We start from the raw sequence: 230686 nt of genomic DNA on the forward strand, positions 1-230686 counted from the left end.
GAGCTTTGATCCGGGGGTGTCCGAATGGGGAAACCCGGCAGTCGTCATGGGCTGTCACCCATACCTGAACACATAGGGTATGTGGAGGGAACGCGGGGAAGTGAAACATCTCAGTACCCGCAGGAAGAGAAAACAACCGTGATTCCGGGAGTAGTGGCGAGCGAAACCGGATGAGGCTAAACCTTGAGCGTGTGAGACCCGGCAGGGGTTGCGCTTGAGGGGTCGTGGGATTTTTCTTGATCGGTCTGCCGGCCGGTCGGCGAGTCAGAAACCGTATGGGTAGTCGAAGGACATGCGAAAGGTCCGGCGTAGAGGGTAAGACCCCCGTAGACGAAATCTGTACGGCTCGCTTGAAGAACACCCAAGTAGCACGGGGCCCGAGAAATCCCGTGTGAATCTGGCGGGACCACCCGCTAAGCCTAAATATTCCCTGGTGACCGATAGCGGATAGTACCGTGAGGGAATGGTGAAAAGTACCGCGGGAGCGGAGTGAAATAGTACCTGAAACCGTGTGCCTACAAGCCGTGGGAGCGTCGTTGGTCGGCTTGCCGGCCAGCCGTGACTGCGTGCCTTTTGAAGAATGAGCCTGCGAGTTTGCGGTGTGTAGCGAGGTTAACCCGTGTGGGGTAGCCGTAGCGAAAGCGAGTCCGAATAGGGCGTCTGAGTTGCATGCCCAAGACCCGAAGCGGAGTGATCTAGCCATGGGCAGGTTGAAGCGCGGGTAAGACCGTGTGGAGGACCGAACCCACCAGGGTTGAAAACCTGGGGGATGACCTGTGGTTAGGGGTGAAAGGCCAATCAAACTCCGTGATAGCTGGTTCTCCCCGAAATGCATTTAGGTGCAGCGTCGCGTGTTTCTTGCCGGAGGTAGAGCACTGGATAGGCGATGGGCCTCACCGGGTTACTGACCTTAGCCAAACTCCGAATGCCGGTAAGTGAGAGCGCGGCAGTGAGACTGTGGGGGATAAGCTCCATGGTCGAGAGGGAAACAGCCCAGAACACCGACTAAGGTCCCTAAGCGTGTGCTAAGTGGGAAAGGATGTGGAGTCGCAGAGACAACCAGGAGGTTGGCTTAGAAGCAGCCACCCTTGAAAGAGTGCGTAATAGCTCACTGGTCAAGTGATTCCGCGCCGACAATGTAGCGGGGCTCAAGTACACCACCGAAGTCGTGTCATTCACAGAATACGCCCAACGGCGCTGTGGATGGGTAGGGGAGCGTCGTGTGCCGGGTGAAGCGGCCGAGGAATCGAGTCGTGGACGGTATACGAGTGAGAATGCAGGCATGAGTAGCGATACAAGAGTGGGAAACTCTTGCGCCGATTGACCAAGGGTTCCTGGGTCAAGCTGATCTGCCCAGGGTAAGTCGGGACCTAAGGCGAGGCCGACAGGCGTAGTCGATGGACAACGGGTTGATATTCCCGTACCCGCTTTGAAGCGCCAACGGCGAACCAGGTGATGCTAAGCCCGTGAAGCCGCCCCGGAGTCTTCGGACAAAGGGGAGTGGTGGAGCCGGTGACCCAAGTCTGTAGTAGTTGAGCGATGGGGTGACGCAGGAAGGTAGTCCAGCCCGGGCGGTGGTTGTCCCGGGGTAAGGGTGTAGGGCGTTGCGTAGGCAAATCCGCGCAACATGTGCCTGAGACCTGATGCCGAGCCGATTGTGGTGAAGTGGATGATCCTATGCTGTCGAGAAAAGCCTCTAGCGAGTTTCATGGCGGCCCGTACCCCAAACCGACTCAGGTGGTCAGGTAGAGAATACCGAGGCGTTCGGGTGAACTATGGTTAAGGAACTCGGCAAAATGCCCCCGTAACTTCGGGAGAAGGGGGGCCCCTCCTGGTGATGGCACTTGCTGCCTGAGCTGGGGGTGGCCGCAGAGACCAGCGAGAAGCGACTGTTTACTAAAAACACAGGTCCGTGCGAAGCCGTAAGGCGATGTATACGGACTGACGCCTGCCCGGTGCTGGAACGTTAAGGGGACCGGTTAGCTCTGATTCGTCGGGGCGAAGCTGAGAACTTAAGCGCCAGTAAACGGCGGTGGTAACTATAACCATCCTAAGGTAGCGAAATTCCTTGTCGGGTAAGTTCCGACCTGCACGAATGGCGTAACGACTTCTCGACTGTCTCAACCATAGGCCCGGTGAAATTGCATTACGAGTAAAGATGCTCGTTTCGCGCAGCAGGACGGAAAGACCCCGGGACCTTTACTATAGCTTGATATTGGTGTTCGGTTCGGCTTGTGTAGGATAGGTGGGAGACTGTGAAGCAGCAACGCCAGTTGTTGTGGAGTCGCCGTTGAAATACCACTCTGGTCGTGCTGGATGTCTAACCTGGGTCCGTGATCCGGATCAGGGACAGTGTCTGGTGGGTAGTTTAACTGGGGCGGTTGCCTCCTAAAGGGTAACGGAGGCGCCCAAAGGTTCCCTCAGCCTGGTTGGCAATCAGGTGTTGAGTGTAAGTGCACAAGGGAGCTTGACTGTGAGACCGACGGGTCGAGCAGGTGCGAAAGCAGGGACTAGTGATCCGGCGGTGGCTTGTGGAAGCGCCGTCGCTCAACGGATAAAAGGTACCCCGGGGATAACAGGCTGATCTTCCCCAAGAGTCCATATCGACGGGATGGTTTGGCACCTCGATGTCGGCTCGTCGCATCCTGGGGCTGGAGTAGGTCCCAAGGGTTGGGCTGTTCGCCCATTAAAGCGGTACGCGAGCTGGGTTTAGAACGTCGTGAGACAGTTCGGTCCCTATCCGCTGTGCGCGTAGGAGTGTTGAGAAGGGCTGTCCCTAGTACGAGAGGACCGGGACGGACGAACCTCTGGTGTGCCAGTTGTTCTGCCAAGGGCATGGCTGGTTGGCTACGTTCGGGAGGGATAACCGCTGAAAGCATCTAAGCGGGAAGCCTGCTTCGAGATGAGCACTCCCACCTCCTTGAGAGGGTAAGGCTCCCAGTAGACGACTGGGTTGATAGGCCGGATGTGGAAGCCCTGTGAGGGGTGGAGCTGACCGGTACTAATAGGCCGAGGGCTTGTCCTCAGTTGCTCGCGTCCACTGTGTTGTTCTGAAACAACGACCCCACCGCATTTGAGGCGGTGGTGCGGCCGATAGTTTCATAGTGTTTCGGTGGTCATAGCGTGAGGGAAACGCCCGGTTACATTCCGAACCCGGAAGCTAAGCCTTACAGCGCCGATGGTACTGCAGGGGGGACCCTGTGGGAGAGTAGGACGCCGCCGAACAATTCTTCAGAAGAAGCCCCGACGGGCGACCGTCGGGGCTTCTTCGCGTTGTGGTTTCGTGTCTTCCGTGACCCTGTCCCTCACCGACACGCCGGGTTACCGTACTGGTCACACACGACGCGCCGGCCGCCACGTGGGCCTGGTGGGGCGTCAGGAGGGGGACTGAGGAGTGACCCAGCAGGAGGGTGCGGCCGCTGCCGCCACCACACTCGCGCCGATGGTCGAGGTCCAGGACGTCTGGCGAAGCTTCGGCGCCGGTGCCACCGCCGTGCACGCGCTGCGCGGCGTCTCGTTCACCGCCCGGCGCGGTGAACTCACCGCGTTGCGCGGCCGATCGGGCTCCGGCAAGACCACGCTGCTCAACCTGGTCGGCGGTCTGGACGCGCCGACCTCGGGCCGGATCATGCTGGACGGCACCGATCTGGCCGGCCTTGACGAGGCCGGCCGACTGACGATGCGCCGCGACCGGATCGGTTTCGTGTTCCAGTCCTTCGGCCTGATCCCGATCCTCAGCGCGGCGGAGAACGTCGGGGTGCCGATGCGGCTGCGCAAGGTGCCGGCAGCCCAGCGCGAGGAACGGGTGCAGACCCTGCTGGCCCTGGTGGGCCTGGCCGACCACGCCGAGCAGCGCCCCACCGAGCTGTCCGGCGGTCAGCAGCAGCGGGTGGCGATCGCCCGGGCGCTGGCCAACGAGCCTGCGCTGATCATCGCGGACGAGCCCACCGGTCAGTTGGACTCGGAGACCGGCCGCTCGGTGATGCAGCTGCTGCGCGCGGTGGTGCGCAGCGAGGGTGTGACGGTGCTGGTCGCCACCCACGACCCGCAGCTGATGGAACTCTCCGACCGGGTGGTCGAGCTGCGGGACGGTCAGATCGTGGACTGACGGTCCGTCGCAGGCTGACGACCGATCACGGTTAGGCCACTGTTCGGTGAAGCCCTGTCGGTCTGGCCGGTACTGGCTTTCGGCTGACGCTCCGCCACCGATAGGGTCGCGGCTTCGGCCGCGTTCGACGGCCGGTCCAGTTGACCGCACCTCGTTCGGGGGAATCGCTTGTCCACTCCGCCGCCACCCCAGGGGCAGTACCCGCCGCCGCAGGGCGGTGGGTACGGCCCGCCGCAGGGCGCCTACGGCGCTCCCCAGCCGCAGCCGGGCTACGGCAACCCGGCTCAGCAGGGCTATGCCCAGCCGCAGCCCGGTTATGCCCAGCCGCAGCCGCAGCCGTACGGCCAGCCCGCTCAGGGCTACGCACAGCCGGGCTACGGGTACAACGTCCAGCCCACCCCGCCGCGCAAGGGCCGCAAGGTGCTGGTCGGCGTCTTCGTGGTGATCGTCCTCGCGGTGATCGCCGGGCTCGCCGCCTACGGCATGAAGACCGACCCGAAGTACGCCGCGGTCGGTGACTGCGTGCACAACAAGAACGGGAACGTGTCGGCCGGCGCGACCGACGACCACCCGGACGTCGTGACCATCGCCTGCACCGACCCCAGCGCCGACGCGAAGATCGTCGGCAAGGAGCCCGGTGCCTCCGACCCGGAGACCACCTGCAAGAAGTACCCGGACTCGGACGGCTACTACACGCAGAAGCAGGGCTCCGACAACTTCACGCTCTGCCTGAAGTTCCTGAAGTAGGAGCACCCGCGGGAGCGTCCACCGCTCTGCACCCGCTGCCGGGCCGTCCGATCGAGACGGCCCGGCAGTCGTGTTTCCGCCCCTCCGACGCTCGCCACAACCCGTCAAGATGCCGCTAAATCTGCCCTCTCACCAGCCTGATCGAAGGCGAAAGGCGCCTCACCCCGTAGTCTCGGCAGCGCGAACAGATGTCCGGGGCTGGTCCCCGGGCCGGGCTCGATCAAGAATGGGACGCATGGCACGCGGAAGGCTGCGGATCTACCTCGGGGCGGCCCCCGGGGTGGGGAAGACGTACGCGATGCTCTGCGAGGCCCATCGACGGGCGTCCCGCGGCACCGATGTGGTGGTCGGGTTCGTCGAGACCCACGGCCGCACGAAGACCGCCGAGTTGCTGCACGGCCTGGAGGCGGTGCCCCGCCGGGTGATGGAGCACCGCGGCGCGGAATTCACCGAGCTGGACCTGGACGCGCTGCTGGCCCGCCGCCCGCAGGTGGCCCTGGTCGACGAGCTGGCCCACACCAATGTGCCGGGCTGCCGCCACGGCAAGCGTTGGCAGGACGTCGAGGAGCTGCTGGCGGCCGGTGTCGACGTGATCTCCACCGTCAACATCCAGCACCTGGAGTCGCTGGGCGACGTGGTGGAGGGCATCACCGGCGTGCGCCAGCGCGAGACGGTGCCGGACGAGGTGGTGCGCCGGGCCGACCAGATCGAACTGGTCGACATGTCCCCGCAGGCGCTGCGGCGCCGGCTGGCGCACGGCAACGTGTACGCGCCGGAGAAGATCGACGCGGCGCTGTCCAACTACTTCCGCCCCGGCAACCTGACCGCGCTGCGCGAGCTGGCGCTGCTGTGGACCGCCGACCGGGTGGACGAGTACCTCCAGCGGTACCGGGCCGAGCAGGGCATAGACAGCACCTGGCAGGCCCGGGAGCGGATCGTGGTCGGCCTGACCGGCGGCCCGGAGGGCGCCACGCTGATCCGCCGCGCCGCCCGGATCGCCGCCAAGGGCTCCGGCAGCGAGCTGCTGGCGGTGCACATCTCGCGCTCCGACGGACTGGTCACGGGCGGCTCCCCGCAGGCGCTGATCGAGCAGCGGGCCCTGGTGGAGAGCCTGGGCGGCACCTTCCACACGGTACTGGGCGACGACCCGGCGGCCGCCCTGCTGGAGTTCGCCCGCGGCGTCAACGCCACCCAGATCGTGCTGGGCTCCAGCCGCCGCAAGGGCTGGCAGTACATCTACGGACCCGGCGTGGGCTCCACGGTGGCCCGCGACTCGGGCGACATCGACGTGCACATCGTCACCCATGAGCACGCCGCACACGGGCGGGGCAGGATCCCGATCCGCAAGGTGACCGACCTGGGCCGGCCGCGGGCGGTGGCCGGCTGGCTGATCGGCGTGGTCGGGCCACCGCTGCTGGCGGTGCTGCTCACCCGGCTGAACGACACCGCGCTGCCCACCGACATGCTGCTGTTCTTCTCGGTGACCATCTGCGCGGCGCTGATCGGCGGGCTGTTCCCCGCGATCGCCTCGGCGCTGGTCAGCTCCACCGCGCTGAACTACTACTTCACCCCGCCGATCCACCGGCTGACCATCTCCGACCCGCAGAACATCCTGGCGGTCGCGATCTTCGCCGCGGTCAGCATCGCGGTGGCCACAGTCGTGGACATGGGTGCCCGGCGCACCCATGAGGCGGCCCGTGCCCAGGCCGAGGCGCAGACCCTGAGCACGCTGGCCGGCACGGTGCTGCGCGGCGGCTCGCCCACCGGGGACGGGTTGCTCAAGGCGCTGCTGGACCAGGTGCGGGAGACCTTCCAGGTGGACTCGGTCGCGCTACTGGAACGGCGCCATGAGTTCGATCCCTGGCACGCCATCGCGGCGACCGGTCCGAAGCCGCCGGAGCACCCCGAGGACGGCCAGGTGGACGTCCCGGCGGGCAAGACCTTGACGCTGGTGCTCTCCGGCCGGGTGCTGCCGGCCTCGGACCGCCGACTGCTCGGGGCGTTCGCCGCCCAGGCCGCGGTGCTGGCCGAACGGGAGCAGCTGGCCCGGGAGGCCGCCGCCGCCCGCCGCCAGGCCGAGGGCAACCGGATCCGGACCGCCCTGCTGGCCGCCGTCTCGCACGATCTGCGCACCCCGCTGGCCGGGATCAAGGCCGCCGTCACCTCGCTGCGCGCCGAGGACGTCGAGTGGAGCGAGGACGACGAGGCCGAGCTGCTGGCCGGGATAGAGGCCGGCGCCGACCGGCTGGACCACCTGATCAACAACCTGCTGGACATGAGCCGCCTGCAGACCGGCACGGTCACCCCGCTGATCCAGGAGGTGGACCTGGACGAGGTGGTGCCGTTCGCGCTCGGCGGGGTGCCGCTGGAGTCGGTGCAGCTGGAGGTGCCGGAGACGCTCCCGATGGTCTCGGCGGACGCCGGCCTGCTGGAGCGGGCGCTGGCCAATCTGATCGAGAACGCCGTGAAGTACAGCCCGCCGGACGTCAAGGTGCTGGTCCGGGCGGACGCCCTGGATCCTGCCCGGACCACCGGCGGGACGGTCGAGCTGCGGGTGGTCGACCAGGGGCCCGGGGTGCCCGAGGAGGCCAAGGAGAAGATCTTCGCGCCGTTCCAGCGCTACGGGGACGCGCCGCGCGGTGCCGGGGTGGGCCTCGGGCTGGCGGTGGCCCGCGGCTTCGTCGAGTCGATGGGCGGCAGCATCACCGCCGAGGACACCCCAGGCGGCGGGCTCACCATGGTGGTCTCGCTGCCCGCCGTGGAGCGGCCGCCCGAGCGGCCGACCGGCCCTGAACCCCTGACCTCCCTGGCCCCCGAAAGGCGGAGCACGCATGACCCGGGTCCTCGTCGTGGACGACGAACCGCAGATCGTCCGCGCCCTGGTGATCAACCTGAAGGCCCGCAAGTACGAGGTCGACGCCGCCCACGACGGCGCCAGCGCGCTGGAGCTGGCGGCCGCCCGGCACCCCGACGTGGTGGTGCTCGACCTCGGCCTGCCGGACATGGACGGCGTCGAGGTGATCAAGGGCCTGCGTGGCTGGACCCGGGTGCCGATCATCGTGCTGTCGGCCCGGCACGCATCCGACGAGAAGGTCGAGGCACTGGACGCGGGTGCCGACGACTACGTCACCAAGCCGTTCGGCATGGACGAGCTGCTGGCCCGGATGCGGGCCGCGGTGCGCCGCGCCGAGCCGGTCGCCGGCGAGGACGACTCGCTGGTCACCACCGAGGCCTTCACGGTCGACCTGGCCGCCAAGAAGGTGAACAAGGGGGGCACGGACATCCGGCTCACCCCCACCGAGTGGCACCTGCTGGAGGTGCTGGTGCGCAACGCCGGCCGACTGGTCAGCCAGACCCAGCTGCTCCAGGAGGTCTGGGGTCCGGCGTACCGCACCGAGACCAACTACCTGCGGGTCTACCTCGCCCAGCTGCGCCGCAAGCTGGAGGCCGACCCCTCGCACCCGCGCCACTTCATCACCGAGGCGGGCATGGGATACCGGTTCGAACCCTGAGGTCCGAGCCGCTTCCGGGCGGTAGAAGGGGCCGTTCGACCGGTCCGTTCGAGGGGTTGTAGCCGGTACCCTTCCGGCATGACTGGTAACAGCGGCGACCAGCCGCGGGGCCGACTGCGCCGGATGTTCTCCCGGCTCACCACCAGCCCGGAGGAGCTCCAGGCCGAGGAGCTGCGCCAGGACGTGGCGGTGGCCGGCTGCACGCCGATCGCCGAGTGCGGCGACCGCGAGGTGGTCACCGTCTCCGGCACCCTGCGCACCGTCACGCTGCGCCCCCGGGCCGGCGTGCCCGCACTGGAGGCCGAGCTCTTCGACGGCACCGACGCGCTGGACGTGGTCTGGCTCGGACGTCGCTCGATCGCGGGGATAGAGCCGGGCCGCCGGCTCACCGCCAGCGGCCGGATCAGTCATGCACGCGGGCGCCGCGTGCTCTTCAACCCTCGCTACGAGCTTCGTCCGGTGGGACAGGGGAGCGAACACCAGTGACCAATCCGCCCGGCGGCGACCATGCCGCCTCGCCCGCCTTGATCGCTGAACAGCCTCAGGAGACCCCGGAGCAGATCGCCGCGCGCGAGCAGGCGCAGGCCAAGGAGGCGGCCGACACGGTCATCCAGGCCTTCGGCGGCGTCCGCGGCATGATCGACATGACGCTGCCGGGCCTGGCCTTCATCGTCACGTACAACCTCACCCACCAGGTGGGCAACGCCGCCTACGCCGCGCTCGGCCTGAGCGCGGTCTTCGTGGTGGTCCGGCTGCTGCGCCGGGAGACCATCCAGCACGCCTTCAGCGGCGTCTTCGGGGTCGCCATCGGCGCCTGGATCGCCACCCACACCGGCAAGGCGCAGGACTTCTACCTGCCGGGGCTGCTCTGGAACGTCGCCTACTGCGCCGGCCTGGCGGTCTCGGCGCTGGTCCGCTGGCCGCTGATCGGGCTGACCCTGGGCCCGGTGACCGGTGAGATGTTCACCTGGCGGACCCAGAACCCGGGCCGGCTGAAGGCCTACACCAAGGCCACCTGGGCCTGGGTGGTGATCATGGGCCTCAAGCCGGTGATCCTCTTCCCGCTGTACTTCACCGGGGACGTCAACCTGCTCGGCTGGCTCAAGGTGGCGCTGGGCATCCCGCCGATGCTGCTGGCGATGTACGTCACCTGGCGGATCCTGCTGACCGCGCCGCCGCCGATCAAGGCCGAGGTCCCGGACGAGGACTGAGCACAGCGGTGGGCCCGCCCCTCACGAGGGGGCGGGCCCACCGGCGTTCCGGGAAGGACTACTGCGCGCCTGCGGAGAGCAGCCGACCCAGCTCCTCCTCGCGCTCCTGCGCGGCCACGAAGAGCAGCTCGTCGCCGCCCTCCAGGGTGTCGTCGCGGCCCGGCACCAGCACCCGGCCCTCCCGGATGATGGTCACCAGCGCGGTGTCGACCGGCCAGGAGACGTCACCCACCCGGGTGCCGACCAGTCCGGTGTCCTCCGCGAGGGTGAGTTCCACCAGGTTGGCGTTGCCCTGGCTGAACCGCATCAGCCGGACCAGGTCGCCGACGCTCACGGCCTCCTCGACCAGCGCCGACATCAGGCGCGGGGTGGAGACCGCGACGTCCACGCCCCAGGCCTCGTTGAAGAGCCACTCGTTCTTGGGGTTGTTGACCCGGGCGACCACCCGCGGCACCCCGTACTCGGTCTTCGCCAGCAGCGAGACCACCAGGTTGACCTTGTCGTCACCGGTGGCCGCGATCACCACGTTGCAGCGCTGCAGGGCCGCCTCGTCCAGCGAGGTGATCTCGCAGGCGTCGGCGAGCAGCCACTCCGCCGTCGGGACCCGCTCCACCGAGATGGCGTTCGGGTTCTTGTCCACGAGCAGCACCTCGTGGCCGTTCTCCAGCAGCTCGCCGGCGATCGAGCGACCGACCGCGCCGGCTCCCGCTATCGCTACCCGCATCACTGACCCTCCTTCGGGCCGCCCGCGAACACGGCCTCTACCGCGGCCAGTTCGGACTTGCGCACCATCACCTGCACCAGGTCGCCATCCTGCAGCACCATCTGCGGGGTGGGCAGCACGCCCTCGCCGAGCCGGGTGACGAACGCCACCCGGGCGCCGGAGGCCTCCTCCAGGGCGGTGACCTTCTGGCCGATCCAGGACTGCGCGAACGCCACCTCGGCCAGTTGCACGCTGCCGCTCGGGTCCTGCCAGAGCGGCTCGGCGCCGCTCGGCAGCAGCCGGCGCAGCATCTGGTCGGCGGTCCAGCGCACGGTGGCCACGGTCGGGATGCCGAGGCGCTGGTAGACCTCGGCCCGGCGGGGGTCGTAGATCCGGGCCGCGACGTGCTCCACGCCGAAGTTCTCCCGGGCCACCCGGGCGGCGATGATGTTGGAGTTGTCGCCGCTGCTGACCGCGGCGAAGGCACCGGCCTCCTCGATGCCGGCTTCCCGCAGGGTGTCCTGGTCGAAGCCGACGCCGGTGACCCGGCGGCCGTGGAACCCGGCACCCAGCCGGCGGAACGCGGTCGGGTCCTGGTCGACCACGGCGACCGAGTGGCCCTGCCGTTCGAGTGCTCTGGCGAGGGCCGACCCCACCCGTCCGCAGCCCATGATCACGATGTGCACGGCTCTTACCTCACCAGGCTCGTTGGGGTCTTGACCTGCGCAAACACCGTTCGATCTTCCTTCCGTACCCGGCTGACGCGGGCGCTGTCCGGGCCGCTTTCCCTATCTGATGGGCGGCATGGCAACCGGAGTGTTGCCCGCGAGCTCGCCATTCGACACTAGCCGCTCTGTAGAACACGGTCTCGACGAGCCTACGCAGTGGTGGAAGCCGGGAAAGCAAGAGCCCTTACGATTCCTTAACGTGCCAAACCTGACCGACGTCCCCAAACGGATCCTGATCGGCCGCGCGCTGCGCAGCGACAAGCTGGGCGAGACGCTGCTACCCAAGCGGATCGCGCTGCCCGTCTTCGCCTCGGACGCCCTGTCCTCGGTGGCGTACGCGCCCGAGGAGATCCTGCTGACCCTCTCCCTCGCCGGCGTCTCGGCGATCCACTTCTCCTGGCAGATCGGCGTGGTCGTCGCCGTCGTGATGCTCGCGGTGGTCGCCTCCTACCGCCAGAACGTGCACGCCTACCCGAGCGGCGGCGGCGACTACGAGGTCGCCACCGTCAACCACGGGCCCAACTCGGGCCTGGTGGTGGCCGCCGCGCTGATGGTCGACTACGTGCTCACCGTGGCGGTCTCCACCACCTCAGGTGTGGCCAACGTGGTTTCCGCCGTGCCGGCCCTGCACGGCCACGAAATGGCACTCAGCATCACCCTGGTGGTGCTGCTGATGGGCATGAACCTGCGCGGGGTGCGGGAGTCCGGCACCGCGTTCGCGATCCCCACCTACGCCTTCATGGCCGGTGTGATCGGCATGGTCGGCTACGGCCTGGTCCGCCACCTGCTGCTCGGCGACGCCATGCGGGCCGAGAGCGCCGGCTTCCACCTGGAGGCGACCCCGGGCAACGGCGCGCTGACCGGCTTCGCCCTGGTCTTCCTGCTGCTCCGGGCGTTCTCCTCGGGCTGCGCCGCGCTCACCGGCGTCGAGGCGATCAGCAACGGCGTGCCCGCCTTCCGCAAGCCCAAGAGCCGCAACGCCGCCACCACCCTGCTGATGATGGCCTGCATCGCGGTCACCATGTTCATGGGCATCATCTACCTGGCCCACCTGACCGGCACCCAGATGGCCGAGAACCCGGCGCAGCAGCTCGCCGGCGCACCGGCCGGCTACCACCAGAAGACCGCGCTGGCCCAGATCAGCGCGGCGGTCTTCTCCAACTTCACCCCCGGCTTCTACTTCATCGCCGGCGTCACCGGGCTGATCCTGGTGCTCGCCGCCAACACCGCCTTCAACGGCTTCCCGGTGCTCGGCTCGATCCTGGCCCAGGACCGCTACCTGCCCCGCCAGCTGCACACCCGCGGCGACCGGCTGGCCTTCTCCAACGGCATCATCCTGCTGGCCGCCGTCGCGGTGGTCTTCATCGCCGCCTTCGACGCCGACCCCAACCGGCTGATCCAGCTGTACATCGTCGGCGTCTTCGTCTCCTTCAACATGAGCCAGTCCGGCATGATCCGGCACTGGACCCGGCTGCTGCGCACCGGGACCGACCCCAAGGAGCGGCGCCGGATGCAGCGCTCCCGGCTGATCAACGGCTTCGGCCTGGTGATGACGGCCGCGGTGCTGATCGTGGTGCTGGTCACCAAGATCGGCCACGCCTGGATCGCGATCGCCACCATGGTCACCCTGTTCGTGATGATGAAGGCGATCCGCAGGCACTACGACCGGGTGGCCACCGAGCTGACCCCGGCCGAGGACGACGAGCAGCCGGTGCTGCCCACCCGGATCCACGCCATCGTGCTGGTCTCCAAGTTGCACAAGCCGGCCCTGCGCGCGCTCGCCTACGCCGAGCTGGCCCGGCCGCACACCCTGGAGGCGGTCACCGTCAACGTCGACCCGGCGGACACCGACGAGCTGCGCGCCCAGTGGGCGGAGCAGGACATCCAGGTGCCGCTGAAGGCGCTGGACTCGCCGTACCGCGGGATAACGGCGCCGGTACTGGAGTACGTGCGCACACTGCGCAGCTCCTCGCCGGGCGACGTGGTCAGCGTCTACATCCCCGAGTACGTGGTGGGGCACTGGTACGAGCACCTGCTGCACAACCAGAGCGCGCTGCGGCTCAAGGGACGGCTGCTGTTCAAGCCCGGGGTGATGGTCACCTCGGTCCCGTGGCAGCTGGAGTCCTCGGAGCGGCGCCGCACGGTGCGCAGCTATTCGGCGCCCGGCGACGTCCGGCGCGGCGAACCGCGGCGGCGCACGGTACCGTCGGGGGCTGCGGTGGAAATCCCCGCCGCCCCGGCCAGCCCCGACAAGGATCCCGTTACGTGAGTCGCCACACCCCCCGCTCCGCCTCCTCCGGCCAGCCCCGCAAGGGGGCCAAGGCCGCCCGGGTCGGGCAGGTCGCCCGGCCGCGCTGGTCGGCCAAGCCGGCCCGGCCGGCCGCCACCGACCGGGAGGGGCTGACGGCGCAGACCGCGCCGCTGGCGCCCGGGGAGCGGCGGGCGGAACCGGCCGCGCCGGTCGAGAAGCCGGCCGCCGGGCGCAAGAAGCCGGCCGCTGCCACCGAGCCCAAGAAGTCGGCCGAGCGCAAGAAGTCGGGCGAGCGGAAGCAGCCCGTCGAGCGGAAGCAGCCCCGGGCGCAGCGCCCGGCCAAGCCGGCCCGGGCCCGCAAGCCCGAGGCGCCCAGCGGCGAGTCGCTGGTCGGCGAGCGCTACGAGCTGGAGGTCGGCCCGGTCGCGCACGGCGGCGGGCACTGCGTGGCCCGGCACGAGGGGCGGGTGCTCTTCGTCCGGCACGCGCTGCCCGGCGAGCGGGTGGTGGCCGAGGTGACCGAGGGCACCACCACCTCGCGGTTCCTGCGGGCCGACGCGGTCGAGGTGCTGACCGCGGCCAAGGACCGGATCGAGGCGCCGTGCCGGTTCGCCGGCCCCGGCAAGTGCGGCGGCTGCGACTGGCAGCACGTCAGCCCGGGCGGGCAGCGCAAGCTCAAGGTTGCGGTGCTCACCGAGCAGCTCGCCAAGCTGGCCGGCCTGACCCCGGAGCAGGCGGGCTGGGACGGCAGCGTCGAGCCGGTCGGCGGCAAGCTGCCGGCCGGGCAGGTGCCGGCCTGGCGCACCCGGGTGCAGTACCGGGTCGACCAGGAGACCGGGCGGGTGGGCCTGCGCAAGCACCGCTCGCACGAGGTGCAGCTGATCGACCGCTGCCTGATCGCCGCCGAGGGCATCACCGAGCTGGGTGTCGAGTCGCGGGACTGGACCGGCCTGGAGTCGGTGGAGGCGATCGCCGCCAGCGGGTCGTCGGACCGCCAGCTGATCATGCGTCCGCTGCCGGGCGAGCAGCTGCCGCTGGTCGAGCTGGACAAGCCGGTCTCGCTGGGCCGGGTCGACGAGCAGGAGCTGTTCCACAAGGTGCACGGGCGCTCCTTCGTTCGGGAGCGGGCGGGCGAGCGCACCTGGCGGGTGAGCAACGGCGGCTTCTGGCAGATCCACCCCGAGGCGCCGGACACCCTGGTCGCCGCGGTGCTGGACGGGCTGGACCCGCAGTGGGGCGAGAACGCGCTCGACCTGTACTGCGGTGTGGGCCTGTTCGCCGGCGCGCTGGCCGATCGGGTCGGCGAGGACGGCGCGGTGCTGGGCATCGAGTCGGGCAAGCAGGCGGTGGCCGACGCCCGGCACAACCTGGCCGCGCTGGAGCAGGTGCGGATCGAGTGCGACAAGGTGGAGACCCTGCTGCCGCGCACCGGGATCACCGCCACCGACCTGATCGTGCTGGACCCGCCGCGAGCGGGGGCCGGCCGGGCAACCGTGGCGCACCTGGCCTCGCTGGGCGCCCGCCGGATCGCCTACGTGGCCTGCGACCCGGCAGCGCTCGCCCGCGACCTGGCGTTCTTCGCCGAGGGCGGCTACCGGCCGGTCTCGCTGCGGGCCTTCGACCTGTTCCCGATGACCCATCACTTCGAGTGCGTGGCCATCCTCGAACCGACCGGCCCGGAGCCGGATGAGCGGCGTTCCTGACCGCGAGGCCGCGAGGCCGCGAGGCTTGACCGCGATGCGTAACCGCTAGGCGTACTGAAGTCGACAAGGGCGTGAACGAAAGCCTTCGTGCTTTCGTTCGCGCCCTTGTCGTGCTAGCGGATGAGCGCTAGCTTCGAGGGCATGGGTAAGAAGCAGCTCAACGTGCGGGTGGACGCCACCACCGCTGAGATGGCCCGCGAGCGGGCGGAACAGCAGGGGATCAGCATGAACCAGTACATCGAGCGGCTCGTCCTGCAGGACATGGGCGAGACCGGGCTGCGCTTCGTGGACGCCGCCGCGCAGTTCATGAAGGAGTACGAGAGCGAGTTCCTCGCGGAGTTCGGCGACCCAGTCGCGCCCGGCGACCGGCAGGGCGGACGTCGTTGAACCTGGAGGTCGACCTCTCCTGGCTGCTCATGACCGCCGAGCAGTACACCCCGTCCGACCCGCAGGTCACCGACTACGGTTCGCTGCTCGCGGCGATCACCCGGCACCAGGCGTCGATCTTCGACATCGCGGTCTACCCCGAGCCGCAGGACCGCGCCGCCGCCCTGATGCACCAGCTGATCCGGGTGCCGGCGCTGGAACGGTCCAACGAGCTCTACGCCACCGCCGTCGCGTACGCCTACCTGGTGGCCAGCGGCTGCCACGTCGCCACCACCGCCCGCGAGGTGCGCAGCCTGGCCCGGGCGATCCGGGAGGGGCGGCTCGGGGTGGACGGGGTGACCGAGCGGCTGCAGGGCTGGATCGTCGACGAGGCCGAGGGGGAGGGCGTGCCGGGGGAGGACGGGCCGGAGGACTCCGACACGGACTGACGGTCCGCGCTGCCATAAGGTTGGTCGGTGCTCCGCGACATCGAGCAGTACCTGACCTGCCCACACTGTGCGCTCGGCCTGGCCCTCGACCAGGCCGGGCGGACGCTGCGCTGCCCCGCCGGGCACAGCTTCGACGTCGCCCGGCAGGGCTACGTCAGCCTGCTGCCGGCCGGCGCGCACACCGGCACCGGCGACACCGCCGAGATGGTGGCCGCACGGTCGGACTTCCTCGCGGCCGGGTACTACGAGCCGATCGCGGCCGCGCTCGCCGAGGCTGCGGTGGGGGCTGGGGCTGGGGCTGGGGCTGGGGCGGAGGCTGAGGCTGGGGTCGGGGCTGCGGCTGAACCGGGTACGCCGGGTGACCCGACCGGTCTGGTGGCCGACCTGGGCGCCGGCACCGGCTACTACCTGGCCCGGGTGCTGGACGCCCTGCCCCGAGCGGCCGGCGCCGCCCTGGACATCTCCAAGTTCGCGCTGCGCCGGGCGGCCAAGGCCCACCCCCGGGCCGGCGCGGTGGTCTGCGACGCCTGGCGCCCGCTGCCGCTCGCCGACGGCTGCGCGGACCTGGTGCTCAATGTCTTCGCCCCGCGCAACGGCCCCGAGATCCAGCGGGTGCTGCGGCCCGGCGGGCGGCTGCTGGTGGTCTCTCCGACCACCCGGCACCTCCAGGAGCTGGTGGGCGCGTTGGGGCTGCTGGCGGTGGACGAGGAGAAGGAGCGGCGGATCGCGGAGAAGCTCGGGCCGTGGCTGCGGCCCCTGGCGCAGCACCGGGTGGAGTTCGAGCTGCGGCTCAGCCACGGGGACGCGGCCGCCGTCGTCGGCATGGGACCGAACGCCTGGCACACCGACCCGGCCGCGCTGGCCGCGGCGCTCGTCGCGCTGCCGGAGCCGATCGCGGTGACCGGATCCGTGCGCCTCGACATCTACCAGCGGTCAATCGACAGTTGACGAGGGCGGCCGCTCTTTGGGATGAACTCCGTTGTGCCGTCACGTTTCTGCGGCCCGCCGGGTGACGGGCTGTCAGTAGCGTCACCTCGGTGACCAGCCAAGTCGACCTGCGCCCTGACCCCATCGCCCCGCCCGCCGCGGCGGCGCCGCCCGAGCCCCGTCCGGCCGTCCGGCCCACCGTGGAGGAGCTGCGGCTCACCTCGTTCAAGTCCTACCGACGCGCCACCCTGCCGCTCGGCCCGCTCACCGTGCTGCACGGCCCATCCGGGGTCGGCAAGTCCAATGCGCTGGACGCCCTGGCGGTGCTGTCCCGGCTGGCCCTCGGCGAGGAGATCGGGCCCTCGCTGGACGGCATCGGCGGCAGCGGCGGACCGCTGGCCGCCCCCGTGCGCGGCGGGCTGCTCGGGTGCGTGCCGCACGGGCGCAACGCGATCATCCTGGGCTGCTCCGTCCGCTCCTGCGCGGGACCGATCCGACTGGAGCTGGTGATCCGCACCGACGGCCGGGTCCGGGTGGCCCGCGAGTGGCTGGCACTCGACGGGCAGACCCTGGTGGAGACCGGGGAGCAGGACGTCGCCGGCGGCCGGATCAACGTCAGCTGGCACAACGACAGCCGGCAGGGCGACATCCGCGCGCCGTTCCCCAGCTCCGCCCTGATCACCACCCAGATCCCGCTGCGGGTGGCCGGCTCCTCGACCGGGGAGCGCAAGGTGCTGGCCGCCGCCGAGCAACTGCTCACTGCGCTGCGCGAGGTCTTTCCGGTGCACCCGGTGCCCGCGATGATGCGCGGCTGGGTGCCGGCCGATCCGCAGACCCGGCTGCTGTCCAACGCGGCCAACACCTCGGCACTGCTGGCCCGGCTGCAGGGCGAGTGCTCGCGCCGCTACGGCCGGCTGCTCAAGGAGGTGCAGGCGGCCGCCCCGCATCCGCTGCTCGGGCTGGACGTGGACCGGCGCGGCAGCGGGGCCCATGAGCGGGTGCTCGCCGTTTTCGACGAAGGCGTGCTCGGGCGCACCCGGGCCGACCAGGCGTCCGACGGAATGCTGCGGCTGCTCGCCTTCGCGGCGGTGCTGCTCACCGGGGCCGGTGTGCTGAACGTCGACCCGGCCGCTGAAGTACCTTGGGCACGGCGGCAGTTGACGGTGCTGGCGGAGGACCTGGGGGCGGGCCTCGCGGCCGAGCAGACCACCGCGCTGCTGCGGCTGGCCCAGGAGATGTGCGCGACCGAGCACGTCCGGCTGCTCGCGGCGCTTCAGGATCCGGGCCCCGCACGGCAGTTGCCGGGCGTCGCGCTGGTGTCCTGCCGGCGCGATCCGATGAGCGGGCACAGCGTACTGGACAGCAGGGCGGAGGGGGCGGCAGAGCCGAGAGTCCCGGAGCAGGGGACCGGCGATGCGGTAGATCTTTAGCAGTGAGGAATGCAGCGAGGGGTGGGCAGTGACTAGCACGGTGAGTAACACGGTGAGTGACGTCTTGAGCGATGGCGATGCCTTGAACGACGGCGACGGCGACGGCGGTGGCGGTGGCAGCGGCTTGGGCAATGGCAGCGGCTTGGGCGCTGGCGGTGCCTTGAGCGATGGCGATGCTGTGGGCGGCGCGGGTAAGCAGGCGCTGAGCCTCGACGAGCTGACCCAGCGGCTGGCCCGGTTCGCCGCCGCCCGCCGCTGGCAGCCGTTCCACACACCGAAGAACCTGGCGGCGGCGCTGACCGTGGAGGCCGGCGAGCTGCTGGAGATCTTCCAGTGGCTGACCCCGGACCAGGCCGCGGCGGTGATGGCCGACCCGGAGCAGGCGCACCGGGTGCGGGACGAAGTGGCCGATGTGCTCGCCTATTTGCTGCAGTTCTGTGCCACGGTGCAAGTGGATCCGCTGGTGGCGTTGGCGGACAAGATCGACCGCAATGAGTTGCGGTTCCCGCCGGCGCCGCAGGAGTAGGTAGCGGGCGGGGGAGCGGCGGGCCGGCGGGCTCGGTGGCTTGCCTCAGGCGGTCGGCCTCAGGCCGGTCTGCCGGGGGTGGTCCGCCGCGGCTGGTCTACTCGGGCTGGCCTGGCTCGGTTGGTCTGCACTGGTTCGTCCGTACCGGTTCGTCTGCACCGGTTTGGTCTGCCTCGGTCTGTGCAGAGTTGTCCACAGGCCCGGGGTTGTCCACAGGTTCGGCGGTGGTGTTCGCGGGCGGCGCCTGACGGGCGCACGCTCGGTTTTGACGGGTCGGCAGACCGGCCGACCCGCAACCGAGCGACAGGAGCGCGGACATGGACGCGGTGCGACTGATCAAGAACGCCCGGCGGGCACTCGCCGAGGCCCGGTCCCATGACCAGGCACTGACCGAGGCCTGGCAGGCTGCCGGGCTCACCGAGGCGGTGGGCGGGTGGCTGAGCGACGATCAGGACGGCGAGCTGGCCGCCCTCGGTGAGCTGCTGGCTGCGGCAGGCGGGCATGCTCGGTCCCGACTGGGTGCGGCGGTGGAGCCGGCGGCCGCCGCGCAGGGGGCGCTGGCCGGCCGCGCGGACCGGCTGACCGGCCTCGGTGAGCCGGTGGCGGCCCTGGAGGAGCTGTGCCGGCTGCTCGCCGAGGTCTCGCAGGTGCTGATCGCGGTCAGCCACGCCTCGCCCGGCCAGTGCGCCTACTGGGCGGCGGTGGACGGGGTGGACGCCGGCGACGAATGCCGGGAGCTGGTGGTCGAGCTGCTCCGGGTGTTGCGCCGGGCCGCCCGCGAGGCTGAGGGGGCGCCGCCGGAGGAGGCCGACCGGGAGCCGGCCCGGGACCGGTCGCGGCGGTGCGCCGACGGCGCCGCGGTGATACCGCGCTACCGAGTGCCGGCGCTCTCCGCGGCCGGGTCGTCGGCGGGCTCGTCCACCGCGCGGGCACCGGCGGCCTCCAGATCCGAGCCCAGATCGGCCAGATCGGCGTTGACCGAGGCGAGCATGTCCTGCAACTGCTCCAGGAGGCTCTTGGCGGCGCCGGGTGTCTTGCCGTCGGGGGCGGGGCGCTGCGGGGTCTGGGGCCTGGGATCGGACATGCGCGGTGCCTTCCGGCTCGTGAGCGCGCGGCCGCGCTCGGGCGGCGGCGTCGCCTGTCCGGCCGACACCGCGGGGCGGTGGCCCCGCCGATCCAACGAACCCCGGTGGGTGCTGGTCACCGGTTCGGCGGCGGGCTCAGCCCACCGAGTGATGTCGCGTCATCGCAGGCCACGAGCCCCGGCGCGGGTGAACGTGGCCGGGGCTCGCGGGTGGTCGTCAGGTGGTGGATCGTCAGTTGTGCGCGTGCAGATCCGCGTTCAAGCCGCCCCAGGAGCCGGAGCGGGCGATCACCTCGACGGCGCCGGACTGCGAGTTGCGGCGGAACAGCAGGTTGTCCTGCCCGGAGAGCTCCAGGGCCTTGGCCACCGTGCCGTCCGGGGCGGTGACCCGGGTGCCGGCGGTGACGTACAGGCCGGCCTCGACCACGCAGTCGTTGCCCAGCGAGATGCCGATGCCCGCGTTGGCGCCGAGCAGGCAGCGCTCGCCCACCGAGACGACCTGCTTGCCGCCGCCCGACAGGGTGCCCATGATCGAGGCGCCGCCGCCGACGTCGCTGTGGTCGCCGACCAGCACACCGGCGCTGATCCGGCCCTCGACCATGGAGGTGCCCAGCGTGCCCGCGTTGAAGTTGACGAAGCCCTCGTGCATCACGGTGGTGCCGGCGGCCAGGTGCGCGCCGAGCCGGACCCGGTCCGCGTGCGCGATCCGCACACCGCTCGGGGCCACGTAGTCGGTCATCCGCGGGAACTTGTCGATCCCGTAGACGGCAAGCGCGCCGCCCTCGGCACGGACCGCCAGGCGGGCCTGCTCGACCAGGTCCACCGGCACCGGGCCGATGCTGGTCCAGGCCACGTTGGCCAGCAGCCCGAAGATGCCGTCCAGGTTCTGCCCGTGCGGCTGGACCAGCCGGTGGCTCAGCAGGTGCAGGCGCAGGTAGACGTCGTGCGCGTCCAGCGGCTTCTCGTCCAGCGAGGCGATGGTGGTGCGCACGGCGACCACCTCGACGCCGCGGCGGGCGTCGGTGCGCAGCGCCTGGGCGGCGCCGGCGCCGAGTTCGGCCGTGGCCTGCTCGGCGGTCAGTCGGACGGTGCCGGCCGGGCCGGGTTCGGCGGACAGTACGGGAGCGGGGAACCAGGTGTCGAGCACGGTGCCGTCGGCGGCGATGGTCGCCAGGCCGGCGGCCACCGCGCCGCGGGAAGCGGAGGAGGTCGTTTCAGCAGTCACATCGTGCACCGTAACCAATTCGGGTCCGGGCTGCCGAAACGGCTCGGGCGGTGGACCGGTGCGGCCGGGCCGCCGGGCAAATTCGAGTGCCGGGCGACCGGGCCGCCCGGGATACTCCGGTGGGTGTTCATCTCGATCTCCACCACAGGTACCGATGCCCAGCCCGCCACCGACCTGGGCTACCTGCTGCACAAACACCCGGAGAAGGTGCAGCAGTTCAGCACCGCGCACGGCGAGGCGACGGTGTTCTACCCCGAAGTGGGCGCGCAGCGCTGCACCGCCGCACTGCTGCTGGAGGTGGACCCGATCGCCCTGGTCCGCCGGTCGCGCGGCCGGGCACCGACCAGTCGCTCCGGGTCGACCGGGGCAGCGGCGCTGGCCCAGTACGTCAACGACCGCACGTACGCCGCCTCCTCGCTGCTCGCCGTCGCGCTGCGCACGGTCTTCCGCAGTGCGATGAAGGGCGCCTGCGCGCAACGACCCGGCCTGGCCGACCAGCCGCGCCCGCTGACGGTGCTGCTGCCGGCGGTCGCGGCCCAGGGCGAGTCGTTCCGGCCCGATGAGCCGTCGCTGGTCGAGCGGCTCTTCACTCCGTTGGGCTGGCAGGTCGACGCCGCGCCGATACCGCTGGACGAGTCCTTCCCGGAGTGGGGGTCCTCGCGCTATCTGCGCCTGGAGCTGACCGGCACGCTGCGGCTGGCCGACGCACTGCAGCACCTCTATGTGCTGCTGCCGGTGCTGGACGGTGCCAAGCACTACTGGGTCGCCCCGGACGAGGTGGACAAGCTGCTGGCCGCCGGTGCGGGCTGGCTCGCCGACCACCCCGAGCGCACCCTGATCGCCCGTCGGTATCTGCAGCGGCGCTGGTCGCTGGCGAACGAGGCACTGCGCCGACTGGAGCTGGTCCGGCTGGCCGAGGCCGAGGAGCGGGAGCCGGAGGAGCTGGACGACGCGGTCGCACCGACCGAGGGCGATGCCGCCGACGAGACCGGCATCGACTTCGATGCCGACGCGGGTACCTATGCCAACAGCGGCAGTGCCGTGGACGCGGATCGCGCCGGTGCCGCTGGCGCCGATGGCACCGATGGCGCCGTGGACTCCGCCGCAGACGCCGCTGCCGCCGAGCGTCCGCTGCCGCTGGCCTGGCAGCGCCGCGCGGCGATCCTCGACCTGCTGCGAGCCGAGGGCGCCGCTCGGGTGCTCGATCTCGGTTGCGGCCAGGGCGAGTTGGTCGGTGAGCTGCTGAAGGACCGGCAGTTCAGCGAGATCCTCGGGGTCGATGTCTCGGCCGGCGCGCTGGCGGTCGCCGCCCGGCGGCTGCGGCTGCACCGGCTGCCGGAGCGCCAGGCCGCCCGGGTCCGGCTGGTCCAGGGCGCGTTGACGTACACCGACGCGCGGCTGCGCGGGTATGACGCGGCGGTGCTCTGCGAGGTGATCGAGCACCTGGACGAGGACCGGCTGCCGGCCCTGGAGTACGCGGTGTTCGGTGCGGCCCACCCGGCCACCGTGCTGGTGACCACGCCGAACGCCGAGTACAACGTGCGCTGGGAGAGCCTGCCTGCCGGCCGGTTCCGGCACGGCGACCACCGCTTCGAGTGGGACCGGGCCACCTTCCGGGCCTGGGCCGAGCGGGTCGCGGCCCAGTACGGCTACAGCGTCTCCTTCCAGCCCGTCGGCCCCGACGATCCGGAGGTCGGCGCGCCCAGCCAGCTGGCCGCCTTCCGGCTGGCCGAGCGGACCGCCGCCGACCACCCCGTCACCCGTCCCACCACCCACCCCGCCGACAGCCCGTCGCGAGCCGCCGAAGGGAGCGACCGATGACCGAGTCCACCGACCCCACCAGCACCGACCCGATCGGCACCAACTCCAACACCGACCTCAGCACCGGCCCCGAGCCCACCGCGTCCGCCCCTCGTCGACTGCCGGTCACCGACCTCGCCCTGGTGGTGCTGGTCGGCACCAGTGGCGCGGGCAAGTCCAGCTTCGCCCGCCGGCACTTCGCGGCCACCCAGGTGATCTCCTCCGACTTCTGCCGAGGGCTGGTCTCGGACGACGAGAACGACCAGTCCGCCTCGGCCGACGCCTTCGAGCTGCTGCACTACATCGTCGGCAAGCGGCTGGCGGCGGGCCGGCTCACCGTGGTGGACGCCACCAATGTGCAACCCGCGGCGCGCAAGCAGCTGGTCGCACTGGCCCGGGAGCACGATGTGCTGCCGATCGCCATCGTGCTCGACGTGCCGCCAGGCGTCTGCATCGCACGCAACCGCACCCGGCCGGACCGGGACTTCGGGCCGCAGGTGGTCCAGCGCCAGCACCGCGAGCTGCGCCGCTCGCTGAACGGCCTGGAACGCGAGGGCTTCCGCCGGGTGCACCACCTGCGTGGTGAGGCCGAGGTGGCGGCCGCCGAGATCGTCGTCGAGCGGCGCTGGAACGATCTGCGCGATCGCACCGGCCCGTTCGACATCGTCGGTGACATCCACGGCTGCCGTGCCGAGTTGGAGACCCTGCTCGACAAGCTCGGCTACCTGCTGGTCCGCGACGCGCAGGGCCGCCCGGTGGACGCCGTGCCGCCCGCCGGCCGCACCGCGGTCTTCGTCGGCGACCTGGTGGACCGCGGCCCGGACACCCCCGGGGTGCTGCGCCTGGTGATGGGCATGGTGGGTGCCGGCCACGCGCTCTGCGTGCCCGGCAACCACGAGAACAAGCTCGGCCGGGCGTTGAGCGGGCGGCAGGTGACCGTCTCGCACGGCCTGCAGGAGTCGCTCGACCAGCTCGCGGCCGAGCCGCCGGAGTTCGTTGCCGAGGTGCGGGCCTTCATCCGGGACCTGGTCAGCCACTACCTGCTGGACGAGGGCCGGTTGGTGGTCTGCCACGCCGGCCTGCCGGAGAAGTACCACGGCCGTACCTCCGGCCGGGTCCGCTCGCACGCGCTGTACGGCGACACCACGGGGGAGACCGATGAGTACGGTCTGCCGGTCCGCTACCCCTGGGCCGAGGAGTACCGGGGCAAGGCGCTGGTGGTGTACGGCCACACCCCGGTGCCGGTGCCGAGCTTCCTCAACAACACCATCTGCCTGGACACCGGCGCCGTCTTCGGCGGCAGCCTGACCGCGCTGCGCTATCCGGAGCGCGAGCTGGTCGGCGTGCCCGCCGAGCAGGAGTGGTACGCCCCGGTGCGGCCGCTGGCGTCCGAGGCGCCGGGCGGCCGGGAGGGGAGGCCGCTCGACCTGGCGGATGTGGCCGGGCGCCGGGTGGTGGAGACCGCCCTGCACGGCCGGATCGCCGTCCGGGAGGAGAACGCCGCCGCCGCGCTGGAGGTGATGAGCCGGTTCGCCCTGGATCCGCGGCTGCTCGCCTATCTGCCGCCGACCATGGCCCCGAGCCCCACCTCGCGGCGCGAGGGGTATCTGGAGCACCCCGAGGAGGCGTTCGGCGCCTACCTGGCCGCCGGCGTCCGGGAGGTGGTCTGCGAGGAGAAGCACATGGGCTCGCGGGCCGTGCTGCTGGTCGCGCGGGACGCGGTGTCGCTGGAGCAGCGGTTCGGCGTGACCGGTCCCGGGGCGATCTGGACCAGGACGGGCCGGGCGTTCCTGGACGACCGGGAGTTGACCGAGGCGGTGCTCGACCGGGTCCGGGCGGCCGCCGAATCGGCAGGCCTGTTCGACGAGTTGGCCACTGGCTGGCTGCTGCTCGACGCCGAGCTGCTGCCCTGGTCGCTCAAGGCGGTCGAGTTGCTGCGCCGGCAGTACGCGGCGGTCGGGGCAGCGGCCGGTGCGGTGCTGCCGGAGGTGCTCGACGCGCTGCGGCTCGCCACCGAACGGGGCATGGGCGGGCTGGCCGAGCTGACCGAGCGTCAGCGCCGCCGGGCCGCCGATGCCACCGCCTTCACCGCGGCCTACCAGCGCTACTGCTGGCCGACCGAGGGGCTGACCGGGATCCGGCTGGCGCCGTTCCAGGTGCTGGCCGCCGAGGGCGCCAACCTGGCGGTGCGGCCGCACGACCGGCACCTGGAGTGGTTGGACCGCCTGGTGGCGGCCGATGCGGCGGCGCACCCGGCCGAGCCGCTGCTGCGGACCACCGGCCGGCGGCTGGTCGACACCGCCGACGAGGCGTCGACCGCGGCCGCCACCGCCTGGTGGGAGGAGCTCACCGCGGCCGGCGGCGAGGGCATGGTGGTCAAGCCGCTGGCCTCGGTGGTGCGTGGCGCGGCAGGCGAAGGGCGGCCCGGCAGGCTCATCCAGCCGGGGCTGAAGGTGCGCGGGCGGGAGTATCTGCGGATCATCTACGGTCCGGACTACACCGAGCATCTGGCGGTGCTGCGCGGGCGGGTGCTGGGCCACAAGCAGTCGCTGGCGCTGCGTGAGTTCGCGCTGGGCATGGAGGCACTGGACCGGCTGGCGAGCGGCGAGCCGCTCTGGCGGGTGCACGAGCCGGTCTTCGCGGTCCTCGCCCTGGAGTCGGAGCCGGTGGACCCGCGGCTCTGAACGCCGGCCCCGCACCGGGGTGCCGCCGCCCGACGGCGGCACCCCGCCCGGCCCGGGCCCACCCGGGCCGCAGTCACCCCGGGCCCGGGCACACGCCGGGCCCGAGCCCGGCCCCCCACCACGCCGCCGGCCGTCCCAGCACGTGATCATCACTGCATAGTAATTCGGGTATTCGTATACTGTTGCCACGTTGATCCCGTCACCCCAGGAGCCCGGCATGGCCTTGAACCTCAGGAACCGGCATTTCCTCAAGGAGCTCGACTTCACGGCCGAGGAGTTCCGCTTCCTGCTGGAGTTGGCCGCCCAGCTCAAGGCCGCCAAGTACGCCGGCACCGAGCAGCCGCGGCTGCGGGGCAAGAGCATTGCGCTGGTCTTCGAGAAGACCTCAACCCGCACCAGGTGCGCCTTCGAGGTGGCCGCGCACGACCAGGGCGCGGGCACGACCTATCTTGACCCGTCAGCGTCGCAGATCGGGCACAAGGAGTCGGTGAAGGACACTGCCCGGGTGCTCGGCCGGATGTACGACGGCATCCAGTACCGCGGCCACGGCCAGTCGGTGATCGAGGAGCTGGCCGAGCACGCCGGGGTGCCGGTGTGGAACGGGCTCACCGACGAGTGGCACCCCACCCAGATGCTCGCCGACATGCTGACCGTCCAGGAGCACAGCGACAAGCCGCTGTCCGAGGTCACCCTGGCCTACCTCGGCGATGCCCGGTACAACATGGGCAACTCGCTGCTGATCACCGGCGCCCTGCTGGGCCTGGACCTGCGGATCGTCGCCCCCGCCCAGTACTGGCCCGCCGCGGAGATCCGCACCTGCGCCGAGCAGCTGGCGCAGGCCAGCGGTGCGCGGATCACCCTGACCGAGGACGTCGCCGCGGGCGTGGCCGGCGCCGACTTCCTCTACACCGACGTCTGGGTCTCGATGGGCGAGCCCAAGGAGGTCTGGGCCGAGCGGATCGCCGAGCTCAAGCCCTACCAGGTCTCCATGGACACCGTTCGCGCCACCGGCAACCCCCGGGCGAAGTTCCTGCACTGTCTGCCGGCCTTCCACGACCTGGGCACCACGGTGGCCCGGCAGCTCTACGAGGCCACCGGGATGGCCGAGTTGGAGTGCACCGACGAGCTCTTCGAGTCCGAGCACTCGATCGTCTTCGACCAGGCCGAGAACCGGCTGCACACCATCAAGGCGATCCTGGTCGCGACCCTCGGCGGCTGAGCCGCGTTCGGGCACCCCGACGGCGATCCGGGGGCGGTACCCGCTGCACGGCGGAGCGGTTGCGGCGCGGGCGAGTTCGCCGACTCGGCGGGGCGCGCCGGAGGGGTGCCGACGTCACTCTCAGTCGGTGCATGCACTATGGTTTATCTCGACATCGAGATAACTCGAGGCTATGATTTATCTCGACATCAAGATACTTGCCGAGAGGCGATCCCCGGGCTTCCTCGTGTGGTCCCCCGGACCCCCACGTGCTGCACGAAGTACCTAGAAGGAGTCAGTCGTGTCCGCGAACAGCTTCGACGCCCGCAGCTCGCTGCAGGTGGGCGACGAGTCGTACGAGATCTTCAAGCTCTCCGCCGTCGAGGGTTCCGAGCGGCTGCCGTACAGCCTCAAGGTGCTGCTGGAGAACCTGCTCCGCACCGAGGACGGCGCCAACATCACCGCCGACCACATCCGGGCTCTCGGCGGCTGGGACCCGAACGCCGCGCCGAGCCAGGAGATCCAGTTCACGCCGGCCCGCGTGATCATGCAGGACTTCACCGGCGTGCCCTGCGTGGTGGACCTCGCCACCATGCGTGAGGCGGTCAAGGAGCTGGGCGGCGACCCGGCCAAGATCAACCCGCTGGCCCCGGCCGAGCTGGTCATCGACCACTCGGTGATCGCCGACAAGTTCGGCACCAAGGACGCGTTCACCCAGAACGTCGAGATCGAGTACGGCCGCAACAAGGAGCGCTACCAGTTCCTGCGCTGGGGCCAGACGGCCTTCGACGAGTTCAAGGTGGTCCCGCCCGGCACCGGCATCGTGCACCAGGTGAACATCGAGCACCTGGCCCGCACCATCATGGTCCGCGGCGGCCAGGCCTACCCCGACACCTGCGTCGGCACCGACTCGCACACCACGATGGTCAACGGCCTCGGTGTGCTCGGCTGGGGCGTCGGCGGCATCGAGGCCGAGGCCGCGATGCTCGGCCAGCCGGTGTCGATGCTGATCCCGCGGGTGGTCGGCTTCAAGCTGAACGGCCAGCTGCCGGCCGGTGCCACCGCCACCGACCTGGTGCTCACCATCACCGAGATGCTCCGCAAGCACGGTGTGGTCGGCAAGTTCGTCGAGTTCTACGGTGCCGGCGTCAGCGCCATCCCGCTGGCCAACCGCGCCACCATCGGCAACATGTCGCCGGAGTTCGGCTCGACCTGCGCGATCTTCCCGATCGACAACGAGACCATCAACTACCTGAAGCTCACCGGCCGTGACGAGCAGCAGCTCGCCCTGGTCGAGGCGTACGCCAAGGAGCAGGGCCTCTGGCACGACGCGGCCAAGGAGCCGGTCTACTCCGAGTACCTGGAGCTGGACCTGGCCACCGTGGTCCCGTCGATCGCCGGCCCGAAGCGCCCGCAGGACCGCGTGGTGCTGGCCGAGGCCGCCGCCAAGTTCGCCGAGGCGCTGCCGACCTACTCCGCCGAGGCCTCCAAGCCGACCACCGTCACCGCCCCCGACGGTTCGTCGTACCAGATCGACAACGGCGCCGTGGTGATCGCCTCGATCACCTCCTGCACCAACACCTCCAACCCCTCCGTCATGCTGGGCGCCGCCCTGCTGGCGAAGAAGGCCGTGGAGAAGGGCCTGCAGGTCAAGCCGTGGGTCAAGACCACCCTGGCCCCCGGGTCCAAGGTCGTCATGGGCTACTACGAGAAGGCCGGCCTGCTCCCGTACATGGAGAAGCTGGGCTTCAACCTGGTCGGCTACGGCTGCGTGACCTGCATCGGCAACTCGGGCCCGCTGCCCGAGGAGGTCTCCGCCGCGGTCAACGAGGCCGACCTCGCCGTGGTGTCGGTGCTCTCCGGCAACCGCAACTTCGAGGGCCGGATCAACCCGGACGTCAAGATGAACTACCTGGCCTCCCCGCCGCTGGTGGTCGCCTACGCCCTGGCCGGCAACATGAACGTCGACATCACCCGCGACGCGCTGGGCCAGGACGCCGACGGCAACGACGTCTTCCTCGCCGACATCTGGCCGACCGAGCAGGAGGTGGCCGACGTCGTCGCCCACTCCATCGACCAGGACATGTTCACCCGGGACTACGCGGACGTCTTCGCCGGCGACCACCGCTGGCAGTCGCTCCCGGTCCCGACCGGCAACACCTTCGAGTGGGACGCCGAGTCCACCTACGTCCGCAAGCCCCCGTACTTCGAGGGCATGGCCAAGACCCCGAGCCCGGTGCAGGACATCGCCGGCGCCCGGGTGCTGGCCAAGCTGGGCGACTCGGTCACCACCGACCACATCTCCCCGGCGGGCAACATCAAGGCCGGCACCCCGGCCGCGCAGTACCTGACCGAGCACGGTGTGGAGAAGCGCGACTTCAACTCGTACGGCTCGCGCCGTGGCAACCACGAGGTGATGATCCGCGGCACCTTCGCCAACATCCGCCTGCGCAACCAGATCGCGCCGGGCACCGAGGGCGGCTACACCCGCGACTTCACCCAGGCCGAGGGCCCGGTGTCGTTCATCTACGACGCCTCGCAGAACTACCAGGCCGCCGGCATCCCGCTGGTCGTCCTGGCCGGCAAGGAGTACGGCTCCGGCTCGTCCCGCGACTGGGCGGCCAAGGGCACCGCGCTGCTCGGCGTCAAGGCCGTCATCGCCGAGTCCTACGAGCGCATCCACCGCTCCAACCTGATCGGCATGGGCGTGCTGCCGCTGCAGTTCCCCGAGGGCCAGAGCGCCGACAGCCTGGGCCTGACCGGCGAGGAGACCTTCTCCATCACCGGCGTGACCGAGCTGAACGAGGGCCGCACCCCGAAGACCGTCAAGGTCAAGGCGGGCGACGTCGAGTTCGACGCGGTGGTGCGCATCGACACCCCCGGTGAGGCGGACTACTACCGCAACGGCGGCATCCTGCAGTACGTGCTGCGCAGCCTGATCGGCTGAGCAGGCACCCCGTAGTACCCGCGGACCGCGCTCTCCCCAGGTGGGGGAGCGCGGTCTGTGCTATTCCGGACATATGGACGCCAGTTCCGAGGACCTCTGGCCGGTGATCCACGTCGAGCGGCGCGCGCTGCTCGAGGACGTGCGGCAGCTGGCCCCCGCGCAGTGGACGGTGATGTCGCTCTGCGCGGGCCGCACGGTGCGCGACGTGCTGGCGCACCTGGCCGCCACCGCCCGGATGACGCAGGCCGACTTCGTGCGCAAGGCGGTCAAGGCGCGGTTCAACTTCCGGCGGATGACCGACCGGGACATCCATGAGTTCACCCGGGGTCGCCCGTCCGCCACGGTGAAGGCGTTCGAGATGCTGGTCGACTCGGTGGAGCACCCGCGCGGACCGGACGCGACCTGGCTCGGCGAGACGGTGGTGCACGCCGAGGACATCCGGCGCCCGCTGGGCATCGCCCATGAGTACCCGATGGCGGCGCTGACCACCTGCGCCGACTTCTACCGCCGCTCCAACTTCCTGATCGGCGGCAAGAAGCGGGTGGCGGGCCTGAAGCTGACCGCGACCGACACCGACTGGTCGGCGGGCGAGGGGCCCGAGGTGCGCGGACCGATGCTGGACCTGCTGCTTGTGATCACCGGGCGCCCGGCCGGGCTGGCCGCGCTCAGCGGCGACGGGGTCGAGATCGTCACCGAGCGGATGCCCTCCCAGGAAGTCGCAGGTGACCGCCCGCACCGCCGGGGTATGCCCAAAGGCATCCAGGTCTGAGCGGCCCTGGTCGTAGTCTGCACGAAACTGCGCATTTCTATGTTCACTCAAGCAGTACCGCGCTAACCTCCCTCTCCGCGGGCATGATTCAGCTGGCCGACTGAAATATGCAGGCTTCCTGAACATTGCACATGCTGCACCGCCGGCAACGCTTTGAGTGCCAGAAGGTGCTGCCGGTGGGGAGACTATTGCCGCCGGATGAACACTGGACTATACCTTTGCCCATCGACCGCACCCCCTCTGACCGGCGCCGTTGGCAATGGCCAACATGTCGATGAGGGACGGGAGTTGATTGGCCATCAGATGACGGTTTCGGGGCGGACATCGGTTCACCTCCGCATCACCAGGACACTGAGGGGTTAGGGCACCCATGGGCTCTGCAACTGAGTACAACCGCCGCGACGTCTTCAAGCGCGCGGCCGCGGCCACCGTCCTTGCGGCCGGCAGCAGTTCGCTGCTCGCCGCATGTGCTGCCGGGGGTGGCGGCAGCAGCGACAACAAGGGCACCGCGCCGAGCGGCAGCGGCAGCGCGACCAACCCGTTCGGGGTCAAGTCGAGCGACCCGCTGGACGTCGTGATCTTCAAGGGCGGCTACGGCGACGACTACGCCAGGGCCTTCGAGGACATGTACAAGAAGAACTACAGCGGCGCCAGCGTCAGCCACCTGGGTACCCAGGACATCAGCCCCAAGCTGCAGCCCCGGTTCAACGCGGGCAACCCGCCGGACGTGGTCGACGACTCGGGCGCCCAGGCGATGCGGCTCGACGTGCTGGAGAAGGCCGGCCAGCTGACCGACCTGACCGTGCTGCTGGACGCGCCGTACCTGGACAACCCGAGCCAGAAGATCCGCGATGTGCTGCTGCCCGGCACCATCGACCAGGGCACCATCGACGGCAAGATGTACTCGCTCAACTACGTCTACACGGTCTACGGCCTCTGGTACTCCAACAAGCTGTTCAAGGACAAGGGCTGGACCCCGCCCAAGACCTGGGACGACTTCCTCACGCTCTGCGCCACCATCAAGGCGTCCGGCATCGCGCCCTTCTGCCACCAGGGCAAGTACCCGTACTACGCCAACTACCTGATCATGGACCTGGTCGCCAAGCAGGCCGGCCCGGACCTGGTGAAGCGGATCGACGCGCTGGACCCGACCGCGTTCGACGACCCGGCGGTGCTGGCCGGCGTCTCCGCGTTCTTCCAGATCATGCAGAAGGACTACCTGCTCCCGGGCACCAACGGCATGACCCACACCGAGTCGCAGACCGCATGGTGCCAGGGCAAGGCCGCGTTCATCCCGTGCGGCTCCTGGCTGGAGAACGAGATGATCAAGGTCACCCCGGCCGACTTCGACATGGCGTTCCTGCCGGTCCCCTCGCTCGCGGGTGACAAGATGCCGCAGAACGCCGTGCGGGCCGGCGCCGGTGAGCCGTTCATCGTGCCGGCGAAGGCGAAGAACCAGGTCGGCGGCCTGGAGTTCCTGCGGATCATGCTGACCAAGGAGGGCTCCGGCAAGTTCGCCGCCGCGGCCAACTCGCTGACCGTGCTGAAGGACGGCATCGGTCCCGACGTGGTGCTCAAGCCCGGCACCAAGTCCTCCGCACAGGCGGTCAGCGCGGCCGGCAGCAACACCTTCAACTACACCTACGCGGACCTGCAGACGGCGTTCGAGACCGAGATGGAGAACGCCACCACCGACCTGGTCAACAGCCGGATCACCCCGCAGCAGTGGGTGGCCCGGTGCAAGGCCGCCACGTCCAAGAAGGTCTGACCGCAGTCGAGTTGAAGGCAGGCGGGACGCCGGGACCGGCCGCACGGCCCCGGCGCCTGGCCGCGAACCGGTTGCCACGCCCTACCGAGCCGCTCTGGCACAGGCCGTGGCGGACAGGAGCAGTTGATGCGTCACCGGAAGTACCCCTTCATCGTGGGGTTCCTCATCGTCCCCGTCGCGCTCTACGTACTACTGGTCATCTGGCCGTATCTGCAGACCTTCGGGTACTCCCTGACCGACTGGTCCGGGGCCTCGCAGCAGATGAACTTCATCGGACTGCGCAACTACGCCACGCTGTTCAGCGACAACGTCTTCGTCCTGGCGCTGGAGCACAACCTGCTGCTGCTGGTGGTGCTGCCGCTCGCCACCATCCTGCTGGCGCTGTTCTTCGCCTTCATGCTCAACGTCGGCGGCCGGGGCGGCACCGGGGGCGTGCAGGGGGTGCGCGGGGCCGGCTTCTACAAGGTGGTCTTCTTCTTCCCGCAGGTGCTGTCGGTCGCCATCCTCTCGGTGCTCTTCCAGGGCGTCTACCGCACCGACCAGGGCGGCCTGTTGAACGGTGTGCTGGTCAAGCTGGGCGTGGAGGACCCGAACAGGCCCTGGCAGTGGCTCTCCGACCCCAACCTCGGCCTGTGGTGCGTGATCGGGGTGCTGATCTGGTCCGGCGTCGGCTTCTACCTGGTGCTGTTCTCCGCCGCCATGCAGTCGGTGCCCAAGGACATCTACGAGGCCGCGCTGCTGGACGGTGCCAAGCGCGGGCAGACCTTCTTCAAGATCACCCTGCCGCTGCTCTGGGAGACCATCCAGACCGCCTGGGTGTACCTGGCGATCGCGGCCATGGACTGCTTCGCGCTGGTCTCCACCATGACCCGGGCAAGTTCTACGGCGGCGGCCCGGACTACCACAGCGAGGTCCTGTCGACCCTGCTGATGCGCAACTTCATCACCTACGGCAAGGCGGGCTACGCCTGCGCCATGGGTGTGGTGATCTTCTTCCTCACCCTCATCCTGTCCGTCGTCGCGCTCCGGGTGACCCGGCGCGAGAAGATCGAGTTCTGAGCGGGGCACGGCACATGACCATCCACTCCGACGTGACCGGCACCGTTCCGGCCCAGCGCGGCACCGACCAGCCGCGCCGACCGAGCCAGGCGCAGCGTTTCGCGGACGGCGGCGGCGTCCTCAACGTCTTCTCGCACGGCTTCCTGGCCGTCTGGGCGCTGATGATCATCGGTCCGCTGGTCTGGATCGTGCTCGGCTCCTTCAAGACCAACGCCCAGATCGGCGGCAGCGCCTGGACCTGGCCCGGCAGCTGGCACTTCGACGCGTTCGCCCGGGCCTGGGACAAGGGCATCGGCGGCTTCTTCGCCAACACCGTGATCGTGCTGGTCGGTTCGCTCGCCCTGACGATGCTGCTCGGCGCGATGGCGGCCTATGTGCTGGCCCGCTACGAGTTCCCCGGCAACCGCGTCATCTACTACTTCTTCGTGGCCGGCGCGATGTTTCCGGTCTACCTCGCGCTGGTGCCGCTGTTCTTCATGGTGAAGAACCTCGGCCAGATCAGCCCGCTGCTCGGCCTCAACAGCTACCTCGGCCTCATCCTGGTCTACACGGCCTACTCACTGCCGTTCACCGTGTTCTTCCTCTACGCCTTCTTCCGCTCGCTGCCGACCGCGGTGCACGAGGCGGCGATGATCGACGGCTGTTCGCACACCCGGGCGTTCTTCCAGGTGATGGTGCCGATGGCCAAGTCCGGTCTGATCAGCGTCTTCATCTTCAATGTGCTCGGGCAGTGGAACCAGTACCTGCTGCCGGTCACCCTGATGCAGCAGCAGAACAGCTCCGACCCGGACCACTCGATGCTCGCCCAGGGTCTGATGAACCTGGCCCTGCAGAGCGGCTACGCCAGCGACTTCCCCGGCCTTTTCGCCGGCATGACCATCGCCATGCTGCCCGTGCTGGTGGTCTACCTGTCCTTCCAGCGGCAGGTGCAAGCCGGGCTCACCTCGGCCACGCTCAAGTAGCCGGGGCACCGGCAGAGGCCGAAGCGCCTCTACCCGCCGCGGGTGGAGGCGCTTCGACGTCAGCGAGGATCAGCCGCGGTCGGCCGCCTGCGCCCGCAGCGCCCGGGCCAGCTCGTCCCGGCACTCCAGCACCAGGCGGCGCAGCGCCGGCGCGGCCTGCTGGTGCTCCGTCAGCCATGCGTCGGTCGCGGCCAGCGTGGCCTCGTCGGTCTGCAGCCGCGGGAAGAACCCGCCGACGAACCGGATCGCGATCTCGATGCTGCGCTCGGCCCAGATGGACTCCAGCAGCTCGAAGTAGCGCGCGGTGTAAGGCGCGGTCAGCTCGCGCTGCCCGGCCTGCTGGAAGCCGGCGGTCTGCGCGCCCACCATGGCGTTGGGCAGCTGGTCCGAGTCGGCCACCGCCGACCAGGCCGCCGCCTTGGCCGCCGCGGTCGGCCGGGCGGCCAGCGCCTGGGTGGCCTTCTGGCTGCCGCTGGCGGTGTGGTCCCGCTTCAGCTCGGCATCCAGCTGCTCCACCGTGGCCCGACCGGCGGCGGCCAGCGCGATCCACAGCGACCAGCGCAGGTCCTGGTCCACCTCCAGGCCGTCGATCCGGGCGGTGCCGGCGAGCAGCCCCTCCAGCAGCTGGAACTCCGCCTCGCCCTGCGCGGTGGCGGCCAGGAACCGCGCCCAGGCCAGCTGCTGGTCGCTGCCCGGGGCCGCGGCGCGCAGCTCGCGCAGCGCGCTCTCGGCCAGCAGCCGGCCGCCCTCGGCCCGGTAGCCGGGGTCGGCGAAGACGTCCAGGGCGCTCCTGGCCTGGGCGTGCAGGGTCTGCAGCACGCCGATGTCCGACTCCGAACCGGCGAACCGCACCACCAGGTCGAGGTAGTCGCGGGCCGGCAGCAGCCCGTCCCGGGTCATGTTCCAGCAGGCGGACCAGGCCAGCGCCCGGGCCAGGGGTTCGCGGATGTCGCCGAGCGAGGTGCGCAGGGTGGCCAGCGAGTCGGCGTCGAAGCGGATCTTGCAGTACGTCAGGTCGTCGTCGTTGACCAGGATCAGCGCCGGGCGCGGGCGGCCGGCGGCCTCGGCGACCGCGCTGCGGGCCCCGGTGACGTCCAGTTCGAAGCGGGCGGTGCGTACCAGGGCGCCGTCCGCCTCGCGGTCGTACAGGCCGACCGCGATCCGGTGCGGGCGCAACACCTCGCCGCCCTGCTCGATCGCCAGTTCGGTGATCCGGCCCTCGGCGTCCACCGTGACCTGCGGGGTCAGCGAGTTGACGCCGGCGGTCTGCAGCCACGCCGCCGACCACTCGGCCATCGCCTGCTCACCGCGCCCGGAGGTGACGGCCAGCACCTCCAGCAGGTCGCCGAGCACGGTGTTGCCGAAGGCGTGCTGCTGGAAGTAGCGGCGGGCGCCCTCGAAGAAGGCGTCCCGGCCCGCGTAGGCCACCAGCTGCTTGAGCACCGCGGCGCCCTTGGCGTAGGTGATCCCGTCGAAGTTGAGCTTGGCGTCCTCGACGTCGCGGATGTCGGCGGTGATCGGGTGGGTGGTCGGGTACTGGTCCTGCCGGTACGCCCAGGCCTTGCGCTGGTTGGCGAAGGTCACCCAGGCGGCCTGGTACTTGGTGGCCTCCTGCTGCCCGAACGAGCCCATGAAGTCGGCGAACGACTCCTTGAGCCACAGGTCGTCCCACCACTTCATGGTGACCAGGTCGCCGAACCACATGTGCGCCATCTCGTGCAGGACGACGTTGGCCCGGTTCTCGTAGGCGGCCTCGGTGACCCGGGAGCGGAAGACGAAGTCCTCCTTGAAGGTCACGCAGCCCGGGTTCTCCATCGCCCCGATGTTGTACTCCGGCACGAAGCACTGGTCGTACTTGCCGAACGGGTACGGGTACTGGAACTCCTCGTGGAAGAAGTCCAGGCCCTGCTTGGTGACTTCGAAGATCTCCTCGGCGTCGAAGTGCGGCGCCAGCGACCTGCGGCAGGTGGCGGCCAGCGGGATCTCCAGCGTGGAGCCGTCCGGCAGTTCGCGGCTCCAGTGGTCCCGGACCACGTGGTACGGGCCGGCCACCACGGCGGTCAGATAGGTGGAGATCGGCTTGGTCTCCAGGAACCGCCAGACCTTGGCGCCGTCCTGCTCGGTGACCGACTCCTCGGCCGCGTTGCTGTAGACGTCCCAGGCCGCCGGCGCGGTCACGGTGAACCGGTAGGGCGCCTTGAGGTCGGGCTGCTCGAAGTTGGCGAACACCCGGCGGGCCTCGGCCGGCTCGTAGTGGGTGTAGAGGTAGGTCTCCCCGTCGGCCGGGTCGGTGAAGCGGTGCAGGCCCTCACCGGTCCGGCTGTACGCGCAGTCGGCGTCCACCACCAGGACGTTCTCGGCCTCCAGCCCCTCCAACGCCACCCGGGCGCCGTCGAACACGGCGGCCGGGTCGAGTCGGCGCCCGTTGAGGGTGGCGGCCCGCATGCTCGGCGCCAGCAGGTCGGCGAAGCTGCCGGCGCCCGGCGTGGTGCAGCTGAAGCGGATGGTGGTGGTGGAGCGGAAGGTTGTGGCGTCGGCGTCCGGCGCGCTGGTCACATCGAGGTGGACCTCGTAACCGTGCACACTGAGGAGGCTCGCACGCTGCTGAGCTTCGTCGCGACTGAGGTTCTTGCCCGGCACTGCGGTACTCCTTTGTCCGACTCGCACGGTGCTGTGCAGAAGGTGTGGAGGAGCAGGTCCTGCCCCCTCCCGCATCTTTTCACGCGCTCCGGGCGCGCCGCTGGCGCCAGTATCCGACCGCGCTCAGGCCGGCCACCAGCACGCCGGCGGCGTAGAGCTGGTCGCGGTTGCCGGCCGTCGTCGTCATCAGGCCGAGCAGGGCGGTCACGCCGGCGATCGCCAGCCAGGTCAGGTACGGGTAGCCCCACATCTTCACGGTCAGCAGCTCGGGCGCCTCGCGCTCCAGGCGGCGGCGCATCCGCAGCTGGGCGACGCCGATGAAGAGCCAGACCACCAGGATGGCCACGCCGGTGGTGTTCATCAGCCAGGTGAACACGGTGTCGGGCCACCAGTAGCCGGCCAGCACGGCGCCGAAGCCGAAGCCGCAGGAGGCCAGCACCGCCAGGCGCGGCACGCCGCCGCTCACCTTCGCCAGCGCCTTGGGGCCCTGGCCGCGGGCGACCAGCGAGAAGGCCATCCGGGAGGAGCCGTAGATGTTGGCGTTCATCGCGCTCAGCAGGGCGATCAGGACGACGGCCTTCATGACGACGGCCGCGCCGGGGACGTTCAGCAGCTGGAGGACCGTCACGTACGGGCCCAGCTTGACCACGTCGGGGTTGTTCCACGGCACCAGGGTGACCACCAGCGCCATCGAGCCGATGTAGAAGAGGGCGATCCGCCAGACCGCCGTGCGCACCGCGTTGGCCACGTTTCGGCGCGGGTCGTCGGACTCCGCCGCCGCGATGGTCACGGTTTCCAGGCCGCCGTAGGCGAACACCGAGGCGAGCAGGCCGGTGATCAGGCCGCTCGCGCCGTGCGGCAGGAACCCGCCGTGCCCGGTCAGGTTGGCAGCACCCGGTGCGCCGTGGCCGATGACGCCGGTGACGCCCAGCACGCCGAGCACCAGGAAGGCGACGATCGCGGTGATCTTGACGGCCGCGAACCAGAACTCGAACTCGCCGAAGTTCTTCACCGCGGTCAGGTTGCTGGCGCAGAAGAACGTCATGAAGACCGCGACCCAGGCCCAGCCGGCCACGCCCGGGATCCAGGAGTTCATGATCGAGCCGGCCGCCGTGGCCTCCGCCGCGACGCCGCAGCAGAGCATCACCCAGTACATCCACCCGGCGGTCAGACCCGCCCAGGGGCCGATCTCACGCTCGGCGTGCACCGAGAAGGAGCCGGAGGCCGGCTGGGCGGCGGACATCTCGCCCAGCATCCGCATGACCAGCATGACCAGCAGGCCGGCCGCCGTGAAGGCCAGGATGATGCCGGGGCCGGCCGCCGCGATGCCCGCGCCCGAGCCCACGAAGAGGCCGGCGCCGATGACGCCGCCGAGGGCGATCATCGAAAGGTGACGCTGCTTCAGGCCGTGGCTCAGCTGCGGGGCGCCCGAGGCCGCGGGGGCCTTCGGCGGTGCGGTGACAGTGCTCATCGCGGGTTATCCAGACGCTCGAATAGCGGACGACCCGTCCCAATATGCGGGAGTGTCGACGGCATCGCGAAGCTCCGCCCAGGATCCGGACCACCACACTGCGGAGCGTAGGTGGCCGTGTCTGGATAGTGAAACGGCCGGTGTGAACCTCACAAGCGAAGGCGGCTCGGCTTTGTCGATAGTGGTATCGAAACTCAAGATCGGGAAGCGTAAGTTCACGAACGTTTACTTATTCAACCGTTTGGAGGCTCCGATGGCCCTTGCCGCCGCCCCGCTCACGTCCCGCCCGGTGCTGGCCGACCTGCTGCCCGCCGCCGACAGCTGGCTCGGCGCCGCACTGCGCGAGCTGGCCCTGGTCGGCGGCGGTGCCGCGCTCACCGGCCTGGCCGCGCAGCTCTCCGTCCCCGTCCCCGGCTCGCCGGTCCCCGTCACCGGGCAGACCTTCGCCGCGCTGCTGGTCGGCACCGCCCTCGGGGCCCGCCGGGGTGCCGCCGCGCTCGCCGTCTACCTGCTGGCCGGCGTGGCGGGCCTGCCGTGGTTCGCCGAGGGCAGCTCGGGCTGGGCGATGCCCTCCTTCGGCTACGTGCTGGGCTTCGTGCTGGCCGCCGCGCTCACCGGCCTGCTGGCCCGCCGCGGCGCCGACCGCGGCCCGGTGCGCACCGCCGGCGTGATGGTGCTCGGCAACCTGGCCATCTACGCGGTCGGCGTGCCCTACCTGGCCGCCTCGCTGCACCTCTCGCTCGCCAAGGCGGCCGACCTGGGCCTGTACCCGTACCTGGTGGGCGACGCGCTGAAGACGGCGGTCGCCATGGGCGCGCTGCCGCTGGCCTGGAAGCTGCTGGGGAAGCGGGCCTGACCTGACGTGGTGCCGGGGGCTTCGGCGGCACCGGGCCCCGGGCGTGCCAGACTCATGGCCATGCGCGTTTACCTGGGTTCCGACCACGCCGGATACGAACTGAAGAACCACCTCGTCGAGTGGCTGACCAAGGCCGGCCACGAGCCGATCGACTGCGGCCCGCACATCTACGACGCCGAGGACGACTACCCGCCGTTCTGCCTGCGGGCCGCCGAGCGCACCGCGGCCGACCCGGAGGCGCTGGGCATCGTGATCGGCGGCTCGGGCAACGGCGAGCAGATCGCCGCCAACAAGGTCAAGGGCGTGCGGGCCGCCCTCGCCTGGAGCGAGCAGACCGCCGCCCTCGGCCGCGAGCACAACAACGCCAATGTGATCAGCATCGGCGGCCGGATGCACACGGTCGAGGAGGCGACCAAGTTCGTCGAGATCTTCCTCGCCACCCCGTACAGCAACGAGCCCCGGCACACCCGCCGGATCGAGATGCTCAACGTCTACGAGGCCACCGGCGAGCTGCCCCCCATCCCGGCCCACCACCCGCAGCAGGGCTGAGGCACACCCGGGACCCTGGCTGCCAGAAGTCGAGTGGCAGCCAGGGCCTGTCAGAAGTTGTGCGGCAGCCAGGGCGCCACCGGCCAGCCGAACGCCGCCGAGGCCTCGGCCAGCGCCCCCGGGCGCAGCTCCCGGACCAGCCCGGCCGCCGCCAGCGCGGCCAGTGAGACGCCGCCCAGGTACGCCGAGCCCAGCTCGCGCACCGGGAGCGCCAGGTCGGCCGGCGCCTCCGTCGGCTCGCAGGCGGCCGGCTTCTCGGGCCCCGCGGCATGCAGGTGCCAGCGCCCGGTGTTCCACGGGCAGAACTCGTCCGCCACCTCCAGCACCAGGTCCACCGGCGCCGCGTAGTGCCGGGAGCGCAGCGCGTCGCCGACCTCCACCAGCCGCACGAAGAGCGCGTCCGACAGCTGCGAGCGCAGCCGCCGCGGGTCGGAGACCAGGTGCAGCAGCGGATCGTCGACCGGCAGGTTGGCCGCCACCACCGTGTCGGTCAGGTCCAGGTCCAGCAGGTAGGCCCAGAGCGCCGACCGCGCCTCGGGAGCGGACGCCAGCACCTCGCGCACCCGCACGTCGCCGGACGGCCCGGCGTGCCCCCAGCTCATCCGGGTCGAGTAGCGGGCGAAGCCGAGCAGGGTGCCGTCCGCGCCGTCCTCGGCCAGCACGCACTGCAGCGGGGTGTGGCCCTCCCGCTCGCTCGGCGGGTCCAGCAACGGCAGCCGCTCCCAGCCCGGGAGCCGGGCCAGCATCCCCGGGCGCCGCGGCACCAGCTCGCCGTAGAGCCGCTCGCAGGCCGGTGAGGCCGCCGCCGGGTCGGCCAGCCGCAGCCGGATCCGGCCGTCCTCGGGCCGCTCCACCCGGACCCTGGAGCGCTCCACCGTGACCCCGAGCTTCCAGGTGGCCAGGCCGTAGCCGTAGCGGCCGTAGATGGCCGGCTCGGAGGCGGTCAGCACCGCCAGCGACTCGCCGCGCTCGTGGACCTCGTCCAGCTGATGGCGCATCAGCGCGGTGAGCACCCCGCGCCGCCGGTGGGTGGGCAGCACCCCGACCATGGTCACCCCGGCGGCGGGCAGCAGCGCGCCGCCCGGTACCGCCATCCGGAACGAGTAGGCGCCGGCGCCGCCGACCGGCATGTCGCCGTCCCACACCCCCAGCGAGCGGTCGACCTCGGTCAGCGCCTGCCACAGGGCGCGGCGCTCCGGGCTCTCGTCCTCACCGAAGGCCACCTCCAGCGCGTCGTACCAGGCATCCCACTCGGCGGCCTTGAGCGTCCGCAGGGACAGCGCGTCATGGCCGGCAAGGGAACTGGCAGCCGAGGAGCGGGCTTCCGAGGACTGTGTCATATGACACAGCTATCACTCGTACACGCGTGCCGCGAGCCCTTCCGGTCGTGCGGCGCGCGGGCGCGGGCCCGCAACCCCCGGCGCGCCCGGGACCGCGGGCGCCCCAACTTGCCTCCCAAGGATGCCTGATGAGCCTTTGGCGGCCCGGTACGCCCGGCCGAAACCGTGCGCCCCGGCGGCGCTCAGGTGAACGGCCGTCGACGCGACCGGCTCCCGCTGGATAAGGTCGGGGCCCATGGCTGGCAGCACACCGGGCTCCAGGCCCCAGACGAGTGCGAACGGGGCGGCCCCCGCGGACCCCCTGACGGCCCGGTTGCGCAAGCGCCTCTACCGGGCCCGCCGCACCATGCGCCGGACCGGCGTGGACTACTTCCGCGGCGACGGCGCCGACTGGCTGGCCTTCACGGTGCTGCTGCTCCTGGTGCCGCTGCTGGTGACCCTCAACGTCTGGCTGCCGGCCTGGGTGCCGCCCACCGCGCTGGTGCTGCCGATCCTGGCCGGCGCGCTGCTGCTGCGCCCGGTCTCGCTCGTGCTGCTCTACGCCACCGCGGCGCTCGGCCTGTCCACCGAGTCGGTGATCCACACCGGTGAGCGGGCCGCCAGCGACCGCCCGGAGGCCTATGTCTTCGGGGTCACGCCCGGCGCCGCCCTGGTGGTCGGCGCGGTCGGGGTGGCCGGGCTGCTGCTCGCCCAGTTCCGCAGCCGCGTCGGGGTGCCCTGGCGCAGCGGCGGCTCGATGCTCTTCGACCTGCGCGAGCGGCTCAAGGTGCAGAGCAAGGTGCCCGACCTGCCGACCGGTTGGCACGCCGACATGTCGCTGCGCCCGGCCGGTGGCCAGTCCTTCTCCGGCGACTTCGTGGTGGCGGCCCGCACGGGGCCGGGGCGGCGGATGCTGGAAGTCGTGCTGGCCGACGTCTCGGGCAAGGGCATGGACGCCGGCTCCCGGGCGCTGCTGCTCTCCGGGGCCTTCGGCGGGCTGCTCGGCTCGCTGCCGCCGCACGACTTCCTGCCGGCGGCCAACGGCTACCTGCTGCGCCAGGACTGGGAGGAGGGCTTCGCCAGCGCCGTCCACCTGGCCCTGGACCTGGACACGGGGGAGTACGAGCTGCTCTCGGCCGGCCATCTGCCGGGCATGCAGCGCCTCGCCGGGGCCGGGCGCTGGGAGAGCAAGGAGGCCACCGAGGGTCCGCTGCTGGGCCTCTACGACGGGGCCAAGTTCGAAGGCGTGCGCGGCCGTCTGGGCCCCGGTGACGTGCTGATGCTCTGCACCGACGGGATGGTCGAGGCGCCGGGCCGGGATCTGGCCGAGGGCATGGACCGGCTGATGGGCGAGGCCGACCGGTTGGTGGCCGGCGGCCAGTTGGGGCAGCACAGCGGCGGTGCGGCGGGCCGGCTGATCGAGACGGTGGCCAAGGACATCAACGACGACCGCGCGGTGCTGCTGCTCTGGCGCCGCTGAGGCCCGCCCGCACCGAGCCCGTTGACGCTCAAGCGACTGCGCAAGTGAATGTCAATGGCCAGTGGTGATCTTCGGCCAATCTCCCCAGCGGTCACGAACCGGCGGTGGGTCTACGAACGGCCCGGTCGGGCACCCCCGGCCGACGGACCGTCAGGTTTCGTCGGCTATCGTCTCGGTCGGCGGAAACTCGTCCCACATCGCAGGACTTTTGGCACGCGTCACTGGCAAGTCCTTTACGCAGTCGGCACGGTCGACCACACTGAGTCCGGGCGGGACTGGCCGGAACTCGGGGGCGATCGGGTGTGCTTGGGGCCGACGGGTGCCGCCGCGGGGACCTTCGGGCAGGCCGTGGTCCGTTCCGCCACGACATGTGAGGAAGTGAGTCCGGGTGGCACTCTCCGTCTCTGCGCTGGTCCTGTTCGGCGTGATGATGATCATCTTCATCCGCTCCGGGTCCATCAAGTGGCCGCACGCCATCGTGGCCACGCTCTTCGGCTTCATGCTCAACCAGTCGACCCAGCTGTCGAAGCCGATCCAGGACTTCCTGACCTCGGTCGCCAACACGCTGGGCAAGATGACCAACTGACGTAGCGGCACTGACGTAGCGGCGGGGCGGCCTACTGCCCCGCCCGTCTGGCCTGCCACCAACGGCTCAGCCGGCCGCGGCGAACGGTCCGCGCATCGACCTCGGCCCGGGCCGGCTCGGCGGTGGCGACGGCCGGCGGCTCGGCTTCGGCGGTCCGCACCGCCGCCAGGGTGCCGCCCTCGGCGGTCAGCAGCACGAACAGCCGCGCCCAGCAGAAGCGTTCGGCGCGCGGCCAGTCCAGTGCGCCCAGTGCCCGGGAGGCGGCGGGGCAGACCGTGCCGTTCACCCTGACCTCGGCCACCTCGTCGCCGGCCCGGCCGCCGAAGAAGAGCTTCACGCCGTTCAGTCGCGGGTCGGTCAGTTCCGGTGCCAGTGCCGGTGCCAGGGCGGGCAGCAGCTCGTGCTCGCCCAGCCAGCCGGTCAACCGCTCGCTCTGGAACCCGAACACGGTGGCCGGCCCCTGCACCGCGTGCCAGCCGGGCAGTTCGGCGATGCGGCGGTGGTCGCCGTAGCGGCCCCGGTGGTCCAGCAGTTCGACCACGGCGGCCGCGGTGGTGCCGGCCCACATCCGCACCGCGCTGTCCAGCTTCTCGGTCTCGGTGGTGCCCAGCCCCGCCGCGCAGTCCCAGACCACCGGTGCGTCGGCGCTGCCCAGCCGGAGCACGAACCCGAGGTCCACATGGCCGCTGCCGCCGCCCTCCCCGGCGTGCTCGCGGATCGCCACCGCAGTGGTCCCGGGGCCGCGCACCACGGCGCCGTCGATGGTGAACTCCCGGTCGTAGCGGGCCATTTCGCGCACCACACCGCGCTGTATGACCGCCAGCCGCTGCTCGGCGTCCACCGGCCCGCCCTCCCTCACCGCAATCGAACGTCTGTCGAGGCTAGCGGGGTCGAGCCGCCATGTTCCAGTTGTGAAGGCCCTGGTGGTCGACGGGCCGGAAACGCCGACGGCCCCGGCTCGCTGGGAGCCGGGGCCGTCGGTGCTGCGAGAGCGGGTGACGAGAATCGAACTCGCGTGACTAGTTTGGAAGACTAGGGCTCTACCATTGAGCTACACCCGCCGGTCCGTGTGGACGGGGAACAGCGTACCCGATCCGGTGGGCTGTCGAATATCTGCGAACCGACGATCGACGCCGTGTACGCTCTCTCTCGCGTGAATGCGGGGTGTGGCGCAGTTTGGTAGCGCGTCCGCTTTGGGAGCGGAAGGCCGTCGGTTCGAATCCGGTCACCCCGACCAGCCAGTTTCGTGGTACCCGGTAGGATGGTTCGCTGGTGGTCCCGGCCCTCGGGCCGACCGCCCAGGGTGACAGAGTCCCCAAGCAGCCCCTGACCGGGGCCGGGTCGCTCGCCGTCCACCCCATACGGGAGATGCCGCACCAGGTGGCTCATCACCCGTCTGCCCGGCCCGCGGCCCCGCGAGGGGACTCGGTCCGGACCAGACAAGCCGACCGCAAGCCCCATAGGAGACCTAACCGTGAAGAGCGCCGTCGAGACTCTGAACCCGACCCGGGTTCGACTCACCGTCGAGGTGCCCTTCGAGGAGCTCAAGCCCAGCCTCGACGCGGCGTACAAGAAGATCAACCAGCAGGTCACGGTTCCCGGCTTCCGGAAGGGCAAGATCCCGAACCGGGTCATCGACCAGCGGTTCGGCCGCGCTGCCGTGCTGGAGGAGACCGTCAACGACGCCCTCCCGCGCTTCTACACGCAGGCCGTCGACGAGAACAAGGTCGAGGTCCTCGGTCAGCCCGACATCACGGACATCAAGGGCGTCGAGGACCTCGACGCCAACGGCCTGACCTTCACCGCCGAGGTGGACGTCCGTCCGGAGATCACCCTGCCCGACTTCGCCGAGATCTCGGTCGAGGTCGACGCCGTCGCGGTGACCGACGAGGACATCGACAAGTCGCTCGAGCAGCTGCGCGAGCGCTTCTCGTCGGTCAAGGACGTCGAGCGCGCCGCCGCCGCCGGTGACATCGTCGTGGTGGACCTGGAGGCCAAGGTCGACGGCGAGGTGCCGGAGGACGGCACCGCCACCGGCGTGAGCTACGAGATCGGCTCCGGCCGCCTGCTGGACGGCATCGACGAGGCCGTCATCGGCCTGTCGGCCGGCGAGGCGAAGACCTTCACCACCGAGCTCAAGGGCGGCTCCCAGGCCGGCAAGAGCTCCGAGGTGACCGTCACCGTCACCGCGGTCCAGGAGAAGGAGCTGCCCGAGCTGGACGACGAGTTCGCCCAGCTGGCCAGCGAGTTCGACACCCTGGAGGAGCTGCGCGCCGACTCGGTCAAGCGACTGGGCCGGATGAAGGAGTTCGACCAGGCCACGCAGGCCCAGGAGAAGGTCCTCGACGCCCTGCTGGCGAAGATCGAGATCGAGTTCCCGGAGAAGCTCCTCAAGGACGAGGTCGAGACCCGCAAGCACAACCTGGAGCACCACCAGCTGCAGCCGATGGGCCAGACGCTGGAGAGCTACCTCGCCGCTCAGGGCAAGACCGTCGAGGAGTTCGACGCGGACACCGAGGAGCAGGCCAAGAAGGGCATCAAGACCCAGTTCGTGCTGGACGAGATCGTGGCCAAGGAGGAGGTGGGCGTCGACCAGCAGGAGCTCACCGAGCACCTGATCCGCCGCGCCGCCGGCTCCGGCCTGACCCCGGACCAGTTCGCCCAGCAGATCGTCTCCAACCAGCAGGTTCCGCTGCTGGTCGGCGAGGTCGCCCGGGGCAAGGCGCTGGCCCTGGTGGTCGAGGCCGCCACGGTGACCGACAGCAACGGTGAGGTCGTCAACTTCGACGAAGATGACGAGGCGGCCGAGGACACTGCCGCCGAGGCCACCACCGAGGCCGCCGCCGAGGAGAGCACCGAGTCGACCGAGGCCTGAGCCCGGTCGCCACGCGATGCCTGAACGGGCCCGGACGCTGCACGCGTCCGGGCCCGTTCCCGTACCACGGCACCTGCGCTGACAGCGAACAGTTCTGTGTGAGGGATTCCCGGGCTCCGGCTGAGCGTTAGGGTCGACGAAAGCAAGCTAAACCGACTGAGCAGGTGGCTAAGTGACGTTCCCGCAGATTCAGATGCCTGGCCTGATGACGCCGCGCGCGGCCGGTGGTGACGTGCTCGGCGGCCTGGGCGACCAGGTCTACAACCGGCTGCTCGGCGAGCGCATCATCTTCCTCGGCCAGCAGGTCGACGACGACATCGCCAACAAGATCACCGCCCAGCTCCTCCTCCTGGCCGCCGAGCCGGAGAAGGACATCTACCTGTACATCAACTCCCCGGGCGGCTCGATCACGGCCGGCATGGCGATCTACGACACCATGCAGTACATCAAGAACGACGTGGTCACCATCGCCATGGGCATGGCCGCCTCGATGGGCCAGTTCCTGCTGACCGCGGGCACGCCGGGCAAGCGCTTCGCGCTGCCGAACGCCGAGATCCTGATGCACCAGCCGTCGGCGGGCCTGGGCGGCTCCGCGACCGACATCCGGATCCAGGCGGAGCAGCTGCTCCGGATGAAGCGCCGGATGTCCGAGCTGATCGCGCACCACAGCGGTCAGACCTTCGACCAGATCACCAAGGACTCCGACCGCGACCGCTGGTTCACCGCCGAAGAGGCGAAGGCCTACGGTCTGATCGACGACATCATGCACAGCGCCGCGGATGTTCCCGGCGGCGGCGGCACCGGCGCCTGACCGCCCTGGCCGAGCACCCCACCACGTCGGAAACGCATCCGGAGGACCAACCCGCCATGACCTTCCCCAACACTCCCGCCGGCGAGTACCTCGGCGCTCGTGCCGAGGGCCGGTACATCGTTCCGCGCTTCGTCGAGCGCACTTCGCAGGGCATCCGCGAGTACGACCCGTACGCCAAGCTGTTCGAGGAGCGCATCATCTTCCTCGGCTCGCAGGTGGACGACGTCTCGGCCAACGACATCATGGCCCAGCTGCTCTGCCTGGAGTCGATGGACCCGGATCGCGAGATCCAGATGTACATCAACTCGCCCGGCGGCTCCTTCACCGCGCTGACCGCGATCTACGACACCATGCAGTACGTCAAGCCGGACATCCAGACCGTCTGCATGGGCCAGGCCGCCTCGGCCGCCGCCGTGCTGCTGGCGGCCGGCACCCCCGGCAAGCGGCTCGCGCTGCCGAACGCCCGGATCCTGATCCACCAGCCGTACACCGAGACCGGCCGCGGCCAGGTCTCCGACCTGGAGATCCAGGCCAAGGAGATCTTCCGGATGCGCGAGCAGCTGGAGGAGATGCTCTCCAAGCACTCCAACCAGCCCATCGAGAAGGTCCGCGACGACATCGAGCGCGACAAGATCCTCACGGCCGAGGAGGCCCTGGAGTACGGCCTGATCGACCAGATCGTCTCCACCCGCAAGGCCTCGCTCAGCGACTGAGCCGAGTGGCACCACCCGAGTTCCACCCGGGCGGGGCGTACCAGCCGGTACGCCCCGCCTGCCGGGCTCCGGCCCCGACACGACGGCATCTGTTCGGTATCAATTCGCCGAGGGCGTAGGGCAGAGCAGTCGAAGACGGCCGATTCCGTGAGTTGGCAGAGTACCGTCGGATACCGAGACCTGAGCGCCCCGGCTGGGGGTGGCCGTCGGGTCCACAGCACCAGGCCCCGGAACCCCCGCGGGGCCCCTGGCGAAGGGGAAGCACCTCGTGGCACGCATCGGAGACGGTGGCGACCTGCTCAAGTGCTCGTTCTGCGGCAAGTCGCAGAAGCAGGTGAAGAAGCTGATCGCCGGCCCAGGCGTGTACATCTGCGACGAATGCATCGATCTCTGCAACGAGATCATCGAGGAGGAGCTCGCCGAGTCCTCCGAGGTGCGTTTCGAGGAGCTCCCGAAGCCGCGCGAGATCTACGAGTTCCTCGACCAGTACGTGGTCGGCCAGGACCTCGCCAAGAAGGCCCTCTCGGTGGCCGTCTACAACCACTACAAGCGGGTGCAGGCCGGCGAGGCCGGGCGCAGCGGTGGCAACCGCGACGACGCCATCGAGCTCGCCAAGTCCAACATCCTGCTGCTCGGCCCGACCGGCTCCGGCAAGACGCTGCTGGCGCAGACCCTGGCCCGGATGCTGAACGTGCCGTTCGCGATCGCCGACGCCACCGCGCTGACCGAGGCCGGCTACGTCGGCGAGGACGTCGAGAACATCCTGCTGAAGCTGATCCAGGCGGCCGACTACGACGTCAAGAAGGCCGAGACCGGGATCATCTACATCGACGAGATCGACAAGGTGGCCCGCAAGAGCGAGAACCCGTCGATCACCCGGGACGTCTCCGGTGAGGGCGTCCAGCAGGCGCTGCTGAAGATCCTGGAGGGCACCACCGCCTCGGTGCCGCCGCAGGGCGGGCGCAAGCACCCGCACCAGGAGTTCATCCAGATCGACACCACCAATGTGCTCTTCATCGTCGGCGGTGCGTTCGCCGGCCTGGAGCGGATCATCGAGGGCCGCTCGGGTGCCAAGGGCATCGGCTTCGGCGCGACCATCCGGTCCAAGCGGGAGAGCGACGCCAGCGACCACTTCCGCCAGGTGATGCCGGAGGACTTGGTCAAGTTCGGCATGATCCCGGAGTTCGTCGGCCGCCTCCCCGTGATCACCAGCGTGCACAACCTGGACCGCGAGGCGCTGCTGCAGATCCTCACCGAGCCGAAGAACGCGCTGGTCAAGCAGTACCGCAAGCTCTTCGAACTGGACGGCGTGGAGCTGGAGTTCAGTCGGGACGCGCTGGAGGCGATCGCCGACCAGGCGATCCTGCGCGGCACCGGCGCGCGCGGGCTGCGGGCGATCATGGAGGAGGTGCTGATGTCGGTGATGTACGAGGTGCCGTCGCGTCAGGACGTCGCCCGGGTCGTCGTCACCGGTGATGTGGTCTCCAAGCACGCCATCCCGACCCTGGTGCCGCGCGACATGATCAAGCGCGAGCGGCGCGACAAGAGCGCCTGACGCTTCGTCGGTCATCAGACGCGAAAGGGGCCCCGCGGATCCGCGGGGCCCCTTCGTGCTGCTCGGGCTACTTCGGCACCTCGGCGACCGCGCGGAACGCGCGCAGGTCGGAGGCGGCCTTGTCGAGCGTCGGCGGGCCGCTCTTGAGGGTGGTCTGCTGCATCGCCACCAGCGAGCTGTTGTCCACCCAGATGCAGACCGCGTCGGTCTCCTTGGTGCTGGTGGTGAGGTCCTCGCAGCTCATCCTGCCGCCCTGGGGACCGGGGTCGGGGTGGGTGCGCGGGCCGGTCGTGCCGCCCTTGCCGACGGCAGCCAGCTCGAAGCTGCTCCAGAAGCTGGTCTCCTCGGCGCTCGGTGAGGAGATCTTGCCGTAGCCGCCGTAGACCACCACGGCGCGGTCCGAGAGGAGCTTGTTGTAGACGGTGGCGACCTCGCCGTCCAGGTTCTGGTCCGACTGGCCGCTGGTGAAGGCGTCCTTCAGCTTCTGGGCCAGCGGGTTGCCGTCCTCCTTGGTCAGGCCCTGGAACGACTGCGGCAGCACCACCTTCTGGGTGCCCTCCTTGGCGGCCTTGTCGGCCACCGCCGACATCAGCACCGCCGACGCCACGCCGATGGCGACGACCACGACGGCCAGGGTGATGGCGAGGCCCTTGCGGCTCTTCTTGGGCGGCGGCGCCGGCGGGACGTAGCCGCCGGCGGCGGGCCAGCCGGTGGCCGGCTGCGGCTGGGGCGGCACCGGACCGTAGGCCGGGGGCTGGCCGTAGCCGCCCGGCTGCTGGTACGCCGGCGGCTGCCCGAACCCGCCGGACTGCCCGTAGTTCGGGGCGGGGTGGCCGTAGCCGCCCTGGCCGTAGCCGGAGGCGGGCGGTGGCGGCGCACCGAACGGGTTCTGCTCGGACATCGGCGTTCCCTCCCAGAAATCACTCGCCGGTGCGGTCCGCCCGCCGGGCTGATCCGGCGACCCGGATCCCCGGTCGAGGGACGGCACGCTACCGTACGGCACCGACGTACTCGGGGGCCCGCGCGGTTCCGTAAACTGTGGGTCGTGACCGACATGACGAACCAGCGCCCCGCCGACCACCCGTCCGGGGACAACGCAGCCACCCTTCCGACGACCTACGCCCCCGGCGAGGTAGAGGGCGAGCTGTACGAGCGCTGGGTAGCCCGCGGTTACTTCGAGGCCGACGCCAAGAGCGACAAGCCCCCGTACACCATCGTCATCCCGCCGCCGAACGTCACCGGTGCCCTCCACCTGGGCCACGCCTTCCAGCACACCCTGATGGACGCCCTGACCCGCCGTAAGCGGATGCAGGGTTACGAGGCGCTCTGGCTGCCGGGCATGGACCACGCAGGTATCGCCACCCAGAACAAGGTGGAGCAGCAGCTCGCCGAGTCCGGCCTGTCCCGGCACGACCTGGGCCGCGAGGCCTTCGTCGAGAAGGTCTGGGAGTGGAAGGAGAACTACGGCGGCAAGATCCTCGGCCAGATGCGCCGCCTCGGCGACGGCGTGGACTGGAGCCGGGAGCGCTTCACCATGGACGAGGGCCTGTCCAAGGCCGTCCAGACCATCTTCAAGAAGCTCTTCGACGACGGCCTGATCTACCGTGCCGAGCGCATCATCAACTGGTGCCCGCGCTGCCTGACCGCGCTCTCCGACATCGAGGTGGAGCACGAGGACAGCCCCGGCGAGCTGGTCTCGATCCGCTACGGCGAGGGTGACGACTCCATCGTGGTCGCCACCACCCGGGCCGAGACGATGCTGGGCGACACCGCGGTCGCCGTCCACCCGGACGACGAGCGCTACCAGCACCTGATCGGCCGCACCATCAAGCTGCCGCTGACGGACCGTGAGATCCCGGTGGTCGCCGACACCCACGTCGACCCGGAGTTCGGCACCGGCGCCGTCAAGGTGACCCCGGCGCACGACCCCAACGACTTCGCCATCGGCCAGCGCCACGACCTGCCCAGCCTGACCGTGATGGACGAGCACGGCGCGATCACCGTGCACGGCCCGTTCCTCGGCCTGGACCGGCTGGAGGCCCGCTCGGCCGTGGTCGGCGCGCTGCGCGAGCAGGGCCGGATCGTCGCCGAGAAGCGCCCCTACATGCACGCGGTGGGCCACTGCTCGCGCTGCCACACCGTCGTCGAGCCGCGCCTGTCGCTGCAGTGGTGGGTCAAGGTCGAGCCGCTGGCCCAGGCGGCCGGCGACGCGGTCCGGGACGGCCGGGTGCAGATCCACCCGAAGGAGCTGGAGCGCCGCTACTTCGACTGGGTCGACAACATGTTCGACTGGTGCATCTCCCGCCAGCTCTGGTGGGGCCACCGGATCCCGGTCTTCTACGGCCCGAACGGCGAGGTCGTCTGCGTCGGACCGGACGACGAGGCGCCCACCGGCGAGGGCTGGACCCAGGACCCGGACGTCCTGGACACCTGGTTCTCCAGCGGCCTGTGGCCGTTCTCCACCCTGGGCTGGCCCGAGCAGACCCCGGACCTGGAGAAGTTCTACGCCACCGACGTGCTGCTCACCGGCCACGACATCATCTTCTTCTGGGTCGCCCGGATGATGATGTTCGGCCTGTACGCGATGGACGGCAAGGCGCCGTTCCACACCGTGGCGCTGACCGGCCTGGTCCGCGACGAGTTCGGCAAGAAGATGTCCAAGTCCAACCCGAACGCGGTCGACCCGCTGGACTGGATGGACGCCTACGGTGCCGACGCGGTCCGGTTCACCCTGGCCAGCGGTGCCAACCCGGGCGCCGACGTGCCGATCGGCGAGGACTGGGTCAAGGGCTCGCGCAACTTCTGCAACAAGATCTGGAACGCCACCCGGTTCGCGCTGATGAACGGCGCCACCGTCGAGGGACCGCTGCCGGCCCCCGAGGAGATGACCGCGGCCGACCGCTGGATCCTGTCCCGCCTCAACGAGACCGTGGCCCAGGTCGACGCGCTCTACGACGACTACCAGTTCGCCAAGCTCTCCGACGCGCTGTTCCACTTCGCCTGGGACGAGGTCTTCGACTGGTACCTCGAGCTCTCCAAGACCACCCTGGCCAAGGGCGGCCCGCAGGCCGACGCGGCCCGCCGGGTGCTCGGCGAGGTCGTGGACGTGATGCTGCGGCTGCTGCACCCGGTGGTGCCGTTCGTCACCGACGCCCTCTGGACGGCGCTGACCGGCGCCGAGTCGGTGGTGGTCGCCCCCTGGCCGAAGGACAGCGGCTACCGCGACCAGGAGGCCTCGGCCGAGATCGCCACCGTGCAGCAGGTGGTCACCGAGGTCCGCCGCTTCCGCTCCGACCAGGGCCTGAAGCCGGGCCAGAAGGTCCCGGCCGCCCTGGATCTGACGGGCACCGGGCTGGCCGCCCACGAGGAGGCGATCCGCTCGCTGCTGCGCCTCACCGAGCCGGCCGAGGGCTTCGCGCCGACCGCCTCGCTGGCGGTGGCCGGTGCCACGGTTTCGCTGGACCTGTCCGGCACCATCGACGTGGCCGCCGAGCGCAAGCGCCTCGCCAAGGACCTCGCGGCCGCCCAGAAGGAGCTGGCCCAGACCAGCGGCAAGCTCGGCAACGAGGGCTTCCTGGCCAAGGCTCCGGAGGACGTGGTGGTCAAGATCCGCGCTCGGCAGACCGCCGCCGAGGTGGACATCGCCCGGATCACCGCCCAGCTCGCCGCGCTGCCCGAGGCCTGACCGGCCCCGATCGCGCGCCCCGAGGCCGCACCCGCTCCGGCGGGTGCGGCCTCGGCCGTTTCCGGATGCTTCTCAGACCGATTAGCAGCCGAATTCCACCGACCGCCAGAAAATGATCGGATTCGCATTCTCGGGGAACAACACTCGGCCATGTTTCGGTGTTCTTGGAAGGTTCGCCGTATACGGTGAGCTGCAGTTGCGATCGGTGGTGACCGCGTGCAATGGCGGTCCCGATCAACGGCGGTGACGGGAAGACATGGCATGACGCGAACGCAGACAATGGCCGGCGAACTCCCCGCACAGCGGGTCGAGGAGGCCAAGGGCCGGGCCGCGACCCTGCTGCTGGCCTTCCGGCACGGCAACCAGCTCGCCTTCGACCACGAACTGGACGAGCTGCTCGCCGGGGAGGACGAGCGCGCGGTGGTCACCCTGCTCACCTGGATCGCCGCCGAGGCGGTGCGCAAGGCCTACGCCCCCGAGGTCGGCGACCGGGTGCTGCGCGGGCTGGCCCGCCGGGCACCGCAGGGCGAGGTCGGGGTCGCGGTGGACGAGGAGTCGGTGGACGCGGCCCGGCTGATCGAGGCGGTGCGCGGGGGCGACGCGGCCGTCGTGCGGGCGCTGGTGGCCGGCACCGCCGACACCACCTTCCTGCTCGGTGGCCTGCTGCAGGGCGTGGCGATGATGCTGCCGCTGGTGCCCGAGGCCGAGGTCGACGCCGTGGTGGACGAGCTGAGGGCGCGTCACGCCCCGGTCCCGGCCGGGGTCTGAGCCGCAGGCTTTGCCAAGTCTTTGCCCATGCATGGATGGAGCTTGGGGGAGGCGCCCGGGTGCCGCCGCCCCGGCGCGTCGCGGCGCCGGGCGCACTCCGTAGACTGGGCCGCGTGAGCAGCAGCGCGGAGCCGAACCCGTACACCATCCGCCCCGAGGGCGCGGACCCCGCCGAGCCGGTGACCGGTCTGCGGGAGATCGAGATCGAGCTGGCCAAGCGCTGGCCCGAGAACAAGATCGAGCCCAGTCTGGACCGGATCCGGGCGCTGATGGACATTTTGGGTGAGCCCCAGCGTGCCTATCCGACCATCCACATCACCGGGACCAACGGCAAGACCTCCACCGCCCGGATGATCGAGCAGCTGCTGAACACCTTCGAGCTGCGCACCGGTCGGTACACCAGCCCGCACGTGGAGTCCGTGACCGAGCGGATCAGCCTGGACGGGCGGCCGATCAGCGAGGACAGGTTCGCCGAGACCTACCGGGACATCGAGCCCTACATCCGGATGGTCGACGAGCAGCAGCCGGTCGCGCTCTCCTTCTTCGAGGTGCTCACCGGCATGGCCTACGCCGCGTTCGCCGACGCCCCGGTCGACGTGGCCGTGATCGAGGTCGGCATGGGCGGCAGCTGGGACGCCACCAACGTGATCGACGCGGCGGTCTCGGTGATCACCCCGATCTCGCTGGACCACACCGACAAGCTCGGCAGCACCACCGGTGAGATCGCCGTGGAGAAGTCCGGGATCATCAAGCCCGGCGCCCTCGCCGTGGTCGCCCAGCAGCCGCTGGACGCGGCCCAGACGATCCTCAAGCGGGCCGTCGAGGTGGACGCCACGGTGGCCCGCGAGGGCATGGAGTTCGGCGTGCTGCACCGCGAGGTCGCGGTCGGCGGGCAGCTGCTGACGCTGCGCGGCCTGGGCGGCGCCGAGTACGAGGACGTCTTCATCCCGCTGCACGGCGAGCACCAGGCGCACAACGCGGCCCTGGCGCTGGCCGCCGTGGAGGGCTTCTTCGGCGTCGGCGCGGCCCGCCAGGGCCAGCTGGACGTCGACAAGGTCCGCCAGGCCTTCGCCGGGGTCTCCTCGCCCGGCCGCCTGGAGGTGGTGCGGCGCAGCCCCACCATCCTGCTGGACGCCGCCCACAACCCCGAGGGCGCCCGGGTCACCGCCGCCGCGGTCAGCGAGGCCTTCGGCTTCACCCGGCTGATCGGCGTGATCGGCACCAGCGGCGACAAGGACGTGACCGGCGTGCTGGAGGCCTTCGAGCCGATCCTGGCCGAGGTGGTGGTCACCCAGAACTCCACCCACCGGGCGATGGCCGTGGACAGCCTGGCCGCCCAGGCGGTCGAGGTGTTCGGCGAGGACCGGGTGGTCGTCGAGCCGCGGTTGGACGACGCGATCGACGCCGCCGTGACGCTCGCCGAGGAGGAAGGCGACCTGGGCGGGGCCGGAGTCCTGGTCACCGGGTCCGTGATCACGGTGGGCGAGGCCCGCCTGCTGCTCGGGAAGAAGTGAGATGCGCACCCTCTGCTCCTCCACGCTGATCGGCGAGGTCTTCGTGATCCTCTTCGCGGCCTGTGTCGCGATGCGGATGACGGACGTCTCCACCGGGCTGATCTGGACCGTCAGCGGCATCGCCATGCTGCTCTGCGTGCTGCTCTGCGGGGTGATCAACCGCCCGGGCGCGGTGGCGATCGGCTGGGCGCTGCAGCTGGCCCTGATCGCCGGCGGGCTGCTGCTGCCCACCATGTACGGGCTGGGCGTGATCTTCGCCGGACTGTGGTGGTGCTCGGTGCACTACGGGCGAAAGATCGACGCCATCAAGGAACAGCGCAGCCAGGCGGCCCGGGCGGCCGCCACCGCCGACGCCTGAGTGTTCGCTCACGCAAGGTAGCCTCTGGGCGGCAGTACCCGGGTGGTACCCGCCCCCCGATTCCTCGTTCCCCCGATCCTCAACGGAGCCGCACCGTGTCCCAGCGCACCCTCGTCCTGCTCAAGCCCGACGCCGTCCGCCGCGGCCTGGCCGGCGAGATCATCAGCCGGATCGAGCGCAAGGCCGGCTGGCGGCTGACCGCGATGGAGCTGCGCACCTTCGACCGGGCCACCCTGGAGGTCCACTACGCGGAGCACGTCGGCCGCCCGTTCTACGAGCCGCTGCTGGAGTTCATGACCTCCGGCCCGTCGATCGCGCTGATCGTCGAGGGCGAGAACGTGATCCCCGGCATCCGCGGCCTGGCCGGCGCCACCGACCCGCTGCAGGCCGGCCCCGGCACCATCCGCGGCGACTTCGCGACCATCACCCGCGAGAACCTGATCCACGCGTCCGACTCGCCCGAGTCGGCCGAGCGCGAGATCAAGATTTTCTTCCCCGCGCACGCCTGAGCATTTCGCACTGCGGATGGTCCCTCGGCCTTTCCGCTGACGACCCGTCAGAATGGCTGAGCCGGATCGAGTCAGGGCGACCCGGCTCAGCCAACAGTGGGATTCCGATCGTCATATATGGAACTGGATGTCCCGACACGGCGTCCCAATGCCATGAGAAGCGGTTCGGCAACGGAGAATGGACACCATGCCCACCCCGCCGACGAGTTCGCCGGGCCTGGCTACGATGGAGGCGACTCGCGGTCCACGTGTCCGCCGGCGCACCTCACGCCGTTCGCCGCTGTCCGCGTGAGGCACAATCCCCTGCCCAAGACGTCCAGTTCGGGAAGGCGTTCCATACCCCATGGCCAACAACCTGTCGTTCATCGGCCGTGATCTGGCGATCGACCTCGGCACTGCCAACACGCTGGTGTACGTCAGGGGCAAGGGCATCGTCCTGAACGAGCCGTCAGTCGTGGCGGTCAACACCAACACCGGTGGCATCCTCGCGGTCGGCTCCGAGGCCAAGAAGATGATCGGGCGCACGCCCGGCAACATCATCGCCATCCGCCCGCTCAAGGACGGCGTGATCGCCGACTTCGAGATCACCCAGCGGATGCTGCGCTACTTCATCCAGAAGATCCACCGCCGCCGCTACCTGGCCCGCCCGCGCGTGGTGGTCTGCGTGCCCAGCGGCATCACCGGCGTCGAGCGCCGGGCCGTGGTCGAGGCCAGCCACCTGGCCGGCGCGCGGCAAGTGCACATCATCGAGGAGCCGATGGCCGCCGCCATCGGCGCCGGCCTGCCGGTCCACGAGGCCACCGGCAACATGGTGGTCGACATCGGCGGCGGCACCACCGAGGTCGCCGTGATCTCCCTCGGCGGCATCGTCACCGCCCAGTCCATCCGGGTGGCCGGCGACGAGCTGGACAACGCCATCGTCCAGCACATCAAGAAGGAGTACTCGCTGCTGCTCGGCGAGCGCAGCGCCGAGCAGATCAAGATGAGCATCGGCTCGGCCCACGGCGGCGAGGACGAGAAGGACGAGCACGCCGAGATCCGCGGCCGCGACCTGGTCAGCGGACTGCCGAAGACCGTGGTGATCTCCGCCGCCGAGGTCCGCGCGGCGATCGACGAGCCGGTCAACTCGATCATCGACGCCGTGAAGACCACCCTCGACCAGTGCCCGCCGGAGCTGGCGGGCGACGTGATGGACCGCGGCGTGGTGCTCACCGGCGGCGGCGCCCTGCTGCGCGGCCTGGACGAGCGGCTGCGCCGCGAGACCGGTATGCCGATCCACATCGCCGAGAACCCGCTGGACTCGGTGGTGCTCGGCTCCGGCCGCTGCGTCGAGGAGTTCGAGGCGCTGCAGCAGGTACTGGACGCCCAGCCGCGTCGTTAAGACCACGAACGAAGCACCTACTCAAGAAGAGGGGCAGCCCCAGCGCCGTGAGGGACACACGAGAGAGCCGACTGCTGCTCATCCTGCTGGTGGCCGTCGCCTTCGCCCTGATCACCGTCGACATCAAGGGCGGTGAGAGCTCCCCGCTGAACGGCGCCCGCAAGACCGCCGCCGGCCTGCTCGGCCCGGCGGAGCGCGGCGCGGCGGGGGCCGTCGACCCGATAGCCCGCACCATCCGGGCGATCCGCGACTCGGGCACCATGCAGCAGCGCCTCGATCAGATCGGCAACGAGAACACCGAGCTGCGCCAGCGGCTCGCCTCCTCCGACATGGCCGCCGGCCGCACCAAGCAGCTGGACGACCTGCTGCGCACCGCCGGCACCGGCGGATACACCATCAAGGCCGCCCAGGTGATCGCCATCGGTGCCGCCCAGGGCTTCTCCTGGACCATCACCATCGACGCCGGCAGCGACGACGGCGTGCAGCGCGACATGACGGTGATCAACGGCGAGGGCCTGGTCGGCCGGGTCACCACGGTGGCCCGCACCACCGCCACCGTGCTGCTCGCCACCGACCCCGGCTTCACCGCCGGCACCCGGATGGAGGGCAGCGGCGAGATCGGCTTCGCGGCCGGCCAGGGCGCCAGCCCCATGAAGGTCGAACTGCTCAACGGCAAGGCCCAGGTCAAGCCGGGCGACCGGCTGGTCACCTTCGGCTCGCAGAGCGGCCGCCCGTTCGTGCCCGGGGTGCCGGTCGGCAAGGTGCTGCAGGTGCAGGCCACCCCCGACGCGCTCACCAAGACCGTGCTGGTCCAGCCGTTCGTCTCGTTCACCCGGCTGGACCTGGTCGGCGTGGTGGTGGTCCCGCCGCGCACCGACCCGCGTGACTCGGTGCTGCCGCCGGTGCCCAGCAACACCCCGAGCCCGGCGGCCCAGGCCCAGCCACCGGCCGGTTCCGCCTCGCCGGCCGCGCCCGCCTCGCCGGCCGGTTCCGCCTCGCCCGCCCAGCCGAGCTCCGTCCCCGGGGGGAACTGACCGATGGTCATCAAGCGAACCGTGCTGGCCGCCGTCCTGCTGCTGGTTGCCCTGGTGGTCCAGGTCAGCGTGCTCGGACGGCTGCAACTGCCCGGCGCCACCCCGGACCTGCTGCTGCTCGTGGTGGTCGGCCTGGCGCTGGTCTTCGGACCGATGGGCGGCAGCCTGACCGGCTTCTTCGGCGGCCTGCTGGCCGACCTGGCGCCGCCCTCCGACCACGCGATCGGCCGCTACGCACTGGTGCTCTGCCTGATGGGCTACGCGGCCGGCCTGCTGCGCGCCGAGCCCGGGCGGCAGCGCTCGGTGCTGGGCCCGCTGCTGGTGGTGGCCGGCTCGGCGGTGGTCTCCACCGTGCTCTACGCGCTGGTCGGCGCCCTGGTGGGGGACACCGCGGCGCGCCATGTCGGGCTCCCCGGGCTGGTGTTCAGCGCGCTGCTGTACGACGTGCTGCTGGCGCCCTTCGCGGTGCCGGCCGTGATGCTGCTGGCCCGCCGGTTCGGTGGTGTCGGGCTCGACGGCGAGGTGACCGGGCCGGGCCTGGGCACCATCGCCCGCTACCGCACCACCCGGCACGCCTCCTCGGTGGGGCCGTCCATCCGCAAGAAGCTCGGCGTCAAGTCCTGATCCGATCCGCCCGTTCGACCCTGGGGAGTCCTCAGCCGTGAGCAACATCCCGGAGACCGGCCGCACCCGCCGGCTGACGATCCGTCTGGTGGTGCTGCAGATCCTGGTGCTGTCGCTGCTCGCCACTCTGGGCGGTCGGCTCTGGTACCTGCAGATCCGCAACGGCAGCGAGTACACGGCGAAGGCCTCCAGCAACCAGATCCGCGAGGTGGTCGACCCGGCGGTGCGCGGCGAGATCCTGGACGCCAACGGCAAGGTGCTCGCGGGCAACCAGACCAAGCTGGTGGTCTCGGTCTCGCGCACCTCGCTGCTGGAGCAGAGGGACCACGGCAAGGCGGTGCTGGGCCGGCTGGCCCAGGTGCTCGGGATGACCACCAAGGACGTCTCCGACAAGGTGCGGCTCTGCGACTCCAAGACCCCGCAGCCCTGCTGGAACGGTTCGCCTTACCAGCCGATCCCGGTGACCGACCAGGCCACCACCCAGCAGGCGATGCAGATAATGGAGCGCCGCGAGGACTTCCCCGGGATCACCGCGCAGCCCACCGCGCTGCGCCAGTACCCGGGCCCGGACGGGGCCAATGCCGCCCAGGTGCTCGGCTACCTCTCGCCGGTCACCGACGACGAGGTCAGCAAGACCGCGGACAAGACCGGCAAGGACAAGTACCTGCCGTCCGACCAGATCGGCCGGGCCGGCCTGGAGGCGGTGTACGACAGCGACCTGCGCGGCACCACCGGCGTGGACCGGCTGCAGGTGGACAACCTCGGCCGGGTGATCGGCAGCGCCGGCACCACCCCGGCCCAGCCCGGCAACAACGTGGTCACCTCGCTCGACTCCCGGGTGCAGAAGGTCGTCGAGGACAACCTGGGGCAGGCCATGAACGACGCCCGCAAGCAGTTCGACACCGAGACCAACAAGAACTTCGAGGCCGACTCCGGCGCGGCCCTGGTGATGGACGTGCACACCGGCCGGATCATCGCGATGGCCAGCGCGCCGACCTACGACCCCAACATCTGGGTCGGCGGCATCTCGGCCAAGGACTACGCCAACCTGACCAGCCAGGACTCCAACTACCCGCTGCTGAACCGGGCCATACAGGGTCAGTGGGCACCCGGCTCCACCTTCAAGGTGGTCTCCACCTCGGCCGCCGTCGCGGCCGGCTACTCGCTCGACGGGCACTACGGCTGCCCGCCGAGCATGACCATCGGCGGTCGCGAGTTCAAGAACTTCGAGGGCGAGAGCTTCGGTGACATCTCGCTGGAGAAGGCGCTGGAGATCTCCTGCGACACCGTCTTCTACGGCCTGTCCTACGACCAGTGGATGAAGGACGGCGGGATCCACCCGAAGAACCCCGCCGACTGGTTCTACAAGACCGCGCACCAGTTCGGCCTGGGCGCCAAGACCGGCATCGACCTGCCCGCTGAGGTGCCCGGCCGGGTGCCGGACCGCCAGTGGAAGCAGGACTTCTACGACGCCAACAGGGACGCCTGGTGCAAGCAGGCGCAGAGCGGCGCGACCGACTTCGCCACCCAGATCGCCAGGGAGAACTGCGTCGACGGCAACGTGATGCGCGCCGGTGACTCGGTCAACTACGCGATCGGCCAGGGCGACACCCTGGTCACCCCGCTGCAGATGGCCCGGATCTACTCGGCGCTCTCCAACGGCGGCACGCTCTACCAGCCGTCGGTGGCCAAGGCGATCGTGACCCCGAGCGGCCAGCTGGTCCGCAACATCGCCCCGGTGGTCTCCGGCAAGCTGCCGGACGACCAGAAGACCCTGCAGTACATCAACCAGGCCACCGCCGGCGTCATCACCGAGGGCACCGCGGCCTGGAAGTTCGCCGGCTGGCCGCAGGACAAGATCCAGCTGCACGCCAAGACCGGCACCGCCGAGGTCTACGGCAAGCAGACCACCTCCTGGCTGGCCACCTACAGCAACGACTACGCCGTGGTGATGACGATCAGTCAGGCCGGTACCGGTTCCGGCGGTGCCGGTGACGCGGTCCGCAAGATCTACCAGGCGCTCTACGGCGTGGACGACAAGGGCGGCATCGACAACACCAAGGCGCTGCTGCCGACCCCGCAGACCCAGCTGCCCAAGTTCAACCCGGACGGCACCGCGATCCTCAACCAGGCCTCGTACGCCACCGGTTCGTTCGACTACCCGCCGCTGCCGCAGCCCGCCCAGCCGGCGTTCGCCACCGACCTGGCCGCCACCGAGCCCAACGGCAACGGCTACGGCAACGGCTACGGAAGGAGCCGGGCGTGACCTCCTCCTACAGCTCCTACCGCCCGCTGCGGTTCAGCCCCCAGCGCGGCCGGCTGGCCCGGGCGCTGGCCAAGGACGCCCCGCTGCGGCGGATCGACTGGATCATAGTGCTGGCCGCGCTGGCGCTGTCGCTGGGCAGCTCGCTGCTGGTCTGGTCGGCCACCCGGGGACGCGACTCGCTGACCCACGGCGACCCGCAGTACTTCCTCTACCGCCACCTGACCAACCTGCTGATCGGCCTGGTGCTCTTCGGGGCCGTGGTCGCGATAGGGCACCACCGGATCCGCGCCGCCGTGCCGATCCTCTACCTGTCCACCATCGTGCTGCTGCTCGCCACCCTCAGCCCGCTCGGCTCCACCGTCAACGGCGCGCACTCCTGGATCCAGTTCGGCGGCGGCTTCTCCGTCCAGCCCGCCGAGTTCGCCAAGCTCGGCATCGTGCTCGGGATGGCGATGATCCTCTCCTCCCGGATCGACTCCGGCGAGCGCGAACTGCCCAACGACAAGAGCGTGCTGCAGGCGCTGGTGCTGGCCGGGGTGCCGATGGGCATCGTGCTGCTCTACCCCGACCTGGGGTCCGTGATGGTGATGGTGGTGACCATCCTGGGCATCCTGCTGGCCGCCGGCGTGCCCAACCGCTGGCTCTTCGGGCTGCTCGCCGCGGGTGGCCTCGGGGCGACCGCGGTCTGGAAGCTCGGGGTCCTGAGCAAGTACCAGATCGACCGGTTCGCCGCCTTCGCCAACCCCAAGCTGGACCCGGCCGGCGTCGGCTACAACACCGCCCAGGCCCGGATCGCGATCGGCTCCGGCGGCCTGACCGGCAAGGGCCTGTTCCACGGCAGCCAGACCATAGGGCAGTTCGTCCCCGAGCAGCAGACCGACTTCGTCTTCACGGTGGTCGGCGAGGAGCTCGGTTTCGTCGGCGGCCTGGCGCTGGTCCTGCTGATCGGGGCGATCCTCTGGCGCGGCTGCCGGATCGCCCGGCAGGCCACCGACGTCTTCAGCACCGTGGTGGCCGGCGGCGTGATCACCTGGTTCGCCTTCCAGTCCTTCGAGAACATCGGCATGACGCTCGGCATCATGCCGGTCGCCGGCGTCCCACTACCGTTCGTCAGCTACGGCGGTTCGTCGATGTTCGCCGGCTGGATCGCGATCGGGCTGCTCCAGGCCGTCCGCACCCAGCGGCCGATCGCGGGCTGATCGGTTCGGCCGAGCCGGTACCCTTGAGGGTCACCCCCTGCTCCTCTCACTTAAGGGTTCACCGCATGCCAGTCGAATCGGTCTTCCCACGCCTGGAGGCCCTCCTCCCGCACGTTCAGAAGCCGATCCAGTACGTCGGCGGCGAGCTGAACTCGACCGTCAAGGAGTGGGACGCCTGCGACGTGCACTGGGCACTGATGTACCCGGACGCGTACGAGGTCGGGCTGCCCAACCAGGGCGTCATGATCCTCTACGAGGTGCTGAACGAGCAGGACGGGGTGCTCGCCGAGCGGACCTACAGCGTCTGGCCGGACCTGGAGGCGCTGATGCGCGAGCACGGCGTGCCCCAGTTCACGGTGGACGCGCACCGCCCGGTGAAGGCCTTCGACGTCTTCGGGCTCTCCTTCTCCACCGAGCTCGGCTACACCAACATGCTGACCGCGCTCGACCTGGCCGGCATCCCGCTGAACGCCGCCGACCGGACCGACGAGGACCCGATCGTGCTGGCCGGCGGCCACGCCGCGTTCAACCCCGAGCCGATCGCCGACTTCCTGGACGCCGCCGTGGTCGGCGACGGCGAGCAGGCCGTGCTCGACATCACGAGGATCATCAAGGCCTGGAAGGCCGAGGGCCGTCCCGGCGGCCGCGACGAGCTGCTGCTCCGGCTGGCCCGCACCGGCGGCGTCTACGTGCCGAAGTTCTACGACGTCGAGTACCTGTCGGACGGCCGGATCGGCCGCGTGGTGCCCAACGCCCCCGGCGTGCCGTGGCGGGTCTCCAAGCACACCGTGATGGACCTCGACGAGTGGCCCTACCCCAAGCAGCCGCTGGTCCCGCTCGCCGAGACCGTGCACGAGCGGATGTCCGTGGAGATCTTCCGCGGCTGCACCCGCGGCTGCCGGTTCTGCCAGGCCGGCATGATCACCCGCCCGGTCCGGGAGCGCAGCATCACCGGCATCGGCGAGATGGTCGAGCGCGGCCTCAAGGCCACCGGCTTCGAGGAGGTGGGCCTGCTCTCGCTCTCCAGCGCCGACCACACCGAGATCGGCGACATCGCCAAGGGCCTGGCCGACCGCTACACCGAGGACAAGATCGGCCTCTCGCTGCCCTCCACCCGGGTCGACGCGTTCAACATCGACCTGGCCAACGAGCTGAGCCGCAACGGCCGCCGGTCCGGCCTCACCTTCGCCCCCGAGGGCGGCTCGGAGCGGATCCGCAAGGTGATCAACAAGATGGTGTCCGAGGAGGACCTCATCAACACCGTCGCCACCGCCTACGGCAACGGCTGGCGCCAGGTGAAGCTCTACTTCATGTGCGGTCTGCCCACCGAGACCGACGACGACGTGCTGCAGATCGCCGAGATGGCCAAGAACGTGATCCAGAAGGGTCGCGAGGTCACCGGCCAGAACGACATCCGCTGCACCGTCTCCATCGGCGGTTTCGTCCCCAAGCCGCACACCCCCTTCCAGTGGGCCCCCCAGCTCGGCGCCGCGGAGACCGACGCCCGCCTGGCCAAGCTGCGCGAGGCGATCCGCGGCGACCGCAAGTACGGCAAGAACATCGGCTTCCGCTACCACGACGGCAAGCCCGGCATCGTCGAGGGCCTGCTCTCCCGCGGCGACCGCCGGCTCGGCGCCGTGATCCGCGCCGTCTACGAGGACGGCGGCCGCTTCGACGGCTGGCGCGAGCACTTCTCCTACGACCGCTGGATGGCCTGCGCCGACAAGGCCCTCGCCCCCACCGGCGTCGACGTCGCCTGGTACACCACCCGCGAGCGCTCCTACGAAGAGGTCCTCCCCTGGGACCACCTCGACAGCGGCCTCGACAAGGACTGGCTCTGGGAGGACTGGCAGGACGCCCTGGAAGAGGTCGAGGTCGACGACTGCCGCTGGACCCCGTGCTTCGACTGCGGCGTCTGCCCGCAGATGCAGACGGCCATACAAATCGGCCCGACGGGCAAGAAGCTGCTGCCGCTGACGGTGGTCAACACGGGGGCTGACCAGGGAAAAGGCGCTGGCGCGTGAGTGATGCGCTGGGCGAAGTGTGTGACTTTTTTCACTCGCTGGACGAGGCTGAGCGGATCACTCTTTTGGGTGAACTTGGCGTCGGCGGCGCTGCCATGAGGAGGTCGGTGGAGGTCGTGAAGACGCCTCTGCCGGCTCCGCGGCAGGCTGACGGGATCGTCAGCGAGATCGAGTGGGTCTGAGCACTCTGGTGCCTGGCGGCGTTCGTTGGCCCCTTCCCGGTTGATACGGGGAGGGGCCAATTGCTTGCCGAGGGGCGTGGTTGGGCTGGCCGGTGCGCGGCGGGGAGAGGCCTGGCGCGATTCTCAGTGCCAGTGGGGTTGTGACTCGCCGTTGAGGGACTCGCAGGTGATAGGTCGGCCAGCGGCGTCCGTGGTCGACTTGCCGACGTCGCTCTTGCGGCAGAACTCGCCCTCGCTGTAGCAGTTCCCCGAGTTGCTCCTGATGCTGCACAGCGCGCTGGCGCTCGCGCCGGTGGTAGGGGCATGGGGCTTGGCTGTGTGGGGGCGACCGTTGGCACCGATGTGGGGACAGTGGGGGCGCTAGTCGGGATCAGAGTGTTGGCGGGTGCGCTGGGTAGCGCGGATGGCGACGGTGACGCCGTGGGGGAACCGCTGCTAGAGGTTGCTGCTGAACTGGTCGGGGACTTGCTGCTCGCTCCAGGCTTGGGGTGGCTGGAGCCGTACCGGCAGCCGGCTACGGCGAGTACGGCGCTGACCGCGAGCGCGACTGCGGCGGATCCACGAGAGGGCATAGCCGCACGGTAGCCAGCCGCTGCGCATGCTGATCATTTAATTGGGCCGTTGGTGAGCAACGCCTGCAAGTCGTGTCCTGGCTCCTGAGATCGGGGGTGCGGTTGATCTCGACTCGGGGCGGCCAGGGTAGTTGCTGGCTGTGGCCGCCGATGCATACGGCTGCAGAAATCGGTCCGACAGGCAGGAACTTGCTGCCGCTGATGGTCATCAAAGGCGCTGGCCAAGGCGAAGGCGGCTGGTGCTAGCTGGTCAGAGACCAGTTCCTCGCCCTCTTGTCCTCGCTTGGGGATCAAGACTCGCCGAGCTGCCACAACATGCGGATTAGCGACGCAGCGCTCCTCAGTCTGCCTGGTACAAGTGTTCCACGGTGGACCGACCCAAGGTACCCAGACCGACTCTCAGCGACGATGGGGCAATGCTGAGCCGCTGCTCGGCTACCCGCATCCGCGATCAGCAAGCGAAACCGCACCCAGTGCATCTGACGGGCAGTCATGAGATCGTGACTCGCCAAGTATGATCGATCGATGCATCGTCTCCTTGGTCGTCCCGTCCGTGCCATCAAGACACTCCCTGAACCTGTTCGATGGCTGGCGATACCAGTTGCACTCGCGATATGCACCGCCCTCGTGCTGGCGGAGGACAATGCGCCGTGGAGTCCCGCGCTGACCATGCCGCATCCAGACGCAGAAGCCGCGCTCTATTGTCAGAGCCTCATGAAGGCGCTGCCCGATAACCTCGAGGGGCACAGCAAAGTCACGCCGGACCCGTCGCCGAATGTCGCGTACTGGTCGAGTTCACCGCGCACAGTGTTGCGCTGTGGGGTGCCCCGCCCAAAGAGCCTGAATATAGAGGCCAATCAGCGAAAGGAGTCGCCGAGCGTAAACAATGTCCAATGGTATGACGAAAGCGACGGCCACGGCGGCTACCGATTCACCACTACACTGCGAAAGGCATACGTAGAGGTAGACAGCCCGGCCGGAGCATATCCGAATCTCGTTGACCCGCTAAGTCCGATATCATATTTGGTTAATTCCACGATTCCGGACAAGTATGGTCGACTCAACGCTACAGATGACGATGCGGTCTAAAAACGTGTGCGGGGCTGAACTTATGCGATAGCTCAGCCCCGCCAAAATCAAGTTCGCTGCTCGTCTAAGTCAGCGGATTTGACTTATTTCCCATATGTCCCGGTGGACCAGATGGGTCCGGACGGATCGAATTGGTTTCCGCCAGTGTAAACGACAAGGTTGCCGTCCGGCTGGAAGAAGAACCAGGCGCCGGAGTTCCCCCAGGTAGAGGTAGACCAGAGTGCATTGTGGTTGTTGTCGTACAGAACGAAGTTCCCGTCGCTCTGCATGAATGCCGAGCCGGGCGTGTGGCCCCAGGTTTGGCTGCTCCAGATGGCGGAGCCACTGCTGTTGTACAGAACGAGGTTCCCATCGTTCTGCAAGGTCAGCTCGTACTTGTCCGTGCAGGCGGCTGCGCCTGGCATGAGGACCCCATTGTTGTGCTGGAAATAGAACCCGCCAGCGTCATATGAGCAGTTTGGATACGGGAAGCTGTTGGCGCTGGCACTGGCGCTCCCGGCGGGAATGAGTGCTGCAGCTAGAGCGACCGATGCCACCCCGACGGTCGCCCTTATGGTTCGTGCAATGCGATTCTTCATGGTTCCCCCCAGTGTCGGCTTTCAGTGGTGAAGTCAGCATACATGCAATCGGCCTCTCTGGCAGGCAATTTAAAGAGATCCTTCTTCTGTGCTAACTTCTGATTTGGCGACGAATGTATGTGTTTATGCCCGTTTATGTGGTGCTCGACTGGATTGGGTTGCGCAAATGGCGCGACTGTTGTGTCGGGAGTGCAAAATGGAAACGAGTGCCAGGGATATCCCATTTCTCCCGTCTCGCCTCAAGGCTCCATCCAGGGCGGCAGGCCTTTGAGATTTGCGAGCACAGTGGCGTTCACTGCGTCCGGGGCTGCTGGCGGACCAACTAGAGCCGTCGATGGCGGCCACGAGTCATGAGCTGGGCGGTGGCGGAGAATGTCTGTAGCCGCAGGTCGTGGCCGCATCGTCCTTCTAGGGGCGGGGCAGCAGCCGCCGGTGATCGCGATCGCCTAGTAGCTCGCCTGCGTGCCCTTGGAGGTCACCAATGCGGCCTCCGGCAATCGTGTCGATCTTCGTCGCCCAGGTCTACGGCATCCACCTCGGCACCGACGACTACCTGCTGATCGCCTTCGCCTCGGTGATCGGCTCCGCCGCCACGGCCAGCCTCACCGGCGCCATCGTGATGCTGACCCTGACCCTCTCCACCCTGGGCCTCCCCTGGAGGGCGTTCGGCCTGCTGCCGGCCATCGACCCGATCCTGGACATGATGCGCACCGCAACCAACGTGGCCGGTCAGGTCGTAACTATGTTGATCCTGGCTGCTCGCGCTGGCATCCTCGTCCGCTTCGCGTACGACAGGGCAGGTGCTGACCTGATGAGGAGGCATCCTCTACGGGCGCGCTGTCTTCTGCCGGAGCTCCGAGGCAGTCGCGGTCGCCCGATCGACGTGTGTTCGGAGTGCCTCATGGAAGAGGCCGTCGGAGACTCTGTACTCAGCGGAGAGGCCTCTGTACTGGGACGTGTGTCTGACCTTGGTGAGGCCGCAAGATCGGAGTTGTGCTGGGGCTTCGACTCTTGGCACTTCGTGAGGTGATCCACCTGGTTTAGAGGGTTCCCTGTAGAGTGCTTGTAGCTACAGCGGGGCCAGAACGTAGTCAGACTGAGCCCCAGTGCATTGAGCGGCAGGAAAACGAAGAAGGACCGCCCCCGCCTGGCAGCAGATGACGGTCCTACTCCGTATAGCTGAGCAGCACACCGCGAGAGCCTGGCGTTCGCCAGGCTTCTCGTCTGTCTGGGGCTACTTCACCAGCGCTGGGATCGCCGTGATCACCGAAATGAGTGTCACGCCGACCAGGCACCAAGTGGCGCGGGTCAACGCCCGCGTCGCCCGGACATCCGAGTTTTCGCGATGCTCCTCTTGCACGTCGCCAGTCGGCACCTCGACCTCGATGGCTTCGAGATCTTCGGCGGCCTCCTGGTGGTCGCCGTGCTGCTCATCGGACTTGTTGTCCACAGAGGAGCTCCTCCCCGGTCGTGCAGGCATCGAGCCTGCGATCTGGTGTTCCGGGGTTCCGGACACCGTCGACGGGTGCCCGGCCGAGGAGGCTGAGCAAGAGCATACGTGTAGTGGTGGCTTCGACTTGCGACCCCAGATGTAGTGTGCCGTCTAACGCACCTGACGGTGAATCATGCCCACCCAACTTGATCTTCCGTGTCATCGAGTAGTTCGACGGGCAGTGCTGACCCGCCAACAGTTGTTCTGCTGGTCAAACACATTCCAACGGCCTCGATGTGAAACCTTGAGCCCTCCTCCTTGTCAAGGAAGAGGGCTCAACATGGTTCTGTTGATCACGCAGCCAGCACGTCCCGGGCCCGCTCGTTGAAGTCGGCGACCAAGGGGTGGCGGCCGAAGGGGGTCATCTGGCGCTTGAGGTTCTGGACGGCCTCGACGGCGCGGGACGACTGGACCTGGCTGGTGAGGCTCAGCGTCCTGAGGCCGGCCGCGTGCGCAGCCTCGAGGTCCCGCCGCTGCAGGTGCGAAACGGCCAGCGCCGCCTGGGACATGGCGCCGCGGCGGGCTCGCTTTTGGGCGCGGGCGTGGTCGATGGAGAGGCGTGCGTAGGTGGCAGCGGTGTCGGGGTCGCCGATGTCCTGGAAGGTCTGGGCGTGCTCGCCGTTGAGGTAGGCCGGGTCGATGTAGCGGGCCCACTCGGCTTCTTCGCTGTCCGGGGTGACCTTGGCGTAGGCGGCCTCGGACTGGCTGACGGCTCGGATGGCGCCCTGCCTGTCGCCGAGCTTGGCGAGCGCCCGGCCTTCGAGGGCCCAGAGGTCGGCTAGGCAGGCGTCCGACTCCGGGGTGCGGGAGAGACCGGCGCGGCCGGCCTGGGCGAGGCGGCGGCCTTCGTCGGGGTGGCCGAGCAGCGCGGCCTGGTCGGCCATGCCCGCTAGGACGTGCGCGCCGAGTGCCGGGTTGCCGGACTCCTCGGCCAGCCGCAGAGACTGGATCAGGTAGCGCTGGGCGGTGCCGTGTTCACCGTCGTCATAGGCCATCCACCCGAGGAGGTAGGTCTGCTCGGCGGCGGCCTCGGCCAGGGCGCGGCGGACATCCTCGGTGTAGCTCCGGCGGAGCAGCGGGTAGACGTGCTCATTGGTGTAGCTGGCCAGTGTGGCTCGGCCGGCGCCGCCGCCCTGGAAGATGTCCATCTCCTGGAAGGTGCCGAACATGTTCCGTACGGCGGCGACGTCTTCCAGGTGGACGCGTCGGTTGGGGTCTGCCTGCTGATCCAGGGTGCTCAACAGCCAGTCACGCGAGGGGCCTACCGCCGCCGCGACGGCGAAAGTCGACCCGGTCAGGAATGTGCGTCGATCCACGTCTGCCCTCCCTAGCTCCGCAACGGCTTCAACCGTAGCGCCGTAGGACTGGTTGTAGACAAGTGATCGATCCGGCGTCGAGTCGGGTGTGAAGCCGAGATCGTAGGTCGTCACGCGGAATCCGAAGTGCGCGGAGAACAGGTCGGCCAGGATCTCAGGTACAGGTGGACGCGGCGTCTGGCCTTCCAACCAGCGCCTGACGCTGGACGTGTCGCAGGTGATGTGCAGGTGGCCGAGCTCGGTAGCCTTCGCTTTCACTGTCCGAGCGAGCTTCCCCCGCGACCAGTCGGTTCGACTGAGCCAGTCGGCGAGCTGTGTGTTCGGTGACCCCATTGCCTCGCACTCCCGTTCGCCGGTGGTGGTGATTCACTACGGTTCAACACCCCTGACAACAGTACTACTTGGCGTGACCTCGCGGTTCTCTGTATGTGCAGACCGCACGACGTACGCGGAGTTGACTCCGCGTCAGATCGCGAGGGAGTGAGACGTGATCACCGCGAGAGCTGAGGTCGAACAGGACGACCCGTCGGACAGTACGGCAGAGCTGTGGCTGCCCAAGAGCGAGCTGTCGGCGCCGCGGGCACGCGCGACGCTGGTGCAGCTCCTGGAGCGCGTGGACGGCGGGGAGCGCTTCATGGAGGCCGGAAGCATCGTGCTGGCCGAACTGACGGCGAACGCGAGCGCCCATGGAACGCGTCGGGGCGACCGCTTCATTGTTCGCCTGAGGGTCAATGCGGTGCGGCTGCGGATCGAGGTGCATGACCGAAGCACCAAAGAGCCCGTGATGCGCGCGATGGCCCCCATGGCGGAGAACGGGCGGGGCATGCATCTGGTCAGCTCGCTCTCCCAGAGCTGGGGGTGCCACCTGCGTACGCCGGGCGTCGGCAAGGCGGTCTGGGCGGTCGTCCTTCCGGCGCAGGGGAGCTCCTGATGTTCAGGCGGGGAAGCGGTTGGCGCCGACAGGCAGAGAAGCGCTGCTACTACTGCGGTGCCGGTGTGGCGCACGCGGCCGTGCGTAGGTTCCGGGTCGGCATCCGCTTGGTGGTCGTTCATGCTCACCACCCTCGACGGTCCGAGGAGGGTAAGTCGTGATCACTGAGAAGGAGTTGGGTCCAGTGGCGGTGCAGTGGTGCAGCGATGCCCAGCCGGTGACCTTCGCGCACTTGGCGGCGGCTTTGGCAGCGGCAAGGGAGGGACTGGACCTGCTCCCGCTCTCCAAGACGGAGCATCGGTGGCTGGATGCCATGCTGGCCGGGGAAGACGCGGAGGCCTGGGCGGCCAAGAACCTGGAGCAGCGCGGCATCTGGACGGTGCCCTACCAGGTCGGCGCCATCATCAATGAGCTGATTATCCGGCCGGTATCTGAAGATGCCGGCGGCCGCGAGAGGGGACAGGCGCTGCCGGGAGATCCGGTTGGCCCGCCGGGCCCGTGATGAGCTGGATGCGGCTGGCCGTGCTTGTGCCGGTCGGCCGTGTCCTTGAGTCCGGGTGTGGTGGGCGGTATCCACCCGGGCTCGTCCTCCTGAGATGTGGCTGAGGGAGGACAGGAACCGGACCACCCCGTTTCCTTGGCGGGAGGGGTGGTCCGGTGGGTGTGAACCCGGTGCCGATGGTACCGGGCAGTTCGGCATGTCCGTGCACGCAGTGCCATTTGGCGGCTACTGGTCATCTGAAGTTGGTTCCGAACCAGGGGAGTTGAGGGCGCTGAACGAGCACGGAGAGACCGCCGGCGGCTGGGGTCAGGAGCTGGACCCGGAGGCTTGGCTGTGGCTCGCCGGAGTTGACTACGTCTCAGGTTGGCGAGCGGCCCGGATTGCGGCCACCGACGTCAATGCGCTGCTGGCCCAGTGTGGCGTTGAGCGGGCGCAGCTGCGGGCAGTGGCGGCCACGGACGAACAGGGGCGCGGCTTCGTGAAGCTGGTGGGGCTGCCGCAGGGCTGGCTCCGGCTGGAGGAGCTGCTGCAGATCGCCGCCACCTACCACCCCGAGAACCAGCGCAAGTTGACCGATCGCCACTAACCGGGAAAGCCTGCGCGCGTGGGAGGTGGCGGGGACTCCTGGACGGTGCGCTCGCGAGGGTTGACCGTGACTGATCTTCGCGAGTTGACACCATCCAGGAGGCCCCGACTGTGTAGTTGGCGTATTGCGGTACACACCTGCGCCGTCCGGTAGGGAAGGTGGCTAGCCACTCGACCGGATGAGCGTGGAAAGGGCCCCTGGGCCCGTGTCCGGCGGCAGCCGGACTTCCGCGATCGGCGCAGTAACCTCCAGTGACCACGGCGCGCAAGCCACGCCTTGGCGCTCAGCCCGGGTGGCGGAAGCGGCACGACCGGATCTCGAACGTCTCACTCATGGTTGAGCTTGAGTCGATGGATGGGGCTCGTTGTGCTCGGTTCTTTGGAATGCTGGGCTCATTGTCGGGCACGGGAGCTGGGGAGCGCATAGGTGAGTTGGCGAAAGCGGCTGATAGCCCCGGTGATCTCGACTGTGGCGCTGGGAATCGGTGCCATCCACCTTGTTAAGCCGGACGTGAAGATCGACGGAGTCACGCTGGTCCTGGCCGTGATCGCGCTGGTGCCATGGCTGGGCGATCTGTTCGAGAGTATTGAGCTTCCCGGTGGTGCGAAGCTCCAGTACCGCAAGCTGGAGGAGCGCTTGGAGGCTGCCGAACAGCGGGCCGAGGAAGTACAGCTGGCCGTGACCGACGCGAGTCGCCAGGCGCGAGTCGCGCTGGTGGCCTCTGCGAACGAGAGTGTCCGAGAGGAGGGCGCGGACGAGGCGGTCAGGCGGCTCCTGGATGAGTTCACCAACCTGCGGCGCAGCACGCCTTCCGGCCCAGCGCGGACCTACCGTCAGGAGCTGATCTTCGCCGAGTTGATCAAGCTCGCACCGCAACTGGCCGATTTCGACATCGCTGGCGCCCTCGGCTCGGCGGACGATGCTAGCCGGCTGACCGCCTACGCTCGCCTGTATGCCTGTCCGGAGGGGGATTTCCTGCCGACTCTCGTGGAGGCGGCCGCTGAGGAGGTCATCCCGTTCGGGCAGTTTTGGGCGTTGCGCGCGGTCAGTGCGGTGATCGACGCTGTCGGACCAGACAACGTGCAATTGGGAACGGTGCGGCGCCTACGCTCATGCCTGGCACGAATCCCGCAGAGTGCGGTGGATCGTGCCCACTTGTTGCGCGCGATCCTTGGGCGCCTGGAGGCCGCGGCTGACTGACTGTGTACCGGTCTCGTTGGCCGGCGCTGGCGTGCAGTGACCATCGGGAAACGCGGTCTATTCGTTGAAGCATGCGGCAACGGCGGCTCCGAGTGCTGTGGGGTGTTGTCGCGCGGGCGGCCCGGCGCCCGGCCCGGAACGGCCGCCAGGCCGCATGCCCGGCCGGGGCGCCGGGGGCGCCCGGCGGCGCGGCAGCGCCGCCCTTGAGTAAGTAGAGAAGGTATGCGACAGCCCCGGCCGCTGCGCTGGCGAACCGGGGCCTGTGGCTGCGCCTGCTGCTACCGGACTCCGGCCTTGGCGGGCGCCTCGGCGGCCTCGATGGTGAAGCCGACCGCGGTGGACTCGGCGCCGAGCAGGGTGCGCTCCAGCATGAGCGGCAGGCCCTGGGCCCGGTCCACCGTGACGCGGTGGGTCACCAGAAGGGCGGCGGCCTCGGAGAGTCGGAGCGATGTTCGCTCGTCGGGCTGCGGGATACGGGCGCTGATCTGCTCGCGCCAGGTGAGGTCGTGGCCGGCCTTGGCGAGGGTCGCGTAGGCCTTGGCCGGGGTCACTGCCGGTGTCCGCACGAGCGCGGTCTCACCCACGCGCTCAAGGGGGAGGATGAGGCGATGGAGCGCCCGGGTGCCGGTGGCCGGATCCTGGATGAGACGGTCGCAGACGATGGTCATCTCGTCCTCGTCCATGCCGAGCAGTGGCGCGGTGGTCGCGTCAGTGGCGGCCCGGTAGACGGTGGCCTCTTCCTTGCCCGTCCACCAGTGGTCCGTCGAGGTCTCGAAGCGGGTGCCGCGTCGGGTGATCGCCTGCTCGATTGTGGCGGCGGGGCCGTGGACGGCGCTGCGGACGAAGGTGCCCCGGCCCTGCTTGACGTCCAACAGGCCCTCGGTGCGGAGCGCGGCGACGGCCAGGCGCACCGTGGGGCGGGACACCCCATAGGTCCCGGCGAGATCGGTCTCGGTGGGCAGCTGGCTGCCCGGCTGCCACTGCCCTTGGGCAATGGACTCCCGCATGGCTGCGGCGACTTGCTTGTGCAGCGGCTCGTTCCGGATGACTGCCATCTGTGCGACCCCTTTGGCTGCGGGCGCCGGGGAGTGTCCCGCGTGGTGTGAGTGTCGTGGTGTCAGGTGTTTTGAGTGTGGTGTCTGGAGTGATCGTTTGCCCTGCTCGGGCGCTTCATCGATCTGTCGTTAGACGCTATGCGTTAAACGTAAGCATGAATCTCCTTGCATCCAGGGTCAAGCAGGTGCACCATCGATTCAGCAAAGGTAAGTACGTTTGACGACAGACGTCAGGCGCTGCCTTGGATGAGCGAGGAGTGCTCCCATGCAGTCGATCCCCGTGGACATCACCCGACTCGGCACGATGACCTGCATCGTGGCCCCGGAAGTGCGCTTGGCCAACAGGGAGACCGGTGAGGTCAAGACCAACCGAGAGGGTGTCCCGGTCTACACCGTGGGTGTGGCGGTCCGTCAGGAGGGACGCCGCGCCTCGATCATCGAGATCAGCGTGAACGGCGAACCGGTCGGCGTCGCCGAGGGCGTGCGAGTCACCGTCACCGGCCTGGTGGCCTTCTCCTGGGCCATGGGCGACCGGCACGGGATGTCGTTCCGCGCGGACTCGATCACACCCGCGCCGCCGGTCACCCCGCCGGCCACCACCGTGCCCGCCTCCCGTAAGGGCGGCGACGCGTGAACAGCAGCCGCATCCGGGTGCGGCTCCGCCTCCTCCTCGATGAGCTGGGCGACCTGGCTCCCGAGATCGACCCGTTCGCGTCGGACCGCACGAGCGGCCTGCTCTACCCGCACATCGCCACCCTTGCGGACACGGCTGCCGGATTGGCCAGGGACCTGGAGACCGACGCAAAGAACGAGCAAGCCGAGAATGGCGAACAGGAGGAAGCCTGATGGGAGTTCAGATCCTCTGGGCGGTGCTCCTGGTGGCCGTGGCCGCGCTGGCCATCGCCGCGCCTGGACTCCGCAGCAACCGTCCGGACGCGTGGTGGTGCCTGATCGGCTACCCGCTGTCGGTGATCCGCATCCTGGCCACCTGGCGCCGACTCACCACGACCATCGGCCTGGCCGTGCCCCGGCGGCCGGCCCGACTGCTGGTCGGCAGCGTCGTCCTCAAGGGCGATCCGCTCCGGCCGATCCCGCCCCGACGCAGCTTGCCGCGCCTGCGCCAGGGCGGCCTTGAAGCCACTGCGCGCCTTCACCCCGGGCAAGTCCCCGACGACTTCGCCCGGTTCACCGAAGCCATCGCCCACGCGTGGCGCGTCTTTGCGGTGCGGATCGTCCCCGTCGGGCGCGGGCATGTGCGTCTGGTCGCGCTCGCCTGGGATCCTTTGGCGTCGCCCAAGGTGCCCAGGGTCACGCAGTATGAGCCGCTGCGCGCGGTGGTGGGTCGTCGTGAGGACGGCGCGGTATGGGCGATCGACTTGCACCTCGTGCCGCACTGGTTTGTCGTCGGTGCCACCCAGTCCGGCAAGTCCACGCTGATCGCCGCTCTGGTGAAGCAACTCGCACCGCAACGAGTCGCGCTGTTCGGCATCGACCTCAAGGGCGGCCTCGAACTCTCGCTGTTCGAACCGCGGCTCTCCGCCCTGGCCCCGGATCGGTCGTCCGCCGGCCGGTTGCTGGCCCGCCTGGTCGCTGAGGTTGAGACCCGGATGGTGCTGTGCCGCAAGGCCGGTGTCCGCTCCAACAAGGATCTGCCCAAGCAGCTCCGTCGGCCGCCCATCGTGATCATCGTCGACGAGGTTGCCGAGCTGTACCTGATGGCCACCCGGGAGGAGAAGAACGAGGTCGGGGAGATCTCCACCAACCTCCTGCGGATCGCACAGCTCGGCGCCGCCCTGGACGCCCACCTCGTCATCGCCGGACAGCGGGTCGGCTCGGACCTCGGCCCCGGCGTCACCGCACTCCGTGCCCAACTGGGCGGCCGCGTCTGCCACCGCGTCAACGACCCCGGTACGGCGGAAATGGCACTCGGCGATCTCTCCAAGGAAGCCCTGGTTGCCGCCCAGCAGATCACTACGGCCGAACGGGGCGTCGCCGTCACCATCGGCGAGGACGGCCGCTGGATGCGAACTCGCTCGATCCACGTGACCCCCGAAGAGGCCCGACGGGTGGCCAAGAAGTACGCCCACCTCACCCCCGTGTGGCACGAAGAGGAAGGGACCTACCTGTGACCGTCGGCATCTCCCTGGTAGCCCTGCTCGGCATCGTCATCTACCTGCTGGTCCGCTCCGGCGAACTGCGCACCTGGCACGTCATCCTCACCAGCGTGTTCGGCTTCTACCTCGCCCGAACCCACCTCGGCGACCCGATCGGATCCGTCGTCGTCTGGGTCGTCACCGGCCTCACCCACACGGCCTGAGCGAGAAGCCCAACATGGTGACCGCCGACCCCTACCGCGACCCCGCCGCCCGCCGCGCCTACCTCGACCAGGAGGCGCGGCTGCGGGCTCTACCCGACATCGACCGCGACCTCGTCCGCCTGGGCCAACAGCCCGGCCTGAACCGGTGGCTGGACCAGATCCGCGCCACTGGAGGCTGCGCCGCCCCGATCTACCTCGCCGGTCAGTCCGTGACCACCGACGCGACTACCGGCGAGGTACTGCACTCCTACTCCACCGACGGCGAGCCCGGCTCCCGGCTCGCAGTGCGCTGCCGCAACCGCCGGGCCAGCCGCTGCCAACCCTGCTCCCGCGAGCACGCCGGGGACACCTTCCACCTAGTCCGCGCCGGCCTGGTCGGCGGCAAAGGTGTCCCCGACGAGGTACGAACCCACCCGCGGCTGTTCGCCACCCTCACAGCCCCGTCCTTCGGCAGCGTCCACCGGGCCGGCGCCTGCCACCCGGTTCGGCGCCGCCGCTGCCAGCACGGCTCCCCGCAGGGCTGCGGGCGATTCCACGACGGATCAGACCTGGCCGTAGGGCAACCGCTCTGCCCGGACTGCTACGACTACACCGCCCACATCCTGTGGAACGCACACGGCCCGGCACTCTGGAAAGCCTTCCGGGACAACCTCTACCACCACCTGGCCGCCCGTGCCGGGGTCGGCCGGAGCACCGTCCGGAAACTGCTCCGCGTCTCCGCTGCCAAGGTGACGGAGTACCAGAAGCGCGGCGTCGTCCACTTCCATGCTGTCATCCGCCTCGACGGCCCGACCGGACCGGACAGCTCCCCGCCGGCCTGGGCAACCAGCTCCACCCTGCTGGGCGCCGTCCCCTCGGCGGCAGCGGCAGTCAGCCTCACAGCACCCATCTCAGCCGCCTACGGCACCATCCCGCTTCGCTTCGGCACCCAGCTGGAAGCCCACGAGCTGACCATCCACCTCGGTCGCCGCCTGACCGATGAGGCCGTTGCCGCCTACATCGCCAAGTACACGAGCAAGAGCGTCGAATCCGCCGGCGCCGTCGACCACCGCATCAACTCCCTCGCCGACTTTGAGACCCTGCCCGTCACCCCACACGTCCGTGCCCTGATCGGTACCGCCTGGCGCCTCGGCAGCCTGCCCGAACTCCACCAACTCCGCCTACGCGCCTGGGCCCACATGCTCGGCTACCGCGGCCACTGCCTCACCAAGACCCGCGCCTTCTCGGCCACGTACACCGACCTCCGCGCCGCCCGCGCCGACCACACCCGCGGCCAACAGCTCTTCGCCGACTGGGACTCCGAGACCGTCACCGAATCCACCTGGCGCTACGTCGGCCAGGGCCACACCCCCGCAGAGCAACTGATCGCTGCCGGGATCGCCGAAGACCTCGCGGTGAACCGCAACGTGACGCGTGACGAGAGGAGGCACGACGACCATGGCTCTTGGCACCGAGCTGAACAGCCTTGACCTACGAGACTCGGCCGGTCGACCGCTCGTGATTGACAGTGAGATTGTCATCGTTGATGACGATGGGAACGAAGAACCATACGAGCCCGAAGCACTATGAAAATGTCCCCCGACAGTTGCCGGGGGACATTCGTCACAGGGGCTTCTCGAAGTCATCTTCCTTGATCACCAGACGCTGCCTGACGTCCTTGGGGATCAGCAGCTTCAGGTGGACCCTGGGGGCGCGCTGCCTCGGGATCTTCGTCCGGGTGACCTCGCACTTGATGCCCACCCTGAGCAGATCTGCCGCCATGGCCTCCATACCGCCGGCGTCCCAGCGGTCGCGGAAGGTCTGTCCGTCGTGGACGTTCACCCAGCGGTCCTTGGTCGTCTCGGGGTCGATGGCCTCAAGGTCGGCAATGAGTTTGTCCATGGTCTCCTGGGCCTGGTCCCGCGTGAAGCGCGTCTTGGTGAATCGGCCGCCGGGGGCAAGCCCCTCCATGTAGTAGGCGATTGCTTCCTCAAGGCGCTTCTGCTCCTTGCGCGCCTCCGCCCCCTGCGCGTACGACCTGATCTGTACTGGCTCGTCTCCCAGCACCGACAGAACGTCGAGCACGAGCTTGGCGTAGATGACGTCAGGGTTGGGCGCGCCCTGGCCGCCGCCCTTGCACTTTTGGCAGCGGAGGTAGGCGTACTTCCGGACCTGCTCGGTGGCTCCCCCTGTTGCCGCCTCAGCGTTATGAGCCTCATCGGCTGTGGAACGCTGAGCGGGGATGGTCTTGGTAGTCCGCTGAACCAGCATGTTGCTGTTGCAGTCGGCGCATGTGAGTACCCCGAGGAACTTCGTGGCACCGCCTGGCTGGCGTGTCGGCTGGCTGATGGACCGCCGATCCAAGGCGGCCTGCAGAGAGTCGAACTCCTCCTGAGTGAAGATCGGGGGCGCGACCCGAATCGGCCTACCGTCCAGGCCCAGGATGAGCTTCGAGCGACGGGCACCGGTGCTCTTGTCCTCTTCTACCCGGTAGCCGAGCAGAGCCGGATTCCTGAGCCGCCGTAGCAGTGTGGTGGTGGTCAGTCCGGGCCCGCACAGGCCGGCGCGCTTGAGTACCGCGGCCATCCGCCGCGCTGGTACGCCGCGAAGGGCCGCGCTCCTGCACCAGTGGAGTGCCCTGTGGGCATCGTCATCAATAGAGAGGACGACGTGCCCGGCCTCGTCCTCGTCGGTCATGTAGCCGTAGGTGGGCTTGCCCACCAGCCAATCGCTCTGGGTCTTGGTGTAGTCCCAGAGGTTGGTGACGCGGGTGCTGGTGTTGCTGGCCTCGATCTCAGCCAAGCCACCGATCACGGTGACCAGGATCTTCCCGATCGTCGTGGTGAGGTCGATCGGGTCGTTCTTGGAGATGAGGTTCTTCCCGTACTTCAGGCACCAGTCGATCATGGTGCTGAGATCCGAGAGTCGCCGGATGAAGCGGTCCATCTTCCAGAACATGAGGACGTCGAACTCGGGCACCCGGTTGTTGAGCCAGTCGCCCAGCTGCTTCCGCTTCCACGGCGGGACCTTCGTGGCGGACACGTTGAGATCGCTCGCCACGCCGATCACCCGATGGCCGAGCTCCCTGGCCAGGATCCTCAGGTCGAGTTCCTGGCGGACGGGTGAGGTCGTGTCCTCGGTAAGTACAGACAGCCGGACCGAGAGCAGCGCTCGCGGCGCGTCGTTCGGCAACAGAGACTCGGCGGCCTTCAGCTCGGCCAGGAGCTTCAGATCGGTCTCGGTCCACTCGGCCTCAACGGAGTACTGCTCGCGTGCTGCTGCGGAGCGCGCCCGCCCCCTGCGATTGCCCATGCACAGAGCGTAGGGATGAGTTTCGGGTTGTGTCGATATGCCCGCAGATGGACACCACCATCCAAATCGGCCCGACGGGCAAGAAGCTGCTGCCGCTGACGGTGGTCAACCAGGGCGCTGACCAGGCGAAGGGCGGCCAAGCCTGAGTGACGTCCGGCACGGGCTTTCCGGCGCCGGGCGGGTCACCCGATTGGGCGGCCCGCGCGGCGCCGGTCTCCGTGTGAGGGGCGATACGGCGGCGATACAGCGAGACGCCACACTCTCCGCGCGGCACGGCGATGGGTCGGCCGGGGTACGGAGAGGGGACAGGACCATGCGTTCGTTCATACGGAAGTTCGCCGTAGCCGCGGCGCTCGCGCTCGCCGCGGGCGGGGTGACGGTGGCCACGGCCGGCAGTGCGTCGGCGAGCGGGTGGGGCTGCTCGGGCACCGAGGTGGCGACGTACCCGGTCCAGCTCGGCAATGGCACGGTGTACAGCTACGTGCACCTGTTCTGGGACTCCTCGACGGGTTACAACTGCGCGGTCAACGTCAAGGTCGGCAGCATGTACGGCACTTTGGGCGAGACCCGGGTAGCGATCAGCGAGTGCACCGGTGACACCCCCGGCACCTGCGGCAGCACCGTCAACGAGCAGGTCCAGGACGCGAACTTCTACTACTACGCCGGCCCGGTCCGGGTCTACGGCCAGGGGCACTGCATCACGCTGGACGCCTCCACCTGGAACTACGACGCGGAGGCGACCTACAGCGGCGGCCCCTACCACTGCTGACCGGCCGGCTGACGATACGTCGGCGATACCTGCTGCGGCCAGACTCTCCGCTCGACGTGACGGCTGCTCAGCCGGGTTCGCAGAGTAGAGGAGAAGGTCATGCGTTCGTTCATGCGGAAGTTCGCCGTTGCCGGGGCGCTCGCGCTCGCCGCGGGCGGGGTGACGGTCGCCTCGGCCGGCAGTGCGTCGGCGAGCGGCTGGGGCTGCTCGGGCAGCGAGGTCGCGTCGTACAACGTGGTGTCCGGGGGAGGGGGGACGTGGAGCACCGTCCACCTGTTCTGGGACTCCTCGACGGGCTACAACTGCGCGGTCAACGTCAAGGCCAGCGGCCTGTACGGCGTCCAGACGATCACCAGCGTCACGATCAAGGAGTGCGGCGGCGACACCCCCAGCACCTGCAGCAACATCGTCGACACGCAGGACAACACCAACGAGTTCTACTACTACGCCGGCCCGGTCAAGGTGAACGGCCAGGGGCACTGCATCGAGCTGTCGGCCTACACCGAGAACACGCTCGGCGAGGCGGCGAGCTACAGCAGCAACGGCGGCTTCCACTGCTGATGCAGCCCGGAGCCGAGAGGTGAAACGGCCCGTCGGAGATCCGACGGGCCGTTCCGTTGGGGTGGGGAGGCTCAGCCGCAGTGGTTCGGGCCCTCGCTGAAGTGGCCCCAGTAGTCGCCGCCGCCCCAGTAGATGCACTGCCCCGGGGCGTACACCTTGACCGGGCCGGCGTAGTACGAGTAGTTGCCCGAGTCGGTCTGCGAGGCCGGCGGGTTGGGTGTGGTGCCCACCCAGGCGCTGGTCTCGGGGGTCGGCGAGCCCCAGGTGCCGCTGTTGTGCATGGTGACCACGCAGTCCCAGGCACCGTTGTACGAGAGGTAGACGGTCGACGAGTTGAGGACGGTGATCGCGTCGAGCGGCGCGTAGCCCGAGCCGCAGATCGCGGCGGCGCCGTACTTGTCGTCGGACACGGCGTTGGCGGGGGTGGTGAGGAACGCGGCCGTGACCAGCGAGGTGGCACCGAGCGTGACGGCTGCCCGCTTGGCGATGGACTTGCCCTTGAGCATGAGCGCCTCCCTCGTGAGTTCTGTGTGAAGCCGGGGAAGAGGAGACCAAAGCGCCGTATCGCGGCCGTATCGTCGGTGCTTTGGGCGGGCAGACCGGTAGCGCGTACCCTGTGACATTGACGTACGTTCCGAGCGGCCGCGGCGCACCGTGCCCGGCCGGCCGGGACCAGGCTTCTCACGAAGGACTGAACGACCCTGGCACGCCGCACCCCAGACGGTCCGCCGCCCGCGCCGACGGTGCAGCGCATCCGCCTGCGCTACACGAAGCGGGGCCGTCTGCGCTTCACAAGCCACCGTGACTTCCAGCGCGCGTTCGAGCGGGCGCTGCGCCGCTCGGCCGTGCCCATGGCGTATTCGGCAGGCTTCACCCCGCACCCCAAGGTCTCCTACGCGAACGCTGCGCCGACCGGGGTGGCCAGTGAGGCCGAGTACCTGGAGATCGGCCTGGCCGAGGTCCGGGACCCGGAGGCGCTCCGCGCGCAGCTGGACGATTCGCTGCCGATCGGCCTGGACATCGTGGCCGCGGTCGAGGTCCGCACCCCGAACTTCGCGGAGCGGCTGGAGGCCTCGCTCTGGGAGCTGCGGCTGCCGGAGGTCTCCGAGGAGGCGGCCGGGCGGGCGATCGAGCTGTTCCTGGGCGCGGAGAGCGTCGAGGTCGAACGCAAGACCAAGAACGGTGTGCGGGTCTTCGACGCGCGCGGTGCCGTGGCCGGGCTGGAACTGGTCCCGGCGCAGGTCGGACTTGGTCCGGTCGGGGAATCCGCAGTCACCTCCGATGTTCGTACCGGCCGACCCTGTGCGATACTGCGCCTGGTAGTACGACACGCCACACCCGCCGTACGACCAGACGACGTCTTGTCCGGTCTCCGTGCGACGGCCGACCTGGCGCTGCCGGTCCCCGCTGAGGTGACCAGGCTGGCGCAGGGGCCGCTCGATGAGGAGACCGGCACGGTGACCGACCCGCTGGCGCTCGACCGCGCTGCGGCCCCGGCCGTCCCATCGGAGGCGGCCGTCGAGCCGCAGGCCGCAGCGTCCGCCTAGCGGGCGGAGCCGGGGGCCGGAGTAACCAACCGGCCCCGCGCGCTCCGGGCCCCCGCGGCTCCCCAGGGGAGCGAGCGTCGTCGCGCACTGGCCGCTCCTGCGGTGGCCGCTCGACCCAACCACCGGGTCGGAGGCCCCAGGAGAACCGCGCCGCCCTCGGGCCGGCGAGGCCCGCCCCGGGAGCCACCCTGGGTTGTGGGGCTGCGCAGCTTGGGAAAACCTGAGAACGCTGGTCGGACCAGAAGACTTTCGACACCCCGCATCGTGCGGGGCGCCGAGCGAGACTACGAGCCCCTGTGCGGCTTCGCGTCCGCATGTCGGCGCCGTGGAGAGTCGGCCCGGGCGCCGAGCGCCCGCGGCCGGCCACCGGTGCCCGTGCCCGGATGTGGAGCCCGGGGGCCTGACGGGAGATCCACCCGCATGCCTGAGAACGAGAACACTGACGCGCAGACTCCGACCGGTGAACCGGTCGGCGATGCCGCTCCGCCGCGCCGGCGCCGCCGCGCGGTGTCCCGCCCGGCCGGTGCCCCGCAGGGCGCGGCCGAGACCACCGAGACCGTGATTCCGGTCGAGGCTTCCACCCCGGCGGCTGCTGCCGCCCCGGCCGAGCCGGTGGCCGAGGAGAAGCCGGTCCGGGCGCGTCGCACCCGCAAGCGTGCTGAGGCGCCCGCCGGTGCGCCGGCTGCCGCTGAGGCCGTCGCCGAGCCCGCTGCCGCCCCGGCCGAGCCGGTGGCCGAGGAGAAGCCGGTCCGGGCGCGTCGCACCCGCAAGCGTGCTGAGGCGCCCGCCGGTGCGCCGGCTGCCGCTGAGGCCGTCGCCGAGCCCGCTGCCGCCCCGGCCGAACGCCCCCAGCCTGACGGCCGGGAGGTGCCCCAGCGGCCGAGGAGAAGCCGGTCCGGGCGCGCCGCACCCGCAAGCGTGCCGAGGCGCCGCAGACCGCCACCGCACCGGTCGTGGAGGTCGTCGTCGAGGAGCCCGAGGTCGAGGAGCCCGAGGAGGCCGCCGAGGAGGCCGCCCCGGCGCAGCCCGCCGCCGAGCCCGAGCAGCCGGCCGCCGAGCCCCACCGCACCCGCCGCCGCGCCGTCCGCCCGGCCACCGCGATCTTCCAGGCCCCGGTCTTCCAGGAGCCCGCCGCCGCCCCCGCCGAGCCGAAGGCCGCTGCCGAGGAGGCCCCGGCCCCGAAGAAGCGCGCCGCCGAGCCGAAGGCCGCCCGCTCGGAGGAGGACGAGTACGAGTACAGCGGTGTCGGCCGCCGTCGCCGGGTCCGCTCCGCGGTCCGGGTGAGCCGTCCGGCCGCTGCCCCGGCGGCCCCTGCCCTGCCCCTGCCCCTGCCCCGGCCCCGGTCGTCGAGGCGCCGGCCGCCGAGGCGCCCGCTGCCGTCGAGGAGGCGCCCGCCGCCGGCCCCGAGCAGGAGGCCGCTTGGGAGGAGGACCGTCCGTCCTCCCGCCGTCGTCGTCGTGGTGGCCGCCGCCGTCGCCGTGGCGAGGCCGAGGAGGTCGAGGCCGAGGCCCCGGTGACCGAGTCCGCCGAGGCCGAGGCCGAGGCCGAGGAGCTGGGCGAGGACGAGGAGGGCGACGACCTGGCCGGTGGCCTGGCCTCGTCGCGCCGCCGTCGCCGCCGTCGCCGCCGCAGCGGTGAGGCCGTCGCCGAGCCGGCGGAGACCAGCGAGGACGGTGTCCGCACGGTCGTGAAGGTGCGCGAGCCGCGCCGCCGCTCCACCGAGCCGGCCTTCGACCCGGACGAGGTGCAGTCGATCAAGGGCTCGACCCGCCTGGAGGCCAAGAAGCAGCGCCGCCGCGAGGGCCGCGAGCTGGGCCGCCGCCGGGTGCCGATCATCACCGAGGCCGAGTTCCTGGCCCGCCGGGAGTCGGTCGAGCGGGTCATGGTGGTCCGTCAGAACGGCCAGCGCACCCAGATCGGCGTGCTGGAGGACGGCGTGCTGGTCGAGCACTACGTCAACAAGGAGCAGGCCACCTCGTACGTCGGCAACGTCTACCTGGGCAAGGTCCAGAACGTGCTGCCGTCGATGGAGGCCGCCTTCGTCGACATCGGCAAGGGCCGCAACGCAGTGCTCTACGCCGGTGAGGTGAACTTCGGTCAGCTCGGGCACAGCGGTCCGCGCCGGATCGAGTCGGTGCTGAAGTCGGGCCAGTCCGTGCTGGTGCAGGTCTCCAAGGACCCGATCGGCCACAAGGGCGCCCGCCTGACCAGCCAGATCTCGCTGCCCGGCCGCTACCTGGTCTACGTGCCCGAGGGCTCGATGACCGGCATCAGCCGCAAGCTGCCCGAGAACGAGCGAGCCCGGCTGAAGCAGATCCTCAAGAAGATCGTGCCGGACGACGCGGGCGTGATCGTGCGCACCGCCGCCGAGGGCGCCAGCGAGGAGGAGCTCACCCGCGACGTGCAGCGGCTGCAGTCGCAGTGGGAGGAGATCCAGAAGAAGGCGGCCTCCGGCAACGCGCCGACCCTGCTGTACGGCGAGCCGGACATGACCGTCCGGGTGGTCCGCGACATCTTCAACGAGGACTTCACCAAGGTCATCGTCTCCGGTGCCGAGGCGTGGAACACCATCCACGAGTACGTCAGCTCGGTGGCTCCGGACCTGGCCGAGCGGCTGCAGCGCTGGACCAGCGACGTGGACGTGTTCGCCACCTACCGGATCGACGAGCAGCTGATGAAGGCGCTGGACCGCAAGGTCTGGCTGCCAAGCGGCGGTTCGCTGGTGATCGACCGGACCGAGGCGATGGTCGTCGTCGACGTCAACACCGGCAAGTTCGTCGGCCAAGGCGGCAACCTCGAGGAGACCGTCACCCGCAACAACATCGAGGCGGCCGAGGAGATCGTCCGCCAGCTGCGGCTGCGCGACCTCGGCGGCATCATCGTGATCGACTTCATCGACATGGTGCTGGAGTCCAACCGCGACCTGGTGCTGCGCCGGCTCCTCGAGTGCCTGGGCCGGGACCGGACCAAGCACCAGGTGGCCGAGGTCACCTCGCTGGGCCTGGTGCAGATGACCCGCAAGCGGGTCGGCCAGGGTCTGCTGGAGTCGTTCTCCGAGGCCTGCGTGCACTGCAACGGTCGCGGTGTGATCGTGCACATGGAGCAGCCGACCTCGGTCGGCGGCGGTGGCGGTGCGGTCGGTACCGCGGGCGAGGCCGGTGCCGGCAAGCGCCGCCGCCGCGGCAAGGGCGGGGCCGCCCACGAGGAGGCCGCTGCCGCTGTCGAGCCGACGCACGAGCACGAGCACGAGGAGCTGGAGATCGTCACCCGCGAGGAGGCTCCGCAGGAGCAGCCCGCGGCCGAGGTCGAGGCGCCCGTGGCCGAGGAGCCCGCCGCCGAGCGGGCCCAGGAGCCCGAGGCCGCCGAGCAGCCCAGCCTGGTCGAGATCGCCCCGGCCCCGGCGCCGGCCGGCCGCACCCGCCGCCGCGCGGTGCGCAAGGCCACCGCGCCGGCCGGGGCGCCGTCCAGCGGCGAGATCGTGGTGCTGCAGTCGCGTGCCGAGGCCGTGGTGGAGGCCGCCCTGGCCGCCGCCGCCCCGGTGGTGACCGAGGAGCTGGAGCAGGCCGCCGAGGCCGTCTCCGCCGAGGCTCCGGTTGCCGAGGCTGAGGCCGAGGAGGCCGCTGCCGAGGAGGCCCCGGCCCCGAAGAAGCGCGCCGCCCGCAAGACGGCTGCCAAGAAGACGGCCGCCAAGAAGACCACCGCCGCCAAGAAGACCACGGCAGCGGCGGCGAAGAAGACCACCGCCCGCAAGACCGCCACCAAGCGGACCAGCGCAGCGGCCAAGAAGGCGGCCGCCGCCGAAGGTGAGTCGGCGGCCGAGTGACGCCCGTGACCGGGGCGGGCCCGTTGCCCGCCCCGGTTCGCGGACGGTCCGGCGCCCGGTTTGCCCCGGGGGCGGCTGGTCCGTATTCTTGACCCTCGGCGTGTCTACGCCACGCTCCCGAGCATCTCACCTCCCGTTCGTCCGATCGGAAGTGCGGGGGAGGCCCCTGTGTCCGTACCCAGGCGGCTGGCATCGGAGAGTTCCGAACCGAGTATGGAAAGCAGGTACCGCATGTACGCGATCGTTCGCGCCGGCGGCCGCCAGCACAAGGTCGCCGTGGGCGACGTGCTGGAGATCGACCGTGTTGACGTCAAGCAGGGTGACTCGGTGGAGCTCTCGACCATCCTGGTCGTCGACGGTGAGGCCGTCACCTCCGACCCGTGGGTCCTCGCCGGCATCAAGGTCCACGCCGAGGTCGTCGACCACACCAAGGGCGAGAAGATCACGATCCTCCGCTACAAGAACAAGACCGGCTACCGTCGGCGCCAGGGTCACCGCCAGCGCCACACCGCCGTCCGCATCACGAGCATCGACTCCGCGAAGTAAGTAAGGGGATAGCGAGATGGCACACAAGAAGGGCGCAAGCTCTACCCGTAACGGCCGTGACTCGAACGCCCAGCGCCTCGGCGTCAAGCGTTTCGGCGGCCAGGTCGTCAGCGCCGGCGAGATCCTGGTCCGCCAGCGCGGCACCCACTTCCACCCGGGCGCGGGCGTCGGTCGCGGTGGCGACGACACCCTGTTCGCGCTGACCGCCGGTGCGGTTCAGTTCGGCAACCGTCGCGGCCGCAAGGTCGTCAACATCGTGGCCGTCGAGGCCTGATCCAGCTCTTCCGCTGGATCCCACGCAGGGTGGATCGGGTTCCCCGGTCCACCCTGCGTGCTTTTTCTCCCACAGCCTGTTCCACAGCCTGTTCGTCAAATGGAGGCACCGCTCATGACCACCTTCGTGGACCGCGTCGAACTGCACGTCGCCGCGGGTAACGGAGGCCACGGCTGCGCCTCCGTGCACCGGGAGAAGTTCAAGCCGCTCGGCGGACCGGACGGCGGCAACGGCGGTGAGGGCGGCAGCGTCACCCTGGTGGTGGACTCCCAGATCACCACCCTGCTGGACTACCACCACTCGCGTTCCCGCAAGGCCGGCAACGGCAAGCCGGGCGCGGGCGCCAACCGGGCCGGCGCCAACGGCGAGGACCTGGTGCTGCCGGTGCCGGACGGCACGGTGGTGCTGGACCGCAAGGGCAACGTGCTGGCCGACCTGGTCGGCCACGGCACCTCCTTCGTCGCCGCGGCGGGCGGCCGCGGCGGCCTGGGCAACGCGGCGCTGGCCTCGGCCCGCCGCAAGGCCCCCGGCTTCGCGCTGCTCGGCGAGCCGGGCGAGGTCCGCGACATCGTCATGGAGCTCAAGTCGGTCGCCGACGTGGCCCTGGTGGGCTACCCCAGCGCCGGCAAGTCCTCGCTGATCTCGGTGCTCTCGGCCGCCAAGCCGAAGATCGCCGACTACCCGTTCACCACCCTGGTCCCGAACCTGGGCGTGGTCACCGCCGGCGAGACCGTCTACACCGTCGCCGACGTGCCGGGCCTGATCCCGGGCGCCAGCCAGGGCAAGGGCCTGGGCCTGGAGTTCCTGCGCCACGTGGAGCGCTGCAGCGTGCTGGTGCACGTGCTGGACTGCGCCACCCTGGAGCCCGGTCGCGACCCGCTCTCCGACCTGGAGACCATCGAGGCCGAGCTGGCCCAGTACGGCGGCCTGGAGGACCGGCCGCGGCTGGTCGCGCTCAACAAGGTGGACGTGCCGGACGGCCAGGACATCGCCGACCTGACCCGGGCCTCGCTGGAGGAGCGCGGCTACCGGGTGTTCGAGGTCTCCGCCGCCTCCCGCAAGGGCCTGCGCGAGCTGAGCTTCGCGATGGCCGGGATCGTCGCCGAGGCGCGCGCCGCCAAGCCGGTGCAGGAGTCCACCCGGATCGTGCTGCGTCCGGCGGCCGTGGACGACGCGGGCTTCACCGTCACCGAGGAGGACGGCGCCTACCGGGTGCGCGGTGTCAAGCCGGAGCGCTGGGTGCGGCAGACCGACTTCAGCAACGACGAGGCGGTCGGCTACCTCGCCGACCGGCTGGCCCGGCTCGGTGTCGAAGAGGGCCTGTGGAAGGCCGGCGCCCACGAGGGTGACACGGTCATCATCGGCCCCGACGAGAGTGCCGTGGTCTTCGACTGGGAGCCGACCATGGCCGCCGGTGCCGAGATGCTCGGCCGCCGCGGCGAGGACCACCGCTTCGAGACCCAGCGTCCGGCCGTGGACCGCCGCCGCGACCGGCAGAAGGGCCGGGACGCCGCCGAGGCCGAGTACCTCGCGTTCGAGGCGCTCTCCTCGGGCCGCCCGGCCGAGCTCGACGACGACGAGGACTGACAGCCGGACCGGTCCCACCTCCTGCTCCTCCTTAGTCCATGACATGGAATGCTGTACGGCTCCGCTGGGGTTTTCGCGTAGATTGCCCGCAAACAGCGGAGCCGATCAGCAGCAGCGAGGTAGGGCGATGAGCGAGCAGACACTGCGCCAAGACGTGCTGACGGCCCGTCGGATCGTGGTCAAGGTCGGCTCCTCCTCGCTCACCACCGCGGCCGGCGGTCTGGACGCCGACCGGGTGGACGCGCTGGTCGACGCGCTGGCCCGGCGCCTCGGCGAGCCGGACGCCCCGGAGATCGTGCTGGTCTCCTCCGGGGCGATCGCGGCCGGCCTGGCGCCGCTGGGCCTGGCCAAGCGCCCCTCGGACCTGGCCCGCCAGCAGGCCGCCGCCAGCGTCGGCCAGGGCCTGCTGGTGGCCCGCTACACCGCCTCGTTCGCCCGCTACGGACGCCGGGTCGGCCAGGTGCTGCTGACCGCCGAGGACGCCAGCCGCCGCGCGCACTACCGCAACGCCTACCGCACCCTGGACCAGCTGCTGGCGATGGGCGCGGTGCCGATCGTCAACGAGAACGACACGGTGGCCACCGCCGAGATCAAGTTCGGCGACAACGACCGGCTCGCCGCGCTGGTCGCCCACCTGGTCCGGGCCGACCTGCTGATCCTGCTCTCCGACGTGGACGGCCTCTACGACGGCGACCCGAGCCGCCCCGGCACCCGGCGGCTCGCCGAGGTGCACGGCCCGCAGGACCTGGCGGGCATCGAGATCGGCAGCGCAGGCAAGGCGGGGGTCGGCACCGGCGGCATGGTGACCAAGGTGGAGGCGGCCCGGATCGCCACCGGCGCGGGCATCCCGGTGGTGCTCACCGCCGCCCGGCACGCCGCCGACGCGCTGGCCGGCCGCCCCACCGGCACCCTGTTCACCCGCACCGGCTCGCGCAGCGCCGACCGGCTGCTCTGGCTGGCCCACGCCAGCACCCCGCGCGGCGCGCTGCACCTGGACGAGGGCGCGGTGCGGGCCGTGGTGGAGGGCGGCAAGTCGCTGCTGCCGGCCGGGGTGACCAAGGTGGACGGAGACTTCGCCGCCGGGGATCCGGTGGACCTTCTTGCCGAAAACGGCCACATCGTGGCCCGTGGCCTGGTCAACTTTGATGCGAGGGAGCTGCCGCGCCTGCTCGGACGGTCGACCCGGGACCTGGCTCAGGAGTTGGGCGCCGCCTATGAGCGCGAGGTCATCCACCGGGACGACTTGGTGGTGCTGCGCGGCTGACGGTCCGTCGGCTGACGGCCCGTCCGGGCCGACGCCGGTCCGGTTCCGGACCAGCGTCGAACAGGAGGCCGCGGTGAGACTCAGGCGCGACCAAGCGCGTGCGCAGGTGCCGGGCGGCATCGTCCGGCAGCTGCACCCGCACCACGAGGTGCCGGACCAACCGGAGGCCGGGCGGCTGTGGCACGTGGTGCTGAGTCTGGCCGGTGCGGTGACCCCGCTGACGGAGCTGAAGGCCGGGCTGGAACGGTTGGCGCACGACCACTCGTTCTTCCTGACGGCCCGCTATGCGGCCGACCACGCGGAGATCCGCTACTGGGAGGAGGCCCGCGACCTGCATGACGCGGCGGCCATCGCACTGCGGCTGTGGGGCGAGCACCGGACCAGTGCCAGGCTGCCGGCCTGGGAGATCGTCGGCCTGGAGGTGATCGACCGGGCCACCTACCACCAGCGGATCGCCGAGGGCTTCGGTGAGCCCATGCCGCAGCTCGGCGGGGTGCACCCGTACTGACCGGTCGTCTCAACGAGTGGAAAGGCTCCCGGGCGGCCGCGCGGCAGTCGTTAGGCTTCGGGCATGAGCATCGACAGCCCCGTCCTCGCCGCCGCGCGCCGCGCCCGGACCGCCGCGGCCGCACTCGCCCCGCTGCCGCGTTCGGCCAAGGACGCCGCGCTGCTGGCGGTCGCCGACGCACTCCAGGCGCGCGGCGCGGAGATCACCGCCGCCAACGCCGAGGACGTCGCCCGGGCCCGGGAGGCCGGCACCGCCGAGTCGGTGGTCGACCGGCTCACCCTGACCGAGGAGCGGATCGCCGCGATCGCCGCCGATGTGCGCAGGGTCGCCGGACTGCCCGATCCGGTCGGCGAGGTGGTGCGCGGCTACACCCTGCCGAACGGGCTGGACGTGCGCCAGGTCCGGGTGCCGCTGGGCGTGGTCGGCATCATCTACGAGGCCCGGCCCAATGTCACCGTGGACGCGGCCGCGCTCTGCCTGAAGTCGGGCAACGCGGTGCTGCTGCGTGGTTCGGCCTCCGCCTACCGCTCCAACGCCGCCCTGGTCGCCGTGGTCCGCGAGGCCGTCGAGGCGGCCGGGCTGCCGGCCGACGCGGTGCAGCTGGTGCCGGGGGAGAGCCGGGACTCGGTGACCGAGCTGATGCGGGCCCGCGGCCTGGTGGACGTGCTGATCCCGCGCGGCGGCGCCTCGCTGATCAGGACGGTGGTGGAGGGCTCCACCGTGCCGGTGATCGAGACCGGCACCGGCAACTGCCACGTCTACGTGGACGCGCGGACCGACCTGGCGATGGCGGTCGGCATCCTGCTCAACTCCAAGGCGCAGCGGGTGAGCGTCTGCAACGCCGCCGAGACGCTGCTGGTGCACCAGGACGTTGCTCAGGAGTTCCTGCCGCTCGCGCTGGCCGCGCTGGCCGAAGCCGGGGTGACGGTGCACGGCGACGACGCGGTGCTCGAGCTGGCCGCCGGCTCGCCCGCCACCGTGGTGCCGGCCACCGACGAGGACTGGGGCGCGGAGTACCTCTCCCTGGACCTGGCCGCCGCCGTGGTGCCCTCGCTGGAGGCCGCGGTGGAGCACATCCGCCAGTGGTCCTCCGGCCACACCGAGGCGATCGTCACCACCTCGCAGGCGGCCGCCCGCCGCTTCACCCAGCTGGTGGACTCGACCACCGTCGCGGTCAACGCCTCCACCCGGTTCACCGACGGGGGTGAGTTCGGCTTCGGCGCGGAGATCGGCATCTCCACCCAGAAGCTGCACGCCCGCGGCCCGATGGGGCTGCCGGAGCTGACCTCCACCAAGTACATCGTCACTGGTGACGGACACGTGCGCGGCGAGGCCCGGCAGACCGTCGGCGGCTGACCGGCGGTGCTTGTCGAAGCCCAAGTGCCGGGAGCCACAGACAAATCACGCGCCCGGTAATACGCTGAGTCCGTGGCTGAGGACTTGGGGGCTCGCCGTACTCCGACGGCGCTGACCACGGTGACGCGGACGACGAGTTCGCCACCGTGGTCCTTGACGAGGCTTTCATCCGTTCCGCCGCCGTGCACGAGCCGAGTGCCAGAGAGCGGCAGCTGGCCGCCGCCGAGGCCCGCAACGAGGAGCCCGCGGGCGCCGGCCGGGTCCGCGAGCCGGGCGGCGAGCTCTTCGACGGCCTGCCGCTGGAGCTGCGCCCGCACCCCGGCAGCGACGACGACCGGATCTACACCGATCCCTGGGTCGGTTCCGGCCTGGGCCTGGGCCGCCGCAGGGCCGTCCGCTGGCCCGGCTACGGGGCGCGTTCGGCCAGCCGCGGCCAGATAGCCCAGCAGCGCTGGCACCGTCCGCTGGCCTGGGTGCTGGTGATCGTCATGGGGGTCAGCCTGGTGGCGGTCGCGGTGGCCGCCGTGTACCGCGGCGCCGGCAACTCCCCGGGGCGCAGGCCGCTGATCGGCACCAGCGGCCCGGCCACTCCGGCACCGACCGCGGCCCGGGCCGACCCGGTCGGCTCGGCCGCTCCGCAGCCGGCCGGGTGACCAGGCCGATCGCCCGCGAAAGGTGCTGCCGGGGCCTCGTTCCGGGGCCGTCGCGCGCTCTACCCTGGATTCATGGGTGACCCGGGTGAGCCTCCGGAGGGTGTGCCCGAGGGCGGTTCCGGAAGCGATGACGAATACCGATCCGTCGTCTTCGACGAGTCGTTCGTCCGGGCTGCCCGGATCACCGAGCTGTCCGCCATGGAGCGCCTCGGCGGCGCCCCGCGCGGGATCCGGCGCAAGACGGGATTCGGGCTGCTCGGTTCGCTGCCCCGGCAGGCGCTGATCCTGCTGCTGCTCATCGTGGTGGCCTTCGGAGCGGCCGTGTACTTCGGGCTCACCGCCCCGCACCGCGACATCGCCGGCGTCGGCGGCAGCCAGCTCACCAATGAGCTGACCGCGCTCACCCCGGCCTCCGGCGGCGTGCCGACCGTCGACCCGAGCAGCCCGTTCGCCAACCTCGCGGCCGCGGCGGGCTACGCGGACGGCAGCGCGGGCTTCGGCCTGCCTGCCGCCCGCACCAGCACGGCGGACTTCACCCAGGCCCAGGTGGGCACCGCGGTGGACACCGTGCGCCGCTACCTGGTGGCCTCCGAGGTCTCCCCGGCGGTGCTGGCCCAGGGCGCGACGGCCCCGGTGCGGGCCCTGGTGACGCCGGGTGAGCAGGGTCAGTTCGACCAGAGCGCCGCGAACCCCGGCGACGACCAGCACCACACGCTGACCGGCTGGATGGTCCGGTTCGACCCGATGAAGGTGTCGCTGGCCAGCGACACGGTCAAGGTGGCCGGTACCGTGACGGTGCGCGAGCTGGACGCCTCGACCCTGGAGCTGACCGCCGACCACACCCTGGTCTACGCGCTCCGCCCGGCCGGGGCGACGGTGAACGGCCCGGTGACCCTCTACTCGATCCGCCGCGAGGTCCGCTTCGACCTGGACCGCACCGACCTGGTGAACGGCCAGCTGCGGGTGGTCGACACCGTCCAGCAGGCCGGCCCGAGTGCCTGCGACGCCGCGCAGTTCGAGTACTTCCAGCCGCTGGCCGCCGGCGGCACCGGCCCGCTCACCGCCCACCCCGGCACGATCGACCCGGGCGACCGCTCGCACCCCGCGTGGCAGAGCTGCGCGGTCATGGGCGGCCCGCTGGGTTGATCCGGAACCACCCGAATATCGGCCCGCCGCGCGGCCGGGGTGATTCGTCAACTCCGGGTGGGGAGAACGCCGGTTCCGCCGCCTGAGGAGTTCATCCGGCAGGGGCGGAACCGGCATCGGCACGGCTAGGACTCGTCGGACTTCTGGCCGTTGCCCTTGGCGCCGGTGAAGGTGTCCTTCAGCTTGCTGCCCACCGAGCCCGCGCCGTCGGCGAAGTCGCGGATCAGGGTGAAGAGCGGGTCCTTGCTGTCCTTGAGGGACTTGCCGTAGGAGTCGGCCGCGGCCTTCCACTGGTCGCTGACCTTGGCCTGCGGGTCGTCGGCGCGGCGCGGGTAGGCGCCGGCGAGTATCGAGCGGTACTCGTCGCTCTCCGACCACTGCTTCAGCTTGGCCACCCGGACCACCGCGAACGGGTGGGACTGCGGCAGCACCTGGAGCAGCTTCAGCACGCCGTCGCGCAGGTCGCCGGCCTTCTCGTACTCCTCGGCCTGCTCCAGGAAGGCGTCCACGTTCATCTCGCCCAGGTTGTGGCCGCCGGCCAGCTTCATCAGCCCGCGCATCGAGGCCTGCGGGTCCTGACCGGCCAGCAAACCGGCCCGGTCGCAAGAGAGTTCGGCCTTGCGGAACCACTCCTTGAGGGCCGTCACCAGGGCCATGATCGCCAGGTTGCCGAGCGGCACCCAGCCGACCCGGGTGGCCAGGTTGGTGAGGATCAGCAGCATGGTCCGGTAGACCGCGTGGCCGGACATCGCGTGCCCGACCTCGTGGCCGATCACGGCCCGCAGCTCCTCCTCGTCCAGCAGCTCCACCAGGCCGGTGGTCACCACGATCACCGGGGCGTCCATCCCGATGCACATCGCGTTGACCTTGGGGTCCTGGGTCACGTAGAGCTCGGGAACCCGCTCCAGGTCCAGCACGTAGGCCGCGTCCCGGACCATGTTGTACAGCTCGGGGTACTGCCGCTCGGAGGTCTTCACCGCGGTGGCCAGGAACATCAGCCGCACGCTGCGCTCGGAGACCAGGCCGGCCAGCTTCTTCAGCACATCGTCGAACCCGGTCAGCTTGCGCAGGGCGACCAGTGCGGACCGGTCGGCGGGGTGCTCCCAGGCGCGGGTGGAGATGCCGGCGAACCGCTGGCGGCGGCGCCCCGGCACGTTGTCGGCCGGGCCCGCGGTTCGGGTGGAATCGGTCATGACTGCTGTGTCCCTCTCGACTCGACTGTGACAACTCTCAACGTCCGACCGCCCGCACTCGTCCCCCACGGGGGTGGTGCGGGCCGCTGGGCGTAAGGCGGCCTAAGCTGGCTTACGAGTCACCATCGTCTCCAAGGAGCCCGCCGATGTCCCCCGCCGCCCTGGCCCACCTGGCCGCGCCGATCTCCAGCGGCCCCGGTCCGGGCCTCTTCCTGCGCCTGATCGTGATCGGCTCGATCGTCGGCGTGCTGGCGCTGGTCTGGATCCTGGCCCGAGCCAACAGCAACAACTGACAGCTCACCTGTAGTCAGACGCGGGGAGGCGCCGCGCGGTTGCGCGAGCACGCCCCGTACGATGAGCGCGCGGGCCGCCCCGGTTGCCGGGACCCGCGTCCTGGCCCCCACCGAGTCGAGAAGGCCCTGCCGATCATGACCTCCAGCGCCCTGCCCGCCCTGACCGCCCTGGCCGAGGGCAGCAACCACAGCACCCTGAACCCGCTGCTGACCGGTGGCAGCGCGCTGTTCATCCTGCTGCTGCTGCTCTTCATCACCACCCGGTTCAACCGGGACCGCTGAGCCGCCGGCCCGCTCGGGAGCCCCCCGGCACCCGGGGCGCCCCCGAGCGGTCAGTTGTTCGTTCCACACGTCGCGTAAGGTGTGGCGGCATGACGGGAGAGAGCACGCCGATGCGGCGCAGGCGGCTCGGGGTGATGGGCGGCACTTTCGACCCGATCCACCACGGCCACCTGGTCGCGGCCAGCGAGGTCGCCAGCGCCTTCCACCTGGACGAGGTGATCTTCGTCCCGACCGGGCAGCCCTGGCAGAAGACCGGGCGGCGGTCGGTGTCCGCCGCCGAGGACCGCTACCTGATGACGGTGATCGCCACCGCCGAGAACCCGCAGTTCTCGGTCAGCCGGATCGACATCGACCGCAGTGGCCCCACCTACACCGTCGACACGCTCCGTGAGCTCAGAGGGCTGAACCCGGACGCCGACCTGTTCTTCATCACCGGCGCGGACGCGCTCGCCCAGATCCTCTCCTGGCAGGACGCCGAGGAACTCTTCGCGCTGGCCCACTTCATCGGCTGCACCCGCCCGGGCCACACACTCACCGACCCGGGTCTGCCGGTCGGCGGTGTCTCGCTGGTCGAGGTACCGGCCCTGGCGATCTCCTCCACCGACTGCCGGATGCGGGTGGCCAAGGGCCAGCCGATCTGGTATCTCGTCCCGGACGGGGTGGTGCGCTACATCGACAAGCGCGCGCTCTACCTGGACGCCGGCTGAGCCGGCCGACCGGCTGATCAGGACACCACGGAAGAGCTTGAGGTACGGCGTGACCGGAACGGCAGACCGCACTGGGCCCGAGAACGGCGACTGGAACACGGGGGCCTACCCGCACGGCTACCAGGAGCAGCAGCCCTACGGGCAGCAGTACGAGCAGCCGTACCAGGGTTACCAGGAGCAACTGCCGTACCAGGAACAGCAGTACACCCAGTACGAGCAGCAGCCGTACCAGGGTTACCAGGAGCAGCAGCCCTACCAGCAGCAGCCCTACGGCTACCAGGAGCAGCAGCCGTACGGGCAGCAGTACCTGCAGCAGCCGTACCAGGGCTACCAGGAGCAGCAGCCCTACCAGCCGCACTACGAGCAGCCCTACCAGCAGCAGCCCTACTACCCGGCCGAGCCCGCCGTCCCGCAGGCGCCCGTGGCCGCGGCGCCCGTCGTCCCGCAGCCGGCGCCGGTCGCCCCGCAGCCGGCGCCCGCCGCCCGTCCCGCGCCCCCGGCGCCGCCGCGTCCGCGCAGCGCGGCCGACGAGCGGCCCGGTGCGGCCGGCGAGCCCTCCGAGCAGGTCGGCGGCCGGCGCGCCGTGCCCAAGCCGCGCAGCGACCAGGACCCTTATCCGACCGACGAGTTCACCTTCGTCGACGAGGAGTCGGAGCAGTCCGAGGACGTCATCGACTGGCTGAAGTTCGCCGAGTCGCGCACCGAGCGCCGTGACGAGCGCCGCCGCCGGCTGCGCACCCGGCTGATCGCCGGCGCGGTGGCGCTGCTGCTGGCGGGCGGCGGCACCGTCGGCTACCTGTGGGCCACCGGCGCCCTCGGCGGCACCACCTCGGCGGCCGCGGCCACCGGCGGGCGCAACGTGGTCGTGGTCCACATGCGCGACCTCAACGGCAAGGTGAGCAGCGCGCTGCTGGTCAACGACACCGGCGGCCACAAGGCCTCGGTGTTCCTGCTGCCGGGCACCCTGCAGCTCCCGGCGGCCGGCGACTCCGGCATGACGCAGCTGAGCGGCGCGATGGACTCGATGGGCCCGGCCGCGACCCGGGACGCGCTGGGCACCATGCTCGGGGCCCCGGTGGCCGGCACCTGGCGGTTGGACACCCCCTACCTGCGGCTGCTGGTCTCCCAGATCGGCGGGATCAAGGTCGACACCGACAGCCAGATCACCGGTCCGGACGGCAAGGTGCTGGTGGAGAAGGGCAGCGGGCGGACGCTGATCGGCGACGCGGCCGTCGCCTACGCCACCTACCAGGCGCCGGGCGAGAGCCCGGACGCCCAGCTGCGCCGGTTCGGCCAGGTGATGGCCGCGCTGATCACCGCCATGCCCACCACCCTCTCCGACGCCACCGACGACGTGCACCGGATGGGCGCGGTGCTGGACCCCTCGCTGCCCGAGCAGGCGCTGGCCGGTCTGCTGGCGCAGCTCAGCGGGCAGGCCGGGGCCGGGCACCTGCAGACCGGCGAGCTGCCGGTCGCCGCCGACGGCACGGTGGACCAGGCCAAGGCCGCCCCGGTGGTCAAGGACGTGCTCGGCGGCACCGTGCACAGCGCGGCGGCCACCAGCGGCCCGGCCCGGGTCAGTGTGGTCGACGCCACCGGCAGCAGCAGCGACAGCACGGCCCAGGCCGCCCAGGCCCAGGTGATCAATTCCGGCCTGACCTTCGTGCCGGGCGGCGGCAAGGCCGCGGCGCAGCCGACCACCGTGATCCGCTACACCGACGACTCCCGGGCCCAGGCCGCCAAGTCGCTGGCCACCAGCCTGGGCCTGCCGGACAGCGCGGCGCAGAAGAGCGCCGATGCGCAGACCGCCGACCTGGTGGTGGTGCTGGGCAAGGACTACCAGGCTCCCAAGGGGCAGTAAGGGGCAATAAGCGGCGGTGGGGCGACGCGGCGGCGTGAGATCCTGGAGGCGAAACCCCTCTCCGAGCCTGACGGCCGGGAGGCGCCCCCAGCCGCAGAGCCGAAAGAGCATCGTGACCGCAACCGAATACTCGCAGGAACTCATCACCGTCGCCGCCCAGGCGGCGGCCGACAAGCTGGCGCACAACGTCGTCGCCTTCGACGTCAGCGATGTGCTGTCGATCACCGACGCCTTCCTGATCGCCTCGGCGGCCAACGACCGCCAGGTGAAGTCGATCGCGGAGGAGATCGAGGACCAGCTGCGCGAGAAGCTGGACGTCAAGCCGGTGCGCCGGGAGGGCGAGCGTGAGGGTCGCTGGATCCTGCTCGACTACCTGGACATCGTGGTGCACGTCCAGCACTCCGAGGAGCGCTCCTTCTACTCGCTGGACCGGCTCTGGAAGGACTGCCCCGAGCTGCCGCTGCCCGAGGACGCGATGGCCACCCGCAACCGTCCCGAGGACGCCGTCGTGGACGACGCCGGCAACGCCGTCGGTTATCTGCAGGACCTCAGCTGAACGGCCGCGCGGGGGGACCGCGGATCGTCTTCTGGCGGCACGGCCAGACCTCCTGGAACCTGGAATCCCGGTTCCAGGGCACCACTGACATCCCGCTGACCGCCGCCGGCCTGGAGCAGGCCCGGCGGGCGGCCCGGCTGCTCGCCGGGCTGAAGCCCGACCTGCTGATCTCCTCGGACCTGGAGCGGGCCGCCGACACCGCCGCCGAGCTGGCCCGGCTGACCGGCCTGGACGTGCAGCACGACGCCGGCCTGCGGGAGACCTACGCGGGCAGCTGGCAGGGCCTGACCCACACCGAGATCCGCGAGCGCTACCCCGAGGACTACGCGGCCTTCGGGCGCGGTGAGCCGGTGCGGCGCGGCGGCGGCGAGTTGGCCGACGAGGTGGCCGACCGCGCCGTCCCGGTGGTGCTGGAGGCCGTCGAGAAGCTCCCCGAGGACGGCACCCTGGTGGTGGTCAGCCACGGCGGCACCATCCGCACCGTGCTCGGCCGGATGCTCGGCCTGGCCCCCGAGGTGTGGGAGTGCCTCGGCGGGCTCTCCAACTGCTGCTGGTCGGTGCTCGGCCCGCGGCGGTCCCACGGTTGGCGGCTGCTGGAGCACAACGCGGGCACCCTGCCCGAGCCGGTGATCGGCGACGAGTCCTGAGTTCGCGGGGTCCCGGTTGCCCGGATTTCGTCATTCGGGGCCTGACCAGCTAGAGTCTTCCTCGTTCGCAGGAAAGAACGCGGCCCGCCAGGGCGGCGGATTCCTCGGCCGCGGGGCTATAGCTCAGTTGGTAGAGCGCTTGCATGGCATGCAAGAGGTCTGGGGTTCAATTCCCCATAGCTCCACTCCGCGCCAGCGGTTCTCTCGGAGCCGCGCGGTCTGCGGGGCTATAGCTCAGTTGGTAGAGCGCTTGCATGGCATGCAAGAGGTCTGGGGTTCAATTCCCCATAGCTCCACCGAAGGTCGAAGGGCCGCCTCCCAATCGGGGGGCGGCCCTTCGGCGTTACCGGTGCGTGTGGTCGACGACCGGGGCCTGGGGGTTCGCAGTGACCCACTCCAGCCGCTCCCGGTCCTGCTGGGCCGCCGGCGTGTAGACCACCATGTAGAGCTCGGGGAAGCCCGGCATGGTCAGGTAGGACGCCTGGCACTGGATCGCGCCCACCGCGGCGTGCCGGAACACCTTGCGCACGGTCACCGTCGGCGCCACCAGCTGGCTCTCCCAGAGCTCCCGGAACCGGTCGCTGACCTCGCACAGCGCCCGCACGTACTCCTCCCAGGCCGGCTCGCCGACGTGCGAGGCGTAGGAGGTCCGCAGCACCCCGACCATCCGGGGCAGTTCCTCCTCGCGGTTGACGAACGGGTTGCAGCAGTCCGGCACGGTCACGGCGCACCAGAGCGTGTTGCGCCGGCCGTTGGGCGCGGTGGCGCGGGTGGCGCCGGGGAAGAGCGCGTCATAGGCCGCGTTGAAGCCCAGCACGTCGTAGCGGCGGTTGCAGATGGCGGCGGGCAGCGGCGTCAGGCCGTCCAGGATCACCTGCATCGTCGGGTCCACGGTGGGGCAGAGCAGGTCGCCCGGCTCGGCGGCGGGCAGCCCGGCCAGCCGGAACAGATGGGAACGCTCGACCGCGTCCAGCAGCAGCGCCCGGGCCACCGCCGCCATCACCTGGTCGCTGGCGTTGATCGGGCGGCCCTGCTCCAGCCAGGTGTACCAGGTGACCCCGACCCCGGCGAGCTGCGCCACCTCCTCGCGGCGCAGCCCCGGGGTGCGCCGGCGCAGGCCGGGCGGCAGGCCCACGTCCTGCGGGGTGACCCGGGCCCGGCAGGCTTTGAGGAAGGCGGCCAGCTCGGTGCGGCGGGTGGGCTCGGGGCCCTTGGCGGGTGCGGCGGCGCGGGACTCCAGCAGGGGCATGAGACCATCCTGACGCACGGCCGCCACGGCTGACAGGTAGTGCCGGTACCAGGATCAGCAGGCTCTAACCACCAGTATCGAAGTCACGGCAGATTGGCTGCCATGACGGACCTTCAGATTCGCCGGCCGCACTCGGTGGCCGACTCCGCCGCGTCGGCGCGGCCCGCTCGCACCGGCCTGGTGCTAGGGGTGATCCTGACCGGCCAGTTCATGGCCATCCTGGACGTCGCCGTGGTCAATGTCGCGGCGCCGACCATCCGCACCGACCTGCACGCCGACGGCGCCGGCCTGCAGCTGGTGATCGCCGGCTACACCATCGCCTACGCGGTCCTGCTGATCACCGGGGCCCGGCTGGGCGCCCGGTTCGGCCACCGCCCGCTCTTCCAGTTCGGCCTGGCCGCCTTCACCGCCGCCTCGCTGGCCTGCGGCCTGGCGCCGAACACCGGCAGCCTGATCGGCTTCCGGCTGCTGCAGGGGGTCGCCTCGGCGCTGATGGTGCCGCAGGTGATGAGCCTCATCCAGAAGACCTTCACCGGCGCCTCCCGGGCCAAGGCGCTGGGCACCTACACGGCGGTGCTGGCCGGCGGCAGCGTGGCCGGGCAGGTGCTCGGCGGGGTGCTGGTCAGCGCCGACCTCTTCGGCAGCGGCTGGCGTCCGGTCTTCCTGATCAACGTGCCGATCGGGGTGCTGCTGCTGGCGGCGGGGCACCGGGTGCTGCCGCACCTGCCGGTGGACCGGGAGCGCCGCTTCGACCTGGTCGGCCTGCTGGTGCTGGCGCTGGCGATCGGCCTGCTGGTGGTGCCGCTGGTGCTCGGGCACGACCTGCACTGGCCGGTCTGGGGCTGGGTGATGCTGGCCGGCTCGGTGCTGGCCTTCGCGGTGTTCGTGGTGGTGGAGCGGCGGATCGCCGAGCGCGGCGGGCAGCCGCTGATCCACGTCCGGGTGCTGCGCTCCCCGGGCCTGCTGCCGGGGGCGGTCGCGCTCTTCCTGGTGATGCTGGCCTTCTCCGGCTTCCTGTTCGCCTTCGCGCTGCACCTGCAGGCGGGGCTGGGCGAGTCGCCGCTCTGGGCCGGCCTGAGCTTCGCGCCGATGGCGGTCGGCTTCGGGCTCTCCGGCCTGCACTGGCAGCGGCTGCCGAAGCGGCTGCACCTGCCGCTGCCGATGGTCGCGCTGGCGGTGGCCGGCGCCGGCTACCTGGTGCTCGGCCAGCTGATGCGCGGCGGTGAGCGGCTGAGCGTGGGCACCGAGGCGCTGCTGCTGGTGATCGGGGCGGCCTCCGGCTGCGCCTACAGCCCGCTGTTCGCCCGGGCGCTGAGCCGGGTGGCCCCGGCCGACGCGGCGGACGCCAGCGGGGTGACGGTGACCATGGTGCAGCTCGGCCAGGTGGTCGGGGTCTCGCTGCTCGGCACCGTGTTCCTCAGCTCGGTGAGCTACCCGGCGGGCCCGGCCGCCTCCGGCCACGCGGTCGAGGTGACCTCGTTGTGCCTGCTGGCCGCCGCCGCGCTGGCCGCCGTCTTCGCGTTCCGCACCCGGCACGCGGCGCGGCTGGGCTGATCGTTCTGAGGTCCGCAGGGCCCGGTGCCGCCGGATCGAAGGGCGGCACCGGGAACGGATTCGTGAACCACCTCCAGGACCGTGTAAAGTAAGACGTGTCGCCGAGGGAAACCGCAAGGCGGCAAAAAAATGCACTCGGTGCGATGCGGGGCTATAGCTCAGTTGGTAGAGCGCTTGCATGGCATGCAAGAGGTCTGGGGTTCAATTCCCCATAGCTCCACCGGAAGTGCTCGGGCCGCCTCCCAACAGGGAGGCGGCCCAGCTGCGTTGGCGCTCCGTCAGGCCGGCTGCGACTGCGGCCGCTCGGCCAGCCGGGGCAGCAGCGCCGCCGCCACCGTGATCGCGCCCAGCTCCAGGAAGGCCGCCGAGTAGGAGTGGTGGGCCGCCACCCGGGAGATCGTCAGCGGCCCGAGCAGCCCGGCCATTCCCCAGCCGATCAGCATCAGCCCGTAGACCGCCCCGGCGTGGGCCGCCCCGAAGAACTCCGACACCACCGCCGGCATGGTGGCGAAACCGCCGCCGAAGCAGAGGCAGACCAGCGCCGCCAGCGGCAGGAAGAGCACGGCCGAGGTGGTCTGGGAGAGCGCCACCAGGCCGAGGCCCTGCACCAGCAGCATCACCGCGAAGGCGCGCAGCAGCCCGGTGCGGCCGGACAGCCAGCCCCAGAGCGGGCGGCCCACCGTGTTGAACACCCCGAGCACCCCGGTGAGCACGGCGGCCAGGGCCGGGCTCAGCCCGGTGAGGCTGGTGGCGGCCGGGGCCACCACGGAGAGCATGCTGATCCCGGCCAGGGTGTTGTAGAAGAGCACCAGGGTCAGCAGGTACCACTGCCGGCTGCGCAGCGCCTGCTTCGGCCGGTGGCCGTCGCCGCTGGCGGGCTGCGCGGGGCGGACCGGCGGGTTGTCGAAGAAGGCGGCACCGGTCAGCGTGGTGGCCAGGAAGAGGATGCCGAGCACCAGCAGCGCCCGGGCCGGGTCGACGGTGAAGTGCGCCACCAGCAGCCGGCAGAGCGGTGCGCTGAGCACCGAGCCGAGGCCGAAGCCCCCGGTTGCGGCGCCGGCGGCCAGCGCCCGGTGCCCGGGGAACCAGCGCTGCAGCATGGTGGTCGGCACGATGTAGCCCAGGCCCAGGCCGATTCCGCTGATCCCGCCGTAGCCGAGCAGCACCAGCCAGAAGTCCTGGCGCCCGTGCGCGCAGCCGGCCACCAGGTAGCCGCCCGCGTAGAGCAGCCCGGCCAGCAGTGCGATGACCCGCGGCGAGCGCCGGGACATCAGCAGGCCGCCGAGCACGGTGCCGAGGAAGACCACGGAGTGGGCGGCGGCGAACGGCAGCCCGGCCTGGTCGCGGCCGAGCGCGAAGGCGCTGTGCGGCGACTGCAGCCCGGCGGAGACGATGCTCCAGGAGTAGATCGCGCCGTAGGCCAGCTGGTTGAGCACCACCGCGGTGAGCAGCACGGCGCGGCGGTGGCCGATCCGCCGGGCCAGTCGGCGGCGCGGGGTTGGCAGCGGCCCGGTGCGGGGTAGGACGGGACGGGGGAGCAGAGCAGTGAGGGACACGGAGGTGACCGCTTTCGGACGGGGGATGGCTCCCTGTCTGACGTTCAGTGAACGCGCTGGTTACGCCGGCGGGCCGTTGCGCGTCAGACCGGGTGAAACCGCTGGTCCGTCCGGGGGTATCGGGAGCTTTACGCGCCCTGCTGCGTGATATGCGGTGTGACTTCGCGTCGAGCGGTCCCGGAACGGGCCGGCGCCAGCTACGGTCGGGCCATGGCCGATCTCGCGCGCATCCGCAACGAAGAGCTCGCCCGGATCCTGCACCAGCTCGCCTGGAGCCCGGAACGGTTGGCCCGCGAGGTCAATCTGGTGCTGCCCCCCGGGCTGGCGATCAGTCAGACCGCGCCGTACAAGTGGCGCGACCGCGGCATGGTGCCCAGGTCTCCGCACGACCAGGCGGTCTGCGAGGTGCTCAGCCGCGCGGTGGGCATCGCCGTCACCTATGAGCAGCTGTGGGGCCGGATGGGCAGCCACCGCGGGGCCAAGGCGCTGTCGGCCCGGTTGCTGACCGACCCGTGGACCGCCGACACCGCGCAGATCGCGCTGCACGAGGCCGGCCTCCAGGTGGCCCCGGTGCGGCTGACCGACCTGTTCCGCGGTGACGAACTGGCCCGCGCCGCCCAGCACTGGTCCGCGCCGCCGCCCCCGCTGACCGGTGGCAGCGGCGCGCTGCCGGTGACGGCGGACCAGCTGAACGACCTGCAGGCCAGCTGTGTCGGCAAGCGGCGGCTCGGGCGGGCCTGCGGCGGCGGTCTGGTGCTGGAGTCGGCCCGCGCCGAACTGGCCATGGTGGGCAAGCTGTTGGAGCTGGGCGGCTATGCCGAGGACGAGCCGCTGGGCCGGGCGCTCTACGGCGCGGCCGGGCGGCTGGCCCGGCTGGTCGGCTGGGCGGGTGCCGATCTGGGCCAGGAGGCGGCGGCCCAGCGTGCCTATGTGGCGGCGCTGCGGGCCGCGCACGTGGCGGGGGAGCCGCAGCTGGCGGTCAGCGTGGTGGGCAGCCTGGCGGTGCAGCTCACCTACTACGGCGCCGGCCGCGGCCTGGACCCGGCCCAGCTGCTGGGCTCGGCGCTGGCCGCCGCCGGGGCGACCCTGGCACCGCAGCAACGGGCGCGCCAGCTGGGCCGGTTGGCGCTGGCGCACGGTCGCAACGGTGATCGGGAGGCTGCCGAGGCGACCGCCGACCAGGCCTGGACGGTGCTGCCCCGGGACGCCGCCCGAGCCGAACTGGCCGGTCTGGTCGGCTGCGCCTACCTGTTCCTGGACGACCACAAGCGGGCCCGACCGCTGCTCACCGACGCGGTGGCCGGGCTGACCGCGGCCCGGGCCCGGGCGCTGCTGCTGGTCCGGCTGGCCGACTCCTACCGCCGCACCGGCGACACCGGGCGGGCCGCCGCCGCGGCGGACCAGGCGCGCGGGCTGGCCGCGGGGATGCAGTCGGGCCTGGTCGCCCGGGTGCTGCGGGAGTTCGACGGGCCGCGGACCGGGGGCGGAATGCAGGATTCCTGATCGTCTCGATACCGTGTGCGAGACACGGTATGACGATCATGAAGGAGTGCGGAGGGTGAGCGTACCGCCGCCGAGACGGCCGGCCGAGGAGCTGCCCGCTGACCTGGACCCGGTCTGCGTGCCCGCCCACCCGATCCGCCGCGACGGGCGCTGGGGCGTCAACCTGGAGCTGCGCAGCTACCGGGGCGAGCCGACGGCGTTCATCTTCAGCAGCCCCGAGACGCTGGTGGGGACGCTGGGCGAGCACCAGCCGTGGGTCGGCCTGCCGATGGTGGCCGCGCGCAACCTGGCGGAGCTCTACGGGGTGCGCCGGTTCCTGATCGACCCGGTCAGCGACGCGGACCTGCCGCGGTGGACCCAGGGCAATCTGCGCGCGGTCTGGCACCACCTTCATGGCGCGAACGGGGAGGGGACCACGCGATGAGCGGGTCGGGATACGGCGTCCTGCTGGGCGATCTGCAGGCACTGGCCGACGACTTCGGGACCGAGGCCAAGGCCGTCCAGCAGCTGCACGGTGACGTCGACCTGAAGCCGGTCTCCACCGGCGACGCCAACCTGGACGCCACGCTGGGCGCGGTGCTGATGAACCTCAAGGGCCTGATCGACGGCACCGCCAAGCAGTTGGGCGACCACGGCTCGAAGATGCAGTCGTGCCACGACAACTACAAGTCGAGTGACAGCGACCACGCCCGGCTGCTGGACTCGCTGATGTCGGCGGCGAACTGATGGCGAAGATCGAAGGAGACATCGGCGGTCTGCACGCCATCGCCACCTCGCTCGACAAGCTGCCGACCCCGCTGGAGGGCAGCGTCAAGTCGCTCGACTCCAAGGCCGACTCGGTGGTCAACGACGCCGGCTGGCACGGCGACGCGGCCACCGGCTTCCGGGCCGCCTGGGAGCGCGACGCCCAGGCGATGTCCGCGATCGCCGGCCTGGCCGGCCAAGCGGCGGGTGCCTGCGACACCTTGGCCACCGCGCTGACCAACGCCCAGCACCGGATCGACGACGCCCGGGACGCCGCGGTCAAGGCCGGGCTGAAGTTCGACGCCGACAACGACCCGCTGCCGAACCAGGACGCTTCCCTGGCAACGGCGTTGACCACGTACAACAACGAGGTCACCGGCGCCCAGACGGACGCGACCAACGCCCGCGGCGACGCCGCCGCCACCCTCTACGCGGTGCTCGCCTACACCGACCCGAAGATCGCCAGCGCCCCCGGGGTGCTGGAGGCGCCGGACGACATGGCGCTGGCCGCCCTGCTGCACGACTACGTCTACCTGCCCGACGAGAGCGAGAAGAGCTATCTGCGGAGCATCCAGGACAACCTGCAGAAGGAGCACGACGCCCTGGTGGCCCAGCGGGCGACCGCCGACGGCAAGGGCGAGCGGCGCGTCATCAAGAACGAGCTGAAGAACGTCTCCAAGGCGCTGCAGAACGTCGGCACCGACCTCGAGGCGGTGAGCCGCTACGAGGACGAGGTCAAGCTCGGCAAGTACTTCAACACCACGGGCGCCGGGCTGCTGGAGAAGATGGGCGCGGACTCCAAGTGGGTCAAGATCGCCGACCAGATACCCGGCCTGGACGTGCTGGCCGCGACGGTCGGCACATACGCGCAGGCCGAGTACGACCACGACCGCGGCTGGGGCTGGACCCACGCGGTGGTCGCCGACGGCGGCGCCAACGTGGTGGGCATCGGCGTCGAGGTGCTGACCGCCGAGACCGGGCCGTTCGCACCGGTGCTCGGCTACGCCGCCTCCTCGCTGGTCAACGAGTACACGCACAACGTGCACTGGTCGCAGAACATCCACAACGACGGGGTGATCCTCGGCGTCGGCAAGAGCATCTTCGTGGACGGTCCCAAGGACCTCTGGAAGAACGACATCAAGGGCATGGCCGACAAGGGCGTGCAGGCCGCCGAGCATCCGGTCGCCACCGCCAAGAAGCTGTGGCACGGGATCTTCGGCTGACCGGCCACCCCCGCGACAGCCACCCGCAGGAAAGCACGGAACGATGATCAGACACACAACTCCCAGCCCCACCCATCCGGAGCCGCTGCCGGTCGCTCCGTACGCCGGCAGCGAGCCGTTCGGCTGGCGGGACCGCTGGGAGTGGCTGCTCTTCGAGCTGCGCGGGGGCGGGCAGCAGCTCCGCTACCGGGAGGCGGTGCGGGCCCGGACCGTGCGGTTCCAGGCGGGCGACTTCGGGCTGGCGGCCGGCGGCAGGGGCTGGCGCAGCCGCGGGCCGAAGTACTGGCTCGGGCGGCTGTGCTGGATCCCGTTCCAGTTCATCCCGTTCGGTTTCTTGCTCGTCTTCTTCGGTTTCGCGCTCGTCGCCCCGTTCGCCTTCCATTGGCCGGTGGCGGTCGGCGTGCTCAACGCGGTGCTCCAACTGGCCGCCGCCGTCCCGCCGTTCGTGGTGATGTGGCGGCGGCTGGTGTGGGCCGAGGTGCGGATCGAGAAGTACCAGAGCAACGGCTCGTTCTCGCTGATGGCCTGGCTGGGCCCGCTGGTGGTGCCGCTGGCCGCGGCGATCGCCTTCGGCGCCCAGGCCGCGGTGTTCCTGTCGTTCTTCCGCCGGTACCTGCCGGCCGAGCGGGTCGCCCACGACGCGCTGCGCGAGTACCGGGCGGCGGCCGCGCAGCCGAAGAGCGGCAAGGCCGCGCAGCCGAGGAGCGGCAAGGCCGTGCAACCGGAGACCGGCAAGAAGGCGTCCGGAAAGGCGGGCCGTCGGCGTTAGGCTGCCCGGCACAACGAACGGAAGGCTCATCGCAGCTCATGAAGGTTCTGATCTCCGGCGGCGCCGGTTACATCGGCAGCACCGTCGCCTCCGCCTGCCTCGAGGCCGGGCACACCCCCGTGATCCTGGACAGCCTGGTCACCGGCCGGCGCGAGTTCACCGAGGGCCGGGAGTTCTACCAGGGCGACATCGCCGACGGTGCGCTGGTGGACCGGATCTTCGCCGAGCACCCGGAGATCGAGGCCGTGGTGCACTGCGCCGCGCTGATCGTGGTGCCGGACTCGGTGGCCGACCCGGTCGGCTACTACCGGGCCAACGTCGCCAAGAGCCTGGATTTCGTGGGCCACCTGCTGCGCAACGGCTGCGAGAAGATGATCTTCTCCTCCTCGGCCTCGATCTACCAGGCCAGCGAGGACTTCAGCGTCGACGAGCACGCCGGCCTCGACCCGCAGAGCCCGTACGCCCGCACCAAGGCGGTCTGCGAGGGCATGTTCGCCGACATCGCCGCGACCCAGCCGATCCGGATCCTGTCGCTGCGCTACTTCAACCCGATCGGCGCCGACCCCGAGCTGCGCACCGGCCTGCAGGTGCGTCACCCGAGCCATGCGCTCGGCAAGCTGATCGAGGCTCACGAGGCCGGCCGGTCGTTCATGATCACCGGCACCCACTGGCCGACCCGGGACGGCTCCGGCATCCGCGACTACATCCACGTCTGGGACCTGGCCGCCGCGCACGTGGCCGCGCTGGAGAACTTCGACCAGGCACTGGAGGGCGGCCGGGCCTCGGCGATCAACCTCGGCACCGGCACCGGAACCACGGTGCGCGAGCTGGTCGAGGCCTTCAACGGCGTGGTCGACGAGCCGGTCGCCGTGGTCGAGACCGAGACCCGCCCGGGCGACGTGGCCGGCGCCTACACCCGCAGCGACCGCGCCGAGCGGCTCCTCCGCTGGAAGCCCGAGCACAGCATCGCCGACGGCATCCGGGACTCGCTGCGCTGGGCCGAGGTCCGGGACGCCCGGCTGAGCTGACACCCGCTGCGGGGCGTGGCGACCGGTCGCCACGCCCCGCAGCCTCCTGCGGTACCCTGAGCCCATGCGAACCGTGCGCCTGCTCCTTAGCCGGCCGCGCTGACCAGGACCGGCCGCCCCGAGCGGGGGTAGCGCCGGAGTCAGCGTGGCGTCCCCTCCTGCGAGGGGCTTTTTTGTTTCCGGAGCCCTTCTTCGGGACCCAAGCCCCGCGTCCGGCCGCTCAGCTGACGATTCGCAATCTGACCCGATGGAGCTTGAAGGACCATGAGCGAGACGACCCCTGCCTCCGGCGCGGCCGAGGCCACCACCGAGCCGTTCCGGTACACGGCAGCCCTGGCCGCCGACATCGAGTCCCGCTGGCAGGACACCTGGGAGAAGGAGGGCACCTTCAACGCCCCCAACCCGGTCGGTCCGCTGGCTCCGCACACCGCCGCCGGCGACACGGTCACCGAGAAGCCGCACAGCTTCATCATGGACATGTTCCCCTACCCGTCCGGCGTCGGCCTGCACGTCGGCCACCCGCTGGGGTACATCGCCACCGACGTCTACGCCCGCTACCAGCGGATGACCGGCCACAACGTGCTGCACACCCTGGGCTACGACGCCTTCGGCCTGCCGGCCGAGCAGCACGCGGTGGCCACCGGCGTGCACCCCCGGGTCTCCACCGAGGCCGCCATCGCCAACATGCGCGGCCAGCTGCGCCGCCTGGGCCTGGGCCACGACTCCCGCCGGTCGATCTCCACCATCGATCCGGAGTACTACCGCTGGACCCAGTGGATCTTCCTGCAGATCTTCAACTCCTGGTACGACACCGAGGCCGACAAGGCCCGCCCGATCGCCGAGCTGATCGCGCAGTTCGCCGCCGGTGAGCGGGCCGTCCCGGGCGGCCGCACCTGGTCCGAGCTGTCCGCCGCCGAGCGCGAAGAGGTGCTGGGCGAGTACCGGCTGGCCTACAGCAAGGAGGTGCCGGTCAACTGGTGCCCCGGCCTGGGCACCGTGCTGGCCAACGAGGAGGTCACCGCCGACGGCCGCTCCGAGCGCGGCAACTTCCCGGTCTTCAAGTCCAAGCTGCGCCAGTGGATGATGCGGATCACCGCCTACGGCGACCGGCTGATCAGCGACCTGGACCTGCTGGACTGGCCCGAGGCGATCAAGCTGCAGCAGCGCAACTGGATCGGCCGCTCCGAGGGCGCCCGCGTAGACTTCAAGGTCGGCTCGGACGACACCATCACCGTCTTCACCACCCGCCCGGACACCCTGTTCGGCGCCACCTACATGGTGCTGGCCCCCGAGCACGAGCTGGTCGACGCCATCGTCCCGGCCGCTTGGCCGAGCGAGACCCTGAACGACTGGAAGGGCGAGGCGCACACCCCCGCCGAGGCCGTCGCCGCCTACCGCGCGGCTGCCGCCGCCAAGTCGGACGTCGAGCGCCAGATGGACGCCAAGGTCAAGACCGGTGTCTTCACCGGCGCCTACGCGACCAACCCGGTCACCGGCAAGCCGGTCCCGGTCTTCATCGCCGACTACGTGCTGATGGGCTACGGCACCGGCGCGATCATGGCCGTGCCGGCGCACGACCACCGCGACTTCGCCTTCGCCCGGGCCTTCAAGCTGCCGGTGCAGTGCGTGGTCGAGCCCACCGACGGCCGCGGCACCGACCCGCACGAGTGGGACGACGCCTTCGACACCTACGACTCGGTGCTGGTCAACTCGGTGGGCGAGGGGATCTCGCTGGACGGCCTGACCGTCCCCGACGCCAAGCGCGCCGTCACCGAGTGGCTGACCGGCCGCGGCATCGGCGAGGGCACCGTCAACTACCGCCTGCGCGACTGGCTGTTCAGCCGCCAGCGGTACTGGGGCGAGCCGTTCCCGATCGTCTACGACGAGGACGGCGTGATGCACGCGCTGCCCGAGTCGATGCTGCCGGTCGAGGTCCCCGAGGTGGACGACTACTCGCCGATCACCTTCGACGCGGACGACGCCGCCAGCAGCCCGCGCACCCCGCTGTCCCGCAACGAGGACTGGGTCACCGTCCAGCTGGACCTGGGCGACGGCGTCAAGACGTACCGCCGCGAGACCAACACCATGCCCAACTGGGCCGGTTCCTGCTGGTACGAGCTGCGCTACGTCGACCCGGACAACCGCGCCAAGCTGGTCGACCCGGCCAACGAGGCCTACTGGCTGGGCCCCAACGCCGAGAAGAAGGCCGGCGGCGTCGACCTGTACGTCGGCGGCCAGGAGCACGCGGTGCTGCACCTGCTGTACGCCCGCTTCTGGCACAAGGTGCTGCACGACCTGGGCCACGTCTCCTCGGTCGAGCCGTTCCACCGGCTGTTCAACCAGGGCATGATCACCGCCTACGTCTACCGCGATGAGCGGGGCTTCCCGGTCCCGGCCGCCGAGGTCGAGGAGGTCGACGGCGGCTACGTCTGGCAGGGGCAGCCGGTCACCCGCGAGGCGGGCAAGATGGGCAAGTCGCTGAAGAACGCGGTCTCGCCCGACAGCATCTGCGAGGAGTACGGCGCGGACACGCTGCGCCTGTACGAGATGTCGATGGGCCCGCTGGACGTCTCCCGTCCCTGGGAGCCGCGCGCCGTGGTCGGCTCGTTCCGCTTCCTGCAGCGGCTGTGGCGCAACATCGTCTCCGAGGAGACCGGTGAGGTCGTCGTCACCGACGAGCCGGCCGACGAGCCGACCCTGCGGGCGCTGCACAAGGCGATCGACGGGATCCGCGGCGACCTGGCCGGGCTGCGCTTCAACACCGCGGTGGCCAAGGCGATCGAGCTGAACAACCACCTGGTCAAGCGCGGCAGCACGCCCCGCGAGGTGGCCGAGCCGCTGGTGCTGATGGTCGCGCCGCTGGCCCCCCACGTCGCCGAGGAGCTGTGGCGCAAGCTGGGCCACACCGACTCGCTGACCTACGCCGACTTCCCGGTCGCCGACCCGGCGCTGGTCGTGGACGAGGCCGTCACCTGCGTCGTCCAGATCAAGGGCAAGGTCAAGGCCCGCCTGGAGGTGCCGCCGACCATCAGCGACGCGGAGCTGGAGCAGCTGGCGCTGGCCGACCCGGCGGTGGTCGCGGCGATCGGCGACGCCCCGGTGCGCAAGGTGATCGTGCGGGCGCCGAAGCTGGTGAACATCGTCACCGGCTGACGGGCCGGGTTGGTTCGGGTGCTCGGGTGGTGGCCCGGTCGCGGTGGCGGCCGGGCCACCGCCGTTTCGGGGGCGTGCGCTGGGGGTGCGCTGTGGGTGCTGGGGTGCGTTCTCGGGGCTGCTTCTCGGGGTAACCCTGATCGGTCCCTGATCCGTCCCGTGAATGCCCCTGGGGCGCTCCTCTGCCGGGTGGCAGTCGGGCTACGGTGTGAGGGAAGCCCCGGGACTCCCGCGGGCGGAACTCGGTGAGGGCGGGAAGGCGGCTGTCTGATGTTCCACGCGATCGGGATCCTGATCGGGGTGGTGGCGCTCATCGCGCTGGTACTGACCGTCCTGGTGGTGGTCGGCGTCGTCAAGGCGGCCAAGGCGGTGGCCCGCAAGGTCGACCAGACCGAGGCGCAGGCCCGGCGGGCCGTGGAGAACGCCACGCTGAAGGCCAAGACCTTTGCGAAGCCCGGTGCGCACGGCGAGGTCGCGGCCGTCCGGCTGGCGCTGCGCACCTCGCTGAGCCGCACCCGCGAGGTGCTGGAGGGCGGCCTGGCCGGCGACGGCCAGCTCACCGAGGCACTCGGCCTGCTGGCCCGGTTGGACGGCCACGGTGCCGAGCTGGACGCCGAGCTGCGGCTGCTGGAGCGCGAGCCGGACGCCTCGCGGGTGGCGGCCAAGCTGTCGGAACTGCGGGTGCGGGCCGACCAGATCACGCAGTCCGCCGAGTCGCTGCGGTGGGCGGCGCAGGACCGGATGCACCGGTTCGCGGCGGACGACCTGGGGCGGCTGAGCGAGGAGATCGCGAGCGAGGCGGGGGCGCTGCGGCACTGGGAGACGGGGGCAGCGGGTTCTGGGGGTGCCGCGGGTGCTGCGGGTGCCGCGGGGGCGGCTGCGGGGGGTGGCGCTGCTGCGGGTGGTGGTGCAGGTGGTGCTGGTGGGGCGGGGGCGTCGGGCCGGCTGGGGTTGGGGACCGGTAAGTGGCCTTCGGCGGAGGAGATGCTCGGGCTGGGGGAGCAGGTCATCAACGCCGCACAGCGGCTGCGGAAGTCGGCACCCGGGTCCTCGGGGCACTGACGGCCGGGCGGGACGGCGGGGGTGCCCTCACCTGATGATCGGCTCGGATGTGCCGGTCGACCACGGGAGGAGTAACCTCCGGCTCATGTCCGCCCAGCTCGCCATCGTCACCGATTCCACGGCCTATCTGCCCCAGCAGGCCGTTGACGCGCATCAGGTCTCGGTGGTCCCGCTGAGCGTCGTGGTCGGGGACACCGTGTTCACCGAGGGCGTGGAGATCGCGCCCAAGGACGTCGCCGAGGCCCTGCGGGCCAAGCAGCGGCTCACCACCTCGCGCCCCAACCCGGAGACCTTCGCCGCCGCCTACCGCGCCGCCGCCGAGGCCGGCGCAACCGGCGTGGTCTCGATCCACCTCTCCACCGAGCTCTCCGGCACCGGCGACGCCGCCCGCCTGGCGGCCGCCGAAGCCCCGATACCCGTGCGGGTGGTGGACAGCCGGCTGGTCGGCATGGCGCTCGGCTACGCGGTGCTGGCGGCGGCTGACGCCCGGGACGCGGGGCTCGACCTGGACGGTGTGGTGGCGGCGGCCGAACGGCGTGCCGCGGACACCCGCGGCTTCTTCTACGTGGACACCCTGGAACACCTTCGCCGAGGCGGCCGGATCGGCACCGCCCGGGCGCTGCTCGGCTCCGCCCTGGCCGTCAAGCCGCTGCTCCACCTCGACGCGGGCCGGATCGAGCCCCTGGAGAAGGTGCGCACCGCCTCCCGCGCCATCGCCCGCCTCGAGGAGATCGCCGTGGAGTACGCGGGCGAGCGGGAGGTGGACATCACGGTGCACCACCTCGCCGCCGAGGACCGCGCCGAGCCGCTCTGCGCCCGCCTGCGGGAACGGGTGCCGGGCCTGCGCGAGCTGTACCTGGGGGAGGTCGGCGCGGTGATCGGCGCCCATGTGGGGCCGGGCCTGCTGGCGGTGGTGGTCGCGCCGGTGTGACGGTGCGACAGTGTGATGGCGTGATGTTGGTGCTGATGCCGCGTCAGTTATCCACAGGGGCAGGGTTGTCCACAGGTTTCCGGGCGTTCCTGGCGGGGTGTGAGGGCCCGGCCTAGCGTCGGCGCCATGACCGTTCTCCGCGCCCTTCGCACCCCAGCCGCCCGCCGCCGGGACACCGCCGCCCTCACCCGCGCCCGCCTGGCCCACCTGCTGCCCGCACTCGGCACTGCGTCGGCGGAGGCCGCCGCCCGTGGGGAGGCGGGTGGCCCCGGCTCCGGCTTGGTGGGTGCGGTTGAGCTGCCGGACTCGGTGGCTGGCCGTGCTGCTGGTCGGGAGCCGCACGATCCGGTGCATCGGGCTGCGGGCTTCCCGTTCTCGGGCGCGCCCATGCGGCGCGGCTCCGGAGTCGCCTTGGGGGATGTGGTCGATTCGTCAGGGCCTGAGCCTGGCAGTTCGGCTGCTCCCGGCTCGCGTGATTCGGGGCCTCCCCGGGCTGCGGGGCTTTCGGTCTCGGGTGCTTCTGCTCATGGCGGCTCCGGCTCCGCCGTGTTGGATGCGGTCGGTCTGTCAGGGCCTGAGCCTGGCCGCTCCGCTGCTCCCGGCTCGCGTGATTCGGGGCTTTCCCGGGCTGTAGGTTCCCCGCTCTCGGGTGCTTCCGCACATGGCAGCCCCAGTTCTGCCGTGCCGGACGCGATCGACCAGCTCGACTCGGAGCCCACCTGGGCCCGTACTCCTGACGCCAGCTCCATTTCCCCTGCCGCCCTGCCTCGCCCGCTCGCAGGACCGTACGCGTCCGGGTGCTCCCGGACGACTGGCCCTACGGCTATGGCAAGCGCAGGGGATCCGGGCGCAGTGCGCGGTCCCGCTCTCGCTCCCTGGGCACCGGACTGGCCTCGTCGGCCGCGACCGGCGCCGCCCCGCCTGTCGCAGGCCCTGCGGGAGCCCTCGCCTCCGCCGTCGCGTTGGCCGCGCGCACGTCGCCTGCTGACACGCCCCCGCCCGCTGCCCCGCCCACACCGACTTCCGCCGTCTCGCCCGCCACCAGGAGCGTGCCCGCCTCCTCCGTACTCCCCGCCGCCTCGCTGCCCGCGCCCGCGTTCCCTGTCGACTCACCGCCGTCCTGTGCCCTGCCTTCCGCCTCCCCGGCCTCCTCGGGTGCCTCCGCCCGGTCCGCTTCCGCCGCCTCGCCCGCCGCCTCAGCCCTGAGCACCCCGTCTTCCCTCGCCTCCCCGCCCTTGTCCAGGGCAGTCCCGGCTCCCGCCCCGTCCCACCCGCCCAGGCGGCGGCTGCGCCTGCCGAGTGCGCTCCACCCGTTGTTGTGGGTGGACCGAAAAGCGGTGCTCGGTCTCGGAGTTCTGCTCCTGCTCGCCGTCGCCTACGCCATCCAGCACTTCTGGCTAGGCCGACCGCAGCCCGTCGCCGTTCCCACTGCCACGGGCAAGACCGCACCCAGCGCCGCCGCAGCCGCCGGCGACACCGAGAGCCCAGCCCAGCCCGTCGCTCCAGGGGGCGAATCGGCGGACACCGGGGCAGCTCCCGAACCCTCCGGCAGCGGCCAACTCCCGGTAGTCATCGATGTGGCGGGCCGAGTCGTGCACCCAGGTGTCCTCAGCCTGCCGGCGGGATCCCGAGTCGCCGACGCGCTGCGGGCGGCGGGCGGCGCGCAAGCGGGCGTGGACACGGATGGCCTCAACCTCGCCCGGGTGCTGGTTGACGGCGAGCAGGTGCTGGTCGGCTCGCCCGCCCCGGCCGCCGGGAACGCCGCCGAGCCCACAGCGCCCAAGGCACCGGTGAGCATCAACAGAGCCACCCAGGAGCAACTCGATGCGCTCCCCGGCATCGGTCCGGCTCTGGCCCGTCGCATCCTCGACTTCCGCACCCAGCACGGCCCGTTCCGCTCGCTGGAGCAACTCCGCCAAATCAGCGGGATCGGCGGCCGCAAGTTTGCCGAGCTGCGACCACTGCTCGTTCTCTGACCTGACATCACCTATCTGCCGCCTGCTGGAAGCGCTTCCGCCACCACCGCACAGCCGGCGCTCCAACCCGCCCCTTCGCCCCGATGTCACTGCCTGTCCTCCCGCGCGCGTCGCTGGATCTCGCAGCCAATCGCCCGCAATCGTCGGCTCGTTCGCGCCAGCGCCTCCCCTACCGCAATCCTCCAGGTCAGCCGCCCACCACCACGGGCCGTTCGCCTTTAAGTCAACTGCCCACCACCAAATGCCCGTTCTCTCGCGCACCCACTACCCACCGCCCGCTCATCCACCTGCTCCCACGTCAACCGCCCACCACCACTGGCCCGTTTGCCCGTGGCGTCAATCGCCCGTTCTTTCGCGCGCCCACCGCCACCGCTCACCCACTTGCTTCCGCGTCAACCGCCCGCCAGCACCGGCCCGTTCGCCTGTGCACCCGCCACCCACCGCCCACCCACCGCCTCCCACACCGACCGTCCACCACCACCCCGGCCACAGCCATGCCATCTCCGCGTACAACCACCAATCACGCCGAATCCTCGCAGGCACCCGATCTGCGGCTCGTGCTGCCGACCGTCGCCGCCTGGGGTGTCACGGTGCTGTTGCTCAGCAGCGACTCGCGTGCCACCACACCGCTGTTCTGCGGGGCCGCGGTGGCCGCCGTTGCGGCGGTGGCCCTGCTGCTGCTCTCGCGTGGCGGCGATCGGTCGCGCCGAGCTGCCGCGCTCGGAGCCGCTGTCCTGCTCACCGCAGCAGCGGCCACCACCTGCACCGTGCTGCGGACCGCCGACCTTTATCGCGGACCGATTCCCGCCCTGGCCCGAGCCGCGGCTGCGGCCAGCGATGCACCACTGAGCGGCACCGACACCGCCACCGAAACCCGCACCGACACCCGCAGCGACCCCGCCATCCCCACCACGGCCACCCCCGACGCCCACCCCGGGGCCGTCACCAAGCCACCGCCTGACACTGTGGTCACCGTCGAGCTGACCATCACCGGTGACCCGCGCCCCCGTACCTCGCGCGCCCATGGGGCTGACGCCGGCCGCCAACTCCTGCTTGTGGACGCCACCGTGGATCGCGTCACCATGGGCACCGGCACCGGCACCGGCGCGACCACCACGCGGACCAGCACCCCGATCACGCTGATCGTCCAGGAACGTGACGCGGCCTCCTGGCAGGGGCTGCTGCCGTCCGCCCGGGTGGCGGCTCTCGCGCGGGTGCTGCCGGCGAGCGACGAAGGCGGCGGTGACACGGCGGCCGCCCTGGTGGCCAAGGGACCGCCCCGGCTGCTGGCGCCGCCGAACTGGACGCAGCGCCTGGCAGGTCGGCTGCGCGCGGGGCTGCGGCGGGCGTGTGCGGAGCTGGCGCCGGATGCTCGCACCCTGCTGCCGGGCCTGGTGGTGGGCGACACCGAGGCGATGCCGGACGACCTCGCCCAGGCGTTCCAGAGCACCGACCTGGTCCACATCACCGCGGTAAGCGGCGCCAACCTCTCCATCGTGCTTGCTCTGCTGCTGGGCGCACCGACACGGTCGGGCACGACGGAGCGCGGCGGGTTGGCCTCCTTCCTTGGGATTCCGCTGCGGGTGGCCGCCCTGGTCGGGGTGGGCCTCACGGTTGCCTTCGTCATCCTCTGCCGACCGGAGCCGAGTGTTCTGCGCGCGGCGGCGACGGGACTGCTGAGCCTGCTCGCACTGGCGTTGGGCCGGCCGCGCCAGGCGCTCTCCGCGCTCGCCGCGGGCGTACTCACGCTGCTGCTGGTCGACCCGTTCCTGGCCCGGTCGTACGGGTTCCTGCTCTCGGTGCTCGCCACCGCCGGGCTGCTCACCCTCGGGCGCCGCTGGGCGAAGGCCCTGCACCAGCGCGGCTGGCCGCACGGCGTGGCGGAGGCGGTGGCCTGTACGGCGTCGGCGCAGGCGCTCTGCGCTCCGGCTGCCGTGCTGCTCGCACCGCGGATCAGCCTGGTCGGGATCCCCTGCAACCTGCTCGCCGAACTGGCGGTGATGCCGGCCACGTTGCTGGGTTTCGCGGCTCTCGCGGTGGCGCCGCTGTCCGGCGGGGTGGCCGCCTTCCTGGCGGGCATGGCCGGCTATCCGACGCAGTGGCTGGCCGCCGTCGCACGGGCCGGTGCGGCACTACCGGGGGCCGAGCTCGCCTGGACGCCGGGCTGGCGAGGCACGGTCACCCTGGCCCTGGGCGTCCTGGCTGCCTGCTACGCGGGTCGGTTGTTCTTCCCAGCGGACCCGGCTACCGCCGACCCGGACACCGGCAAGGCCAGCACCATCGCACCCAGCACCGCCGCACCCATCGCCCCCGCCAGCACCCCGCCCCGGTGAACCCCCGCACGCCCTCGCACCCCCGCACGCCCTCGCACCCCCGCGCTCCCTCCTCTCGCCGCCCACCGCCCCGCGTCCGCGTCGCAGGCTCCGCCTGGCGGTGGCCGTCGTGCTGGCGCTCGGTCTGGTGGTCCTGCTGCTGCGGCCGCCCGTGCTGGTGCGGATCGCGACGGGCTGGCCGCCGACGGGGGCCCGGCTGGTGATGTGCTCGGTGGGGCAAGGTGACCTGCTGGTGCTGCCGCTGGCCGGGCGGCCCGACACCGCCGTGGTGGTGGACGCGGGGCCGGATCCGACCGCCGCGGACGACTGCCTGCGGGACCTCGGAGTCACCCGGATCCCGCTGGTCCTGCTCACCCACTTCCACGCCGACCACAGTGCCGGCCTGCCCGGCGTGCTGCGCGGTCGTGCGGTCGGCGCGATCGAGACCACCACCCTGGCCGCGCCCGCCGCAGAGGCGGCCAAGGTCACCGCGCTGGCCGCGAGCGCCAGCGTCCCGTTGCTGCGGGCGGCGTCGGGGGAGCGGCGCACGGCCGCGCCCGAGCTCTCCTGGCAGGTGCTGTGGCCCAACGCCGCCTTCGATCCGGCGAGTTCGGGGCCCAATGACGCCAGCGTCAGCCTGCTGGTCACCGCCGGCGGGCTGCGGTTCGCCCTGCTCGGCGACCTCGAACCCACCGCCCAGGCGGAGTTGCTGCGCACCGCCCGCCCGGGGCCGGTGGACGTCCTGAAGGTGGCCCACCACGGCTCGGCCCACCAGGACTGGGCGCTCGCCAGGGCACTGCGCCCCCGCCTCGCCCTGATCAGTGTGGGCGCCGGCAATTCCTACGGCCATCCGTCACCGCGCACGGTCGACCGCCTGCGCGCCCTGGGGCCACCGTGCTGCGCACCGACCGCACCGGCGACATCGCCGTGCTGGGCAGCACCCCGGCCACCCTGCACGCGGTGATCCATTCACGCCTGGCGGGAGAGTAGCCTCCGCCGCTACCCGCTACCCGCTACCCGCTACCCGCTACCCGCCACCCACTACCCGATCGCCGCCCGCTGGTAGCTGCTGCCGTCCCTGTCCCGGGTCAGCAGCTTGGCCTCCACCAGGTAGCGACGCAGCGCGGAGTAGTCGTTGTGCACCGTCAGCAGTGCCTCGTTGACCTCGCGTTCGCTGTAGGGGCGGTCGGCGTCGAAGAGGGTCCGGGCCAGGTGGCGCAGCAACTGCTCGCGCCGGGCGGGCTTGCGCGGCACGGTAGTCAGCCGCCCGTCGGTGAAGAACGCGGTCAGACCGGCGGCCGGGTCAGAGGAATCGTCGATGGACATGCTCGGCAGCGTCCCTTGCCAACCGGCTCACCGGCAAAGGGTTTTCCATGCCCTGATCGACGCGGCACCGGGCACCCCGGCACTCCGACACACAGTCAACTTCGGACCCGCCCACCCGACACCCTGCCCCTCCCCGTAGCCGCCCGCACCCCGCACACTGGCCGGGCCGCGCGCCCTCCACGGAACCCGACCTGCCGAAGGGACCCCGCCATGGCCCGTTCCCCCCTCGCCCGCCGCCTGCGCGAGCTGGCCGCCGATCACGCAACCGCCGCCCGACTCGGCCTGCCCGCCGACGAGTACACCGAGCTGCGCGACGAGGCGGTGGCCGACCCTGACGGTCCCTCGCGGCGCCAACTGCTCGGCCGGGCCGCCGCGCTCGGTCTGGCCGTGGCCGCCGGGGGCTTGGCCGCCGCCCGTCCGGCCCGGGCGGCCGACCCGCGGGCCACCGCCGTGCCGAACCCGCGGGCCACCGCGCGGGCGACCGGCGGGGCGCCGCGGATCGCCGTCATCGGCGCCGGCATCTCCGGTCTGAACGCCGCGCTGACCCTGGCCGACAAGGGTGTTGCCGCCACCGTCTACGAGGCCAACCCGTCCCGGATCGGGGGCCGGATGTTCTCCGGTGGCAGCCCCTGGCACCCGGACCTGTGGGAGCAGGGCCAGGTCTCCGAGTACGGCGGTGAGTTGCTCGACACCGGCCATCACACGATGCTCCAGCTGTGCCAGCGGTTCGGCCTCGGCACCACCGCGGTGCGCCATGTCTACAGCGCCCAGGCGGACCAGGTCCTCTGGTTCCAGGGCGGCTACTACCCGCGCGCCCAGGCCGACCTCGACTTCAAGCCGGTCTGGCAGGCGATCCGGTCGGACATCCAGGCCGGCGGGTCGGCGCCCACCTGGGACAGCCACAACGCCGCCGCCGTCGCGCTGGACGGCATGACCGTCCGGGACTGGATCAACTCCCGTGTCCCGGGCGGTTGTGCGAGCCTGCTCGGGGCGTTCCTGGACGTGGCGTACAACGTGGAGTACGGCGCCGACACCACCGCGCAGTCCAGCTACGACCTGCTCGCGCTGCTGGGCTCGCAGGCCAATCCGGGCAGCTTCAACATCTGGGGCGGCAGCGACGAGCGCTACCACATCACCGGCGGCAACGACCAGGTGCCGCACGCCATCGCCGCCGCGCTGCCGGCCGGCACGGTGCAGCAGGGCTGGACCCTGACCGCCGTCGCCCGCAACGCCGACGGCACCCAGACCCTGGCGTTCGACCTGGACGGCGGCGGCACCCGCACCGTCACCGCCGACCACACCATCCTGGCCGTGCCGCTGCCGATCCTGCAGCAGCACATCGACCTCTCCGGGGCCGGCCTGGACGCCATGATGCGCGGGGTGCTGACCCATATGACGATGGGCGCCTGCACCAAGCTCAACATGCAGTTCCGCTCGCGCCCGTGGGCCGGCAGCGGCCCCTGGCCGGGGACCTCCGACGGCGAGTGCTTCAGCGACCAGGACTTCCAGCAGGCCTGGGACGTCACCCGCGGCCAGGCCGGCAGCGACGGGATCCTGGTGCAGTACGGCGGTGGCAGCCTGGCGCGATCGCTGACCCCGCCGACGGCCTTCACGGACGCGAGCACCCCGTACACAGCGGCCCTGGTGACCCGCTACCTCGCCCAGATCGAGCGGCTCTTCCCCGGCACCGGCGCCGCCTGGAACGGCCGGGCCACGCTCTCCGCCTGGCACCTGAACCCGTACTCCCACGGCGCCTACTCGTACTGGCCGACCGGCTATCTGACCAGCTACGCCGGCTACGAGGGCACCGCCCAGGGCAATCTGCACTTCGCGGGCGAGCACACCTCGTACAACTTCCAGGGGTACATGGAGGGAGGCGCCCAGGAGGGGGCCAGGGCGGCACAGGAGGTGCTCACCGCGATCGGAGCCTGACCCGCACCCGCACAACCGCGCACCCCCTCAGCACCGCGTCCCCACCGCACCCTCAGTACCGCGCCCCACCGCACCCTCAGCACCGCGCACCCCACCCCGGCGCGAGGCGGCTCAGCCGTCCTCGCGCCAGCCCTCGTGCTCGCCCGCCAACGCGTCCACGGCCGCCACGGTCGCCGGGTCCCAGCCCTCGGCGGGTTCCTCCAGCACCACCAGCCACTGGGCGTCCTCGGCGTCGTCCTCGCCGGCCAGGGCGTCGCGGACCAGCTCGAACGGGCCGAGCGCCGGCCACCGCTCGGCCAGCGCCTCGGCCACCTCCTCGGCCGCGTCGCGGTCGGCGAGCACCAGCAGCTGGCGGCCGGCGGGGGTGGTGGTTCGGTCATCGCGCGAGCTCATGGGGCCATTCTGGCGTCCGGACGCGCCAGGGCTGTCGGCGGCCCGTGGGATGCTGGTAGGCGATGGCCAGGAAGAGTGCACCCGATGACCTGCTCGCCCCGCTGACCCTCGCGGTCGGCCAGGAGGAGCTGCTGCTCGACCGCGCGGTCGCCCAGGTGGTAGCGGCGGCCAGGGCCGCCGACCCGGACACGGACGTGCGGGATCTCGCCCCCGGGGCCCTGCAGCCGGGCAGCCTGGCCGAGTTGACGACCCCGTCGCTGTTCGCCGAGCGCAAGGTGATCGTGGTCCGGGCCGCGCAGGATCTGGCGGCCGACTCGGTCAAGGAGCTCAAGGCCTACCTCGCGGCGCCGGCCGACGAGGTGATCGTGGTGCTGGTCCACGCCGGCGGCGCCAAGGGCAAGGGCCTGCTGGACGCGGCGCGCAAGGCGGGGGCCCGCGAGGTGCAGTGCGCCAAGCTGACCAAGGCGGGGGAGCGGGTCGCGTTCGTCCGCGGCGAGTTCAAGGCGCTCGGCCGCTCGGCCAGCCCGGAGGCCTGCCAGGCGCTGCTGGACGCGCTCGGCGGCGACCTGCGTGAGCTGGCGGCCGCCGCCAGCCAGTTGACCTCCGATGTCGAGGGTCCGATCGACGAGCGGGTGGTGGCCCGCTACTACAGCGGCCGGGCCGAGGCGACCGGCTTCGAGGTGGCCGACCTGGCGGTCACGGGCCGCGCGGCGGACGCACTGGAGCGGCTGCGCTGGGCGCTGGCGGTCGGCCAGCCGCCGACCGGCATCACCTACGCGCTGGCCTCCGGGGTGCGCAGCATCGGCCGGCTGGCGACCGCGGACCGCTCGATGCGCGCGGGCGACCTGGCCCGTGAGCTCGGCATGCCGCCGTGGAAGGTGGACCGGGTGCGCCAGCAGATGCGCGGTTGGACGGGCGACGGTGTGGCCGTCGCGCTGACCGCCATCGCCGAGGCCGACGCGGCCGTCAAGGGCGGTTCGGACGACCCCGCCTACGCCCTGGAGCGGGCCGTGGTCACCGTGGCCCGAGCCGCCCGCTCGGGCGCCCGCCAGTACTGACCGCCCGTACTGACCGCGCCGAGAACCGCACCGAACCGACCGCGTCGAGAACCGCGCCGAACCGACCGCGCCGAGAACCGCGCCGAACCGACCGCGCCGAGAACACCCCGGAACGCCGAGAGGCGCCGCGGTCCGTCCCGGGGAAGGGAGCGAACCGCGGCGCCTCTCGCTGAAGCATGTGCACCGCACCCGCGTGGCGAACGCAGGCCGCGTGCGGTGCGTGGTCGTGCGCGTCTCGGGAGCCCGGGTAGAGGGCCGGAGTCATCCCGCGACGGGGGTACCGAGAACGGTACTCAGCAGTCGTGCTGCTGCCGTGAGCGCGAAGCTCAGGCGGCGACCTGCTTGGTGATGGCCGACTTCTTGTTGGCGGCCTGGTTCTTGTGGATGACGCCCTTGCTCACGGCCTTGTCGAGCTTCTTCGAGGCGACGCGAGCGAGCTCAGCGGCCTTCTCGGTCTCGCCGGCGACAGAGGCCTCGCGGGCCTTGCGGAGCGCGGTCTTCAGCTCCGACTTGACGGCCTTGTTGCGCAGGCGCGCCTTCTCGTTGGTCTTGTTGCGCTTGATCTGGGACTTGATGTTCGCCACGAAAGTGCCTCAGTCTTGTCAGTCATCAGTGGAACAGGGTGTGCACCATCGCAGCGGGTCAGCTGAGAGGGCATGCCGAAGCGCGGTGCAGCCGCCAACGCTACCAGGGCCCACCCACGGCCCCAAACCGGCACCGAGTGCCGCCCGCGTGGGAAGATGGAGCAAGCCCTGGTTTCCTCATTGCCCAACAGGGCCCCTCGGGCAGGCGACAAAGTCGGCCCCGGACGACCACGGAGAATCGGACCAAGGTGCCCGCGACCCCTACCAACGTGCCAGAGCCCAGCCGTACCGACCCGGCGCTGATCCGCAACTTCTGCATCATCGCCCACATCGACCACGGCAAGTCGACGCTCGCCGACCGGATGCTGCAGATCACCGGCGTCGTCGACCCGCGGCAGATGCGTGCCCAGTACCTCGACCGCATGGACATCGAGCGTGAGCGCGGTATCACCATCAAGTCGCAGGCGGTCCGGTTGCCCTGGGCGCCGAACACCGGTGAGCACGCGGGTACCACGCACATCCTGAACATGATCGACACCCCCGGGCACGTCGACTTCACCTACGAGGTGTCCCGCTCCCTGGCGGCCTGCGAGGGCACCATCCTGGTGGTCGACGCGGCCCAGGGCATCGAGGCGCAGACCCTGGCCAACCTCTACCTGGCCCTGGAGAACGACCTCACGATCATCCCGGTGCTCAACAAGATCGACCTGCCGGCCGCCCAGCCCGAGAAGTACGCGGCCGAGATCGCGCACATCATCGGCTGCGACCCGGACGACGTGCTCAAGGTCAGCGCCAAGACCGGCCTGGGCGTCGAGGACCTGCTGGACCACGTGGTCGACCGGATCCCGGCTCCAGTCGGTGTCAAGGACGCCCCGGCCCGCGCGATGATCTTCGACTCGGTCTACGACTCCTACCGCGGCGTGGTCACCTACGTCCGTGTCGTCGACGGCCAGCTCACCAAGCGCGAGCGGATCTCGATGATGTCCACCGGCGCCACCCACGAGCTGCTGGAGATCGGCGTCATCTCGCCCGAGCCCAAGGTCGCGGACGGGCTCGGCGTCGGTGAGGTGGGCTACATCATCACCGGTGTGAAGGACGTCCGGCAGTCCAAGGTCGGTGACACCATCACCTCGATGCACAAGGGTGCGACCGAGGCGCTGGGCGGCTACAAGGACCCGCGCCCGATGGTGTTCTCCGGCCTCTACCCGCTGGACGGCTCGGACTACCCGCTGCTCCGCGACGCGCTGGACAAGCTGCGGCTGAACGACGCCGCGCTGGTCTACGAGCCGGAGACCTCGGTGGCGCTGGGCTTCGGCTACCGCTGCGGCTTCCTCGGCCTGCTCCACCTGGAGATCATCCGGGAGCGCCTGGAGCGCGAGTTCAACCTGGACCTGATCTCCACCGCGCCGAACGTGATCTACCGGGTGGTGATGGAGGACGGCACCGAGCACACCGTCACCAACCCGAGCGAGTTCCCGACCGGCAAGATCGCTGAGGTCTTCGAGCCCGTGGTGCGCGGCACCATCCTGGCGCCGAACGACTTCGTCGGCGCGATCATGGAGCTCTGCCAGGCCCGCCGCGGCAACCTGCAGGGGATGGACTACCTCTCCGAGGACCGGGTGGAGCTGCGCTACACGCTGCCGCTCGCGGAGATCGTCTTCGACTTCTTCGACCAGCTGAAGTCTAAGACCCGCGGCTACGGCTCCTTCGACTACGAGCCGATCGGCGAGCAGAGCGCCGAGCTGGTCAAGGTGGACATCCTGCTGCACGGTGACGCGGTGGACGCCTTCTCCGCCATCGTGCACAAGGACAAGGCCTACAACTACGGCGTCATGATGGCCGGCAAGCTGCAGAAGCTGATCCCGCGCCAGCAGTTCGAGGTGCCGATCCAGGCGGCCATCGGCTCCCGGGTGATCGCCCGTGAGACGGTCCGCGCGATCCGCAAGGACGTCCTCGCCAAGTGCTACGGCGGTGACATCTCGCGCAAGCGCAAGCTGCTGGAGAAGCAGAAGGAAGGCAAGAAGCGGATGAAGATGGTCGGCCGCGTGGAGGTCCCGCAGGAGGCCTTCATCGCCGCGCTGTCGACGGACGCCGAGGCTCCCAAGGACGCCAAGAAGTAACGCCGGCCCGTAGCACCGGCAGCAGACCAGAGGGGCCGTCGACCACCACCGTGGTCGACGGCCCCTCTGGCATGGGGAGTTACTCGGTCTCCGCCACCGCCTGCGCGAACTGCGCCTGGTAGAGCCGGGCGTAGGCGCCGCCCGCCTCGATCAGTTCGTCGTGCGAGCCCTGCTCGACGATCGAGCCGCTCTCCATCACCAGGATCACGTCGGCGTCGCGGATCGTGGAGAGCCGGTGCGCGATCACGAAGCTGGTCCGGCCGCTGCGCAGCCGGGCCATGGCGCGCTGGATCAGCACCTCGGTGCGGGTGTCCACCGAACTGGTCGCCTCGTCCAGCACCAGGATCGACGGCTGGGCCAGGAACGCCCGGGCGATGGTGATCAGCTGCTTCTCGCCGGCGCTGACCCCGGTGCCGTCGTCGTCGATCACGGTGTCGTAGCCGTCCGGCAGGGTCCGCACGAAGCGGTCCACGTGCGCGGCCCTGGCCGCCTCGATCACCTGCTCGCGGCTGGCGCCGGTGGAGCCGTAGGCGATGTTCTCGGCGATGGTGCCGCCGAACAGCCAGGTGTCCTGCAGCACCATGCCGATGCCGGAGCGCAGTTCCTCGCGGGACATCGCGGCGATGTCCACCCCGTCCAGGGTGATCCGGCCGCCGCTCACCTCGTAGAACCGCATCAGCAGGTTGACCATGGTGGTCTTGCCGGCGCCGGTCGGGCCGACGATGGCCACCGTCTGGCCCGGCTCCACTTTCAGGGTCAGCTCCTCGATCAGCGGCTTGTCCGCCTCGTAGCGGAACGCGACGTCCTCGAAGGAGACCAGGCCGCGCAGCTCCTCGGGCCGCTCGGGCCGCTGCGGGTCGGCGGACTGCTCCTCGGCGTCCAGCAGTTCGAAGACCCGCTCGGCCGAGGCGACGCCGGACTGCACCAGGTTGGCCATGCTGGCCACCTGGGTGAGCGGCTGGCTGAACTGCCGCGAGTACTGGATGAAGGCCTGCACGTCACCGATGGAGAGCGCGCCGCTGGCCACCCGCAGCCCGCCGACCACCGCGACCAGCACGTAGTTGAGGTTGCCGATGAAGAACATCGCGGGCTGGATGATCCCGGAGATGAACTGGGCCTTGAAGCTGGAGGCGTAGAGCGCCTCGTTCTCCCGCTCGAAGACCTCGGCGGCCTCCTTCTGCCGGCCGAATACCTTGACCAGGGTGTGGCCGGTGTACATCTCCTCGATGTGCGCGTTCAGCTTGCCGGTGGTCGCCCACTGGGCGACGAACTGCGGCTGCGCCTTCTTGCCGACCCGGGCCGCGACGACCACCGAGAGCGGCACCGAGATCAGCGCGATCAGCGCCAGCAGCCAGGAGATCCAGAACATCATCGCCAGCACACCGACCACGGTGAGCAGCGAGTTCACCAGCTGGCCCATGCTCTGCTGCATGGACTGGCCGATGTTGTCGATGTCATTGGTGACCCGGCTGAGCACCTCGCCGCGCGGCTGCTTGTCGAAGTAACTGAGCGGCAGCCGGGTGAGCTTGGCGTCCACCTCGGTGCGCAGCCGGTTGACGGTGCGGTTGATCACGCGGGCGGCGATCCGGCCCTGCACGATGCCGAAGACGGCGGAGGCGACGTAGATCAGCAGCACCCAGAGCAGCACGGTGCCGAGTGCGTTGTAGTCCATGCCCTGACCGGGCGTCAGGTGCAGGGTGCGGAGCAGCGCGGCGGTCTTGGAATTGCTGTGGGTCGCCGCGTCCAGCGCCTGCTGGGTGGGGAAGTGCGGGCCGAGCGCACCCTTGAGGATCAGATTGGTGGCGTTGCCGAGCAGCTTGGGAGCGGCCACCGCGCAGGCCACGCTGAACGCGCCGAGCAGCAGCATGCCGTAGATCGACACCCGCTCGGGCGGAGCAGGCCGAGCACCCGCTTGCTGCTGTTCTTGAAGTCGAGGGACTTCTCGGTGCCGGCGTTCATGAAGCGGCCGGGGCCGGGGCCGCCGCGCCGGGCCGCGGCCTCCTGGGAGCCGCCGGGCTTCTGCGGGGTGGTCACGCCGCCTCCTGCTCGGTGAGCTGGGAGAGCACGATCTCCCGGTACGTCGGATTGTCGGCCATCAGTTCGTGGTGGGTGCCGGTGCCGACCACGGCGCCCTCGTCCAGCACGATGATCCGGTCGGCGTCGCGGATGGTGCTCACCCGCTGCGCCACGATCACCACGGTGGCCTCGGCCGTCTCCAGGCTGAGCGCGGCGCGCAGCCGGGCGTCGGTGGCGTAGTCGAGGGCCGAGAAGGAGTCGTCGAAGAGGTAGATCTCCGGCCGGCGGACCAGGGTGCGGGCGATCGCCAGGCGCTGCCGCTGGCCGCCGGAGAAGTTGCTGCCGCCCTGGGCGACGGAGGCCTCCAGCCCGTCATCCAGCTTCTCGACGAAGTCCTTGGCCTGCGCCGTCTCCAGTGCGGCCCAGAGCTCCTCGTCGGTGGCGTCGGGGTGGCCGTAGCGCAGGTTGCTGGCGACGGTGCCGCTGAACAGGTACGGCTTCTGCGGCACCAGTCCGACGGTGCGGGCGAGCAGCTCGGGGGCGACCTCGCGGACGTCCACGCCGTTGACCAGCACCTGGCCGCCGGTGGCATCGAAGAGCCGGGGGACCAGGCCGAGCAGGGTGGTCTTGCCGCTGCCGGTGGAGCCGATCACCGCGGTGGTCTCGCCGGGGCGGGCGACCAGGTCGATGCCGTGCAGCACCGAGGCCTCGGCACCGGGGTAGCGGAAGTCGGCGGCGCGCAGCTCCAGGTGGCCGTGCGAGCGCAGCTCGGTGACCGGCGCGGTCGGCGGGACCACGCTGGATTCGGTGTCCAGCACCTCCACGACGCGCTCGGCGCAGACCTCGGCGCGCGGCACCATCATGAACATGAAGGTGGCCATCATGACGCTCATCAGGATCTGCATCAGATACGACTGAAACGCCATCAGGGCGCCGATCTGCATGTGGTTGCCGGCGATCCGCTGCGCGCCGAACCAGGAGACGGCGATCATCGAGACGTTCACCACCAGCATCACGCTGGGGAACATGAAGGCGAGGATCCGGCCGGTGCGCAGCGAGACCGAGGTCAGGTCGTCGTTGGCGACGCCGAACCGCTCCTGCTCGTGGTCGTCCTTGACGAAGGCCCGGATCACCCGGATACCGGTGATCTGCTCGCGCAGGACCCGGTTCACCTTGTCGATCTTCTCCTGCATGCTGCGGAAGGCGGGACGCAGCATCCGGACCAGCAGGGTGACGATGGCGCCCAGCAGCGGCACCAGGATCACCAGCAGGCTGGAGAGCGGCACGTCCTGGTTGAGCGCCATGATGATGCCGCCCACGCACATGATCGGCGCCGCCACCACCAGGGTGAAGCCCATCAGCAGCACCGTCTGGACTTGCTGGACGTCGTTGGTGGTGCGGGTGATCAGCGAGGGGGCGCCGAACTGGCCCAGCTCCCGCGCGGAGAACCGCTGCACCTGGCCGAAGACCGAGGCGCGGATGTCGCGGCCGACCGCCATCGCGGTGCGGGCGCCGTAGTAGACCGCGCCGACGGAGCAGACGGCCTGGGCGACCGTGACGGCGAGCATGACGCCGCCGGTCTGCATGATGTAGCCGGTGTCCCCCTTCACCACGCCGTTGTTGATGATGTCGGCGTTGAGAGTGGGCAGATAGAGCGCGGCTATCGTGGAGATCAGCTGGAGTAGCACCAGCAACAGGACGGATTGTTTGTAAGGCCCGAGATGGGCCTTCAGGAGTCGGATCAGCACTCGGACACTCTCGTTGTCGGCAGGAGGATTCGCACCCTCATTTTCGTATTTTTCTGGACCAGCTGGTGGGGCGTCTGTGCGATCCGCTGACAGTGCACGGCGGCTTCGGGTAATGCCGACTGCACTGCGTCCGCGCCGGAGTGCAAGACGGCTTGCCCTCTTAACAGCAGGGCCAGTTGGGCCTAGGCTGTCCGCAACCTTGTTACCCGCCAGTCAACTACTCGCCGGTTAACAAGCTGCCGGGCCGCCCACCCCCACCAGCGCCCGGCATCCCACCCTCGGCCACCAGGTCCCCGGAGGTCTCGTTGAGTACCGCGCAGTCCGTCATCGGCTCCGACACGATCGCCGGGCGCCCAGCCTCAGTGGCCCATGTGTTCCTCAGCAGGGTAGAGGCCACTCCCAACGCCGAGGCATACCGCTACCCAGCTCCAGTTGACGATCATGCGGCGGATGGCGCACCGGGCGCCGAGCAGTGGCGCACCCTGAGCTGGAAGCAGACCGCCGAGCGGGTGTTCGACATCGCCGCCGGCCTGCTGGACCTCGGGATCCAGGCCGAGGAGCGGGTGGCGCTGGCCTCCTCCACCCGGATCGAGTGGATCCTCGCCGACATGGGCGCGATGTGCGCCGGGGCCGCCGTCACCACCGTCTACCCGAGCACCAACGCCGACGAGACCGGCTACATCCTGGCAGACTCCGGCAGCCGGCTGCTGTTCGCCGAGAACGGCAAGCAGATGGACAAGGCGCTGGAGGAGCGGGCCAAGCTGCCCGACCTGGCCACCGTGGTCGTCTTCGACCTGCCGGGCGAGCCGCCGGCCGTCGAGGGGCTGACCGTCATCTCGCTGGCCGAGCTGGAGCAGCGCGGCGCGGCCCTGCGCAAGGGCGACCCGGAGGTGGTGCGGCGGGCGGTCGAGGCGATCACGCCGCAGCAGCTCGCCACCCTGGTCTACACCTCGGGCACCACCGGCCGCCCCAAGGGTGTCCGGCTGTCCCACGACACCTGGTCCTACCAGGCCGTCGCCCAGGCCGACAGCGGCCTGCTGCGCTCCGACGACGTGCAGTACATGTGGCTGCCGCTGGCCCACGTGTTCGGCAAGTCGCTGATCTCCGGCCAGGTCCACACCGGCCATGTGATGGCGGTGGACGGCCGGGTGGACCGGATCATCCACAACCTGCCGGCGATCAGGCCGACCACCATGGCCTCGGTGCCGCGGATCTTCGAGAAGGTCTACAACGGCATCGCCGGGCGGGCCCGGGCCGAGGGCGGCGCCAAGTACAAGATCTTCATGTGGGCGGCCAAGACGGCCCGGCAGTACGCCCACGCCGTCCAGGACAGCCGGGTCGCCACCGGCCGGGAGAGCGCGCCGCTCGGCCTGCGGCTCCAGCACGCGCTGGCCGACAAGCTGGTCTACGCCAAGATCCGGGCCGCGTTCGGCGGCCGGCTGCGCGGCTCGGTCTCCGGCAGCGCCGCGCTGGCCCCCGAGATCGCCTACTTCTTCGCCGGCGTCGGGGTGCCGATCCTGGAGGGCTACGGCCTCACCGAGACCAGCGCCGGCATCACGGTCAACCACGAGGAGGACTTCCGGGTCGGCACCGTCGGCGTGCCGCTGCCCGGCAGCGAGGTGCGGATCGCCGAGGACGGCGAGATCCTGCTGCGCGGCCCCGGCGTGATGATCGGCTACCACAACCTGCCCGAGCAGACCGCCGAGGTGCTGGAGGCGGACGGCTGGTTCCACACCGGCGACATCGGCGAGCTGGCCCAGGGCGGCTACCTGCGGATCACCGACCGCAAGAAGGACATGTTCAAGACCTCGGGCGGCAAGTACGTCGCGCCCAGCGAGATCGAGGGCAAGTTCAAGGCGGTCTGCCCGTTCGTCAGCAACATCCTGGTGATCGGCAACGGCCGCAACTTCTGCACCGCGCTGATCACGCTCGACGAGACGGTGATCATGCCCTGGGCCGCCGAGCACGGCATGAAGGGCCGCGGCTACGCCGAGGTGGTCACCTCCGCCGAGGTGCACACCCTGATCGAGGGCTTCGTGAAGCGCCTCAACGGCGACGTGCAGCGCTGGCAGACGCTCAAGAAGTTCACCATCCTGCCGCGCGACCTGGACATCGAGCACGGCGAGCTCACCCCGAGCCTGAAGATCAAGCGCCCGGTGGTCGAGAGGGCCTACGCCGACGCGGTGACCGAGATGTACGCGGGCGCCAACGAGGCCTGAGCCCCCGAGCCGGCCCGGATCCGGTACGGCTGTCGGGGTTCCGACGGCCGTACCGGACAATGGAGGCATGCCCTCCGCACTTCCCGACGGCGAACCCGTGCCGTCCGACGGTTCGTTGCCCGCCCACGCCCTCACCGGCCTGGGAGAGCGGCCGTTCGGCTTCTACCTGCACGTGCCGTACTGCGCCAGCCGCTGCGGCTACTGCGACTTCAACACCTACACCGCCACCGAGCTGCACGCCTCGGGCACGGTCGCCTCGCAGGAGACCTACGCGGCCAACCTGGTCGGCGAGATCCGCCAGGCCCGCACCGTGCTCGGCGAGGTCGAGCTGCCGGTGCAGACCGTCTTCCTGGGCGGCGGCACCCCGACCCTGCTGCCCGCCCGCGACCTGGTCGCCATGCTGGCCGCGATCCGCGAGGAGTTCGGCCTGGCCCCGGGCGCCGAGGTGACCACCGAGGCCAACCCGGAGTCCGTCACCCCGGCCTACCTGGCCGAGCTGCGCGAGGGCGGCTTCAACCGGATCTCCTTCGGCATGCAGAGCGCCCGTCCGCACGTGCTCAAGGTGCTCGACCGCCACCACACCCCGGGCCGCCCCGAGGCCTGTGTCGCCGAGGCCCGCGCGGCCGGCTTCGAGCACGTCAACCTGGACCTGATCTACGGCACCCCGGGGGAGTCCGACGACGACTGGCGGGCCTCCCTCGACGCCGCCATCGGCGCCGGCCCCGACCACGTCTCCGCCTACTCGCTGATCGTCGAGGAGGGCACCCGGCTGGCCGGCCGGATCAAGCGCGGCGAACTGCCGATGGTGGACGACGACGTGCACGCCGACCGCTACCTGATCGCCGAGCAGGCGCTCAGCGCCGCCGGCTACTCCTGGTACGAGGTCTCCAACTGGGCCACCACCGAGGCCGCCCGCTGCCGCCACAACGAGCTCTACTGGACCGGCGCCGACTGGTGGGGCGCCGGCCCCGGCGCGCACAGCCACGTCGGCGGGGTGCGCTGGTGGAACGCCAAGCACCCGGCCGCCTACGCCCAGGCCATCGCCGAGGGCCGCACCCCCGGCCAGGGCCGCGAACTCCTGGCCGCCGAGGACCGCCGCGTGGAGCGGATCCTCCTCGAACTGCGCCTGGTCGACGGCTGCCCGCTCGACCTGCTCACGCCCACGGGCCTGAAGGCCGCCGAACAGGCGCTCGCCGACGGCCTGCTGGACCCGGAGCCGTTCGCTGCGGGCCGGGCGGCGCTGACCCTGCGCGGGCGGCTGCTGGCGGACGCGGTGGTGCGTGACTTGGTGGACTGATAGTCGTTACGGTAGTAGCAGCCGTCCGAAGGAGCGTGCGATGACCGCCGTGGATGACCGCATGACGGGGATCTTCGAGAACCTTGAGGTTCCCGAGGGACTCAAGGCCGAGCTCCTGCGGGGGGAAATCGTGATGATGGCCGGGCCCGACTTGGTCCACAACCTCATCGTGGCCGAGATTCAGCGCCAAGTGCCGTACGCGCGTTGGCGCGCGATCGGGACGCAGGACCTGTCCTTCCCCGGAGATGGAAGCGAGCCGCAGCCGGATCTGGTGGTCTTCGAGCGCGGCGCCGTCGAGGAGCATGGGCGGCTGCTCCCCGCGCCGCTGGTCACCCTGGTCGTGGAGGTGGTTTCCAAGACCAGCGTTCACCGCGACTACCGGGTCAAGCGAGAGCTGTACGCGGAGGGTGGAATCGCCGCCTACCTCATCGTCGACCCGCTCAAGGGGGAGTGCCTCCTGCTCACCGGGCCGACCGGGGCAGCGGCCGGCGGAATCCCCGACTACCTGAACGAGCAGCCCAGCAAGTTCGGCGACCCGCTGGTCGTCGACGTCCTCGACCTGACCCTCGACACCAGCGAGTTCCGGACCTACTCCTGACCCGCCGCAACGAAGTCGATCAGCTCCTCCACCTTGCCCAGCAGCGCTGGCTCTAGGTCCTTGTACGAGCTCACCGAGGCCAGGATCCGCTTCCAGGCCGCCGGGGTGTCCACCGGCCAGCCCAGGCGGCGGCAGATGCCCTGCTTCCACTCCTCCTCGTACGGCACGTCGGGCCAGCCCGGGATGCCCACGCTGGACGGCTTGACGGCCTGCCAGATGTCGATGAACGGGTGGCCGACCACCAGGACGTCGGCACCCGTCACCCGCTGGGCGATCCGGTGCTCCTTGGTACCCGGGAGCAGGTGGTCCACCAGCACCCCCAGGCGGCGGCCGGCGCCGGGGGCGAACTCGGCCACGATGGCGGGCAGGTCGTCGATGCCCTCCAGGTACTCGACGACCACGCCCTCGATCCGCAGGTCATCGCCCCAGACCCGCTCGACCAGTTCGGCGTCGTGCCGGCCCTCCACGTAGATCCGCGACTCCCGCGCGACCCGGGCCCGCGCGCCGGGCACGGCGATCGAGCCGGAGGCGGTCCGGCCCGACCCCTTCGCCGGGGCCGGGCCGGCCGGGCGGACCAGGGTCACCGCCTTGCCGTCCAGCAGGAAGCCGCGCGGGACCATCGGGAAGACCCGGCGCTTGCCGAACCGGTCCTCCAAGGTGACGGTCAGCCCCTCGGCCGTCTTCTCGCAGCGCACCACCGCACCGCAGAAGCCGGTCGCGGCCTCCTCCACCACCAGGTCCCGCTCGGCGGCCACCTCGGGCGCGGGCGCCTGCTTCTTCCAGGGCGGGGTCAGATCAGGTCCGTAGTGCTTGCTGCGCATGCCGGAACTAAACCAGACGGCCCGTCAGCGCGCGGTCACAGCCCCGGCGCGCCCCAGACCGGGAACCAGCGGCTGAGGTCCTGCTCCACCCGCAGGTCGTTGGCCAGCATCCCCTTCATCTGCAGCTCCAGCGGGCTGTTGCGGCGCTCACCGCCGCCGGGCATCGGCGCGAACGGGTAGAAGGTGCCCCGCTTGTAGAGGTAGACCAGGCCCAGCGACTGGCCCTCGTCGTTCCTGAAGGTCACGATCGAGCAGAGGAGTTGCGGCCCGAAGCCGTTGGCCTCCAGCTCGCTGTTGACCGCGTGCAGGTCGTTGACCAGCTCGGGCAGCTCCTCCGGGAGGTGCCGGGCGAGCAGCCAGGAGTAGCCGTACTCGTCCCGGCTGGCCTCCACCGGCACACCGCCGTTGGGCGTGTCGGCGTCCAGCAGGGCCCGCACCTGCGCCTCCACCTCGTGGAAGGCGCCGCCCTCCACGGCGGCGAAGCAGACCGAGCCCAACCCGGTGGGGGTGAACCCGGCGGCGGCCTCCAGGGTGAGTGCCGCGGACGGGATGCCGAAGAGCTGGTCGAGGTCCGGCTTGACCGGCTTGCTGCGGCCCAGCAGGGCGTCCAGGAATCCCACGGATCGTTGCCTTCCGTTCGTGCGGTGGGTTCGTGCGGGGGAGGGGCTCAGCGGCCCAGCTCGCCGGAGATCTTCTCCAGCTGCGCCAGCCGCTGCTCCAGGCTCGGGTGGGTGGACATCAGCTGGCTCGCCACCTCCTTGGCGCTCAGCGCGGGGGCGAAGAAGAAGGCGTTGTACGGCTGGGCCTTGCGCAGGTCCTGGGTCGGGATCGCGCCGATCTGCCCGGTCACCTTGGTCAGCGCCGAGGCCAGCGCGCTGGGCCGGCCGGTGAGCTGGGCGGCGGCCCGGTCGGCGGCCAGCTCCCGGTAGCGGGAGAGCAGCCGGGTGAGCAGGAAGCTGATCGCGTAGACCACCATGCTGACCAGCGAGACGAGCACGATCGCGATGGCGGCGTTGTCATTGTTGTTGTTGTTCCGGTTGCCGCCGCCGCCCCACATGCCGGTGTAGAGCGCGATCCGGGTGATCGCGCCGGCCAGCACGCCGAGGAACCCGGCGATGGTCATCACCGCGACGTCCCGGTGGGCGACGTGCGACAGCTCGTGCGCCAGCACGCCCTCCAGCTCCTCCGGCTCCAGCCGGCGCAGCAGGCCGGTGGTGACGCAGACCACCGCGTTGTTCGGGTTGCGGCCGGTGGCGAAGGCGTTGGGCATGTCGTTGTCGGCCACCGCGACCCGGGGCTTGGGCATGTCGGCCAGCGCGCAGAGCCGGTCAATGGTGCCGTGCAGCTGCGGGTACTGCTCGGGGGTGACCTCGTGGGCGCCCATGGCCCGCTGGGTGATCTTGTCGCTGAACCAGAACTGCGCGATGAACAGGCCGCCGGAGAGCAGCACGATCAGCGGCCACGCGCCCCTCAGCAGCACGATCAGGATGCCGGTGAACCCGACGTACAGCAGCCCGATGAGGAACATCGTGGTGACCATCCGACCGGTCAGACCCCGATCGGGAGCAAAGCGGGTGTGGGTGCCGGACGCCGACATTTCTGCTCCTAGGGTCCATCCGTCTTGACTGATATCGATGCTGCCACTTCGACCGGCGCCCGGCACCCACCTGGCGGGACTTCCACACGTGATCCGTGCTTCATCCCCGCCACGGGGCGTTCCTGCCGTCGGACCCGGGCCTTACACTGGCAGGTACGGTTCTGGCACTCTTCAATGCAGAGTGCCAGCCGACCTACGGAGAGTGCAGGGCCCGGCACCAGGACAACGTGCGAAGAGGGAGGTGCGTGCCATGTTCGACGAACCGGAATCCGATCCGCGCGCAACCGGCGGCGAGCCGGTCGTTGGCAGCTCGTCGTCGTCGACCTCGTCCCGAGCCGCCAGGGCCAAGGCGCCGAACCGGCGTCCGGCCCGCACCCCGGCGACCCGCCCCGCCGCACCCGTCGAGCACCCCGGCACCCTGCCGCTGGACGACCGCAAGCTGGCCGTGCTGCGCGCCATCGTGCAGGACTACGTCGGCACCGAGGAGCCGGTCGGCTCCAAGGCGCTGGTCGAGCGCCACAACCTGGGCGTCTCCCCGGCGACCGTGCGCAACGACATGGCCACGCTGGAGGATGACGGCTACATCCAGCAGCCGCACACCAGCGCCGGCCGGATCCCGACCGACAAGGGCTACCGGCTGTTCGTCGACCGGCTGGCCGAGATCAAGCCGATGAGCGCGCCCGAGCGCCGCGCGATCCGCCACTTCCTGGACGGCGCGGTCGACCTGGACGACGTGGTGGCCCGCACCGTGCGGCTGCTGGCCCAGCTGACCAGGCAGGTCGCGGTGGTGCAGTACCCGTCGCTGATCCGCTCCTCGGTCCGTCACGTCGAGCTGGTGATGCTGGCCCCCACCAAGGTGCTGCTGGTCCTGATCACCAACACCGGCCGGGTCGAGCAGCGTATGGTGGACTGCCCCGCGCCGATCGGCGAGAGCACGCTGGCCGAGCTGCGGGCCCGGTTGAACGCCAGGGCGGGCGGCTGCCGGTTCCCGGAGGTGCCGGCCCTGGTCGAGGACCTGCCGCTGTCCTTCGAGCCGGCCGAGCGCCCGATCGTCTCCACGGTGCTCTCCACCTTCTTCGAGTCCCTGGTCGAACAGAGCGAGGAGCGGATCATGCTGGCCGGCACCGCCAACCTCACCCGGTTCGGCCACGACTTCCCGCTCACCATCCAGCCGGTGCTGGAGGCGTTGGAGGAGCAGGTGGTCCTGCTCCGCCTGCTCGGCGAGACTAATGACGGCGGCATGACCGTCCGGATCGGACGTGAGAACGACTACGAGGGCCTGAATTCCACGTCGGTCGTCTCGGTCGGTTACGGTTCGGGCGATGAGAGCGTGGCCAAACTCGGAGTCATCGGGCCGACCCGGATGGACTACCCCGGCACCATGGGGGCGGTCCGGGCGGTGGCCCGGTACGTGGGGCAGATCCTCGCCGAGTCGTAGCAACAACCCATAGCAGCCCAACCCTTAGCAATACTGTCTAGAGGCGGAACAAGCGGAGTCATTGGTGGCCACGGACTACTACGCGGTACTCGGCGTCCGACGCGACGCGGGGCAGGACGAGATCAAGAAGGCGTTCCGGCGCCTGGCACGTGAACTGCACCCGGACGTCAACCCGGACCCGAAGACGCAGGAGCGGTTCAAGGAGATCAACGCCGCCTACGAGGTGCTCTCCGATCCGCAGAAGCGCCAGGTCTACGACCTCGGCGGCGACCCGCTGTCGCCCAACGGCGGCGGCGCGGGCGGCTTCGGCGCCGGTGCGGCGGGCTTCGGCTTCTCCGACATCATGGACGCCTTCTTCGGCGCGGCGGCCGGCCAGCGCGGGCCCCGCTCGCGCACCCGGCGCGGCCAGGACGCGATGATCCGCCTGGAGATCACCCTGGAGGAGGCCGCCTTCGGCACCACCAAGGAACTCCAGGTCGACACCGCCGTCACCTGCACCACCTGCAGCGGCGAGGGCGCGGCCCCCGGCACCACCGCGCAGACCTGTGACATGTGCCGCGGCAAGGGCGAGGTCTCCCAGGTCACCCGGTCCTTCCTGGGCCAGGTCATGACCTCCCGCCCGTGCCCGCAGTGCCAGGGCTTCGGCACCGTGGTGCCGACCCCGTGCCCCGAGTGCGCCGGCGACGGCCGGGTCCGGGCCCGCCGCACCCTCACCGTCAAGATCCCGCCGGTGTCGACAACGGCACCCGGATCCAGCTGGCCGGCGAGGGCGAGGTCGGCCCCGGCGGCGGCCCGGCCGGCGACCTCTACGTGGAGATCGCCGAGACCAGCCACCCCACCTTCCAGCGCCGCGGCGACGATCTGCACTGCACCGTCACCATCCCGATGACGGCGGCGGCGCTCGGCACCCAGGTGCCGCTGCAGACCCTGGACGGTCTGGAGGAGGTCGACATCCGGCCCGGCACCCAGTCCGGCCAGTCGATCCCGCTGCACGGCCGCGGTGTCACCCACCTGCGCGGGGGCGGCCGAGGCGACCTGATAGTGCATGTCGAGGTGCAGACGCCCACCAAGCTCGACCCCGAGCAGGAGGAGCTGCTGCGCCGGCTCTCGGCGCTGCGTGGCGAGGAGCGGCCGTCCGGCCAGTTCGCGCCCGGCCAGCAGGGGCTGTTCTCGCGCCTGAAGGACGCCTTCAACGGCCGCTGAGCCGTCGTTACCCAGCACGTACCGCCGCAGCCCCGGGTCGTTCGACCCGGGGCTGCGCCCACCCCAGAAGGCTCCGCTGATGACCGCACCCGTCTTCATCGTCGACACCGCCCGACTGACCGCCGCCGCGCCCGGCGCCGTGGTCCGGCTGGACGGCGCCGAGGGGCGGCACGCCGTCGCCGTGAAGCGGCTGGAGGCGGGTGAGGCGGTCACCCTGACCGACGGCCTGGGCCTGGGCGCCTTCGGCACCGTCGCCGCGGTGCACGGCAAGGACGCGCTGGACGTCACCGTGGCCGAGCTGCGCGCCGAGCCCGAGCCGAGCCCCCGGATCACCGTGGTGCAGGCGCTCCCCAAGGGCGACCGCGGCGAGCTCGCGGTGGAGACCATGACCGAGGTCGGGGTGGACGCGGTGATCCCCTGGTCGGCGTCCCGCTGCATCACCCAGTGGAAGGGCGATCGCGGCGCCAAGGCGCTGGCCAAGTGGCGGGCCACCGCCCGGGAGGCCGGAAAGCAGTCCCGCCGGCTGCGCTTCCCCGAGGTGGGCGAGCCGATGACGACCCGTCAACTGGCGCCGCTGCTGGCCCGGGCGGCGTTCGCGGCGGTGCTGCACGAGGAGGGCGCAGAGCCGCTGGCCGCCGCCGAGCTGCCGACCGCCGGGGAGATCGTGCTGGTGGTCGGCCCGGAGGGCGGGGTGAGCCCGGAGGAGCTCGCCGCCTTCGCCGAGGCCGGAGCCAAGCCGTACCGGCTGGGCCCCTCGGTGCTGCGCACCTCCACCGCCGGAGTGGCCGCCGGGGCGCTGCTGCTCGGGCGGACCGGCCGCTGGGCCTGACCGTTCGCCGATCGCCTGGGCCGGCTCCCGGGAATCGGTGGTCCCGGGCCCCACGGGATGCATAACCTGACCGGGTGACGGACACCGAGAGCACCTCCACCGGCGGCGCCTACCTGCGCCATCCCCATCTGCACGGCGACCTGGTGACCTTCGTCGCCGAGGACGACGTCTGGCTCGCACCGCTCGACGGCGGCCGTGCCTGGCGGCTGACCGCCGACCGCTCACCGGTCTCCCATCCGCGCTTCTCGCCCGACGGCCGCACCATCGCCTGGACCGCCAGCCGGGACGGCTCCGCCGAGATCCACGCGGCCTCGGTGGACGGCGGCGAGGCCCGCCGCCTGACCCACTGGGGCAGCACCAGCCGCACCCTGCTGCGCGGCTGGACCAAGGACGGCGAACCGGTCGCGATCACCTCCGCCGGCCAGCCGACCAGCCGTCAGGCCTGGGCCTTCGCCGTGCCGCTGGACGGCGGCAGCCCGCGCAAGCTGCCCTACGGCCCGATCGGCAACCTGGCCTTCGCCCCCGACTCGGACGACGTCCTGCTGCTCTCCGCCTACTCGCTGGAGCCGGCCCGCTGGAAGCGCTACCGGGGCGGCACCGCGGGCAAGTTGTGGATCGGCAGCACCACCGGGGAGTTCCACCGGATCCACCAGGAGCTGGACGGCAACATCGAGTCCCCGCTCTGGGTGGCCCATGGAAAGGAAGGAGGTCGGATCGCCTTCCTCAGTGACCACGAGGGCTGCGGCCACCTCTACTCCAGCCGCCCCGACGGCACCGACCTGCGCCGCCACACCCCGGACGGCGACTTCTACGCCCGGGGCGCCAGCACCGACGGCACCCGGGTGGTCTGGCACAGCGCCGGCGACCTGTGGCTGCTGGACAGCCTGGACGCGGACGCTGCTCCGCGCCGGCTGGAGGTCACCCTGGCCGGCCCGCGCAGTGGCCGCCGCCGCTACCCGCTGTCCGCCGCCGGCCGGGTGGAGACCGCCGCCCCGGACGCCACCGCCAGGGCCGCCGCCGTGGTGGTGCGCGGCGGCGTGCACTGGCTGACCCACCGGGAGGGGCCGGCCCGGGTGCTGTCCGAGACGCCCGGCGTGCGGGCCCGGCTGGCCCGGGTGGTCCCGCCCGTCGACGAGGACGGCTCGCAGGGCGCGCTCTGGGTGACCGACGCCGAGGGCGACGACGCCCTGGAGTACGCCCCGGAGGTGCTCGGAGCGGAGCGCCGCCGACTGGCCGCCGGCCGGCTCGGCCGGGTGCTCTCCCTGGTGGTCGCCCCGGACGGGCGGCGGGCGGCGGTGGCCGCGCACGACGGCCGGGTGCTGCTGGTGGGCCTTGCCGACGACACGGTGCGCGAGCTGGCGCACAGCCGGGACGGCGAGGTGAGCGGTCTGGTCTTCGCCCCGGAGTCGGACTGGCTGGCCTGGTCGCAGCCGGGCCTGGGCGGGTCGGTGCGGCAGATCATGCTCGCCGAGATCGCCACCGGCACCGTCGCCGAGGCCACTCCGCAGCGCTTCGTCGACACCTCCCCGGCCTTCACCGCGGACGGCAGGCACCTGGCCTTCCTGTCGGTGCGCAACTTCGACCCGGTCTACGACGCGCACAGCTTCGACCTCGGGTTCCCGACCGGGGCCCGCCCGTACCTGCTGACCCTGGCGGCCGACACGCCGTCGCCGTTCGGTCCGCAGCGGCTGGGCCGCCCGGTCGACGGTGAGGACGACAAGCCGGCCGACAAGCCGGAGAAGGCCGGGGGCGACTCGACCGAGGAGGCCGAGGCGGAGCCCGCCGGCACCGTGGTCGACCTGGACGGGCTGGCCGACCGGATCGTGGCGTTCCCGGTCGAGGGCGGCCGGTTCGGCACCCTGCGGGCCGCCAAGGACGGCCTGCTGTGGACCAGGTACCCGGTGGTCGGCATGCTCGGCGACGACGCCGCCACCCCCGAGGACGAGCGCCCCGGCCCGGTGCTGGAGCGCTTCGACCTGCGCAAGCTGCGAGCCGAGCAGCTGGTGGACAGCCTGGACGCCTTCCAGGTGAGCGGCGACGGCAGCCGGCTGGCGGTGCTGGACGGCGGCGAGCTGCGGATCGTCCCCGCCGACCGCAAGGCCGGCGAGGACGACGAGGCCGGGGTCGACCTGGCCCGGCTGCGGATCACCGTGGACCCGGCGGCCGAGTGGCGGCAGATGTTCGACGAGAACGGCCGGCTGATGCGCGACAACTACTGGCGGGCCGACCTGGGCGGCTTCGACTGGGCGGGCGCGCTGGCCAGGTACCGCCCGCTGGTGGAGCGGCTCGGTTCGCACGACGACCTGGTCGACCTGCTCTGGGAGGTGGTCGGCGAGCTGGGCACCTCGCACGCCTATGTCTCGCCGCCCGGCCGCGGCGGTTTCGGCTCGCGTCCGCAGGGCCTGCTCGGCGCCGACCTGGAGCGCGACGGCGACGTCTGGCGGATCGCCCGGATCCTGCCCGGGGAGTCCTCCGACCCGCGGGCCCGCTCCCCGCTGGCCCAGCCCGGGGTGGCGATCCGCCCGGGGGACGCGCTGCTCGCCGTGGACGGCCGACCGGTCGACCCGGTGACCGGACCGGCCCCACTGCTGGCCGGAACGGCAGGCCAGCCGGTCGAGTTGACGGTCCGTCAGAAGGATGGCACGGTGCGCCACCCGGTGGCCGTGCCGGTCGCCAGCGACGAGGCGCTGCGCTACCACGACTGGGTGGCCGGGCGGCGGGCCGCGGTCCGTGAGCTCTCCGGCGGCCGGCTCGGCTACCTGCACGTGCCGGACATGATGAGCGCCGGCTGGGCCCAACTCCACCGCGACCTGCGGGTGGAGGTGGCCAGGGAGGGCCTGCTGGTGGACCTGCGCGGCAACAGCGGCGGGCACACCTCGCAGCTGATCATCGAGAAGCTCGCCCGGCGGATCGTCGGCTGGGGGGTGGCCCGCGACATGGCCACCGCGGAGAGCTACCCCAACGACGCCCGCGCGGCCCGGTGGTGGCGCTGGCCGACGAGCACTCCGGCTCGGACGGCGACATCGTCAACGCGGCGATCCAGGCGCTCGGCATCGGCCCGGTGGTCGGCACCCGCACCTGGGGCGGCGTGATCGGCATCGACAGCCGCTACAGCCTGGTCGACGGCACCGGGGTCACCCAGCCCAAGTACGCGATCTGGATCGAGGGTTACGGCTGGGACCTGGAGAACCGCGGGGTCACCCCGGACGTCGAGGTGGAGATCGCCCCGCACCAGTGGGCAGCCGGCGAGGACCCGCAACTGGCCGAGGCGGTGCGGATCGCGCTCGCCGGGCTGGCCGAGCAGCCGGCCAGGACCCCGCCGGCGCTGCCCTGAACGAAAGGTGCTTCCGGTAGGTTGGCGGATCGTCAGCAACCCACCGCCGACCTACCGGGAGCCCTCCCCATGGCCGACCAGCTCGACCCCGACTGCATCTTCTGCAAGATCGTCGCCGGTGCCATCCCGGCCAGCGTGGTCCGCGAGACCGAGCGCACCATCGCCTTCCGGGACATCAACCCGCAGGCGCCCACCCATGTGCTGGTCGTCCCCAAGGACCACTACCCGAACGCCGCCACGCTGGCCGCCGCCGACCCGGAGCTAGCCGCCGCCGTGCTGACCGAGGCCGCCGGGGTGGCCGCCGACGAGAAGATCGCCGACCACGGCTACCGGATGATCTTCAACACCGGTGCGGGCGCCGGCCAGACCGTCTTCCACGCCCATGTGCACGTGCTCGGCGGCGCGGCCTTCCACGAGGGCATGGTCTGACACCCGTGTCCAACCGTGAACTCGTCGTCCTCGGCACGGCCAGCCAGGTGCCCACCCGGCACCGCAACCACAACGGCTACCTGCTGCGCTGGGACGGCGAGGGCCTGCTCTTCGACCCGGGCGAGGGCACCCAGCGGCAGATGCTGCACGCCGGGGTCTCGGCCACCGACCTGACCCGGATCTGCGTCACGCACTTCCACGGCGACCACAGCCTGGGCCTGGCCGGGGTGATCCAGCGGATCAACCTGGACAAGGTGCCGCACCCGGTGCACGCCTACTACCCGGCGAGCGGCCAGGTCTACTTCGACCGGCTGCGGCAGGCCACCGCCTACCACCAGAGTGCGGAGCTGCCCGAGCACCCGATCCGGTCGTCCGGCCCGATCCCGGTGCCCGGTGCCCCGTTCGCCATGGACGCGGTGGCGCTCTCCCACCCGGTGGACTCGTACGGCTACCGGCTGATCGAGCCGGGCGGGCGGCGGCTGCTGCCCGAGAAGCTGGCCGAGTTCGGCCTGCGCGGCCCGATCGTCGGGAAGCTGCAGCGGCAGGCCGCCGTCGAGCTGGACGGTCGCACGATCACCCTGGACGAGGTCAGCGAGGTCTACCAGGGGCAGCGGTTCGCCTTCGTGATGGACACCCGGATGTGCGAGGGGTCGAGCGGCTCGCGGACGGCGCCGACCTGCTGGTGATCGAGGCGACCTTCCTGAACGCCGACGCGCACCTCGCTGAGGAGCACGGCCACCTCACCGCCGCCCAGGCGGCCCGGGTGGCGGCCGCGGCCGGGGTCCGCACCCTGGTGCTCACCCACTTCTCGCAGCGCTACCCCGACCTGGCCGGCCACCTGGCCGAGGCCCGGGAGCACTTCGACGGCGAACTGGTGATCGCCGAGGACCTCGCCAGGGTGCCGGTGCCGCGCCGCCGCCGGTGACTGCGAGCGATCGGGGTGCGGCGCGGAAACGCGAAAACGACTGGCATCACTGCGGGCAGTGCCGCACCATCGATCGGGCCGTGCCACAACGAACACCTGCGCGGCGTACCCTGGTGACCCGGAAGACCGAGCGGCACCCCGAGACCACGGATGGGATGAGGCAGGCCTCAGGGCCGACGTATGAGCGAACCGATGAGTGACACCGCACAGACCAGCGCCCAGGGCGGCGACGGCTTCAGCGCCCGGATCGTGATCCCCGAGAAGCACCCGATGGTCACCCTGCTCGGTGCCACCGACTCCCTCCTGCGGGTGATCGAGCGCTCCTTCCCCGACACCGACATCCACGTCCGCGGCAACGAGGTCACCGCCACCGGTGACCGGGCCGACATCGCGCTGGTCAAGCAGCTGTTCAACGAGATGATGCTGGTGCTGCGCACCGGCCAGCCGCTGACCGAGGACTCGGTGGAGCGGTCCATCGCGATGCTCAAGAGCGGCGCGTCGGACCCGGACGGCGCGGTCAGCCCGTCCGCCGTCTTCACCCAGAGCATCCTCTCCAACCGGGGCCGGACCATCCGTCCGAAGACCCTGAACCAGAAGTCCTACGTCGACGCGATCGACAAGCACACCATCACCTTCGGGATCGGCCCGGCCGGTACCGGCAAGACCTACCTGGCGATGGCCAAGGCCGTGCAGGCGCTGCAGGCCAAGGAGGTCAACCGGATCATCCTGACCCGCCCGGCGGTGGAGGCCGGCGAGCGGCTCGGGTTCCTGCCCGGCACCCTGTACGAGAAGATCGACCCGTACCTGCGCCCGCTCTACGACGCGCTGCACGACATGATGGACCCGGACTCGATCCCCCGGCTGATGGCCGCCGGGACCATCGAGGTGGCCCCGCTCGCCTACATGCGCGGCCGCACCCTGAACGACGCCTTCATCATCCTGGACGAGGCGCAGAACACCTCGCCCGAGCAGATCAAGATGTTCCTGACCCGCCTGGGCTTCAACTCCAAGGTCGTGGTCACCGGTGACACCACCCAGATCGACCTGCCGAGCGGCACCCGCAGCGGCCTCAAGGTGGTCCAGGAGATCCTCATGGACATCCCGGACATCCACTTCTCGATCCTGACCAGCACCGACGTGGTCCGCCACAAGCTGGTCGGCCGGATCGTCGACGCCTACGAGCGCTGGGATGCCCAGAACTCCGACGAGGCCGGCCCCGCGCCCCGCAAGGCCGCACCGCGCGGTCCGCGCAGTCGCACCCCCCGACAGCCCCATCGCACCGAAAGCTGAGCCACCCTCCGTCATGTCCATCGACATCGCCAACGAGTCCGGTTGGGAGGCCGACGAAGAGGCCATCCTCGACGTCGCCCGCTACGCCCTCGACAAGATGCGGATCCACCCGCTGTCCGAACTGTCCGTGATCCTGGTGGATGCCGAGGCGATGGAGCAGCTGCACATCCAGTGGATGGACCTGCCCGGTCCGACCGATGTGATGTCGTTCCCGATGGACGAGCTGCGCCCGGGCAAGGAGGACGAGGAGCTGCCGCAGGGCCTGCTCGGCGACATCGTGCTCTGCCCGGAGGTGGCCAAGGCCCAGGGCCTGGCCGCGCCCTCCAAGCACTCCATGGACGAGGAGCTGCAGCTGCTCACCGTCCACGGGGTGCTGCACGTGCTCGGCTACGACCACGAGGAGCCGGAGGAGGAGCAGGTGATGTTCGGCCTCCAGAAGCGGATCCTCGACGACTGGCGGGCCGGTCGCGGGCTGTCGGGGATCTCCCCGGCCCCCACCACCCATTGATCTGTGATGAGTGGCGATAGTACGAGTTTTCTGGTTGGCGCGTTCCTGCTGGTGATGCTCGGCTGGCTGGCCGCCTGCGCGGAGGCCGGGATCTCCCGGGTCTCCCGGTTCCGGGCCGAGGAGGCGGTGCGCAGCGGCCGGCGCGGCGCGCAGCGGCTGCTCACCCTGGCCTCGGACCAGGTCCGCTACCTGAACCTGGCCACCCTGATCCGGGTGGCCAGCGAGGTGGCGGCGGCCGTGCTGGTCACCGTGGTCTGCGTGCGCAGCTTCAACGAGACCTGGCAGGGCGTGCTGGTGGCCTTCGGGGTGATGGTGCTGGTCTCCTTCGTGGCGGTCGGTGTCTCCCCGCGCACCATCGGCCGGCAGCACCCGCTGACCACCGCCACCGCGTCCTCCTACGTCCTGCTGCCGCTGGCCCGGATCCTCGGCCCGATCCCGCGGCTGCTGATCCTGCTGGGCAACGCGCTCACCCCGGGCAAGGGCTACCGCGAGGGCCCGTTCGCCTCCGAGGCGGAGCTGCGGGCGCTGGTGGACCTGGCCGAGCAGGACGACCTGATCGAGGACGACGAGCGCCGGATGGTGCACTCGGTCTTCGAGCTGGGCGACACCATCGTGCGCGAGGTGATGGTGCCGCGCACCGACCTGGTGATGATCGAACGGCACAAGACGGTCCGCCAGGCGCTCACCCTGGCCCTGCGCTCCGGCTTCTCCCGGATACCGGTGGTCGGGGACAACGAGGACGACGTGGTCGGCATGGTCTACCTCAAGGACCTGGTCCGCCTCACCCACGTCAGCCGGGACGCCGAGGCGGACCTGGTGGACACCGTGATGCGCCCGGCGGTCTTCATCCCGGACAGCAAGCCGGCCGGCGACCTGCTGCGGGAGATGCAGCAGATGCGCTCGCACGTGGCGATCGTGATCGACGAGTACGGCGGCACCGCCGGCCTGGTCACCATCGAGGACATCCTGGAGGAGATCGTCGGGGAGATCACCGACGAGTACGACCGGGAGATCGCGCCGGTGGAGGAACTCGGCGACGGCACCTTCCGGATCACCGCCCGGCTGACGGTCGAGGACCTGGGCGAGCTGTTCGAGATCGGGCTGGAGGACGAGGACGTCGAGACCGTCGGCGGCCTGCTGGCCAAGCACCTGGGCCGGGTGCCGATCCCGGGCTCGTCCTGCGAGATCCCGGTGCCGGAGGACAACCCGGGCCACCTCGTGGCCATCGCCCTGACCGCCGAGAGCTCGGCCGGCCGCCGCAACCGGATCGGCACCGTGGTGGCGGCCCCGGTCCGCCGCGAGGTCGAGGCGGCGGACCCGGAGGACTGACGGACGGTCAGTTCCCCCGACTGGGTGGCGGGCGCCGCGGCGGTGGTGGCGCAGTTCCGGCTGGCCGCCGCGGAGCGGCCCGGGGACCACGGCTACCGGCAGATCCTCGATCAACTCGACGATCAGAGCCCGGAGTTCGCCGGGCTGTGGGCCCGTGGTGACGTTCGCGCACTCGGCCAGCTGATCAAGGTGATCGCCCGTCCGACCGCCGGGGTGCTGCACTTCGAGTCCACCCAGTTGCGGGTGCCGGCCCGCCCGGACCTGACGATCGTGGTGCTCGACCCGCTGCCCGGCACCGACACCGCCGCCCGGATGGCGTGGCTGACCAGTCCGGAGGGCGCCGGACCACGCTGCGCCGGGTGCCGACGGCCGCCTATGCTCGGCCCCATGACTGAGCTTGATCCGGAAGACCAGAAGATCATCACGCTGGCTCGTTCGATCCGGGCCCGCAACGGGGTCGCGGAGGGCGCGGCGGTGCGCGACGAGACCGGGCGCACCTATGTGGCGGGCGCGGTGGTGCTGCCGTCGCTCACGCTGACCGCGGTGCAGGCGGCGGTGGCGCAGGCCAAGGCCGCCGGCGCCACCGGGCTGGAGGCGGCGGCCGTGGTGACCGAGGCGGGCGAGCCCAACCCGGTCGACCTCGCGGTGGTGCGGGACCTGGGCGGCAGCGGGACCCCGCTGCTGCTGGCCGGGCTGGACGGGGCGCTGCGTTCCCGGGTCGAGGCCTGACACGTGGTGGGGGAGTCCCCAGGGTCGGTGAGGTCGTCGGATAATCTCACTGGCCATGGGGGCTCTCTCGTTCTTCGCCGCGCTGCTGGCCTTCTTCATGGCCATGGGCCGCTGGCACGAGACCCACTCGTTGCTCTGGGCGTGCGTGTCCGGCGGCATCGCGCTGCTCACGCTGGTCGGCGTGCTGCTGCGCGGCAAGTGACCCGGCACCCGAGCGGCGGCGGTCGGCCGGCCGTGGCCGATCAGGGAGAATGGTGTCCATGAGCGACTCCTCCTTGACCCCGGCAACCCCGTACCGATCAGGCTTCGCGTGCTTCGTCGGCCGCCCCAACGCCGGCAAGTCGACCCTGACCAACGCCCTGGTCGGGACCAAGGTCGCGATCACCTCCGACCGCCCGCAGACCACCCGGCACACCGTGCGCGGCATCGTGCACCGCCCCGACGCCCAGCTCGTCCTGGTCGACACGCCCGGTCTGCACAAGCCCCGCACCCTGCTCGGCGAGCGGCTCAACGACCTGGTCCGCAGCACCTGGGCCGAGGTCGACGTGATCGGTTTCTGCCTCCCCGCCGACCAGAAGCTCGGCCCCGGCGACCGCTTCATCGCCAAGGAACTGGCCGAGATCAAGAAGACCCCCAAGGTCGCCATCGTCACCAAGACCGACCTGGTGGACTCCAAGCGGCTGGCCGAGCAGCTGATCGCGATCCAGCAGCTCGGCGCCGACCTGGGCATCGAGTGGGCCGAGATCATCCCGGTGTCGGCCGTCGGTGATCAAGAGGTGGGACGCAGTCCCTCGAATAAGGGTGGTGGTGGGCGAGGGGCAGGCCAGGTGGAGCTGGTCGCCGAGCTGATCACCAAGCTGCTCCCCAAGGGCCAGCCGCTCTACCCGGACGGCGACCTGACCGACGAGCCCGAGCAGATCATGGTGGCCGAGCTGATCCGCGAGGCCGCGCTCGAAGGCGTCCGGGACGAGCTGCCGCACTCGCTGGCCGTGGTGGTCGAGGAGATGCTGCCGCGCGAGGACCGCCCCGCCGACCGCCCGCTGCTGGACATCCACGCCAACGTCTACATCGAGCGGCAGAGCCAGAAGGCCATCGTGATCGGGGCCAAGGGCGCCCGGCTGAAGCACGTCGGCACCACCGCCCGCAAGCACATCGAGGCCCTGCTCGGCACCCCGGTCTACCTCGATCTGCACGTCAAGGTTGCCAAGGACTGGCAGCGGGACCCCAAGCAGCTGCGCAAGCTGGGGTTCTGAGCGAAGGTCCTGAACGCCCGTCAGCCCGCCAGCTCGACGCCCTGGTGCAGCACCAGCGAGATCAGCTCGCGCTGGGAGTCCGTCAGGTTCGGGTCGGCGCAGTACACCGTGCGGTTGTCCACCGTGATCATGTAGTGGTAGCCGTCCGGCACGCCGAAGCCGCGCAACCGTGAGGTGCCGACCACCGCCTCACGGGCCAGCGCGTGCACATGAGGGGCGTCGATCCGGGCCGCCGTGTCCAGCTCGGCCCGGGTGGTGCGTCCGGCGAACCCGCCGCTCCTGGTGACCGCAATGCGCATGGTTGCCAGTCTGCTACGGGCAGCGGCGGCTTGCTGGATTTCTCCTGAGTGAACGTCAGGACTTTTCCGAGTGCGTTCACAGGGGCAGGCCGACCCCCTTCCAGGCGCCGGCGACGGCCTCCACCACCGGTCCGTCGCCGAACCGGGCCCGGGCCGCGGCGGCCGTCGCCCGGGCGAATTCGGCGAAGGAGGCGTCCGGGTGCAGCGAGCCGTTGGTGAGGGCGTCGTACCAGACCCGGCCGGCCCGCTCCCAGGCCGCGCCGCCCAGTGTCATCGCGAGCAGCTGGAAGGCCCGGTTGGGGATGCCGGAGTTGATGTGCACCCCGCCGTCGTCCTCGGTGGTGTGCACGTAGTCGTCCATCGAGCCGGGCTGCGGGTCGCGGCCCAGCCGGGGTCGTCATAGGCGGTGCCCGGCGCCTTCAGCGAGCGCAGCGCCCGGCCCCGCACGCCCGGCCCGAACAGCCCGGCGCCGATCAGCCAGTCCGCGTCCTCGGCCTGCTGGCCCAGCGCGTACTGCTTGACCAGGCTGCCGAAGACGTCCGCCACCGACTCGTTGAGCGCCCCGGACTGGCCGTGGTACGCCAGGGCGGCGCTGTACTGGACCACGCCGTGCGCCAGTTCGTGGCCGATCACGTCCACGCAGCCGGTGAAGTCGCCGAACAGCACCCCGTCCCCGTCGCCGATGACCATCCGGGCGCCGTCCCAGAAGGCGTTGTCGTACTTCTCGCCGTAGTGCACGGTCGCCTGCAGCGGCAGCCCCGCGCCGTCCACCGAACGCCGCCCGTAGACCTCCAGCAGCAGGGCCAGGGTCGCGCCCAGGCCGTCGTAGGCCCGGTTGACCGCCGGGTCCGAGGTCGGCGGGCCGCCCTCGGTGCGCACCGTGTGGCCGGGCAGCTGTTCGGTGCAGCCCGCGTCGGCGATGGTGCGCCCGGGGCGGGCGGCGGGGGCGGCCGGGGCCAGGCCGCGGGCCCGGGCGGTGCGCAGGCTGGCGTCGAGGGCCCGGGAGCGCCGGGCGGCCTCGTCGCCGAGGTCGGCCAGCCGGTCCAGCAGGTACGGCGGGATGATGGTGCAGAGCTGCGTCATGGCGCACAGCGTCACCGATCACTGACCTGCTGTCACGCACCCGGCCGTCTCAAGGAGTGGAAATGTCGCGGTCTCGGCTTCGGCCTCGCGAAGGGCTGGGTTAGTCTGGCGCCATCATGCACTACCGGCTGCTTCTTCTTAGCTGCCGCGGCGAGGGCCTGTAGGACCGTTCGGAGGCCGGCTCCCTCGCCGCGGGGTTCGTGCATGCGCACTTCGGTGACGTGTTGCGCTCGCACCAGTCGGCCCGTCGGGTGAGGTGTCCCCGACCAGCCAGCATCCGAAGAGAAGCCGAGAGTCCTTCCATGACCGATCAGTTCTCCGTGGCCCGCGCCTTCGTCGACCGTCCGACCCCGATCACCGCGGCTTCCGTGCGCCAGCGGCCCTCCGGGATGCCGTTCCAGCGCTACCTGCCGTTCGGCACCGTCGAGCTGCCGGACCGCACCTGGCCCGGCCAGGTGATCACCAAGGCGCCGCGCTGGCTCTCCACCGACCTGCGGGACGGCAACCAGGCGCTGATCGACCCGATGTCGCCGGCCCGCAAGCGCAAGATGTTCGACCTGCTGGTGTCGATGGGCTACAAGGAGATCGAGGTCGGCTTCCCGGCCTCCGGGGCCACCGACTTCGAGTTCGTCCGGTCGCTGATCGAGCAGGGCGCGATCCCCGAGGACGTCACCATCTCGGTGCTGACCCAGGCCCGCGAGGACCTGATCGAGCGCACCGTCGCGTCGCTGGCCGGCGCCCCGCGCGCCACCGTGCACCTCTACAACGCGACCTCGCCGATCTTCCGCCGGGTGGTGTTCAAGGGCAGCCGCCAGGACGTCAAGGCGATCGCGGTGGACGGCACCCGGCTGGTGATGGAGTACGCCGAGAAGCTGCTGGGCGACGAGACCGTCTTCGGCTACCAGTACTCGCCGGAGATCTTCATCGACACCGAGCTGGACTTCGCGCTGGAGGTCTGCGAGGCGGTGATGGACGTCTGGCAGCCCGCCGAGGACCGCGAGATCATCCTCAACCTGCCCACCACGGTGGAGCGTTGCACGCCGAACGTGTACGCGGACATGATCGAGTGGATGTCCCGCAACCTGACCCGCCGTCAGTTCGTCGCGCTGTCCACGCACCCGCACAACGACCGCGGCACCGGCGTGGCCTCCGCCGAGCTGGCCGTGATGGCCGGCGCCGACCGGGTCGAGGGCTGCCTGTTCGGGCAGGGTGAGCGGACCGGCAACCTGGACCTGGTGAACGTCGGGATGAACCTGTTCTCGCAGGGCGTCGACCCGATGATCGACTTCTCGAACATCGACGAGATCCGGCGCACCTACGAGTACTGCAACCAGATGAACGTCCCGGAGCGCCACCCCTACGCCGGCGACCTGGTCTACACCTCGTTCTCCGGCTCGCACCAGGACGCCATCAAGAAGGGCTTCGACGCCCTGGAGGCGGACGCGGCGGCGGCCGGCGTGCCGGTCGGCGAGTACACCTGGGGCGTGCCGTACCTGCCGATCGACCCCAAGGACGTGGGCCGCAGCTACGAGGCGGTCATCCGGGTCAACTCGCAGTCCGGCAAGGGCGGCATCGCCTACGTGCTGAAGAACGACCACAAGCTGGACCTGCCGCGCCGGATGCAGATCGAGTTCTCGAAGATCATCCAGGCCAAGACCGACGCCGAGGGCGGCGAGGTCACGCCGGCCGACATCTGGGCGGTCTTCCAGGACGAGTACCTGCCCACCCCCGAGAACCCGTGGGGCCGGATCGCCCTGCGCGAGCAGCAGGCGCTGACCACCGACGACGGGCGCGACGCGCTGACCGTGGCCGCGCTGGTGGACGGCGTGCAGACCCAGCTGACCGGTTCCGGCAACGGCCCGGTCTCCGCCTTCACCGACGCGCTGGCCGGGATCGGCGTGGACGTGCGAGTACTGGACTACGCCGAGCACGCGCTGAGCGAGGGCGGCGACGCCCAGGCCGCCGCGTACGTGGAGTGCGCGGTGGACGGGCGGGTGCTGTGGGGCGTGGGCATCGACGGCAACACCGTGCGCGCGTCGCTGAAGGCCATCATCAGCGCCGTCAACCGCACCGCGCGCCGGTGACCTGGCTGGGCCCGCTTCACAGGTAGGGCCCAGCTGTGGCCCAGGAAGTGTGTCCTGGGCCACACTTTTTTGCTTCGGCACCCGTTAGGGGTGCTGACACCCGCAGGCAACCGTGGCACCATCGGTGAACCGGAATCGGGGGTTGGTGGGACGGACCCCGGGGCCGGTCGCGAGACCTGCCCGTCGTCGTGCAGGCCGCCTGCCAAGTCTTGGGGAGTTGGCGCCGTGACACGGTTGTGGGGTGTTCGCCCGAAGTGGCGGACGGATGTGCTCGGTGACTTCTTCTGCCCAGGCTGTGGTGGAGACCGCAACTACCGCCGGCAGCACGGTCGGCGGTGGCTGCGGTTGCTGGAGCTTCCGGTGCTGCCGCTGGGCGGTGTGCTGGCCACCGTGCAGTGCGTCAACTGCCAAGGCAGGTACGGGCTGGAGAGCCTGGAGCAGCCCACCTGCGGGCGGCTGACCGGGATGCTCAGGGACGCCCAGTACACCATCGCGCTGGCCATGCTGGCGGCCGGCGGGGCCGGTTCGGCGGCGGCCCGCACCGAGGCCTGCGAACTGGTCCGGCTGGCCGGCTTCGAGGACTGCGGCGAGGCCCAGGTGCTGGCCGCGCTGGCGGCGCTCTCCGGGTACGGCGAGCCGGGCTTCTCGGCGGCGTCCGGGGCCGGGCTGGGCAGCGGGCTGGACGTCGAGCTGCATGCCGCGCTGGAGGCGCTGGCCCCGCACCTGGCCGAGCAGGGCCGGGAGCGGCTGGTGCTGCAGGGCGCCTGGATCGCGCTGGCCGACGGCCGCTACCAGCCCGCCGAGCGGGCCGTGCTGGCCGCCGTGGGCAGCTGCCTGCGGCTTCCCGAGGACGTCGTCACCCAGCTGCTGGAGGCGGCCACCAGCACGCCGCACTGACGCCCGGCCGCTCGCGCAGCGGCTGCCCGCGCCCCCGCCGTGCGCCCGGGAGCCGCGCGCGGTGGGGGAGAATGGGCGCATGAGTCTGATCCGCGACGACGGCGTCGTGCTCCGCGCCCAGAAGCTCGGCGAGGCCGACCGGATCATCACGCTGCTGACCCGCCAGCACGGCAAGGTCCGGGCGGTGGCCCGCGGCGTCCGCAAGACCAAGTCCAAGTTCGGGGCCCGGCTGGAGCCGTTCTCCCATGTGGACGTGCAGTTCTTCAGCCGCGGCAGTGAACTGGTCGGCCGCTCGCTGCCGCTCTGCACCCAGGTGGAGACCATCGCCCCGTACGGCGGCGGGATCGTCGGCGACTACGGCCGCTACACCGCCGGCACCGCCATGCTGGAGACGGCGGAACGTTTCGCCGAGAACGAGGGCGAGCCCGCCGTCCAGCAGTACCTGCTGCTGGTCGGCGCCCTGCGCACGCTGGCCGCCGGCACCCATCAGTCGCACCTGGTGCTGGACGCCTTCCTGCTGCGGTCGCTCGCGGTCAACGGCTACGGCGCCAGCTTCACCGACTGCGCCAAATGCGGCATCGAAGGGCCGAACCGGTTCTTCTCGCTGCCGGCCGGCGGCGTGCTGTGTGCGGACTGCCGGGTACCGGGATGTGCCGTACCCTCCCCTGAGACACTGGTTCTGCTCGGCGCCCTGCTGTCCGGAGACTGGCAGACCGCGGACGCCTGCGAGCCGCGGTACTGGCGGGAGGGAAGCGGCCTGGTCGCCGCCTACCTCCAGTGGCACCTGGAGCGGGGTATCCGCTCGATGAGATACGTGGAGAAGTGAGCATGGCAGCGCGACGGCTCTTCGGCGCCAACAAGCAGCGCGAGTACCGCGCCCCGGACCCGCACCCGAGCGGTGCACAGCCGCCGAAGCTCCCCGGAGAGCTGATCCCCAAGCACGTCGCCATCGTGATGGACGGCAACGGCCGCTGGGCCAAGGAGCGCGGCCTGCCCCGCACCGAGGGCCACAAGGTCGGCGAGAGCGTGGTGCTCGACGTCATGAAGGGCGCCATCGAGCTGGGCGTCAAGAACATCTCGCTCTACGCCTTCTCCACCGAGAACTGGAAGCGCTCCCCTGACGAGGTGAAGTTCCTGATGAACTTCAACCGGGACGTGATCCGCCGCCGCCGTGACGAGCTGGGCGAGATGGGCGTGCGGATCCGCTGGGCCGGCCGGATGCCCAAGCTCTGGAAGAGCGTGGTCCAGGAGCTCCAGGTGGCCGAGGAGCAGACCAAGGACAACGACCTGGTCACCATGTACATGTGCGTCAACTACGGCGGCCGCGCCGAGGTCGCCGACGCCGCCGCCGCGATCGCCGCCGACGTGGCGGCCGGCAAGCTCGACCCGCGGAAGGTCAACGAGAAGACCATCGGCAAGTACATGTACCACCCGGACATGCCGGACGTGGACCTGTTCCTTCGCCCCAGCGGCGAGCAGCGCACCTCCAACTTCTGGCTCTGGCAGTCCGCCTACGCCGAGTTCGTGTTCCAGGACGTGCTCTGGCCCGACTTCGACCGCCGCGACCTGTGGCGCGCCTGCGAGCAGTACGCGATGCGCGACCGCCGCTTCGGCGGCGCCCTCCCCAACGAGGTCGCCCCCGCCGCTGCCGAGGTCCCCGCACAGCGCTGACCTTTTCTTCACACTCGGCCCGGAACTGACATGGTTCCGGGCCGAGTTGCCGTTTTGACGGGTTGTGGGGGTACGGTTTTCCGCTATAACCGTACGCAACAACGGGGGAGCGGCAATGGTTGCTGACCATTTCCACATAGAGCCGGACAAGGTCACCGCGGTGAGCGCCGACTTCAGCAGTAGCTCGAAGGGCATGGACGGGCAGCTGAGCACCTTCGCGACCAAGGCGGAGAACGTCAACGACGCCTTCGGTGTGCTGGCCGAGTCCACCGACGCGCTGGGGAAGTACGTCCAGATGACCCAGGCCACGGTGACCAGCCTGCGCCAGCTGCAGACCCAACTGCAGGGCTACTCGGACGGATTGGCGGCCGTGGTGAAGGCCTACAAGGAAACCGACCACAACAACGCTCAGAACCTGGCGGTCTGACGATGGCTCAGAACCCGGACAGCGGGCAGACCCAGACACCGCCGCCGCCGAAGATCGAGCAGAGCTTCGACATCTTCAGCCCGGGCGGCGACCCGTCCGTGCTGCGCGACTGCGCCCTCGCCTGGCGCGGCATGGCCGCCGATCTCAAGACCACCAGGGACAGCCTGGACAAGGAGGTCAGCGGCCTCGGCGACGCCTGGACCGGCGCCGCGGCCACCGCCTTCCACCAGCACTGGCAGGACACCCGCAGCCAGATCGACGGCGCGCTGCCCAACTTCGAGGCCGTCGCCAAGCAGTTGGACACCGCCGCCGACTCGATCGAGGAGGTCAACAAGCAGATCCAGGAGATCGTCGTGGAGATCGCGGCCACCGCCGCGATCGGCATCGGCCTCTCCATCGTCACCGCCGGCTTCTCCGACGCGGCCGCCGCGGCCTCGGCCTCCGTCGAGGCGGGCGAGGCGAGCGCGGCGGTGGCCCGGCTGGCATCGATCCTGAAGGACGTCGCCGAGGCCCTCGAGAGCATCAAGAAGCTGATGGAGAGCAGCAAGCTCGCCAAGTTCGGCATCAAGCTCGCCGGCAACTTCGGCGCCAACCTCGGTGGCAACGTCCTCGGCCAGGCGCTGTCCGGCCAGCAGATCACCTGGGGCACCGACATCCAGAACGCGGGGGTGTCGGCGGTCGTGGGGACGGGGCTGGGCGAGCTGGGCTCGGCAGCCGCGCCCAAGGTCGCCCAGGCGCTCACCAGCTCCGGGGCACACGCGACCCAGTGGGCCGGCAAGGACGTGATCGACGGGATGCTCAAGGGGGACGGCTTGCTCGGCGGGGCGGTCAACAACTCCGTCACCAGCGCGGCCGGCACCGCGGCGGCGGACGGCGTGAACGAGGTGGAGAACCCCGGCAGCGTCAGCAGCTTCTGGGAGGACGTGGCCTTCTCGGGACTGGGCGGTGCGGCAGGTGGCGCCGCGGTGCACAACGGCCGGAAGATCTACAGCGGCTCCGGCAAGCACCGGGACGCCGGGGACCCGATCCTCGGTGACGCCCTCACCAACGCGGGCGCCTACGGCCTGGCCGGCGCCAGCGAGAACGACGACACCGGTGAGCCCGCACCGCAGGTGCCGTTCGACAAGGGCTCGCCGCTGGTCGACCCCAAGGGCGCCTACCACCAGTGACCTAGGCTCTGGCGGGGCCGCGCACCACCGGCGGCCCCGCCGGCCGAAGGAGCAGCAGCAGTGTTCGAAGTCCGCAAGAGCATCAAGCGGTTCCGCGAGGATCCGGCGTGGGAGTACCACCGGTACCCGGATGACGCGTGGATCCCGTTCGACCGGCACGGCTACCCGTTCACGCTGGAGAGCGGGCGCAGTCATGTGCTCGATCTGCTGTGCGGGACGGCTGCCGGGTATCCGGTGGCCCTCATGCACATGGTCGTGCCGCCGTCCGGGGCGAACCGCGGCGGCACGCTCTACGACTTCTCACTGGCGGTGCTGGAGCTGCCGTTCGCTCTTCCCGACACCGTGCTGACCCCTCGTCGGCTGGCGGGCATGTGGCGCATCCACCTCCGGGACCCGTACTCCCGCGGTGCCGGTTCCGTCGACCCGCTACCCGGCAGCGGCCCGAACCCCGAGGTCCGCAGGGCCAGCGCCGTCCCGGAGTTCGGCACGGCGCTGATCACCGACGAGTTGCTGCGGCTGACGCTGGAGGCGGACTGCGGCTGGCGCCTGGCGGGCCGGCACCTGATCGGCTGGACCGACAAGCGCCGCACCTACGAGTACCTGATCACCATGGCCGAGCGGCTGGCCGGCATCGTCGCGGCGTTCCCGCCGGGCGTCCGGGAGTGGCGCGGCCGGCGCTGACGGGGCCAGATCCCCGCGCGCTGACGGTTTCTTGACGATCGGCCCGGAACCGGCTCGACTTGCGGTGCTCGAGCTGCCGTTCCTGCTCCCCGACACCGCGGTGACAGCCCGTCGGCTGGCGATCACCTACCGCACCCAGGAGCGGCCCCCGTACTTCCGGGGCGCCGGGCGGTCCGACCCGCTGCCCGGTGGCTACCCGAGGTCCGCGGCGCACCAGGTCAGCGCCATCCCGGAGTTCGGCATGGCGTTGATCACCGATGAGGTCGTCCGCCTGACGGTGGAGGCGGACTGCGGATAGCGGCTGGCGGGTCGTCATCTGATCGGTTGGACGGATGAACACCACACGTACGACCACCTGGTCGCGCTGGCCGAGCGGCTGGCCGGGATCGTCGCGGCGTTCCCGCCCGCCGCCCGGGCGTGGGCCGTGTCGCTGTAGGGCCTAACCCTGCTGGGCCCGCTGCTTCGCCGCGCAGTCCGCGCAGGTGCCGAAGATCTCCAGGGTGTGCGCGATGTCGCTGAAGCCGTGCTCGGTGGCGACGGAGGTGGCCCAGCGCTCCACGGCGGGGCCCTCCACCTCGACGGTGCTGCCGCAGTGGCGGCAGACCAGGTGGTGGTGGTGACCGCTGCTGCAGCGGCGGTAGACCGCCTCGCCGTCGGCCGTGCGCAGGACGTCGACCTCACCGGCATCGGCGAGCGACTGCAGGGTGCGGTAGACGGTGGTCAGGCCGACCGATTCGCCCCGGTGCTTGAGCAGATCGTGCAGTTCCTGCGCGCTGCGGAAGTCCTCGAGCTCGTCCAGCGCGGCGGAGACCGCGGTGCGCTGACGAGTGGAACGGGCGCGTGGCGACGGGCCTGCGGTGGTCACCGGTGCTCCTCCTGGGCTTCGGGGCGGGTCACACCTCATTGTGCCAGCCCCGCGCCCTCGGTCGGCTGCTCCGCAGCCTTGCTGCCCTCCCGCTGCCCGGGCAGCCCGCGCTGCCGGTGCCGCCGCCTGGCCAGCGGCGCGGCCAGCGCGCTGAACACCGCGAAGCAGGCGATGGCGAGCAGCACGATCGCGGAGCCTGGCGGCACGTCAGCCTGGTAGGAGGTCACCACGCCGCCGAGCGAGACCAGCACCCCGATGACGACGGAGAGCGCCTGGGTGGCCCGGAACGAGCGGGTGAGCAGCTGGGCCGCCGCCACCGGCACCACCATCAGCGCGCTCACCAGCAGCAGCCCGACCACCCGCATCGCGACGGTCACGGTGACCGCGGCCATCACCGCGAGCAGCAGGTTGAGCAGCCGCACCGGCACCCCGGTGACCTTGGCGAACTCCTCGTCCTGGCAGACCGCGAAGAGCTGGCGCCGCAGGCCGAGCATGACCGCGATGACCACCGCGCCCAGCACGGCGATGGTGACCAGGTCGCCGGCGTCCACGGCCAGGATCGAGCCCCAGAGGTAGCTGTCCAGGCTGCCGCCGGTGCCGCTGGCGGCCGGCGACTTGCTGATCAGCAGCCGTCCGCAGGCCATGCCGCCGTAGAAGAGCATCGCCAGGGCGATGTCGCCGCGCTGGTTGCCGCGCGAGCGGACCAGCTCCATGATCACCGCGGCCAGTACGCAGACCAGCACGGCCATCCAGACCGGGCTGGTCTGGAACACCAGGCCGAGGCCGACACCGGTGAGCGCGACGTGGCCGATGCCGTCGCCCATCAGCGCCTGGCGCCGCTGCACCAGGTAGATGCCGACGGCGGGGGCGGTGATGCCGACCAGCAGGGCGGCGAGCAGCGCCCGCTGCATGAAGTCGTAGGAGAGCAGGTCGCTCATGTCAGCAGCCCCTGACGGATCTCGGTGTGGTGGTGGTCCTGGTGGTGGTCGCCGTCGTGTCCGTGTTCGTGGCCGGAGCCGGCCGGCGGGCCGTCCTGCACCACCAGGCCGTCGCGCAGCAGCACCGCGCGGTCGATCAGCGGCGCCAGCGGCCCGAGTTCGTGCAGCACCAGCAGCACCGCGGCGCCCCGCTCGACCTGCTCGCGCAGGGTGTCGGCGAGCACCTGCTGGCTGGCCAGGTCGACCCCTGCCATCGGCTCGTCCATGATCAGCAGTTCGGGCGCGCCGACCAGCGCGCGGGCGATCAGCACCCGCTGCTGCTGGCCGCCGGAGAGGTCGGCGACCCCGTCGCCGGCGCGCTCCAGCATGCCGACGGCGGCCAGCGCGGCGTCCACCGCGACCCGGTCCTTGCGGCGGAACGGCAGCAGGCGGTGCTGGGCCAGCCGCCCGGTGGCGACCACCTCGCGCACCGTCGCCGGGACTCCGCCGGCCGCGGTGGTGCGCTGCGGCACGTAGCCGATCCGGTGCCAGTCGCGGAACCGCTGGCCCGGCACGCCGAACAGCTCGCGCTCACCGCCGGTCAGCGGCACGCTGCCGATCACCGTCTTGATGGTGGTGGACTTGCCGGAGCCGTTGGCGCCGAGCAGCGCGACCACCTCGCCGGGGGCGACGGTCAGGTCGATGCCGCGCAGCACCGGGCGGCCGCCCTGGGCGGCCTGGGCACAGCGGAGCCGGACGGCGGCCGGTGTCGAGTCGTGGGGCGCGGAGTCCATGGTGGGGTCCCGTCAGCTCGCGCAGCCGAGAGCATCCCGCAGGTTGCTCAGGTTCTGCTGCATGATCGTGAGGTAGGTGTCCGGGGAGCCGGCCTTGACGCCCTCGATGGGGTCGAGCACGGCCGTCTTCAGGTTGAGGTCCTTGGCGACGGTGTCGGCGAGCTTCGGGCTGACCAGGGCCTCGAAGAAGACGGTGGTCACGCCGCTGTCCTTGGCGGCCTGCTGGATCTGCGCGAGCCGGGCCGGGGTGGGCTCGGACTCCGGGTCGACGCCGTTGATGGCGATCTGCTGCAGGCCGTAGGTGTCGGCGAGGTAGCCGAAGGCGGCGTGGCTGGTCACGAAGGACTTGCGGGTGCAGCTCTTCAGGCCGGTCTGGAAGCTCTGGTTCAGGGTGCCGAGCTCGGCGACCAGGGCGTCCGTGTTCTTCTGGTACTCGGCGGCGTTCGCGGGGTCGGCCTTGGCCAGCTCCGCGCCGACGCCCTTGGCGACGGTGGCGTAGCGGGTCGGGTCGAGCCAGGTGTGCGGGTCGCCGGTGTTGCCCTTGGCCGGGGTGCCGCCGTCGGTGCCCTCGTCCAGGTGGTGGTCGAGCAGCGGGGAGAGCGCGGCGGCGTCCACCACGTACTTGCTCTTGGACTGCGCGACGGCCTTGTCCACGGTGGGCTGCAGGCCCTTGAGGTAGAGCACGGCGCCGGCGTCCTGCACGGCGCCGACCTGCTTGGCGGTCAGCTCCAGGTCGTGCGGCTCGGTGCCGGGGGCGGTGAGGTCGGTGACCTTGACGTGGTCGCCGCCGATCTGCTCCGCCAGGTACTGCAGCGGGTAGAACGCCGCGACCACGTTGACCTTGCCGTCGGCGGTCTTGGCGCCGGTGGTGCCGCTGCCGCAGGCGGAGAGCGCCAGCGCGCCGGTGACGGCGAGCGCGGTGAGGGCGATCGGGGCGGTGGCTATGCGGCGACGGAACATCATGACAATCATTCTCATATTATCTGGAAATGATAGTCAACTCGCGCAGATGTGACATCGGGCGCTCACGGCGCCCCACGCGCGCCGGGTAATCGATTTGAGCCCCCCACCCGCACGCCCGGTAACCTGAGGTATTCGGGTGCGCGCAACCAGCCGCGCCTTGACCGGGCCGTCGCGCGTGAGCGCGGCGTCGTATTGAAGAGAGCACTGTGGCCGCCGACAAGATCGACACGATCGTCAGCCTGAGCAAGCGCCGAGGCTTCGTCTACCCCTGCAGCGAGATCTACGGCGGTACCCGCGCCGCCTGGGACTACGGGCCGCTGGGCGTCGAGCTCAAGGAGAACATCAAGCGCCAGTGGTGGCGTGCGATGGTCACCGCTCGCGAGGACGTGGTCGGACTCGACTCGTCGGTGATCCTGGCCCGCGAGGTCTGGGAGGCCTCCGGCCACGTGCAGACCTTCACCGACCCGCTGACCGAGTGCACCTCCTGCCACAAGCGGTTCCGCGCGGACCACCTGGAGGAGGCCTACGAGGCCAAGCACGGCAAGGTGCCCGCCAACGGCCTGGCCGACCTCAACTGCCCCAACTGCGGCACCAAGGGCGCCTTCACGGCGCCCAAGGAGTTCTCGGGCATGCTGAAGACCCACCTCGGCCCGGTCGAGGACGGCTCCGGCCTGGCCTACCTGCGCCCCGAGACCGCGCAGGGCATCTTCACCAACTTCAAGGCCGTGCAGACCACCTCGCGCAAGAAGCCGCCGTTCGGCATCGCCCAGGTCGGCAAGAGCTTCCGCAACGAGATCACGCCCGGCAACTTCATCTTCCGCACCCGCGAGTTCGAGCAGATGGAGATGGAGTTCTTCGTCAAGCCTGGCGAGGACGAGAAGTGGCACGAGTACTGGCTCGACCAGCGCTACAACTGGTACCGCGACCTCGGCCTGCGCGAGGAGAACATGCGGTTCTTCGAGCACCCCAAGGAGAAGCTCTCCCACTACGCCAAGCGCACGGTGGACATCGAGTACCGCTTCAACTTCGGCGGGTCTGAGTTCTCGGAGCTGGAGGGCATCGCCAACCGCACCGACTACGACCTGACCGTGCACAGCGAGCACTCCGGCGTCGACCTCAAGTACTTCGACCAGGAGTCCGGCGAGCGGTACTTCCCGTTCGTCATCGAGCCGGCAGCCGGTCTCAACCGCGCGATGCTGGCCTTCCTGCTCGATGCCTACTTCGAGGACGAGGCGCCCAACGCCAAGGGCAACATGGAGAAGCGCGTCGGCATGCGGCTCGACCCGCGGCTGGCCCCGGTCAAGGTCGCGGTGCTGCCGCTGTCCCGCAACGCCGACCTCTCGCCGAAGGCCCGCGGCCTGGCCGACGACCTGCGCAAGGCCTGGAACGTGGAGTTCGACGACGCCGGCGCGATCGGCAAGCGCTACCGCCGCCAGGACGAGATCGGCACCCCGTTCTGCGTCACCGTCGACTTCGACACCCTGGACGACAACGCGGTCACCATCCGCGAGCGCGACACCATGGCCCAGGAGCGCGTGTCGCTGGACCAGGTCAAGTCGTACCTCGGCGCGCGCCTGATCGGCTGCTGACCCACCGCCGTTCGAAAGGAGCGGGCCCCTTCCGCACGGAAGGGGCCCGCTCCTTCGTTCGTCTCCGTCGTTCTCACGCCAACCGTTCTTTCTCACGCCAACCGCTCGCGCGCCGCCATCAGCGCGAACCCGAGCAGGTTGAGCCCGCGCCAGCGCGCCGGACTCGCGGCCCGCTCGTCGTCGGCCGCCAACCCGATGCCCCACACCCGGTCCACCGGACTGGCCTCCACCAGCACCCGGTTGCCGGTGCCGAGCAGATACGCGCGCAGCGCCGGATCCTGCCCGAACTTGGCCACATTGCCCGCCGTCACCAGCTCGAACCGCGCCTCGGCCCACCGCTCCTCGGTGAACCCCCGCACCTGCCGACCCAGCTTCTTCGCCTCGGCGGGCGTCCGCGCCGCCAGGATCCGCGGCACCAGCGCCTCGTCCCCGAACAGCCGCGCCTTGCTCACCATCATCCAGTGCTCCGCCGTGGCGTACCGCACCCCGCCGATCTCGAACGGCGACGGCCACCACTGACTCAGCGACCCCGGGCCGGTGCTGCCGTCGCGCTGGGGCTGGTGCCCCCAGAAGAACAGGTACTTGGGCCGGGCACCGGCGGTGGTGAGGGACAGCAGGTCGGCGACGGAACGGGACTGGGAAGGGTGGTTCATGGGGCGATCGTCGCAGGAGGGGGTGACAGCGGGCGAGGGCTTTTCGGATGTGCCGGGTGGAGAACGGACCATCCGCGCGGCCCTCGCCCGGGTGCCGCGTAAGGAGGCGTAGGTTCGGTCCCAGTAGGCACGTTGGCACGTTCGGGGAGCTCATGGACATCCTGATCCTCGCCGCCGGTTCGACCGGTGACGTCATCCCGTTCACCGGGCTCGGGGTTCGACTCCTTCGCGCCGGGCATCAGGTGGCCATCGCCACCCAGCCGCGGTTCGAAGCCCTGGTCACCGCGAGCGGGTTGGGCTTCCGGCCGCTGCCCGGGGAGTTGCGGCGCGAGTTGAAGCCCATGCAGCAGGCGGCCGCGTTCATCCGGGACATGGGGAGCGGGGCGCCGGCGCTGGCCGAGCCCAAGGTCGACGTGCTGCTGGTCAACGCGACCACCGCGCAGCTGGGCTGGCAGCTGGCCGAGGCCACCGGGGCCGCCTGCGTCGGGGCGCTGCTGCAACCGGTGCACCCCACGGGGGAGTTCTCGTCCGTCGTCGGGGGCGGCCGCTCGCTGGGCCGCTGGGGGAACCGCGCGGCGGGGCGGCTGGCGCTGCGCATCATGGACCGGATGTACGACCCGACGGTCCGTCGGCTGCGTGCCGAGTTCGGGCTGCCGCCGATGCGCGCCGCTGCCGTCCGGGCCCGCGAGGAGCGGGCCGGCTGGCCGGTGCTGTACGGCTACAGCACTGCTCTGCTGCCCCGCCCGGCGGACTGGCGCGCCGGGCTGGAGGTGGTCGGCAACTGGTGGCCCGATGTGCCGGCCGATGCCCAACTCCCTTCCGAGCTGGTCGACTTCCTCCAGGCCGGACCGCCGCCGGTGCTCATCGGCTTCGGTAGCATGGGCAGTGGCGAGGGCGAGCGCCTCAGCGAGCTGGCCGTCGCCGCCCTCCGCGAGGCGGGCCTGCGCGGCCTCCTGCAAGCCGGCTGGGCGGGCCTGGCCGGCGGGGACGCCCACCCGGACATCCTCACCATCGGCGAACTGCCCCACGCCCTGCTCTTCCCCCAGCTGGCCGCCGTCGTCCACCACGGCGGCGCGGGCACCACCGCGGCCGCCCTGCGCGCCGGAACCCCCTCCCTCGCCGTCCCCATCCTCGGCGATCAGCCCTTCTTCGGCCGCCGCATCGCCACCCTGGGCGCCGGCCCCGCCCCGATCCCCTTCAAGCGCCTGACCGTTGACCGCCTGGCCACCGCCCTCACCGACGCTGTGACCACCAGGTCCTACCGCGCCCGCGCCGCCGCCATCGCGGAGCGGATGGCCGGCGAGGACGGCGCGGGGCGGGCAGTGGAGCTCATCGAGGAGTGGACCAGGCCGCACTGACCGGACCACGGCAAGCCGAAGGGCGGCTGGTGACCACCAGCCGCCCTTCCGCAACCAACGCCCAACTGCCTCCTGGGGCTCACCCCATGGACCGCGGCAGGCGGGTCGACAGGAAGGTGACCACGGCGGCGCCGGCCAGCTCGATCACCAGCACCAGGGCCAGTGCGTGCGCCATCCCCATCGTGGGCACCAGGGAGAGGAACAGGGTGCCCAGGGTCGCCACGCCCAGGGCGAGGCTGGACTGCTGCGTGGTGGCGAGGACACCGCTGCCGACGCCCGCCCGCTCCAGCGGGACGGTGGACAGCACGACCCGGAACAGCGGGGTGCCGACCAGGCCGTTGCCGCTGCCGATCAGGAACATGGCGGGCAGCAGCGAGAAGATGCCCAGGTGCTTGAAGTCGGCCAGGACCGTCACCATCAGCACGATCAGACCGACCGGCATGATCAGCGAGCCCGCCGTTATCACCCGGCTGCCGAACCGGCCGATCAGGCGCGGGCCGGCCAGCGAGGTGGAGAAGTAGCCGACGGCGAGCGGGACCAGGGCCCAGCCGGAGTCGACGGGGCTCAGGTGCAGGCCCTGCTGCAGGGTGATCGCCAGGATGAACATGAAGGCGCCGAAGTTGCCGAAGTAGGGGAGCGCGATGCCCAGTCCGCGGCGCATTTCGGGGATCCGCAGCAGCGTCAGCGGCACCAGCGGCGTCTGACCGGCGGCCTCCGAGCGGCGCTCGACGGTGATGAACGCCCAAGCGATGAACGGGAAGAGGCCCAGCGAGACCCAGGTCCACAGCGGCCAGCCGACCGCGCGGCCCTCCATCAGCGGCACGAACAGGCTGAGCAGCGCGGCGCAGAGCAGCAGGGTGCCGGGCAGGTCGACGCGGCTGGGCGCGTCGGAGCGGCTCTCGGGCACGGCGCGCAGCGCCAGCACGCCGGCGGCCAGCGCGAACGGCACGTTGAGCAGGAAGACCGCGCGCCAGCTGCTGCCGAACAGGTCGGCCTGCACCAGCATGCCGCCGAGCACCTGGCCGATCACCACGGCGATGCCTCCGGCCGCACCGTAGATGCTCAGCGCACGGGCCCGGTGCGGGCCGCTGGTGGAGGCGGTGATGGTGGCGAGCACCTGCGGGATCAGCAGCGCGGCCGCGGCGCCCTGGGCGACCCGGGCGCCGACCAGGGTCCAGGCGGTGGGGGCCAGGCCGCAGGCCAACGAGGTGAGGGCGAACAGGGCCGCGCCGGCGATGAACAGCTTGCGGCGGCCGAGGCTGTCGCCGAGCCGTCCGCCGAGTACCAGCAGGACGGCGAAGGCGATGCCGTAGCCGGCGGCGACCAGTTCCAGCACGGCCGGGCCGGCGGCCAGGTCGTGGTCGATGGTGGGCAGCGCGACGTTGACGATGAAGAAGTCGAGCATCGGCAGGAAGGCGCCGAGCAGGACGGTGATCAGGCCGAGGGCCGAGAGGGAGCGGTGCTCGGCGGAGGCGGGGACGGCTGCCGGGGCGGGGGCGGTCGGGAGGGGGAGGCGGCCGGTGAGGGCTTGCGGGCGGTCCAGTTGCTGTTCCAGTTGCTTGGTCACGACGACTACGATCCCGTCCGCAATAGCCTGGTACCAGAGTCTCGTTATCCTGGTACCAGAACTACCCGGCACCAGGGTCGCGTTCGGTGTGCCAGGGGCGCATCCTAGGGGCATGTCCACCGTCAACACCCCTGCCGACACGGCCAGTCGACCGCTGTCCGACGCCCTCGCGCCGCACGCGGACGCCCTCGCGCCGTCCGCCGACGCCCTCGCGCCGTCCGCCGACGCCCTCGCGCCGTCCGCGCCGATCGAGCGTCCCGCGTCGCCCGCGCACACCGCCAGCCCCGAGCTGCGCCGCCAGGAGCTGGCCGCGTTCCTGCGCAGCCGCCGGGAGCGCATCACCCCGGAGCAGGTCGGCCTGCCGTCCACCGGCCGCCGGCGCACGCCGGGGCTGCGCCGCGAGGAGGTGGCGCAGCTCGCCTCGGTGGGCGTCACCTGGTACACGTGGCTGGAGCAGGGCCGGGACATCCAGGTGTCGGGCCAGGTGCTGGCCGCCGTCTCCCGGGCGCTGCTGCTGGACCCCAACGAGCGGGCCCACCTCTACACGCTGGCCGGCGCGGCCGATCCGGTGCCGAGCAAGGACTGCCCGATCGTCACCCCCGTGGTGCAGCGGGTGCTGGACCAGCTCGCCCCGCTGCCCGCCTGCGTGCTGAACGCCCGGTACGACGTGCTGGCGTACAACGACATGTACGTGAAGCTGCTGGGTGAGCTGGATGATCTGCCGTTCGAGCAGCGCAACCTGATCTGGCTGCTCTTCACCGACCCCGGGTACCGCGCCCGCTACCTCGACCCGGAGGCCGCCAGCCGGACCGTGGTCGCCCGGCTGCGCACGGGGCTGGCCGAGCACGTGGGCGATCCGGCCTGGAAGGCGCTGCTGAACCGGCTGCGCCAGGCCTCGCCGGAGTTCGAGGAGGCCTGGGCGCGGTATGACGTCGCGGCCCAGGTGGCGGGCGGCATCAAGGGCTTCGTGCACCCGGTGGTGGGCTCGCTGCGGATGAACTACACCTCCATGTGGCTGGGACCGCGCCAGGGCGCCCGGGTGACCGTCTACACCCCCAGCGACGAGGACTCGGAAGCTCGGCTGCAGCAGCTCGCCCGGCCCTGAGCCCACTCTGAGCCCGCTCCGAGCTCGCTCCGAACCCGCTCCGAACCCGCTCCGAACCCGCTCTGACCTGTGCTGAGCTGGACCGCTCGGATCATGAGCGCAAGAAACCAGCGCCTAACCGCCACCAGGCGCTGGTTTCCACCACGATCGGGCCGCCTCGCGCTGAAACTAGCGATCGCCTTGCGCGCTCGCTTCCCTACCATTGCGACCGTCTACACGTACGACCATCGAATGGGGTGACGAGCCATGGGGCGGATCGTCGTCATCAGCACCGGCGGAACCATCGCCAGCCGCTGGCAGGGGACCGGCTTCGCCGCCGACGCCCGCGGCGACGAGGTGATGGCCACCGCCGCCGTGCCCACCGGCATCGAGGTCGAGGTGGTGGACCTGTTCAGCGTGAACAGCCCGCGCCTCACCACCGTCCACCAGCTCACCCTGCTGGAGACCGTGCACCAGGTGCTCGCCGACCCGGCGGTGGACGGCATCGTGGTCACCCATGGCACCGACACCCTGGAGGAGACCGCCTTCCTGGTCGACCTCCACCACCACGACCCGCGCCCGGTCGTCTTCACCGGCGCCCAGCTGCCGATGGACGCCGCCGACGGCGACGGCCCCGGCAACCTGCACGACGCCCTGGTCACCGCCGCCACCGTGCGCGACCTCGGCGTGCTGATCGTCTTCGACGGCAAGGTGCACGCCGCGCGCGGCACCGTGAAGACCCAGACCGTGGCCGCCGACGCATTCGCCGACCCGTCCGGCAACCGGGTCGGGGACGTCGGCTTCGGCCGGGTCTGCGTGCTGCAGACCCCCGAGCGGTCGGCCCCGCTCCCGCTGCCCGTCCAGCCGGCCGTCGCTCCCCGGGTCGACGTGGTGGTGCACCACAGCGACGGCGACCCGGTGCTGTTCAACGCCGCGATCGACGCCGGTGCGCAGGGCGTGGTGCTGGTCGCCACCGGCGCCGGCAACGCCACCCCGGAGTTCGTGGACGCGGTGGCCGCCGCCCGCGCCCAGGGGGTGCTGGTCGCCCTGACCACCCGGGTCTCAGCCGGTGCGGTCACCGAGATCTACACCCACGGCGGCGCGGTCGACCTGGTCGCCGCCGGAGCGGTCCCCACCGGGACGCTGCGCGCCGGCCAGGCCCGGATCGCCGTGCTCGCGGCGCTGCTGGCCGAGACGGCCGGCGAGCGCCGAACCGAGGTGCTGCGCGCGCTCCTCGGGCAGCCCGACGGGCAGGCCGCCGCTGTGGCTCTGCCCGACGGGGAGGCCGTCGCTGCGGAGCTGCCCGACGCGGCCTGACCGGCGGGACCACCCGGCCGGCCCGGTCAGCCGGGTCAGCCGGGTGAGCCCGAACAGTCCGGACAGCAGCAGCAACTGAGCGCCGGTGCCCAGGCTCATCGACAGCCAGACGCCCCGCACCCCGAGGGCGGGCACCGCGCTCAGCCCGTAGGCGAGCGGCAGTTGGAGCCCGGCGCCGAGCAGCGTCACCCCGAACACCGCCCGGCTGCGCCCGCCGCCCAGGAACACCCCGCCGAGTGCCACCACCCCGCCAGCAGCACCAGATACGGCACCAGGTAGCGCAGCAGTACCGTGCCCGCGCTCAACACGCCTGGTGCGTCGGTGAATCCGGCCAGCACCCAGCGCCCGCCCAGGGCGAGCGCCAGCCCACCGGCGGCGGCGACGGACATCGCCACCAGCACAGCCTGACGAGCGATCAGGTTCCGTGCTGTTTCCGCGTCATGGGCTTCGCAATGGCGGGCGGTGAGGATGCTGGCCGCCTGGCGAACGGCATAGCAGGCCATGGTGATGAAGAGGATCACCTTGGTCCCGATCCCGTAGGCCGCCAGCTGGCCCTCGCCGAACCGGGCGACGATGCCGACCAGGCTCATGGCGATGCCCATCCGCACCACGAAGTCCCCCGATGCCGGCAGCCCGACCGCCAGCAGCCGACGCATCACCGGGACCAACTCCCGCACGGGGGAAGGCTTCGGCCGTAGCGGCAGGCGCGTCAGGCTGCGGACCAGCGCGATCGCCCGCCCGAGCACCAGGGCCAACGCGGCACCCCGGACCCCGAGATGGGCGCCGTAGATGAGCAGCGGATCGAGCACCAGGACGCACCCGTTGGCGAGCAGTGCGGTCCGCATCGGAGTCCGGGTGTCGCCCATTCCCTTGAAGATGCCGTCCACCACGTTCTGGGCGAAGAAGACCGCGATGCCGGGAAACGCGATGGCGTAGAACTCCCCGGTGAGTCGGGCGGTTTCGGCCTCGGCCCCGACGAGTAGTCCCGCCAGCTGGTGGCGCAGCAGAAAGCCTGCGACCGCGACGAGCGGCGTGAGCGCCAGCCAGAGGATGGCGGCCGCCCGTGCGATCAGGGGCGGGGCGTCGTGTCGACCGCGCGCCTGCGCCTCGGCGAGCAGCACGGTGGTGCCGACGTTGGCCATCAGGATGACGCCGAGCAGGACGTTCTCCGTGGTGGTGGCCACGGCGGCGGCGCCCACGGCCGAAGCGCCCAGGCGGGCCAGCCAGGCGGTGTCGATGACGCCGGCGATGACGCCGGAGAGCAACTCCCCGTAGACCGGCAGGCCGAGCGTCAGCAGGGCGCGGCGGGTCTGGCGGGGCGACGGCAATGGTGGCATGAGCACACTCCTCCTCTGGCGGCACCTCTTCTGACGGCACCTCTACTGGCAGCGCCTCTCCTGGCGACCCATCGAACCTTATCTCTAATCGAGTGTCTCTAGTAGAGGTATGCCCGGCCTCTCGTAGAGTGGGCCCATGAGCGACTCGCCCGTCCCGCCGTTCGCCGCCGAGCTGGCCGCCCTCGCGGCGACCGGGCAACTCGGCACACTTCAATACGGTGCTCTGCTAGGAGAGTTGGCCGAGCGCTACGGTCCACCGAGGGCCTGGGGGCGGGTGTTCCATGAGGACCGGTGGCCGCGCTGGTACAGCTACGGCAGCCTGCAGCTGATCTTCTGCGCGTGCCGCCGGCTCAAGTCGATCAGCATTCCGGTCTGGCACGGGGAACTTGAACTACCCGGCCCTGGAGTGGGGGAGCTGCGCACCGTCGACTCCCGGATCACCGAGTCCCAGGTGACGGCGGCCCTGGCCGACGCGGACGTGAAATGGACGGTCCTGACCTACCCCAACCTGCACGACCAGCGCACGCTGCAGGTCGAACTCAGCGAGGACGTGCGGGTGGACTTCGTGCTCGTCGACCGGGAGGCCTATGACGAACCGGTGCTGGACGACTGGCTGCTGTGCAAGGCGGGCCTCTGGGGCCAGCCGCACGACTGCCCGAAAACGGATTGACCTGCATACCTAGGCTGGCGGGCATGATGATCAACCCGGAGCTGCACGAGCTCACCCCCGCCAATCTGGACGCCGCCTGCGCCATCGCGGTCCGCCCCGACCAGCAGCACCTGGTCGACCCCGTGGTGAAGTCCTTGGCCGAGGCCTATGTGCACCCCGCCGGAGTCGCCTGGCCCCGGCTGATCGTGGACGACGGCCGGCCCGTCGGCTTCCTGATGGCCTTCCTGGACATCGACTTCGCCGGCGACGGCACCGGTCGCGACATCCGATCCGGCCTGTGGCGCCTCAACATCGCCGGCGACCAACAGGGCCGTGGCTACGGGCGGTTCGCCGTCGAGGCCGTTGCCGCTGAGATCCGCAGGCGCGGTGGCAGCAAGCTCGTCGTCACCTGGCACCCCGGCGACGACGGCCCCGAGGGCTTCTACCTGGGCCTGGGCTTCCGCAAGACGGGGGAGATGAGCGGCGAAGAGGTCGTGGGGGAGCTTGAGTTGGTCAGTTCCAGCCGGGGGTCGGCGGAAGCGGCCAGCTCGGCGGCTCGGGAAGCGGTCCGTCGGCAGTGAGGGCACCGGTAGTGAGGGCGTCGGCGGACTCCCGGCCCGCGAGCCAGGCGAGCAGCGCGTGGCCGTCCCCGTGCACCGTCACACCGTCGCCGGAGCCCTCCCAACTGCGGCCCAGATCAGCTGCGCTGACGCGGCCGAGTGGAAACTCCCGGGCGTGCAGGGCGGTCAGCGTCTCGTCCAGCGCCCAGGCCACGTAGTCGGCGGGCCAGTCGGCCGGGCGGTAGCCGACGGCCAGGTCCACATGGTGCGTCTCGATCTCGCGCCGGGCCCGGAGCAGCGTGTACCAGGCGGGGTGCCGCCACCCGGCCAGCGCGCTCACCAGGTACTCCCAGCGCTCCTCGGGCATCGCCTCGGCAGCCGCCAGCAGTACCGCCACCCGGTCCGCCAGATCCGCCGCCAGCTCGGCGGCCGGCCGCGCGGCCCACTCCTCCACGGCCTGCCCGATCTGCGCCCCGGTCTGCCGAGGGCCCGGCTCAACCCCGGTGCGCGCCAATGCCAGCAGCCACAGGTACGCGTCGATGCTGCGTGCGATGTGGGCGATGGCGTGTGCCCTGGTCCACCCCGGCAGCGCGGTGGGCTCCCGCACCTCGGCGTCGGTGAGCCGGTCGACGGCGGCGGTGAGGCGGGCGGCGGAGGCGGCGAGGCCCTTGATCGTCTCGTGCACGCGTGAACTGTAACCGAGGGGTGTTCACTCGACCGGGGGAATTCCCGGGATAGTGGGGATGGTTGGGGCGTACCTGGTCAAAGGGTCCCGGCATGACCGATCAGTCGAGTCGACGTCAGGCGATTGGGGTGGCAGCGGCCTCGGCCGCCGGCAGTGCCGCCTTCCTCGCAGCGGGCACCGGTCGGGCGGCCGCCGTGCCTACCCGCCGCACGGGCCCCGTGTACACCATCGCCAAACCACGTGAGCGGCTCCTCACCCTGGAGCGCTGGGACGGCCCGGCCGTCCTCCTGCGGGCTGCGGGTGAGCCCGGGCAGCAGGAGTGGGAGCTGCTGTCCGTCCCGGACGGCACGGTCCCGGACGGCACGGTCTTCCTGCGCAATGTCGGCGAGGGAACCTACCTCGGCTACGAGGGTGCCCCGCACGTCAACAAGCTGATCGCCGGCCGCCCGCACCCGGTCGGCTGGGAACTGCGGGCCGGTGCTGAGCCGGATACCTACCATGTGGTGGCGCCCGGCGGCTTGGTCGACGGCGCCGAACTGGCGCTGGACCTGGGCCTGTTGCTGGTCTACCCGCCGCGCATGTCGTTGCGTCCGCTTCGGCTCGGGGACGAGCGTCAGGCCTGGCTGTTCACGTTGGAGGAGTAGGGCAGCTGCGGGGGGTCGGACCGCAGCCAGTGCTCGTTGTGCGCGATGGCCGCGCCGAGGCGGGCGCCGGCGGCGGCTTCGTGGTCGGCGAGTTCGGTGAAGAGGGCCAGGGCGCGGGCGTGGGAGTCCTGCGCTTCGGTGAACTTGCTCAGATAGCACTGCACGTGGCCCAGCGCGTGCCAAGCGCGAGCCTCCTGCAGGCGGTCGCTGGTGCCCTGGAAGAGGGCGATCGCGCGGGTCTGGGCCTCGGCCGCTTCGGTAGGGCGGCCGGCCAGCAGCAGGGCGAGGCCGAGGCTGTGGAACGCACAGCCTTCGTCGTGCGGGGCAGTCAGGTCGCGGTAGCCGACCACAGCGCCCTGGAACGCGTCGACGGCCTCGGTTGCGCGGTCCAGGGCCAGCAACGCCAGGCCGAGGTGGCAACGCGCAGAGGTGGCGGAGTAGGGGGCGTACAGATCTTCGAACAGGAGGACGGCCTGGCGGTGTGCTTCCGCGGCCTCCTCGAAATGCCCACCGCCGCGCAGCACCGAGCCGAGCTTGTCGCACACGTCGGCCTCGGCATGGGCGTCGTCGAGGTCACGGGCGAGTGCGGTGGCTTCACCAAGGGTGTCGACTGCTTCGGTGAAGCGCTCAGCCGAGCCAAGTGCTAGACCGAGGTTGGCCAGGTCACCGACCTCCAGGTGACGGTCTCCGAACTCCCTGGAGATGGCCAGGCTCTCGGCAAACGCGTCGACGGCCTCCTCGAACCGGCCCAGTTCGGCCAGCGTCATGCCCAACTTGGTCAGGGCATCGCCCTCCTGAGCGCGGTCTCCGAATTCCCGGAAGACGGCGATGGCTTGGGAAAGCACCTGATGGGCTTCATGGAAGCGACCCAGCCCCTGCAAGGCCAGGCCGGTGTTGGTCGCGGCGACGGCCTCCATGACTCGCATGCCCAACGCCCGGTAGCAGTCGACAGCCGACGCATTGGCGGCGACTGCCTCCTCCAGACGCTGAGCTTGGTACAGCGCCATCCCAAGACTGGTCAGTGCCGTGGCCTCGCCAAGCACATCGCCCGACTCCTGGAACGTCGTGGCAGCCGCCCTGCTGGCATCCGCGGCCTCCTCGTACCGGTTCAAGCCGATCAGGACCGAACTGAGCCTGCCCAACTCGGCCGTTGCCCGGCGATCGTCACCGAGTCGGTGGCAGATGGCGAGGGCGCGGGTGTGCATGGCCAGGGCCTCATCGAAGCGGTATGCCGCGGACAGGACTATGGCCAGGCCGCTCAGTACCTCACGCTCCTGTTGTAGGTCACCACTGGACTGGCAGACCTGCAGAGCGGCAGTGAACATCCGGATGTCGTCGTCGTAGCGACGGCGGAGGTTGCAGAAGGGCATGAGGCCGGCGGCAAGGTCGACCACTCTGCCGACACCGTCCTGCGGCGAAGCGGCGATTGCGAGGGCGAGCGCGACCACGTTGGCGTACTCACCGTCCAACCAGGCCAGGGCGCTGGAGCGGTCGGGGAATCGCGGGGCGCCCTCCGAATCGAGCTCGACCAGATACGCGCTGGCCGCATCGGTACCGAGCAAGTAGTACTGGCACAGCCGCTCTTGGGCGTCCTTGCGCCCGTCCTCCTCCCCACGCTCGCCACCGAGCCGGTCCGCATACAGCCGCACCAGGTCGTGCAGCCGCCACCGCCCCCAGGCCTGCCCCGGCTCGATCAGGTGCGCCCGGGCCAGGTCCTGGAGCAGCGACTCGGACTCGTACGGATCCTCGCCCAGCAGTTCGGCAGCGGCCTCGGTGCCGACGTCCGGCCCGGGGTTGAGCGGGAGCAGTCGGAACAACCGCGCCTGCGCGTGCGCCAGTTGCTGGTAGGAGAGGTCGAACGCGGCCCGCACCGCGCGGTCCTCGCGGCGCAGCCGGTCCAGGCGGGTGTGCGCGGTGGCCAGCGCCTGGGCGAGGGAGGCGACCGGGCGGGTCGGATGGTCGGCCAGCAGGGCGGCGGCGATCCGCAGGGCGAGGGGGAGCCCGGCGCACAGTTCGGCGATGGTGGCGGCGGCCTCGGGGTCGGCGGCGATGCGGGTGTCGTCGGCGCCGCGCGCCTCGTGGATCGCGCGGGCCAGCAGGTCGACGGCGGCATCCGGGGTGAGGGTGTCCAGGTCGTGGAGGCGGGCGCCGATGTCCAGGGTGTGGCGGGAGGTGACGAGGGCGGCGGTGCGGCCGTCGGTGGGCAGCAGCGGCTCGACCTGGGCAGCGCTGGCGGCGTTGTCGAGGACGAGGAGGATGCGGCGGCCGGCGGTGGCCAGGGCATCGAGGGCGCTGCGGTAGAGGCGGGCGCGGTCCTGGAGGCCGGGCGGGATGTGCTCGGCCGGTATGCCCAGGGCGCGGAGCAGGCCGTCCAGGGCGCGCTCGGGGGTAAGGCGGCGGTCGGGGTCGTAGCCGAAGAGGTCGACGAAGAGGACTCCGCCCGGGAACCACCCCTCCTCGCGCACCGCCCGGACGGCGGCCTGAACGGCCAGCTCGGTCTTGCCGATCCCGGCCAGCCCGGATAGCGCCGACACGAGCACCGGTGGTTGGTCCGGAGCCAGTGCTTGGAGGATGGCCCCGATCTCGCGGTCGCGGCCGGTGAACGAGCCGGTGGCGGGCGGCAGTCCGGAGAGCGCGGGCGCGATGGTGGGCGGCAGCTGGAGGTTGACCACCTGGCCCTGGATCACCGGGGCGAAGAAGACGCCGCCGGTGATCTCGTTGTGGACGGAGTGCGGGGTCACGGCCGATTAGTTGGTCGGCGGCGCAAGAGTGGTTTTCGAGACATTGCCCTGGATGTTGCCGGCCTGGATGACAAAGTCGTTGTTGCCGCCGCTGACCGTGTTGTGAACGTCCCGGATTTGAATCAGCGGTACCTGCTGGGCCTCGGCGTGCCATGCGTTGAGCTCGGCGCGGAACTCGCTGTCGAGAGCCGAACGGACCGCCAGCGCCGTGCTCAGGGCCTGGGCCCGTGCCGTGTCGTCGGGTGCCTGGTTCAGCAAAGCCAGCTCGTTCTCGCCCGAACTGAACTGGTCGTCGGCCGAGTTGCCGCCCCTGTGGAACGGCTTGCGGACCAGCGCGGACAGCCCCGACCACGCCGACTTGCCCATCTCCCCGCCGGCGCCCCCCGCCAACGCGACCAGCAGCCCCACCGATACCGGATCCATGCCGTGCCCTCCCTGGGTTCGTACCTGCGGCAAGAGTACGGCCAAGCCCGGGGTGTGACGACGTAACGCGCGTGGCGGGCGGCCCTCGTGTCAGCCGGCTCCCCTTGGTCAGTGGCGGCTGAGATAGGTGAGGACTGCGAGGACGCGGCGGTGGCCGCTGTCGGTCGGCGAGAGGCCGAGTTTGGCGAAGATGTTGCCGATGTGCTTGTGGACGGCGTTGTCGGTGATGACGAGCCTGGCCGCGATCGTGGCGTTGTCCTTTCCCTCGGCCATCAGGGCGAGAACTTCGCGTTCGCGTGGCGTGAGGGCGGCAATCGGGTCGTGGGCGGGACGGGTGAGGAGCTGCCCGATCACCTCGGGGTCCATGACGGTTCCGCCGGCAGCGACCCGCCGCAGTGCGTCGGTGAACTCGCTCACCCGGCTCACCCGGTCCTTGAGGAGGTAGCCGACGCCGCCGCGTCCATCGGAGATCAGCTCGCCGGCGTACTGCTGCTCGACGTACTGGGAGAGGACGAGCACGGGCAGACCGGGGTGCCGACGGCGGGCCTGGATGGCGGCGTGGATGCCCTCGTCGCGGAAGGTCGGCGGTAGCCGTACGTCGACGATGGTGACGTCCGGCCGGTGTTCGGTGACGGCGGCGACGAAGCCGGGGGCGTCCTGGGTGATCGCGGCGACGTGAAAGCCCTTGGCGGTCAGCAGGAGTTCCAGTCCATTGGACAGCAGGACGTTGTCCTCGGCGATCACGACCCGCACGTCAGGCTCACAGTCATCGTGGTCGGGCCGCCGCTGGGGCTGTGGACGTGGACGGTGCCGTCGAGTGCCAAGACACGGTGGCGGATTCCGGCGATCCCGGTACCCAGCGTCTCGTCGGCGCCGCCGACCCCGTCGTCACTGACCTCGATCGACAGCTGGTCACCGCGGCGTGCGACGCGGACGGTGGCCCGGGGGCCTGGCTGTGCTTGGCCGCATTGGTGAGCGCCTCGGCGATCGTGAAGTAGGCCACGGCCTCGACCGCGGCTGGGATCGTGCCGAGGTCACCGACATCGAGGGCGGTGTCGATCGCCGATCGGGTGCCCAGCGCGGCCAAGGCTCCGGCGAGGCCGCGATCGGCGAGGATCGGCGGGTAGATCGTCCGTAGTACCGCACGAAGCTCCGCCATCGCCTCCTCGGTATTCTCGTGTGCTTCCGCCAAGAGTCCGGCCACCATCTGGGGATCCTCGCTCAGTAGTTCACGGGCCACGCCCAGCCGCATCGCGATGGCCACCAGCCGGGCCTGGGTGCCGTCGTGCAAGTCACGTTCGATCCGGCGGAGTTCCGCGCCGTGCGCGTTCATGGCGCCGGCCCGTGTCTCGGTCAGCGTCTCCACGCGCTGCGCCAACCTCTCGGCGGCCGACGGGGACAGCAACGCAACACAGATCCGGGCGTGTAGGCGGGCCAGCGGTGGAACCAGCCAGTAGGTCAGAGCGGCGAGGATGACGAACTGTGCGGTCCCCAGGGTCAACGCCGTGTCCCACCCGGAGAGTGGGACACCGGCGGCGAAGCCGCCCGCGCGGGTGCCGGCGGGCAACGCCCACCACAGGGGCACCGTGATGGCCGTGGCCACCGCGTTGCCCGCGCACAGCACCGCGACGAGCCCGAACGCCAGACTGCTCACGATCCATGCGCACAGCCACCCGAGAACACGCCACGCACCGGCACGGACGGGGCCTGAACGCGGAGAACGCAGTAGCCGGTCGGCGCGGCGACGATGCCAGGACGCCCAGACGCGGGCCACCGCCGGGACGATGAGCACGGGCAGCGCGAGCATGGCGACCGCACCGGTGAGCAGGCTCCCCAGGAGATAGCCCAGACCCCGCCACATCGCCGAAAACCGACTGGTCCCTTGGTTGTTCATTCGCACAAGTCTGAGCCATGGCGACCGAGCCCGGCACTACAGCCCACTACCCCTTTTTCCCACTGGCCAGGGGTACCGTCTGCTCACCTCAGCCAGACCTAGTGTCAACGCCCATGAAGAGCTCACCGATTCGTTCACCACGGCGGCGCGGCCGGCCCCTCCGACGGAACCTGGCGCTGGTCGCCATCGTGACCGGAATCCTTTCCACCTGTGTGCCCGGCGCGATGGCCGCCCAACAGCACAATGACGGAACCCAGTTGCAGCGTGACGCCAATGCGATCACCGCAGTCGGCGTGACGGGAGTGCAGGCTCGCCTGGTCACCTCTGGCGGGCTGAACGTGACCGCCACCAGTGGCGTTGCCGATCTGACGAATCGTCAGGCAGTTTCACGGGATGGCTACTTCCGGATGGCCAGTATCACCAAGACGTTCGTGGCCACCGTGATCCTGCAACTCGCAGGCGACCGCAGGCTCTCCTTGGACGACCCGGTCGAGCGATGGCTGCCCGGCGTGGTGTCCGGAAACGGCAATGACGGTCGCGCGATCACCGTTCGCCAACTGCTGCAGCACACCAGCGGCATCCACGACGACTACCCGGACTACACCTCGGCGGAGGACTTCTACCAGCACCGGTACGACACCTACACACCCGAGCAGACCGTCGTCCGGGCGATGAGCCACCGCCCGGACTTCCAGCCCGGCAAGGACTGGAGCTACGACAACACGGGTTACGTCCTGCTCGGCATGATCATCGATCGGGTCACCGGGCACCCCTGGCACGAGGAGGTGAGGGATCGGATCGTCCGGCCGCTCGGCCTCGATCACACCTTCTGGCCGGGTAGTTCACCCGTGCTGCCCCAACCGCATGCCGAGACCTACCAGAGGTTCAAGGCCGGCGAGCCGCTCGTGGACGTCACCGAACAGGTCGGCCAGGGCACCAACGGAGAGGCCGGGCTCGTCTCCACCACCGCCGATCTCGACCGGTTCTTCCGCGCCCTGCTCGGCGGCCGGCTCCTGCCACCAGCGCAGCTGGCGCAGATGAAACAGACCACCCCGGTCAACGAGGACTTCGAGCAACTTCTGCCGGGCGCCCGCGACGGGCTGGGACTCTTCTCACGCCCGCTGTCCTGCGGCGGGGTGTACTGGGGTCACGAGGGCGGCGATTCCGGCTGGATCAGCGCCGCCGGCGTCACCGCCGACGGCCGCCGCAGCGTCACGGTCTCGCTGTCGGGGGTCCTCGCCGTTACCGCGGACGACGTCCAGCGCGTGGAACAGGCCGAGAGCAAGCTGGTCGACGACGCCCTGTGTGCGAACCCGAACGCCGAGCATCAGAGGCGCTGAGACCCAAGGAATGGTCGTCCGACATCAACCCTGATGCCCCCCTTCCCCGTAGCCCACTCAACGAGCCACCGGGGAAGGGATGGGGCCGCCACCCAGTCCTGTCAGTTCCTCTTGGCCGGTTTGCGGCGGCGGCAGCGCCGGCAGCGGCAGTCCGGCCAGCGGCTGTCGATCTCGATCGAGTAGGGCCAGGTTGGCGAGACGGTGGTGTAGGAGATGTCGATGCACTTCGCACGGTTGTTCATCGCCGAGGCCGAAGCAGTGGCCTCGGTGCTCGGGCTGGCCTCGGGCGTCGGGGAGATCATCTCGGACGAGTGCGAGCTCGAACTGCCCCTGTTCGAGGCGTTCGTGGCGGAGCTGGTCCGCCGGCACGGCCAGTCCAACCACCCGATCCTGCGGTCGCTGATCGTCAGTGTCGCTGCGACGGGATCGGTGCTCGTGGAGCGGGCCGGCGGTCAACTCCCCACCGGTGACGCTGAGCAGACCGCCGCCTGGGCCCAACTCCGCCAAGAGCACGCTCAATCGATGGTGCGATAGCGCGCCCGCCGCTTGATTCTGTCCTCAGGCGACGATCCGCAGGCGCCGCCGGTCAGGACGGGCGGGCGAGGTACGCCGTCTTGGCGTCGGGTGAGAACCCGCAGGCCCGGTAGAAGGCGTGCGTCGCGGGGGTGCGCGAGCCGGTCATCAGCATCGCCTTGTAGCAGCCCGCGTCCCATGCCGCCTGCAACGTCTCCGCCATGATCTGCTTGCCCAGGCCGGTGCCCCGCAGGGTCGCGTCGACGACGACGTTCTCGATGACCGCGTACGGCGCGGCGGACCGGGTGAGGTTCGGGATCAGGTTCAGGTACGTGGTGGCGACGACTGCCCCGTCCCGCTCAAGTACGAACAGGTGCAGGCCCGGTGACTCCAGGATCCGCGCATAGGTCGTCGCGGCCACCTCGTCCGTCAACTCAGGGTCGTTCGGGTGGAGTTGCCCGTAGAGGCGCATCACGTCGTTCAAGTCCTGTGGCCCGGCCTCGCGGAAGATGATCACGCGCTGCAGGCTATCGCGCCCGCAGGAGCGGCCTGCCAACCGGCCCCCTGGCACGGCAGTTGCAATGGGACCCCCTCCGGCCCACCCCAAGCGCCAGTCCCCAGCCCCACTTTGGCGGGATCCCGTCACCGGCAAAGTAACCCTGGCATGTTCATGAGAATCTCATCTAAGGTGATCGCCAGCGCAAGTGACCCCACGTCACCTGTGCTACCCCCACATGTCACTTCTCCGTGTCGTCCCACCTGCACGTGTGGCGACCCGGCGTGCCGGTTGCACCCCAAATCAACTGGCGACCCCCACAAGGAGCTCACGCATGCGCATGCGTCAAGCGATCGGTGTCGGCACTGCCCTGGTGCTGTCCTGCCTGACCGTTGCCTCCACGGCGACCACCGCCACCGCGGTGACCCCGGACGCCCGTCCGGCGGCCCACCACACCCACCACCACTACGCGACGGGTCTCGACCTCGCCGCTCTCAAGACCCACCCGCACGCGATGCGTGCCGCCGCGACGACCGACCTCAGCGCGATCGCCCCGTTCGCGCACGCCGCTGCGGCGCCGGCCAGCGCGGACCTCAGCCAGTACGCCCTGGCGCCCGGTGACCAGGGCCAGGTCGGCTCCTGCGTCACCTGGGCCACGGGCTACACCGGCTACGGCATCCTGATGAACGAGCAGGGCATCAGTGGTTCGCCGATGGCCCCGATGTTCATCTACTCGCAGATCGCCCAGGGCAACGACACGGGCACCTACGCCAGCGTCGCGCTGCCGATGGAGCAGCAGCAGGGCATCGACACCAAGTCCGACTACTGGCAGGGCGACTTCGACTTCACCACCCAGCCGGACGACAACGAGCGTTCCAGCGCCGCCGGTTACAAGCTCTCGGGCTTCACCGAGCTGCCCACCAGCGGCTCGGCGGCCCGGTCGGCCATCGAGAACGCGATATCCAAGGGCATGCCGGTGCCGATCGGCTTCTCGGTCCACCAGTCCTTCATGGACCTCGACGCCCAGAGCGCCTCTGACTACAGCTACACGCCCGGGGACTCCGGCAGCGACCCGATCGTCGGCGGCCACGAGGTGACCATCGTCGGCTACAACGACAAGGGCGTCCGGATCGAGAACAGTTGGGGCAGCAGCTGGGGTGACGGCGGCTTCGTCAACGTGCCGTGGAGCTTCTTCAACACCGGCGACGTCGATGAGATCCACGCCATGGGCAAGTTGGTGTCCTGATCCGATAGTGGATCGGTAGACCGGTAGTTCCTTCGCGGTCCCGTCCGGGACCGAACCTTGCGCCGCCGCCCCACGATCGAGCCTCTGAGGGAAGCTCGAATCGTGGGTGCGGCGGCGCAAGTGCGTTCAGCGGCAGGCAGTTCACTCCTGAGGGCGGGTAATTCGCCTACCCTGCCCGTCACTTCGTCGGCAGTCCCGCCTCCGCCGCCAGGATGGCTAGTGCCTCCTGGAGCGCCGCGCGCTGCTGCGACGAGAGCACAGCGGTGAACCGCTCGTCCAACTCCCTTGCCGTGGCCGTGCATTGAGCCAGCAAGGCGCGGCCATGCTCGGTGAGGGTGAGGATCTGGCGTCGGCGGTCGCCGGGGTCGCGGACTCGCTGCACGGCGCCGAGGCGTTCGAGGTGGTCGGCCAGCGAGACCACCAGGCTGGGGACCACGCCGAGTCGGCCGGCCAGCTCCTGCTGTGACGCAGACGCTTCCCCGTGCGCCAGTGAGGCCATCAGGCCGACGTGCTTGGGCTTGAGGTCCAGCGGCTCGATGGCGGCCGCGAACCGGTCGGCCGCGACCGTCCCCAGGGTGCCGAGTCGGAACACGACCGTACTGGGGATCCCGGCGTCCCCGTTGCTGCCCTTGACTTCGTCCATGCCTCGAAGCATACAATCAACCTAACGATTCAGGGCTCGAATGATTTGAAGTGAGAAGAGCATGCAGATCGTGCTGGTAGCCGTCAATGCCGCGGTGGCTCTGCTGTCGGGGGGCTCCTCGCTGGTCGGCCTGGTCCGGCCGTCCGTCGCGCTGGCCGAGGGCGAGCAACTCGGCGCCGGGGGAGCGTTCTTCCTCGGTGCCTATGCCGCCCGGGCGCTGCCGCTGAGCCTGGTCACCCTGGTGGTGCTGCTCGCCGGCTCGGCCGTGGCGCAGGTGCCCGTGCTGGTGGTCGCGGGGCTGGCTCAGGTCGGGGACGCCGTGGTCGGCGCCCGGCGCGGCAACCGCCCGATGGCCGCCAGTTGCATCGGCCTCGCCCTGATCCACCTGGCCTCGGCCGCCTGGCTGTTCACCCGCTGACCGCAACGTCCCTGCCGCTGACCTCAACGCCCCTGAAGGAGAAGCATCATGACCAGCTACACCGCCACCGCCCCGGCCACCCGCACTCGCAGCGCCGCCGTCCGCATCGCCGGGATCGCCTACCTCGTCGCCTGGGTGACCGGCCTGTCCGTCTGGCCGACCAACCCGTCCGTCGCCGCGACCGGCCCCGAGGTGCTGGCCGGCCTCGCCGGGCACACCGCAGTGGCGATCACCCAGTACGTCGCCACCCAGGGCATCGCCGGGCTCGCCCTGGCGGCGGTGGTGGCCGGCAGACTGCGGCGGCCCGCACGGTTCACCGGCTACGCGGCGGTCGCGGTCTCCCTGGTGCAGTGCGCGCTCGGCGTGCACCTGGCCGCGTACCTCGCCCCCGCGCATCAAGTCGCCGCTGCCCAAAGCGCGTTCGCCCTGCTCAACCGCCTGGACGGCGTGAAGATGCTGCTGCTGGCGGCGACCGCGCTCCTGGCCTCCTGGCCCGCCGTGCGGTCCCGGTCGGCCGGCTGGATCGACTGGACCGGCCTGGCCATGGCCGCGGCGATCACGGTCTCCGGAGTCGGCTATCTGCTGCTCAGCACGGCACTTGCCCCGGCGGCGTATGTATCCGGTGTGCTGCTCCTGCTCTGGGTGACGGCCACCGCAGTTACGTCGCGCCGGGCGTGACCAGGCCGGTCTCATAGGCGAGGACCACCGCCTGGGCCCGGTCGCGCAGCCCCAGCTTGGAGAAGATCCGTGCCACATGGGTCTTCACGGTCGCCTCGCTGAGCGTCAGGCGCTCTGCCAGCTCGCTGTTGGACAGGCCGCGGGCGACCAGGCCCAGCACCTCGCGCTCGCGGGCCGTGAGCGGTGCCAACTGTGTTGGCGCGGCGGTCTGTTGTGGTTCCGCCGAGGTCGGCCCGCTGAAGCGCTCCACCAGGCGCCGGGTGATGGACGGCGCGAGCAGGGCGTCCCCGGTGTCGACCAGGCGCACGGCGGTGGCGAGATGGGCCGAGGTGACGTCCTTGAGCAGGAAGCCACTGGCCCCGGCCTGCAGGGCGGCGTAGACGTACTGGTCGAGATCGAAGGTGGTCAGCATGATCACCTTGCAGGACGGCGCCCGGGCGATGATCCGCCGGGCCGCCTCCAAGCCGTCCAGCACGGGCATCCGGATGTCCAACAGGGCGACGTCGGGCTGGAGTCGGAGGACGGCCGCCACCGCCTCCGCGCCGTCGGCTGCCTCGCCGACCACGTCGATGCCCCGGGCGGTGAGGATCATGCGGAAGCCGGTGCGGACCAGCTCCTGGTCGTCGGCGATCACCACGCGGGGGCGACGCTGCTCGGTGGCCGCGACCTCGGCGTCCGGGGTGCCGGTCACTGCCCGTCCAACGGGAGCCGGGCTCGGACCCGATAGCCGCCGCCGAGGCGCCGCCGGGCGTCCAGGTCGCCGCCGTAGACGCCGACCCGCTCGCGCAGGCCGATCAGCCCGCGCCCCGCGCCGTCCGCTCGCTTCGCCATCGCCCGGGAGCCGGTGGCCGCCGGATCGCCCAGCACGGTCGGACCGGTGTTCAGTACCTCGACCCGCAGATTGCGGTGGTCATAGCTGACCATCACCGTTGCCGTCGCCCCCTCGGCGTGTTTGAGCACATTGGTCAGCGCCTCCTGGATGATCCGATAGGCCGTGACGTCGATCCCGGGCGGCAGCGGGCGCGGCTCGCCGGAGATCCGCACCTCCACGGGCAGTCCGGTGAAGGCGAACCGGTCGATCAGCCGGCTGAGTCCGCTCATGCTCGGCTGCGGCGCCAACTGCGCGGTCTCGCGCGGCTCGTCGACATCGTCGGCGCCGTCCGCACGCGGCGCGAGCAGACCGAGCAACTGGCGCAGCTCGGTCATCGCATCGCGGCCGGCGCTCTCCACGGCGCTCATCGCGGTGGCCGCCTCGTCCGGCATCGTCGCCAGCACCTCGCGCGCGGCCCCGGCCTGAACCACCATCAGGCTGACGTTGTGGCTGACGATGTCGTGCAGCTCGGCTGCGATCCGGGCCCGTTCGGCGCTCACCGCGGTCTCGGCGGCGGCCGCCCGCTCCCGCTCCAGCAGCCAGCCGCGCTCCTCGACCGCCACCTGGTACCGCCGGTGGGCCCGCCGCCAGGCCATGGCGAAGCAGGCCGCGGCAACGCATGCCGCCACCAGCACGCCGAGCAGTCCGCCGTCCCAGGAATCCCCCACCCGGTCAGTCTTTCAGCCGGCCGGTGCCTGCCGCATCACACCGCAGGTGCAGCCAGGTACATCCGTGGGATGACCTGCGACGACGGTTACATCCGAAGCGTGATGACCGGCGGGGCCCGGCCCTTCTAGCGTCGTGCCATGACCACTGACCACAAGCTGACGGCGGTATCGACCCCCGGAGCGACCGGGGGCGGGGACACCGTGGTGCGACTGTCCGACGTCCACAAGGAGTACGGGGACACCAAGGCGCTGGACGGCTTCGACCTGGAGATCCGGGCCGGCGAGGCGGTCGCCGTGATGGGGCCCTCGGGCTGCGGCAAGTCCACCATGCTGAACCTGGTGGCCGGGCTGGACCGGGCCACCGCCGGCACCGTGGAGGTGCACGGTCAGGACCTGGGCGCGCTGGACGAGACCGGCCTGGCACTGTTCCGGCGCCGCCACATCGGCATGATCTTCCAGTTCTTCAACCTGATCGACGACCTGCCGGCGCTGGACAACGTGGCGCTGGCCGCCCAGCTCACCGGCGTCTCGGCCCGGCAGGCGCGCCGCCGCGCCCTGGAGCTGCTCGACGAGCTCGGGGTGGCCGACCGCAAGGACGCCTACCCGGCGGTGCTCAGTGGTGGACAGCGCCAACGGGTCGCGGTGGCACGGGCGTTGATGAACCGGCCGGCGCTGCTGCTGGCCGACGAGCCGACCGGGGCGCTGGACAGCCGCTCCGGGGAGCAGGTGATGGACCTGCTGATCGACCTCAACCAGATCGGGCAGACGCTGCTGATCGTCACCCACGACCCGCAGTTGGCCCACCGCTGCGCCAACCGCCTGGTCGAGGTCGCCGACGGCCGGGTGGCCCGCGAGACCATGCTGGAGCCGAGCGCATGAGCATTCGGGACACCAGCTGGGTTCGCCTGTGCGACATCCGTACCGATTTCAGCGAGGTGGGCGCATGAGTGCCGTGTGGCGGGCCTCGCGCGGTGCGGTGCGGCGGCGCAAGCTGCAGACCACCGTGATCGGGCTGGTCGTCTTCGGCTGCACCGTGACGGTGGTGCTCGCGCTCTCCGCGCTCGCCGTGACCACGGCGCCCTTCGACGACGCCTTCGGCAAGCAGCGCGGCGCCCATGTGGTGGCGAGCTTCAACGCCGCCACCACCACGCCGGCGCAGCTGGCCGACACCGCGCACCGCCCCGGCGTGCAGGCCGCCGCCGGGCCGTACGCCGAGACGACCCTGGAGATGCCCGGCGACTGGCTCGGCTACGCCCCGGGCTCCATCACCGTGGTCGGCCGGGCCGATCCGGGCGGGCCGGTGGACCAGGTCCAGCTGCGGGCGGGCCGCTGGGCCACTGCACCCGGCGAGATCGTGATCGAGAGCAACGACTTCCCGGGCAGCGATCTGAACGTCAAGATCACCCCCAAGGGGTTGCCGCCGCTGACGGTGGTGGGCTACGCCGCCAGCATGAGCCAGTCGGCCCGCGGCTGGGTGACGCCGGAGGGGATGGCCGCGCTGCATCCGACGGCGTACCAGATGCTCTACCGCTTCGACTCGGCCGGCACCGACCAGCAGCTCCACGCCTCGTTGGCCACGGCCACCGCCGGCCTCCCGACCGGTGCACTGACCAGCACTCAGACCTATCTGACGCTGAAGCAGCAGTTTTCGGTGGGCGCCGAGTCCTTCCTGCCGCTGCTGACCGCCTTCGGCGTGCTCGGCCTGGTGATCGCGGTCCTGCTCGTCGGCAATGTGGTGAGCAGTGCGGTGGTCGCCGGCTTCCGGCACATCGGGGTGCTCAAGGCGATCGGCTTCACCCCGCGCCAGGTGGTCGCCGTCTACCTGGGCATGCTCCAGGTGCCCGCGGTGGTCGGCTCGGTGCTCGGCAGCTTGTGCGGAGCCGTGCTGGCGGTGCCCTTCACGCAGATCGCGTTCGCCGGTATCGCCACCGGCACCGCCGACGTCACGCACCCGGTTCTCTGGGCGCCGCTCAGCTGTGTGGTGGGCATGCCGGTGCTGGTCGCGCTCGCCGCCCTGGTGCCCGCGCTGCGGGCCGGGCGGCTCTCCGCCACTCGGGCGATCGCCGCCGGCAGCGCGCCGCGTGCCGGGCGCGGGCTGCGGGTGCAGCGGGCGCTCGGCGGGTCCAGGCTGCCGCGCGCCGTGAGCCTGGGCCTCGGCCAGCCGTTCGCCCGGCCGGCCAGGACCGCGCTGACCATGGCCGCCATCGTGCTCGGTGTCACCGCCGTGACACTGGCCACCGGGCTGAGCAGCACCATCCTCGCCGCCGGCCAGAGCGGGCCGCCGCTGGTCGGCACCGGGGTCGAGGTGGACCCGGGGCAGGTGACCGAGCGCCAGCAGGAGCCCAAGCTGAGCCCTGCCGAGATCGAGGCCCGGCTACGCGCCCTGCCCGAGACCAGGCAGCTGACCCGCCGGTGGCTGTCCCTGGTCAGCATGACCGGGTACAGCCAGTCGGTGTACGCCGACTTCTACGGTGGGGACGACTGGCAGCGGCAGGCCAGGGTGACCGTCGGGCGCATGCCCACCGGGCCGGACGAGGTGGTGGCCGGGCCGGCCTTCCTGGCGCAGCACGGGCTGCACCTCGGTGACCGGGTCACCCTGGAACTGGCCGGGCGTCAGCTGTCGGTGACCATCGTCGGCGAGCCGCTGGAGGGGAACGCCAGCGTGGTGACGTCCAACTGGCAGACGGCGCTCGACCTCGACCCGCAGCACCGGATCAGCTCCTACCAGGTGCAGGTGGCGCCCGGCGCGGACAGTGCGGCCTACATCAAGGCGGTGCAGGCGATCGACCCCGGGCTCTACCCGTGGGTGGACACGCCGTCCGGCGCCACGGCTCCGACGGTGTCGGTGGTCGGGTTCACCACCGTGTTCAGCATCCTGCTCGGCAGCGTCGCGGCGCTCGGGGTGTTCAACACCGTGCTGCTCACCGTGCGGGAGCGGCGGCGGGAGTTGGGGATGCTCAAGTCGATCGGCATGACGCCGCGCCAGGTCGTGGCGATGACGGTGACCTCGGTGACCGGGCTCGGCCTGGCCAGTGCGGTGATCGGCGTGCCGCTCGGAATCCTGGTGCACCGGCTGATCGTGGACCACATCCCGATCATGGTGTTCTCGGAATCCATGAAGGACGTCTGGCACGTGCCGCAGCTGATCGGCCTCGCGCTGGCCGGAGTCGGCATCGCCGTGCTCGGCGCCCTGGTGCCGGCTCGCGGCGCGGCCCGGCTGCCGATCGCCGAGGCGCTGCGCACCGAGTAGCGCCCGATCGCGCCCCGTGTGGCGCCGCCACGTCGAACGCGGCGGCACCACATGGGAGTTGCGGCGTCAGCAGCAGCTGCCGGTGTTGCCGCCGGGCGGCACGGCATCGGAGAGCCCGGCCTGCGCCGGCGCCGTGGGCCGGCCGCTGTCGGACGCCCAGGCGGCCCCGCCTATGACGAGCGCCAAGCCGCAAGCGGCCCCGACTACGGCAGCGACGATCTTGTTCACGTTCTGGTCCCCCCAGTGACGATCCGGTAACCGACGGTCAGTCGACTACTAAAGTGACGTAGTACGTGGCCCGATGTCAAAGGGTTCAGTGTGCTTCCTGTTGCGGATCGTGCTCAGGTCGTCCTGTCGCTAGGGCTGCGCGTCGTAGTGCTCGCGGGCTTGCGCCACCTGGGGGAGGTTGGCGGTGGCCCAGTCCGTCAGGTGGGCGAAGACCGGGGCCAGGCTGCGGCCGAGTTCGCTGATCTCGTACTCCACGCGCGGCGGGACCTCGGGGTGGTAGGTGCGCACGATCAGGCCGTCGCGCTCCAGTTGGCGCAGCCGCTGGGTGAGCACCTTGGGGGTGATCGAGGTGATCCGGCGCTGCACCTCCACGAACCGCTGGCGGCCGTGCGTGTGCAGGGTCCACAGGATCGGTGTGGTCCAGCGGCTGAACACGATGTCCACCACGGGCGCGATCGGACAGGCGAATTCCGGACTGATCGCCGCGTCGTTCTCCATTTCCACGCCAACTCCCCTTCGGCATAGTCACTTTCCTCTAGGTACCTACTATATCGAGGCTGTTAGCGTCCTCCCGTTGACCGAAACGGCCCGCAACGGGCCTGACCAACATGGGAGTTGCAGAGATGATCGTGGTGACCGGAGCGACCGGTAACGTGGGCCGACCGCTGGTGGCGGCGCTGGCCGACCGGCGGGCCGGGGAGGTGGTCGCGGTGTCCCGCTCGGTGGCCCCGCAGCCCGCCGGGGTCCGCCACCTGGTGGCCGACCTGGCCGATCCGCAGAGCCTGCGGCCCGCGTTCGAAGGCGCCGAGGCGCTCTTCCTGCACGACGGCGGTGCCGGCGGGCAGGGCCGGCGCGCCGCCGAGATCCTGGCGTCGGCCAAGGCCGGCGGGGTGCGGCGGGTGGTGCTGCTGTCCAGCCTCGGCGTGGTGACCCGGCCCGACTCCGCCTCGCACGGCGGCGTGATGCGCGCCACCGAGGAGGCGGTGCGCGCGTCCGGCCTGGAGTGGACGGTTCTGCGGCCCGGCGCCTTCACCTCCAACGCCTTCGGCTGGGCCGAGTCGGTGCGCAGCCGGCGCACCATCGAGGCGCCGTTCGGTGACGTGGGGCTGCCGCTGGTCGACCCGGCCGACATCGCGGAGGTGGCGGCCGTGGCGCTGTGCGAGGACGGACACGCGGGCCAGGCCTACGAGTTGACCGGCCCGGGGCTGACCACGCCGCGCGAGCAGGCCGCCGTGTTCGGTGAACTGCTGGGTGAGCCGGTGGAGTTCGTCGAGCAGACCGAGGAGCAGGCCCGGGCACAGCTGCTGCACCTGATGCCGGAGCCGGTGGTCGACACCACCCTGGCCATCCTCGGTGCGCCCACGCCGGCCGAGCGGCGGATCAGCCCCGACGTCGAGAAGCTGCTCGGCCGCCCGGCCCGGCCCTTCGCCGACTGGGCGCAGCGGAGCCTGCCCGCGTTCCGGTGACGGGCCGGGGCGGGTCGGCCTACCGGAACCTGCCCGCTCTGACGGGTCGGCCTACCGGAGCCTGCCCGCGTTCCGCTGACGGGCCGGTCCGCCGGAAAATCGCTCGGCCCGGGCTGCCGTCGGCCCCTAACATGCGGCGATACCCGACCCAAGCCCCGAGGGAGCCCCACCGTGACCGAGGTCCTTGCCGCGATCAGCCTTGCAGAGCACGCCGTGTCGGCCGCCATGGCCCGCGTGCTGCCGCGCGAGCTGGCCGAGCGGGACCCGCTGGTCCGACCCTCCGAGCACGCGGACTTCCAGTCGAACGTGGCGCTGGCGCTGGCCAAGCCGGCCGGGCTGGCGCCCCGGGAGCTGGCCCAGGGGCTGGCGCGGGAGTTGGCGGCGGACGGTCCGCTGGCGGTGGAGCTCTCCGGCCCCGGGTTCCTCAACCTGGCGCTGTCGGATGCCTGGACCTGGCAGCAGGTCGAATCCCGGCTCGCCGACCCCCGGCAGCGGCTCGGCGTCGGCGAGCCGCTGACCGGCACCCGGTTCGTGGTCGACTACTCCGGCCCGAACATCGCCAAGGAGATGCACGTCGGGCACCTGCGGACCAATGCGATCGGCGACTCGCTGGCCCGGGTGCTCGGCTTCCTCGGCGCCGACGTGGTTCGGCAGAACCATCTCGGCGACTGGGGAACCAACTTCGGCATGCTGATCCAGTACCTCGTCGAGCATCCCGAGCTCAACTGGCGGCAGGCCGACCCGAGCGGGCAGGTCTCGGCGCTCGACGCGCTCTACAAGACGTCCCGCCAAGCCTTCGACGGCGACCCGGAGTTCGCCGAGCGGGCCCGGCTGCGGGTGGTGGCGCTGCAGAGCGGCGAGGCGGCCACCACGGCGGTCTGGCAGGAGCTGGTGGCGGTCTCCACCGAGGCCTTCCAGCAGCTCTACGACCGGATGGGCCTGCTGCTGACCCCGCAGGACATCGACGCCGAATCCCGGCACAACGCGGAACTTCCAGGCCTGGTCCAGGAGTTGGTGGATACCGGGATCGCGGTGGAGAGCGGCGGCGCCACCTGCGTCTTCTTCGACGACATCACCGGACCCGAGGGGAGCCGGTGCCGCTGATCCTGCGCAAGCAGGACGGCGGTTACGGGTACGCGGCCAGCGACCTGGCCACCATCCGGCACCGGGTCGACGAGCTCGGCGCCGCTCGGATCCTGTACGTGGTCGACGCCCGGCAGGCGATGCACTTCCGGATGGTCTTCGCCACCGCACGGCGGGCCGGCTGGCTGCCCGAGCACGTCGAGGCGGTGCACGTGCCCTTCGGCACCGTGATGGGCCCGGGCGGCACGCCGTTCAAGACCCGGTCCGGTGACACCGTGCGGCTGGCCACGCTGCTGGACGCGGCGGTCGCGGGGGTGCGGGAGGTCATGGCCGACAAGCCGCACGACCTGACCGGCGACGAACTGGAGCAGGTGGTGCAGGCGGCCGGGATCGGCGCCGTCAAGTACGCCGACCTGTCCACCTCCAGGGCGAAGAACTATGTGTTCGACATCGAGCAGATCGTCTCGCTGCAGGGCAACACCGGCGTCTACCTGCAGTACGCGCACGCCCGGGTGCGGGCCATCCTGGCCAAGGCGGGCGCTGCTCCAGCGGACGAACTGCCCCCGGTGGACTCGTCGTTGCCGCTGCACCCGGCCGAGCGGGCGCTGATCCTGCTGCTGGACGGCCTGGACGCCGTGCTGCGCGAGGTCGCCCAGGAGCTGGAGCCGCACCGGCTGTGCGGGTACCTGTTCTCGCTGGCGAAGGCGTTCACCGAGTTCTACGGCGCCTGCCCGGTCCTGAAGGCCGACACCCCCGCCCTGCGCGCCAACCGGCTCGCCCTCTGCCGGCTCACCGCCGCCACCCTCGCCCAGGGCCTCACCCTACTGGGCTTGCGGGCGCCGGAGCGGATCTAGCGCTGTGCGGTGACAAGGGGGCTCCCCTGCCGAGGGGTTCGGCGGGGGAGCCCCCTTTTTGGCGTTATGCACGCTTGGCGGTCGCCCGTTCGACGAGTGCCACGGCGAGCACCCCGGCGGCCAGTACCACCACGCCGGCGGCGGAGAGGGTGCTCATGGTGCCGAGGACGGCGACGCCCAGGGCGGAGCCGGCCTGGCGGATGCCGTTGAGGGCGCCCTGGCTGGTGGCGGCCAGCTCGGTGGGGGCGGCGACGGCCATCTGTGCTGCCGCGCCGGGGATGGAGAGGGTGCCGGCGGCGGCCAGGGCGAGTTCGGCGACCAGCACCAGGGCGAGCGGCGGGCGGTGGCCGGTGGCGGGCAGGAGCAGCAGGCCGGCCAGCACGGTGGCGGACATGCCGGCCAGCAGCACCGGGCGGGCGCCGTGCCGGGCCACCAGGCGGCCGGTGAAGAAGGGCATCACGCAGACCGGCAGGGTCATCGGCAGCGAGGCCAGCCCGGCGTCGAGCGGCGAGAGCCGGTAGGTGTGCTGCAGCCACAGGTCCAGCAGGTAGAGGCCGCCGAAGTAGGCGAAGCAGGAGACCGCGGCAGCCACCAGGGCCGCCCGCACTCGGGGCAGCGCCAGCAGGGACGACGGCAGCACCGGGGTGGGCACCCGGCGCTCCACCACGGTCAGCGCGGCGAAGGCCACCACCGCCAGGGCCAGCGGCACCAGCGCCAGCGGGGAGCCCCAACCGGACACCCCGGCCTCGACCAGCCCGAAGGTCAGCGCGCCCAGGGCACCGGTGGAGAGCAGCAGGCCGGGGCGGTCGAGGGCGCGTGCTGCCTGCCGGGGCGGGGTGGGCAGCAGGCGGGACAGCGCCAGGGCAACCAGCGCGATCGGCGGTGCGGCGAGGAACACCAGCCGCCAGCCGCCGAGTTGGACCAGCAGGCCACCGAGCACCGGGCCGGCCGCCGCACCCAGGCCGCTGAGTGCGGCCCAGGCGCCGATCGCCCGGGTGCGGCGGGCCGGGTCGGGGTTGAGGGCGATCAGCAGAGCCAGCGAGGCGGGCACCAGGCCGGCCCCGGCGGCGCCGAGCAGCGCCCGGCCGGCGATCAGGGTGCCGACCTCGGGCGCGGCGGCACACAGGGTGGAGAGCACGGCGAAGGCGGCGAGCGCGGCCCGGTAGACCCGGCGCGGACCCCAGCGGTCGGCGAGCACGCCGGCGGCGAGCAGCAGCCCGGCGAAGACCACGGTGTAGGCGTCGACCGCCCAGGGCACCGCGGCCGGGGCGGGGTGCAGCGAGTGCTGGAGGTCGGGCACGGCGACGTTGAGGATGGAGGTGTCGAGCAGCACCAGGAGGTTTCCGGCCGCGATCCCCATGAATGCGAGGCGCGAGGGGTGCGGTGACGATGCGTCGGCTGGGTCGATGTCGGAAGGGCGGGTTCGGCTTTCCGAGGTCAGGGCCTTGGTGGTCATGGCAGTCACCCTCGCCGGAGCGACCCCGGTCCGGCGACGCCCAAAGTCCGATGGCCCCATCGGAGAATCCGATGGCCGGTCAGTAAGCTTGGCGCCATGGACCTCCGCTACCTGCGCGCCTTCGTGGCGGTCGCCGACCACGGCGGGATCTCGGCCGCCGCCCAGCAACTCGGCTACGCCCAGTCCAGCGTCAGCGCGCAGCTCAAGCGACTTGAGGCGGAGCTCGGCGCGGCCGTGCTGCTGCGGGGCGGCACCGGAGCCACCCTCACCGAGGCCGGCCGGCGGCTGCTGCCGCACGCCCGGGAGGCCCTGGAACTCGACGAGCGCATGCGGCGGGCGGTGCTCGGCGAGCGGCCCAGGTTGCGGATCGGCGCCCAGGAGTCGCTGGCGCACGCCTGGCTGCCGGACGTGCTGGCGGCCTTCGAGTACGGCGCGGGCGGGCCGGACGCCACCGCCGAGGTGGACCTCAGCGTGGGCAACCGCACCAAGCTCGACGCCCTGTTCACGGCCGGGGAGCTGGACGTGGCCTTCCAGTACGACAACGGGGTGCGCGTCCTCGGGCCGTCCGCGGTGGTCGGGCACGACCGTACGGTGCTGGCGGTCGGGTCGTCCCATCCACTGGCGCGGGTCGGCACGGTGACGGCTGAACAGCTGTTGCGGTACGAGTTCCTGGTGGCCGAGCCGGGGTGCACCTCCGAGATGCTGCTGGACCGGTTCGGCCGCGACCTGCTGCTGGGGGCCCAGGTCGCGATGGTGACCGGCTCGCTCGCCGCGCTGCTCCGGCTGACCGGGCACGGCCGCGGGGTCACCCTGCTGCCGGAGATGGCGGTCGCCCGGGAGCTGGAGAGCGGCGAACTGGTCGAGCTGCCGCTGGCCGAGCAGGTCCGGCCGGTGAGCATCGTCGCCAAGTGGCACCCCCGGCTCGGGCTGGCCGACGGCCCGCTGCGCGCCCTCCTGGAGCTGGCCCGCCGGGCCGATCCGCTCCCGGAGCCGACCCACCAGGGCAACCAGGCCTCCCAAGTCTCCTGACCGCCACGGGGATCGGGCACCCATGTATCCCGACTCCCCTGACCGCCAAGGGACTCCGGTAGCCAGGCCGCTCAAGTCCCTCGACCGGCAGGAGGATCGGGCACCCGTGCGACCCGAGTCTCAAGACCGACACGGGAACCGGGCACCCGTGCGACCCGAGTCTCCTGACCGCCAAGGGATTCCGGTACCCAGCCCGCTCAAGTCTCCTAACCGGCAGGGGGACTCAGGCGCTCGGTCCGCGCAGGCCTCCTGACCGGCCAAGTCCTCAAACAGCCAGCTCCTCAAACAGCCATCCCTTCAAGCGACCGTCCCTTCAAGCGACCATCCCCTCAGGCCGCCAGGGCCAGTGCCGGCCGCCCGGCTGCCGTGACGGCCGGCTGGCGGCGGCGCAGCACCAGGGCGGCGCAGACGGCGGCCAGCGGTAGCTCGGCGCCGGCCGCCATGGCGAGCGCGGCCCACAGGTCGCTGGCGGCGGCGGAGCTGCCGATGTCCCAGCAGGCGTCCCCGACGAGCAGCAGGGCCGCCCCCGCGGCGAACGGGCGGTGCAGCCCGCTGCCCCGGTGCAGCAGCAGCGCCGTGCCCGCCAGGCAGACCGCCTCGCCGAGGTCGAGCAGCACCCAGCCGGTCGCGTTCCGCAAGGTCAGCGCCAGCACGGCCATCCACGGCAGCAGCGCCAGCGCCGCACCGCCGAGCACCCGCACCCGCCACCGCATCGAGACCTTCACCGCGCCCACCGTGCCGCCCCCCGTTCCCTTGAGTCCCTATGTCCCTGAGTCCCTGAGCCCTGAGTCCCCGCCGACCCCGTGACCGCCCGTCAGACCAACCGGGCCGGCCGCAGCCGCTCGATGCCGCCGTCCGCCCGCCGGGCCATCACGGCCAGCGCCGGCCCGCTCGTCCAGGCCAGCCAGAAGCCGCCCGCCAGCACCACCGTCTCGGTCTGCTCCCAGCGGGCCCGCACCCGGGTCTGTGCGAAGGCGACGTCGGGCGGCGAGCCGTCGGCCGCCAGCCGACCCCAGGCGAGGCCGCCGACACGGGAGCGCCGAGCGCCGCGCAGCACCTCGGAGTTGAGCGAGCTTGCGACCAGGACGTCTATCAGCTCACCCGACTCGTAGACCTCGAGCGCCGGGCGGCCCGCCTGGCTTGCGACCGCGCGCACCGACCACGGGCCGCCGATCGGACCGACCGGCATCGTCGACTGCCGGAGCTCCCGCACCGTGTTCATCCCGTCTCCCCTGACGTGCTCGACCTGCGTGCTCGGACCGGCCGGAACCGGTTCTCTGACACCAACAAGCTTTCCGTCTCAGGGCGCTGGCGTCATTAGCCCGTGGGCCCATCTTTGGGGTGTAGCTAGGTACACCCTCAGGAGGGTCCCCCGCACCCGTGTCCGGCCTCGACCAGGCCCTTTAAGCTGGCGCCGTGATCAGGACCACCAGCCGACTCCGGGAGCGGCTCCGCCAGGGCGCCGCGCACCCGAGCCTGGCCTGGGTGCGGGAGGCGGGCGAGCAGTACCGCACCGCGCCCAGCCCCCGGCCGCCGGTGCCGTGGTCCAGGGCGGCCGCGCACGAGGGGCTGCTGGTAGCCGCCGGGGCGCCGTTCGTGCTGCCCCTGCTGTTCCTGTTGACGACCGATCAGTTCTGGCTCTCCTGCACCGCCCTGATGGTGCTGTTCACCGGGCGGTTGTCGCGGGCGCAGCGCAGCCGGTTCCGCGCCCTGGGCGGGTTGGCCATCCCGGAGCTCCCGCCGGCCGCCCCGCCCGGCACGCCGTGGCCGCGGCGCCTGCTGGCCTGGTGCACCGCGGAGTCCAGCTACCGGCAGCTCGGCTACCACCTGGTGGTCGGCCCGCTGCTGACGCTGCTCGGGGCCGCGGCGCTGCTCGGCTGCGGCGCCGGTGTGCTGCTCAGCACGGTGATCGGCTGGGGCTGGATGATGCCGCGCGGCACCGCGGTGCGCGGCGGCGGCCAGACGCCGAGCGTGCTGATCTTCACGCTGATCGGCGCGGCCCTGCTGTTCGCCGCGCCCTGGCTGCTGGTGCGAATAGCCCGGATCGACCGCCGCGCGGCGCGGGCCCTGCTCGGCCCGAGCCGGGCCCGCGAGCTCCAGCAGCGGGTGGCGGATCTGGCCGAGAGCCGGGCCGGCGTGGTCGACGCGGCCGATGCCGAGCGCCGCCGGATCGAGCGGGATCTGCACGACGGTGCCCAGCAGCGGCTGGTCTCGCTGGCGATGAACCTCGGCCTGGCCCGCAAGACCCTCAAGGACGTGTCACCTGAGGCGATGCAGGTGATCGTCGATGCCCACGAGGAGGCCCAGGCCGCCATCGCCGAGCTGCGCGACCTGGTCCGCGGCCTGCATCCGGTGGTGCTGGAGGACCGCGGGCTGGATGCGGCGCTCTCCGGCATCGCGGCCCGCGCCCCGCTGCCGGTCCGCCTCGACGTCCGGCTGGAGCGGCGGATGGCGTCCACGGTGGAGGCGGTCGCCTACTTCGTGGTCTCCGAGGCGCTGGCCAATGTCGCCAAGCACGCCCAGGCCTCCCGGGTGGACCTGTCGGTCAGCCAGCTCGGCCCCACCCTGCGCATCGTCATCACCGACGACGGGATCGGCGGCGCCGACCCCACCCGCGGTACCGGTCTGGTCGGGCTGCGCAAGCGCGCCGCCTCGGTCGACGGGACGCTCACCATCAGCAGCCCCCTCGGGGGCCCGACCGTCATCACTGTGGAGTTGCCGTGCGAGCTGTCATAGCCGAGGACTCGGTCCTGCTGCGGGTGGGCCTGGTCAAGGTGCTGGAGGCGGTGGGCTTCGAGGTGGTGGCCGCCGTCGGCGACGCCGAGGCGCTGCTGGCCGCCGTCGAGGAGCACCGGCCGCAGGTGGTGGTGACGGATGTGCGGATGCCGCCCGGCTTCACCGACGAGGGGGTGCGGGCCGCGCTGCTGATCCGCCGCCAGTGGCCCGAGGTCGCGGTGCTGCTGCTCTCCCAGTACGTGGAGGAGCGGTACGCCGCCGATCTGCTGGCCTCCAACACCAGCGGCGTCGGCTATCTCCTCAAGGAGCGGGTGGCCAATGTCGACGACTTCGTGGACGCGTTGCAGCGGGTCGCGGCCGGCGGCACCGCGCTGGATCCGGAGGTGGTGTCCCAGCTACTGGTCCGCCGGCACCGGGATCCGCTGGAGCGCCTCACCCCGCGTGAGCGCGATGTGCTGAAGCTGATGGCCCAGGGCCACTCCAACACTGCGATAGCCGAGTCCCTGGTGGTCAGCGACAGCGCGGTGGCCAAGCACATCAGCAGCATCTTCACCAAGCTGGAGCTGCCCACCGCCGACGCCACCCACCGCCGGGTGCTCGCCGTGCTGCGGTACCTCGGGGAGGGCTGAGCGTGACGGGGGAGTACCGCCGCTGGCGCGCCGTCGGCCTGTTGGCGGCCGCGCTGCTGATGGTGCTCGGCGCCGGCCAGACCTGGCACGTCGTCGCCCAGCAGGCGGGCGTCACCAACTACGTCTACCAGACTCAGGTCACCGCCCTGGAGCTGACGCTGGAGAACGCCACCGCCCGGATCACGCCCAGCCCCGACGGCGCGGTCACGGTCAACCAGATCGACCACTGGACGCTCAGCCGCCCGCGGATCACCCGCGAACTGGCAGGCACCGTACTGAAGATCGCCATGCACTGCCCCGGAGTGGTGCCGATCGGTGCGATGGGCTGCGCGGCCAATTTCGACATCAGGGTGCCGCCCACCGCCGCCGTGAGGGTCAAGGGCAGCAGCACCGACACCAGCATCAGCGGGCTGTCGGGCGACCTCAACCTGAGCGCCACCTCCGGCAGCTTCCAGCTGGCCGACGTGTCGGGCCGGCTGACCGCCCAGGTGACCAGCGGTTCCGTGACCGGCAGCGGGATCGCCTCGGCCGAGGCGAGCGCCCGGGTCACCTCCGGATCCGCCGATCTGACCTTCTCGGCCGCGCCGCACCTGCTGACGATGGCGGCCGCCTCGGGGTCGGTCCGGGCGGAGCTGCCGCGCGGCACCGGCTACCGGCTGGCCGTCGCCATCGGTTCCGGCGGCCGGGACATCGACTCGGCCCTGGAGAATCCCTCCTCCACCAGCACCATCACCGCCAGCGCCGACTCCGGCTCGGTGACGCTGAAGCGCAGCGGCGGCTAGGCCCGCTCTGCTGGAGCATGCCGGGAGCGCGACGCCGAGGCACGCGCGCCCGGCGGGGTCAGCCGCCGCGTCGGCAGCACCGACCGCCCGCGTCACCGCCGAGGCACGCGCGCCCGGCGGGGTCAGCCGCCGCGTCGGCAGCACCGACCGCCCGCGTCACATCGACCCGATCGACAAGAGCGGCCCTGGGCGGCCAGGCGGGGCGCTGCGCCAGGTGGGGACAATGAAGAGTCCCGTCCACCGAATCCGCCGAGGTCCGCGCATGACGACCACGTCCGCTCCCGCCGCCGCTCCCGCGGCTGCGCCGCTGTCGATCGGCCCGCTCCAGGTCTGGCCGCCGGTGGTGCTGGCGCCGATGGCGGGCATCACCAACGCCCCGTTCCGCACCCTGTGCCGGGAGCAGTCCGACGGCCGTGGCCTGTTCGTCAGCGAGATGATCACCACGCGGGCATTGGTCGAGCGGAACGCCAAGACCATGCAGCTGATCCAGTTCGACCCCAGCGAGAAGCCCCGGTCGATCCAGCTCTACGGCGTGGACCCGGCGACCGTCGGCAAGGCGGCCCGGATGATCGCCGAGGAGGATCTGGCCGACCACATCGACCTCAACTTCGGCTGCCCGGTCCCCAAGGTGACCCGCAAGGGCGGCGGCTCGGCCCTCCCCTACAAGCGCAACCTGCTGCGCGAGCTGCTGCGCGAGGCGGTGGCCGGGGCCGGCGACCTGCCGGTGACCATGAAGATGCGCAAGGGCATCGACGACGACCACCTCACCTTCCTGGACGCCGGCCGGATCGGCGCCGAGGAGGGGGTCTCCGCGATCGCGCTGCACGGCCGCACCGCCGCCCAGCACTACGGCGGCCAGGCCGACTGGTCGGCGATCGCCCGGCTGCGCGAGGCAGTGCCCGCGCACATCCCGGTGCTCGGCAACGGCGACATCTGGTCGGCCCCCGACGCGCTGCGGATGATGCGCGAGACCGGCTGCGACGGCGTGGTTGTCGGCCGCGGCTGCCTGGGCCGACCGTGGCTCTTCAAGGACCTGGTCTCGGTCTTCGAGGGCGTCACCGACCCGGTCCGCCCGAGCTTCGCCGAGGTGGCGGCCACCATGCTGCGCCACGCCGAGCTGCTCGGTCAGTGGATGAACGACGAGCACCGCGGCGTGGTGGACTTCCGCAAGCACGTGGCCTGGTACACCAAGGGCTTCTCGGTCGGCTCGCAGCTGCGGGTCAAGCTCGCCATGGTGAGCTCGCTGGCCGAGCTGGCCGAGCTGCTGGCCGAGGTGGACCAGGAGCAGCGCTGGCCCGACTCGGCGGACGGCCCGCGCGGCCGCACCAGCGGTAACGGCCGGGTGGTCCTGCCGGATGGCTGGTTGGACGATCCGTACGACTGCGCCATCCCTAGCATTGACGCCGAATCGGACACCTCTGGCGGCTGAGTTATACGGGCCGTAGAAATAGGCCCTCGACCCCGCTGGGACGGCATGGCAGGGCCCTCTTGGCCAATCTGGCCAAGAGGGCTCCTTTTTGGCAGATCTTCATCACTCTCGGCAAGCAAAACGGCGCGTTGCGCGATGATGTGACGAGTTTCCGTACGTACGATGAGCGAGCCGCGTCCGTGACTCTTGCCACACGGAGTTGCGACTGACGGTCAGTCAGGGGTGCCGAAGACGCCATGATGTCCAAATCGCCTTCCGAACGGGCAGTGGTGCGATCCGGTCCGCTGGCTGCAGGAAATCAAGTCGGGGAAACACGGCGGTTCGCCTGCCACTACCCTCTGTCCGGGCTATGTGATCTTCGGGTATCCATGTGTTCAACTCTTGAATGGTCGCTAGCGTCAGCCGGACGATTTCAGCAACAAAGGTGAACGGCTTCACAAGCTTTTGATCTCGGGGTAACACGAGGCTCCGGGGATCGGACGGCCTATCGACGGCGCGCAGCAGCCTTCGATCTGGGTATGTTCTCCGGCGTCAGGGCAACCCCGTGCGAGGAGACCGACCCGTGGCGGCGACGCAGAAGTTTGTTTACTCCTTCACCGAAGGAAACAAGGACCTCAAGGACCTGCTGGGCGGCAAGGGTGCCAACCTCGCCGAGATGACCAACCTCGGTCTCCCGGTTCCCCCGGTTTCACCCTCACCACCGAGGCCTGCAAGGTCTTCCTGGAGACCGGCGCCGAGCCGGCCTCGCTCCACGACGAGGTGAGCCGACACCTGGCCGGCCTCGAGGAGCAGATGGGCAAGAAGCTCGGCCAGGCCGACAACCCGCTGCTGGTGTCGGTCCGCTCCGGTGCCAAGTTCTCCATGCCGGGCATGATGGACACCGTCCTCAACATCGGCCTGTCCGACGCCTCGGTGGCCGGCCTGGCCGCCCAGTCCGGCAACGAGCGGTTCGCCTGGGACTCCTACCGCCGCCTCGTCCAGATGTTCGGCAAGACCGTGCTGGGTGTCGACGGCGAGCTCTTCGAGGAGGCGCTGGACGAGGCCAAGCACGCCAAGGGCACCGTCAACGACCTGGACCTCACCGCCGAGGACCTCAAGGCGCTGGTCGAGACCTTCAAGGCGATCGTGCTGCGCGAGACCGGCAAGGAGTTCCCGCAGGACCCGCGCCAGCAGATGGACCTGGCCATCCACGCCGTCTTCCACTCCTGGAACGGCGACCGGGCCCGCCTCTACCGCCGCCAGGAGCGCATCCCCAACGACCTGGGCACCGCGGTCAACGTCTGCACCATGGTCTTCGGCAACCTCGGCGAGGACTCCGGCACCGGTGTCGCCTTCACCCGCGACCCCTCCACCGGCGCGCCGGGCGTCTACGGCGACTACCTCTCCAACGCCCAGGGCGAGGACGTGGTGGCCGGCATCCGCAACACCCTCCAGCTCGCCGACCTGGAGCAGCTCGACAAGAAGTCGTACGACGAGCTGATGGCGATCATGCAGAAGCTCGAGCTGCACTACCGCGACCTGTGCGACATCGAGTTCACCATCGAGCGCGGCAAGCTGTGGATGCTGCAGACCCGGATCGGCAAGCGCACCGCCGCCGCCGCGTTCCGGATCGCCGTCCAGCTGGTCGACCAGGGCCTGATCGACCTGGACGAGGCGCTGCACCGGGTCACCGGCGGCCAGCTCGCCCAGCTGATGTTCCCGCGGTTCGCCCCCGAGTCCACCTCCAAGCAGATCGCCCGCGGCCTGGCCGCCTCGCCGGGCGCCGCGATCGGCAAGGTGGTCTTCGACTCCTACACCGCCGTCAAGTGGTCCCGATCCGGCGAGAAGGTCATCCTGGTCCGCCGCGAGACCAACCCGGACGACCTGGACGGCATGATCGCCGCCGAGGGCATCCTCACCTCGCGCGGCGGCAAGACCTCGCACGCGGCCGTGGTGGCCCGCGGCATGGGCAAGACCTGTGTCTGCGGCGCCGAGGAGCTCGAGGTCGACACCAAGCGCCGCAAGATGACCACCGCCGGCGGCCTGGTCATCGAGGAGGGCGACGTCGTCTCGATCGACGGCGGCACCGGCAAGGTCTACCTCGGTGAGGTACCCGTGTTGCCGTCCCCGGTGGTCGAGTACTTCGAGGGCACCCTGCACGCCGGCGCCGACGTCCAGGGCGGCCTGGTGCAGGCCGTGCACCGGATCATGTCGCACGCCGACGGCCGCCGCCGCCTCGCGGTGCGCGCCAACGCCGACAACGCCGAGGACGCGAACCGGGCCCGCCGGTACGGCGCCCAGGGCATCGGCCTGTGCCGCACCGAGCACATGTTCCTCGGCGAGGAGCGCCGCAAGGAGGTCGAGCACCTGATCCTGGCGGACAACGACAAGGACCGCGAGCAGGCCCTCTCCACCCTGCTGCCGCTGCAGAAGGGCGACTTCGTCGAGCTCTTCCAGTCGATGGACGGACTGCCGGTCACGGTGCGGCTGCTCGACCCGCCACTGCACGAGTTCCTGCCCGACATCACCGAGCTCTCGGTCCGGGTGGCCCTCGCCGAGGCCCGCAAGGACCCGAACGAGAACGACCTGCGCCTGCTCCAGGCGGTGCACAAGCTGCACGAGCAGAACCCGATGCTGGGTCTGCGCGGCGTCCGGCTCGGCCTGGTCATCCCCGGCCTGTTCGGCATGCAGGTGCGCGCCATCGCGGAGGCCGCGGCCGAGCGCAAGCTGGCCGGCGGCGACCCGCGTCCCGAGGTGATGATCCCACTGGTCGGCACCGTCCAGGAGCTGGAGATCGTCCGCGAGGAGTGCGAGCGGGTCCTCGAGGAGGTCGCGGTTTCCACCGGCGTCCAGCTGGACATCAAGCTGGGCACCATGATCGAGCTCCCGCGGGCCGCCGTGACGGCCGGTCAGATCGCCGAGGCCGCCGAGTTCTTCTCGTTCGGGACCAACGACCTCACCCAGACGGTGTGGGGCTTCTCCCGCGACGACGTGGAGGCCTCGTTCTTCACCGCCTACCTGGAGAAGGGCATCTTCGGGGTCTCCCCGTTCGAGACCATCGACCGGGACGGTGTCGGCTCGCTGGTCAAGCACGCGGTCAAGGAGGGCCGGGCCACCCGTCCCGACCTGAAGCTCGGCGTCTGCGGCGAGCACGGCGGTGACCCGGAGTCGGTGCACTTCTTCCACGAGGCGGGGCTGGACTACGTCTCCTGCTCGCCGTTCCGGATCCCGGTGGCGCGGCTGGAGGCCGGCCGCGCCGCCATCGAGACTGCGGGCAGCGACTCGCGCTGACCCGCATCCCCCTCCGACGGGGAGGGGCGTCCGTCGGTGCTCGGCGCAGGAGAACCGCCGGACGTAACGCGGCCGGGTGGAGTGGACAACGGCGTCCGCTCCACCCGGCCGCGTGCCATGTCCGGGCCGTTCCGGCGCCGGGCCGCCGAGCTGCTCCATTCGAGTGAGGGTCGGCACCCCGCTGATCATCGGACCGCCGCCGACCGGCAAGCTGGAGCCCATGACCAGCCGTCTCCGCGTGATCGCCGTCGCCATCGTGCTCTGCTGCGCCGTCGCGGCCGCCGCGGTGTACGCGGTGACGACCCGCCAGACTCCCGCCGCCCGCCGCGCCGGCCAGGCGCTGCCGACCACCGCGGCGGGCGGGGTCTGCCGCTCCAAGCTGCCCGGCCAGGCCCAGGACACCATCGGCCTGATCGCCAAGGGCGGCCCGTTCCCGTACCGCACCGACGGCGTCGTCTTCGACAACCGGGAGAGCCGGCTGCCCAGGCAGCGCGGCGGCTACTACCACGAGTACACCGTGGTCACCCCGGGTGCCGGGGACCGCGGCGCCCGCCGGATCGTCACCGGCGGCACCGGCGAGGAGTACTGGACGCAGGACCACTACGCCAGCTTCCAGCGGATCGACCCGGCCTGCTGACGCCGGGTCAGCGGGGGCCGCAGTCCAGCTGACGCCGGGTCAGCGGACCCTGGTCCAGGTGATCCGGTGGTACGGCCCGTGCGGCCCGGTGGCCAGCAGCGTGCGCAGCTCGCGGACGATCGGCCCGGCGTCGGCGCGCAGCTGGTGCGGCGTCGCCCGGACCACCGGCAGCCGCGCCGCCTGCAGCCGGTTGCCCCGGGTCAGGGTGCGCTCGTAGTCGGCGGGCCGCAGGTGCCAGGCCCGCGAGTCGATCTCCAGCGCCACGCAGGCCTGCGGCCAGAACGCGTCCGGCACCGCGAGGAACCGCCCGTCCAGCAGCAGCACCGGGTTCCACAGCGGCTCCGGCAGCCCGCACCGCCGCAGCAGCTCGCGCGCCTCGGCCTCGGCGATCGAGTACACCCCGCAGGTCAGCTCGTCCGCCACGTGCTGCACGTGCGGCAGCGCCACGCCGGCCGCCGGTCCGCCGAGCAGCCGGGCCAGCAGATCGGCCCGCTCGCAGTGCCGCCCCTGCACCGCCTCCGCGCAGAGCGCCCGGAACTGCCGCCCGCCGGTCAGGAAGGGCGCCGAGTCGGCCAGCGCCCGGGCCACCCCGACGCTCCACAACCCGTCGTCCCGCTCCACCCGGCCGGCATGCCGCCCACCCGGCTCGGCGCCCGGTGCACCCGGACGAAGTCGCGGCTGGCCACCCGCCGGCTGCTCGGGATCAGCACGTCGACCACCTCGACGTCCGCCGGATGCCCGGCACTGGGCAGCCCCGCGTCCGCCAGCACCGCCAGACCGGTCAGCAGCACCGAGCCGGGTTTGGGTCGCTCGCCCTTGGGCGCCGCATAGCTGAGCGCGGCCCGCAGGCGCTGATGCGGGGTCAGCCGCCCGCTCTGCAGGCAGATCACCCGGGGCAGCACCCGCTGCCAGGGCCCGCCGGGCCGCAGCCGGTGGGCGATCGTCCCGGAGGGCACCCCGTGCTCGATCAGCTGCGCACGGGTCAGGATGTGCTGCTGGTCGGCGCCGAGCAGCCGGACGGCCTCGAGGGCGGTCATCGCAGTCATGGCGGGGTGGTGCCCGCCGGTCCGTGGGTATGCGAAAGGTCCCCGCAGGGGGTCAGCCCGGCTGTGTGTTGACTTCGGCGACTGCGACGGCTTCGACGCCCGGATGGCCCAAGCCCCGGGCACCGGCGACCCGTCAGGCGGGGATCAGCGGACCGGTGGGTCTGACGCACTCCTGGTCGAGTTCGCGCCCCATGCCCCGGCCGATCCCCCGGTCCGGCGCGCTCGGCGAGGTGGCCGCGGCGATCCGCAGCTCGATGATGTCCCGCACCGCCGGCCACTCCTCGGCCAGGATCGAGTAGAACGCGGTGCTGCGCACCACCCCGTCCAGGCCCCGGCTGTGCGCCCGGCGGACCCCCTCGGGGGTGGCGCCGAGCCGCTCGATGGCCGCCCGGGAGCGCAGGTTGCGGGCGTCGGCCCGCAGCGAGATCCGCTGCACGCCCCAGGTCTCGAAGGCGTGGCGGAGCATCAGCAGCTTGGCCTCGGTGTTGATCCCGGTGCCCTGGGCGTGCCGGGAGAGCCAGGTGCGGCCGATCTCGGCGGCATCCGGCACGGCGGTGGCCGGGTCGCCGACCGGGCCGGCCGGCAGCGGCGGCCAGACCACCGGCCCTGCCAGTAGTCCAGCTCGAGGAACCGGGTCGAGCCCACCACCAGGCCGTCGGACGCCCGCACGGTGGCGAACGCCAGCGACCGGCCGGCCGCCAGGTCGGCCCGGGCGGCGGCGATGAACTCCAGCGCACCGTCCAGTCCTTGCGGGACGGCGGTGAAGCCGAAGGTCGAGCGGTCCTCGGCCGCCGCGGCGGCCAGGCCTTCGGCGTGCTGCTCGGTGAGGGGCTCCAGCCGAACGGTACGGCCGGTGAGGGTGACTGGTGCAGGCACGGAACCTTCGATCCTTCGGCAGTCGGAGGGACCTCGCGCCCAGCGTGCGGGCGGTTGGAGGGCAGGTCGCCCCGCCCGATGCGGTCCGCTCAACCTGGGTACGCCGGAGCCTCGGTCGTACGTCGGGTGGCAGCGGCCCTCGGGCGGGCAGCGCGGTGCCGGAGAGCCCGGTTTGCATGAACCGGTCCGGCGAGGAGGTGCGGGGGGACAGCGTGCGTCCGCGAGATGGCCGAAGAGGGAATGAGTGCGCGAAGGGAAGCAGGCGGCCAGGTGAAGGCAAGGTGTGATTCTGGGGCTGACCGTACACGTTCGGGACGGCGGCCTACGGCGTGACGGACGACGTGGCGACGGCGCGACGATGCGGGGCAGCGAGAGGACGATACATGTCGATGCCGCCCGCGTCACTTCGCGGCGCGCCAGCCGGGTGCGCCACCCTGCCCCGACTGGCCCAGCGGTGCCGCCTGGACCACTCGATAGCCGTGCTGACCTGCGGTGATGCACGGTCGGCGAAGAGACGTGAACATTACGGGTCAATGTCATCCGAAGCGCCGGGGCGGTGTCGGGAATGTCAGCGCCCTGCGGCACGCTGGTGTGTGTGACCGACAGGCAGGACCGACGAGAAACGGATCGGGTGCGCGGTGCGTGATCCCCAGGAGCTGTACGAGCTGGAACCACACGGTGTGGCGGCGCTGGAGGCTGCCCGCGCCGGGCTGGTGGACGGTCCGGTGCTGCTCTACCAGTTCGATGGCTTCATGGACGCCGGGGAGGCCGGCGGCCAGGTGATGGCCCACCTGCAGGAGCAGGGCAGCCCGCTGGTGGTCGCCCGCTTCGACCACGACCGCCTGGTCGACTACCGGGCCCGCCGCCCCGCCATGACCTTCGACCAGGAGAGCTGGGTCTCCTACGACCCGCCGGAGCTGCTGGTGCAGCTCGTCCAGGACGCCACCGGCACGCCGTTCCTGCTGCTCACCGGCCCGGAGCCGGATGTCGAGTGGGAGGCCTTCGCGGCCGCCGTGGCCAACCTGGTCGACGAGCTCGGGGTGCGCCTCGCGGTGGACTTCCACGGCATCCCGATGGGCGTGCCGCACACCCGCCCGGTCGGCCTGACCCCGCACGGCAACCGGCTGGACCTGGCCCCGGGCTACCCGCGCTGGTTCGAGCGGGCCCAGGTGCCCGGCAGCGCCCAGGCCCTGGTCGAGTACCGCCTGGCCGAGGCCGGGCACGACGTGCTGGGCTTCGCCGTGCACGTGCCGCACTACGTGGCCCGCTCGCCCTACCCGGCCGCCGCGGTGACGATCCTGGAGGCGGTCCAGGCCGCCACCGGCCTGGTGCTGCCCGGCAATGAGCTGCGCCAGCGGATCGCCGAGGTGCACGCCGACATCGAGGAGCAGCTCTCGCACGGTGACGGCGAGCTGAGCTCCGCGATCCGCGGCATGGAGGGGCAGTACGACGCGGTGGCCGGCGCCGAGTCCAGGGAGAGCCTGCTCGCCCAGGCCGCCGACCTGCCCTCCGCCGAGGAGCTCGGCCGCCAGTTCGAGCAGTTCCTGGCCGAGCACGAGCAGGGCGAGTAGGCGGGCCGGTTCGCCTCGGAACCATGCCGTGGGCACCGGGCGTTGGGCGGGGTGTGATGCGTCGACCGATGGGCCTGGGGCTCGTGCTGGTGCTGCTCGCGCTCGCCGGTTGCACGGCGGGTGGCGGGCGGCCCGCGCCTGCCGGTGCGTCGGGGAGCGCGCCACCCAGCGCCAAGGCCCGCGCCTGGGTGCCCGGGGGGCCCTATGCGGCTCTCGGCGACTCCTACACGGCCGGGCTGCAACTGCAGCCCGCCGGCGGTGGCCCCAAGGGCTGCGGGCGGTCGGCGGCCAACTATCCGTCGCTGGTCGCCCAGGGCCTCGGCCTGACGGGCGACCAGTTCACCGACGCCAGCTGCACCAGCGCCACCACGGCCGACCTGACCGGCGCCCAGCAGGTGTCAGGCGGCCCGAACCCGCCCCAGCTGGACGCGCTCAATGCGCGGACCAGGCTGGTCACGGTCGGCATCGGCGGCAATGACGCGGGTTTCACCAACGTCTTCACCGAGTGCGCGGAACAGGGGCTGCTCCATCTGGTGGCGGTGGCCAAGGGCCAGGCGCCGTGCAAGGCCCACTACACCGCCGCCGACGGCAGCGACCAGCTGAGCGGCGTGCTGAAGACGGTGGGCGACCGGGTTTCCGCGGTGCTGCGCCAGGTGGCCCAGCGGTCACCCCAGGCCAAGGTCTTCCTGGTCGGCTACCCGGCGCTGCTGCCCAGCGATCCCGCCTCCTGCGGCGGGCTGCTCGGCGACACCGTCAGCAAGGGCGATCTGGCCTTCCTCGCCGAGCAGGAGCAGCGGCTGAACACCGTGCTGCGCGACCAGGCGGCGGCCGCCGGCGCGGTCTACGTGGACACCTACGCGCCCACCCAGGGGCACGACATGTGCGCCGGGCAGTCGGCCCGCTGGGTGGAGCCGCCGCTGCCGGCCGGTGGCATGGCACCGCTGCACCCCAACCTGGCCGGGCAGCAGGCGATGGCCGCCGCGGTGCTGGGGAGCATCCGGGCGGCCCGCTGACCGGCGGTCCGCGCTACGGCTTCGACCAGTCGGTGCCGAGTGCGATCGCGGTGAGCTGGTCCGTGGTCAGGGCCAGCGGGCCGCCGGTGTAGGTGCGGCCGTCGGGCCCGTTCCAGGTGGAGACCTCCACCCGGGTGCCGTCCGGGTGGAGGACGTCGATCTGTAGGCCGTGTGTGGTGCCGGTCTTGCCGGGCCCGTTGTCGCTGGTCATCACGGTGACTCCGGCCGCTGTACGGGTCGGTGTGGCGCCCGGGGGAGCGAAGTTCTGAAGGGACCAGCTGGGGGTGATGCTGATGCTCACCTGGCTGGTCCGCCCACTCAGGGTGACCGCCAGGTGGACCGAGCCCGGCACCAGCTGCTTGCTCGTGTCGGCCTGGAAGGTGGCACCTTCGGGCAGCAGCTGCTTGGCGGAGTCGAGGATTTGCTGCGGTGTCCAATCGTTGGCCGTGATGGCCGGCTTGGTCAGCTCGGCGAACACCGGGTCCCAGGCGCTGCTCGCCAGCGTGTTGGTCAACTGCTGGGCGCTCAGCGGAGGGTCTGTGCGGGCAGTCGACGAGGATGGGTCGGGGGAGACGGCCTCGTCGATCCGCAGAGTCCGCCCGTCCGCGCCGACGTAGCTCAGTGTCCAGACGCCGGGCGCGGCCGCTGTGGGCTGGTTGAGCACCACGATCGAGCCGTCCGGACGCACGGTGCGGGTGCACTGGGTCGTGTCAGCGAAGAACGGGTCGGCACACTCGGTGCCGCTGGTCCACTGGGTGAGCGGCAGCGCGACCCGATCGGTGCTGAGTGACAGTAGGGCGGTGTCGTGCCCGTTGTCGTAGTTCATCGTGACCCTCGGCCCGGCGTTCTTCGCGCTGCCCTCGCCGATGCCGAAACCGAACGCCTGACTGACCTTGGCCGGCGGCAGCAGCGCGGTGAGCGTGTCGACCATGAACTGCCCGTTGACCCGATCGCCGCCGTGCGCGGCCGATACCGTGGTCGGGCTCGGGCTCGGGCTCAGCGTGAGCGCGGTGGTCACGGCAGCGGCGGTCAGCACCGCCGCCGAGCCGGCCAGGGCGGCCCGGCGGCGGGCTCGCAGCCGTCGGCCGCGCCGCTCGGCGCCGTCGGTCAGTGCCGTGACCATGGTGCCCGGCGCCAGTTCGGCGGCCTCCCGCAGGCCCTGGATGAGCTTCTCGTCGAATGAACGCATGGCTGTGTGACCCCTTGTGGGAAGTGGAATGAACGGGGATGTGCGGTGACGCCGGGTCAGAGCTCGGCGAACTGCTCCAGTTCCTCGCCGAGAGCGGTCCGCAGCTTCACCAGTGCCCGGGCGGCCCGCGAGCGCACGCCGCTGGCGCTCAGGCGCATCATCGCGGCGGTCTCCTCCACGCTGCGGTCCTCCCAGTAGCGCAGGACCAGCACGGTGCGGTCCTGCACCGGCAGCTCGCCCAGCGCCTTGAGTAGGGCCAGGCGCAGCTCGGGCTCAGTGTCGTGCACCGGTTGTTCGCTGAAGGTCGACGTCACGTGCTCGCCGCTGCTGCGCCGGCGGCGGTGCGTCAGGAAGGTGTTGACCAGCACGGTCTGCGCGTAGGCGGTCGGGTTGTCGAGCCGGCTGATCTTCCGCCAGCGGGCGAACAGCCGCGCAAGCGTCTCCTGGGCCAAGTCCTCGGCGAGATGCGCGTCACCGCCCGTTAGCAGGAATGCCGTGCGGACCAGATGGCACCCCCGGGCGGCCGCGAAATCCCTGAAGTCCAGCGGCTGCGCCGACGTGCCGCTCGATGGTGTGCGCTTCATGACCTTCCAACGCGATGGGCCTCAGGTTGCGTCCCGGTCGTGCCGGTGACGGCCCGGAGTGGTGCCGAAGGCGTGCCGGAACGCCTCGATGAAGGCGCTGGGGGAGTGGTAGCCGCAGGCGGTCGCGGTGGCCGTGACCGAGCGGCCCTCGGCCAGCAGCACCAGCGCGTGGTGCAGTCGCAGTTGGGCCCGCCACTGCGGAAAGCTCAGGCCCAGCTCGCGGCGGAACAGCCGGCTCAGGGTGCGCTCCCCGGCGCCGACCGCGCGGCCGAGCTCGGCCAGGGTGCGCGGATCGCCGGGGTCGGCGGTGAGCAGCGCGGCCAGGTCGCGCAGCCGGGGATCACGCGGTTGCGGTAGCCCGAGCGGCAGTTCGGGCGCCTGGCGCAGCTGGTCCAGCGCTGCCTGCTCCAGGGTGCGGGCGGGCCGCCCGGTGGGCGCGTCGGGTCCGGTGAGGGCGGCGATCAGCTCGCGCAGCAGCGGGCTGACCGCGAGCACCGCCGGGCCGGCCAGCCGCAGCGGATTGACCGTCGCCGGGAACACCAGGCAGCGCAACTCGCTCGGCCCGTGCGCCTGGTGGGCGTGCGGCACGCCGGCCGGCAGCCAGACCGCGCGGTACGGCGGCACCACCCAGCTGCCTTGCGCCGTGGTCATCCGCAGCACTCCGCGTCCGGGCCAGGCCAGCTGGTTGACGTCGTGGTAGTGCCATTCGACCCGCTCCCGGTCGGCCATCGGGCGCAGTGACGGCCCGGGCGCGTCCCGGTGGGCCCAGGTGTGGCGGGTTGGCGACACAACTGGGCAGGATAACGGAAGCCGGAACACCCTGTGGACGGTCAGGCTGGGTCCATGACGAGCCGTGAGACCGGTGTCTGGCGCCGGATGCGACTGTGGGGCGCGGCGCATGCCGTCGACGACCTCTACCAGGGCCTGGTGCCCGCCATGGTGCCGTACTTCGTGCTGGAGCGCGGCTGGGGCTATGTGGCGGCCGGCGGACTGACGCTGGCCGCCACGCTCGGCAGCGCGCTGCCGCAACCGCTGATCGGCCTCGCGGTGGACCGCTGGCGGCTGCCCTGGCTGGCGGCGGCCGGGGTGGCGCTGGCCGGGACGGGGGTGGGGCTGTCCGGGCTGGTCGGCGGCTACCCGGTGGTCTGGGCGCTGCTGCTGCTCTCCGGAATCGGGGTGTCGATGTTCCACCCGGCGGCCGGCAAGGCGGCCCGGCAGGCGGCGGGGGAGAGCACCGCCGCGATGAGCGTCTTCGCGGCCGGCGGCAGCGTGGGCTTCTTCCTGGCTCCGGTGCTGGCCACTCCGGCGCTGGCGGCCTGGGGGGTGAAGTCGACCGCGCTCTTCCTGGCGCCGGCGATGCTGACGGCCGTGCTGCTGCACCGGGCCGGTGGGCGGCGCGGGGCGGCGGCGACCGGGGTGGCGGCCCGGACCGGTGGGACGGACCACTGGGGGCCGTTCCTGGTGCTCACCGGGGTGGCCGTGGTGCGCTCGATGGTCTTCTTCGGGGTCAGCACCTTCATCGAGCTGTACTGGCTGCGTCAGCTGCACGCCTCGCACGCGCTGAGCGGGGCGGCGCTGGCCTGCTTCCTGGCCGGCGGGGTGACCGGGACGCTGGGCGGCGGCCGGCTGGCGGACCGGATCGGCATGGTGCGCACCGCGCAGCTGGGGACGGTGCTGATCGTGCCGGTGCTGCTGGCGCTGCTGCTGGTGCCGGGCCGGTATCTGCCGCTGCTGTTCGCGGTGTTGACCGGGGCGGTGCTCAATCTGCCGTTCGCGGTGATGGTGAAGCTGGGGCAGGACTATCTGCCGAGCCGGCCGGGAACGGCGGCCGGGGTGACGCTGGGGCTGGCGGTGAGCGTCGGCGGGCTGGTCGCGCCGCCGCTCGGTCTGGTGGCTCAAGCGCACGGCCCGCGCGGGTGTTGGCGGTGGTCTGCGCGATGCCGGTGGCCGCCGTGCTGCTCGGGGCGTTCCTGGTGGAGCCGGAGCGGCTCAGGCGGTCGGGGCGGCCGTCATCGGCCGGTTCGGCAGATCCCGGTGCCGGCGGATCGGCGAGCACAGCAGCACCGTCGCGGCCAGCGGTACGGCCGCGCAGCTGAGCCACATCGCCGTGCCGAGGCCGAACGCCTGGGCCAGGCCGCCGCCGAGCAGCGCGCCGATCGGCATGGTGCCGTAGACCACGACGGCGGTGGTGGCGCTGGTGCGGCCGAACATCTCGGCGGGCACGTACCGCTGGATGAAGGTGGCCCGCAGCACATTGCCGGCCACCACGCCGCCGGAGACCGCCAGACCGCCGACCAGGTAGCAGGCCGCGCCGGCGCCCTTGTCGGCGAGCGGGATCAGCAACGCCAGGACGGGCAGTCCGAGTTGGAAGAGCAGCAGGGCCCGGGCGGTGCCGATCGCGGCGCCGACCCGGCGGGCCACCGCGGCGCCGGCGATGCCGCCGAGGCCGGACAGCGCGATCAGGGTGCCGATCAGGCCCTGCGGCAGCCCGGCGCGGTTCAGCAGGAAGATCACCTGGATCGACTGGTAGGCCGTCAGCGCCAGGTTGGAGAGCCCGCCGTAGGCGAGGATCGAGCGCAGCCAGCTGTCGCCCAGCACCAGCCGCAGCCCTTCGCCGACGTCCTGCCGCAGGCTGCGCCGGGCCGCCGGCGCGGTCCGCCGCTCGGCCTCGTGGATCCGGGCCGTGCAGAGCACGGAGACCAGGAAGGTCACGGTGTTGGCGAACAGGCCGTTCACCGGCCCGAAGAACTGGGCGATGGCACCGGCCGAGCTCCTGCCCGCGAACTGGGCGACCGAGGCGCTGCCCTGGATCTTGGCGTTGCCCTCGGCGCGGTCCGGCTCGGCCACCAGGGTGGGCAGCAGGGCGGTGTAGGCGGTCTGGAAGAAGACGGCGCTGACTCCGGCGCAGAAGGCCACCGCCAGCAGCTGGGGGAAGGTCAGCAGGCCGAGCGTGCCGGCCACCGGAATGGTCAGGTAGAGCAGCAGCGAGCAGGCCGCCGCGGCCAGCATCACCGGCCGGCGGCGCAGCCGGTCCACCCAGGCGCCGGCCGGCAGGCCGAGCAGCAGCCAGGGCAGCCAGGCGGCGGCGGTGAGCGAGCTGACCTTGAGCGCGTCGGCGTGCAGCACGACGGTGGCGATCAGCGGTAACGCCAGGTTGGTCACCGAGCCGCCGAACTGGCCGGTCACCTCGCCGGTGTAGAGGAGCCGGAAGTCGCGGTTGCGGCGCAGCAGGCTGCTGCCGGGCGTGCCGACGGTGGGGGCGGTGGTCGGGACCGCGGTGCGGGTCAGGGTGCGCATCAGGACTCCTCGTCGGTGGCGTGCTCGTCGGTGGCGCTGTCGGGGCCGTACATCGGCAGGGTCTGGAACTGGATCAGCACCGGGCGGGCCTCGGCGGGCCGCGGGGCGTCGGGCTCCGGCACATGGCGGCGGATCACCGCCAGCAGTTCGGCGCCGAGGGCTCCCAGCTGCTCCGGCGTCATCCACACCTCGCCCCAGTCGGACATGTTTCCGGTGCCCACCCACTCGGGGGTGAGCGGTGTGGCCAGGGCCCGGGCGGCGCGCTGGAAGGAGCGCTCCAGGTAGTGGCGCTTGTAGACGTCGAGCGCCTGGGCGGTCGCCGGGTCCACGGTCAGCTCGGCGCTGTTGAAGGTCATCTTCGGCGAGCTGCGCTGCCACCAGCGCTCGCGCTTGGTGCCGCGCTCCTGGTCCTCGTTGATGAACCCGTGTTCGGCCAGCTGGCGCAGGTGCCAGCTGAGCGTTCCGGTGTTCTCGCCGAGGCGCTCGGCGAGCTTGGCGGAGGTGGCCGGCCCCTCGTCGGTCAGCAGGTCCAGGATCCGCATCCTCAGCGGGTGGGCCAGGGCGCGCAGGCTGCGCGGGTCGACGGTACGGGCCTGCGGGGTGGGCTGTTCGTCGTTCACGTCGTCGTCCATGACCACGAAGATATCTTGCAGAGGATTCTCTGCATAGAGCAATCTGCAGAGAATCCTCTGCAACTTTGAGCCGTGAGCGCGCTGCCCCCGATCCGTCACCGGCGCGGCGTACCGTGTCGCTGATGGACGACCCGACGAACGACGATCACGCCGAAGCCCGCTGGGTGCCCGAGCCGGACAAGCGGCCCGGTCGCACCGCCTTCCAGCGCGACCGCGCCCGGGTGCTGCATTCCGCCGCGCTGCGCCGGCTGGCCGGCACCACCCAGGTGGTCGCCCCGATGCGCAGCGACTTTCCCCGCACCCGGCTCACCCACTCGCTCGAATGCGCCCAGGTGGGGCGGGAGTTGGGGGCGGCCCTGGGCTGCGACCCGGATCTGGTGGAGACCGCCTGCCTCTCCCACGACCTGGGCCACCCGCCGTTCGGGCACAACGGTGAGCAAGCGCTTGATCTGGCCGCCGCGGCCTGCGGCGGCTTCGAGGGCAACGCCCAGTCGCTGCGCATCCTCACCCGCCTGGAGCCCAAGCGCTTCGCCCCGCTGGACGAGCCGGCCGCCCGGCTGGCCCCCTGGCCGGGCCGCAGCGTCGGGCTCAACCTGACCCGGGCCGCGCTGGACGCCGCCACCAAGTACCCCTGGCCGCGCGGCGGCCACCCCACCGACCCCGACTCGCCCAAGTTCGGCGTCTACACCGACGACCTGCCGGTCTTCCGCTGGCTGCGCTCCGGCGCCCCGCACGGCCGCAAGTGCTTCGAGGCCACCGTGATGGACTGGTCCGACGACGTGGCCTACTCCACACACGACGTCGAGGACGGCATCTACGCCGGCCACATCGACCCCGCCGCGCTGTCCAGCCCCGCCGAGCGGGCCGAGCTGTGCAAGGTCGCCGAGCAGTACGCGCCGGGCGCCGAGCCCGAGGAGTTCGCCGCGGCCCTGGACCGCCTGCAGCGCGAGGAGTGGTGGCCGCGCGGCTACGACGGCTCGCCGCGCTCCCGGGCCGGCCTCAAGGACCTCACCAGCCAGCTGATCGGCCGGTTCTGCCTGGCCGCCGAGCAGGCCACCCGGGCCCGCTACGGTCCGGGGCGGCTCACCAGGTACGCGGCCGAGCTGGTGGTGCCGCGCCCGGTGCGGCTGGAGTGCGCGGTGCTCAAGGCGGTCGCGGTGCGCTATGTGATGCAGCGCGTCGAGCAGGCCCAGCTGCGGGCCCGCCAGCGGGTGGTGATCGCCGAGCTGGCCGAGCTGCTGTCCGCGGGCGACCCCGCCGAGCTGGACCCGGTCTTCGCCGCCCAGTACGCCCACGCCGCCGACGACGGCGCCGCGCTGCGCGCAGTGATCGACCAGATCGCCAGCCTCACCGACGCCTCCGCCCTGGCCCTCCATGCCCGCCTGACCGGCACGCCTCTGAAGTAAACTTCCCCGAGTGGCCGGGCGGATCAGGGACGAAGACGTACAGCGAGTGCGCGACGCGCTGCCCATCGACGTGGTCGTCGGCGACTACGTACAGCTCACCAATGGTGGCGGCGGCCAGCTGAAGGGCGTCTGCCCGTTCCACGACGAGAAGTCCGCCTCCTTCTACGTCAGCCCCAGCAAGGGTGTCTTCCACTGCTTCGGCTGCCAGGAGAGCGGCGACACCATCACCTTCTTGCAGAAGATCGAGCACTTCTCGTTCGCCGAGGCCGTGGAGCGGATGGCCGCCCAGGCGAACATCACGCTGCGCTACGAGGAGGGCGGCTACAACAGCCGCGGCCAGCAGGGCGAGCGCACCCGGCTGGTCGAGGCGCACAAGGTGGCCGCCGCCTACTACCGGGAGCAGCTGGAGGGCGCGGAGGCCGAGATCGGCCGGGCGTTCCTGGCCGAGCGCGGCTTCGACGCCGCCGCGGCCGCCCTCTTCGGCGTCGGCTACGCCCCGGCCGGCTGGGAGCACCTGGTGCGCTACCTGCGCGGCAAGGGCTTCACCGACCGGGAGATCCTGCAGGGCGGCCTGGCCTCGCAGGGTCAGCGCGGCGGCCTGATCGACCGGTTCCGGGGCCGCCTGGTCTGGCCGATCCGGGACGTGGCCGGCGAGGTGGTGGGCTTCGGCGCCCGCCGGCTGCGCGAGGACGACAACGGCCCGAAGTACCTCAACACCCCCGAGACGCCGATCTACAAGAAGTCGCACGTCCTCTACGGCATCGACCTGGCCAAGAAGGAGATCGCCAAGTCCGGCCGGGCCGTGGTGGTCGAGGGCTACACCGATGTGATGGCCTGCCACCTCGCCGGTGTCACCACGGCGGTGGCCACCTGCGGCACGGCGTTCGCCGAGGACCACATCAAGATCATCCGCCGGCTGCTGATGGACACCTCGGCCTACCGCGGCGAGACGGTCTTCACCTTCGACGGCGACGCGGCCGGCCAGAAGGCGGCGCTGCGGGCCTTCGAGGACGACCAGAAGTTCGCCGCCCGCACCTCGATCGCGATCAGCCCCGGCGGCATGGACCCGTGCGAACTGCGGCTGGCCCAGGGTGAGGAGGCGGTCCGCGAGCTGATCGCCCACCCGGTGCCGCTGTTCGAGTTCGCGCTGCGCACCACGGTGGCCCGGCACCGGGTGGACGCCGCCGAGGGACGGGCCGCCGCCCTGGAGGAGGCCGCCCCGATCGTCGCCAAGATCAAGGACCCGTCCATCCGGCACGAGTACGCCGTCCAACTGGCCGGCCTGCTGGGCATCCTGGACGAGCAGTTCGTGGTCCGCCGGGTGTCCCAGATCTCCCGCTGGCAGCGGGAGGCGCCGCAGCAGGGGCGCGGGCAGCAGCGCGGCCAGGCGGCCCGCCAGCAGCCCGCCCCGCAGCCGGCCGCCGCGCCCCGGCTGAACCCGCATGACCGGGCCAGTTCCGCGGAGCGCGAGCTGCTGAAGCTCGCGCTGCAGCGGGCCGAGGTGGTCAACCCCTACTTCGACCAGTTCGGCGAGGACGAGTTCACCACCCCGCAGTACGCCGCCGTCCGGCGGGCCGTCGGCAAGGCCGGCGGCACGGTCTACGGGCAGGGCGTGCCGGGTTTCCTCGGCCTGGTCAACGAGGCCGCGGAGAACGACCAGGTCCGCATGGTGATCGCCGAACTGACCGTGGAACCGCTGCGCCACAAGCTCGTTGACGAGCACTACGCGGGGCAGATCCTGGTGGCGGTCCGGCTGCAGGCGGTGGACCGCCGGCTGGCCGAGGTGCACAGCCACCTCCAGCGGATCGCCAGCCGCTCCACCGCCGAGGAGCTGACGCCGGTGCAGCAGGAGCTCTACGCGCTGCAGCAGTACAAGGAGAGCCTGAAGACGCGCGGCGCCGCCGGCCTGTAGCACACCGGTGCGGTACCGGTGCGGCCCCGGTGTGGCGCAGCGCACGCTGGAAGGGCCACACTGAAAGGGTCTCAGTCCGTCGTGGTACGGGCCCCAGGGCCCGCGGAGGGTGGGCCCCTTGGAGATCGCCAGACCGGCCGAGGTCGTGCTCGACGAGCTGGACGAGCCGCTCGGCGAAGAGCCCGGCCAGCCGTCGGACGAACCGCCGGCCGAGGAACCCGCCGAGCCGCTCGCCGCCCTGCGGGAGGGCACCGGCCCGGCCGCCGACCTGTTCCGCCAGTACCTGCGCGAGATCGGCCGGATCCGGCTGCTCACCGCCGCGGAGGAGGTGGAGCTCGCCCGGCAGGTGGAGGCCGGCCTGTTCGCCGAGGACCACCTGCACCGCCACGGCCTGCCCGACGGCCCGCTGGCCGACGAGCTCGACCAGCTGGTGGTGCTCGGCCGCACCGCCAAGCGCCGCTTGATCGAGGCCAATCTGCGCCTGGTGGTCTCGGTCGCCAAGCGCTTCACCGGCCGCGGGCTCACCATGCTCGACCTGGTGCAGGAGGGCAACGTCGGGCTGATCCGCGCGGTCGAGAAGTTCGACTACACCCGCGGCTACAAGTTCTCCACCTACGCCACCTGGTGGATCCGGCAGGCGATGAGCCGGGCCCTCGCCGACCAGGCCCGCACCATCCGGGTGCCGGTGCACGTGGTGGAGCTGATCAACCGGGTGCTGCGGATGCAGCGCAAGCTGCTCCAGGAGCGCGGGGAGGAGCCGACCCCGCCGAGGTGGCGGTGGTCCTGGAGCTCACCGAGGCCCGGGTCCGGGAGGTGCTGCGGCTGGCCCAGGAGCCGATCTCGCTGCACATCCCGGTCGGCACCGAGGAGGACGTGGCGCTCGGCGACCTGATCGAGGACGCCGACGCCGCCGAGCCCGCCGAGAGTGCGGCCTTCCTGCTGCTGCGCGAGCACCTGGAGGCAGTGCTGGCCACCCTCGGCGAGCGCGAGCGCAAGGTGGTCGAGCTGCGCTACGGGCTGGTCGACGGGCGGGTGCGCACCCTGGAGGAGATCGGTGAGCTCTTCGGCGTGACCCGGGAGCGGATCCGCCAGATCGAGTCCAAGACCCTCGCCAAACTGCGCGACCACGCCTTCGCCGACCAGCTGCGCGGCTACCTCGACTGACTACGGCACGGTGACCGACGGCGGCGCCGTGACCGCCTACGGCACGGTCCAGCGCTGGGCGCCGGTGCCGTTGCAGTTCCAGATCTGGAGCTGGGTGCCGTTGGTGGTGTTGCTGTTCGGCAGATCCAGGCAGAGGCCGGACGGCGGGTTGAGCAGTGAGCCGTCCGAGCGCGGCCACCACTGCTGGGCCCCGGTGCCGTTGCACGGCCACAGGTCCACCAGGGTGCCGGGTGTCGTCCCGCTGTTCGCCACGTCCATGCAGTTGCCGAGCACCTGGAGGCTGCCGTCCGAGGCCGTCGTCCACTGCTGGGCGCCGGTGCCGTTGCAGTCCCAGATCTGGATCTTGTTGCCCCAGGAGAGTTTGCTCTGGTCGTCGTCCACGCACTTGCCCGCCAGCCCGGTGATCCGGCCGGTGACCGGGGTGGCCGGGCCGGTGTCGAAGGAGGGCGGGGCGTCCGCCGGCGAGGTGCCCCAGTTCTGCGGGTCGGTGCTGCTGAGCCCGTAGGCCAGGGTGCCGCCGTTCTGCACGAAGCCCTCGCTCAGCCACGGCTGCTGGGACGGTGAGCCGTTGACCTGCAGGCTGGTCACATAGGGCGTGTTGTCGGCCGCGCCGGGCGCGGTGATGTCGATCACCACCCCGTTGCCCCGGGTGATCGTGATGCCCGGGAACAGCGGGCTGGCCAGTGCCAGTTCGGCCCGCCCGGGGACCTCCGGGTACATCCCGAGGGCGGCCCAGACGGCCCAGGCGGACATCTCGCCGAGGTCGTCGTTGCCGGCCTCGCCGGTCGGGCCGTACGAGTACAGCGTGGTCAGCGCCTGGCGGACCACGGCCTCGGTCCGGTCGGGCCGGCCCGCGTAGTCGTAGAGCCAGGGGATGGCCGTCGACGGCTCGTTCGCCAGGTAGGCGCCCGCCGACCACGGGCCCGCGTTCAGGCCGTTGGCGAAGAGCGTGTCCAACCGGGAGCCCACCGGGCCCGGGCCGCCCAGCGCGGCGAACAGACCCTTGGGGTTCTGCGGCACCAGCCAGGTGTACTGGGCACCGTCGCCCTCCAGCCACCCGTTCTGCGAGGTCGGGGCGAAGCTCGGAAAGCTGTGGTCGGCGTTGCGCGGTTCGAGGTACAGGTCGTTGTTGTTGAGGATGTCGCGCCAGTTCGAGGAGCTGTGCAGCAGTACGTCGTGGATCGCCGTGTCGCCCAGCCGGGAGGCGAGTTGGGAGATCGCGAAGTCGGCGGTGGCGTACTCCAGGGTGGTGGCGCCGCTCCAGCTGTTCGCGGCCGGCACGAAGCCCTCGCCCGCCTCGCTCTGCCAGCCCGGCCGTTCGTTGTCCTTCACGGTGCCCTGCCAGGACTCCCAGAGCAGGTTCCAGTAGTCGAAGTCGATGGCACCGAAGGCGACCAGGTCGCTGCCGATGATCGGCAGCGGATCGCCGTTCATCACCCCGGTGTTGCCGTTGGCCAGTGTCCAGCGGTCCAGGTATCCCGCCTGGGCCCCCTGGTCGACGATCGACTGGGCGACGTCCGAGGCCTGCTGCGGGGCCAGGAAGGCCAGCAGCTGCGCCTGGGAGCGGTAGACGTCCCAGCCGGAGAAGTCGGCGTACTCGGCGTGCCCCGCCGCGGCGGTGTGGAGCTGCCCGTCGAAGCCCGGGTAGCGGCCGTCGGTGTCGCTGAACACGCTCGGGTCCTGGAGGACGTGGTACAGCGCGCTGTAGAAGGTCACGGTGTCGAAGACGTTCCCGCCCGCCACGGCGATCCGTTGCAGCATGCCGTTCCAGGCTCCCCGGGTCGCCGACTTGACCTGGGCGAAGCTCTCACCTCCCTGCTCCGCCTGGAGGTTGGCGTAGGCGTTGGCCGCGCTGACGAAGGAGATGCCGACCTTCGCCGTGACGGTGGGGTTGGCCGAGGTGTCGAAGGAGACCTGGGCCAGTGACCCGCCGGTGAGGCTGCTGCTGGCGAACGGGCGGTCGAACACCACCGTGAAGAACAGCCGGTAGTGGTTGCCGCTGCCGCAGAAGTTGCCGCTGTCGGTGTAGCCGGCGATCCCGTTGGAGCTGATCGTCACGCTGCCGGTGGCGGCGTTGAAGGCCTTGCCCGCGTCCACGGTGAGCGAGGCGGTCTGGCCGGCCGGGTAGGTGAACTGGGCGATGCCGGAGCGCTGGGTGACCGCGAGATCGGTTCTGATCCCGTCGTCGAAGGTGACCGAGTAGGTGCCGGGCGAGGCCGACTCGTTGCTGTGCGAGAAGGTCGAGTAGCCGGGTGGGCTGCTGCCGGGGAACGGCAGGAACGGGACGTTTCCGTAGTCCCCGCAGCCCGCGCCCGAGATGTGGGTGAGGCTGAAGCCGCGGATCCGGTTGTCGTTGTAGTCGTAGCCGCCGTTCTGGTAGGTGACGGTGTCCGGGCTCCACTGGATCATGCCCAGCGGTGCGACCGCGCCCGGGAAGGTGTTGCCGCCCCCGCGCCGTTGCCGTAGTCGGGGGCGCCCTGGGCGGTGCCGACGAAGGGGTTGACCCACTGCGCGGGGTCGCTGACGGTGATGTGCTGCGTGGTGGCCGCCGCTTCGGGGGCGCGTTGCAGACCGGCCGCGGCCATCAGGGTGACGCAGGCGGTCAGGGCGATCGCCCCGCGCCGGTGCGGGCGGCGCGGGGGGTCGCCCGGGCCCCGCCGAGTGGCGGGGCCGGACGGGTTGGCGGGACTGCCCGGCCGCCGCACGGGGCGGGGCGGGCACGGGGGCCGATGGGGCCGCAGGTGGCGCGAAATTCCGGGGCGTCGCAAGATACGCAACTGAGCCCACCTCCTGACTTTCCGTCAGTGTTCCCTTGCAGAGGGTGATGACTCGGGAGGTAGCGCACCTGTTCGGTAATTTTTTCGGCAAACGGGTTGACAGATCGTCAGGCTGCCATCCCTGATGCCCTAGTGGTGGAAGGCGCTCGACGGCTCGATCCCGCGGTTCTGCAACGGCGCCGGCTGGGCCTGCAGTTCGGGCAGCAGTCGCTCCAGGTCGTCGAGCAGCATGTCGGCCAGGTCCAGGGTGAACCCGTTGCGGCAGACCACCCGCAGCACCGACAGGTCGGTCCGGTTCTCCGGGAAGGTGTAGGCGGGCACCTGCCAGCCGCGCTCCCGCAGCCGCCGCGAGACGTCGAAGACGTCGAACGAGGTGACCGTGTCGGCCACCGTGCAGGCGAAGACCGGGAGTTGGTCGCCGCGGGTGATCAGCCGGAAGACACCCAGCTTCTCGAACCCGGCCGCCAGGTGGCGGGCCACGTGGCGGCAGGACTGCTGGACCGCGCGGTAGCCCTCGAAGCCGAGCCGCAGGAACTGGTAGTACTGCGCGACCACCTCGGAGCCGGGTCGGGAGAAGTTCAGCGCGAAGGTCGGCATGTCGCCGCCCAGGTAGTTGACCTTGAAGACCAGCTCCTCGGGCAGTGCCTCGGCGTCCCGCCAGATCGCCCAGCCGACGCCGGGGTAGACCAGGCCGTACTTGTGGCCCGAGGTGTTGATGGAGGCCACCCGGGGCAGTCGGAAGTCCCAGAGCAGGTCGGTGTCCAGGAACGGTGCGACCATGCCGCCGGAGGCGCCGTCCACGTGCACCGGGATGTCCAGGCCGGTGCGCCGCTGCAGCGCGTCCAGCGCGTCGCAGATCTCCTTGACCGGCTCGTAGGAGCCGTCGAAGGTGGAGCCGAGCACAGCAACCACGCCAATGGTGTTCTCATCGCACAGCGCCAGCGCCGAGTCGGCGTCCAGGTGGAACCGCTCGCCCTCCATCGGCGCGAGCCGGCACTCCACCTCCCAGAAGTTGCAGAACTTCTCCCAGCAGACCTGCACATTGGCGCCCATCACCAGGTTGGGCTTGGCGCCGGCGTCGTAGCGGGCCTGGTTGCGGCGCATCCAGCGGCGCTTGAGCGCCAGCCCGGCCAGCATGCAGGCCTCGCTGGAGCCGGTGGTGGAGCAGCCCACCGCCTGGTCGGGATCGGGCGCGTGCCACAGGTCGGCCAGGATCGCCACGCAGCGCCGCTCCAGCTCGGCGGTCTGCGGGTACTCGTCCTTGTCGATCATGTTCTTGTCGAAGCACTCGGCCATCAGCTTGTCCGCCTCCGCCTCCATCGAGGTGGTGACGAAGGTGGCCAGGTTCAGCTTGGCGTTGCCGTCCAGCATCAGCTCGTCGTGGATCAGCTGGTAGGCGACGTGCGGGAGCAGCGGGACGTCATGCAGTCGGTGCTTCGGCGGGGCCTGGCGCATCGCGCCGATCGGATCGGCCTCGCCCAGCAACGCGTTGACGGTCAGTCGGCGGTCGGTGCTCGACCCCTTGTGCAGCGCCATTCCTCGGATGCCCTTCGGTGGAAGACCAGCAGGGCAATCCACGCTAGGCCATCTCGCCGATCTCCGGGTGGACTTGATCCCGCACCACGCCGTACTGCTGGCGTACTGCGTTACCGAACGGCTGATCCTGCTCCGGTTCCAGCACCGTCGCCCCCGGCAGCTCCCAGTGCGGCGGTTCGGCAGTGCCGGCCAGCGCCCAGGCCGCCTGCCGCGCCGCACCACGGGCCGCGTGGTCCCCCGGTGGCGGTATCACCACCGTGGTGCCGAAGATCAGCGAGGCGTTGTCGCGGACCGCGGGCAGCCGCCCGACCGCGCCGAGCAGGAACACCCGACGGATCGTCACCCCCTTGGCGCGCAGCCGGTCCAGCGCGTCCGCGATGTTGCAGAGCATGCCCTCGACGGCGGCCCTGGCCAGGTGCTCGGGACGCATCGAGTCGGCCCGAAGACCCGTCAGGGTGCCTGCGGCGTGCGGGAGTCGGGGCGTGCGCTCGCCGTCCAGGTAGGGCAGCAGCACCAGGCCGTAGGCGCCGGGGGAGGAGCGCAGCGCCAGCTCGCTCAGCTGCTCCAGGTCGACGCCGAGCAGCTGCGCGGTGGACCGCAGCACCCCGGCGGCGTTGAGCGTGCCGGCCATCGGCAGGTGCCGTCCGGTGGCGTCGGCGAACGAGGAGATGATGCCGGACGGATCCACCACCGGCTCGTCGTGCACCGCGAAGATCGTCCCGGAGGCCCCCAGCGACACCACCGCGTCCCCGGACTCCAGCCCGAGGCCGAGCGCGGCCGCCATGTTGTCGCCGGTGCCGGCCGAGATCAGCAGCCCCTCGGGGGTGTGCCCGGCCGGCTCGTTGGGCGCCAGCACCTCGGGCAGCCGGGTCAGTTCGTGCCCCAGCGCCAGCTTCACCAGGTCCTGCCGGTACTCGCCGGTGAGCGGCGACCAGTAGCCGGTGCCGGAGGCGTCACCCCGGTCGGTGGTGCGCCGCTGCGGATGGCCGAGCAGCTGCCAGACCAGCCAGTCGTGCGGCAGCAGCACCTCGGCGATCCGGCGGGCGTTGGCCGGCTCGAACTCGGCCAGCCAGCGCAGCTTGGCGATGGTGTACGTGGCGGTCGGCACCGCGCCGATCACCGAGGTCCAGGCGGCCGGGCCGCCGAGCGCGTCCACCAGCTGGGCGGCCGCGCCCGAGGACCGCGGGTCGGTCCACAGCAGCGCCGGGCGGACCAGCACCCCGCCCGCGTCCAGCCCGATCAGGCTGTGCCGCTGCGCGGAGACGCCGATCGCGCGCACGCTCTCCAGCAGCCCGCCGTGCGCCGCCTCGCCCAGCGAATGCAGCCAGGACTGCGGGTCCGCCTCGGTGCTGCGGGCCCGGGACGCCTCCGACTCCGGGTGCGGAGCCTTGCCGGAGCGCAGCACCTCACCGGTGTCCGCGTCACACGCGACGATCCGGGTGCGAGTGGTCGAGCTGTCGATGCCCGCGACGATGGCCATGCAGGAGATCATGCCGCAGCCGGGGCACCCGGTTCCGGCGCGGCCCGCAAGTGTTGCGCACTCGGTACGCCCCGGCGCTGCTCGGACTGCTGCCCGGCTCAACGACGGACGGTGCCCCAGCTGTCGTCCTCCGGCCGGCGGCGGTTGAAGCAGGCCACCCGGTCGGTGACCGCGTCCGGCAGCCGGTCGCCGACCCGGTCGGTCACCGCGCCCACCGCCTTGCAGGCCGCCAGGCCCGCCGTCCGGCGGGCCCGCTGGGTGGCATCCTGCACCATCGGGTGCTGGGCGGCCCGGCGGGCGGCCTCGGCCAGCTGCTCGTAGCGCTGCCGGCCGGCCCGGGCGCCCAGCACGTACCCGGCGGCGGCTCCCACGACGAACGAAAGCTTCCACTTCATCTCTCGGTCTCCACCCTTGTGTCGCGGCAGTTGCCGCGGTGCCCTACCCGTCGCGGCCGCCGGTGAACCCCGGAAGTTACCCGGCGGTTCACCCAGCATCCCGCGCCCTGCGCGCCCGCCGCCAACCGGGGTGCGCCGACCAGCGGGGCGCCCCCTCACCTGCTGAAGCGGGGGAAGCGATTGGCGGACCACCCCCTGGATGCGCTAATGTATGTCCCGCAGCGAGCACCGAGCGGTGCGCGCGGCGGAACAGACGATCCCGCATAGCTCAATTGGCAGAGCAGCCGGCTGTTAACCGGCAGGTTTTTGGTTCGAGTCCAAATGCGGGAGCTCAGGCAGCCGTCCTGCGGACGCCTGGTCGTGCGATCCCCATAGCTCAATTGGCAGAGCAGCCGACTGTTAATCGGCAGGTTATTGGTTCGAGTCCAATTGGGGGAGCCACCACGCCGAATGCCCTCCGGCCCGCGCCGGGGGGCATTCGCCGTTTCTCCGGCCGGCCGGCTGCCTCCCGCCGGTCACGCCGGGCTGCCGGTCACGCCGGCTGGGTGGCCTGCTGGAAGAGCGCACTGATCCGGTCGTCGAAGCTGATGCTGTAGGAGATGTCCGGGCTGTCCCGCCCTGCTGGTAGCCGCCGATCACCCCGACCAGCTGCCCGTCGCCGGTCAGCCACGGGCTGCCGCTGGTGCCGTCGGAGAAGCCGGCGCAGTCGAACTCCTCCTGGGTGGCACTCTGGGAGGTGGTCCGCGCCGAGCAGGTGATCGGCTCCTCGTGGTCCGCCGGGTAGCCGGTGACGGTCACCGGGAGGTCGAAGCCGCGGCCGACGGCGATCGGGCTGCCGCCGCCCACCGCGTCCTCGATCTGCCGGCCGTTGTTCGGCTCGACGGTGAGGAACGCCACGTCGTACTCCGGGTCGCCGTCGTCCTGCCAGTGCTGGTCGACGGTCACCTTGGAGACCGCCCAGCTGCCCAGCGGCCCCGAGCCGTTCCGGTAGCCGGGGACGAAGGCCAGCCCCGGCACCGGGCCGTCGCCGGTCTGGTAGACGCAGTGCGCGGCGGTGATCAGCAGATTGCGGCCCGGGCTGTCCACCACGCTGGCCGTGCAGGACCGGGCGTTGCCCTCGTCGGGCAGTTGCAGCACGCCGATCCGGTCGTTCACGCCGTTCGCGGCGGCGGTCACCGCGGTGACCGTGGGAGCGGGGTGCGGCGAGTGGAGCCCGGCCCCGCAGCCCGCCGTGCCGGCCGCCAGTCCGGCCGCGGCAGCGCCCATCGCCACCCGGCCGCGCAGCCGCCGCGCCATCCGTGTTCCACCTCTCGGGCCTGCGTGGCGCGCGCCGCGCCCACATGTCTGACCCAAGATCTACCAAATCCGCCCGGTCCTGCGCCAGGCTTGGCAGGGTGTGAACTCATTCGGTGTTTCAGCTGGTCGCACGGTTGTAGAGGGCCTGGACCGCGTCCCCGAAGTAGCTGCTGTACGACGTGTCGGGGGTGTTCCCGCCCTCCTGGTAGCCGCCGATCACGCCGACCACCGTGCCGGTCCTGGTGCCGGGGTCGTACCCGGTGACCCAGGGGCTGCCGCTGGTGCCGCCGCTGTAGTCCGGGCAGTCGATCCGCAGCTGGGTGGCACTCTGCTGGCTGGTGAGGTTCATGCAGGTGATCGGCACGTCCTGGCTGCTGGGGTAGCCGGTCAGCCGCACCCGCAGCTGGTAGCCCTTGTTGATGCCGAGCTTGTTGGCGCCCAGCACCTGCTGCACCTGCTTGCCGTCCTGCGGCTCGACGATCGCGAAGGCCACGTCCAGGTCGGGGTTGCCGCCGTTCGCCCAGCTCGGGTCGACGGTGATGGCGCCCAGCGGCCAGACCCCGCTGGGCGCGTCGCCGCCGCGGTAGCCGGGCACGAAGACCAGGTCGGACCGCTGCCCCGAACCCGGGTCGTAGACGCAGTGCGCGGCGGTGACGATCAGGTTCTGGGCCGCGCTGTCCACCACGCTGGCGGTGCAGAAGTGGTCGCCGCCGGTGTCGTGCGTGAAGACCGCGCCGACCAGGCCGTTGTTCGCGGTGGGGGAGGCGGTGCGGGTGGTGCCCTTGCGCTTGTCGAAGGCGGCCAGGAAGCGCTTCCGGTTCCAGCCGCTGTCCGCGCCCCGGCCACCGAGCTCGCCGGAGCCGTGCCGGCCGAGGCCGCGCCGCCGTGCCCGCCGCCGGAGGAGCACCCCGTGACGGCCGCCGGGGCGAGCAGCGCCAGCGCCACCGCGAGCACCGCCTTACGCACCGTCATACGCCTCCTCGCCGGACGCGGGGACCGGGAGCGTGCTCATGGCACGCCCCCGGCGAGCACCACGGCTGATCGACCGGATATGCTGCCCGAGGCGGCCCAGCAGGGCCGTCTGTGCTGCGGTGTACCAGCCACGGTGGTGGCAGGTACACGTGGTGAAGTGGGGCGGTAGCTCAGCCGGTTAGAGCAGGGGACTCATAATCCCTGGGTCGTGGGTTCGAGTCCCACCCGCCCTACTCAAGATCCTGATGGGTCGTCAGCAATATCTTGCGCTTGACCTGCGAGAACAGCCCGCCTCAAGCGTAAATCCTAGGGCAACGGCTCCCCAGCAGCGCGCGCGACAGGCCGAGATTCACCCGCCGGGAAACGCTCGGTAAACACGTTGACGCTGACACCGTCCACAGGGCCCTCGTCGTGCCCTTCGGCGGAGGGCATGGCGAAGCGCGGCATGGCGGCGTCCAGACGGCCGACTGCCGTATTGGTGGCCGCACAGGCCCCATCCCCGTGCGCCAGGTTTCATGCAGATGACCGCACAGGCCCCATCCCTGCGCGATCGGTAGACCTCAGCTGGCGGCGAGGATCCTGACCCGCTTCCGAGCCTTCGACCGCTCACGGTGCGTAGCGGCTGCCCTGGTTGCTGCGGCTTCGGTAGGCGGCGCCGGTTCGGCCGCCTGGGTGACTCGGCGGGTCCTCGGGACAACGCTGAGGGAGGCTTCGGCCTGGGCCTGCTTGAACTGCGGGAAGACGGTCGTGTAGGTGTCCCCGGTGATTTGGATGCCGGAGTGGCCCAGGAGGTCGGAGATGTCCTTGAGGGTCAGGCCGGCGGCGTTCGCGATGCCGGCTGTGCCGTGACGGAGGCCATGCAGGGTGATCGGTGGCAGGCCGAGCTTCTCGGCCAGCAGGGCGAAGCGGTGGGTGAGGTAGTCGGGGTGGTACATCGATCCGTCTTCCTTGGTGAAGACGGCCCCGGTGTCCTGCCAAGCGTCGTTCTTGTGGCCGGCGTTCCATGCCTCCCGCTCGGCGATCTGCTGTTCGCGGAGCAGCCGGAGGAGTTCGACGGTCTCCCGGTCGATCGAGATGGTCCGGACGCTGTCGGCCTTCGGCTCTTCCTGGAACGTCTCATAGGAGACGGTGACGATCTGTCGGCTGATGTGGATCGTTCGGGTCTCGAGGTCGACCTCGGACCACGGCAGGGCACAGGCTTCGCCGCGGCGTAGCCCGCGTAGCGCGAGCAGGTGCCAGAGCGTGTGCAATCGGTCGTCGTGGGTTGCATCCAGGAATTGGCCGGTCTGCTCCGGCGTCCACAGCATGACGGATGAAGGCTTCTCGCCGGTGCGCTGCAACTCTGCGACTCGGGCCGGCGTCCACACCAAGGCTCGCGGCCTCGGAGCGGGAGTCAGATGCACGAGGCTGGCCCAATTGCGCGTGACCTTCTCGCTGCTGACGGCATCTTCGAGGGCAGACGAAAGTGTCGCCAGGATGCGGTGCTGGGTGACTGGCCCGGTCAGCCGCTTGAGCTTCTTGCGTTCCTCGGCCAGGAGTGCCTTCGCCTCATCCCACTGCTTGCGCGCCTCCGCCCTCTTCGCCTGGTCGGCGCGTGTGCCACGGGGGATCTGCTTCCACTCGGCCTGCTTGGCCGCGCAGTCCTCGGTCAGTGCCTCGACCCGGGCACGATGTGCGTCGCGGGCGGAGTTCTCGTCTGCGATCGCGCTGAACATCTCGCGGATGTGGTCGGGGCGCAGGTCGACCAACTCGACGTGCCCGATATAGGGCGCGATGACGTCGCGTATGTGCTGGCCGTACTTGTCGGCAGTGGACTTGGCCAGGTCCTCCTTCCCTTCAAGCCACTCCTCCATGTACTGCTTCAGCGTCAGCTTGGAGTGCGGGTCGATGCCGGCCAACGCGAGGTTGTACGCCTTCTTCGCCTCGGCAGATGCCCGCTTCTGCGTCCGGAAGCCGCCTTCGACGGCGCGGTTACGCTTGCCGCCGACCTTCAGCGGCAATTCGATGCTGTAGTACCAGGAGCCGTGGCCCTTTTGGCTCAGCCGGGGGCAGGCGGCCTCCAGTCGGCCGATCCTCTGGTTGCCGTCCTCGTCGAGCATGGGCTGCCCTTTCAGCACCCCTCGCCGGTGGAACAGCGGCCCCTCGCAGCTGCATCGCTTGTACGTCTTGTCCTCGAACAATTCGCCCCCCAAGGCGTGTCGAGCCGACACGCAGGTCAGTAGCCCTGCGTGATTCCCGTGCACCAGGTAGTGCTAGGTCGATCTATCTTGCCTTGCGATGGGGACAGTGCCGTATGCTCACAGCTAGTTGTGCGCGGGGGAGAAGCGCGGCAGCTGATGACAACTGCAACACCGGTGAGCTCACGCGAGTCGCATCTGATGACTCTGAGTGAGCTGCTTGAACTGCCGGCCACGGTCAGTGTTGAGACGGCCGCTCGGGCGCTCGGTATCGGCCGCAACAAGGCGATGGAGCTGATCCGGGACGGTTCGTTCCCGGCGAAGACCTTGAGGCTCGGCGGGGTGACGAAGATTCCTACGGCTTCCTTGTGGGAGGCCCTAGGGGTGCCGATGCTGCCTCGATGACTTGGTCGTCGCGGCAGAGGTGGCGGCAACTTAAAGAAGAGTTGCCACTGATCGGCTCAAGGTACGGCGACTAGGTAGGTAGGACGGCATGCCGCCACGGATGTACGGCTTCGAGGACAGCAGGTTCAGCCAGCTGCGCGATTCCGAGGTGCCAGCAGTACGAGGTGCTGCCTCGCGCCGTCTCCTTGGCCAGAACAAGGCCGAGATCGCCGAGTGGATGAACAGCGAGGGTTACCGCGGCACACGGGGCGCCGCTTGGACTTCGATGACGCTCGGTCGGCTTCTGCGTTCGCCCGAGATCGCCGGCCTGACCGTCGGCGAGAACGGCGAGCTGGTGGAGAGCGGCAAGCCCGTCATCATCACGCCCGAGGAGTTCCGTAAGCTCCAGGCCCTCGACACCGAGACCGCGCGTGCGCCCCGCCAGGAGGCGTACGACTACCTGTACACCGGCGGCATGGCTGTCTGCGGGGAGTGCAAGCAGCCGATGACGTCTGCCCGCTCGAACTCCGACACGCCCGGCTACCGGTGCGGCGACGCCAACCGCACGGACCGACCCGGCGGGTGCGGCAAGACCCGCATCGCCGCAGGGCAGCTTGAGGACTACGTCGCGGAGTACGTGCTCGCCGAACTCCTTCGCCCCAGCGCGCAAGAGGAGATGGCGAAGGTGCGGCAGGAGCTCGGGGCAGAAGCTGAGCAGGCCCGCGCCCGGATCGAGGAGCTGAAGGGCGCAGCCGGTGCGCTCGCCGACTCGTACCTCAACGGCGAGGTCACGCGGGAGACGATCGTTGCCGTCGAGCAGAAGGCGAAGGGCGAGATCAAGCAGCTCCGCACGCGCCTTCGCTTCCTCGAACAGGCCGTAGCGGCCCCGCAGCTCGGCAACGTGGACGACCTGATCAAGTGGTGGAATCACGCCCCGACGGCCTCCAAGCGCGCCATCGCGATGCTGTTCCTCATCTCCATCGAGGTCTACAAGGCGAGCGCACAGGGCATCCGGCACATCGAGCCGGGCAGGGTCGTCCTGAAGTGGCGCAGAGAAGGACAGTAGTCATCAACAGCTCCGCGAGTAGTACCTGCTGGGACGTTGGCACTGGGCTGCGGCACCTTGGCGTCATCGTGGACGGCAGCCGGCGATGGGCGAAGGCTCGTGCGCTGTCCACCGCCGATGGGCACCGTGCCGGTGCTGAGAAGATCCACGAAGTACTGGACTGGTGCGAGGAGAGCGGCATCCAGGTCGTCACCATGTGGGTCCTGTCCGTCGCCAACCTTCGGCGCCCCGCCGACGAGCTCTCGCCGCTGCTGAACATCATCGAGGACCTGGTCCTCGATCTTCACTGCACGGGTCGTTGGGACGTGAGGCCGATCGGAGACTTCGGACTGCTCCCGAAGCGCACGGCCGCCATCATGAGCTTGGTGGCGGGGGCCGAGAAGCCGCAGCCGGGCGCGATGCAAGTCAACGTGGCTGTGGCCTACGGCGGCCGGGAAGAGCTGGTCGGGGCCGTGCGCCGGTCGGTCGCCGAACTCGCTGCGCGCGGCTACAACGCCGAGGACATCGCGGAGGCCCTGGAAGAGCGGGACATCGCCCGTCATCTCTACACCAGTGGCCAGCCCGACCCTGACCTGGTCATCCGGACGTCCGGGGAGCAGCGCCTGAGTGGGTTCATGGCGTGGCAGGGCTTCCAGAGCGAGCTGTACTTCTGCACCTCGCTGTGGCCGGACCTGACCCGCCGGGACTTCGACGCTGCTCTGGCCAGCTATGACCGCCGCTCACGCACCAGAGGTGCCTGAGCGGCGG

Annotated in this window: 193 protein-coding genes, 8 tRNA genes, 2 rRNA genes and 16 pseudogenes (1 of these 219 running past the window's edge); 152 read left to right on the plus strand and 67 right to left on the minus strand. The window is 71.1% G+C overall.

Annotated features, from left to right (window positions below):
- The 8 genes and pseudogenes from E6W39_RS27910 to E6W39_RS27945 form a co-directional block, all read left to right on the plus strand.
- A 23S ribosomal RNA gene (locus tag E6W39_RS27910) occupies nt 1–3025 on the plus strand (it extends 94 nt beyond the left edge of the window).
- 83 nt (nt 3026–3108) lie between these two features.
- Nucleotides 3109–3225 (plus strand): 5S ribosomal RNA (gene rrf, locus E6W39_RS27915).
- A gap of 217 nt (nt 3226–3442) precedes the next feature.
- Nucleotides 3443–4108 carry an ABC transporter ATP-binding protein gene (locus E6W39_RS27920; protein ID WP_101385006.1) on the plus strand — a complete coding sequence of 222 codons (666 nt, stop codon included), beginning with the start codon at nt 3443–3445 and terminating at the stop codon, nt 4106–4108.
- Between the two features lie 168 nt (nt 4109–4276).
- Nucleotides 4277–4855 carry an LppU/SCO3897 family protein gene (locus tag E6W39_RS39745; protein WP_181799469.1) on the plus strand — a complete coding sequence of 193 codons (579 nt, stop codon included), beginning with the start codon at nt 4277–4279 and terminating at the stop codon, nt 4853–4855.
- A gap of 235 nt (nt 4856–5090) precedes the next feature.
- Nucleotides 5091–7661: pseudogene (locus E6W39_RS27930) on the plus strand (ATP-binding protein); the annotation flags it as partial.
- 25 nt (nt 7662–7686) lie between these two features.
- Entirely contained in the window at nt 7687–8367 is a 681-nt protein-coding gene (locus tag E6W39_RS27935; RefSeq protein WP_141637991.1) for a response regulator, read from the plus strand.
- A 78-nt stretch (nt 8368–8445) separates the two neighbouring features.
- Entirely contained in the window at nt 8446–8853 is a 408-nt protein-coding gene (locus E6W39_RS27940; RefSeq protein ID WP_141635848.1) for an OB-fold nucleic acid binding domain-containing protein, read from the plus strand.
- Complete coding sequence (locus E6W39_RS27945) at nt 8850–9578, plus strand: DUF3159 domain-containing protein (protein ID WP_228718389.1); 729 nt, start codon at nt 8850–8852, stop codon at nt 9576–9578. The genes E6W39_RS27940 and E6W39_RS27945 overlap by 4 nt, the downstream gene beginning before the upstream one ends.
- A gap of 58 nt (nt 9579–9636) precedes the next feature.
- On the opposite strand, the gene E6W39_RS27950 is transcribed toward E6W39_RS27945, so the two are convergent.
- Together E6W39_RS27950 and E6W39_RS27955 are read right to left on the minus strand one after the other, a co-directional pair.
- A complete protein-coding gene (locus E6W39_RS27950; RefSeq protein WP_141635849.1) occupies nt 9637–10302 on the minus strand; it encodes a potassium channel family protein in 666 nt (221 codons plus the stop codon).
- Nucleotides 10302–10967 (minus strand): potassium channel family protein, encoded by a 666-nt coding sequence (locus E6W39_RS27955; RefSeq protein ID WP_141635850.1) that lies wholly within the window; start codon nt 10965–10967, stop codon nt 10302–10304. Before E6W39_RS27955 ends, E6W39_RS27950 begins: the two co-directional genes overlap by 1 nt.
- Before the next feature lie 241 nt (nt 10968–11208).
- Between E6W39_RS27955 and E6W39_RS27960 the strand changes: the two genes are divergently transcribed.
- From E6W39_RS27960 to E6W39_RS44290, 8 genes and pseudogenes are all read left to right on the plus strand, one after another.
- Nucleotides 11209–13278: an APC family permease gene (locus E6W39_RS27960; protein ID WP_220140267.1), complete on the plus strand. Its 2070-nt coding sequence runs from the start codon at nt 11209–11211 to the stop codon at nt 13276–13278.
- Nucleotides 13279–13646: 368 nt separating this feature from the next.
- A complete protein-coding gene (locus tag E6W39_RS27965; protein WP_228718732.1) occupies nt 13647–14963 on the plus strand; it encodes a class I SAM-dependent RNA methyltransferase in 1317 nt (438 codons plus the stop codon).
- 141 nt (nt 14964–15104) lie between these two features.
- A complete protein-coding gene (locus E6W39_RS27970; protein WP_101385003.1) occupies nt 15105–15350 on the plus strand; it encodes a toxin-antitoxin system HicB family antitoxin in 246 nt (81 codons plus the stop codon).
- Nucleotides 15347–15778: a fic family toxin-antitoxin system, toxin component gene (locus tag E6W39_RS27975; RefSeq protein WP_141635852.1), complete on the plus strand. Its 432-nt coding sequence runs from the start codon at nt 15347–15349 to the stop codon at nt 15776–15778. The genes E6W39_RS27970 and E6W39_RS27975 overlap by 4 nt, the downstream gene beginning before the upstream one ends.
- 27 nt (nt 15779–15805) lie before the next feature.
- Nucleotides 15806–16726: a putative RNA methyltransferase gene (locus E6W39_RS27980; protein ID WP_141635853.1), complete on the plus strand. Its 921-nt coding sequence runs from the start codon at nt 15806–15808 to the stop codon at nt 16724–16726.
- Between the two features lie 89 nt (nt 16727–16815).
- Entirely contained in the window at nt 16816–18135 is a 1320-nt protein-coding gene (locus tag E6W39_RS27985) for an AAA family ATPase (RefSeq protein WP_141635854.1), read from the plus strand.
- Between the two features lie 178 nt (nt 18136–18313).
- Nucleotides 18314–18661, plus strand: coding sequence for a nucleotide pyrophosphohydrolase (locus E6W39_RS27990; RefSeq protein ID WP_141637994.1), 348 nt, complete (start codon nt 18314–18316; stop codon nt 18659–18661).
- Between the two features lie 317 nt (nt 18662–18978).
- Nucleotides 18979–19407, plus strand: a pseudogene (locus tag E6W39_RS44290) (DUF6099 family protein); the annotation flags it as partial.
- A 125-nt stretch (nt 19408–19532) separates the two neighbouring features.
- Here E6W39_RS44290 and E6W39_RS27995 read toward each other — a convergent pair.
- Nucleotides 19533–19745, minus strand: a complete 213-nt coding sequence (locus E6W39_RS27995; RefSeq protein WP_101380323.1) for a hypothetical protein — start codon at nt 19743–19745, stop codon at nt 19533–19535.
- A 232-nt stretch (nt 19746–19977) separates the two neighbouring features.
- Complete coding sequence (gene dapD / locus E6W39_RS28000; RefSeq protein ID WP_141635855.1) at nt 19978–20970, minus strand: 2,3,4,5-tetrahydropyridine-2,6-dicarboxylate N-succinyltransferase; 993 nt, start codon at nt 20968–20970, stop codon at nt 19978–19980.
- Between the two features lie 123 nt (nt 20971–21093).
- Here dapD and E6W39_RS28005 point away from each other — a divergent pair, with 123 nt between their 5' ends.
- From E6W39_RS28005 to E6W39_RS28040, 8 genes and pseudogenes are all read left to right on the plus strand, one after another.
- Nucleotides 21094–22791 (plus strand): 3' terminal RNA ribose 2'-O-methyltransferase Hen1, encoded by a 1698-nt coding sequence (locus tag E6W39_RS28005; protein WP_141635856.1) that lies wholly within the window; start codon nt 21094–21096, stop codon nt 22789–22791.
- Nucleotides 22788–25454: a polynucleotide kinase-phosphatase gene (locus tag E6W39_RS28010; protein ID WP_141635857.1), complete on the plus strand. Its 2667-nt coding sequence runs from the start codon at nt 22788–22790 to the stop codon at nt 25452–25454. The genes E6W39_RS28005 and E6W39_RS28010 overlap by 4 nt, the downstream gene beginning before the upstream one ends.
- 217 nt (nt 25455–25671) lie before the next feature.
- Nucleotides 25672–26673, plus strand: coding sequence for an ornithine carbamoyltransferase (gene argF / locus E6W39_RS28015; RefSeq protein WP_141635858.1), 1002 nt, complete (start codon nt 25672–25674; stop codon nt 26671–26673).
- Between the two features lie 280 nt (nt 26674–26953).
- On the plus strand, nt 26954–29599 hold the full coding sequence (acnA, locus tag E6W39_RS28020; protein ID WP_141635859.1) for an aconitate hydratase AcnA: 2646 nt from the start codon (nt 26954–26956) through the stop codon (nt 29597–29599).
- A 73-nt stretch (nt 29600–29672) separates the two neighbouring features.
- Entirely contained in the window at nt 29673–30368 is a 696-nt protein-coding gene (locus E6W39_RS28025) for a maleylpyruvate isomerase family mycothiol-dependent enzyme (RefSeq protein ID WP_141635860.1), read from the plus strand.
- Nucleotides 30369–30738: 370 nt separating this feature from the next.
- Entirely contained in the window at nt 30739–32136 is a 1398-nt protein-coding gene (gene ngcE / locus E6W39_RS28030; protein ID WP_141635861.1) for an N-acetylglucosamine/diacetylchitobiose ABC transporter substrate-binding protein, read from the plus strand.
- Between the two features lie 126 nt (nt 32137–32262).
- Nucleotides 32263–33194: pseudogene (locus E6W39_RS28035) on the plus strand (carbohydrate ABC transporter permease).
- Nucleotides 33195–33208: 14 nt separating this feature from the next.
- Nucleotides 33209–34156, plus strand: coding sequence for a carbohydrate ABC transporter permease (locus E6W39_RS28040; RefSeq protein ID WP_141635862.1), 948 nt, complete (start codon nt 33209–33211; stop codon nt 34154–34156).
- Between the two features lie 69 nt (nt 34157–34225).
- Here E6W39_RS28040 and pepN read toward each other — a convergent pair whose 3' ends face one another.
- Entirely contained in the window at nt 34226–36796 is a 2571-nt protein-coding gene (gene pepN / locus E6W39_RS28045; protein WP_141635863.1) for an aminopeptidase N, read from the minus strand.
- Between the two features lie 79 nt (nt 36797–36875).
- Entirely contained in the window at nt 36876–38267 is a 1392-nt protein-coding gene (locus E6W39_RS28050) for an amino acid permease (RefSeq protein ID WP_141635864.1), read from the minus strand.
- 253 nt (nt 38268–38520) lie between these two features.
- On the opposite strand from E6W39_RS28050, the gene E6W39_RS28055 reads away from it, so the two are divergent.
- Complete coding sequence (locus tag E6W39_RS28055) at nt 38521–39123, plus strand: biotin transporter BioY (protein ID WP_141635865.1); 603 nt, start codon at nt 38521–38523, stop codon at nt 39121–39123.
- A 60-nt stretch (nt 39124–39183) separates the two neighbouring features.
- Nucleotides 39184–39672: a ribose-5-phosphate isomerase gene (locus E6W39_RS28060; RefSeq protein WP_141635866.1), complete on the plus strand. Its 489-nt coding sequence runs from the start codon at nt 39184–39186 to the stop codon at nt 39670–39672.
- Nucleotides 39673–39722: 50 nt separating this feature from the next.
- Here the strand turns inward: E6W39_RS28060 and E6W39_RS28065 are convergent, their stop codons facing one another.
- Nucleotides 39723–41012, minus strand: coding sequence for a GNAT family N-acetyltransferase (locus E6W39_RS28065; RefSeq protein WP_141635867.1), 1290 nt, complete (start codon nt 41010–41012; stop codon nt 39723–39725).
- Between the two features lie 235 nt (nt 41013–41247).
- Between E6W39_RS28065 and E6W39_RS28070 the strand changes: the two genes are divergently transcribed.
- Both E6W39_RS28070 and E6W39_RS28075 read left to right on the plus strand, forming a co-directional pair.
- Nucleotides 41248–42471, plus strand: a complete 1224-nt coding sequence (locus E6W39_RS28070; RefSeq protein ID WP_141635868.1) for a PP2C family protein-serine/threonine phosphatase — start codon at nt 41248–41250, stop codon at nt 42469–42471.
- A 388-nt stretch (nt 42472–42859) separates the two neighbouring features.
- Entirely contained in the window at nt 42860–43057 is a 198-nt protein-coding gene (locus E6W39_RS28075) for a hypothetical protein (RefSeq protein WP_101380308.1), read from the plus strand.
- Between the two features lie 31 nt (nt 43058–43088).
- Here E6W39_RS28075 and E6W39_RS28080 read toward each other — a convergent pair whose 3' ends face one another.
- Nucleotides 43089–43898 carry a DUF6348 family protein gene (locus E6W39_RS28080; RefSeq protein ID WP_141635869.1) on the minus strand — a complete coding sequence of 270 codons (810 nt, stop codon included), beginning with the start codon at nt 43896–43898 and terminating at the stop codon, nt 43089–43091.
- 149 nt (nt 43899–44047) lie between these two features.
- Nucleotides 44048–44118, minus strand: a tRNA-Gly gene (locus tag E6W39_RS28085).
- Between the two features lie 99 nt (nt 44119–44217).
- Between E6W39_RS28085 and E6W39_RS28090 the strand changes: the two genes are divergently transcribed.
- The 5 genes from E6W39_RS28090 to clpX all read left to right on the plus strand — a co-directional run bounded on the left by E6W39_RS28090 (nt 44218) and on the right by clpX (nt 49011).
- Nucleotides 44218–44294: transfer RNA gene (locus tag E6W39_RS28090), tRNA-Pro, on the plus strand.
- A 237-nt stretch (nt 44295–44531) separates the two neighbouring features.
- Entirely contained in the window at nt 44532–45932 is a 1401-nt protein-coding gene (gene tig / locus E6W39_RS28095; RefSeq protein ID WP_141635870.1) for a trigger factor, read from the plus strand.
- 205 nt (nt 45933–46137) lie between these two features.
- Complete coding sequence (locus E6W39_RS28100; protein ID WP_101384999.1) at nt 46138–46743, plus strand: ATP-dependent Clp protease proteolytic subunit; 606 nt, start codon at nt 46138–46140, stop codon at nt 46741–46743.
- A gap of 56 nt (nt 46744–46799) precedes the next feature.
- Entirely contained in the window at nt 46800–47456 is a 657-nt protein-coding gene (locus E6W39_RS28105) for an ATP-dependent Clp protease proteolytic subunit (RefSeq protein WP_141635871.1), read from the plus strand.
- 268 nt (nt 47457–47724) lie between these two features.
- Entirely contained in the window at nt 47725–49011 is a 1287-nt protein-coding gene (gene clpX, locus E6W39_RS28110) for an ATP-dependent Clp protease ATP-binding subunit ClpX (RefSeq protein WP_101380304.1), read from the plus strand.
- Nucleotides 49012–49078: 67 nt separating this feature from the next.
- Here the strand turns inward: clpX and E6W39_RS28115 are convergent, their stop codons facing one another.
- Nucleotides 49079–49912 carry a resistance to Congo red protein gene (locus tag E6W39_RS28115; RefSeq protein ID WP_141635872.1) on the minus strand — a complete coding sequence of 278 codons (834 nt, stop codon included), beginning with the start codon at nt 49910–49912 and terminating at the stop codon, nt 49079–49081.
- Nucleotides 49913–50065: 153 nt separating this feature from the next.
- Between E6W39_RS28115 and E6W39_RS28120 the strand changes: the two genes are divergently transcribed.
- From E6W39_RS28120 to E6W39_RS44295, 13 genes are all read left to right on the plus strand, one after another.
- Nucleotides 50066–52696, plus strand: a complete 2631-nt coding sequence (locus E6W39_RS28120; protein ID WP_141637995.1) for a valine--tRNA ligase — start codon at nt 50066–50068, stop codon at nt 52694–52696.
- Nucleotides 52697–52957: 261 nt separating this feature from the next.
- Entirely contained in the window at nt 52958–53464 is a 507-nt protein-coding gene (locus E6W39_RS28125) for a hypothetical protein (protein WP_141635873.1), read from the plus strand.
- Between the two features lie 113 nt (nt 53465–53577).
- The gene (gene folC / locus E6W39_RS28130; RefSeq protein WP_407658483.1) at nt 53578–54978 is read left to right on the plus strand and encodes a bifunctional tetrahydrofolate synthase/dihydrofolate synthase; all 1401 of its coding nucleotides are present in this window, start codon (nt 53578–53580) and stop codon (nt 54976–54978) included.
- 1 nt (nt 54979) lies between these two features.
- Nucleotides 54980–55336 carry a DUF4233 domain-containing protein gene (locus E6W39_RS28135; protein ID WP_141635875.1) on the plus strand — a complete coding sequence of 119 codons (357 nt, stop codon included), beginning with the start codon at nt 54980–54982 and terminating at the stop codon, nt 55334–55336.
- Between the two features lie 95 nt (nt 55337–55431).
- Nucleotides 55432–55845 (plus strand): nucleoside-diphosphate kinase, encoded by a 414-nt coding sequence (gene ndk, locus E6W39_RS28140; protein ID WP_141635876.1) that lies wholly within the window; start codon nt 55432–55434, stop codon nt 55843–55845.
- 355 nt (nt 55846–56200) lie between these two features.
- Entirely contained in the window at nt 56201–57226 is a 1026-nt protein-coding gene (locus tag E6W39_RS28145) for a rod shape-determining protein (protein ID WP_101384998.1), read from the plus strand.
- A 47-nt stretch (nt 57227–57273) separates the two neighbouring features.
- Nucleotides 57274–58260 (plus strand): rod shape-determining protein MreC, encoded by a 987-nt coding sequence (gene mreC / locus E6W39_RS28150; RefSeq protein WP_141635877.1) that lies wholly within the window; start codon nt 57274–57276, stop codon nt 58258–58260.
- Between the two features lie 3 nt (nt 58261–58263).
- Nucleotides 58264–58884, plus strand: coding sequence for a rod shape-determining protein MreD (mreD, locus tag E6W39_RS28155; RefSeq protein WP_141635878.1), 621 nt, complete (start codon nt 58264–58266; stop codon nt 58882–58884).
- A gap of 37 nt (nt 58885–58921) precedes the next feature.
- Nucleotides 58922–61150, plus strand: coding sequence for a penicillin-binding protein 2 (gene mrdA, locus E6W39_RS28160; protein WP_141635879.1), 2229 nt, complete (start codon nt 58922–58924; stop codon nt 61148–61150).
- A complete protein-coding gene (gene rodA / locus E6W39_RS28165; RefSeq protein WP_141635880.1) occupies nt 61147–62349 on the plus strand; it encodes a rod shape-determining protein RodA in 1203 nt (400 codons plus the stop codon). The genes mrdA and rodA overlap by 4 nt, the downstream gene beginning before the upstream one ends.
- A gap of 65 nt (nt 62350–62414) precedes the next feature.
- The gene (locus E6W39_RS28170; protein WP_141635881.1) at nt 62415–64373 is read left to right on the plus strand and encodes a TIGR03960 family B12-binding radical SAM protein; all 1959 of its coding nucleotides are present in this window, start codon (nt 62415–62417) and stop codon (nt 64371–64373) included.
- Nucleotides 64370–64555, plus strand: a complete 186-nt coding sequence (locus E6W39_RS28175; RefSeq protein WP_141635882.1) for a hypothetical protein — start codon at nt 64370–64372, stop codon at nt 64553–64555. The genes E6W39_RS28170 and E6W39_RS28175 overlap by 4 nt, the downstream gene beginning before the upstream one ends.
- A gap of 1097 nt (nt 64556–65652) precedes the next feature.
- On the plus strand, nt 65653–66216 hold the full coding sequence (locus E6W39_RS44295; protein ID WP_141635883.1) for a DUF3515 domain-containing protein: 564 nt from the start codon (nt 65653–65655) through the stop codon (nt 66214–66216).
- 83 nt (nt 66217–66299) lie between these two features.
- On the opposite strand, the gene E6W39_RS28185 is transcribed toward E6W39_RS44295, so the two are convergent.
- Complete coding sequence (locus E6W39_RS28185; protein ID WP_141635884.1) at nt 66300–66794, minus strand: hypothetical protein; 495 nt, start codon at nt 66792–66794, stop codon at nt 66300–66302.
- Nucleotides 66795–67284: 490 nt separating this feature from the next.
- Here E6W39_RS28185 and E6W39_RS42070 point away from each other — a divergent pair.
- Nucleotides 67285–67599 (plus strand): annotated as a pseudogene (locus E6W39_RS42070) (cation:dicarboxylate symporter family transporter); the annotation flags it as partial.
- Nucleotides 67600–68028: 429 nt separating this feature from the next.
- Here the strand turns inward: E6W39_RS42070 and E6W39_RS28195 are convergent.
- The gene (locus tag E6W39_RS28195; protein ID WP_141635886.1) at nt 68029–68244 is read right to left on the minus strand and encodes a hypothetical protein; all 216 of its coding nucleotides are present in this window, start codon (nt 68242–68244) and stop codon (nt 68029–68031) included.
- Nucleotides 68245–68579: 335 nt separating this feature from the next.
- Nucleotides 68580–69935, minus strand: coding sequence for a transcriptional regulator (locus E6W39_RS28200; RefSeq protein ID WP_141635887.1), 1356 nt, complete (start codon nt 69933–69935; stop codon nt 68580–68582).
- Between the two features lie 154 nt (nt 69936–70089).
- On the opposite strand from E6W39_RS28200, the gene E6W39_RS28205 reads away from it, so the two are divergent.
- The 4 genes from E6W39_RS28205 to E6W39_RS28220 all read left to right on the plus strand — a co-directional run bounded on the left by E6W39_RS28205 (nt 70090) and on the right by E6W39_RS28220 (nt 72821).
- Complete coding sequence (locus E6W39_RS28205; protein ID WP_141635888.1) at nt 70090–70533, plus strand: ATP-binding protein; 444 nt, start codon at nt 70090–70092, stop codon at nt 70531–70533.
- A gap of 157 nt (nt 70534–70690) precedes the next feature.
- Nucleotides 70691–71035, plus strand: a complete 345-nt coding sequence (locus E6W39_RS28210; RefSeq protein WP_141635889.1) for a hypothetical protein — start codon at nt 70691–70693, stop codon at nt 71033–71035.
- Nucleotides 71036–71297: 262 nt separating this feature from the next.
- On the plus strand, nt 71298–71621 hold the full coding sequence (locus E6W39_RS28215) for a hypothetical protein (RefSeq protein WP_228718390.1): 324 nt from the start codon (nt 71298–71300) through the stop codon (nt 71619–71621).
- 456 nt (nt 71622–72077) lie between these two features.
- A complete protein-coding gene (locus E6W39_RS28220) occupies nt 72078–72821 on the plus strand; it encodes a hypothetical protein (RefSeq protein ID WP_141635890.1) in 744 nt (247 codons plus the stop codon).
- Nucleotides 72822–73099: 278 nt separating this feature from the next.
- Here the strand turns inward: E6W39_RS28220 and E6W39_RS28225 are convergent, their stop codons facing one another.
- Nucleotides 73100–73876: a GntR family transcriptional regulator gene (locus E6W39_RS28225; protein WP_141635891.1), complete on the minus strand. Its 777-nt coding sequence runs from the start codon at nt 73874–73876 to the stop codon at nt 73100–73102.
- Between the two features lie 265 nt (nt 73877–74141).
- Between E6W39_RS28225 and E6W39_RS28230 the strand changes: the two genes are divergently transcribed.
- From E6W39_RS28230 to E6W39_RS28250, 5 genes are read left to right on the plus strand one after another with little or no spacing between them, the layout of a single operon-like run.
- A complete protein-coding gene (locus E6W39_RS28230) occupies nt 74142–74510 on the plus strand; it encodes an SCO3933 family regulatory protein (RefSeq protein ID WP_141635892.1) in 369 nt (122 codons plus the stop codon).
- Nucleotides 74507–74722, plus strand: a complete 216-nt coding sequence (locus E6W39_RS28235) for a hypothetical protein (RefSeq protein WP_141635893.1) — start codon at nt 74507–74509, stop codon at nt 74720–74722. The genes E6W39_RS28230 and E6W39_RS28235 overlap by 4 nt, the downstream gene beginning before the upstream one ends.
- On the plus strand, nt 74722–76005 hold the full coding sequence (locus E6W39_RS28240; protein WP_141635894.1) for an FtsK/SpoIIIE domain-containing protein: 1284 nt from the start codon (nt 74722–74724) through the stop codon (nt 76003–76005). The genes E6W39_RS28235 and E6W39_RS28240 overlap by 1 nt, the downstream gene beginning before the upstream one ends.
- Entirely contained in the window at nt 76002–76193 is a 192-nt protein-coding gene (locus E6W39_RS28245; protein WP_141635895.1) for a hypothetical protein, read from the plus strand. The genes E6W39_RS28240 and E6W39_RS28245 overlap by 4 nt, the downstream gene beginning before the upstream one ends.
- 14 nt (nt 76194–76207) lie before the next feature.
- Nucleotides 76208–77662, plus strand: a complete 1455-nt coding sequence (locus E6W39_RS28250) for an FAM166 family protein (RefSeq protein ID WP_228718391.1) — start codon at nt 76208–76210, stop codon at nt 77660–77662.
- A 133-nt stretch (nt 77663–77795) separates the two neighbouring features.
- Here the strand turns inward: E6W39_RS28250 and E6W39_RS28255 are convergent, their stop codons facing one another.
- Complete coding sequence (locus tag E6W39_RS28255) at nt 77796–79484, minus strand: recombinase family protein (RefSeq protein WP_141635896.1); 1689 nt, start codon at nt 79482–79484, stop codon at nt 77796–77798.
- Nucleotides 79485–79797: 313 nt separating this feature from the next.
- Between E6W39_RS28255 and E6W39_RS28260 the strand changes: the two genes are divergently transcribed.
- The gene (locus tag E6W39_RS28260; protein ID WP_141635897.1) at nt 79798–80253 is read left to right on the plus strand and encodes a hypothetical protein; all 456 of its coding nucleotides are present in this window, start codon (nt 79798–79800) and stop codon (nt 80251–80253) included.
- A 99-nt stretch (nt 80254–80352) separates the two neighbouring features.
- Nucleotides 80353–80814, plus strand: a complete 462-nt coding sequence (locus tag E6W39_RS28265; protein WP_141635898.1) for a hypothetical protein — start codon at nt 80353–80355, stop codon at nt 80812–80814.
- A 71-nt stretch (nt 80815–80885) separates the two neighbouring features.
- On the opposite strand, the gene E6W39_RS28270 is transcribed toward E6W39_RS28265, so the two are convergent.
- Entirely contained in the window at nt 80886–81320 is a 435-nt protein-coding gene (locus tag E6W39_RS28270; RefSeq protein WP_141635899.1) for a serine/threonine protein kinase, read from the minus strand.
- Between the two features lie 237 nt (nt 81321–81557).
- Between E6W39_RS28270 and E6W39_RS28275 the strand changes: the two genes are divergently transcribed.
- From E6W39_RS28275 to E6W39_RS28320, 10 genes and pseudogenes are all read left to right on the plus strand, one after another.
- On the plus strand, nt 81558–82361 hold the full coding sequence (locus E6W39_RS28275) for a TIGR03936 family radical SAM-associated protein (protein ID WP_141635900.1): 804 nt from the start codon (nt 81558–81560) through the stop codon (nt 82359–82361).
- Between the two features lie 420 nt (nt 82362–82781).
- Nucleotides 82782–86184, plus strand: a pseudogene (locus E6W39_RS28280) (Rne/Rng family ribonuclease).
- Nucleotides 86185–86415: 231 nt separating this feature from the next.
- Nucleotides 86416–86730 (plus strand): 50S ribosomal protein L21, encoded by a 315-nt coding sequence (rplU, locus tag E6W39_RS28285; RefSeq protein WP_141635901.1) that lies wholly within the window; start codon nt 86416–86418, stop codon nt 86728–86730.
- A 16-nt stretch (nt 86731–86746) separates the two neighbouring features.
- Nucleotides 86747–87004, plus strand: a complete 258-nt coding sequence (gene rpmA, locus E6W39_RS28290; protein ID WP_030058248.1) for a 50S ribosomal protein L27 — start codon at nt 86747–86749, stop codon at nt 87002–87004.
- Nucleotides 87005–87118: 114 nt separating this feature from the next.
- Nucleotides 87119–88591, plus strand: coding sequence for a GTPase ObgE (obgE, locus tag E6W39_RS28295; RefSeq protein ID WP_141635902.1), 1473 nt, complete (start codon nt 87119–87121; stop codon nt 88589–88591).
- Nucleotides 88592–88718: 127 nt separating this feature from the next.
- On the plus strand, nt 88719–89855 hold the full coding sequence (gene proB, locus E6W39_RS28300; RefSeq protein WP_141635903.1) for a glutamate 5-kinase: 1137 nt from the start codon (nt 88719–88721) through the stop codon (nt 89853–89855).
- A gap of 118 nt (nt 89856–89973) precedes the next feature.
- Complete coding sequence (locus E6W39_RS28305) at nt 89974–90363, plus strand: hypothetical protein (RefSeq protein ID WP_228718735.1); 390 nt, start codon at nt 89974–89976, stop codon at nt 90361–90363.
- A gap of 63 nt (nt 90364–90426) precedes the next feature.
- Nucleotides 90427–91719, plus strand: coding sequence for a glutamate-5-semialdehyde dehydrogenase (locus E6W39_RS28310; RefSeq protein WP_141635905.1), 1293 nt, complete (start codon nt 90427–90429; stop codon nt 91717–91719).
- Between the two features lie 143 nt (nt 91720–91862).
- A pseudogene (locus tag E6W39_RS28315) lies at nt 91863–92372 on the plus strand (SCO2584 family spore wall biosynthesis protein); the annotation flags it as partial.
- 72 nt (nt 92373–92444) lie between these two features.
- The gene (locus tag E6W39_RS28320; RefSeq protein WP_141635906.1) at nt 92445–93518 is read left to right on the plus strand and encodes an SCO2583 family membrane protein; all 1074 of its coding nucleotides are present in this window, start codon (nt 92445–92447) and stop codon (nt 93516–93518) included.
- Nucleotides 93519–93643: 125 nt separating this feature from the next.
- Here E6W39_RS28320 and E6W39_RS28325 read toward each other — a convergent pair whose 3' ends face one another.
- Complete coding sequence (locus tag E6W39_RS28325) at nt 93644–94711, minus strand: M48 family metallopeptidase (RefSeq protein WP_141635907.1); 1068 nt, start codon at nt 94709–94711, stop codon at nt 93644–93646.
- Between the two features lie 146 nt (nt 94712–94857).
- Here E6W39_RS28325 and E6W39_RS39750 point away from each other — a divergent pair, with 146 nt between their 5' ends.
- From E6W39_RS39750 to E6W39_RS28355, 8 genes are all read left to right on the plus strand, one after another.
- Complete coding sequence (locus E6W39_RS39750) at nt 94858–95004, plus strand: hypothetical protein (protein ID WP_180356443.1); 147 nt, start codon at nt 94858–94860, stop codon at nt 95002–95004.
- 135 nt (nt 95005–95139) lie between these two features.
- Nucleotides 95140–95286 (plus strand): hypothetical protein, encoded by a 147-nt coding sequence (locus tag E6W39_RS39755; protein ID WP_180356442.1) that lies wholly within the window; start codon nt 95140–95142, stop codon nt 95284–95286.
- 89 nt (nt 95287–95375) lie between these two features.
- Entirely contained in the window at nt 95376–95993 is a 618-nt protein-coding gene (nadD, locus tag E6W39_RS28330) for a nicotinate-nucleotide adenylyltransferase (protein WP_181799471.1), read from the plus strand.
- Between the two features lie 49 nt (nt 95994–96042).
- On the plus strand, nt 96043–97854 hold the full coding sequence (locus E6W39_RS28335; protein ID WP_141635908.1) for an LCP family protein: 1812 nt from the start codon (nt 96043–96045) through the stop codon (nt 97852–97854).
- 112 nt (nt 97855–97966) lie between these two features.
- Nucleotides 97967–98410, plus strand: a complete 444-nt coding sequence (gene rsfS / locus E6W39_RS28340) for a ribosome silencing factor (RefSeq protein WP_141635909.1) — start codon at nt 97967–97969, stop codon at nt 98408–98410.
- Nucleotides 98407–99057, plus strand: coding sequence for a histidine phosphatase family protein (locus tag E6W39_RS28345; protein ID WP_141635910.1), 651 nt, complete (start codon nt 98407–98409; stop codon nt 99055–99057). The genes rsfS and E6W39_RS28345 overlap by 4 nt, the downstream gene beginning before the upstream one ends.
- A 112-nt stretch (nt 99058–99169) precedes the next feature.
- Nucleotides 99170–99242: transfer RNA gene (locus tag E6W39_RS28350), tRNA-Ala, on the plus strand.
- A 38-nt stretch (nt 99243–99280) separates the two neighbouring features.
- Nucleotides 99281–99353: transfer RNA gene (locus tag E6W39_RS28355), tRNA-Ala, on the plus strand.
- Nucleotides 99354–99400: 47 nt separating this feature from the next.
- Here E6W39_RS28355 and E6W39_RS28360 read toward each other — a convergent pair.
- Nucleotides 99401–100306, minus strand: coding sequence for a helix-turn-helix transcriptional regulator (locus E6W39_RS28360; RefSeq protein WP_141635911.1), 906 nt, complete (start codon nt 100304–100306; stop codon nt 99401–99403).
- Between the two features lie 102 nt (nt 100307–100408).
- Between E6W39_RS28360 and E6W39_RS28365 the strand changes: the two genes are divergently transcribed.
- Both E6W39_RS28365 and E6W39_RS28370 read left to right on the plus strand, forming a co-directional pair.
- Nucleotides 100409–101860: an MFS transporter gene (locus tag E6W39_RS28365; RefSeq protein WP_141635912.1), complete on the plus strand. Its 1452-nt coding sequence runs from the start codon at nt 100409–100411 to the stop codon at nt 101858–101860.
- A gap of 147 nt (nt 101861–102007) precedes the next feature.
- Nucleotides 102008–102080: transfer RNA gene (locus tag E6W39_RS28370), tRNA-Ala, on the plus strand.
- Nucleotides 102081–102138: 58 nt separating this feature from the next.
- Here the strand turns inward: E6W39_RS28370 and E6W39_RS28375 are convergent.
- The gene (locus E6W39_RS28375) at nt 102139–103416 is read right to left on the minus strand and encodes an MFS transporter (RefSeq protein ID WP_181799472.1); all 1278 of its coding nucleotides are present in this window, start codon (nt 103414–103416) and stop codon (nt 102139–102141) included.
- Nucleotides 103417–103626: 210 nt separating this feature from the next.
- Here E6W39_RS28375 and E6W39_RS28380 point away from each other — a divergent pair, with 210 nt between their 5' ends.
- From E6W39_RS28380 to E6W39_RS28435, 12 genes and pseudogenes are all read left to right on the plus strand, one after another.
- The gene (locus E6W39_RS28380) at nt 103627–104919 is read left to right on the plus strand and encodes a hypothetical protein (protein ID WP_141635914.1); all 1293 of its coding nucleotides are present in this window, start codon (nt 103627–103629) and stop codon (nt 104917–104919) included.
- Between the two features lie 55 nt (nt 104920–104974).
- Nucleotides 104975–105343 carry an SAV_915 family protein gene (locus E6W39_RS28385; RefSeq protein WP_141635915.1) on the plus strand — a complete coding sequence of 123 codons (369 nt, stop codon included), beginning with the start codon at nt 104975–104977 and terminating at the stop codon, nt 105341–105343.
- Complete coding sequence (locus tag E6W39_RS28390) at nt 105340–105645, plus strand: DUF6317 family protein (protein ID WP_141635916.1); 306 nt, start codon at nt 105340–105342, stop codon at nt 105643–105645. The genes E6W39_RS28385 and E6W39_RS28390 overlap by 4 nt, the downstream gene beginning before the upstream one ends.
- Nucleotides 105645–106886: a hypothetical protein gene (locus E6W39_RS28395; RefSeq protein ID WP_141635917.1), complete on the plus strand. Its 1242-nt coding sequence runs from the start codon at nt 105645–105647 to the stop codon at nt 106884–106886. Before E6W39_RS28390 ends, E6W39_RS28395 begins: the two co-directional genes overlap by 1 nt.
- 43 nt (nt 106887–106929) lie before the next feature.
- Nucleotides 106930–107655 (plus strand): hypothetical protein, encoded by a 726-nt coding sequence (locus tag E6W39_RS28400; protein WP_141635918.1) that lies wholly within the window; start codon nt 106930–106932, stop codon nt 107653–107655.
- 38 nt (nt 107656–107693) lie between these two features.
- Nucleotides 107694–108683, plus strand: a complete 990-nt coding sequence (gene galE / locus E6W39_RS28405; protein ID WP_141635919.1) for a UDP-glucose 4-epimerase GalE — start codon at nt 107694–107696, stop codon at nt 108681–108683.
- Nucleotides 108684–108947: 264 nt separating this feature from the next.
- On the plus strand, nt 108948–111836 hold the full coding sequence (gene leuS, locus E6W39_RS28410; protein ID WP_141635920.1) for a leucine--tRNA ligase: 2889 nt from the start codon (nt 108948–108950) through the stop codon (nt 111834–111836).
- A gap of 270 nt (nt 111837–112106) precedes the next feature.
- Nucleotides 112107–112898: a hypothetical protein gene (locus E6W39_RS39760; protein WP_181799473.1), complete on the plus strand. Its 792-nt coding sequence runs from the start codon at nt 112107–112109 to the stop codon at nt 112896–112898.
- Nucleotides 112899–112983: 85 nt separating this feature from the next.
- Nucleotides 112984–113829 carry a DegV family protein gene (locus E6W39_RS28420; protein ID WP_141635921.1) on the plus strand — a complete coding sequence of 282 codons (846 nt, stop codon included), beginning with the start codon at nt 112984–112986 and terminating at the stop codon, nt 113827–113829.
- Nucleotides 113830–115151: 1322 nt separating this feature from the next.
- Entirely contained in the window at nt 115152–115805 is a 654-nt protein-coding gene (locus E6W39_RS28425) for a ComEA family DNA-binding protein (RefSeq protein WP_228718392.1), read from the plus strand.
- Between the two features lie 494 nt (nt 115806–116299).
- A complete protein-coding gene (locus tag E6W39_RS28430) occupies nt 116300–118138 on the plus strand; it encodes a ComEC/Rec2 family competence protein (protein WP_267286712.1) in 1839 nt (612 codons plus the stop codon).
- 97 nt (nt 118139–118235) lie between these two features.
- Nucleotides 118236–119107, plus strand: a pseudogene (locus E6W39_RS28435) (ComEC/Rec2 family competence protein); the annotation flags it as partial.
- A 51-nt stretch (nt 119108–119158) separates the two neighbouring features.
- Here the strand turns inward: E6W39_RS28435 and E6W39_RS28440 are convergent.
- The gene (locus tag E6W39_RS28440) at nt 119159–119443 is read right to left on the minus strand and encodes a DUF2087 domain-containing protein (RefSeq protein ID WP_141635922.1); all 285 of its coding nucleotides are present in this window, start codon (nt 119441–119443) and stop codon (nt 119159–119161) included.
- A 210-nt stretch (nt 119444–119653) separates the two neighbouring features.
- Here E6W39_RS28440 and E6W39_RS28445 point away from each other — a divergent pair, with 210 nt between their 5' ends.
- Nucleotides 119654–121375 (plus strand): flavin monoamine oxidase family protein, encoded by a 1722-nt coding sequence (locus E6W39_RS28445; protein ID WP_141635923.1) that lies wholly within the window; start codon nt 119654–119656, stop codon nt 121373–121375.
- A gap of 111 nt (nt 121376–121486) precedes the next feature.
- Here the strand turns inward: E6W39_RS28445 and E6W39_RS28450 are convergent, their stop codons facing one another.
- On the minus strand, nt 121487–121768 hold the full coding sequence (locus tag E6W39_RS28450; protein ID WP_141635924.1) for a hypothetical protein: 282 nt from the start codon (nt 121766–121768) through the stop codon (nt 121487–121489).
- A 62-nt stretch (nt 121769–121830) separates the two neighbouring features.
- Between E6W39_RS28450 and holA the strand changes: the two genes are divergently transcribed.
- Complete coding sequence (holA, locus tag E6W39_RS28455) at nt 121831–122826, plus strand: DNA polymerase III subunit delta (RefSeq protein ID WP_141635925.1); 996 nt, start codon at nt 121831–121833, stop codon at nt 122824–122826.
- A 326-nt stretch (nt 122827–123152) separates the two neighbouring features.
- Here holA and rpsT read toward each other — a convergent pair whose 3' ends face one another.
- Nucleotides 123153–123410: a 30S ribosomal protein S20 gene (rpsT, locus tag E6W39_RS28460; protein ID WP_101380263.1), complete on the minus strand. Its 258-nt coding sequence runs from the start codon at nt 123408–123410 to the stop codon at nt 123153–123155.
- Between the two features lie 248 nt (nt 123411–123658).
- Here rpsT and lepA point away from each other — a divergent pair, with 248 nt between their 5' ends.
- On the plus strand, nt 123659–125530 hold the full coding sequence (gene lepA, locus E6W39_RS28465) for a translation elongation factor 4 (RefSeq protein ID WP_141635926.1): 1872 nt from the start codon (nt 123659–123661) through the stop codon (nt 125528–125530).
- 79 nt (nt 125531–125609) lie between these two features.
- Here the strand turns inward: lepA and E6W39_RS28470 are convergent, their stop codons facing one another.
- Both E6W39_RS28470 and E6W39_RS28475 read right to left on the minus strand, forming a co-directional pair.
- Complete coding sequence (locus E6W39_RS28470; protein ID WP_407658489.1) at nt 125610–127412, minus strand: ABC transporter ATP-binding protein; 1803 nt, start codon at nt 127410–127412, stop codon at nt 125610–125612.
- Between the two features lie 148 nt (nt 127413–127560).
- A complete protein-coding gene (locus E6W39_RS28475; protein WP_141635927.1) occupies nt 127561–129294 on the minus strand; it encodes an ABC transporter ATP-binding protein in 1734 nt (577 codons plus the stop codon).
- A 305-nt stretch (nt 129295–129599) separates the two neighbouring features.
- Here E6W39_RS28475 and E6W39_RS28480 point away from each other — a divergent pair, with 305 nt between their 5' ends.
- The 3 genes from E6W39_RS28480 (at nt 129600) to E6W39_RS28490 (ending at nt 133408) form a co-directional block, all read left to right on the plus strand.
- On the plus strand, nt 129600–131513 hold the full coding sequence (locus E6W39_RS28480) for an AMP-dependent synthetase/ligase (protein WP_141635928.1): 1914 nt from the start codon (nt 129600–129602) through the stop codon (nt 131511–131513).
- Nucleotides 131514–131580: 67 nt separating this feature from the next.
- Nucleotides 131581–132810 carry a radical SAM family heme chaperone HemW gene (hemW, locus tag E6W39_RS28485; RefSeq protein WP_141635929.1) on the plus strand — a complete coding sequence of 410 codons (1230 nt, stop codon included), beginning with the start codon at nt 131581–131583 and terminating at the stop codon, nt 132808–132810.
- 40 nt (nt 132811–132850) lie between these two features.
- Nucleotides 132851–133408: a Uma2 family endonuclease gene (locus E6W39_RS28490; RefSeq protein ID WP_141635930.1), complete on the plus strand. Its 558-nt coding sequence runs from the start codon at nt 132851–132853 to the stop codon at nt 133406–133408.
- On the opposite strand, the gene E6W39_RS28495 is transcribed toward E6W39_RS28490, so the two are convergent.
- Genes E6W39_RS28495 through htpX form a run of 3 tightly spaced genes read right to left on the minus strand, consistent with a single transcriptional unit; the run spans nt 133399 to nt 135826 of the window.
- Entirely contained in the window at nt 133399–134229 is an 831-nt protein-coding gene (locus tag E6W39_RS28495) for a DUF3097 domain-containing protein (protein WP_141635931.1), read from the minus strand. The genes E6W39_RS28490 and E6W39_RS28495 overlap by 10 nt on opposite strands.
- Nucleotides 134230–134264: 35 nt before the next feature.
- On the minus strand, nt 134265–134849 hold the full coding sequence (gene pspAB / locus E6W39_RS28500) for a PspA-associated protein PspAB (RefSeq protein ID WP_141635932.1): 585 nt from the start codon (nt 134847–134849) through the stop codon (nt 134265–134267).
- A gap of 47 nt (nt 134850–134896) precedes the next feature.
- A complete protein-coding gene (gene htpX, locus E6W39_RS28505) occupies nt 134897–135826 on the minus strand; it encodes a zinc metalloprotease HtpX (protein ID WP_141635933.1) in 930 nt (309 codons plus the stop codon).
- A 250-nt stretch (nt 135827–136076) separates the two neighbouring features.
- On the opposite strand from htpX, the gene hrcA reads away from it, so the two are divergent.
- The 13 genes and pseudogenes from hrcA to E6W39_RS28560 all read left to right on the plus strand — a co-directional run bounded on the left by hrcA (nt 136077) and on the right by E6W39_RS28560 (nt 149093).
- A complete protein-coding gene (gene hrcA, locus E6W39_RS28510; protein WP_141635934.1) occupies nt 136077–137264 on the plus strand; it encodes a heat-inducible transcriptional repressor HrcA in 1188 nt (395 codons plus the stop codon).
- Nucleotides 137265–137328: 64 nt separating this feature from the next.
- Nucleotides 137329–138467: pseudogene (dnaJ, locus tag E6W39_RS28515) on the plus strand (molecular chaperone DnaJ).
- Nucleotides 138468–138546: 79 nt separating this feature from the next.
- A complete protein-coding gene (locus E6W39_RS28520) occupies nt 138547–139296 on the plus strand; it encodes a 16S rRNA (uracil(1498)-N(3))-methyltransferase (RefSeq protein ID WP_141635935.1) in 750 nt (249 codons plus the stop codon).
- A gap of 2201 nt (nt 139297–141497) precedes the next feature.
- A pseudogene (locus E6W39_RS43700) lies at nt 141498–142630 on the plus strand (PDZ domain-containing protein).
- 69 nt (nt 142631–142699) lie between these two features.
- Complete coding sequence (locus E6W39_RS28530; RefSeq protein ID WP_141635936.1) at nt 142700–143059, plus strand: histidine triad nucleotide-binding protein; 360 nt, start codon at nt 142700–142702, stop codon at nt 143057–143059.
- A 5-nt stretch (nt 143060–143064) separates the two neighbouring features.
- Nucleotides 143065–143984 (plus strand): annotated as a pseudogene (locus E6W39_RS28535) (ribonuclease Z).
- 192 nt (nt 143985–144176) lie between these two features.
- Nucleotides 144177–145274 carry a PhoH family protein gene (locus tag E6W39_RS28540; RefSeq protein WP_141635937.1) on the plus strand — a complete coding sequence of 366 codons (1098 nt, stop codon included), beginning with the start codon at nt 144177–144179 and terminating at the stop codon, nt 145272–145274.
- Nucleotides 145275–145287: 13 nt separating this feature from the next.
- A complete protein-coding gene (gene ybeY / locus E6W39_RS28545; RefSeq protein ID WP_101380247.1) occupies nt 145288–145782 on the plus strand; it encodes an rRNA maturation RNase YbeY in 495 nt (164 codons plus the stop codon).
- A gap of 6 nt (nt 145783–145788) precedes the next feature.
- Entirely contained in the window at nt 145789–147111 is a 1323-nt protein-coding gene (locus E6W39_RS28550) for a hemolysin family protein (RefSeq protein WP_141635938.1), read from the plus strand.
- 24 nt (nt 147112–147135) lie between these two features.
- Nucleotides 147136–147417: pseudogene (locus E6W39_RS42080) on the plus strand (MmyB family transcriptional regulator); the annotation flags it as partial.
- Between the two features lie 69 nt (nt 147418–147486).
- Nucleotides 147487–147840 carry a cytidine deaminase gene (locus E6W39_RS42085; protein ID WP_141638001.1) on the plus strand — a complete coding sequence of 118 codons (354 nt, stop codon included), beginning with the start codon at nt 147487–147489 and terminating at the stop codon, nt 147838–147840.
- Between the two features lie 55 nt (nt 147841–147895).
- Entirely contained in the window at nt 147896–148042 is a 147-nt protein-coding gene (locus E6W39_RS39770; protein WP_181799475.1) for a hypothetical protein, read from the plus strand.
- Between the two features lie 49 nt (nt 148043–148091).
- Nucleotides 148092–149093, plus strand: a complete 1002-nt coding sequence (locus tag E6W39_RS28560) for a GTPase Era (protein ID WP_141635939.1) — start codon at nt 148092–148094, stop codon at nt 149091–149093.
- Nucleotides 149094–149113: 20 nt separating this feature from the next.
- Here the strand turns inward: E6W39_RS28560 and E6W39_RS28565 are convergent, their stop codons facing one another.
- Together E6W39_RS28565 and E6W39_RS28570 are read right to left on the minus strand one after the other, a co-directional pair.
- Nucleotides 149114–149392, minus strand: coding sequence for a protealysin inhibitor emfourin (locus E6W39_RS28565; protein ID WP_141635940.1), 279 nt, complete (start codon nt 149390–149392; stop codon nt 149114–149116).
- A gap of 76 nt (nt 149393–149468) precedes the next feature.
- Nucleotides 149469–150475 (minus strand): annotated as a pseudogene (locus E6W39_RS28570) (M4 family metallopeptidase).
- Between the two features lie 302 nt (nt 150476–150777).
- Here E6W39_RS28570 and leuA point away from each other — a divergent pair.
- From leuA to E6W39_RS28610, 8 genes are all read left to right on the plus strand, one after another.
- Nucleotides 150778–152559, plus strand: a complete 1782-nt coding sequence (leuA, locus tag E6W39_RS28575; RefSeq protein ID WP_141635941.1) for a 2-isopropylmalate synthase — start codon at nt 150778–150780, stop codon at nt 152557–152559.
- Nucleotides 152560–152784: 225 nt separating this feature from the next.
- Entirely contained in the window at nt 152785–153456 is a 672-nt protein-coding gene (locus E6W39_RS28580) for a TerB family tellurite resistance protein (RefSeq protein WP_141635942.1), read from the plus strand.
- A gap of 79 nt (nt 153457–153535) precedes the next feature.
- A complete protein-coding gene (gene recO / locus E6W39_RS28585; protein ID WP_101380238.1) occupies nt 153536–154282 on the plus strand; it encodes a DNA repair protein RecO in 747 nt (248 codons plus the stop codon).
- Nucleotides 154283–154284: 2 nt separating this feature from the next.
- On the plus strand, nt 154285–155127 hold the full coding sequence (locus E6W39_RS28590; RefSeq protein WP_141635943.1) for an isoprenyl transferase: 843 nt from the start codon (nt 154285–154287) through the stop codon (nt 155125–155127).
- Between the two features lie 115 nt (nt 155128–155242).
- Nucleotides 155243–155554 (plus strand): type VII secretion target, encoded by a 312-nt coding sequence (locus tag E6W39_RS28595; RefSeq protein ID WP_141635944.1) that lies wholly within the window; start codon nt 155243–155245, stop codon nt 155552–155554.
- Nucleotides 155555–155556: 2 nt separating this feature from the next.
- Complete coding sequence (locus tag E6W39_RS28600; protein ID WP_141635945.1) at nt 155557–156723, plus strand: WXG100 family type VII secretion target; 1167 nt, start codon at nt 155557–155559, stop codon at nt 156721–156723.
- 60 nt (nt 156724–156783) lie between these two features.
- On the plus strand, nt 156784–157404 hold the full coding sequence (locus E6W39_RS28605; protein WP_141635946.1) for a hypothetical protein: 621 nt from the start codon (nt 156784–156786) through the stop codon (nt 157402–157404).
- Between the two features lie 31 nt (nt 157405–157435).
- A complete protein-coding gene (locus E6W39_RS28610) occupies nt 157436–157702 on the plus strand; it encodes a hypothetical protein (protein ID WP_220140268.1) in 267 nt (88 codons plus the stop codon).
- A gap of 141 nt (nt 157703–157843) precedes the next feature.
- Here E6W39_RS28610 and E6W39_RS28615 read toward each other — a convergent pair whose 3' ends face one another.
- The 4 genes from E6W39_RS28615 to E6W39_RS28630 are packed head-to-tail and all read right to left on the minus strand — an operon-like array spanning nt 157844 to nt 160943.
- Nucleotides 157844–158269: a Fur family transcriptional regulator gene (locus E6W39_RS28615; protein ID WP_141635948.1), complete on the minus strand. Its 426-nt coding sequence runs from the start codon at nt 158267–158269 to the stop codon at nt 157844–157846.
- A gap of 35 nt (nt 158270–158304) precedes the next feature.
- Nucleotides 158305–159207, minus strand: a complete 903-nt coding sequence (locus E6W39_RS28620) for a metal ABC transporter permease (protein WP_141635949.1) — start codon at nt 159205–159207, stop codon at nt 158305–158307.
- On the minus strand, nt 159204–159980 hold the full coding sequence (locus tag E6W39_RS28625; RefSeq protein ID WP_141635950.1) for a metal ABC transporter ATP-binding protein: 777 nt from the start codon (nt 159978–159980) through the stop codon (nt 159204–159206). The genes E6W39_RS28620 and E6W39_RS28625 overlap by 4 nt, the downstream gene beginning before the upstream one ends.
- A gap of 12 nt (nt 159981–159992) precedes the next feature.
- On the minus strand, nt 159993–160943 hold the full coding sequence (locus E6W39_RS28630; RefSeq protein ID WP_141635951.1) for a metal ABC transporter substrate-binding protein: 951 nt from the start codon (nt 160941–160943) through the stop codon (nt 159993–159995).
- A 206-nt stretch (nt 160944–161149) separates the two neighbouring features.
- On the opposite strand from E6W39_RS28630, the gene E6W39_RS28635 reads away from it, so the two are divergent.
- Nucleotides 161150–162532 carry a glycine--tRNA ligase gene (locus tag E6W39_RS28635; protein ID WP_141635952.1) on the plus strand — a complete coding sequence of 461 codons (1383 nt, stop codon included), beginning with the start codon at nt 161150–161152 and terminating at the stop codon, nt 162530–162532.
- A gap of 92 nt (nt 162533–162624) precedes the next feature.
- On the opposite strand, the gene E6W39_RS28640 is transcribed toward E6W39_RS28635, so the two are convergent.
- The gene (locus tag E6W39_RS28640; RefSeq protein WP_141635953.1) at nt 162625–163185 is read right to left on the minus strand and encodes an NADAR family protein; all 561 of its coding nucleotides are present in this window, start codon (nt 163183–163185) and stop codon (nt 162625–162627) included.
- Between the two features lie 152 nt (nt 163186–163337).
- Between E6W39_RS28640 and E6W39_RS28645 the strand changes: the two genes are divergently transcribed.
- Nucleotides 163338–164543 (plus strand): glycosyltransferase, encoded by a 1206-nt coding sequence (locus E6W39_RS28645; protein WP_141635954.1) that lies wholly within the window; start codon nt 163338–163340, stop codon nt 164541–164543.
- Between the two features lie 79 nt (nt 164544–164622).
- Here E6W39_RS28645 and E6W39_RS28650 read toward each other — a convergent pair whose 3' ends face one another.
- Nucleotides 164623–166224, minus strand: a complete 1602-nt coding sequence (locus E6W39_RS28650; RefSeq protein ID WP_141638002.1) for an MFS transporter — start codon at nt 166222–166224, stop codon at nt 164623–164625.
- Between E6W39_RS28650 and E6W39_RS28655 the strand changes: the two genes are divergently transcribed.
- Together E6W39_RS28655 and E6W39_RS28660 are read left to right on the plus strand one after the other, a co-directional pair.
- Nucleotides 166223–167215 (plus strand): helix-turn-helix transcriptional regulator, encoded by a 993-nt coding sequence (locus E6W39_RS28655; protein WP_141635955.1) that lies wholly within the window; start codon nt 166223–166225, stop codon nt 167213–167215. The two genes, E6W39_RS28650 and E6W39_RS28655, sit on opposite strands and share 2 nt — an antisense overlap.
- Nucleotides 167216–167461: 246 nt before the next feature.
- Nucleotides 167462–168511, plus strand: coding sequence for an asparaginase (locus tag E6W39_RS28660; RefSeq protein WP_141635956.1), 1050 nt, complete (start codon nt 167462–167464; stop codon nt 168509–168511).
- Between the two features lie 185 nt (nt 168512–168696).
- On the opposite strand, the gene E6W39_RS28665 is transcribed toward E6W39_RS28660, so the two are convergent.
- Nucleotides 168697–169848 carry an MATE family efflux transporter gene (locus E6W39_RS28665; RefSeq protein ID WP_228718393.1) on the minus strand — a complete coding sequence of 384 codons (1152 nt, stop codon included), beginning with the start codon at nt 169846–169848 and terminating at the stop codon, nt 168697–168699.
- Between the two features lie 136 nt (nt 169849–169984).
- Here E6W39_RS28665 and E6W39_RS28670 point away from each other — a divergent pair, with 136 nt between their 5' ends.
- Together E6W39_RS28670 and E6W39_RS28675 are read left to right on the plus strand one after the other, a co-directional pair.
- Nucleotides 169985–170518 carry a hypothetical protein gene (locus E6W39_RS28670; RefSeq protein ID WP_141635957.1) on the plus strand — a complete coding sequence of 178 codons (534 nt, stop codon included), beginning with the start codon at nt 169985–169987 and terminating at the stop codon, nt 170516–170518.
- A 23-nt stretch (nt 170519–170541) separates the two neighbouring features.
- Entirely contained in the window at nt 170542–171078 is a 537-nt protein-coding gene (locus E6W39_RS28675; protein WP_141635958.1) for a GNAT family N-acetyltransferase, read from the plus strand.
- Here the strand turns inward: E6W39_RS28675 and E6W39_RS28680 are convergent.
- A complete protein-coding gene (locus E6W39_RS28680; RefSeq protein ID WP_141635959.1) occupies nt 171011–171742 on the minus strand; it encodes a maleylpyruvate isomerase family mycothiol-dependent enzyme in 732 nt (243 codons plus the stop codon). The two genes, E6W39_RS28675 and E6W39_RS28680, sit on opposite strands and share 68 nt — an antisense overlap.
- Before the next feature lie 92 nt (nt 171743–171834).
- Here E6W39_RS28680 and E6W39_RS28685 point away from each other — a divergent pair, with 92 nt between their 5' ends.
- Nucleotides 171835–172386, plus strand: coding sequence for a hypothetical protein (locus tag E6W39_RS28685; RefSeq protein WP_141635960.1), 552 nt, complete (start codon nt 171835–171837; stop codon nt 172384–172386).
- On the opposite strand, the gene E6W39_RS28690 is transcribed toward E6W39_RS28685, so the two are convergent.
- The 4 genes from E6W39_RS28690 to E6W39_RS28705 all read right to left on the minus strand — a co-directional run bounded on the left by E6W39_RS28690 (nt 172356) and on the right by E6W39_RS28705 (nt 177444).
- The gene (locus E6W39_RS28690) at nt 172356–175127 is read right to left on the minus strand and encodes a tetratricopeptide repeat protein (RefSeq protein ID WP_141635961.1); all 2772 of its coding nucleotides are present in this window, start codon (nt 175125–175127) and stop codon (nt 172356–172358) included. The genes E6W39_RS28685 and E6W39_RS28690 overlap by 31 nt on opposite strands.
- Before the next feature lie 6 nt (nt 175128–175133).
- Entirely contained in the window at nt 175134–175550 is a 417-nt protein-coding gene (locus tag E6W39_RS28695; protein WP_141635962.1) for a hypothetical protein, read from the minus strand.
- Nucleotides 175551–175658: 108 nt separating this feature from the next.
- Complete coding sequence (locus E6W39_RS28700) at nt 175659–176303, minus strand: LuxR C-terminal-related transcriptional regulator (protein ID WP_141635963.1); 645 nt, start codon at nt 176301–176303, stop codon at nt 175659–175661.
- Nucleotides 176304–176316: 13 nt separating this feature from the next.
- Nucleotides 176317–177444 carry a sensor histidine kinase gene (locus E6W39_RS28705; protein ID WP_220140269.1) on the minus strand — a complete coding sequence of 376 codons (1128 nt, stop codon included), beginning with the start codon at nt 177442–177444 and terminating at the stop codon, nt 176317–176319.
- 17 nt (nt 177445–177461) lie between these two features.
- Between E6W39_RS28705 and E6W39_RS28710 the strand changes: the two genes are divergently transcribed.
- Both E6W39_RS28710 and E6W39_RS28715 read left to right on the plus strand, forming a co-directional pair.
- Nucleotides 177462–178784 (plus strand): serine hydrolase domain-containing protein, encoded by a 1323-nt coding sequence (locus tag E6W39_RS28710; protein WP_228718394.1) that lies wholly within the window; start codon nt 177462–177464, stop codon nt 178782–178784.
- A gap of 219 nt (nt 178785–179003) precedes the next feature.
- Nucleotides 179004–179318, plus strand: coding sequence for a DUF6086 family protein (locus tag E6W39_RS28715; RefSeq protein WP_141635964.1), 315 nt, complete (start codon nt 179004–179006; stop codon nt 179316–179318).
- A 52-nt stretch (nt 179319–179370) separates the two neighbouring features.
- Here the strand turns inward: E6W39_RS28715 and E6W39_RS28720 are convergent, their stop codons facing one another.
- A complete protein-coding gene (locus tag E6W39_RS28720) occupies nt 179371–179814 on the minus strand; it encodes a GNAT family N-acetyltransferase (protein ID WP_220140270.1) in 444 nt (147 codons plus the stop codon).
- A gap of 313 nt (nt 179815–180127) precedes the next feature.
- Between E6W39_RS28720 and E6W39_RS28725 the strand changes: the two genes are divergently transcribed.
- Nucleotides 180128–181039, plus strand: a complete 912-nt coding sequence (locus tag E6W39_RS28725; protein WP_181799477.1) for a C1 family peptidase — start codon at nt 180128–180130, stop codon at nt 181037–181039.
- 178 nt (nt 181040–181217) lie between these two features.
- Here the strand turns inward: E6W39_RS28725 and E6W39_RS28730 are convergent, their stop codons facing one another.
- On the minus strand, nt 181218–181682 hold the full coding sequence (locus tag E6W39_RS28730) for a MarR family winged helix-turn-helix transcriptional regulator (protein ID WP_141635965.1): 465 nt from the start codon (nt 181680–181682) through the stop codon (nt 181218–181220).
- Nucleotides 181683–181743: 61 nt separating this feature from the next.
- Here E6W39_RS28730 and E6W39_RS28735 point away from each other — a divergent pair, with 61 nt between their 5' ends.
- Both E6W39_RS28735 and E6W39_RS28740 read left to right on the plus strand, forming a co-directional pair.
- Nucleotides 181744–182100 carry a hypothetical protein gene (locus tag E6W39_RS28735; RefSeq protein ID WP_141635966.1) on the plus strand — a complete coding sequence of 119 codons (357 nt, stop codon included), beginning with the start codon at nt 181744–181746 and terminating at the stop codon, nt 182098–182100.
- Between the two features lie 48 nt (nt 182101–182148).
- Entirely contained in the window at nt 182149–182778 is a 630-nt protein-coding gene (locus tag E6W39_RS28740) for a hypothetical protein (RefSeq protein WP_141635967.1), read from the plus strand.
- Here the strand turns inward: E6W39_RS28740 and E6W39_RS28745 are convergent.
- Together E6W39_RS28745 and E6W39_RS28750 are read right to left on the minus strand one after the other, a co-directional pair.
- A complete protein-coding gene (locus tag E6W39_RS28745) occupies nt 182759–183469 on the minus strand; it encodes a response regulator (RefSeq protein ID WP_228718395.1) in 711 nt (236 codons plus the stop codon). The genes E6W39_RS28740 and E6W39_RS28745 overlap by 20 nt on opposite strands.
- Nucleotides 183466–184317 (minus strand): sensor histidine kinase, encoded by an 852-nt coding sequence (locus E6W39_RS28750; protein ID WP_228718396.1) that lies wholly within the window; start codon nt 184315–184317, stop codon nt 183466–183468. The genes E6W39_RS28745 and E6W39_RS28750 overlap by 4 nt, the downstream gene beginning before the upstream one ends.
- A 138-nt stretch (nt 184318–184455) precedes the next feature.
- On the opposite strand from E6W39_RS28750, the gene E6W39_RS28755 reads away from it, so the two are divergent.
- Both E6W39_RS28755 and E6W39_RS28760 read left to right on the plus strand, forming a co-directional pair.
- Nucleotides 184456–185196, plus strand: coding sequence for an ABC transporter ATP-binding protein (locus E6W39_RS28755; RefSeq protein WP_141635968.1), 741 nt, complete (start codon nt 184456–184458; stop codon nt 185194–185196).
- Nucleotides 185197–185260: 64 nt separating this feature from the next.
- Nucleotides 185261–187567 (plus strand): ABC transporter permease, encoded by a 2307-nt coding sequence (locus tag E6W39_RS28760; protein ID WP_141635969.1) that lies wholly within the window; start codon nt 185261–185263, stop codon nt 187565–187567.
- A gap of 66 nt (nt 187568–187633) precedes the next feature.
- Here E6W39_RS28760 and E6W39_RS39775 read toward each other — a convergent pair whose 3' ends face one another.
- Complete coding sequence (locus E6W39_RS39775) at nt 187634–187795, minus strand: flagellar basal body-associated FliL family protein (protein WP_181799478.1); 162 nt, start codon at nt 187793–187795, stop codon at nt 187634–187636.
- Between the two features lie 129 nt (nt 187796–187924).
- Nucleotides 187925–188293 (minus strand): winged helix-turn-helix transcriptional regulator, encoded by a 369-nt coding sequence (locus E6W39_RS28765; protein ID WP_141638008.1) that lies wholly within the window; start codon nt 188291–188293, stop codon nt 187925–187927.
- A 125-nt stretch (nt 188294–188418) separates the two neighbouring features.
- Here E6W39_RS28765 and E6W39_RS28770 point away from each other — a divergent pair, with 125 nt between their 5' ends.
- The gene (locus E6W39_RS28770) at nt 188419–189261 is read left to right on the plus strand and encodes an NAD(P)H-binding protein (RefSeq protein WP_141635970.1); all 843 of its coding nucleotides are present in this window, start codon (nt 188419–188421) and stop codon (nt 189259–189261) included.
- Between the two features lie 171 nt (nt 189262–189432).
- Nucleotides 189433–191198: pseudogene (gene argS, locus E6W39_RS28775) on the plus strand (arginine--tRNA ligase).
- A gap of 64 nt (nt 191199–191262) precedes the next feature.
- On the opposite strand, the gene E6W39_RS28780 reads toward argS, so the two are convergent.
- Nucleotides 191263–192654 carry an MFS transporter gene (locus tag E6W39_RS28780; RefSeq protein ID WP_141635971.1) on the minus strand — a complete coding sequence of 464 codons (1392 nt, stop codon included), beginning with the start codon at nt 192652–192654 and terminating at the stop codon, nt 191263–191265.
- A gap of 96 nt (nt 192655–192750) precedes the next feature.
- On the opposite strand from E6W39_RS28780, the gene E6W39_RS28785 reads away from it, so the two are divergent.
- On the plus strand, nt 192751–193683 hold the full coding sequence (locus tag E6W39_RS28785) for a LysR family transcriptional regulator (protein ID WP_141635972.1): 933 nt from the start codon (nt 192751–192753) through the stop codon (nt 193681–193683).
- Nucleotides 193684–194012: 329 nt separating this feature from the next.
- Here E6W39_RS28785 and E6W39_RS28790 read toward each other — a convergent pair whose 3' ends face one another.
- The gene (locus E6W39_RS28790) at nt 194013–194408 is read right to left on the minus strand and encodes a hypothetical protein (RefSeq protein WP_181799479.1); all 396 of its coding nucleotides are present in this window, start codon (nt 194406–194408) and stop codon (nt 194013–194015) included.
- Nucleotides 194409–194497: 89 nt separating this feature from the next.
- A complete protein-coding gene (locus E6W39_RS28795; RefSeq protein WP_141635973.1) occupies nt 194498–194905 on the minus strand; it encodes a hypothetical protein in 408 nt (135 codons plus the stop codon).
- Between the two features lie 194 nt (nt 194906–195099).
- Between E6W39_RS28795 and E6W39_RS28800 the strand changes: the two genes are divergently transcribed.
- The 6 genes and pseudogenes from E6W39_RS28800 (at nt 195100) to E6W39_RS28825 (ending at nt 203166) form a co-directional block, all read left to right on the plus strand.
- A complete protein-coding gene (locus E6W39_RS28800; protein WP_228718397.1) occupies nt 195100–196419 on the plus strand; it encodes a sensor histidine kinase in 1320 nt (439 codons plus the stop codon).
- Complete coding sequence (locus tag E6W39_RS28805) at nt 196404–197048, plus strand: response regulator (protein ID WP_141635974.1); 645 nt, start codon at nt 196404–196406, stop codon at nt 197046–197048. The genes E6W39_RS28800 and E6W39_RS28805 overlap by 16 nt, the downstream gene beginning before the upstream one ends.
- Nucleotides 197049–197050: 2 nt before the next feature.
- Nucleotides 197051–197830, plus strand: a complete 780-nt coding sequence (locus tag E6W39_RS28810) for a DUF4097 family beta strand repeat-containing protein (RefSeq protein WP_141635975.1) — start codon at nt 197051–197053, stop codon at nt 197828–197830.
- Nucleotides 197831–198092: 262 nt separating this feature from the next.
- Nucleotides 198093–199259 (plus strand): tRNA dihydrouridine synthase DusB, encoded by a 1167-nt coding sequence (gene dusB / locus E6W39_RS28815; protein ID WP_141635976.1) that lies wholly within the window; start codon nt 198093–198095, stop codon nt 199257–199259.
- A 562-nt stretch (nt 199260–199821) separates the two neighbouring features.
- Nucleotides 199822–202529 (plus strand): annotated as a pseudogene (gene ppdK / locus E6W39_RS28820) (pyruvate, phosphate dikinase).
- Nucleotides 202530–202749: 220 nt separating this feature from the next.
- Nucleotides 202750–203166, plus strand: a complete 417-nt coding sequence (locus E6W39_RS28825) for a ribonuclease domain-containing protein (RefSeq protein ID WP_141635977.1) — start codon at nt 202750–202752, stop codon at nt 203164–203166.
- 39 nt (nt 203167–203205) lie between these two features.
- Here E6W39_RS28825 and E6W39_RS28830 read toward each other — a convergent pair whose 3' ends face one another.
- From E6W39_RS28830 to E6W39_RS43710, 4 genes are all read right to left on the minus strand, one after another.
- Nucleotides 203206–203754 carry a hypothetical protein gene (locus E6W39_RS28830; protein WP_181799480.1) on the minus strand — a complete coding sequence of 183 codons (549 nt, stop codon included), beginning with the start codon at nt 203752–203754 and terminating at the stop codon, nt 203206–203208.
- Entirely contained in the window at nt 203718–204212 is a 495-nt protein-coding gene (locus E6W39_RS28835; RefSeq protein WP_141635979.1) for a hypothetical protein, read from the minus strand. The genes E6W39_RS28830 and E6W39_RS28835 overlap by 37 nt, the downstream gene beginning before the upstream one ends.
- A 133-nt stretch (nt 204213–204345) precedes the next feature.
- Complete coding sequence (locus E6W39_RS43705; protein ID WP_323809098.1) at nt 204346–204762, minus strand: GNAT family N-acetyltransferase; 417 nt, start codon at nt 204760–204762, stop codon at nt 204346–204348.
- Nucleotides 204678–205088, minus strand: a complete 411-nt coding sequence (locus E6W39_RS43710; RefSeq protein WP_323809099.1) for a GNAT family N-acetyltransferase — start codon at nt 205086–205088, stop codon at nt 204678–204680. Before E6W39_RS43710 ends, E6W39_RS43705 begins: the two co-directional genes overlap by 85 nt.
- Before the next feature lie 638 nt (nt 205089–205726).
- On the opposite strand from E6W39_RS43710, the gene E6W39_RS28845 reads away from it, so the two are divergent.
- Nucleotides 205727–206659: a proteasome assembly chaperone family protein gene (locus E6W39_RS28845; RefSeq protein WP_141635980.1), complete on the plus strand. Its 933-nt coding sequence runs from the start codon at nt 205727–205729 to the stop codon at nt 206657–206659.
- A gap of 68 nt (nt 206660–206727) precedes the next feature.
- Nucleotides 206728–207672 (plus strand): SGNH/GDSL hydrolase family protein, encoded by a 945-nt coding sequence (locus E6W39_RS28850; RefSeq protein WP_181799481.1) that lies wholly within the window; start codon nt 206728–206730, stop codon nt 207670–207672.
- Nucleotides 207673–207685: 13 nt separating this feature from the next.
- Here E6W39_RS28850 and E6W39_RS28855 read toward each other — a convergent pair whose 3' ends face one another.
- From E6W39_RS28855 to E6W39_RS28865, 3 genes are read right to left on the minus strand one after another with little or no spacing between them, the layout of a single operon-like run.
- Nucleotides 207686–208861 (minus strand): hypothetical protein, encoded by a 1176-nt coding sequence (locus E6W39_RS28855; RefSeq protein WP_141635982.1) that lies wholly within the window; start codon nt 208859–208861, stop codon nt 207686–207688.
- 56 nt (nt 208862–208917) lie between these two features.
- Complete coding sequence (locus E6W39_RS28860) at nt 208918–209445, minus strand: SigE family RNA polymerase sigma factor (protein WP_141635983.1); 528 nt, start codon at nt 209443–209445, stop codon at nt 208918–208920.
- A gap of 21 nt (nt 209446–209466) precedes the next feature.
- Entirely contained in the window at nt 209467–210234 is a 768-nt protein-coding gene (locus E6W39_RS28865) for an AraC family transcriptional regulator (protein WP_407658493.1), read from the minus strand.
- An 87-nt stretch (nt 210235–210321) separates the two neighbouring features.
- On the opposite strand from E6W39_RS28865, the pseudogene E6W39_RS28870 reads away from it, so the two are divergent.
- Nucleotides 210322–211541: pseudogene (locus tag E6W39_RS28870) on the plus strand (MFS transporter).
- Here the strand turns inward: E6W39_RS28870 and E6W39_RS28875 are convergent.
- Nucleotides 211435–212742, minus strand: coding sequence for an MFS transporter (locus tag E6W39_RS28875; protein WP_141635985.1), 1308 nt, complete (start codon nt 212740–212742; stop codon nt 211435–211437). The pseudogene E6W39_RS28870 and the gene E6W39_RS28875 sit on opposite strands and share 107 nt — an antisense overlap.
- Entirely contained in the window at nt 212742–213374 is a 633-nt protein-coding gene (locus E6W39_RS28880; protein WP_141635986.1) for a winged helix-turn-helix domain-containing protein, read from the minus strand. Before E6W39_RS28880 ends, E6W39_RS28875 begins: the two co-directional genes overlap by 1 nt.
- A 122-nt stretch (nt 213375–213496) precedes the next feature.
- Here E6W39_RS28880 and E6W39_RS28885 point away from each other — a divergent pair, with 122 nt between their 5' ends.
- From E6W39_RS28885 to E6W39_RS28895, 3 genes and pseudogenes are all read left to right on the plus strand, one after another.
- The gene (locus E6W39_RS28885; protein WP_141635987.1) at nt 213497–214780 is read left to right on the plus strand and encodes a deoxyguanosinetriphosphate triphosphohydrolase; all 1284 of its coding nucleotides are present in this window, start codon (nt 213497–213499) and stop codon (nt 214778–214780) included.
- A 10-nt stretch (nt 214781–214790) separates the two neighbouring features.
- The gene (dnaG, locus tag E6W39_RS28890) at nt 214791–216692 is read left to right on the plus strand and encodes a DNA primase (RefSeq protein ID WP_141635988.1); all 1902 of its coding nucleotides are present in this window, start codon (nt 214791–214793) and stop codon (nt 216690–216692) included.
- Between the two features lie 124 nt (nt 216693–216816).
- A pseudogene (locus E6W39_RS28895) lies at nt 216817–217856 on the plus strand (RNA polymerase sigma factor).
- A gap of 36 nt (nt 217857–217892) precedes the next feature.
- Here E6W39_RS28895 and E6W39_RS28900 read toward each other — a convergent pair.
- The 5 genes from E6W39_RS28900 to E6W39_RS28920 all read right to left on the minus strand — a co-directional run bounded on the left by E6W39_RS28900 (nt 217893) and on the right by E6W39_RS28920 (nt 224044).
- Nucleotides 217893–220265: a GH92 family glycosyl hydrolase gene (locus E6W39_RS28900; RefSeq protein ID WP_141635989.1), complete on the minus strand. Its 2373-nt coding sequence runs from the start codon at nt 220263–220265 to the stop codon at nt 217893–217895.
- On the minus strand, nt 220262–220561 hold the full coding sequence (locus E6W39_RS39780) for a hypothetical protein (protein ID WP_181799482.1): 300 nt from the start codon (nt 220559–220561) through the stop codon (nt 220262–220264). The genes E6W39_RS28900 and E6W39_RS39780 overlap by 4 nt, the downstream gene beginning before the upstream one ends.
- Nucleotides 220562–220762: 201 nt before the next feature.
- A complete protein-coding gene (locus E6W39_RS28910) occupies nt 220763–222169 on the minus strand; it encodes a glutamate decarboxylase (RefSeq protein ID WP_141635991.1) in 1407 nt (468 codons plus the stop codon).
- Between the two features lie 43 nt (nt 222170–222212).
- On the minus strand, nt 222213–223649 hold the full coding sequence (locus E6W39_RS28915) for an FGGY family carbohydrate kinase (protein WP_141635992.1): 1437 nt from the start codon (nt 223647–223649) through the stop codon (nt 222213–222215).
- A gap of 98 nt (nt 223650–223747) precedes the next feature.
- Nucleotides 223748–224044 carry a hypothetical protein gene (locus E6W39_RS28920; protein WP_141635993.1) on the minus strand — a complete coding sequence of 99 codons (297 nt, stop codon included), beginning with the start codon at nt 224042–224044 and terminating at the stop codon, nt 223748–223750.
- 257 nt (nt 224045–224301) lie between these two features.
- Between E6W39_RS28920 and E6W39_RS28925 the strand changes: the two genes are divergently transcribed.
- Nucleotides 224302–224374, plus strand: a tRNA-Asn gene (locus E6W39_RS28925).
- Nucleotides 224375–224410: 36 nt separating this feature from the next.
- Nucleotides 224411–224485, plus strand: a tRNA-Asn gene (locus tag E6W39_RS28930).
- On the opposite strand, the gene E6W39_RS28935 is transcribed toward E6W39_RS28930, so the two are convergent.
- Together E6W39_RS28935 and E6W39_RS28940 are read right to left on the minus strand one after the other, a co-directional pair.
- Nucleotides 224456–225340, minus strand: coding sequence for a trypsin-like serine peptidase (locus E6W39_RS28935; protein WP_141635994.1), 885 nt, complete (start codon nt 225338–225340; stop codon nt 224456–224458). The genes E6W39_RS28930 and E6W39_RS28935 overlap by 30 nt on opposite strands.
- 118 nt (nt 225341–225458) lie before the next feature.
- Entirely contained in the window at nt 225459–226247 is a 789-nt protein-coding gene (locus E6W39_RS28940; protein WP_228718399.1) for a trypsin-like serine peptidase, read from the minus strand.
- Between the two features lie 224 nt (nt 226248–226471).
- Here E6W39_RS28940 and E6W39_RS28945 point away from each other — a divergent pair.
- Nucleotides 226472–226545, plus strand: a tRNA-Ile gene (locus E6W39_RS28945).
- A gap of 327 nt (nt 226546–226872) precedes the next feature.
- Here E6W39_RS28945 and E6W39_RS28950 read toward each other — a convergent pair.
- On the minus strand, nt 226873–228411 hold the full coding sequence (locus tag E6W39_RS28950) for a tyrosine-type recombinase/integrase (protein ID WP_141635995.1): 1539 nt from the start codon (nt 228409–228411) through the stop codon (nt 226873–226875).
- Between the two features lie 237 nt (nt 228412–228648).
- On the opposite strand from E6W39_RS28950, the gene E6W39_RS28955 reads away from it, so the two are divergent.
- The 3 genes from E6W39_RS28955 to uppS all read left to right on the plus strand — a co-directional run bounded on the left by E6W39_RS28955 (nt 228649) and on the right by uppS (nt 230679).
- A complete protein-coding gene (locus E6W39_RS28955; RefSeq protein WP_228718400.1) occupies nt 228649–228894 on the plus strand; it encodes a helix-turn-helix domain-containing protein in 246 nt (81 codons plus the stop codon).
- A 100-nt stretch (nt 228895–228994) separates the two neighbouring features.
- Complete coding sequence (locus E6W39_RS28960; RefSeq protein WP_181799483.1) at nt 228995–229939, plus strand: recombinase zinc beta ribbon domain-containing protein; 945 nt, start codon at nt 228995–228997, stop codon at nt 229937–229939.
- A complete protein-coding gene (uppS, locus tag E6W39_RS28965) occupies nt 229918–230679 on the plus strand; it encodes a polyprenyl diphosphate synthase (RefSeq protein WP_141635997.1) in 762 nt (253 codons plus the stop codon). Before E6W39_RS28960 ends, uppS begins: the two co-directional genes overlap by 22 nt.
- The last annotated feature ends 7 nt before the right edge of the window (nt 230680–230686 follow it).

It is taken from the genome of Kitasatospora acidiphila (assembly GCF_006636205.1).
Taxonomy (GTDB): Bacteria; Actinomycetota; Actinomycetes; order Streptomycetales; family Streptomycetaceae; genus Kitasatospora; species Kitasatospora acidiphila.

Excerpts from the sequence above, each read along its gene's own strand:
- E6W39_RS28850 (WP_181799481.1), top strand. The coding sequence starts at position 206,728 with ATGGGCCTGGGGCTCGTGCTGGTGCTGCTCGCGCTCGCCGGTTGCACG.
- E6W39_RS28100 (WP_101384999.1), top strand. The coding sequence starts at position 46,138 with ATGACGCCGCGCGCGGCCGGTGGTGACGTGCTCGGCGGCCTGGGCGAC.
- rplU (WP_141635901.1), top strand. The coding sequence starts at position 86,416 with ATGTACGCGATCGTTCGCGCCGGCGGCCGCCAGCACAAGGTCGCCGTG.
- E6W39_RS28230 (WP_141635892.1), top strand. The coding sequence starts at position 74,142 with ATGCAGTCGATCCCCGTGGACATCACCCGACTCGGCACGATGACCTGC.
- E6W39_RS28400 (WP_141635918.1), top strand. The coding sequence starts at position 106,930 with ATGATCAGACACACAACTCCCAGCCCCACCCATCCGGAGCCGCTGCCG.
- E6W39_RS27970 (WP_101385003.1), top strand. The coding sequence starts at position 15,105 with ATGGGTAAGAAGCAGCTCAACGTGCGGGTGGACGCCACCACCGCTGAG.
- dusB (WP_141635976.1), top strand. The coding sequence starts at position 198,093 with ATGACGACCACGTCCGCTCCCGCCGCCGCTCCCGCGGCTGCGCCGCTG.
- E6W39_RS28430 (WP_267286712.1), top strand. The coding sequence starts at position 116,300 with ATGCCATCTCCGCGTACAACCACCAATCACGCCGAATCCTCGCAGGCA.
- E6W39_RS28260 (WP_141635897.1), top strand. The coding sequence starts at position 79,798 with ATGCGTTCGTTCATACGGAAGTTCGCCGTAGCCGCGGCGCTCGCGCTC.
- E6W39_RS28125 (WP_141635873.1), top strand. The coding sequence starts at position 52,958 with ATGACGCGAACGCAGACAATGGCCGGCGAACTCCCCGCACAGCGGGTC.
- E6W39_RS28855 (WP_141635982.1), bottom strand. The coding sequence starts at position 208,861 with ATGCGTTCATTCGACGAGAAGCTCATCCAGGGCCTGCGGGAGGCCGCC.
- E6W39_RS44295 (WP_141635883.1), top strand. The coding sequence starts at position 65,653 with ATGCATCGTCTCCTTGGTCGTCCCGTCCGTGCCATCAAGACACTCCCT.
- E6W39_RS28875 (WP_141635985.1), bottom strand. The coding sequence starts at position 212,742 with ATGCGCACCCTGACCCGCACCGCGGTCCCGACCACCGCCCCCACCGTC.
- E6W39_RS28760 (WP_141635969.1), top strand. The coding sequence starts at position 185,261 with ATGAGTGCCGTGTGGCGGGCCTCGCGCGGTGCGGTGCGGCGGCGCAAG.
- E6W39_RS28935 (WP_141635994.1), bottom strand. The coding sequence starts at position 225,340 with ATGGCGCGGCGGCTGCGCGGCCGGGTGGCGATGGGCGCTGCCGCGGCC.
- E6W39_RS28730 (WP_141635965.1), bottom strand. The coding sequence starts at position 181,682 with ATGGACGAAGTCAAGGGCAGCAACGGGGACGCCGGGATCCCCAGTACG.
- E6W39_RS28120 (WP_141637995.1), top strand. The coding sequence starts at position 50,066 with ATGACGAACCAGCGCCCCGCCGACCACCCGTCCGGGGACAACGCAGCC.
- E6W39_RS27940 (WP_141635848.1), top strand. The coding sequence starts at position 8,446 with ATGACTGGTAACAGCGGCGACCAGCCGCGGGGCCGACTGCGCCGGATG.
- E6W39_RS28265 (WP_141635898.1), top strand. The coding sequence starts at position 80,353 with ATGCGTTCGTTCATGCGGAAGTTCGCCGTTGCCGGGGCGCTCGCGCTC.
- E6W39_RS28450 (WP_141635924.1), bottom strand. The coding sequence starts at position 121,768 with ATGAGCTCGCGCGATGACCGAACCACCACCCCCGCCGGCCGCCAGCTG.
- E6W39_RS28915 (WP_141635992.1), bottom strand. The coding sequence starts at position 223,649 with ATGGCCATCGTCGCGGGCATCGACAGCTCGACCACTCGCACCCGGATC.
- E6W39_RS28380 (WP_141635914.1), top strand. The coding sequence starts at position 103,627 with ATGGCCGATCTCGCGCGCATCCGCAACGAAGAGCTCGCCCGGATCCTG.
- E6W39_RS28530 (WP_141635936.1), top strand. The coding sequence starts at position 142,700 with ATGGCCGACCAGCTCGACCCCGACTGCATCTTCTGCAAGATCGTCGCC.
- E6W39_RS28880 (WP_141635986.1), bottom strand. The coding sequence starts at position 213,374 with ATGGACGACGACGTGAACGACGAACAGCCCACCCCGCAGGCCCGTACC.
- E6W39_RS28655 (WP_141635955.1), top strand. The coding sequence starts at position 166,223 with ATGTCCACCGTCAACACCCCTGCCGACACGGCCAGTCGACCGCTGTCC.
- E6W39_RS28625 (WP_141635950.1), bottom strand. The coding sequence starts at position 159,980 with ATGGACTCCGCGCCCCACGACTCGACACCGGCCGCCGTCCGGCTCCGC.
- E6W39_RS28705 (WP_220140269.1), bottom strand. The coding sequence starts at position 177,444 with ATGAACAACCAAGGGACCAGTCGGTTTTCGGCGATGTGGCGGGGTCTG.
- E6W39_RS28065 (WP_141635867.1), bottom strand. The coding sequence starts at position 41,012 with ATGACACAGTCCTCGGAAGCCCGCTCCTCGGCTGCCAGTTCCCTTGCC.
- E6W39_RS28900 (WP_141635989.1), bottom strand. The coding sequence starts at position 220,265 with ATGATCCAGTGGAGCCCGGACACCGTCACCTACCAGAACGGCGGCTAC.
- E6W39_RS28835 (WP_141635979.1), bottom strand. The coding sequence starts at position 204,212 with ATGACTGCGATGACCGCCCTCGAGGCCGTCCGGCTGCTCGGCGCCGAC.
- E6W39_RS28445 (WP_141635923.1), top strand. The coding sequence starts at position 119,654 with ATGGCCCGTTCCCCCCTCGCCCGCCGCCTGCGCGAGCTGGCCGCCGAT.
- rpmA (WP_030058248.1), top strand. The coding sequence starts at position 86,747 with ATGGCACACAAGAAGGGCGCAAGCTCTACCCGTAACGGCCGTGACTCG.
- E6W39_RS28725 (WP_181799477.1), top strand. The coding sequence starts at position 180,128 with ATGCGCATGCGTCAAGCGATCGGTGTCGGCACTGCCCTGGTGCTGTCC.
- E6W39_RS28795 (WP_141635973.1), bottom strand. The coding sequence starts at position 194,905 with ATGAACACGGTGCGGGAGCTCCGGCAGTCGACGATGCCGGTCGGTCCG.
- E6W39_RS28665 (WP_228718393.1), bottom strand. The coding sequence starts at position 169,848 with ATGCCACCATTGCCGTCGCCCCGCCAGACCCGCCGCGCCCTGCTGACG.
- E6W39_RS28920 (WP_141635993.1), bottom strand. The coding sequence starts at position 224,044 with ATGAAGTGGAAGCTTTCGTTCGTCGTGGGAGCCGCCGCCGGGTACGTG.
- E6W39_RS28565 (WP_141635940.1), bottom strand. The coding sequence starts at position 149,392 with ATGCGCATTGCGGTCACCAGGAGCGGCGGGTTCGCCGGACGCACCACC.
- E6W39_RS28070 (WP_141635868.1), top strand. The coding sequence starts at position 41,248 with ATGGCTGGCAGCACACCGGGCTCCAGGCCCCAGACGAGTGCGAACGGG.
- htpX (WP_141635933.1), bottom strand. The coding sequence starts at position 135,826 with ATGTCGGCGTCCGGCACCCACACCCGCTTTGCTCCCGATCGGGGTCTG.
- E6W39_RS28670 (WP_141635957.1), top strand. The coding sequence starts at position 169,985 with ATGAGCGACTCGCCCGTCCCGCCGTTCGCCGCCGAGCTGGCCGCCCTC.
- E6W39_RS28560 (WP_141635939.1), top strand. The coding sequence starts at position 148,092 with ATGGTGTCCATGAGCGACTCCTCCTTGACCCCGGCAACCCCGTACCGA.
- E6W39_RS28600 (WP_141635945.1), top strand. The coding sequence starts at position 155,557 with ATGGCTCAGAACCCGGACAGCGGGCAGACCCAGACACCGCCGCCGCCG.
- E6W39_RS28420 (WP_141635921.1), top strand. The coding sequence starts at position 112,984 with ATGTCCGCCCAGCTCGCCATCGTCACCGATTCCACGGCCTATCTGCCC.
- E6W39_RS28105 (WP_141635871.1), top strand. The coding sequence starts at position 46,800 with ATGACCTTCCCCAACACTCCCGCCGGCGAGTACCTCGGCGCTCGTGCC.
- mreD (WP_141635878.1), top strand. The coding sequence starts at position 58,264 with ATGGTCATCAAGCGAACCGTGCTGGCCGCCGTCCTGCTGCTGGTTGCC.
- E6W39_RS28595 (WP_141635944.1), top strand. The coding sequence starts at position 155,243 with ATGGTTGCTGACCATTTCCACATAGAGCCGGACAAGGTCACCGCGGTG.
- E6W39_RS28675 (WP_141635958.1), top strand. The coding sequence starts at position 170,542 with ATGATGATCAACCCGGAGCTGCACGAGCTCACCCCCGCCAATCTGGAC.
- E6W39_RS28785 (WP_141635972.1), top strand. The coding sequence starts at position 192,751 with ATGGACCTCCGCTACCTGCGCGCCTTCGTGGCGGTCGCCGACCACGGC.
- E6W39_RS28540 (WP_141635937.1), top strand. The coding sequence starts at position 144,177 with ATGAGTGACACCGCACAGACCAGCGCCCAGGGCGGCGACGGCTTCAGC.
- E6W39_RS28590 (WP_141635943.1), top strand. The coding sequence starts at position 154,285 with ATGGCAGCGCGACGGCTCTTCGGCGCCAACAAGCAGCGCGAGTACCGC.
- E6W39_RS28740 (WP_141635967.1), top strand. The coding sequence starts at position 182,149 with ATGACCAGCTACACCGCCACCGCCCCGGCCACCCGCACTCGCAGCGCC.
- E6W39_RS28685 (WP_141635960.1), top strand. The coding sequence starts at position 171,835 with ATGACCGATCAGTCGAGTCGACGTCAGGCGATTGGGGTGGCAGCGGCC.
- argF (WP_141635858.1), top strand. The coding sequence starts at position 25,672 with ATGGCCTTGAACCTCAGGAACCGGCATTTCCTCAAGGAGCTCGACTTC.
- E6W39_RS28060 (WP_141635866.1), top strand. The coding sequence starts at position 39,184 with ATGCGCGTTTACCTGGGTTCCGACCACGCCGGATACGAACTGAAGAAC.
- E6W39_RS28240 (WP_141635894.1), top strand. The coding sequence starts at position 74,722 with ATGGGAGTTCAGATCCTCTGGGCGGTGCTCCTGGTGGCCGTGGCCGCG.
- E6W39_RS28360 (WP_141635911.1), bottom strand. The coding sequence starts at position 100,306 with ATGCCCCTGCTGGAGTCCCGCGCCGCCGCACCCGCCAAGGGCCCCGAG.
- hemW (WP_141635929.1), top strand. The coding sequence starts at position 131,581 with ATGCCCTCCGCACTTCCCGACGGCGAACCCGTGCCGTCCGACGGTTCG.
- E6W39_RS28115 (WP_141635872.1), bottom strand. The coding sequence starts at position 49,912 with ATGTCCGAGCAGAACCCGTTCGGTGCGCCGCCACCGCCCGCCTCCGGC.
- E6W39_RS28645 (WP_141635954.1), top strand. The coding sequence starts at position 163,338 with ATGGACATCCTGATCCTCGCCGCCGGTTCGACCGGTGACGTCATCCCG.
- E6W39_RS28495 (WP_141635931.1), bottom strand. The coding sequence starts at position 134,229 with ATGCGCAGCAAGCACTACGGACCTGATCTGACCCCGCCCTGGAAGAAG.
- E6W39_RS28620 (WP_141635949.1), bottom strand. The coding sequence starts at position 159,207 with ATGAGCGACCTGCTCTCCTACGACTTCATGCAGCGGGCGCTGCTCGCC.
- hrcA (WP_141635934.1), top strand. The coding sequence starts at position 136,077 with ATGTTCGACGAACCGGAATCCGATCCGCGCGCAACCGGCGGCGAGCCG.
- E6W39_RS28950 (WP_141635995.1), bottom strand. The coding sequence starts at position 228,411 with ATGCTCGACGAGGACGGCAACCAGAGGATCGGCCGACTGGAGGCCGCC.
- E6W39_RS28755 (WP_141635968.1), top strand. The coding sequence starts at position 184,456 with ATGACCACTGACCACAAGCTGACGGCGGTATCGACCCCCGGAGCGACC.
- E6W39_RS28270 (WP_141635899.1), bottom strand. The coding sequence starts at position 81,320 with ATGCTCAAGGGCAAGTCCATCGCCAAGCGGGCAGCCGTCACGCTCGGT.
- E6W39_RS28825 (WP_141635977.1), top strand. The coding sequence starts at position 202,750 with ATGACCAGCCGTCTCCGCGTGATCGCCGTCGCCATCGTGCTCTGCTGC.
- E6W39_RS39770 (WP_181799475.1), top strand. The coding sequence starts at position 147,896 with ATGGGGGCTCTCTCGTTCTTCGCCGCGCTGCTGGCCTTCTTCATGGCC.
- E6W39_RS28255 (WP_141635896.1), bottom strand. The coding sequence starts at position 79,484 with ATGGGCAATCGCAGGGGGCGGGCGCGCTCCGCAGCAGCACGCGAGCAG.
- ngcE (WP_141635861.1), top strand. The coding sequence starts at position 30,739 with ATGGGCTCTGCAACTGAGTACAACCGCCGCGACGTCTTCAAGCGCGCG.
- ybeY (WP_101380247.1), top strand. The coding sequence starts at position 145,288 with ATGTCCATCGACATCGCCAACGAGTCCGGTTGGGAGGCCGACGAAGAG.
- E6W39_RS28170 (WP_141635881.1), top strand. The coding sequence starts at position 62,415 with ATGCCAGTCGAATCGGTCTTCCCACGCCTGGAGGCCCTCCTCCCGCAC.
- E6W39_RS28710 (WP_228718394.1), top strand. The coding sequence starts at position 177,462 with ATGGCGACCGAGCCCGGCACTACAGCCCACTACCCCTTTTTCCCACTG.
- holA (WP_141635925.1), top strand. The coding sequence starts at position 121,831 with ATGGCCAGGAAGAGTGCACCCGATGACCTGCTCGCCCCGCTGACCCTC.
- E6W39_RS28050 (WP_141635864.1), bottom strand. The coding sequence starts at position 38,267 with ATGAGCACTGTCACCGCACCGCCGAAGGCCCCCGCGGCCTCGGGCGCC.
- E6W39_RS28765 (WP_141638008.1), bottom strand. The coding sequence starts at position 188,293 with ATGGAGAACGACGCGGCGATCAGTCCGGAATTCGCCTGTCCGATCGCG.
- E6W39_RS28910 (WP_141635991.1), bottom strand. The coding sequence starts at position 222,169 with ATGGCGCTGCACAAGGGGTCGAGCACCGACCGCCGACTGACCGTCAAC.
- E6W39_RS28040 (WP_141635862.1), top strand. The coding sequence starts at position 33,209 with ATGACCATCCACTCCGACGTGACCGGCACCGTTCCGGCCCAGCGCGGC.
- E6W39_RS27920 (WP_101385006.1), top strand. The coding sequence starts at position 3,443 with ATGGTCGAGGTCCAGGACGTCTGGCGAAGCTTCGGCGCCGGTGCCACC.
- E6W39_RS28660 (WP_141635956.1), top strand. The coding sequence starts at position 167,462 with ATGGGGCGGATCGTCGTCATCAGCACCGGCGGAACCATCGCCAGCCGC.
- E6W39_RS28200 (WP_141635887.1), bottom strand. The coding sequence starts at position 69,935 with ATGGGGTCACCGAACACACAGCTCGCCGACTGGCTCAGTCGAACCGAC.
- E6W39_RS28185 (WP_141635884.1), bottom strand. The coding sequence starts at position 66,794 with ATGAAGAATCGCATTGCACGAACCATAAGGGCGACCGTCGGGGTGGCA.
- E6W39_RS28550 (WP_141635938.1), top strand. The coding sequence starts at position 145,789 with ATGAGTGGCGATAGTACGAGTTTTCTGGTTGGCGCGTTCCTGCTGGTG.
- E6W39_RS27935 (WP_141637991.1), top strand. The coding sequence starts at position 7,687 with ATGACCCGGGTCCTCGTCGTGGACGACGAACCGCAGATCGTCCGCGCC.
- E6W39_RS28225 (WP_141635891.1), bottom strand. The coding sequence starts at position 73,876 with ATGGCAGTCATCCGGAACGAGCCGCTGCACAAGCAAGTCGCCGCAGCC.
- E6W39_RS28310 (WP_141635905.1), top strand. The coding sequence starts at position 90,427 with ATGAGCATCGACAGCCCCGTCCTCGCCGCCGCGCGCCGCGCCCGGACC.
- E6W39_RS28440 (WP_141635922.1), bottom strand. The coding sequence starts at position 119,443 with ATGTCCATCGACGATTCCTCTGACCCGGCCGCCGGTCTGACCGCGTTC.
- E6W39_RS28885 (WP_141635987.1), top strand. The coding sequence starts at position 213,497 with ATGGACGACCCGACGAACGACGATCACGCCGAAGCCCGCTGGGTGCCC.
- E6W39_RS28325 (WP_141635907.1), bottom strand. The coding sequence starts at position 94,711 with ATGACCGATTCCACCCGAACCGCGGGCCCGGCCGACAACGTGCCGGGG.
- E6W39_RS28735 (WP_141635966.1), top strand. The coding sequence starts at position 181,744 with ATGCAGATCGTGCTGGTAGCCGTCAATGCCGCGGTGGCTCTGCTGTCG.
- nadD (WP_181799471.1), top strand. The coding sequence starts at position 95,376 with ATGACGGGAGAGAGCACGCCGATGCGGCGCAGGCGGCTCGGGGTGATG.
- E6W39_RS28365 (WP_141635912.1), top strand. The coding sequence starts at position 100,409 with ATGACGGACCTTCAGATTCGCCGGCCGCACTCGGTGGCCGACTCCGCC.
- E6W39_RS28135 (WP_141635875.1), top strand. The coding sequence starts at position 54,980 with ATGCGCACCCTCTGCTCCTCCACGCTGATCGGCGAGGTCTTCGTGATC.
- recO (WP_101380238.1), top strand. The coding sequence starts at position 153,536 with ATGAGTCTGATCCGCGACGACGGCGTCGTGCTCCGCGCCCAGAAGCTC.
- leuA (WP_141635941.1), top strand. The coding sequence starts at position 150,778 with ATGACCGATCAGTTCTCCGTGGCCCGCGCCTTCGTCGACCGTCCGACC.
- E6W39_RS28780 (WP_141635971.1), bottom strand. The coding sequence starts at position 192,654 with ATGACCACCAAGGCCCTGACCTCGGAAAGCCGAACCCGCCCTTCCGAC.
- E6W39_RS28055 (WP_141635865.1), top strand. The coding sequence starts at position 38,521 with ATGGCCCTTGCCGCCGCCCCGCTCACGTCCCGCCCGGTGCTGGCCGAC.
- E6W39_RS28640 (WP_141635953.1), bottom strand. The coding sequence starts at position 163,185 with ATGAACCACCCTTCCCAGTCCCGTTCCGTCGCCGACCTGCTGTCCCTC.
- leuS (WP_141635920.1), top strand. The coding sequence starts at position 108,948 with ATGAGCGAGACGACCCCTGCCTCCGGCGCGGCCGAGGCCACCACCGAG.
- E6W39_RS28715 (WP_141635964.1), top strand. The coding sequence starts at position 179,004 with ATGCACTTCGCACGGTTGTTCATCGCCGAGGCCGAAGCAGTGGCCTCG.
- E6W39_RS28320 (WP_141635906.1), top strand. The coding sequence starts at position 92,445 with ATGGGTGACCCGGGTGAGCCTCCGGAGGGTGTGCCCGAGGGCGGTTCC.
- E6W39_RS28490 (WP_141635930.1), top strand. The coding sequence starts at position 132,851 with ATGACCGCCGTGGATGACCGCATGACGGGGATCTTCGAGAACCTTGAG.
- E6W39_RS28770 (WP_141635970.1), top strand. The coding sequence starts at position 188,419 with ATGATCGTGGTGACCGGAGCGACCGGTAACGTGGGCCGACCGCTGGTG.
- obgE (WP_141635902.1), top strand. The coding sequence starts at position 87,119 with ATGACCACCTTCGTGGACCGCGTCGAACTGCACGTCGCCGCGGGTAAC.
- E6W39_RS39750 (WP_180356443.1), top strand. The coding sequence starts at position 94,858 with ATGTCCCCCGCCGCCCTGGCCCACCTGGCCGCGCCGATCTCCAGCGGC.
- E6W39_RS28520 (WP_141635935.1), top strand. The coding sequence starts at position 138,547 with ATGACCGCACCCGTCTTCATCGTCGACACCGCCCGACTGACCGCCGCC.
- E6W39_RS39760 (WP_181799473.1), top strand. The coding sequence starts at position 112,107 with ATGTTCCACGCGATCGGGATCCTGATCGGGGTGGTGGCGCTCATCGCG.
- E6W39_RS28695 (WP_141635962.1), bottom strand. The coding sequence starts at position 175,550 with ATGGATCCGGTATCGGTGGGGCTGCTGGTCGCGTTGGCGGGGGGCGCC.
- galE (WP_141635919.1), top strand. The coding sequence starts at position 107,694 with ATGAAGGTTCTGATCTCCGGCGGCGCCGGTTACATCGGCAGCACCGTC.
- E6W39_RS28960 (WP_181799483.1), top strand. The coding sequence starts at position 228,995 with ATGTACGGCTTCGAGGACAGCAGGTTCAGCCAGCTGCGCGATTCCGAG.
- E6W39_RS27950 (WP_141635849.1), bottom strand. The coding sequence starts at position 10,302 with ATGCGGGTAGCGATAGCGGGAGCCGGCGCGGTCGGTCGCTCGATCGCC.
- proB (WP_141635903.1), top strand. The coding sequence starts at position 88,719 with ATGAGCGAGCAGACACTGCGCCAAGACGTGCTGACGGCCCGTCGGATC.
- E6W39_RS28010 (WP_141635857.1), top strand. The coding sequence starts at position 22,788 with ATGACCGAGTCCACCGACCCCACCAGCACCGACCCGATCGGCACCAAC.
- E6W39_RS28025 (WP_141635860.1), top strand. The coding sequence starts at position 29,673 with ATGGACGCCAGTTCCGAGGACCTCTGGCCGGTGATCCACGTCGAGCGG.
- E6W39_RS28955 (WP_228718400.1), top strand. The coding sequence starts at position 228,649 with ATGACAACTGCAACACCGGTGAGCTCACGCGAGTCGCATCTGATGACT.
- E6W39_RS27995 (WP_101380323.1), bottom strand. The coding sequence starts at position 19,745 with ATGTCCGATCCCAGGCCCCAGACCCCGCAGCGCCCCGCCCCCGACGGC.
- E6W39_RS39755 (WP_180356442.1), top strand. The coding sequence starts at position 95,140 with ATGACCTCCAGCGCCCTGCCCGCCCTGACCGCCCTGGCCGAGGGCAGC.
- E6W39_RS28860 (WP_141635983.1), bottom strand. The coding sequence starts at position 209,445 with ATGAAGCGCACACCATCGAGCGGCACGTCGGCGCAGCCGCTGGACTTC.
- E6W39_RS28650 (WP_141638002.1), bottom strand. The coding sequence starts at position 166,224 with ATGCCCCTAGGATGCGCCCCTGGCACACCGAACGCGACCCTGGTGCCG.
- E6W39_RS28630 (WP_141635951.1), bottom strand. The coding sequence starts at position 160,943 with ATGATGTTCCGTCGCCGCATAGCCACCGCCCCGATCGCCCTCACCGCG.
- E6W39_RS28250 (WP_228718391.1), top strand. The coding sequence starts at position 76,208 with ATGGTGACCGCCGACCCCTACCGCGACCCCGCCGCCCGCCGCGCCTAC.
- E6W39_RS28395 (WP_141635917.1), top strand. The coding sequence starts at position 105,645 with ATGGCGAAGATCGAAGGAGACATCGGCGGTCTGCACGCCATCGCCACC.
- E6W39_RS28390 (WP_141635916.1), top strand. The coding sequence starts at position 105,340 with ATGAGCGGGTCGGGATACGGCGTCCTGCTGGGCGATCTGCAGGCACTG.
- E6W39_RS42085 (WP_141638001.1), top strand. The coding sequence starts at position 147,487 with ATGCTCGGCCCCATGACTGAGCTTGATCCGGAAGACCAGAAGATCATC.